Annotated in this window: 194 protein-coding genes, 2 pseudogenes, 1 CRISPR repeat array and 1 riboswitch (2 of these 198 only partly in view); of the genes and pseudogenes, 98 read left to right on the forward strand and 98 right to left on the reverse strand. The window is 71.9% G+C overall.

Translation table 11 applies throughout. The features are described 5' to 3' along the window. The 12 genes from ACGFIO_RS10875 to ACGFIO_RS10930 all read left to right on the forward strand — a co-directional run. Positions 1-1,478, forward strand: partial view of a VWA domain-containing protein gene (locus ACGFIO_RS10875; protein WP_392824888.1) — the 3' portion only. It extends 487 nt beyond the left edge of the window; the window shows 1,478 of its 1,965 coding nt (coding positions 488-1,965); its start codon lies off the left edge, out of view; its stop codon occupies positions 1,476-1,478. A 110-nt stretch (positions 1,479-1,588) separates the two neighbouring features. Continuing rightward, on the forward strand, positions 1,589-2,254 hold the full coding sequence (locus ACGFIO_RS10880) for a CDP-alcohol phosphatidyltransferase family protein (RefSeq protein ID WP_392824891.1): 666 nt from the start codon (positions 1,589-1,591) through the stop codon (positions 2,252-2,254). Continuing rightward, a complete protein-coding gene (locus ACGFIO_RS10885) occupies positions 2,251-3,114 on the forward strand; it encodes a DUF881 domain-containing protein (RefSeq protein WP_392824893.1) in 864 nt (287 codons plus the stop codon). The genes ACGFIO_RS10880 and ACGFIO_RS10885 overlap by 4 nt, the downstream gene beginning before the upstream one ends. Continuing rightward, complete coding sequence (locus ACGFIO_RS10890; RefSeq protein WP_392824895.1) at positions 3,111-3,443, forward strand: small basic family protein; 333 nt, start codon at positions 3,111-3,113, stop codon at positions 3,441-3,443. Before ACGFIO_RS10885 ends, ACGFIO_RS10890 begins: the two co-directional genes overlap by 4 nt. Positions 3,444-3,624: 181 nt before the next feature. Then, a CRISPR array of direct repeats spans positions 3,625-3,858; the repeat unit is 27 nt; unit sequence CCGAGGAGCCGACCCGGCCGTTGAAGC. Positions 3,859-4,363: 505 nt separating this feature from the next. Beyond that, positions 4,364-5,128, forward strand: a complete 765-nt coding sequence (locus ACGFIO_RS10895) for a DUF881 domain-containing protein (RefSeq protein WP_392824897.1) — start codon at positions 4,364-4,366, stop codon at positions 5,126-5,128. A gap of 37 nt (positions 5,129-5,165) precedes the next feature. Then, positions 5,166-5,546, forward strand: a complete 381-nt coding sequence (gcvH, locus tag ACGFIO_RS10900; protein ID WP_392824898.1) for a glycine cleavage system protein GcvH — start codon at positions 5,166-5,168, stop codon at positions 5,544-5,546. Positions 5,547-5,734: 188 nt separating this feature from the next. Beyond that, positions 5,735-6,187 (forward strand): FHA domain-containing protein, encoded by a 453-nt coding sequence (locus ACGFIO_RS10905; RefSeq protein ID WP_392824900.1) that lies wholly within the window; start codon positions 5,735-5,737, stop codon positions 6,185-6,187. Beyond that, positions 6,184-6,921, forward strand: coding sequence for a MerR family transcriptional regulator (locus tag ACGFIO_RS10910; RefSeq protein WP_392824903.1), 738 nt, complete (start codon positions 6,184-6,186; stop codon positions 6,919-6,921). The genes ACGFIO_RS10905 and ACGFIO_RS10910 overlap by 4 nt, the downstream gene beginning before the upstream one ends. Before the next feature lie 107 nt (positions 6,922-7,028). After that, entirely contained in the window at positions 7,029-7,493 is a 465-nt protein-coding gene (locus ACGFIO_RS10915; RefSeq protein ID WP_392824905.1) for a bifunctional nuclease family protein, read from the forward strand. A 129-nt stretch (positions 7,494-7,622) separates the two neighbouring features. Next, positions 7,623-8,180, forward strand: coding sequence for a MerR family transcriptional regulator (locus ACGFIO_RS10920; protein WP_392824908.1), 558 nt, complete (start codon positions 7,623-7,625; stop codon positions 8,178-8,180). A 386-nt stretch (positions 8,181-8,566) separates the two neighbouring features. Further along, complete coding sequence (locus ACGFIO_RS10925) at positions 8,567-9,157, forward strand: helix-hairpin-helix domain-containing protein (protein ID WP_392824911.1); 591 nt, start codon at positions 8,567-8,569, stop codon at positions 9,155-9,157. Between the two features lie 74 nt (positions 9,158-9,231). Then, positions 9,232-10,170 carry a DMT family transporter gene (locus ACGFIO_RS10930; protein WP_392824913.1) on the forward strand — a complete coding sequence of 313 codons (939 nt, stop codon included), beginning with the start codon at positions 9,232-9,234 and terminating at the stop codon, positions 10,168-10,170. Here the strand turns inward: ACGFIO_RS10930 and ACGFIO_RS10935 are convergent. After that, a pseudogene (locus tag ACGFIO_RS10935) lies at positions 10,136-10,921 on the reverse strand (LysR family transcriptional regulator); the annotation flags it as partial. The gene ACGFIO_RS10930 and the pseudogene ACGFIO_RS10935 overlap by 35 nt on opposite strands. An 83-nt stretch (positions 10,922-11,004) precedes the next feature. Here ACGFIO_RS10935 and ACGFIO_RS10940 point away from each other — a divergent pair. After that, positions 11,005-12,045, forward strand: coding sequence for a DMT family transporter (locus ACGFIO_RS10940; protein WP_392824915.1), 1,041 nt, complete (start codon positions 11,005-11,007; stop codon positions 12,043-12,045). A gap of 12 nt (positions 12,046-12,057) precedes the next feature. After that, entirely contained in the window at positions 12,058-13,032 is a 975-nt protein-coding gene (locus ACGFIO_RS10945) for a pentapeptide repeat-containing protein (RefSeq protein WP_392824917.1), read from the forward strand. Positions 13,033-13,119: 87 nt separating this feature from the next. Here the strand turns inward: ACGFIO_RS10945 and ACGFIO_RS10950 are convergent, their stop codons facing one another. Continuing rightward, positions 13,120-14,181 carry a hypothetical protein gene (locus ACGFIO_RS10950; protein WP_392824920.1) on the reverse strand — a complete coding sequence of 354 codons (1,062 nt, stop codon included), beginning with the start codon at positions 14,179-14,181 and terminating at the stop codon, positions 13,120-13,122. 124 nt (positions 14,182-14,305) lie between these two features. On the opposite strand from ACGFIO_RS10950, the gene bluB reads away from it, so the two are divergent. Continuing rightward, positions 14,306-14,974: a 5,6-dimethylbenzimidazole synthase gene (gene bluB / locus ACGFIO_RS10955; RefSeq protein WP_392825472.1), complete on the forward strand. Its 669-nt coding sequence runs from the start codon at positions 14,306-14,308 to the stop codon at positions 14,972-14,974. Here the strand turns inward: bluB and ACGFIO_RS10960 are convergent. From ACGFIO_RS10960 to ACGFIO_RS10970, 3 genes are all read right to left on the reverse strand, one after another. Next, positions 14,933-15,541, reverse strand: a complete 609-nt coding sequence (locus tag ACGFIO_RS10960; protein WP_392824923.1) for a dihydrofolate reductase family protein — start codon at positions 15,539-15,541, stop codon at positions 14,933-14,935. The two genes, bluB and ACGFIO_RS10960, sit on opposite strands and share 42 nt — an antisense overlap. 127 nt (positions 15,542-15,668) lie before the next feature. After that, positions 15,669-15,965: a putative quinol monooxygenase gene (locus ACGFIO_RS10965; protein ID WP_392824926.1), complete on the reverse strand. Its 297-nt coding sequence runs from the start codon at positions 15,963-15,965 to the stop codon at positions 15,669-15,671. 186 nt (positions 15,966-16,151) lie between these two features. Beyond that, the gene (locus ACGFIO_RS10970; RefSeq protein WP_392824928.1) at positions 16,152-17,015 is read right to left on the reverse strand and encodes a cupin domain-containing protein; all 864 of its coding nucleotides are present in this window, start codon (positions 17,013-17,015) and stop codon (positions 16,152-16,154) included. A 70-nt stretch (positions 17,016-17,085) separates the two neighbouring features. Between ACGFIO_RS10970 and ACGFIO_RS10975 the strand changes: the two genes are divergently transcribed. Next, positions 17,086-17,997, forward strand: a complete 912-nt coding sequence (locus ACGFIO_RS10975) for an NAD(P)/FAD-dependent oxidoreductase (RefSeq protein WP_392824930.1) — start codon at positions 17,086-17,088, stop codon at positions 17,995-17,997. 9 nt (positions 17,998-18,006) lie between these two features. On the opposite strand, the gene ACGFIO_RS10980 is transcribed toward ACGFIO_RS10975, so the two are convergent. From ACGFIO_RS10980 to ACGFIO_RS10995, 4 genes are read right to left on the reverse strand one after another with little or no spacing between them, the layout of a single operon-like run. Beyond that, complete coding sequence (locus tag ACGFIO_RS10980; RefSeq protein ID WP_392824935.1) at positions 18,007-20,496, reverse strand: DEAD/DEAH box helicase; 2,490 nt, start codon at positions 20,494-20,496, stop codon at positions 18,007-18,009. Positions 20,497-20,509: 13 nt separating this feature from the next. Then, on the reverse strand, positions 20,510-21,148 hold the full coding sequence (locus ACGFIO_RS10985; protein WP_392824937.1) for a nucleotidyl transferase AbiEii/AbiGii toxin family protein: 639 nt from the start codon (positions 21,146-21,148) through the stop codon (positions 20,510-20,512). Next, positions 21,145-21,465, reverse strand: coding sequence for a hypothetical protein (locus ACGFIO_RS10990; protein WP_392824940.1), 321 nt, complete (start codon positions 21,463-21,465; stop codon positions 21,145-21,147). Before ACGFIO_RS10990 ends, ACGFIO_RS10985 begins: the two co-directional genes overlap by 4 nt. Next, positions 21,462-21,905, reverse strand: coding sequence for a TetR/AcrR family transcriptional regulator C-terminal domain-containing protein (locus ACGFIO_RS10995; RefSeq protein ID WP_392824943.1), 444 nt, complete (start codon positions 21,903-21,905; stop codon positions 21,462-21,464). The genes ACGFIO_RS10990 and ACGFIO_RS10995 overlap by 4 nt, the downstream gene beginning before the upstream one ends. Before the next feature lie 41 nt (positions 21,906-21,946). On the opposite strand from ACGFIO_RS10995, the gene ACGFIO_RS11000 reads away from it, so the two are divergent. After that, a complete protein-coding gene (locus tag ACGFIO_RS11000) occupies positions 21,947-23,284 on the forward strand; it encodes a DHA2 family efflux MFS transporter permease subunit (RefSeq protein WP_392824945.1) in 1,338 nt (445 codons plus the stop codon). Here the strand turns inward: ACGFIO_RS11000 and ACGFIO_RS11005 are convergent. Continuing rightward, complete coding sequence (locus ACGFIO_RS11005; protein WP_392824948.1) at positions 23,247-23,912, reverse strand: TetR/AcrR family transcriptional regulator; 666 nt, start codon at positions 23,910-23,912, stop codon at positions 23,247-23,249. The genes ACGFIO_RS11000 and ACGFIO_RS11005 overlap by 38 nt on opposite strands. A 71-nt stretch (positions 23,913-23,983) precedes the next feature. Between ACGFIO_RS11005 and ACGFIO_RS11010 the strand changes: the two genes are divergently transcribed. Then, the gene (locus ACGFIO_RS11010) at positions 23,984-25,066 is read left to right on the forward strand and encodes an FAD-dependent oxidoreductase (RefSeq protein WP_392824951.1); all 1,083 of its coding nucleotides are present in this window, start codon (positions 23,984-23,986) and stop codon (positions 25,064-25,066) included. Positions 25,067-25,093: 27 nt separating this feature from the next. Here the strand turns inward: ACGFIO_RS11010 and ACGFIO_RS11015 are convergent, their stop codons facing one another. The 3 genes from ACGFIO_RS11015 to mgrA are packed head-to-tail and all read right to left on the reverse strand — an operon-like array spanning position 25,094 to position 27,497. Then, positions 25,094-25,840, reverse strand: coding sequence for a DNA polymerase beta superfamily protein (locus ACGFIO_RS11015; protein ID WP_392824953.1), 747 nt, complete (start codon positions 25,838-25,840; stop codon positions 25,094-25,096). Continuing rightward, positions 25,837-26,505 (reverse strand): DNA polymerase beta superfamily protein, encoded by a 669-nt coding sequence (locus tag ACGFIO_RS11020; RefSeq protein WP_392824956.1) that lies wholly within the window; start codon positions 26,503-26,505, stop codon positions 25,837-25,839. Before ACGFIO_RS11020 ends, ACGFIO_RS11015 begins: the two co-directional genes overlap by 4 nt. Further along, entirely contained in the window at positions 26,502-27,497 is a 996-nt protein-coding gene (gene mgrA / locus ACGFIO_RS11025; RefSeq protein ID WP_392824959.1) for an L-glyceraldehyde 3-phosphate reductase, read from the reverse strand. Before mgrA ends, ACGFIO_RS11020 begins: the two co-directional genes overlap by 4 nt. Positions 27,498-27,549: 52 nt before the next feature. Continuing rightward, a riboswitch (glycine riboswitch) is annotated at positions 27,550-27,642 on the forward strand. Between the two features lie 76 nt (positions 27,643-27,718). On the opposite strand from mgrA, the gene gcvP reads away from it, so the two are divergent. Continuing rightward, positions 27,719-30,526, forward strand: coding sequence for an aminomethyl-transferring glycine dehydrogenase (gene gcvP, locus ACGFIO_RS11030; protein ID WP_392824962.1), 2,808 nt, complete (start codon positions 27,719-27,721; stop codon positions 30,524-30,526). Positions 30,527-30,610: 84 nt separating this feature from the next. On the opposite strand, the gene ACGFIO_RS11035 is transcribed toward gcvP, so the two are convergent. Next, positions 30,611-30,811, reverse strand: coding sequence for a DUF5999 family protein (locus ACGFIO_RS11035; RefSeq protein ID WP_392824964.1), 201 nt, complete (start codon positions 30,809-30,811; stop codon positions 30,611-30,613). A 122-nt stretch (positions 30,812-30,933) separates the two neighbouring features. On the opposite strand from ACGFIO_RS11035, the gene ACGFIO_RS11040 reads away from it, so the two are divergent. After that, a complete protein-coding gene (locus tag ACGFIO_RS11040) occupies positions 30,934-32,178 on the forward strand; it encodes a chorismate-binding protein (RefSeq protein ID WP_392824967.1) in 1,245 nt (414 codons plus the stop codon). Next, a complete protein-coding gene (gene def, locus ACGFIO_RS11045) occupies positions 32,175-32,666 on the forward strand; it encodes a peptide deformylase (RefSeq protein ID WP_392824969.1) in 492 nt (163 codons plus the stop codon). Before ACGFIO_RS11040 ends, def begins: the two co-directional genes overlap by 4 nt. 4 nt (positions 32,667-32,670) lie before the next feature. Here def and ACGFIO_RS11050 read toward each other — a convergent pair whose 3' ends face one another. From ACGFIO_RS11050 to ribA, 7 genes are all read right to left on the reverse strand, one after another. Further along, complete coding sequence (locus tag ACGFIO_RS11050; protein WP_392824971.1) at positions 32,671-33,753, reverse strand: hypothetical protein; 1,083 nt, start codon at positions 33,751-33,753, stop codon at positions 32,671-32,673. A gap of 111 nt (positions 33,754-33,864) precedes the next feature. Continuing rightward, the gene (locus ACGFIO_RS11055) at positions 33,865-34,065 is read right to left on the reverse strand and encodes an alpha/beta hydrolase (RefSeq protein WP_392825474.1); all 201 of its coding nucleotides are present in this window, start codon (positions 34,063-34,065) and stop codon (positions 33,865-33,867) included. A gap of 33 nt (positions 34,066-34,098) precedes the next feature. Then, a complete protein-coding gene (locus tag ACGFIO_RS11060) occupies positions 34,099-36,372 on the reverse strand; it encodes an HAD-IC family P-type ATPase (protein ID WP_392824973.1) in 2,274 nt (757 codons plus the stop codon). A gap of 57 nt (positions 36,373-36,429) precedes the next feature. Continuing rightward, entirely contained in the window at positions 36,430-38,253 is a 1,824-nt protein-coding gene (gene recQ / locus ACGFIO_RS11065) for a DNA helicase RecQ (RefSeq protein WP_392824975.1), read from the reverse strand. A 118-nt stretch (positions 38,254-38,371) separates the two neighbouring features. Further along, positions 38,372-39,298 (reverse strand): prolyl aminopeptidase, encoded by a 927-nt coding sequence (gene pip, locus ACGFIO_RS11070; RefSeq protein ID WP_392824977.1) that lies wholly within the window; start codon positions 39,296-39,298, stop codon positions 38,372-38,374. Continuing rightward, on the reverse strand, positions 39,295-41,202 hold the full coding sequence (locus ACGFIO_RS11075; protein ID WP_392824980.1) for a SpoIIE family protein phosphatase: 1,908 nt from the start codon (positions 41,200-41,202) through the stop codon (positions 39,295-39,297). Before ACGFIO_RS11075 ends, pip begins: the two co-directional genes overlap by 4 nt. Before the next feature lie 33 nt (positions 41,203-41,235). Then, on the reverse strand, positions 41,236-41,886 hold the full coding sequence (gene ribA, locus ACGFIO_RS11080; RefSeq protein WP_392824982.1) for a GTP cyclohydrolase II: 651 nt from the start codon (positions 41,884-41,886) through the stop codon (positions 41,236-41,238). 166 nt (positions 41,887-42,052) lie between these two features. On the opposite strand from ribA, the gene ACGFIO_RS11085 reads away from it, so the two are divergent. Continuing rightward, positions 42,053-42,742, forward strand: a complete 690-nt coding sequence (locus tag ACGFIO_RS11085) for a RibD family protein (RefSeq protein ID WP_392824984.1) — start codon at positions 42,053-42,055, stop codon at positions 42,740-42,742. 16 nt (positions 42,743-42,758) lie between these two features. On the opposite strand, the gene ACGFIO_RS11090 is transcribed toward ACGFIO_RS11085, so the two are convergent. From ACGFIO_RS11090 to ACGFIO_RS11110, 5 genes are all read right to left on the reverse strand, one after another. Further along, positions 42,759-43,781, reverse strand: coding sequence for a lysylphosphatidylglycerol synthase transmembrane domain-containing protein (locus ACGFIO_RS11090; RefSeq protein WP_392824987.1), 1,023 nt, complete (start codon positions 43,779-43,781; stop codon positions 42,759-42,761). Between the two features lie 59 nt (positions 43,782-43,840). After that, positions 43,841-44,617: a class I SAM-dependent methyltransferase gene (locus tag ACGFIO_RS11095; RefSeq protein ID WP_392824990.1), complete on the reverse strand. Its 777-nt coding sequence runs from the start codon at positions 44,615-44,617 to the stop codon at positions 43,841-43,843. Then, positions 44,614-45,612 carry a glycosyltransferase family 4 protein gene (locus ACGFIO_RS11100; RefSeq protein WP_392824993.1) on the reverse strand — a complete coding sequence of 333 codons (999 nt, stop codon included), beginning with the start codon at positions 45,610-45,612 and terminating at the stop codon, positions 44,614-44,616. Before ACGFIO_RS11100 ends, ACGFIO_RS11095 begins: the two co-directional genes overlap by 4 nt. Before the next feature lie 107 nt (positions 45,613-45,719). Continuing rightward, positions 45,720-46,118: a 6-pyruvoyl tetrahydropterin synthase family protein gene (locus tag ACGFIO_RS11105; RefSeq protein WP_392824995.1), complete on the reverse strand. Its 399-nt coding sequence runs from the start codon at positions 46,116-46,118 to the stop codon at positions 45,720-45,722. Positions 46,119-46,122: 4 nt separating this feature from the next. Continuing rightward, on the reverse strand, positions 46,123-47,097 hold the full coding sequence (locus tag ACGFIO_RS11110; RefSeq protein ID WP_392824998.1) for a zinc-binding alcohol dehydrogenase: 975 nt from the start codon (positions 47,095-47,097) through the stop codon (positions 46,123-46,125). 105 nt (positions 47,098-47,202) lie between these two features. Between ACGFIO_RS11110 and ACGFIO_RS11115 the strand changes: the two genes are divergently transcribed. Together ACGFIO_RS11115 and ACGFIO_RS11120 are read left to right on the forward strand one after the other, a co-directional pair. Next, a complete protein-coding gene (locus ACGFIO_RS11115; RefSeq protein WP_392825001.1) occupies positions 47,203-47,997 on the forward strand; it encodes a CDP-alcohol phosphatidyltransferase family protein in 795 nt (264 codons plus the stop codon). Positions 47,998-48,074: 77 nt separating this feature from the next. Continuing rightward, complete coding sequence (locus ACGFIO_RS11120; RefSeq protein ID WP_392825004.1) at positions 48,075-48,743, forward strand: hypothetical protein; 669 nt, start codon at positions 48,075-48,077, stop codon at positions 48,741-48,743. A gap of 87 nt (positions 48,744-48,830) precedes the next feature. Here ACGFIO_RS11120 and ACGFIO_RS11125 read toward each other — a convergent pair whose 3' ends face one another. The 4 genes from ACGFIO_RS11125 to ACGFIO_RS11140 all read right to left on the reverse strand — a co-directional run bounded on the left by ACGFIO_RS11125 (position 48,831) and on the right by ACGFIO_RS11140 (position 52,167). Then, positions 48,831-49,733: a GNAT family N-acetyltransferase gene (locus ACGFIO_RS11125; RefSeq protein WP_392825007.1), complete on the reverse strand. Its 903-nt coding sequence runs from the start codon at positions 49,731-49,733 to the stop codon at positions 48,831-48,833. Between the two features lie 113 nt (positions 49,734-49,846). Further along, positions 49,847-50,953, reverse strand: coding sequence for a M48 family metallopeptidase (locus ACGFIO_RS11130; RefSeq protein ID WP_392825010.1), 1,107 nt, complete (start codon positions 50,951-50,953; stop codon positions 49,847-49,849). Between the two features lie 153 nt (positions 50,954-51,106). Next, on the reverse strand, positions 51,107-51,301 hold the full coding sequence (locus ACGFIO_RS11135) for a DUF397 domain-containing protein (protein ID WP_392825013.1): 195 nt from the start codon (positions 51,299-51,301) through the stop codon (positions 51,107-51,109). 14 nt (positions 51,302-51,315) lie between these two features. After that, positions 51,316-52,167: a Scr1 family TA system antitoxin-like transcriptional regulator gene (locus ACGFIO_RS11140; RefSeq protein WP_392825016.1), complete on the reverse strand. Its 852-nt coding sequence runs from the start codon at positions 52,165-52,167 to the stop codon at positions 51,316-51,318. 119 nt (positions 52,168-52,286) lie between these two features. Between ACGFIO_RS11140 and ACGFIO_RS11145 the strand changes: the two genes are divergently transcribed. Beyond that, a complete protein-coding gene (locus ACGFIO_RS11145; RefSeq protein ID WP_392825019.1) occupies positions 52,287-52,559 on the forward strand; it encodes a transcriptional regulator in 273 nt (90 codons plus the stop codon). Here the strand turns inward: ACGFIO_RS11145 and ACGFIO_RS11150 are convergent. Then, positions 52,534-53,322, reverse strand: a complete 789-nt coding sequence (locus tag ACGFIO_RS11150) for an alpha/beta fold hydrolase (protein WP_392825022.1) — start codon at positions 53,320-53,322, stop codon at positions 52,534-52,536. The genes ACGFIO_RS11145 and ACGFIO_RS11150 overlap by 26 nt on opposite strands. 74 nt (positions 53,323-53,396) lie before the next feature. Next, complete coding sequence (locus ACGFIO_RS11155; RefSeq protein ID WP_392825025.1) at positions 53,397-53,765, reverse strand: hypothetical protein; 369 nt, start codon at positions 53,763-53,765, stop codon at positions 53,397-53,399. Positions 53,766-54,062: 297 nt separating this feature from the next. On the opposite strand from ACGFIO_RS11155, the gene ACGFIO_RS11160 reads away from it, so the two are divergent. Beyond that, positions 54,063-54,254, forward strand: coding sequence for a hypothetical protein (locus tag ACGFIO_RS11160; protein WP_392825027.1), 192 nt, complete (start codon positions 54,063-54,065; stop codon positions 54,252-54,254). Positions 54,255-54,423: 169 nt separating this feature from the next. On the opposite strand, the gene ACGFIO_RS11165 is transcribed toward ACGFIO_RS11160, so the two are convergent. Next, positions 54,424-54,876: a peptidoglycan-binding protein gene (locus ACGFIO_RS11165; protein ID WP_392825030.1), complete on the reverse strand. Its 453-nt coding sequence runs from the start codon at positions 54,874-54,876 to the stop codon at positions 54,424-54,426. 203 nt (positions 54,877-55,079) lie between these two features. Here ACGFIO_RS11165 and ACGFIO_RS11170 point away from each other — a divergent pair, with 203 nt between their 5' ends. Continuing rightward, positions 55,080-55,496: an excalibur calcium-binding domain-containing protein gene (locus tag ACGFIO_RS11170; protein WP_392825033.1), complete on the forward strand. Its 417-nt coding sequence runs from the start codon at positions 55,080-55,082 to the stop codon at positions 55,494-55,496. A gap of 46 nt (positions 55,497-55,542) precedes the next feature. Here ACGFIO_RS11170 and ACGFIO_RS11175 read toward each other — a convergent pair whose 3' ends face one another. Beyond that, a complete protein-coding gene (locus tag ACGFIO_RS11175; protein ID WP_392825036.1) occupies positions 55,543-56,736 on the reverse strand; it encodes a macrolide family glycosyltransferase in 1,194 nt (397 codons plus the stop codon). 269 nt (positions 56,737-57,005) lie between these two features. Between ACGFIO_RS11175 and htpG the strand changes: the two genes are divergently transcribed. Next, positions 57,006-58,844 (forward strand): molecular chaperone HtpG, encoded by a 1,839-nt coding sequence (gene htpG, locus ACGFIO_RS11180; RefSeq protein WP_392825038.1) that lies wholly within the window; start codon positions 57,006-57,008, stop codon positions 58,842-58,844. 165 nt (positions 58,845-59,009) lie between these two features. Here the strand turns inward: htpG and ACGFIO_RS11185 are convergent, their stop codons facing one another. Continuing rightward, positions 59,010-59,342, reverse strand: a complete 333-nt coding sequence (locus tag ACGFIO_RS11185; RefSeq protein ID WP_392825041.1) for an ArsR/SmtB family transcription factor — start codon at positions 59,340-59,342, stop codon at positions 59,010-59,012. 215 nt (positions 59,343-59,557) lie between these two features. Here ACGFIO_RS11185 and ACGFIO_RS11190 point away from each other — a divergent pair, with 215 nt between their 5' ends. Beyond that, the gene (locus tag ACGFIO_RS11190; protein WP_392825043.1) at positions 59,558-59,929 is read left to right on the forward strand and encodes a hypothetical protein; all 372 of its coding nucleotides are present in this window, start codon (positions 59,558-59,560) and stop codon (positions 59,927-59,929) included. Here ACGFIO_RS11190 and ACGFIO_RS11195 read toward each other — a convergent pair whose 3' ends face one another. Next, complete coding sequence (locus ACGFIO_RS11195; protein WP_392825046.1) at positions 59,930-60,184, reverse strand: CDGSH iron-sulfur domain-containing protein; 255 nt, start codon at positions 60,182-60,184, stop codon at positions 59,930-59,932. A gap of 73 nt (positions 60,185-60,257) precedes the next feature. On the opposite strand from ACGFIO_RS11195, the gene ACGFIO_RS11200 reads away from it, so the two are divergent. Then, entirely contained in the window at positions 60,258-61,208 is a 951-nt protein-coding gene (locus tag ACGFIO_RS11200) for an iron-containing redox enzyme family protein (protein WP_392825049.1), read from the forward strand. Between the two features lie 139 nt (positions 61,209-61,347). After that, on the forward strand, positions 61,348-64,053 hold the full coding sequence (locus tag ACGFIO_RS11205; protein ID WP_392825052.1) for a hypothetical protein: 2,706 nt from the start codon (positions 61,348-61,350) through the stop codon (positions 64,051-64,053). A 108-nt stretch (positions 64,054-64,161) separates the two neighbouring features. On the opposite strand, the gene ACGFIO_RS11210 is transcribed toward ACGFIO_RS11205, so the two are convergent. Both ACGFIO_RS11210 and ACGFIO_RS11215 read right to left on the reverse strand, forming a co-directional pair. After that, positions 64,162-65,202 carry a PfkB family carbohydrate kinase gene (locus tag ACGFIO_RS11210; RefSeq protein ID WP_392825055.1) on the reverse strand — a complete coding sequence of 347 codons (1,041 nt, stop codon included), beginning with the start codon at positions 65,200-65,202 and terminating at the stop codon, positions 64,162-64,164. Continuing rightward, on the reverse strand, positions 65,199-65,972 hold the full coding sequence (locus ACGFIO_RS11215) for an SDR family NAD(P)-dependent oxidoreductase (protein ID WP_392825058.1): 774 nt from the start codon (positions 65,970-65,972) through the stop codon (positions 65,199-65,201). The genes ACGFIO_RS11210 and ACGFIO_RS11215 overlap by 4 nt, the downstream gene beginning before the upstream one ends. A gap of 39 nt (positions 65,973-66,011) precedes the next feature. Between ACGFIO_RS11215 and ACGFIO_RS11220 the strand changes: the two genes are divergently transcribed. Continuing rightward, a complete protein-coding gene (locus ACGFIO_RS11220; RefSeq protein ID WP_392825061.1) occupies positions 66,012-66,290 on the forward strand; it encodes a SelT/SelW/SelH family protein in 279 nt (92 codons plus the stop codon). Between the two features lie 173 nt (positions 66,291-66,463). On the opposite strand, the gene ACGFIO_RS11225 is transcribed toward ACGFIO_RS11220, so the two are convergent. Together ACGFIO_RS11225 and ACGFIO_RS11230 are read right to left on the reverse strand one after the other, a co-directional pair. Beyond that, positions 66,464-66,619, reverse strand: a complete 156-nt coding sequence (locus tag ACGFIO_RS11225) for a hypothetical protein (protein WP_392825064.1) — start codon at positions 66,617-66,619, stop codon at positions 66,464-66,466. Positions 66,620-66,682: 63 nt separating this feature from the next. Then, positions 66,683-67,564 (reverse strand): amidohydrolase family protein, encoded by an 882-nt coding sequence (locus ACGFIO_RS11230; protein ID WP_392825067.1) that lies wholly within the window; start codon positions 67,562-67,564, stop codon positions 66,683-66,685. 89 nt (positions 67,565-67,653) lie between these two features. Here ACGFIO_RS11230 and ACGFIO_RS11235 point away from each other — a divergent pair, with 89 nt between their 5' ends. Beyond that, positions 67,654-69,147, forward strand: a complete 1,494-nt coding sequence (locus tag ACGFIO_RS11235; RefSeq protein WP_392825476.1) for a GntP family permease — start codon at positions 67,654-67,656, stop codon at positions 69,145-69,147. A gap of 3 nt (positions 69,148-69,150) precedes the next feature. On the opposite strand, the gene ACGFIO_RS11240 is transcribed toward ACGFIO_RS11235, so the two are convergent. Next, a complete protein-coding gene (locus ACGFIO_RS11240) occupies positions 69,151-69,930 on the reverse strand; it encodes an LLM class F420-dependent oxidoreductase (protein WP_392825070.1) in 780 nt (259 codons plus the stop codon). 83 nt (positions 69,931-70,013) lie between these two features. On the opposite strand from ACGFIO_RS11240, the gene ACGFIO_RS11245 reads away from it, so the two are divergent. Both ACGFIO_RS11245 and ACGFIO_RS11250 read left to right on the forward strand, forming a co-directional pair. After that, positions 70,014-71,000, forward strand: a complete 987-nt coding sequence (locus tag ACGFIO_RS11245) for an alpha/beta hydrolase family protein (RefSeq protein ID WP_392825073.1) — start codon at positions 70,014-70,016, stop codon at positions 70,998-71,000. Positions 71,001-71,262: 262 nt separating this feature from the next. Beyond that, positions 71,263-71,811, forward strand: a complete 549-nt coding sequence (locus ACGFIO_RS11250) for a DUF6879 family protein (RefSeq protein WP_392825076.1) — start codon at positions 71,263-71,265, stop codon at positions 71,809-71,811. Between the two features lie 61 nt (positions 71,812-71,872). On the opposite strand, the gene ACGFIO_RS11255 is transcribed toward ACGFIO_RS11250, so the two are convergent. Continuing rightward, positions 71,873-72,874, reverse strand: a complete 1,002-nt coding sequence (locus ACGFIO_RS11255; protein ID WP_392825078.1) for an NAD(P)H-binding protein — start codon at positions 72,872-72,874, stop codon at positions 71,873-71,875. Positions 72,875-72,954: 80 nt separating this feature from the next. Here ACGFIO_RS11255 and ACGFIO_RS11260 point away from each other — a divergent pair, with 80 nt between their 5' ends. Next, on the forward strand, positions 72,955-73,635 hold the full coding sequence (locus ACGFIO_RS11260) for a TetR/AcrR family transcriptional regulator (RefSeq protein ID WP_392825081.1): 681 nt from the start codon (positions 72,955-72,957) through the stop codon (positions 73,633-73,635). 158 nt (positions 73,636-73,793) lie between these two features. On the opposite strand, the gene ACGFIO_RS11265 is transcribed toward ACGFIO_RS11260, so the two are convergent. Continuing rightward, a complete protein-coding gene (locus ACGFIO_RS11265) occupies positions 73,794-74,798 on the reverse strand; it encodes a LacI family DNA-binding transcriptional regulator (RefSeq protein ID WP_392825083.1) in 1,005 nt (334 codons plus the stop codon). A gap of 101 nt (positions 74,799-74,899) precedes the next feature. Between ACGFIO_RS11265 and ACGFIO_RS11270 the strand changes: the two genes are divergently transcribed. From ACGFIO_RS11270 to ACGFIO_RS11290, 5 genes are all read left to right on the forward strand, one after another. Then, the gene (locus tag ACGFIO_RS11270) at positions 74,900-76,615 is read left to right on the forward strand and encodes a carbohydrate-binding module family 20 domain-containing protein (RefSeq protein WP_392825086.1); all 1,716 of its coding nucleotides are present in this window, start codon (positions 74,900-74,902) and stop codon (positions 76,613-76,615) included. A gap of 397 nt (positions 76,616-77,012) precedes the next feature. Beyond that, the gene (locus ACGFIO_RS11275; RefSeq protein ID WP_392825088.1) at positions 77,013-78,830 is read left to right on the forward strand and encodes a LamG-like jellyroll fold domain-containing protein; all 1,818 of its coding nucleotides are present in this window, start codon (positions 77,013-77,015) and stop codon (positions 78,828-78,830) included. Between the two features lie 62 nt (positions 78,831-78,892). Then, a complete protein-coding gene (locus tag ACGFIO_RS11280; RefSeq protein ID WP_392825090.1) occupies positions 78,893-79,756 on the forward strand; it encodes an MBL fold metallo-hydrolase in 864 nt (287 codons plus the stop codon). A 17-nt stretch (positions 79,757-79,773) separates the two neighbouring features. Then, positions 79,774-80,256 carry a MarR family winged helix-turn-helix transcriptional regulator gene (locus ACGFIO_RS11285; protein ID WP_392825093.1) on the forward strand — a complete coding sequence of 161 codons (483 nt, stop codon included), beginning with the start codon at positions 79,774-79,776 and terminating at the stop codon, positions 80,254-80,256. 14 nt (positions 80,257-80,270) lie between these two features. Continuing rightward, a complete protein-coding gene (locus ACGFIO_RS11290) occupies positions 80,271-80,645 on the forward strand; it encodes a carboxymuconolactone decarboxylase family protein (RefSeq protein ID WP_392825096.1) in 375 nt (124 codons plus the stop codon). Positions 80,646-81,039: 394 nt separating this feature from the next. Here ACGFIO_RS11290 and ACGFIO_RS11295 read toward each other — a convergent pair whose 3' ends face one another. Both ACGFIO_RS11295 and ACGFIO_RS11300 read right to left on the reverse strand, forming a co-directional pair. Further along, positions 81,040-81,765, reverse strand: a complete 726-nt coding sequence (locus tag ACGFIO_RS11295) for a hypothetical protein (RefSeq protein ID WP_392825098.1) — start codon at positions 81,763-81,765, stop codon at positions 81,040-81,042. A 194-nt stretch (positions 81,766-81,959) separates the two neighbouring features. Further along, entirely contained in the window at positions 81,960-83,366 is a 1,407-nt protein-coding gene (locus ACGFIO_RS11300; protein ID WP_392825100.1) for an MFS transporter, read from the reverse strand. A gap of 104 nt (positions 83,367-83,470) precedes the next feature. Between ACGFIO_RS11300 and ACGFIO_RS11305 the strand changes: the two genes are divergently transcribed. Beyond that, on the forward strand, positions 83,471-84,022 hold the full coding sequence (locus tag ACGFIO_RS11305; protein ID WP_392825101.1) for a TetR/AcrR family transcriptional regulator: 552 nt from the start codon (positions 83,471-83,473) through the stop codon (positions 84,020-84,022). 32 nt (positions 84,023-84,054) lie between these two features. Here the strand turns inward: ACGFIO_RS11305 and folP are convergent, their stop codons facing one another. Then, a complete protein-coding gene (gene folP / locus ACGFIO_RS11310; protein WP_392825103.1) occupies positions 84,055-84,906 on the reverse strand; it encodes a dihydropteroate synthase in 852 nt (283 codons plus the stop codon). A gap of 153 nt (positions 84,907-85,059) precedes the next feature. Here folP and ACGFIO_RS11315 point away from each other — a divergent pair, with 153 nt between their 5' ends. Further along, complete coding sequence (locus tag ACGFIO_RS11315; protein ID WP_392825106.1) at positions 85,060-86,610, forward strand: ABC transporter transmembrane domain-containing protein; 1,551 nt, start codon at positions 85,060-85,062, stop codon at positions 86,608-86,610. Beyond that, positions 86,607-88,310, forward strand: a complete 1,704-nt coding sequence (locus ACGFIO_RS11320; RefSeq protein WP_392825108.1) for an ABC transporter ATP-binding protein — start codon at positions 86,607-86,609, stop codon at positions 88,308-88,310. The genes ACGFIO_RS11315 and ACGFIO_RS11320 overlap by 4 nt, the downstream gene beginning before the upstream one ends. Here the strand turns inward: ACGFIO_RS11320 and ACGFIO_RS11325 are convergent. Continuing rightward, positions 88,239-90,251, reverse strand: coding sequence for a germacradienol/geosmin synthase (locus ACGFIO_RS11325; RefSeq protein WP_392825111.1), 2,013 nt, complete (start codon positions 90,249-90,251; stop codon positions 88,239-88,241). The genes ACGFIO_RS11320 and ACGFIO_RS11325 overlap by 72 nt on opposite strands. Positions 90,252-90,571: 320 nt before the next feature. Here ACGFIO_RS11325 and ACGFIO_RS11330 point away from each other — a divergent pair, with 320 nt between their 5' ends. From ACGFIO_RS11330 to ACGFIO_RS11345, 4 genes are all read left to right on the forward strand, one after another. Beyond that, complete coding sequence (locus tag ACGFIO_RS11330) at positions 90,572-91,993, forward strand: family 2B encapsulin nanocompartment shell protein (RefSeq protein WP_392825113.1); 1,422 nt, start codon at positions 90,572-90,574, stop codon at positions 91,991-91,993. Between the two features lie 13 nt (positions 91,994-92,006). Beyond that, positions 92,007-93,029, forward strand: coding sequence for a polyprenyl synthetase family protein (locus tag ACGFIO_RS11335; protein WP_392825116.1), 1,023 nt, complete (start codon positions 92,007-92,009; stop codon positions 93,027-93,029). Between the two features lie 133 nt (positions 93,030-93,162). Next, complete coding sequence (locus ACGFIO_RS11340) at positions 93,163-94,155, forward strand: DNA topoisomerase IB (protein WP_392825479.1); 993 nt, start codon at positions 93,163-93,165, stop codon at positions 94,153-94,155. Positions 94,156-94,197: 42 nt separating this feature from the next. Further along, a complete protein-coding gene (locus ACGFIO_RS11345) occupies positions 94,198-96,399 on the forward strand; it encodes a putative bifunctional diguanylate cyclase/phosphodiesterase (RefSeq protein WP_392825117.1) in 2,202 nt (733 codons plus the stop codon). Here the strand turns inward: ACGFIO_RS11345 and cydC are convergent. From cydC to ACGFIO_RS11360, 3 genes are read right to left on the reverse strand one after another with little or no spacing between them, the layout of a single operon-like run. Beyond that, the gene (gene cydC, locus ACGFIO_RS11350; protein ID WP_392825120.1) at positions 96,292-100,008 is read right to left on the reverse strand and encodes a thiol reductant ABC exporter subunit CydC; all 3,717 of its coding nucleotides are present in this window, start codon (positions 100,006-100,008) and stop codon (positions 96,292-96,294) included. The genes ACGFIO_RS11345 and cydC overlap by 108 nt on opposite strands. Further along, entirely contained in the window at positions 100,005-100,985 is a 981-nt protein-coding gene (gene cydB, locus ACGFIO_RS11355; protein ID WP_392825122.1) for a cytochrome d ubiquinol oxidase subunit II, read from the reverse strand. Before cydB ends, cydC begins: the two co-directional genes overlap by 4 nt. A gap of 11 nt (positions 100,986-100,996) precedes the next feature. Continuing rightward, positions 100,997-102,322 carry a cytochrome ubiquinol oxidase subunit I gene (locus tag ACGFIO_RS11360; protein WP_392825125.1) on the reverse strand — a complete coding sequence of 442 codons (1,326 nt, stop codon included), beginning with the start codon at positions 102,320-102,322 and terminating at the stop codon, positions 100,997-100,999. A gap of 75 nt (positions 102,323-102,397) precedes the next feature. On the opposite strand from ACGFIO_RS11360, the gene ACGFIO_RS11365 reads away from it, so the two are divergent. The 3 genes from ACGFIO_RS11365 (at position 102,398) to ACGFIO_RS11375 (ending at position 104,762) form a co-directional block, all read left to right on the forward strand. After that, the gene (locus ACGFIO_RS11365) at positions 102,398-102,745 is read left to right on the forward strand and encodes a BlaI/MecI/CopY family transcriptional regulator (protein ID WP_392825126.1); all 348 of its coding nucleotides are present in this window, start codon (positions 102,398-102,400) and stop codon (positions 102,743-102,745) included. Then, entirely contained in the window at positions 102,742-103,620 is an 879-nt protein-coding gene (locus tag ACGFIO_RS11370) for a M56 family metallopeptidase (protein ID WP_392825129.1), read from the forward strand. Before ACGFIO_RS11365 ends, ACGFIO_RS11370 begins: the two co-directional genes overlap by 4 nt. A gap of 167 nt (positions 103,621-103,787) precedes the next feature. Further along, complete coding sequence (locus ACGFIO_RS11375; protein WP_392825131.1) at positions 103,788-104,762, forward strand: NlpC/P60 family protein; 975 nt, start codon at positions 103,788-103,790, stop codon at positions 104,760-104,762. Here the strand turns inward: ACGFIO_RS11375 and ACGFIO_RS11380 are convergent. Continuing rightward, a complete protein-coding gene (locus ACGFIO_RS11380; protein WP_392825133.1) occupies positions 104,759-106,204 on the reverse strand; it encodes a diguanylate cyclase domain-containing protein in 1,446 nt (481 codons plus the stop codon). The two genes, ACGFIO_RS11375 and ACGFIO_RS11380, sit on opposite strands and share 4 nt — an antisense overlap. Positions 106,205-106,514: 310 nt before the next feature. Here ACGFIO_RS11380 and ACGFIO_RS11385 point away from each other — a divergent pair, with 310 nt between their 5' ends. After that, entirely contained in the window at positions 106,515-106,832 is a 318-nt protein-coding gene (locus ACGFIO_RS11385; RefSeq protein ID WP_392825135.1) for a PepSY domain-containing protein, read from the forward strand. On the opposite strand, the gene ACGFIO_RS11390 is transcribed toward ACGFIO_RS11385, so the two are convergent. Then, complete coding sequence (locus ACGFIO_RS11390; RefSeq protein WP_392825137.1) at positions 106,822-107,322, reverse strand: NUDIX hydrolase; 501 nt, start codon at positions 107,320-107,322, stop codon at positions 106,822-106,824. The two genes, ACGFIO_RS11385 and ACGFIO_RS11390, sit on opposite strands and share 11 nt — an antisense overlap. A 63-nt stretch (positions 107,323-107,385) precedes the next feature. Between ACGFIO_RS11390 and ACGFIO_RS11395 the strand changes: the two genes are divergently transcribed. Then, a complete protein-coding gene (locus ACGFIO_RS11395; RefSeq protein ID WP_392825139.1) occupies positions 107,386-109,035 on the forward strand; it encodes a protein kinase in 1,650 nt (549 codons plus the stop codon). A gap of 28 nt (positions 109,036-109,063) precedes the next feature. Here the strand turns inward: ACGFIO_RS11395 and ACGFIO_RS11400 are convergent, their stop codons facing one another. The 3 genes from ACGFIO_RS11400 to ACGFIO_RS11410 are packed head-to-tail and all read right to left on the reverse strand — an operon-like array spanning position 109,064 to position 112,112. Further along, complete coding sequence (locus ACGFIO_RS11400) at positions 109,064-110,344, reverse strand: NAD(P)/FAD-dependent oxidoreductase (RefSeq protein ID WP_392825141.1); 1,281 nt, start codon at positions 110,342-110,344, stop codon at positions 109,064-109,066. Then, entirely contained in the window at positions 110,329-111,660 is a 1,332-nt protein-coding gene (locus ACGFIO_RS11405; RefSeq protein WP_392825144.1) for an aspartate aminotransferase family protein, read from the reverse strand. Before ACGFIO_RS11405 ends, ACGFIO_RS11400 begins: the two co-directional genes overlap by 16 nt. Next, on the reverse strand, positions 111,657-112,112 hold the full coding sequence (locus tag ACGFIO_RS11410; RefSeq protein ID WP_392825145.1) for an Lrp/AsnC family transcriptional regulator: 456 nt from the start codon (positions 112,110-112,112) through the stop codon (positions 111,657-111,659). Before ACGFIO_RS11410 ends, ACGFIO_RS11405 begins: the two co-directional genes overlap by 4 nt. Positions 112,113-112,292: 180 nt before the next feature. On the opposite strand from ACGFIO_RS11410, the gene ACGFIO_RS11415 reads away from it, so the two are divergent. Next, on the forward strand, positions 112,293-113,468 hold the full coding sequence (locus ACGFIO_RS11415) for a saccharopine dehydrogenase family protein (protein ID WP_392825146.1): 1,176 nt from the start codon (positions 112,293-112,295) through the stop codon (positions 113,466-113,468). Here the strand turns inward: ACGFIO_RS11415 and gabT are convergent. The 3 genes from gabT to ACGFIO_RS11430 all read right to left on the reverse strand — a co-directional run bounded on the left by gabT (position 113,454) and on the right by ACGFIO_RS11430 (position 119,054). Beyond that, positions 113,454-114,731, reverse strand: a complete 1,278-nt coding sequence (gene gabT, locus ACGFIO_RS11420; RefSeq protein ID WP_392825149.1) for a 4-aminobutyrate--2-oxoglutarate transaminase — start codon at positions 114,729-114,731, stop codon at positions 113,454-113,456. The two genes, ACGFIO_RS11415 and gabT, sit on opposite strands and share 15 nt — an antisense overlap. 2 nt (positions 114,732-114,733) lie before the next feature. Further along, positions 114,734-116,170: a gamma-aminobutyraldehyde dehydrogenase gene (locus tag ACGFIO_RS11425; RefSeq protein ID WP_392825151.1), complete on the reverse strand. Its 1,437-nt coding sequence runs from the start codon at positions 116,168-116,170 to the stop codon at positions 114,734-114,736. 271 nt (positions 116,171-116,441) lie between these two features. Then, positions 116,442-119,054, reverse strand: coding sequence for a carboxypeptidase regulatory-like domain-containing protein (locus tag ACGFIO_RS11430; RefSeq protein ID WP_392825154.1), 2,613 nt, complete (start codon positions 119,052-119,054; stop codon positions 116,442-116,444). Positions 119,055-119,302: 248 nt separating this feature from the next. On the opposite strand from ACGFIO_RS11430, the gene ACGFIO_RS11435 reads away from it, so the two are divergent. Further along, entirely contained in the window at positions 119,303-120,283 is a 981-nt protein-coding gene (locus tag ACGFIO_RS11435) for an LLM class flavin-dependent oxidoreductase (protein WP_392825155.1), read from the forward strand. A gap of 91 nt (positions 120,284-120,374) precedes the next feature. On the opposite strand, the gene ACGFIO_RS11440 is transcribed toward ACGFIO_RS11435, so the two are convergent. The 8 genes from ACGFIO_RS11440 to ACGFIO_RS11475 all read right to left on the reverse strand — a co-directional run bounded on the left by ACGFIO_RS11440 (position 120,375) and on the right by ACGFIO_RS11475 (position 129,555). Further along, positions 120,375-121,181 carry an aldo/keto reductase gene (locus tag ACGFIO_RS11440; RefSeq protein ID WP_392825158.1) on the reverse strand — a complete coding sequence of 269 codons (807 nt, stop codon included), beginning with the start codon at positions 121,179-121,181 and terminating at the stop codon, positions 120,375-120,377. A gap of 277 nt (positions 121,182-121,458) precedes the next feature. After that, entirely contained in the window at positions 121,459-122,817 is a 1,359-nt protein-coding gene (locus ACGFIO_RS11445; RefSeq protein ID WP_392825160.1) for an NAD(P)/FAD-dependent oxidoreductase, read from the reverse strand. Further along, complete coding sequence (locus ACGFIO_RS11450; protein WP_392825163.1) at positions 122,810-123,595, reverse strand: ABC transporter permease; 786 nt, start codon at positions 123,593-123,595, stop codon at positions 122,810-122,812. The genes ACGFIO_RS11445 and ACGFIO_RS11450 overlap by 8 nt, the downstream gene beginning before the upstream one ends. After that, positions 123,592-124,455, reverse strand: coding sequence for an ABC transporter permease (locus tag ACGFIO_RS11455; protein WP_392825166.1), 864 nt, complete (start codon positions 124,453-124,455; stop codon positions 123,592-123,594). The genes ACGFIO_RS11450 and ACGFIO_RS11455 overlap by 4 nt, the downstream gene beginning before the upstream one ends. After that, positions 124,452-125,687 (reverse strand): spermidine/putrescine ABC transporter substrate-binding protein, encoded by a 1,236-nt coding sequence (locus ACGFIO_RS11460; protein ID WP_392825169.1) that lies wholly within the window; start codon positions 125,685-125,687, stop codon positions 124,452-124,454. The genes ACGFIO_RS11455 and ACGFIO_RS11460 overlap by 4 nt, the downstream gene beginning before the upstream one ends. Next, complete coding sequence (locus tag ACGFIO_RS11465; protein WP_392825171.1) at positions 125,687-126,787, reverse strand: ABC transporter ATP-binding protein; 1,101 nt, start codon at positions 126,785-126,787, stop codon at positions 125,687-125,689. The genes ACGFIO_RS11460 and ACGFIO_RS11465 overlap by 1 nt, the downstream gene beginning before the upstream one ends. A 14-nt stretch (positions 126,788-126,801) precedes the next feature. After that, on the reverse strand, positions 126,802-128,205 hold the full coding sequence (locus tag ACGFIO_RS11470; RefSeq protein WP_392825174.1) for an aminobutyraldehyde dehydrogenase: 1,404 nt from the start codon (positions 128,203-128,205) through the stop codon (positions 126,802-126,804). Positions 128,206-128,418: 213 nt separating this feature from the next. Then, the gene (locus ACGFIO_RS11475; protein ID WP_392825176.1) at positions 128,419-129,555 is read right to left on the reverse strand and encodes an outer membrane lipoprotein carrier protein LolA; all 1,137 of its coding nucleotides are present in this window, start codon (positions 129,553-129,555) and stop codon (positions 128,419-128,421) included. A 103-nt stretch (positions 129,556-129,658) separates the two neighbouring features. Between ACGFIO_RS11475 and ACGFIO_RS11480 the strand changes: the two genes are divergently transcribed. The 3 genes from ACGFIO_RS11480 to ACGFIO_RS11490 all read left to right on the forward strand — a co-directional run bounded on the left by ACGFIO_RS11480 (position 129,659) and on the right by ACGFIO_RS11490 (position 132,669). Then, a complete protein-coding gene (locus ACGFIO_RS11480; protein WP_392825178.1) occupies positions 129,659-130,324 on the forward strand; it encodes a response regulator transcription factor in 666 nt (221 codons plus the stop codon). A 178-nt stretch (positions 130,325-130,502) separates the two neighbouring features. After that, a complete protein-coding gene (locus ACGFIO_RS11485; protein ID WP_392825180.1) occupies positions 130,503-131,840 on the forward strand; it encodes a sensor histidine kinase in 1,338 nt (445 codons plus the stop codon). Positions 131,841-131,907: 67 nt separating this feature from the next. Further along, positions 131,908-132,669, forward strand: coding sequence for a YcnI family protein (locus ACGFIO_RS11490; RefSeq protein ID WP_392825183.1), 762 nt, complete (start codon positions 131,908-131,910; stop codon positions 132,667-132,669). Positions 132,670-132,809: 140 nt separating this feature from the next. Here ACGFIO_RS11490 and ACGFIO_RS11495 read toward each other — a convergent pair whose 3' ends face one another. Then, a complete protein-coding gene (locus ACGFIO_RS11495; protein ID WP_392825186.1) occupies positions 132,810-133,079 on the reverse strand; it encodes a DUF2277 domain-containing protein in 270 nt (89 codons plus the stop codon). A gap of 99 nt (positions 133,080-133,178) precedes the next feature. On the opposite strand from ACGFIO_RS11495, the gene ACGFIO_RS11500 reads away from it, so the two are divergent. Both ACGFIO_RS11500 and ACGFIO_RS11505 read left to right on the forward strand, forming a co-directional pair. Then, positions 133,179-134,762 (forward strand): protein kinase, encoded by a 1,584-nt coding sequence (locus ACGFIO_RS11500; RefSeq protein WP_392825188.1) that lies wholly within the window; start codon positions 133,179-133,181, stop codon positions 134,760-134,762. Positions 134,763-134,771: 9 nt separating this feature from the next. Continuing rightward, positions 134,772-135,173 (forward strand): DUF1992 domain-containing protein, encoded by a 402-nt coding sequence (locus ACGFIO_RS11505; RefSeq protein WP_392825190.1) that lies wholly within the window; start codon positions 134,772-134,774, stop codon positions 135,171-135,173. Here ACGFIO_RS11505 and ACGFIO_RS11510 read toward each other — a convergent pair. Continuing rightward, positions 135,157-136,629, reverse strand: coding sequence for a DUF6114 domain-containing protein (locus tag ACGFIO_RS11510; RefSeq protein ID WP_392825193.1), 1,473 nt, complete (start codon positions 136,627-136,629; stop codon positions 135,157-135,159). The genes ACGFIO_RS11505 and ACGFIO_RS11510 overlap by 17 nt on opposite strands. 1 nt (position 136,630) lies before the next feature. Next, positions 136,631-137,239: a DUF6230 family protein gene (locus tag ACGFIO_RS11515; RefSeq protein ID WP_392825195.1), complete on the reverse strand. Its 609-nt coding sequence runs from the start codon at positions 137,237-137,239 to the stop codon at positions 136,631-136,633. Between the two features lie 289 nt (positions 137,240-137,528). Here ACGFIO_RS11515 and ACGFIO_RS11520 point away from each other — a divergent pair, with 289 nt between their 5' ends. Genes ACGFIO_RS11520 through ACGFIO_RS11540 form a run of 5 tightly spaced genes read left to right on the forward strand, consistent with a single transcriptional unit; the run spans position 137,529 to position 142,836 of the window. Then, on the forward strand, positions 137,529-138,785 hold the full coding sequence (locus ACGFIO_RS11520) for an ATP-binding protein (RefSeq protein WP_392825482.1): 1,257 nt from the start codon (positions 137,529-137,531) through the stop codon (positions 138,783-138,785). Positions 138,786-138,799: 14 nt separating this feature from the next. Beyond that, complete coding sequence (locus ACGFIO_RS11525) at positions 138,800-140,752, forward strand: ATP-binding protein (protein WP_392825198.1); 1,953 nt, start codon at positions 138,800-138,802, stop codon at positions 140,750-140,752. A gap of 30 nt (positions 140,753-140,782) precedes the next feature. Further along, positions 140,783-141,502 carry a hypothetical protein gene (locus tag ACGFIO_RS11530; RefSeq protein WP_392825200.1) on the forward strand — a complete coding sequence of 240 codons (720 nt, stop codon included), beginning with the start codon at positions 140,783-140,785 and terminating at the stop codon, positions 141,500-141,502. 52 nt (positions 141,503-141,554) lie between these two features. Next, a complete protein-coding gene (locus ACGFIO_RS11535) occupies positions 141,555-142,124 on the forward strand; it encodes an RNA polymerase sigma factor (protein ID WP_392825202.1) in 570 nt (189 codons plus the stop codon). Beyond that, positions 142,117-142,836, forward strand: coding sequence for an anti-sigma factor (locus ACGFIO_RS11540; protein ID WP_392825204.1), 720 nt, complete (start codon positions 142,117-142,119; stop codon positions 142,834-142,836). The genes ACGFIO_RS11535 and ACGFIO_RS11540 overlap by 8 nt, the downstream gene beginning before the upstream one ends. On the opposite strand, the gene ACGFIO_RS11545 is transcribed toward ACGFIO_RS11540, so the two are convergent. Both ACGFIO_RS11545 and ACGFIO_RS11550 read right to left on the reverse strand, forming a co-directional pair. Further along, a complete protein-coding gene (locus tag ACGFIO_RS11545) occupies positions 142,797-143,651 on the reverse strand; it encodes a helix-turn-helix transcriptional regulator (RefSeq protein WP_392825207.1) in 855 nt (284 codons plus the stop codon). The two genes, ACGFIO_RS11540 and ACGFIO_RS11545, sit on opposite strands and share 40 nt — an antisense overlap. Positions 143,652-143,690: 39 nt before the next feature. Continuing rightward, complete coding sequence (locus ACGFIO_RS11550; protein ID WP_392825209.1) at positions 143,691-146,567, reverse strand: ATP-binding protein; 2,877 nt, start codon at positions 146,565-146,567, stop codon at positions 143,691-143,693. A gap of 70 nt (positions 146,568-146,637) precedes the next feature. Here ACGFIO_RS11550 and ACGFIO_RS11555 point away from each other — a divergent pair, with 70 nt between their 5' ends. Then, entirely contained in the window at positions 146,638-147,243 is a 606-nt protein-coding gene (locus tag ACGFIO_RS11555) for a LuxR C-terminal-related transcriptional regulator (protein ID WP_392825210.1), read from the forward strand. Between the two features lie 2 nt (positions 147,244-147,245). On the opposite strand, the gene ACGFIO_RS11560 is transcribed toward ACGFIO_RS11555, so the two are convergent. Then, positions 147,246-148,100: an alpha/beta fold hydrolase gene (locus ACGFIO_RS11560; RefSeq protein ID WP_392825212.1), complete on the reverse strand. Its 855-nt coding sequence runs from the start codon at positions 148,098-148,100 to the stop codon at positions 147,246-147,248. Positions 148,101-148,118: 18 nt separating this feature from the next. Continuing rightward, positions 148,119-149,501 (reverse strand): MFS transporter, encoded by a 1,383-nt coding sequence (locus ACGFIO_RS11565; RefSeq protein ID WP_392825213.1) that lies wholly within the window; start codon positions 149,499-149,501, stop codon positions 148,119-148,121. Positions 149,502-149,836: 335 nt separating this feature from the next. On the opposite strand from ACGFIO_RS11565, the gene ACGFIO_RS11570 reads away from it, so the two are divergent. Next, positions 149,837-150,382 carry a hypothetical protein gene (locus ACGFIO_RS11570; protein WP_392825215.1) on the forward strand — a complete coding sequence of 182 codons (546 nt, stop codon included), beginning with the start codon at positions 149,837-149,839 and terminating at the stop codon, positions 150,380-150,382. Positions 150,383-150,534: 152 nt separating this feature from the next. Then, positions 150,535-151,566 (forward strand): intradiol ring-cleavage dioxygenase, encoded by a 1,032-nt coding sequence (locus ACGFIO_RS11575; protein WP_392825217.1) that lies wholly within the window; start codon positions 150,535-150,537, stop codon positions 151,564-151,566. A 2-nt stretch (positions 151,567-151,568) separates the two neighbouring features. On the opposite strand, the gene pulA is transcribed toward ACGFIO_RS11575, so the two are convergent. Further along, positions 151,569-156,959 carry a pullulanase-type alpha-1,6-glucosidase gene (pulA, locus tag ACGFIO_RS11580; RefSeq protein WP_392825220.1) on the reverse strand — a complete coding sequence of 1,797 codons (5,391 nt, stop codon included), beginning with the start codon at positions 156,957-156,959 and terminating at the stop codon, positions 151,569-151,571. A gap of 203 nt (positions 156,960-157,162) precedes the next feature. Between pulA and ACGFIO_RS11585 the strand changes: the two genes are divergently transcribed. Beyond that, positions 157,163-157,426, forward strand: coding sequence for a hypothetical protein (locus ACGFIO_RS11585; protein WP_392825222.1), 264 nt, complete (start codon positions 157,163-157,165; stop codon positions 157,424-157,426). Here the strand turns inward: ACGFIO_RS11585 and ACGFIO_RS11590 are convergent. The 3 genes and pseudogenes from ACGFIO_RS11590 to rho all read right to left on the reverse strand — a co-directional run. Next, positions 157,338-159,176 (reverse strand): HelD family protein, encoded by a 1,839-nt coding sequence (locus tag ACGFIO_RS11590; protein WP_392825224.1) that lies wholly within the window; start codon positions 159,174-159,176, stop codon positions 157,338-157,340. The two genes, ACGFIO_RS11585 and ACGFIO_RS11590, sit on opposite strands and share 89 nt — an antisense overlap. A gap of 90 nt (positions 159,177-159,266) precedes the next feature. Next, a complete protein-coding gene (locus ACGFIO_RS11595) occupies positions 159,267-159,506 on the reverse strand; it encodes a PspC domain-containing protein (RefSeq protein ID WP_392825226.1) in 240 nt (79 codons plus the stop codon). A gap of 81 nt (positions 159,507-159,587) precedes the next feature. Further along, positions 159,588-160,739, reverse strand: a pseudogene (rho, locus tag ACGFIO_RS11600) (transcription termination factor Rho); the annotation flags it as partial. Between the two features lie 569 nt (positions 160,740-161,308). Here rho and ACGFIO_RS11605 point away from each other — a divergent pair. Together ACGFIO_RS11605 and ACGFIO_RS11610 are read left to right on the forward strand one after the other, a co-directional pair. Next, a complete protein-coding gene (locus ACGFIO_RS11605) occupies positions 161,309-162,118 on the forward strand; it encodes an FAD binding domain-containing protein (RefSeq protein WP_392825228.1) in 810 nt (269 codons plus the stop codon). Next, positions 162,115-164,838, forward strand: a complete 2,724-nt coding sequence (locus tag ACGFIO_RS11610; RefSeq protein ID WP_392825230.1) for a molybdopterin-dependent oxidoreductase — start codon at positions 162,115-162,117, stop codon at positions 164,836-164,838. The genes ACGFIO_RS11605 and ACGFIO_RS11610 overlap by 4 nt, the downstream gene beginning before the upstream one ends. Before the next feature lie 8 nt (positions 164,839-164,846). Here ACGFIO_RS11610 and ACGFIO_RS11615 read toward each other — a convergent pair whose 3' ends face one another. Further along, entirely contained in the window at positions 164,847-165,494 is a 648-nt protein-coding gene (locus tag ACGFIO_RS11615; protein ID WP_392825231.1) for a GntR family transcriptional regulator, read from the reverse strand. 261 nt (positions 165,495-165,755) lie between these two features. On the opposite strand from ACGFIO_RS11615, the gene ACGFIO_RS11620 reads away from it, so the two are divergent. Next, on the forward strand, positions 165,756-166,829 hold the full coding sequence (locus tag ACGFIO_RS11620) for a diguanylate cyclase domain-containing protein (protein ID WP_392825233.1): 1,074 nt from the start codon (positions 165,756-165,758) through the stop codon (positions 166,827-166,829). Positions 166,830-167,018: 189 nt separating this feature from the next. Here the strand turns inward: ACGFIO_RS11620 and ACGFIO_RS11625 are convergent, their stop codons facing one another. Continuing rightward, positions 167,019-167,765 carry an alanyl-tRNA editing protein gene (locus ACGFIO_RS11625; protein ID WP_392825235.1) on the reverse strand — a complete coding sequence of 249 codons (747 nt, stop codon included), beginning with the start codon at positions 167,763-167,765 and terminating at the stop codon, positions 167,019-167,021. 416 nt (positions 167,766-168,181) lie between these two features. Between ACGFIO_RS11625 and ACGFIO_RS11630 the strand changes: the two genes are divergently transcribed. Then, complete coding sequence (locus ACGFIO_RS11630) at positions 168,182-169,312, forward strand: sugar ABC transporter substrate-binding protein (RefSeq protein ID WP_392825238.1); 1,131 nt, start codon at positions 168,182-168,184, stop codon at positions 169,310-169,312. A 98-nt stretch (positions 169,313-169,410) separates the two neighbouring features. Here the strand turns inward: ACGFIO_RS11630 and smpB are convergent, their stop codons facing one another. After that, on the reverse strand, positions 169,411-169,890 hold the full coding sequence (gene smpB, locus ACGFIO_RS11635; protein ID WP_392825241.1) for an SsrA-binding protein SmpB: 480 nt from the start codon (positions 169,888-169,890) through the stop codon (positions 169,411-169,413). 148 nt (positions 169,891-170,038) lie between these two features. Here smpB and ACGFIO_RS11640 point away from each other — a divergent pair, with 148 nt between their 5' ends. Further along, positions 170,039-172,855 (forward strand): M36 family metallopeptidase, encoded by a 2,817-nt coding sequence (locus tag ACGFIO_RS11640; protein WP_392825243.1) that lies wholly within the window; start codon positions 170,039-170,041, stop codon positions 172,853-172,855. 41 nt (positions 172,856-172,896) lie between these two features. Here the strand turns inward: ACGFIO_RS11640 and ACGFIO_RS11645 are convergent, their stop codons facing one another. Together ACGFIO_RS11645 and ACGFIO_RS11650 are read right to left on the reverse strand one after the other, a co-directional pair. Beyond that, positions 172,897-174,591 carry a heme peroxidase family protein gene (locus ACGFIO_RS11645; RefSeq protein WP_392825246.1) on the reverse strand — a complete coding sequence of 565 codons (1,695 nt, stop codon included), beginning with the start codon at positions 174,589-174,591 and terminating at the stop codon, positions 172,897-172,899. Between the two features lie 145 nt (positions 174,592-174,736). Continuing rightward, positions 174,737-175,021, reverse strand: coding sequence for a hypothetical protein (locus tag ACGFIO_RS11650; RefSeq protein ID WP_392825249.1), 285 nt, complete (start codon positions 175,019-175,021; stop codon positions 174,737-174,739). A 797-nt stretch (positions 175,022-175,818) separates the two neighbouring features. On the opposite strand from ACGFIO_RS11650, the gene ACGFIO_RS11655 reads away from it, so the two are divergent. Next, a complete protein-coding gene (locus ACGFIO_RS11655; RefSeq protein WP_392825484.1) occupies positions 175,819-176,337 on the forward strand; it encodes a substrate-binding domain-containing protein in 519 nt (172 codons plus the stop codon). A 146-nt stretch (positions 176,338-176,483) separates the two neighbouring features. On the opposite strand, the gene ACGFIO_RS11660 is transcribed toward ACGFIO_RS11655, so the two are convergent. Then, on the reverse strand, positions 176,484-177,233 hold the full coding sequence (locus ACGFIO_RS11660) for a hypothetical protein (RefSeq protein WP_392825251.1): 750 nt from the start codon (positions 177,231-177,233) through the stop codon (positions 176,484-176,486). Between the two features lie 163 nt (positions 177,234-177,396). Here ACGFIO_RS11660 and ACGFIO_RS11665 point away from each other — a divergent pair, with 163 nt between their 5' ends. After that, on the forward strand, positions 177,397-177,996 hold the full coding sequence (locus tag ACGFIO_RS11665) for a TetR/AcrR family transcriptional regulator (protein WP_392825253.1): 600 nt from the start codon (positions 177,397-177,399) through the stop codon (positions 177,994-177,996). On the opposite strand, the gene ACGFIO_RS11670 is transcribed toward ACGFIO_RS11665, so the two are convergent. After that, entirely contained in the window at positions 177,941-179,308 is a 1,368-nt protein-coding gene (locus ACGFIO_RS11670; protein ID WP_392825255.1) for a cytochrome P450, read from the reverse strand. The genes ACGFIO_RS11665 and ACGFIO_RS11670 overlap by 56 nt on opposite strands. A 51-nt stretch (positions 179,309-179,359) precedes the next feature. Then, a complete protein-coding gene (locus ACGFIO_RS11675) occupies positions 179,360-180,601 on the reverse strand; it encodes an EAL domain-containing protein (protein ID WP_392825257.1) in 1,242 nt (413 codons plus the stop codon). Positions 180,602-180,662: 61 nt separating this feature from the next. Here ACGFIO_RS11675 and ACGFIO_RS11680 point away from each other — a divergent pair, with 61 nt between their 5' ends. Next, positions 180,663-180,989, forward strand: a complete 327-nt coding sequence (locus ACGFIO_RS11680; RefSeq protein ID WP_392825260.1) for a putative quinol monooxygenase — start codon at positions 180,663-180,665, stop codon at positions 180,987-180,989. Here ACGFIO_RS11680 and ACGFIO_RS11685 read toward each other — a convergent pair. The 4 genes from ACGFIO_RS11685 to ACGFIO_RS11700 all read right to left on the reverse strand — a co-directional run bounded on the left by ACGFIO_RS11685 (position 180,928) and on the right by ACGFIO_RS11700 (position 195,595). Then, positions 180,928-191,319, reverse strand: a complete 10,392-nt coding sequence (locus tag ACGFIO_RS11685; RefSeq protein ID WP_392825262.1) for a hypothetical protein — start codon at positions 191,317-191,319, stop codon at positions 180,928-180,930. The genes ACGFIO_RS11680 and ACGFIO_RS11685 overlap by 62 nt on opposite strands. Positions 191,320-191,385: 66 nt before the next feature. Beyond that, positions 191,386-192,762 (reverse strand): (Fe-S)-binding protein, encoded by a 1,377-nt coding sequence (locus ACGFIO_RS11690; RefSeq protein WP_392825264.1) that lies wholly within the window; start codon positions 192,760-192,762, stop codon positions 191,386-191,388. After that, a complete protein-coding gene (locus ACGFIO_RS11695; protein ID WP_392825266.1) occupies positions 192,762-194,141 on the reverse strand; it encodes an FAD-binding oxidoreductase in 1,380 nt (459 codons plus the stop codon). Before ACGFIO_RS11695 ends, ACGFIO_RS11690 begins: the two co-directional genes overlap by 1 nt. Continuing rightward, complete coding sequence (locus tag ACGFIO_RS11700; RefSeq protein WP_392825268.1) at positions 194,141-195,595, reverse strand: FAD-linked oxidase C-terminal domain-containing protein; 1,455 nt, start codon at positions 195,593-195,595, stop codon at positions 194,141-194,143. The genes ACGFIO_RS11695 and ACGFIO_RS11700 overlap by 1 nt, the downstream gene beginning before the upstream one ends. A 311-nt stretch (positions 195,596-195,906) precedes the next feature. Between ACGFIO_RS11700 and ACGFIO_RS11705 the strand changes: the two genes are divergently transcribed. From ACGFIO_RS11705 to ACGFIO_RS11775, 15 genes are all read left to right on the forward strand, one after another. Next, positions 195,907-196,992 (forward strand): sugar phosphate isomerase/epimerase family protein, encoded by a 1,086-nt coding sequence (locus tag ACGFIO_RS11705; protein WP_392825270.1) that lies wholly within the window; start codon positions 195,907-195,909, stop codon positions 196,990-196,992. A 257-nt stretch (positions 196,993-197,249) separates the two neighbouring features. Beyond that, the gene (locus tag ACGFIO_RS11710; protein WP_392825272.1) at positions 197,250-198,323 is read left to right on the forward strand and encodes a sugar phosphate isomerase/epimerase family protein; all 1,074 of its coding nucleotides are present in this window, start codon (positions 197,250-197,252) and stop codon (positions 198,321-198,323) included. A gap of 62 nt (positions 198,324-198,385) precedes the next feature. After that, positions 198,386-199,570, forward strand: coding sequence for an inositol-3-phosphate synthase (locus ACGFIO_RS11715; RefSeq protein ID WP_392825275.1), 1,185 nt, complete (start codon positions 198,386-198,388; stop codon positions 199,568-199,570). After that, a complete protein-coding gene (locus tag ACGFIO_RS11720; RefSeq protein ID WP_392825277.1) occupies positions 199,567-200,556 on the forward strand; it encodes an SCO3242 family prenyltransferase in 990 nt (329 codons plus the stop codon). Before ACGFIO_RS11715 ends, ACGFIO_RS11720 begins: the two co-directional genes overlap by 4 nt. A gap of 620 nt (positions 200,557-201,176) precedes the next feature. Continuing rightward, a complete protein-coding gene (locus tag ACGFIO_RS11725; RefSeq protein ID WP_392825279.1) occupies positions 201,177-201,998 on the forward strand; it encodes a sugar phosphate isomerase/epimerase family protein in 822 nt (273 codons plus the stop codon). Then, positions 201,995-202,561: an EboA domain-containing protein gene (locus ACGFIO_RS11730; RefSeq protein ID WP_392825281.1), complete on the forward strand. Its 567-nt coding sequence runs from the start codon at positions 201,995-201,997 to the stop codon at positions 202,559-202,561. Before ACGFIO_RS11725 ends, ACGFIO_RS11730 begins: the two co-directional genes overlap by 4 nt. A gap of 4 nt (positions 202,562-202,565) precedes the next feature. Then, a complete protein-coding gene (locus ACGFIO_RS11735) occupies positions 202,566-203,417 on the forward strand; it encodes a TatD family hydrolase (protein ID WP_392825284.1) in 852 nt (283 codons plus the stop codon). Beyond that, positions 203,417-204,565, forward strand: coding sequence for a metabolite traffic protein EboE (gene eboE / locus ACGFIO_RS11740; protein ID WP_392825286.1), 1,149 nt, complete (start codon positions 203,417-203,419; stop codon positions 204,563-204,565). The genes ACGFIO_RS11735 and eboE overlap by 1 nt, the downstream gene beginning before the upstream one ends. Continuing rightward, positions 204,553-206,010: an alkaline phosphatase family protein gene (locus ACGFIO_RS11745; protein WP_392825288.1), complete on the forward strand. Its 1,458-nt coding sequence runs from the start codon at positions 204,553-204,555 to the stop codon at positions 206,008-206,010. Before eboE ends, ACGFIO_RS11745 begins: the two co-directional genes overlap by 13 nt. After that, positions 206,007-207,074, forward strand: coding sequence for a polyprenyl synthetase family protein (locus ACGFIO_RS11750; protein ID WP_392825291.1), 1,068 nt, complete (start codon positions 206,007-206,009; stop codon positions 207,072-207,074). Before ACGFIO_RS11745 ends, ACGFIO_RS11750 begins: the two co-directional genes overlap by 4 nt. A gap of 13 nt (positions 207,075-207,087) precedes the next feature. Then, positions 207,088-208,341 carry a glycosyltransferase family 4 protein gene (locus ACGFIO_RS11755; RefSeq protein WP_392825293.1) on the forward strand — a complete coding sequence of 418 codons (1,254 nt, stop codon included), beginning with the start codon at positions 207,088-207,090 and terminating at the stop codon, positions 208,339-208,341. Continuing rightward, positions 208,338-209,762, forward strand: a complete 1,425-nt coding sequence (locus ACGFIO_RS11760) for an O-antigen ligase family protein (protein WP_392825296.1) — start codon at positions 208,338-208,340, stop codon at positions 209,760-209,762. The genes ACGFIO_RS11755 and ACGFIO_RS11760 overlap by 4 nt, the downstream gene beginning before the upstream one ends. Further along, on the forward strand, positions 209,728-210,717 hold the full coding sequence (locus tag ACGFIO_RS11765) for a Wzz/FepE/Etk N-terminal domain-containing protein (RefSeq protein ID WP_392825298.1): 990 nt from the start codon (positions 209,728-209,730) through the stop codon (positions 210,715-210,717). The genes ACGFIO_RS11760 and ACGFIO_RS11765 overlap by 35 nt, the downstream gene beginning before the upstream one ends. A gap of 85 nt (positions 210,718-210,802) precedes the next feature. Next, positions 210,803-212,293 carry a flippase gene (locus ACGFIO_RS11770; RefSeq protein WP_392825301.1) on the forward strand — a complete coding sequence of 497 codons (1,491 nt, stop codon included), beginning with the start codon at positions 210,803-210,805 and terminating at the stop codon, positions 212,291-212,293. Beyond that, positions 212,283-213,053 (forward strand): sulfotransferase family protein, encoded by a 771-nt coding sequence (locus ACGFIO_RS11775; RefSeq protein WP_392825304.1) that lies wholly within the window; start codon positions 212,283-212,285, stop codon positions 213,051-213,053. The genes ACGFIO_RS11770 and ACGFIO_RS11775 overlap by 11 nt, the downstream gene beginning before the upstream one ends. Here ACGFIO_RS11775 and ACGFIO_RS11780 read toward each other — a convergent pair. Beyond that, a complete protein-coding gene (locus ACGFIO_RS11780) occupies positions 213,036-214,253 on the reverse strand; it encodes a PucR family transcriptional regulator (RefSeq protein WP_392825307.1) in 1,218 nt (405 codons plus the stop codon). The genes ACGFIO_RS11775 and ACGFIO_RS11780 overlap by 18 nt on opposite strands. Positions 214,254-214,393: 140 nt before the next feature. Here ACGFIO_RS11780 and ACGFIO_RS11785 point away from each other — a divergent pair, with 140 nt between their 5' ends. Beyond that, positions 214,394-216,424, forward strand: a complete 2,031-nt coding sequence (locus ACGFIO_RS11785; protein WP_392825309.1) for a M6 family metalloprotease domain-containing protein — start codon at positions 214,394-214,396, stop codon at positions 216,422-216,424. A gap of 111 nt (positions 216,425-216,535) precedes the next feature. Here ACGFIO_RS11785 and ACGFIO_RS11790 read toward each other — a convergent pair whose 3' ends face one another. Beyond that, complete coding sequence (locus ACGFIO_RS11790) at positions 216,536-217,453, reverse strand: SDR family NAD(P)-dependent oxidoreductase (protein ID WP_392825311.1); 918 nt, start codon at positions 217,451-217,453, stop codon at positions 216,536-216,538. A 79-nt stretch (positions 217,454-217,532) separates the two neighbouring features. Here ACGFIO_RS11790 and ACGFIO_RS11795 point away from each other — a divergent pair, with 79 nt between their 5' ends. Further along, positions 217,533-218,198: a TetR/AcrR family transcriptional regulator gene (locus ACGFIO_RS11795; protein WP_392825313.1), complete on the forward strand. Its 666-nt coding sequence runs from the start codon at positions 217,533-217,535 to the stop codon at positions 218,196-218,198. Between the two features lie 135 nt (positions 218,199-218,333). Here the strand turns inward: ACGFIO_RS11795 and ACGFIO_RS11800 are convergent, their stop codons facing one another. Further along, positions 218,334-219,059 carry a hypothetical protein gene (locus ACGFIO_RS11800; RefSeq protein WP_392825316.1) on the reverse strand — a complete coding sequence of 242 codons (726 nt, stop codon included), beginning with the start codon at positions 219,057-219,059 and terminating at the stop codon, positions 218,334-218,336. Positions 219,060-219,267: 208 nt separating this feature from the next. On the opposite strand from ACGFIO_RS11800, the gene ACGFIO_RS11805 reads away from it, so the two are divergent. After that, positions 219,268-220,890: a methyl-accepting chemotaxis protein gene (locus tag ACGFIO_RS11805; protein WP_392825317.1), complete on the forward strand. Its 1,623-nt coding sequence runs from the start codon at positions 219,268-219,270 to the stop codon at positions 220,888-220,890. 89 nt (positions 220,891-220,979) lie between these two features. Here the strand turns inward: ACGFIO_RS11805 and ACGFIO_RS11810 are convergent, their stop codons facing one another. The 6 genes from ACGFIO_RS11810 to ACGFIO_RS11835 form a co-directional block, all read right to left on the reverse strand. Continuing rightward, entirely contained in the window at positions 220,980-222,146 is a 1,167-nt protein-coding gene (locus ACGFIO_RS11810) for a helix-turn-helix domain-containing protein (protein ID WP_392825319.1), read from the reverse strand. Between the two features lie 74 nt (positions 222,147-222,220). Then, positions 222,221-223,135, reverse strand: coding sequence for a hypothetical protein (locus tag ACGFIO_RS11815; RefSeq protein ID WP_392825322.1), 915 nt, complete (start codon positions 223,133-223,135; stop codon positions 222,221-222,223). Positions 223,136-223,262: 127 nt separating this feature from the next. Next, positions 223,263-225,125, reverse strand: a complete 1,863-nt coding sequence (locus tag ACGFIO_RS11820; protein WP_392825325.1) for a CocE/NonD family hydrolase — start codon at positions 225,123-225,125, stop codon at positions 223,263-223,265. A 51-nt stretch (positions 225,126-225,176) separates the two neighbouring features. Then, entirely contained in the window at positions 225,177-226,586 is a 1,410-nt protein-coding gene (locus ACGFIO_RS11825; protein WP_392825326.1) for a hypothetical protein, read from the reverse strand. Continuing rightward, a complete protein-coding gene (locus tag ACGFIO_RS11830) occupies positions 226,583-227,350 on the reverse strand; it encodes a sulfotransferase family protein (RefSeq protein ID WP_392825328.1) in 768 nt (255 codons plus the stop codon). Before ACGFIO_RS11830 ends, ACGFIO_RS11825 begins: the two co-directional genes overlap by 4 nt. Then, positions 227,343-228,254 (reverse strand): hypothetical protein, encoded by a 912-nt coding sequence (locus tag ACGFIO_RS11835; protein ID WP_392825330.1) that lies wholly within the window; start codon positions 228,252-228,254, stop codon positions 227,343-227,345. The genes ACGFIO_RS11830 and ACGFIO_RS11835 overlap by 8 nt, the downstream gene beginning before the upstream one ends. Positions 228,255-228,346: 92 nt before the next feature. Here ACGFIO_RS11835 and ACGFIO_RS11840 point away from each other — a divergent pair, with 92 nt between their 5' ends. The 3 genes in view from ACGFIO_RS11840 to ACGFIO_RS11850 are tightly spaced (each overlapping or abutting the next) and all read left to right on the forward strand, a layout consistent with a single transcriptional unit that may run on beyond the window. Then, positions 228,347-229,546 carry a glycosyltransferase gene (locus ACGFIO_RS11840; RefSeq protein WP_392825331.1) on the forward strand — a complete coding sequence of 400 codons (1,200 nt, stop codon included), beginning with the start codon at positions 228,347-228,349 and terminating at the stop codon, positions 229,544-229,546. After that, positions 229,543-230,424 carry a sulfotransferase gene (locus tag ACGFIO_RS11845; RefSeq protein ID WP_392825334.1) on the forward strand — a complete coding sequence of 294 codons (882 nt, stop codon included), beginning with the start codon at positions 229,543-229,545 and terminating at the stop codon, positions 230,422-230,424. Before ACGFIO_RS11840 ends, ACGFIO_RS11845 begins: the two co-directional genes overlap by 4 nt. After that, positions 230,421-230,686, forward strand: partial view of a sulfotransferase family protein gene (locus tag ACGFIO_RS11850; protein ID WP_392825337.1) — the 5' end (the start) only. The gene runs 646 nt beyond the window's last position; the window shows 266 of its 912 coding nt (coding positions 1-266); it begins with the start codon at positions 230,421-230,423; its stop codon lies off the right edge, out of view. Before ACGFIO_RS11845 ends, ACGFIO_RS11850 begins: the two co-directional genes overlap by 4 nt.

The following is a 230,686-nucleotide window of genomic DNA, read 5'->3' on the forward strand; positions in this document are numbered from 1 at the left end:
TGAAACAGGCGCTGCAGGGCCAGGACCCGGCGGCCAACGAGCGCATCTCCGAGATGGTCACCGACCTCAACGACCTGCTCGCCCGGCACGCGCGCGGGGAGGACACCGAGGACGCGTTCCAGCGGTTCATGGCCAAGCACGGCGAGTTCTTCCCGGAGCAGCCGCAGAACATCGACGAGCTGATCGACTCGCTGGCCCGGCGGGCCGCGGCGGCCGAGCGGCTGATGCGGTCGCTCAGCCCGCAACAGCGCGAGGAACTGGCCCAGCTGATGGACCAGGCGCTCGGCGACGGCCCGCTGCGCGGCCAGCTGGCCGAGATGACCGACAACCTGCGCGCGCTGCGGCCCGGCTTGAACTGGGGGCGCGGCGAGCGGATGCGGGGTTCGGAAGATCTCGGGTACGGCGACGCCACCGCCGCCCTGGGCGAGCTGGCCGACCTCGACGACCTGCTGGAACAGCTGGGCCAGGAGCATCCGGGGGCAACCCTGGACGACGTCGACGTGCAGGCGGTGGAACGGCAGCTCGGCCGGTCCGCCGCCGACGACGTGCGGCGGCTGCGGGACCTGGAACGGGAGCTGCGCCGGCAGGGCTGGGTGACCCGGGACGACGACGGGCTGACCCTGTCGCCCAAGGCGCTGCGCCGGCTCGGCCGGACGGCGCTGGCCCAGGTCTTCTCCGACCTGTCGGCCAAGCAGCGCGGCCAGCACGACCTGCGCGACGCGGGGGCGGCCGGCGACCTGACCGGGTCGTCGCGGCGCTGGAGATTCGGCGACGAGCAGCCACTGGACGTGGTGCGCACGATCGGCAACGCGGTGCGGCGGCGGGCGTCGGGCGGGGGCACGGCGACCCTTCCGGTACGCCTGCAACCCGAGGACTTCGAGGTGGCGGAGACCGAACGGCGGGCGTCGGCGGTGGTCGCGCTGTGCGTGGACCTGTCGTACTCGATGTTCGCCGACGGCCGCTGGGGGCCGATGAAGCAGACCGCGCTGGCCCTGTCGCACCTGGTGGCGACCCAGTTCCCACAGGACTCGCTGCAGATCATCGGGTTCGGCCCGGCGGCCATGACGCTGTCGCAGGCCGAGCTGGCGGCGATCGAGCCGACCATGGAGAAGGGCACCAACCTGCAGCACGCGCTCAAGCTGGCCGGGCGGCACCTGCGCCGGCACCCCGGCTCGGAGCCGGTCGTGCTGGTGGTGACCGACGGTGAACCGACCGCCCATCTGGACGACAGCGGTCAGCCGTTCTTCTGGTGGCCGCCGCTGCCCGAGACCATCGAGGCCACGGTGCACGAGGTCGACCAGCTCACCCGGTACGGCGCCACGCTCAATGTGTTCATGCTGGGCGAGGATCCGGGGCTGCGGCGGTTCGTGGACGCGGTGGCCCAGCGCAGCGGCGGGCGGGTGTTCAGCCCCGATGTCGAGGAGCTGGGCCGGTACGTCGTCGACGACTACGTACGGTCACGACGCGGGCGGCGGTGACCACTCGCGCGGCGTGTGCCCCGTCAGCAGTGGTGAGGGGCTGGTTATAGTGGCTCGGCGAGTCGTCCGAGGGGGTCGGACGGCCCGGTGATGTGGGAGAGGGAGTCGCGATGTCGCAGCCGGGGCCTGCGCACGCGCCCATCGTCGTCTCACGACGCATCTGGACCGTGCCCAACGTCATCAGCTTCATCCGGCTGCTCGGCGTCCCGCTCTTCCTCTACCTGCTGCTCGGGCCGAAACACGACGTCTCCGCGGTGATCGTGCTGACCATCGGCGGCACCACCGACTGGGTCGACGGGTACGCCGCCCGACGCCTCGGCCAGGTCAGCCGGCTCGGCGAACTGCTCGACCCGTTCGCCGACCGGCTGTACATCCTGGCCACCCTGATCGGGTTCACGCTGCGCGAGGTCGTGCCGTGGTGGCTGACCGCGGCGCTGCTGCTGCGCGAGCTGGTGCTCGGCGTCGGGCTGCTGGTGCTGCGCCGCTACTCCTACGGGCCGCCGGCCGTGCACTACGTCGGCAAGACCGGCACGTTCGTGCTGCTCGCGGCGTTCCCGCTGGTCCTGCTCAGTCAGGCGCTGCCCGACTCGGAAAGCTGGCTCGGCCCGGTCGGCTGGGGGCTGATGTGGTGGGCGCTCGGCCTGTACTGGGCGGCCGCCGTCTTCTACTGGATCCAGACCCTCGGCCTGGTCCGGGCCGAGCGCCGGGCCGAGCGCCAACGCACCGACGATCCCGGGCCGGGGGCGCCGACCGGGCCCGCGGCGGTCACCGGATGACCACCACCGGCCGCACGTTCACTCCGGACTTTCTCACCGAGCTGTTCCGCAACCCGCTCGACCCCGGGTACGCCGACGCCGCCGAACGCAAGGCGCGAGGCGAGGGCCCCGGTCCGAGCGAGCGGACGGCGTACCGCTCGCTCATGGCGGTCACCCTGGTCGCGCTGGGTGTGCTGCTGGTGATGGCGTACCGGCAGACGATGGCCGACGAACCGGCCCGCACCCGCGCCCACAACACCCTGGTCGGCCAGGTGCAGGACCGCCGCAAGAGCAACACCGAGCTGCAGGACCGGGCCGACTCGCTGCGCTCCGAGGTGGCCACGCTGCGCGCGAAACAGCTGGGCGGCGCGACCGTGGCCCGGCTGCGTGACCTTGAGGCGGCCACCGGGCTGGCCCCGGTACGCGGGTCCGGGGCCAAGGTGAAGCTGGCCGACGGACCGACCACGATCAACCCGGTGACCGGTGAACGCCGGACCGAGGCCCAGGTCAAGGACACCGACCTGCAGTTGGCGGCCAACGCGCTGTGGTCGGCGGGCGCCGAGGCCATCGCGATCAACGGGGAACGCCTGACCGCCACGTCCACGATCCGCCAGGCCGGGGAGGCGATCCTGGTCGACTTCCGGCCGGTGACCTCGCCGTACCAGATCGTCGCGCTCGGCCCCGACGACCTGAGCGACGACTTCCGCAACGGTTACGCCGGCCGGTTCTTCCAGGAGCTGGTCAAACGGTACGGGATGTCCTTCGACACCGCCGACGTCGACAACGTCACCCTGGACGCGGCCACCGAGCTCAAACTGCGCGTCACCAAACCGATCGTGCCCGCAACCCCTTCGTCCTCCCCTTCGGAAGGCGGCCGATGATCGCCGTACTCGCCCTGATCCTCGGTGTCGTGCTCGGCATCGTGTTCCATCCGACCGTGCCGCCCGGCCTGCAGCCGTACCTGCCGATCGCGGTGGTGGCGGCGCTGGACGCGGTGTTCGGCGGGGTGCGGGCCAAACTCGACGGAATCTTCGACGACAAGCAGTTCGTCGTCTCCTTCGTCTCCAACGTGCTGGTCGCCGGCCTGATCGTCTACCTCGGCGACCAGCTCGGCGTGGGCGGCCAGCTGTCCACCGGAGTGGTGGTCGTCCTCGGGGTCCGGATCTTCGGCAACGTGGCCGCCATCCGCCGTCACCTCTTCCGGGCCTGAGCGCCATGACCGACCCCGATCCGACGGGTACGCCCGGAGCGGACGACCAGCCGATGGCCGGCCGCATGCCGTCGTTGCCGGGCGAGGAACGCGCCTCGATCCGCCCGGAGAAAACCGACCCGCCCGAGAGTGATCTCGCTGACAAGCAGACCGTCAACCTGAAGCGCTCCGACCTGGTGTCGGACGCCGAGGAGCCGACCCGGCCGTTGAAGCGTTCCGACCTGGTGTCGGACGCCGAGGAGCCGACCCGGCCGTTGAAGCGTTCCGACCTGGTGTCGGACGCCGAGGAGCCGACCCGGCCGTTGAAGCGTTCCGACCTGGTGTCGGACGCCGAGGAGCCGACCCGGCCGTTGAAGCCCTCCGAGCCGGTCCGGGACACCGAGGAGCCGACCCGGCCGTTGAAGCGTTCCGACATCGTGCCGGCGGATGAACCGCCCGTTCCGGATCGGGAGGCCGAGCGGGGCGAGGAGCCGACCCGGCCGTTGCGGCGGGACTTCGCCAACGACGGCGGGGAGACGAGGCGCCTGGTGCCGCCGTCGGACGCGGGCGAGGAGGCTACGGCTGCCACGCCGGTCGTCGCCGAGCCCGGGGCCCGGGCGGCGGAAAGCTCGGCTGAACGAAACAGTTTCGTTCAGTCTGATGGGGCGGCGGAAGACGGCGGGGCGGAAGGCGGCGGCGAGGCGGGCTCTGCGAAACGAAACAGTTTCGTTCAGGCGGCCGGGGCGGAGAGCGGCGAGGCGGGCTCTGCGAAACGAAACAGTTTCGTTCAGGCGGCCGGGGCGGAGAGCGGCGAGGCGGGCTCTGCGAAACGAAACAGTTTCGTTCAGGCGGCCGGGGCGGAGAGCGGCGAGGCGGGCTCTGCGAAACGAAACAGTTTCGTACAGCCGGCTGGGCGGGACGATGCCGGGTCACTCGAATCGGTGACCTCGGTCGACAGCGCTGACCAGGCCGGGAACGGGGATTCGACTGGCGTACCGGAAAAGGCCCGGCCCACCGCCAAGCGGAGCTGGAACTCCGGGGGCGCGCTCATCGGGGTGTTGCTGGCGTTGTTCGGGTTCACGTTGGTGGTGCAGTTGCGCAGCAACAACACCGACGAGGGGCTGGCCTCGGCGCGGCAGGAGGACCTGGTGCGGATTCTGTCCGACCTGGAGGCGCAGGACACGCGGCTGCAGGCGGAGATCACCGCGCTGGAGGATTCGCAGCGCAAGCTGACGTCGGGGGTGGCCGGGCGGGAGGCTGCGCTGGCCGAGGCGGACAAGCGTGCCGAGGAACTCGGGTTGCTGGCCGGTACGTTGCCCGGACAGGGGCCGGGTCTGCGGATCACCATGGTCGGTGTGAAGGCGTCCGGTGTGCTGAACGCGGTGCAGGAGTTGCGCGGCGCCGGCGGCGAGGTGATGCAGGTGCAGGGAAGTGGCGGTCAGCCGGTGCGGATCGTGGCGTCCACCTACTTCATCGACGCGCCCGAGGGTGGGATCGCGGTCGACGGGGAACGGATGGCGGGGCCGTACGCGCTCACCGTGATCGGATCGCCGGCGACGATGGAAACGGCGCTGAACATCCCGGGTGGGGTGGTCGCGTCGGTGGAGGGTGACGGCGGTAGCGTACAGGTCGAACGCCGCGAGGTGGTCGACGTGACCGCCCTGCACAAGGCGACCACGCTGCAGTACGCACGACCGGTCTCCTGATCGAGGATTCATTGCCGGTGTCACTACGGAGGAATGTGTGATTCCTGAGGACCTGCGCTATACGTCCGAGCACGAGTGGGTGGCCTCGGACGGCAGCGGTCCGGTGCGGGTGGGCATCACCCACTACGCGCAGGACGCGCTGGGCGACATCGTCTACGTGCAGTTGCCCGACGAGGGCACCGAGGTGCAGGCCGGCGACTCGATCGGTGAGATCGAGTCGACCAAGAGCGTGTCCGAGCTGTACGCGCCGATCGCCGGCACCGTCGTGGCCCGCAACGCCACGCTGGCCGACGAGCCGGAGCTGATCAACGCGGAACCGTACGCGGCGGGCTGGCTGGTCGAGATCGCACCGGCCGATCCGGCGTCGGTCGACGGCTTGCTCGACGCGGCCGGCTACCGCGCGCTGACCGAGAGCTGAGTCTCCCGCGCGTCCGGTTGCCCCGCGCTTCCGGGGCTGACTAGGCTCGCGTGGCACATGTAGAACTTGTTATCTCTTCGAAACCTATAGTCGTGCGTCCGGCCACCCGGACAGCGGCAGGGGCAGCCGCGTCCGGGCCACCCATGTCGCTCGGGGGCGCGACCCGCGACAGATCCGTGAGGTGGTCCATGACGCGCCCAGACGACGAGTTTCCCCCACTCGACGTCACGTCCACGCTCAATCTCGGTGCGCTCGACGAGGTGCTCGACGGGCCGGAGACGGACGTTGTCCCGAGCCGGATGTCTGCCTCGCTGCCGCCTGGGATGGCCTTACTGGTGGTGCGCCGGGGACCGAACGCGGGCGCCCGGTTCCTGCTCGACCACGACGTGACGACCAGCGGCCGGCACCCGGACAGCGACATCTTCCTGGACGACGTCACCGTGTCCCGCCGGCACGCGGAGTTCCACCGCGACCAGGGGATCTTCACGGTACGTGACGTGGGGTCGCTGAACGGGACGTACGTCAACCGGGAACGGGTCGAGGCCGCGACGCTCAGCAACGGCGACGAGGTGCAGATCGGCAAGTTCCGTCTCGTGTTCATCGCCGGACCCCGGCCGGAGGGCGAGGGCGGCCAGGCGTGAGCTCGGCGGGGGCGGCCGCGCGCGACCCGGGGGCAGCGCGCCCGGGCCGCGATGTCGCGCTGCTCAGCATCGGTGAGGTGCTCGCTCAGCTCCGCACCGAGTTCCCCGACACCACCATCTCCAAGCTGCGTTTCCTCGAGGCCGAGGGCCTGGTCGAGCCGCAGCGCACGCCGTCCGGCTATCGCAAGTACTCGGCGGACGACGTGAACCGGCTGCGGTTCGTGCTGACCGCGCAACGGGACCAGTACCTCCCGTTGCGCGTGATCCGCGAGCAGCTGGACAAGCAGGAGCTGGAGCCGCCGCAGCGACCCGCGCTGGTCGCCGTCGGGGCCTCCGGTTCCACGCGTGCCGCCGATCCCGCGGACACCCGAGTTCCGCGGGCCGAGTTGCTGGAACGCACCGGGGTGAGCGACGAGATGCTCACCGAGCTGGAGCGGGCCGGGTTGGTGACAGCCCGGCCGCCCGGCTGGTACGACGGCGACCAGGTGGTGATCGTCGAGGCGGTGGCCGGGCTCACCCGGCACGGCCTCGAACTGCGGCACCTGCGCGCCTTCCGGGCCGGTGCCGACCGCGAGGTCGGCCTGTTCGCCCAGTTGCTGGCGCCACTGGTACGCCAGCATGACCCCGCCGCGCGGGCCCGGGCGGCGGAAACCGCGCGCGAGCTGCAGGCCCTGTCCCAGCGGCTGCACGCCGCCCTCGTCCGCGCGGGACTGCGGAACGAACTTGGCCGTTGAAGCCGGACAGGCGAGCAGGATGGCACGCACATCGTGCGTGTACCGTGCAGGAGTAGGGCAGTCGTTGGAAAGTGCGGCGGCGTTGACATCGACACACGGAGGCGGCGGTGCGTGAGCTGAGCGTGGTCGGGGTTCGGGTGGAGCTGCCCAGTAACCAACCGATCGTCCTGCTCAGGGAGGTCGACGGGGACCGTTACCTGCCGATCTGGATCGGCGCGGTGGAGGCGACCGCCATCGCGTACGAACAGCAGGGCGTGAAACCGGCCCGGCCGTTGACCCATGATCTGCTGCGGGACATCCTCGCGGCCCTTCAGCAGCCGCTCAAAGCGGTGGAGATCACCGAGCTGAAGGACAACGTCTTCTACGCCGATCTGCTGATCGGTGACAGTCTGCGGGTCTCCGCACGGCCGAGCGACTCGATCGCCCTGGCCTTGCGGGTGGGTGCGCCGATCCGGTGCGCCGACCAGGTGCTGACCGAGGCCGGCATCGTGATCCCGGACGAGCAGGAGGACGAGGTGGAGAAGTTCCGCGAGTTCCTCGACCAGGTGCGCCCGGAGGACTTCGCCGGATAATCCGTACGGACCGGGGCAAAGGCCCCGGTCGTCCGTACGCGGCGTGTCGCAGTATTACCTCCCTGTTTCCCGGTCGGCTGAGATATAGGCTCAGGAAGTTCCGGACAGTGGCAATGGGGAGGTAGTCGCATGCACGATCAGCCTCTTGAAGGTCCCCAGGTCGGCGAGGACGGTTCCGTCGGCTACCGAGGGGTGACCGCCTGCCACGCGGTCGGGATCAGCTACCGCCAGCTCGACTACTGGGCCCGGACCACGCTGGTCGTCCCCAGCATCCGGGACGCGTCCGGCTCGGGCACGCAGCGCCTCTACTCGTTCCGCGACCTGGTCGTCCTCAAGGTGGTCAAGCGCCTGCTCGACGCCGGGGTGTCACTGCAGAACATCCGCAAGGCGATCGAGACGCTGCGCTCACGCGGCGTGGAGGACCTGGCCGGCATCACCCTCATCTCCGACGGCACCACCGTGTACGAGTGCCGGTCGCCGGAAGAGGTCGTCGACCTGCTCCAGGGCGGCCAGGGCGTGTTCGGCATCGCCATCGGCGGCGCGTTCAAGGAGATCCAGGGTTCGCTGACCAATCTGCCCGGCGAGCCGGCGACGCAGCCGCAGCCGGTCGGCACCGACGTCCCGCCGGCGGAGCCCGCCGCGGGCGACGAACTGGCCGCGCGCCGGGCCCGCCGACGCGCCGGGTGATCACTGTCGGGTTGCATCGGGCCTGATCGCGCCCGACACGCGGGACGGAATGTGACTCCGGGTATCGACGTGTGGCATCCTTCCCCGGTCTTTTCCCACACCCTGTCCGGCCCCGGAGGGTCCCCGTGTCGTTCGTCTACGCGATCCTGGCGTTTGTCATCGGTCTGCTCGTCGGTTGGCTGGTGTGGGGGAGGCGCGGCGCGACGGCACCGGCGGCCCCCGTCTCACCCGCCCCGGTCACGCCATCACCTGAGCCTGAGCCTGCCCCCGCCGAGACGCCTGTCGCGGCCGAGCCCGCTCCCGTCGTGACCGAGCCGGCGCCTGCCGCGGTCGAGCCGGAGCCCGTCGCGACCGAGCCCGTGCCCGTCGCGACCGAGCCCGTTGCGGTGACCGAGCCCGTTGCGGTGACCGAGCCCGTTGTGGAGGCCGAGCCCGCTCCTAAGCCGCACTTCGATGGCGGGCTGGTCGAGGACGAGCCGGTGGGGTCGCCGAAGCCGCACGACCAGGGCGGGCTCGTCGAGGACTCGTCGGTGGCCACGGCCGAGCCGCACGTTTCCGGTGGCCTCGTCGCCGACCCCGCGCCCGAGCCGCTGCCGGCCCCGCGTCCCGGCGAGATCGGTGTCGCGCCGGTCGACGAGCCTGAGCCGGCCCCGGTCCCGCGCCCGCACGAGATGTCCGCGGTCGAGCCGGAGGCCGCGCCGGCTCCGGCGATCGTGCCCGCTCAGCGCGACGGCGACGACCTGAAGCGGTTGGAGGGCATCGGCCCCAAGATGGCCGCCGCCCTCAACGCCGCCGGCATCGGCACTTACGCCCAGCTGGCGGCGGCCGACGACGATGTGATCCGGGCCGCCGTGGCCGCGGCCAAGATGCGCCGACCGTCCACTGCGGGCACGTGGCCGCGCCAGGCCCAGCTGCTCGCCGACGGTGACGAGGCGGGTTTCGTCGCTCTCGCGCGTACCCTCAAGGGCCGTTCCTGATCCTGGCCGGATCTTGCACGTGGATGTCCGAATATCGCTCGGAGAATCACCGCGGCGGCACCTAGATTCGGGGCATGCCTGCCGCCCTTGCCGCCGCCGCGGTGACCGTCCTCTTCTGGGCCTCCGCATTCGTCTCGATCCGCAGCGCCGGTGACGCCTATTCGCCCGGTGCGCTGGCCCTCGGCCGGCTGGCCACCGCGGCGCTCCTGCTGGGCGCGTTCGCGCTGGTCCGCCGGGTCGGCTGGCCCGAGCGCCGGGCCTGGCCGGGCATCCTGACCTCGGGGCTGCTCTGGTTCGGCGGCTACATGGTGTTCCTCAACTGGGGTGAGCGCCTGGTCGACGCCGGCACCGCCGCGCTGATCGTCAACGTCGGGCCGATCCTGATCGCGCTGCTCGGCCTGTTCGTGCTGCGGGAGACGGCGCCGCGGGCGCTGTGGCTGGGCATCGCGGTGTCGTTCGCCGGAACCGTCGTGGTCGGGCTGTCGATGTCTGGCGGCGGGCGGTCGTCGCTGCTGGGGGTGCTGCTGTGCGTGCTGGCGGCTATCACCTACGCGATCGGGGTGGTCACGCAGAAACCGGCGCTGCGGTATGGCAGCGCGCTGCAGATCACCACCTATTCCAGCCTGGTCGCGACGATCGCACTGCTGCCGTTCGTCGGGGTGCTGGCCGGCGAGATGGCCGAGGCGCCGTTGCCGGCCACGCTCAACATGATCTACCTCGGGGTGGGACCGACCGCGATCGCGTTCACCACCTGGGCGTACGCGCTGGCCCGCACCGACGCCGGCAAGCTCGGCGCCACCACGTACGTCGTACCGGCCCTGGTCGTACTCATGTCCTGGCTCTTCCTCGACGAGATCCCCGGCCTGCTCACCCTGGCCGGCGGAGTCCTGTGCCTGATCGGTGTGGCCGTGTCGCGCCGGCGATCCGGTCGAGCAGAAGTGCCAGCGGTGGCCACGCCTCCCGTCCCCGCCGAACCGCCGCCCACGCCCGCAGCCGCACCTCGGGACCACTGAGCCGGACGAGTCGTACACCCGGCCGCGGCGGCCGGTCGGCGGGCAGCAACCCGACGCCCAGACCCGCCACGATCAGCTCCTGCAGCAGGGTGAGGCTGTCGGCCTCGTGGACGATGCGCGGCGTGAACCCGCCCATCGAACCGAGCGTGCGCACCACCTGCTGCTCGGCCGGGTTCCGGGAGTTGACGATCCAGTCGTAGGCCCGGAAGTCGGTGCCGCCGGGCGCGTCGGCCGGGACACCCAGCCACCACGTGTTCTCCCACAGCGGCCAGGCCAGCAGCGAGGCGTCGAAGGTGACGGGGGCGAGGTTGTGGTCGTAGGTCAGAACCAGGTCGACGCCGTCCGAGGCGAGCAGCGCGAACTGCTCGACCGGCTCGTGCTCGAGGATCGCCACCCGCACTTTGGGGTGGCTGTCGCGCAGCTCGGCGACGATCGGCAGCAGCCGGCTGATCGCCGTGGCGAAGCCGGACACCCGGACCGTTCCCGCCGGTTCGGCGGCCGGGTCGAGATCGAGCCGGGCGGCGTCGACGGCGGCCAGGATCGTCACGCTGTGCGCGGCCAGCCGCCGGCCGGCCGGGGTGAGCCGCACGTTGCGCCCGTCCGGCTCGATCAGCGTCACCCCGACCTCCTTGGCCAGCGCGGCGACCTGCTGCGACACGGTCGAGGTGGTGATCCGCATCTCGTCCGCGACGGCGCGCATCGACCCGAGCCGGTCCAGCTTGAGCAGTATCCGCAGGCGGCGGGTCTCCATCCGGCCATTGTTCAGCAAGTACGAACGGATCGTCCACCATCTTCACGTGGACGTGAACGGTTTTCCGGAGGTGGACTGGGGTCATGACGAACCAAGCCCGTAGCGGAACGCTGCTCGCCCTCGGCTCGATGACCCTGGTCCAGCTGGGCGTGGCCGTGTCGGTCAGCCTGATCGACCGGGTCGGCGTCGAGGGCGCGGCCTGGCTCCGGCTGGCCTGGGCCGGCGTGCTGCTGCCGATCCTGGTCCGGCCCCGGCTGCGTGGTGTTCCGCGCCGGGTGCTGCTCACCGGGGTGCTCCTGGGCGTGGTCACCGGCGGTGTCACGCTGCTGTTCATGGCCGCGGTGGCCCGGCTGCCGCTGGGCACGGCGAGCGCGCTGGAGTTCCTCGGCCCGCTCGGCGTGGCCGTGGTGCGCGGCTCGGGGCGGGCCCGGCTGTGGGCGCTGCCGGCCGCCGCCGGGGTGGCCTTGCTGACCGAGCCGTGGCGGGGCGGGGCCGATCCGCTGGGCGTCGCCTTCGCCCTGGCGGCGGCGCTCTGCTGGGCCGCGTACATCCTGCTCACCCAGCGCGTCGGCGACGCCCTGCCCGGCTTCACCGGCCTGGCCGTGTCGATGCCGGTGGCCGGTCTGCTGGCCACGCTGGTCGCTGGGCCGTCGGTGTTCGGTCACCTGAGCGTCGAGATCCTCGCCGTAGGGCTGGGTCTGGCCCTGCTGCTGCCGGTGATCCCGTTCAGCATGGAGCTGCTCGCGCTGCGCCGGCTCACCACCGCCGCGTTCGGCACGCTGATGGCCTTGGAGCCGGCGTTCGCGCTGGTCATCGGCCTGATCGTGCTCGGGCAGGCGCCGTCGCCGGTGGCCGTGGCCGGCATCGCTTTCGTGGTGCTGGCCGGCATCGGCGCCGAGCGCACCGGCGCCCGCCCTGCCGTGCCGCCCGCGTCGCCCGGTTCGGCCGTGTCGCCCGGTTCGGCCGTGTCGCCCGGCACTGTTGTGTCGCCCGCTGGACCGGATGACGCCGTGCGCGCGGCCGTGGACGACGCGCCCGGCTTCGTCAACCGCCGGGCGGGGGATGCCGGCGGGCGGGTTTCCGACCGGGCGGCATCGGGGCGGGGCGGCCGAGCCGTGGTGTGACACCCTGACCGTGTGACTCGGCGTTCGCAGCTGGCGTTGGTGATTGTCGCCCTGCTCCTCTTCGGTGGACTGCTGGTCCTCGTGCCGGCCCTCCTCTACCCACCGCTGTCGTCGGGCGACCTTCGCGGCGTCACCGACCCGCGGGCCCGCATCGAACTCCAGCAGGCTCAGTCGAAGCTGGCCAACGACGCGCGCACCGGTGTGCTGCAAGCCATCGGCGGCCTGCTCGTCGCCCTCGGCGCCGTCGCGACCTGGCGTCAGGTGCGGATCAGCCGCGAGGGCCAGATCACCGACCGCTTCACCCGGGCCGTCGACCAACTCGGCAGTGACGACCTGAATATCCGGGTCGGTGGCATCTACGCGTGTGAGCGGATCGCCCGCAATTCCGCTGAGGACCGCGAGCACATCCAGTTCCTGCTGTGCGCCTTCGTTCGCAACAGTGTTCCGTGGGCGGTCGGCGGTGAGCAGGCCCCGGTGCATCCGACGCCGACGGTCGACGAACAACTGCCGTGGATGCGGGTACGGGCGTTCGACGTGCAGGCCGCGATGGGTGTCATCGGCCGGCGGGGCAACGGCGTCCCACAGCCGGTTCTGTACCTGTCCCGGGTGGACCTGCGGAGTGTGGCGCTGCGCGACGCGAACCTGAGCCGGTCGACCTTCCGCTACTCGAACCTCGCGCGCAGCGTGCTGATCGGTGCTCGCCTGGAGGCCAGTGACCTGACCGGCGCCGACCTACGTCGCGCCCGGCTCGACGGCGCCCGGCTCACCCGCTCGACGCTGACAAGGGCGCACCTGGACGGCGCCAACCTCAGCGGCGCGGACCTGACCGGCGCGGACCTGAGTGGGGCCGACTTGAGCGGGGCCGACCTGACCGGTGCGGATCTCAGCGGCGTCGAACTGCGCGGTGTGCGCGCCGACGCGGCCACCGTCTGGCCCGCCGATGTCGACCGTGAGCGGCTCGACGCCCGCGGTGTCCTGACCGCCTGAGAGTCGCCCGTCATCGTCGTCTGTCGCGAAACGAAACAGTTTCGTTCAGGATGGGCGCGGCGGGCCGGACGCCGATGCGGTCGAGGGTCAGCCGATGAACGGGCGGGCGGTGTAGACGGAGCGCAGCGCCTCGAGGCCCGCGTCGCGGTCCATGAGCTCGCCCCAGTTCGGGTCGTTGTCGTAATAGGTGAGGGTGCCGATCCGGAAGCCGCGCCCGTCGGTGTTGATCCGTTTGATCGCCGCCCCGGCCCCGGCGATCCAGACCGCCTGGTTGCCCACGTTCGCCGTCGTGCCCCACTCGGCGATCACCACTTCTTTGGTACGCCAGCGCGGCAGATCCTCGATCGCCCAGGCGCGGGTGCGGTTGAAGACCTGGTACGGCGTACGCGGAGTGCCGTGGTTGTAAGCGTTCCACTGCAGCACCTGGACGTCGCCGCGCAGCCACTCCGGATGCATGCGCCGGAATGAGGCGCGGTGCCAGCCGCCCATGCCGATGCTGAACGTGACACCGGCCGGCAGCCCGTGCGACCGGAAGTACCCGATGATGTATTGGACCGCGGTCAGCGCCCGCGCGTCGGAGGCGGCCCAGCCGTGCGCGATACCGTTCTCGGTGGTGCCGAACTCGTGATCGGTGTCGAATTCGGAGCCGAGCTGAATGTTCACGGTTTCCGCGTACGGCATCGTCTTGAGCTGGTCGAGGGCGCGTTTCAGCAGCGGGTCGACCTGGCCCGAGGTGACCTGCCGATACCCGTACGCCCACTTCCACGTGTCGCCGGGCCGCTGCTGAATCGTCATGTCCGGTGCCGGGACCACGACCCCGTCGACGGTCTGCGGCCGGGGAATGGTCGGCTCACCCGCGCCGTAGTAGTTCAGTTCCAGCACGAAGTTCCGGTCCACCCCGGGCCCGAGATTGTTGATCCATTCCTTCTGCCAGCCCGGGAAGGTGGAGCCGTCCGCGATCGATCGGTACTGGGTCAGCGCCTCCATGTTTCGCAGCACGGCGGCTTGCGCGGTCACGTCCACGTCGCCGCCCTCATCCCCGATGAAGTGGTAGTACCCGCCTTTCACATCGAGCGGCGCGGCCTGAGCGGGCGCCGCGGAGATCGGCATGAGGCTGGTGGCCACGACGATGATGAAGATCAGCCGCACGGCGATTCCCCCTGTCTCGCCTTCTCACCGCTGAGAGGGCTGGCCGGAGGCTACAACCTCACCCGTTCCGCTGTACGGAAAGCAAAACGCATTCTTCGTCAGCAGAAAAGGATCAGTGTCCACTGTGGTTCACGACCTGTACGACATCATCCACCGCCGCCGCGACGTTCGCGCCGAGTTCACCGGCGCCCCCGTACCGGACGCCACCCTCGACCGCATCCTGACCGCCGCGCACGCCGCGCCCAGCGTCGGCATGTCCCAGCCGTGGGATTTCGTGATCGTCCGCGATCGCGCTCTGCGGGAAGCGTTCCACGACCACGTACGAACCGAGCGCGACGTCTACGCCGCCACCCTGGACGAGCCGTCGGCCGCCCGGTTCGCCCGCATCAAGATCGACGGCGTGCTGGAGTCCACCCTGTCGATCGTGGTCACCTACGACCCGGATCGCGGCGGCCCGGCTGTGCTGGGCCGGCACGCGATCGCCGACGCCGGTCTCTACTCGGTCTGCCTGGCCATCCAGAACCTCTGGCTGGCCGCCACGGCCGAGCGGCTGGGCGTCGGCTGGGTCTCGTTTTACCGCGAGGAGTTCCTCCGCGACCTGCTCGGCATTCCGGCCGCGGTCCGGCCGGTGGCCTGGCTCTGCCTCGGGCCGGTGACCGAGCTCCAGCGCGTACCCGATCTGGAACGGCACGGCTGGCGTGCCCGGCGGCCGCTGGAGGAGTTCCGGCACGCCGACCGGTGGGGGTTTGACTCAGCCGGCCCGGCGGTAACGGATGTGGGTGGCCAGGGGTGAGTTGAGCGCCTCGACGGGTTCGAAATCGAAGGACTGGGAACCGTCGAAGATGCGCTCGCCCGACCCGAGCAGTACCGGGGCGACGTCGAGCACGAGTTCGTCGATCACGCCGGCGGCCAGCGCCTGCCGGACGGTCGAGGCGCCACCGGCGATGGCCACCCCGCGGTCGCCGGCGGCCTGGCGTGCCGCGGAGTAGGCCGCGTCGAACCCCTCGGTGACGAAGTGGAACGTCGTCCCGCCCTCCATCGGGATCGGCTCGTGCTTGTGATGGGTCAGCACGAAGACCGGAGCGTGGTAGGGCGGCTCGGCGCCCCACCACCCGGTCCACTCCTCGTCCCAATCCCCGCGGATCGGACCGTACATGTTGCGGCCCATCACGTACGCGCCCCGCGGACGCCCCAGCCACTCGGCCGCCACCTTCTTGTCGGCCTCGGTTGCTCGCGGATCGCCGATGTGCCAGGCGTGCACCTCCTGCCCGCGCCGGCCCAGCGGATGCTCGCGGCTCTGATCCGGGCCCGCGACGAAGCCGTCCAGCGAGATGGAAAGGTGGCAGGTGGTGTCCGGCACGGCAAGGCCTCCCAAGCGATTGCGTATTGCAAGCGGTTGTGCGGACCTTAGCAGGTCACCACGGCGATCGCCGACGGCGTCCGGCGGGCGCAGCGCGGGTGCCGGGCTCGCCGGACGCGGTCGGCGGTCAGGCGATCCGGTTCATGTGCAGGACGGTCGGTTCGGCGGTGAGCAGCGGGCCGACCTGGGCCAGGATCTTGGCGATGCCCTCGCCGGCGAGGTGGGCGTCGAGCAGCTCCTGCGATTCCCACTCCTCGACCAGGACGATGCGGTGCCCGTCGGCGCGGTCGACATGGACGCCGAACTCCAGGCAGCCGGGCGCGCTGCGGTTGGCCTCGGCGTTGTCGACGATGATCTGGCGTACGGCGTCCGCGTTCCCCGGCGCGGCGACGCAGATGACGACTCCTCGGACACGCTCGGACATGGGTCCCCCTCGGCTGTGCTGCGGTCGATGACACCGGAGACGGTAGGACCTGACATTGGTGTGAGGTTCAAGTCCAACTCAGAAAAGGGGTCAGCCACCCCAGCCGAGTTGGCGCCGGGGCACTCCGGCGCGCTGTCCAGGCCCTCGATCAGCGCGCCGGCGAACGTTTCCAGTGTCACAAGCGGTTCACGGGGTACGCCGGTAAGCACCCGGCGCCATGCCGTACTCGCGTCGGAACGCGCCGGCCAGCGCCGACTCGGTCGCGTAGCCGGTCTGGCGGGCGATCGCGGCCAGTGGGGCGTCGGTCTCCCGGAGCAGCCGGGCGGCCCGGCCGAGCCGGGTGGTCAGCAGGTAGGCGGCGGGCGGGCGGCCGACCGCGGCGGTGAAGCGGCGGGTGAACGTGGCCCGGGACATGCCTGCCACCCGGCTGAGCTCGCGAACCGTCCATCGGGTGCCGGGGCTGCCGTCGATGGCCCGCACCACCGCCGTGATCCGTGGGTCGGGGGTGGCCGGCCAGTCCGCGGCCGCGAGCCACCGGCGCAGGGCTCCGGCGATCATCAGGTCCAGGAGGGCGTGGCGGCTGGCCGCGGTGACCAGCCCGGACGCCTCCTGCTCGTCGAGGTACGCCGCCACCGGGTCGAGCCCGCCGGCCGCCGGCACGACTATCGGGTCGGGCAGGTGGGTCAGGTACGGGTGTACGTGCTGGCCCGGCGGCAGCCGGTACGCGCCACAGAGGAACTCGAAGTCGGCCGGGCCCGGTGCGGGTCCGGTCGTGCCGAGCTCGACCGGCACGAGGGCCTGACCGGGCGCGGAGGCGAGCCCGTGGTCGGCGCCGGAGGTGATCAGCACGACGTCGCCGGGCGCGAGCCGCACTGGTGGCACGGCGGAGGACAGCAGCCAGCCGGTGCCGCGGAGAACCACATGGAAGCCGCTGCCGGTGAGCCCGTTGTAGCCCAGCCCCCACCCGCCGGACTGCCGGAACCGTCGCACCGTGCCCCGGCCCACCCGCAGCGCGGACAAGGCCTGACTCATGGCGTCCACCGCCGTCATGCTACAAACGCGCACCTTTCCGCGCCGCCGCGGCATGTCGGCGCGGCCCGGGCGGCGGTTGGCTGGACCCATGAGGGACTGCATTGTCATCGGGGCCGGCGCCGCGGGCCTCAGCGCCGGCCTGACGCTCGGGCGGGCCCGGCGTACCACCCTGGTCGTCGACGCCGGTCGCCCGAGCAACCGGACCGCCGCCACCATCGGCGGGCTGCTCGGACACGACGGGCGCGCGCCCGCCGAGTACTACGCGGCGGCACGGGCCGAGCTGGGCGCGTACCCATCGATCGAATGGTCCGGTGGGGAAGTGACCACGGGTGAGCGGCTGGAGGACGGCACCTTCGCGGTGGGTCTCGCCGACGGCCGCCGGGAGTTCGCGCGCACGCTGGTGCTCGCACCGGGGATGGACTATCGCTATCCGCCCGTGCCGGGTCTGGCCGAGCGGTGGGGCGGCGACGTGTTCCACTGCCCCTTCTGCCACGGCTGGGAAATGCGCGACCGGCCCATGGCCGTGCTGGCCGAGGGGGACGTCGGGGTGCACGGCGCGTTGAACCTCCGCGCCTACACCAGCGACATCACGCTGCTGACCAACGGCACCGGGCTGTCGGGGGAACAGCGGGACCAGCTGTCCGCGGGTGGTGTCAAGTGGGACGAACGCTCCCTGGCCGCCCTCGACGGCGAGGGTTCCGGTCTGAGCGCGGTTCACTTCACCGACGGCGGTGAGCTGGGGGTGAGCGCGATGCTGGTCAAGGCCTTCCTGCACCAGCGGTCGAATCTGGCCCGGGACCTCGGAGCCACAGTGACCACTTCGAACGAGCACCTCGGGGTGGAAGCCGTCGTCGTCGACCAGATGTACCGGACCGGGGTGCCCGGCCTGTACGCCGCCGGGGACGCGGCCACCTCGGTGCCGCCGTCGATGGCCGCCGCGGTCGCCTCGGGCTACCTGGCCGGGGCGAGCGCGGCGGTACAACTGGCGGCCAGCCGTTGAACGGATCTGTCAGCCGCTGAGGGGGCCCACGTCGAGGACGGTGATCGCGGCGGCGCCGAGCTCGTCCGAGGCGGCCAGGTCGACTGTGGCCTCGATGCCCCAGTCGTGGTCCTCGTCGGGGTCGGCGAAGACCTGCCGTACGCGCCAGATCTGCGGGCCCGCCTCGATGTGCAGCAGGGCCGGACCGCGGGCGTCGGGGCCGGTGCCGATCTCGTCGTACTCGTCGAAGTAGTCCTCCAGCGCGTCGGCCCAGCGGCCGGCCGACCAGCCCGCCTCGGCGTCCAGCTCGCCCAGCTCGGCCGTGCGGCGCAACGCGGCCAGCTCGACCCGGCGGAACATCGCGTTGCGGACCAGCACCCGGAACGCCCGGGTGTTGCGGGTGACCGCGGGCGGCTTGTCGTCGACCCGGACCTCGTCCGGATCGGCGCTCGGGTCGCGCAGTCGCTCCCACTCGTCCAGCAGGCTGGAGTCGACCTGCCGGACCAGCTCGCCGAGCCACTCGATGAGGTCGGTCAGTTCCTCGGTACGCGATTCCTCCGGCACCGTCTGCCGCAGCGCCCGGTACGCGTCGGCCAGGTAGCGCAGCACCAGGCCCTCGGAGCGGGACAGGCCGTAGAACGACACGTATTCGGTGAAGGTCATCGCCCGCTCGTACATGTCGCGTACCACAGACTTGGGTTTGAGCTCGTAGTCGGCGACCCACGGATGACCGCGACGGTACGTCTCGTACGCCGCCTCCAGCAGTTCGAGCAGGGGACGCGGCCACGTGACGTCCTCGAGCAGTTCCATCCGCTGCTCGTACTCGATGCCCTCGGCCTTCATCGCGTTGACGGCCTCGCCGCGGGCCTTCTGCCGTTGTGCCGACAGCACCTGCCGCGGGTCTTCCAGGGTCGCCTCGATCACCGAGACGACGTCGAGCGGGTAGTCGGGTGACTCACGGTCGAGCAGTTCCAGCGACGCCAGGGCGAAGGGGGAGAGGGCCTGGTTGAGCGCGAAGTCGATCTGGAGGTCTTCCACCATGCGGTAGACGCCGTCCGACTTCTCGATGACACCGCCCGCGACCAGGGCGCGGGCGATGGCCACGGCGCGGCGGATGTGGCGGCGCTGGGCGGCCGGGTCCTCGTGGTTGTCGGTCAGCAGGTGGCGCATGGCCGCGAACGAGTCGCCGCCGCGGCCGAGCACGTTGAGCAGCATCGCGTGCGACACCTGGAACGACGACGTCAGCGGCTCGGGTTCGGCCTCGATCAGCCGGTCGAAGGTGGGCCGCCCGTAGCCGACGCTGCCCTCGGGCGGCTTCTTCTTGACCACCTTGCGGCGTTTCTTGGGGTCGTCGCCGGCCTTGGCCATGGCCCGCTCGTTGTCGATCACATGCTCGGGGGCCTGCACGATGACCGTGCCGACGGTGTCGTACCCGGCCCGGCCGGCCCGCCCGGCGATCTGGTGGAACTCGCGGGCCTTGAGCAGCCGGGTCTTCACGCCGTCGTACTTGGACAGGCCGGTGAACAGGACCGTGCGGATGGGTACGTTGATGCCGACGCCGAGGGTGTCCGTACCGCAGATGACCTTGAGCAGTCCGGCTTGGGCGAGGGTCTCGACCAGGCGGCGGTACTTCGGCAGCATCCCGGCGTGGTGCACACCGATGCCGTGGCGGACCAGGCGGCTGAGGGTGCGCCCGAAGCCCGCCGTGAACCGGAAGTTGCCGATCGCCGCGGCGATCTTGTCTTTCTCCTCACGCGTGCACATGTTGACGCTCATCAGGGCCTGCGCGCGTTCCAGGGCGGCGGCCTGGGTGAAGTGCACGATGTAGACCGGGCTCTGCCGGGTGCTCAGCAGCTCCTCGATCGTCTCGTGCAGCGGCGTCATGGCGTACTCGAAAAGCAGCGGGACCGGCCGCTCGGCCGTGCTGACCACCGCTGTCGCCCGGCCGGTACGCCGGGACAGGTCGTCGACGAAGCGCGTGGTGTCGCCGAGCGTGGCCGACATCAGCAGGAACTGCGCCTGGGGCAGCTCGATCAGCGGCACCTGCCAGGCCCAGCCGCGGTCGGGTTCGGCGTAGAAGTGGAACTCGTCCATCACCACCTGGCCCACGTCGGCGTCCTTGCCCTCGCGCAGCGCCAGGTTGGCCAGGATCTCGGCCGTGCAGGCGATGATCGGCGCGTCCGCGTTCACGCTGGCGTCGCCGGTGAGCATGCCGACGTTGTGGGCGCCGAACGTGGCGCACAGGGCGAAGAACTTCTCCGAGACCAGGGCCTTGATCGGCGCGGTGTAGAAGGTGGTGCGCTTGTCGGCCAGGGCGGCGAAGTGCGCGCCGGTGGCGACCAGGCTCTTGCCCGAGCCGGTGGGGGTGTTCAGGATGACGTTCGCCCCGGTGGTGATCTCCAGGAGTGCTTCCTCCTGGTGCGGGTAGAGCGTCAGTCCCTGCTCGGTCACCCAGCCGGTGAAGGCGTCGAGGACGGTCTCGGGGTCGGGTGTGCCGGGCAGGCGTTCGGTCAGGTTCATGATGACGCCCAGTCTATGGATGCCGTGGCCAGTCCTTCAGGGTGTGTCGCAGGTGCGCGATCTCGGCCGGGCCGAGGCCGTAGACGGCGAACCGGGCGTCGTCGAGCCGGTCCAGGTAGCGGCCGGCGTCGGCCAGATCCTCGTCGTCCAGGGCCGGGTCGGCCGTTCGGGCCAACGCCAGCACCCGGTCCAGCGGGTAGCGTTCCAGCGCCGCCGCCACGTCGATGTAGTCGCGTACCTCGCGCCGCCCGGCCAGCGCCGCCACCTTGGTCGCGACCAGGTCGTCGAGGTGCATGACGGGGCCGATGTCCATCACCACGGGCGCGTTGCGGCGGTCCAGCCGGCACAGGGTCAGCCGCAGCGCCCGGTCGCCGTCGGCCACCAGGAACTCGCGCAGGTGCTCGTCCATGCCGTCGAACATCTCGTCCGGCGCCTCGCGGGCCACCGCGTAGCCGGCCGCGACCAGGGCGGTGGCCACCTCGCCGGCCGCCGCGGCGACGCCGTCCTCGGCGTCGGTGAACAGGTCGACGTCCTCGGTGGGCCGGCGGACCAGGCCGTTGACCAGCCACGCGACGCCGCCGCCGAGGACGAAGCCGTGCTTTTCGGCCACGCGCAGGGAGATCCGTGCGACGTCGGTGAAGAAGTCGGTCACCGGCTCAGCGTGCGGTGCCGGGCCTCCCAGGCCGCACGCACGCCCCGCGGCAGGTTGAGCCGCGGCCAGACCCGGACCAGCGTCGGCCCGTGCAGGTAGCTGCGCAGTTCCTCGGCCCGGACGGCCTCGCGCAGCACGTTCTCGTACATCCACAGCAGCTCGTCCGGCCGGTCGAGGTCGAACGCGCGCGGCGGGCCCCACCACAGGCGCAGCGGCAGCTCGACCGGGCCGTGCCGCGGACCGGTCAGCTCGCGCAGGCTCCCGGCGACCACGACGGGCCGGTGCGGCCGCGCGAGGTGCACCACGGGACTGGTCATGGGGACAGAGTATCCTGCGCGAACCCGTTCAGCAGCCAGCGCAGCCCGCGCTCGAAGGTGTCACCGGCGGCCGGCTCCCGTTCGAGCATGGGCCCGAGGTGGGGGTAGTCGCCCTCGGCGACGATCTTGCGCAGGTACGGCCGGAGCTCGGGGTCGCCGGCCGCGGCGATCTCCCGGCGCTCCCGGATGGCGAACCCGGTGCTGTAATCGGCCACCACCGCCATCAGCCGCCACTTGGCCGCCGCGTCCGCGTCCAGCGAGTCGAGGGCGGCGATCGACTGGTCGCCGTGGCGCAGCATGTTGGGCCCGACCCGGCCGTGCATGGACCGGCGGGTGACCAGGTCGATCAGCCACGGGTGGCGCAGGGTGGCGGCGCGTTCCCGGTGGGCGATGGCGATGGTGGCCTCGCGCCAGTCGGCCGGCAGTTCTTCCGGCGGCACCAGGGTCTCGGCCGGACCGTCCGCTCCGGAACCTCTCCGTCGTGGTCGCGCTCGGTGCCACCATGACCGTGATCGACACGACCATCGTCAACGTCGCGGTGCACGTCCTCGGCCGCGCGCTGGACACCTCGCTCAGCACCGTCCAGTGGGTGCTGACCGGCTATCTGCTGGCGCTCTCGATGACCATCCCGGTCAGCGGCTGGGCCGTGCGGCGCTTCGGCGCGCGTACCGTCTGGTTGACGTCGTTGATCCTCTTCTCGGCCGGCTCGGTGCTGTGCGGCCTGGCCTGGTCGGCGGGCAGCCTGATCGCGTTCCGCGTCCTCCAGGGCGTCGGCGGTGGCCTGCTCATGCCGACCGCGCAGACGATGCTGGCCCGCGCGGCCGGTCCCGAGCGGATGGCCCGGGCGATGGCCGTCGTGTCGATCCCGGCCATGCTGGCCCCGGCGCTCGGCCCGGTGCTCGGCGGCCTGCTGCTCGACCACCTGTCGTGGCGCTGGATGTTCCTGATCAACGTGCCGGTGTGCGTGGTCGCGCTGGTTCTCGCGGTGCGGCTGCTGCCGGCCGGCGACCCGGAGCGGGAGGCGGGCGCCGGGCTCGACGGCTGGGGCCTGGCGTTGCTCTCGCCCGGCCTGGCCTTGGTCGTCTACGGCCTGGCCGGGCTGGCCGAGGGCGGTTCGCCGGTCTGGCTGCCGGCCGGCGCGGCCCTGCTGGTGGCGTTCGCTCTGCACTCGTCGCGGCGGCGCGACCGGGCCCTGCTCGACCTGCGGCTGTTCGGCGACCGCGCGTTCGCCACCTCGGTGGGCGTGTTGTTCGGCTACTCGATCGCGGCCTTCGGCGCGCTCATTCTCATTCCCCTGTACGCCCAGACGGTCCGCGGCAGCGACACCCTCGACGCCGGCCTGCTGGTCGCCCCGCTCGGCGCCGGCGCGATCGTCACGATGGCCCTGGCCGGGTCGATCAGTGCCCGCTTCGGCACCCGGTGGCCCTCCGTCACCGGCATCGCGCTGGTCGTTGCCGGCCTGTCCGTCTACACGCGACTGAGCGCGGGCACCGGGTGGCCGGTCCTGGCCGTGGCGACCTTCGTCATGGGGCTGGGCCACGGCCTGGTGACGCCGCTGGCGATGGCCGGGGCGTACCGCGATCTGCCCCGCACCGCGATCCCCGGCGCCACCACCGCGGCCAACATCTCGGTCCGGGTCGGCTCCGCGCTGGGCGCCGCGGTCCTGGCCATCGTGCTGCAGTATCTCTCCCGGCACACCGCCGACGCCGCGGCCGCCTTCGCCGGCAGCTTCCGGTGGGCGTTCGGCATCGCCGCCGCCACGCTGCTGCCCGCCCTGCTGATCAGGGAGAAGGAGCCGGTGCCGGGACCAGTGCCCTGATCCCGGCCAGGATCAGGTCGATGCCGGCCAGGAACTGCGCCCGGTCGTCGTGATCGGCGAGCCGGCCGGCGACCGTACGCGCGAACGAATGCTCGTCCTGGTCGAGGGCCGCCCAGGTGGCCGACATCGACCGGAGAACCGTGGCCCGGTCGGTGCCCGGCGCCACCGAGCGGGCCAGCGCGGCGTTCTGCCCGGCCACGCCGAGGATGTAGTTGAGCAGCGCCGACGCCGCGTCGAACTGCGCTGCGGCCGGTACGCCGAGCGCCCGCACCTGCCGCCCGAGGCGTTCGAAGATCTTCAGCGTGGTCAGCTGGGAGGTGAGCCGGGGGAGTTGCGTGCCGGTCCACGGGTGCGCGTCGACCGCGTCGAAAACGCCCAGCGCGACCGCCCGGACCGTGTCGGCCGGGTCGGCGGCGGCGGTGTCCAGGGCGCCGGTGAGCACCGCGTCGGTGGCCGCGACGAGCAGGTCGTCCTTGTTCGTCACGTGCCAGTAGATGGCGCCCAGCCCGGTGTTGAGCCGGGCCGCCAGAGCGCGCACGGTCAGCCCGCTCTCGCCGCTCTCGTCGAGCATCTCGACCGCGGCGCCGACGATGCGCTCCCGCGAGAGAGCGTCTACCCGACGAGTCACGCGCCCATCTTGACACGTCTGGATCGTCGTTCCAAACTCGGAATGGAACAACGATCCAGAGGGGGAGCGACATGACGGTCACGATCATCGGAGCGGGACTCGGCGGCCTGGTGCTGGCCCGTGTCCTGCACGTGCACGGCATCGCGGCGACCGTGTACGAGGCCGACGCCTCGCCGCAGGCCCGCACGCAGGGCGGTCAGCTCGACATCCACCAGCACAACGGGCAGCTCGCGCTGGAGGCGGCCGGCCTGCTCGACGAGTTCCGGGCCCACATCCACGCCGGCGCCGAGGCGACCAGGGTCCTCGACCGGCACGGGCGGGTCCTGCTCGACCGGCCCGACGACGGCACCGGTGGGCGGCCCGAGATCCTCCGCGGCGATCTGCGCCGGATCCTGATCGACGCGCTGCCGGCCGGCACCGTCCGGTGGGGGCACCGGGTCACCGCGGTCCGGCCGGTCGGCGGCGCCCGCCACCAGGTCACCTTCGCCGACGGCACGACCACCACGACCGAGCTGCTGGTCGGGGCCGACGGCGCCTGGTCGCGGGTCCGTCCGCTGCTGACCGGCGCCCAGCCCGAGTACTACGGCGCCTCGTTCGTCGAGACCTACCTGTTCGAGGCGGACGAGCGCCACGCCGCCACGGCCCGGGCGGTCGGCGCCGGCGCGATGATGGCGGTCGAGCCGGGCCAGGGCATCCAGGCCCACCGCGAGGCGGGCGGCGTGCTGCACACCTACGTGGCGCTGACCCGGCCGCTCGACTGGTTCGCGGACTTCGACACCGCCCGGATCGCCGCCGAGTTCGAGGGCTGGGCGCCCGAGCTGACCGCCCTGATCACCGAGGGCGACACCGCGCCGGTCCTGCGCCCGCTGCACGCCCTGCCGGTCGGCCACCGCTGGGACCCGGTCCCCGGCGTCACCCTGCTCGGCGACGCCGCCCACCTCCAGCCGCCGAACGGCGAGGGCGCCAACCTGGCCATGTTCGACGGCGCCGAGCTGGCCCGGGCCATCGCCGCCGACCCGGTCACGGCCCTGGCCGGCTACGAGGACGCGATGTTCGCGCGCAGCACCGAGGAGGCCGTCGAGGCCCGCCGCGACTTCGAGATCATCTTCGGCGCCAAGACCCCGCAGAGCGTCGTCGAGCTTTTCGGAGCCTGACGGTGGTAGCCCTGGGCGGGATACCGCTCAGGCGGCGAGGCGGACGCGGACCACGAGGTCGTGCAGCTCGCGCACGGCGGCCGGCTCGGGCTTGTCGGGCAGGTGCGATGCGTCCCGCGCCGCCTCCAGCTCGACCCGCAGCCGCGCCACGTCCTTCTCCAGCGCGACCGCCAGGTCCGGCGGGAACGGGCCGTGCTCGGCCGCCCGCTTGGCCGCGATCAGGTCCGGCGCATAGGCCGGCGCGTCGAGTTCGCGCAGGTCGGCGACCACCTCGCCGGTGCGCATCAGGTGGAGCCCGGTCAGCAGCACGCGTAGCAGGTAGAGCGCGGGCTTGAGCTCGCCGGTCTTCGCGAACACCTTCTCCTGGGTGGCCGCGAAGCCCAGGTAGTGATGTGCGTGGTTGCGCGTCATCAGCCGGGGCGCGAGCGCGACCAACTCGGCGTGCGCCGGCGTGGTCACCACCACCAGCGGCGACAGCAGCTGCTCGAGCACGTACCCGTTGCGGCTGTTCAGCAGGCGGGCGAACTTCAGCAGGTCGTGGCTGACCACGTCCAGCTCGACGCCGTCCCGGAAGCCGTCGGTCGACAGCGTCTCGGGGCCGGTACGCAGGCCGATCACCTCGGCCACCGGCAGGACATGAGCGGCGCGCAGGTCGAGGTCGGAGTCGACCGAGGCGAACCCGTACAGGTGCGCGCCGCTCACGGTCGCGAAGATCAGGGGATAGGGCAGGTCGGTGGCGATCTGGCCGGCCCACTCCGGCACCTCGGTGGTCATCGTTGGAGACCCCTTTCGCGTACGCCGATCAGCACGCGATCGATCGTCTCGCGATCCGGCCGGTCCGGCAGCCGGGTTTCCGCGGCCGCAACCTCGAGGTCGGCCGTCAACTCGGCGGCCCACCCCTCCCAGGGGGCCGAGCCGTCCCTGACCGCGAGCAGCCGGTCACGCAGCTGTGACACCTCCACCAGGATGTCTCCAGTACGCAACACGTGCGCCCCGGCCAGCAGCAGCCGGATCATGTGCATGGCCTGCTTGAGGTTCGTCTCCCCGGTGCGCTCGCGGCGGGCCCTGACCCGGGCCAGCTGATCGCGCGCGTAGTTGCCGTAGGTCTCGGCCACCCGCCGCGAGAGGAACGCCCGCCGCGCGTCCAGCAGCGCCCGCCCGTCCTCGGTCACCGTCTCCACCAGCGGGCTCCACAGCACCTCGAGCACCGTCGGGTTGGCCTGCTCGGCCAGCGCGCAGAACCGCTCGACCTCCCACGAGAACTCCTCGTCGCGCGGGCCGTCGAGGTGCGTGGGTGGTTTGTCCAGCCGCCAGAACAGCCGGGTGGGGGCGGCGAACACGCCCCGCCGGTCGTGGTCGGAGGCCGGGCCGTGGAGCCCGTACGCCCGGGATCCGACCACGACCGACAGGATCGTGTGCTCCGGAACCAGCGAGATCACAGATCCAGGACCGTGCCGTCGATCGCGTCCAGTTCCGCGGCGGTGAACTCCAGCTGGCCCAGGGCGGCCACGTTGTCCTCGAGCTGGGCCACGCTCGACGCGCCGATGATCAGGCTGGTCATCCGCGGGTCGCGCAGCGCCCACGCGAGGGCCATCTGGGCCAGCGACTGGCCCCGATCCTTGGCGATGTCGTTGAGCGCGTGCAGCCGGCCCATGGTCTGCTGGTCGAGCGCGTCCTCGTTGAGGAAGACGCTGGTACGCACCCGTGAGTCGTCCGGAATGCCCTGGAAGTAGCGGTCGGTGAGCAGGCCCTGCTGCAGGGGGCTGAACGCGATGCAGCCGGCGCCGGCTCGTTCCAGGCTGTCGAGCAGGTGGTCCTTCTCGGTCCAGCGGTTCAGGATCGAGTACGACGGCTGGTGGATCAGCAGCGGTGTGCCCAGGTCGCGCAGGATCGCCGCGGCCCGGTCGGTCTGCTCGGCGCTGTAGTTGCTGATGCCCACGTACAGCGCCTTGCCCGCCCGGACCACCGCGTCGAGCGCGGCCATCGTCTCCTCCAGCGGCGTGTCCGGGTCGGGCCGGTGGTGGTAGAAGACGTCGACGTAGTCCAGGCCCATCCGCCGCAGCGACTGGTCCAGCGACGAGACCAGGTATTTCCGCGAGCCCCACTCGCCGTACGGGCCCTCCCACATGTGGTAGCCGGCCTTGGTGCTGATCACCAGTTCGTCCCGGTACGGGCGCAGGTCGGCGGCGAGCAGCCGGCCGAAGTTGGACTCGGCGCTGCCCGGCGGCGGCCCGTAGTTGTTGGCCAGGTCGAAGTGGGTCACGCCGAGGTCGAACGCGCGGCGCACGATGGCCCGCTGGGTCTCCAGCGGGCGGGTGTCGCCGAAGTTGTGCCAGAGGCCGAGGGAGATCGCCGGAAGCCGGAGGCCGCTGCGCCCGGCCCGGCGGTAGGTCATCGTCTGGTAGCGGTCGTCCGCCGCGTGGTAGGTCACACACCACACTCTAGAAGCGCGATCTTGAAATAATGCGCTGGTAGTTTGGTCGCCAGCCGCAGCGGGAGAGTTCACCGCTTGTTGGTGGCGCCGAAGGGGCAAATCCTCCCCGGAACCTCTCAGGCACACGGACCGCGCGGGCAGGCGACTCTGAAGTGCCGTTCGTGGGCACGACAGAGGGGGAGGGTCTGATGCGACGACCCCCGGCCTGGAGTGCGCCCATGACGACCTTTGCCAACCGGCACATCGGCCCCGACGCCGACGAGCAGTCCCAGATGCTCAAGGCGATCGGCTATTCGACGCTGGACGACCTGATGGATGCCGCGATCCCGGATTCCATCCGGTGGCGTGAGGCGCTGGCCCTGCCGGCCGCCGCGTCGGAAGAGGAGGCGATCGCCGAGCTGCGCGCGATCGCCGGGCGCAACCGGGTCACCACCTCGATGATCGGGCTCGGCTACTACGGCACCACGACACCGGCCGTGATCCGCCGCAACGTGCTCGAGAACCCGGCCTGGTACACCGCCTACACGCCCTACCAGCCTGAGATCAGCCAGGGCCGTCTCGAGGCGCTGCTCAACTTCCAGACCATGGTCACCGACCTCACCGGGCTGACCACGGCCAACGCCTCGATGCTGGACGAGGGCACCGCCGTGGCCGAGGCGATGACGCTGGCCAAGCGCGGTTCCAAGAGCAAGAGCCCGGTGTACGCGGTGGACGCCGACACCTTCCCGCAGACGCTCGCGATCCTGCGGACCCGGGCCGAGCCGCTCGGCATCGAGCTGCGCCTGGTCGACCTCGACGCCGGCGACGACCTGCCGGACGAGTTCTTCGGGCTGCACCTGCAGTTCCCCGGCGCCTCGGGCGCGGTCCGCGACCACGCCGCGATCATCGAGCGGGCGCACGCCGCCGGTGCCCTGGTCACGGTGGCCGCCGACCTGCTGTCGCTGACGCTGCTGCGGCCGCCGGGCGAGATCGGGGCGGACATCGCGGCCGGCACGACGCAGCGGTTCGGCGTACCCCTCGGCTTCGGTGGCCCGCACGCCGGCTACCTCGCGGTCCGTGGCGGGCTGGAGCGGTCGCTGCCCGGCCGGCTGGTCGGCGTGTCCAAGGACGCCGACGGCGCCCAGGCCTACCGGCTCGCGCTGCAGACCCGCGAGCAGCACATCCGGCGAGAGAAGGCGACCAGCAACATCTGCACCGCGCAGGTGCTGCTGGCGGTCATGGCCAGCATGTACGCGGTTTACCACGGTGCCGACGGGCTGCGCGCGATCGCGACGCGTACCCATCAGAAGGCCTTGGATCTTGCGGGCGGTCTCGCCGCGGCCGGCCTGCCGCCGGTCCACGACGCGTTCTTCGACACCGTCACCGTGCGCGTGCCCGGCCGGGCCGCCGCCGTGCTCGACGCGGCGGCCGCCCACGGCATCGACCTGCGCCTCGTGGACGCCGACACCGTCGCGGTCAGCTGCGACGAGACGACCACCGACGCCGTTGTCGCCGACGTGCTGGACGCCTTCGGGGGCTCGGCCGCCGCACCGGCGTCGTGCGGGGCGGTCGCTCTGGCGCGTACCAGTGAGTTCCTGACCCACCCGGTGTTCTCCACCCACCACTCCGAGACCGGCATGCTGCGCTACCTGCGCCGGCTCTCCGACCGCGACTACGCGCTCGACCGCGGCATGATCCCGCTCGGCTCGTGCACGATGAAGCTCAACGCCACCACCGAGATGGAGCCGGTGACCTGGGCCGAGTTCGCCGGCATGCACCCGTACGCCCCGGCCGCCAACACGGCCGGCTACGAAGCCCTGGTCACCCAGCTGGAGGGCTGGTTGGCCGAGCTCACCGGCTACGACGCGGTGTCGGTGCAGCCCAACGCCGGTTCCCAGGGTGAGTTGGCCGGGCTGCTGGCGATCCGCGGCTACCACCGCTCGCGCGGCGACCTCGACCGTGACGTCTGCCTGATCCCGTCGAGCGCGCACGGCACCAACGCCGCCTCCGCGGTGATGGCCGGCATGCGGGTCGTGGTCGTCGCCTGTGACGCCAACGGCAACGTCGACCTGGCCGACCTGGACGCGAAGATCGCCCAGCACGCCTCGCGCCTGGCCGCGATCATGGTCACCTACCCGTCGACGCACGGTGTGTACGAGACGTCGATCACCGAGTTGTGCGCCAAGGTGCACGACGCCGGCGGCCAGGTCTACGTCGACGGCGCCAACCTGAACGCGCTGGTCGGCTTCGCCCGGCCCGGCAAGTTCGGCGCCGACGTGTCGCACCTCAACCTGCACAAGACGTTCTGCATCCCGCACGGCGGTGGGGGTCCCGGCGTGGGCCCGGTCGCCGTCCGCGCCCACCTCGCGTCGTTCCTGCCCGGCGACCCGCTGGCCTCCGGTGACCACCACGCCGTCTCGGCCGCCGCGCACGGCTCGGCCGGCATCCTGCCGATCTCCTGGGCCTACCTGCGCATGATGGGCCCCGACGGCCTGGCCGCGGCGACGTCGGTCGCGGTGCTCTCCGCCAACTACGTCGCGACCCGCCTCGGCGACCACTTCCCGATCCTGTACGCCGGCGACAACGGCCTGGTCGCCCACGAGTGCATCCTCGACCTGCGCCCGATCACCAAGGCCACCGGCGTCTCGGTCGACGACGTGGCCAAGCGGCTGATCGACTACGGCTTCCACGCGCCGACGATGAGTTTCCCGGTGGCCGGGACGCTGATGGTGGAGCCGACCGAGAGCGAGGACCTGGCCGAGCTGGACCGCTTCTGCGACGCCATGATCGCCATCAAGGCCGAGATCGACCGGGTGGCGGCGGGGGAGTGGCCGGCCGGCGACAATCCGCTGGCCAACGCCCCGCACACGGCGGCGTCGGTGTCGGCCGACGAGTGGGACCACGCGTACCCGCGCTCGGTGGCGGCGTACCCGCCGGGCGTCGACCGGATGTCGAAGTACTGGACGCCGGTCCGGCGGATCGACGGGGCCTACGGCGACCGCAACCTGGTCTGCTCGTGCCCGTCTCCGGAAGCCTTCGAGGACTGATCTCCGGCGGTGTGGGCCGCGGCTCAAGAGCGGGTCGCGGCCCCGTTGTCGCTACGTTGCGTAGCGATCACGTTGCGTTTGTCTTTACGCGGCGAGGGCGTGCTTACCGGGACCACGGTGCGGTTCGATGACCGTTCCGTCGGGCAGGATCTCACCCGTGTCCTCAAAGACGATGACGCCGTTGCAGAGCAGGCTCCAACCTTGCTCGCGGCAGGTCGCGACGATCCGGGCCGCTTCGCGGTCGGTGGCGTCGGCGGGTGGGCAAGGGCTCTTGTGCTGGCACATCAGGGGTACTCCGATTAGGGGCTGTGTGATGATTCACAACTGCGGTGACGAACGTTACCTCAATCCGAACGACTGTGGATGGGGCGGGTGACGGCGTCCCGTTGCCAGAATCCTCGCTTCCGATGGTCCACGGTAGGGGCGCTGCCGACCACTTCCCGACACCTCCTTCATGTCTCATTCCGGCATCACCTGGCTCCTGCCAGGGCGGTCACCGTCTGTCATCGGCCTTCCGGTGGTCACTGGGCGACGCCGGGGACCCCGCCGAGCTTGTCGCCGACTTCCTCACCGCCAACGGACTGCCGGTGCGAAACATCGGCCGAACGGTTACCCAAGTCCATCCGACCGGAGACGGGACCCTGTGCGGCGCCGCACTGTATGTATCCGCCGCCGCCGGTTGCGTGATGGCCGGCGGTGCGGTCGGATCACCGACCCCGGCACCGTCTCTCCCTGACGTGTACGCCGCGGTCCTGCTTCATGGTTCATCCCGCCCGCAACCGCCGGTGCCGGCCCAACGGCGGCCGTTCCGGCTGGGCGACTGGCGGGAGAGCTGGACCGCCGAGGACCACGCCGGTGCCGTCGAGGCGGCCCGGCGGGCGATCGCGCGCGGCGACATCTACCAGGTCAACGTGGTCGGGCACGCCTCGGCGGGGTACGCCGGCGATCCGATCCCGGCGCTGGCCCGGCTGGCCGGGCTTTCCGGCGCCCGCTACGGCGGGGTGCTGGCCGGCGACGGCTGGGCGATCGGATGCGCCTCGCCCGAGACGCTGGTCGAGGTGCGCGGCGGCCGGGTCGTCACGCGCCCGATCAAGGGCACCCGGCCGGCGACCGGGCGAGGCCGCCGGGAGCTGCTGGAATCGGCCAAGGAACGCGCCGAGCACATCATGATCGTCGATCTGGAGCGCAACGATCTGGCCCGGCTGCCCGGCGCCGGGCCGGTGCGGGTCGACGAGCTGTTCGCCGTACGCGAATGGTCCGGTCTCTGGCAGGCCGAATCGGTCGTCTCGGCCCCCCTGGCCGACGGCGTCGACCTGGCCACGCTGTTGCGGGCAGTGTGCCCCGGCGGCTCGGTGACCGGCGCGCCGAAGCTCGCCGCCCTCGACGAGATCGCCCGCCTCGAACCGGTCGGCCGGGGCGCGTCGATGGGCGCCCTGGGCTGGATCGGCCCCGACCACCTGGACCTCGGCCTGACCATTCGCACCGCGGCGGCCGACGGCCAACGCCTGCACGTCTGGGCCGGTGGCGGCATCACCTGGGACAGCGACCCCGGCGCCGAGGTGGCCGAGGCGGCCGCGAAGTCCGCCCCGGTCCGGGCCACGCTGGCCGGCGCGGCCGTGCCCGGTAACGACCGGATAGGCTTGCGGTCATGACGGTCAGGCCCATCCGCATCTTCGGCGATCCGGTTCTGCGCACCGAGTGCGACCCGGTCACCACGTTTGACGCCGAGCTGCGCGAGCTGGTGCGCGACCTGGAGGAGACGGTCGCCGAGCCGGGCCGGGCCGGGGTCGCCGCACCGCAGATCGGGGTGAGCCTACGCGTCTTCTCGTACAACGTGGACGACGTGATCGGCCACCTGGTCAACCCGGTGCTGAGCGACTTCGAGGGCGAGCAGGACGACGACGAGGGCTGCCTGTCCGTCCCCGGCCTCTACTTCCCGACCCCGCGCGCCCTCCGGGTCACCGCCACCGGCCTGGATCAGCACGGCGACCCGCTGGTCCTCCACGGCGAGGGCTTCCTGGCCCGGGCCCTGCAGCACGAGACCGACCACCTGAACGGCACGCTCTACCTCGACACCCTCAAAGGCGACGTGCGCCGCCAGGCCCTCCGCGAACTACGCAAGGTCCGCCCGGCGAGCTGACCCGTCACAGCTGGGTCGACATCGGCTCCCCGGCGGCCAGCAGCACCCGCCCGTAATCCTCCTCGGCCAGGTACGGGTTGAACTGCGGATGCCGGGTCCCGACGGCCACGTCCCGCCAGCGGCGCTGCAACGGGTTGCTCAGCGTGAAGCCCGACATGCCACCCAGGTCGAGCAGTTTCTCCACGGCCTGCCGGCACTGCTGGGCGCTGGTGCTCAGATGGGTACGCAACTCGGCCCGCTCGGCCACCGAGGTGACCCGCCCGGCGTCGACCGCCTCGGCCACCCGCCGCAGGTGCCATTCGGCCGAGTCGACCAGATGGGTGGCCTCGGTGAACCAGAACCGGCCGAGCGCCGAGTCGGTGATCCGCGCGAAACGCGACCCGTACGGCGCCTTGCCCCCGTCCAGCACCCTCCGCACGTCCTCCCACGCCCCGCGGGTCGCCCCGGCCAGCGGCGCCAGCATCGCGGCGACCCCGCCGGTCTGCGTCCCGGGCGTCGCCACCCAGGACGCCATGTCGAATTGAATCCGCCCGGCCGGCACCAGCACCTCGTCGGCGACCAGGGTGTGGCTGCCGCTCCCGGCCATGCCCGCGATGTGCCAATCCCGGTCCACCGTCAACTCGCGCGTGTCGGCCAGCGCGATCACCACGCTCCCGTCCAGCGGCACGATCAGCATCGCGTAGCCGGCGTCCTCACACCCGGAACAGTTCTGCCACCGCCCCGAGATCACCAGCCCGTCCGACACCCGGCGCGCCGTCACACCCCGGCTGGCGCCCGACCCGCAGACCAGCACACCCGGGTCGGCGAGCAGCAGTTCCCGGGTCTCGGCCGGCATGTTGCGCAGCAGCAGTTCCTTGGCGCCGATGTTCAGGCCGGTCACCCAGGCCGTAGAGGCACAGGCCTGGCCGAGCTCCCGCAGGATCTCCACCCGCGTACGGGTATCCGTCCCGGAGCCGGCCAGCCCGAAGAACCCGGCCGCCCGGACGGCGGCGACGCTCTCCGGCGCCGGCCGCCGATCCCGTTCAGTCTGCTCGGCGTACTTCTCCAGCACCTCGGCTACGGCGCGCGCGTCGTCCGGCTGAGTCATCGGCGATCCTGACCTTCCCATAGGCATCGGGCCGACCCCCACGACGTACGCACCGGGCCGAGGTTCACCCGCCCGCCGGAAAGCAGCCGCGCCGCCCGGTGATGTATCCGGTCAGCGGCAGTACACGTCCTTGGCGGGCAACCGGCCGTGGGCGAGGAACGCGTCGGTGGCCCGGTCGGCGCAGCCGTTGCCGCTGGCGTACACGTAATGTCCGCCGTTGTCCGCACCGGCGAAGACCGCCCGGCCCAGCGCCTTGCCCATGCCCAGCCCGGTCTCCCACGGGGTGGTGTGGTCGCGGCGGTTCCGCAGGATTGCGAGGCGACCTTCACCTGCGGCTCGACGAAGCTAGCGGCGGGTCAGGGCGCGGGTGAGTTCGAGGAGGGCGCCGGCCGCGGCGGCCACGGCCACGGCGGTCCACGGGGCCTGGAAGCCGACCAGCGAGACCTGGAAGAAGTGCTGGAGGAACGGCACGACCAGGACCAGCGCGAACGCGCCGGCCATGGTGGCCACCAGAGCGATCCGCCACCACGTGTACGGGCGGGCGATGATCGCCAGCGCCCACAGCGCCACCAGGAACAGGGTCAGGGTCGCGCACGACGTCTCGGCCGGCAGGTTGCCGTCGTAGATGCTCCGGGCCAGGAAGTAGGACGTGATCGTGGCCGCGGCGGCGAGGACGCCGGCGGGCACGGCGAAGCGGAGTACCCGGCCGACGAACCGGGGGCGGGCCCGTTCGGTGTTCGGGGCCAGGGCCAGGAAGAACGCCGGGATGCCGATGGTCAGCGAGCCGATCAGGGTCAGGTGGCGGGGCAGGAACGGGTATGGCACCCGGGTCAGCACCACGACGATGGCCAGCAGGACCGAGTAGGCGGTCTTGGTCAGGAACAGATTGGCGACCCGTTCGATGTTGCCGATCACCCGGCGGCCCTCGGCCACCACCGCCGGCAGGGCCGAGAAGTTGTTGTCCAGCAACACGATCTGCGCCACCGCGCGGGCGGCGGGGCTGCCCGACCCCATGGCCACGCCGATGTCCGCGTCCTTGAGGGCGAGCACGTCGTTGACGCCGTCGCCGGTCATCGCCACGGTGTGGCCCTCGGCCCGCAGGGCGCCGACGATCTCGCGTTTCTGTTGAGGGCCGACCCGGCCGAAGATCGAGTGGCTGGTCACGTCGGCCGGCAGCGACCGGGCGTCCACCGGGGCGTCGGCTCCGGGCAGGCCGAGGGAGCGGGCCACCGCCCCGACCGAGCGGGCGTTGTCGCCGGAGATCACCTTGGTCGCCACGCCCTGGTCGGCGAAGTAGGCCAGCACCGCCGGGGCGTCCGATCGCAACCGTTGCGCGATGACGACCAGGGCGGCGGGAGAGTCGCCGGTCAGCAGGAGGACGCGCAGGCCCCGCTCGGCGTACTCGTCGGCCTGGGCCAGCACCGGATGACCGGCCGGCAGCAACGCGTCCGGTGCGCCCAGCCGCCAGGTCTGGACCGGCCCGGACGGCGTGGCGAAGGTGGCGCCGCTCCACCGGCGGGCCGACGAGAACGGCATCGTGTCGCGCACCTCCCAGCCGGCCGGACTGTCGAAGGCCGAGCGGATCGCGACCATGCTGGGGTTCGGACGCCGGTCGGCCGCACCCAGCGCACCGAGCACGGACGCCACGGGCGCGGACGGGTCGAGCGTCACCACCTCGTGCACGTCCATCGTGGTGTCGGTCAGGGTGCCGGTCTTGTCCAGGCAGACCACGTCGACGCGGGCCAGCCCCTCGATCGCCGGCAGTTCCTGCACCAGGCACCGCTGCCGGCCGAGCCGGACGATGCCGACCGCGAACGCCACCGAGGTGAGCAGCACCAGCCCCTCGGGGACCATCGGCACCAGCCCGGCGACCATCCGCCGGACCGCCTCGGGCACGTCGTCGCGGTTGACCAGCAGCTGGCTGATCACCAGCGCGACGCCGGCCGGGATGATCGCGTACGTGACGACCTTGAGGATCTGGTTGACCCCGTTGCGCAGCTCGGAGTCGACCAGGGTGAAGCGCCGCGCCTCCTCGGCCAGTCGGGCGGCGTAGGCGGCCCGCCCGACCCGGGTGGTGCGGAAGCGGCCGGTGCCGGCGACCACGAAGCTGCCCGACATGATCGGGTCGCCGGGCTGTTTGAGCACCGGGTCGGCCTCGCCGGTGAGCAGCGACTCGTCGACCTCGAGGCTGTCCGAGACCAGCGTGACGCCGTCGACCGGCACCCGGTCGCCCGGGCCGAGCTCGACGATGTCGTCGAGGACCAGGCCGGACGCGGCGACCTGGACGCTGACGCCGTCCCGGCGGACCTGCGGGCGGGTCTCGCCGACGATGGCCAGCCGGTCGAGGGTCCGCTTGGCCCGCACCTCCTGGATGATGCCGATCAGCGTGTTCGCGATGATCACGCCGCCGAACAGCGCGTCCTGGATCGGGCCGACGATCAGGATCAGCACGAACAGGGCGCCGATGATCGCGTTGATGCGGGTCAGCAGGTTGGCCCGGACGATGTCGCCGACGCCGCGGCTGGAGCGCACCGGCACGTCGTTGACCTGGCCGGCGGCTGTCCGCTCGGCGACCTGGTCGGCGGTGAGCCCGGTGTCGGCGTCCACTGAGACGGTCACGGGGGAAAAGCTAGCCAAGAACGGTGAACAACCGCCTCCGTCGAAAGATGTAGGTATTTACCCGGAGATCGTCTCGAGCACGTCGGCGCCGAATTTCTCCAGCTTGGCCCGGCCGACGCCACTGACCGTGCCCAGTTCCTCGAGTGAGGAGGGCCGCAGCGCGGCGATCGCGCGCAGCGTCGCGTCGTGGAAGATGACGTACGCCGGAAGCTTCTGCTCCTTGGCCACCTTGCCCCGCCAGGCCCGCAGGCGTTCGAACAGCGGCTCGTCCTCGGGCGACATCGGCTGGGCCGGCGCCGCCGACGCCGACGAGCGGGGCGCGCGCGGCGCCTTGGCCGGCTTTTCCGGCTCGCGGCGCATCATCACCTTGCGGTCGCCACGCAGCACTGAGGTGCTGTCGTCGGTCAGCACCAGCGTGCCGTAGTCGCCCTCGACCGCGACCAGCCCGGCGGCGAGCAGCTGCCGGACGACGCCGCGCCACTCCGCCTCGCGCAGGTCGGCGCCGATGCCGAACACGGACAGCTCCTGGTGGCGGTGCTGGAGGACCTTTTCGGTCTCTTTGCCGAGCAGGATGTCGATCGACTGGCCGGCGCCGAACTTCTGACCCCGCTCGCGCTGCAGCCGCCACACCGTGGACAGGAACTTCTGCGCGGACACGGTGCCGTCCCACGATTCCGGCGGGTTGAGGCAGGTGTCGCAGTTGCCGCAACCGCCCTCGATGAACTCGGTCTGCCCGAAATAGGCCAGCAGCTGCGACCGGCGGCACTGCACGGTCTCGCACAGCGCCAGCATCGCGTCGAGATGTGCGGCGGCGTTGCGCCGGAAGGTCAGGTCGCCGTCGGACGACTCGATCATCTTGCGCTGCTGCACGACGTCGGCCAGGCCGTAGGCCAGCCAGGCGGTCGACGGCTGCCCGTCGCGCCCGGCCCGCCCGGTCTCCTGGTAGTAGCCCTCGACCGACTTGGGCAGGTCGAGGTGGGCCACGAACCGCACGTCGGGTTTGTCGATGCCCATGCCGAACGCGATGGTGGCCACCATGACCAGGCCCTCCTCGCGCAGGAAGCGGGACTGGTTGGTGGCACGGATCACCGGGTCGAGGCCGGCATGGTAGGGAAGGGCCGGAATCCCCTCGTCGGCGAGGTAGGCGGCGACCTTTTCCACCGAGGCGCGGGACAGGCAGTAGACGATGCCGGAGTCGCCGGGGTGCTCGGCGCGCAGGAAGGACAGCAGCTGCCGGCGCGGCTCGGCCTTGGGCACGATGCGGTACTGGATGTTGGGCCGGTCGAAGCTGGCGGTGAAGTGCCGGGCCCGGGTCAGGTCGAGACGCTGGGCGATCTCGTCCTTGGTAGCGGAGGTCGCGGTCGCGGTCAGAGCGATGCGGGGCACGTCGGGCCAGCGCTCGTGCAGCATCGACAGTTGCAGATAGTCGGGGCGGAAGTCGTGGCCCCACTGCGACACACAGTGCGCCTCGTCGATCGCGAACAGCGCCACCTCGCCCCGGTCGAGCAGCCGCTGCACGGCCTGCGTGCCGAGGCCCTCGGGGGCGACGTAGAGCAGGTCGAGCTGGCCGGCCACGAACTCCTGCTCGACCAGCTGTCGCGACGAGTAGTCCTGGGTCGAGTTGAGGAAGCCGGCCTTGACCCCGAGCGTGCGCAGCGCGTCGACCTGGTCCTGCATGAGCGCGATCAGCGGCGAGATGACCACCCCGGTGCCCGGACGGACCAGGGCCGGAATCTGGTAGCACAGCGACTTGCCCCCGCCGGTGGGCATGAGCACGAGGGCGTCGCCGCCGTCGGTCACATGCTCGATGATCTCCTGCTGCCGGCCGCGGAAGTCGGAATAGCCGAAGACCTGATCGAGAACCTCTTTGGGGGAAGTCACGTGGCGATAGTAGTGACCTCGCCGCCGGACGGCCCCGGCCCTGTGGACTACGGGTGGGTCAGCTGAGCCCGGCGGCTGCCTCGCGCAGGGCGGCCGTGGTCGGTGGACTACGGGTGGGTCAGCTGAGCCCGGCGGCTGCCTCGCGCAGGGCGGCGGCCAGGGCGGGCTCGGTGCGCAGGTGGCCGGCGTTCACCAGGACGAGCGATAGGTTCTCGCCGTACGCGCGAGCCAGGTCGTAGGCCTCGACCGGCGGCGTGCACATGTCGAACCGGCCCTGCACCACGTGACAGGGCAGGTGGCGGATGGCGCCGAGCGAGTCGAGGAGGAAGTTCTCGGGCACGAAGCCACCGTTGCGTACGAAGTGCGACTCGATGATCGCGCAGGTCAGCGTGTTGTCGTCGGTCTCGACGAACCGGGTGACCGCCGCGGCGTCGTAGTTCGCCGAGCACAGCGACAGCTCCCAGGTCGCCCACATCCGGGCGTACCGGAGGCCGTCGGGGGTCTGGAACTTCCCGGCGTACCAATCGGTGACCTGCCGGGCGCCGGCCCGCAGCTCGGCCGGAACCGGCGCGATGAACGTCTCCCACTCGGCCGGGAAGTGCGTGCGCGGACCGCCCAGCGTGAGCCACTCGTCGTCCTGCCGGCGCAGCAGGTAGACGCTCCACAGCAGCAGGCCGCGGACCCGGTCCGGATGGGCGATGGCGAAAAGCAGGCTGAGCGACGAACCCCACGAGCCGCCGGCGACGTGCGCGGTGTCCCAGCCCCGGTGCGTCATCAGCGCCTCGATGTCGGCGACCAGATGGGCCGACGTGTTGCCCTCGAGGCCGGCGGTGGGTGTGCTGCGGCCGCATCCGCGCTGGTCGTGGAAGAGCACCCGGTGCCGCTCGGGGTCGAAGAGCAGCTTGTGCGTGTCGTTGAAGCCGGCGCCGGGACCGCCGTGCAGACAGACGACGGGTACGCCGTCCGGTGCGCCCCACTCCTCCCAGTAGATCTCGTGGCCGTTGCCGACCGGTAGATGTCCACTGTCGATGAGGTGATCGCTCACACCGGTCCGATCGTGACGTCGGGGATGGCCACCAGCGCCAGCACGTACCGCGCGGGCGTCTCGGGCGCGGCCACCAGGGTCAGCTTGCCGCCCTGCCGGCCGTGCCGCTCGGCCACCCGGTGCAGCGCCGACACCCCGGCGCTGGCCAGGTGGGCGACCGAGGTCAGGTCGACGGTCAGCGGCAGGGTGCCACCCCGGCTGCGCTGGAGCAGGCCCTGTTCCAGGCGTTCGGCGGTGGTCGTGTCGAGGACACCGAGGACGCGGACGCCGCCCTCGGCGCCGGCCAGGTCGGTGATCCGGAACTCGGCCGCTGCCACCGCCGGGCGCAGGGCCGGCGCCTCGGCCAGCAGCCGGGCCGGGCGGGTCAGCGTGTGGCGTACCGTCGCCACCGTTCCCTCGCCCGTCGGCTCCACCCGCATGGTCTCGACCAGCTGCGAGGTCAGCGCCAGGCCGCGGCCGCGCATCGACTGCCGCGCCGGTTCGCGCCACCGGCCCTGGTCGGTGACCGTCGCCTCCAGGGCGCCGGCCGGGTTCAGCTCGGCGTGCAGCCGCACCACCGGCGCCGAGGGCGGCTCGGCCACCCCGTCGAAGGCGTGCTCGATCGCGTTGGTCATCAGCTCGCCGAGCGCGTGCTGGAGCAGGAAGATGTCTCGATCGGTGGCGCCGACCGAGGTCAGCCACTGGTCGATAGCGGCCCGCGCGGGGCGCAGCGTGCCCGCCTCGGCCGCCAGGGCCAGGTCGAGCGGGGCGGCCGGGGGCACCCGCTGGGCCGCCAGCAGCGTGATGTCGTCGCTGTGCCCGGTCGTCCGGACCAGCAGCTCCACGGTCTGCGTGCAGACCCGCTCGGCCGGGGTCTGCTCGGGCGCGTGCAGGGCCCGCCCGGCCGCGCTGTCGGCGGCCACCTGGGCCAGCTCGGCGGTGCTGCCCGCGATGGTGCGGCCGGGGCGCTCGAGGATGCCGTCGGTGTAGAGGATCAGCAGGTCGCCGACGTCGAGGGTCTCGGTGCGGACGGGGAAGAACGCGCCGGTGCCGAGCGGGGTGCCGCCGGTGCCGGGCAGATAGCGGGTCTGACCGGCGGCGGTGACGACCAGCGGGGGCGGATGCCCGGCGGTGCAGTAGGTCACGGTGCCGTCGGCCGGGTCGAGCAGCGCGAGGCCGACGGTGGTGGCGTGCGCGGGCGGCAGCCGGCGGGCGAACCGGTCGGCCGCGGCCAGCGCGTCGACCGGATGGGCGCCGGTGTCCAGCCGGTCCCGTAGCACCGCGCGGAGCTGGCCCATCACACCGGCCGCGGTGACGCCGTGGCCGACCACGTCGCCCACCACCAGGGCGACCGAGCCGTCGGGCCGGCACACCGCGTCGAACCAGTCGCCGCCGGCCGCGCTGTCGGCCACCGCGGGCAGGTAGCTGGCCGCGATCTGCGCCCCGGGCAGCACCGGCAGGCCGGCCGGCAGCAGCTCGCGCTGCAACGCCGACACCACGTCGCGCAGGTCGGCCGCCTGCGCCTCGGCGGCCTGCCGGGTGCGTACGCTCTCGGTCACGTCGAAGCCCGCGCCGATCACCCCGCGCAGCGACCCGTCGGGGTTGCGCCACGGCGTGATCGTGAAGTTGGCCCAGAGTTCGACCGTGGTGCCGTCGGGCGCGTCCAGGTGGGCCCGCCACTCCTGGCCGCTGATCGGCACCCCGGTCGCGTAGACCTGGTGGTACGCGTCGGGGAACTGCTGCCCGACGAGATCACTGAGCACCTCGCGGACCGGACGCCCGATGATCTCGCGGCCGTCGAGCACCGCCCGGGTAGCGCCGCTGACGGCGACCATGCGTAGCTCAGGACCCTCGCAGGCAGCGAGGATAAAGGGCAGCTGCTCGATGGCGTCGGCGAGCAGACCCTCGTCCGCGGGCTGGGTCACCGTCCCATCCTGCCCCATCCCGGCCGCTCCGGCTCACTCCGCCAGGGGAAGGTCGATCGTATGGGCGGTGTGTGAGGCTTTTGTCGCGAGATACCGGACATTGGCCGCCGACACGTGCACGCCGGTCGGGATCTGCTCCTCGACCTTCACGCCCGCGGCGATCAGCTGCTCGGCCTTGTCCGGGTTGTTGCTGAGCAGGCGGATCCGCTCGGCGCCGAGGGCCAGCAGCATCTGCGCCGCCGCGGTGTAGTCCCGCTCGTCCTCGCCGTGCCCCAGGGCCACGTTCGCCTCGTACGTGTCCAGCCCGGCGTCCTGCAGCGCGTACGCGTCGAGCTTGGCGTACAGCCCGATGCCGCGGCCCTCCTGACGCAGGTAGAGCAGCAGCCCCCCGGCCTCGGTGATCCGTTCCACCGCCTCCCGCAACTGGGGCCCGCAGTCACAGCGCTGGCTGCCGAACACGTCGCCGGTCAGGCATTCGCTGTGCGGCCGGACCAGGGGAGCGCGCCCGCCGACGGCTGAGCGGGCCACCGCCCGCCGCCAGTCGCCCAGGCCCAGGGCCAGGTGTTCCTTGCCGTCCACGAGCCCGTCGAAGGTGAACACGCGGGCGCTGGTGGTGTAGCCGTCGCCGAACCGCAACGGGACGGTCACCTGAGTCCGTACGACCGCCTCGGGTGTCTCTGTCATCGGCCCTCCTCGAAACGCGGTCCCCGCCACGGGCGAAGATGCCCGAAGATCTCCGTCACCATGCCGTAACAGCTCGTGAATGTGCCAGCAATCCAAGCTCCGATTATCTTGGACGCACCATGATCGGTCAGGGTGACGATCGTCGCTCGCCAGAGAGGAATCATCGGTGCGTGAGCGACCGTACGTGCTGCTCAGTTGTGGTATGTCCATCGACGGCTATGTCGACGACGCCACCGCCGGGCGGCTCCTGCTGTCCAACGACGCCGACTTCGACCGGGTCGACGAGGTACGCGCCGGCTGCGACGCCATCCTGGTCGGGGCCGCCACCGTACGCAGCGACAACCCCCGCCTGCTGGTCCGCTCGGCCGAGCGCCGGGCGGCGCGGGTGGCCCGGGGCGAGCACCCGTCGCCGATCAAGGTGACGGTCACCGGCCGCTGTGACCTCGACCCGGCGGCGCGGTTCTTCCAGGCCGGCGAGGTGACCAAGCTGGTCTACTGCGCGTCCGGCACGGCCGGCGAGGCCCGCGGCCGCCTGGGCGAGGTGGCCGAGGTGATCGACGGCGGCGAACCGGTCGACGTCGGCCGGGTGGTCGACGATCTGCACACCCGGGGCGTACGCCGGCTGATGGTCGAGGGCGGCGGCACCATGCACACCCAGTTCCTCACCGCCGGCCTGGCCGACGAGCTGCAGCTGGTGATCGCGCCGATCTTCGTGGGCGACGCCCGCGCGCCACGCTTCGTGCACGACGGCGACTTCCCGTGGAGCCGGGACCGCCGCGCCGATCTGGCGTCCGTGCAACAGATCGGCGACGTGGTCCTGCTTCGTTACGCGCTCTCCGACCGGTTCGTGAAGTAGTTCGGCGCGGGGTAGCTCAGGCACCCGTCGTGGCCAACACACGCGGCGCGGGCCGCTGCGCCGGCACGAAGACCGGCTCCTCGACCGGCTCGTCGAGCGGCTGCGGCGTACGGGACCGGGCGACGAAACGCGCGGCCAGCACGATCAGGCCGGGCAGCGCCGCCACGAAGGCGAACACGCCGTACACCACCGCGATCGTCAGGCCCTGGGTGGCGCTCATGCCCGCCGCCGCGAACGCCCACGCCGTTACGCCCTCGCGTGGTCCCCAGCCGCCCACGTTCAGCGGCAGCGTCATCGCCAGCAGGGCCAGCAGCATCAGTGGGGCCAGCCGCAGCACCGAGGCGGTCGAACCGGCCGCGCGGGCGGCCACCACGAACGTCGCCAGGTGACCGGCGAGCACCACGCTCGACGCCAGCACCACGCCGGGCCAGTTGCGGCGGGACAGCAGACCGGCGCGGATCTCGAGCAGAGCGGTGCGCGCGCCCCGGGCGATCCGCGAGGTGCCGGCGCGCAGCCGGCGCGTGCCGAGCACGACCGTCGCGGCGGCCGCGATGATGATCGAGGCGGTCGTCGCCGCGGCGGCTCCGTGCCGCTCCAGTTCGTCCAGGACCGGCGAGGGTACGGTGACCAGCACGGTCAGGCCGACGACGAAGAGCACGATCTGGCCCGCCGTACGCTCCAGAACCACCGCCCGCACCCCGCGGCCGACGTCGCCGGTGTCCTTGCCGTGCCGCACCGCGCGGTCCACGTCGCCCAGCACCCCGCCCGGCAGTGCCGCGTTGAGGAAGAGCGCCTTGTAGTAGTCGGCGATCGCCGCCCGCAGCCGCAGCCGCATGCCGATCCCGCGGGCCACCAGGCACCACCGCCAGGCGCTGAACACGGTGGTCGTGACGCCGATCAGGAACGCCACCAGCAGCGTGCCGCCGTCGATCACCCGCAGCCCGTCGAGGAAGGCGGAGGTGCCCAGCTTCCAGACCAGGAGGCCGATGATGGCTGCACCGCCGAGCACGCGAACCCATGCCCAGACCGAACGCGTCACGATTACTGTCCCCTCGGTAGCCCGTCACCCTCCTGTACGCCGGGCCACCGGAGAACGGTTCAAACAAACCTGGCGAGAAGGTCGGCGTGACCGACCCGCGCGGCGAAGCCGTCCGCCTCGCGCTGCTTGAGATATTCGTCGACCCGCAGGTCAGGCCGCTGCTCCACGGCCGCACCGACCCAGCCGCGCAGCCATTCGGCGGCGAGCCCGGTGTCCCGGGTGCTGAGCCGCCACGGCGCCGGCCGCACGGTCACCGAGGCTCCGGCCGCCCGGAAGGCCGCCGCCGCGACGTCGGCGGCGTCCGGGCCGAGCAGCCGCCGCCCGCCGGCCTCACGCCGCTGGTGCTCGTTGAAGGCCACCGCGATGTCGTCGTCGAGCGGATCGGCCGGGTCCAGTGACACCTCACCGGTCACCGACAGCGTGAACAGCGCGGCCGTACCCGCCTCGGCGCAGGCCCGGGCGAGCGCGCCGACCTCTTCCTCGGTGAGCAGGTCGAGCAGCGCCGAACACGTGACGAGATCGGTGCCGGTCAGGTCGGCGCCGGTCAGGCCGGTCACGTCGCCCTGCCGCGTCTCGACGGTGACGCCCTCGGGCAGATGCTCGCGGGCGTGCTCGAGCAGCGCCGGGTCCCGGTCCATCAGCACCCAGTGCTGCCGCCGCCCCAGCCGCGGCGCCAGCCACCGCCCCATCGATCCGGTCCCGCACCCCAGGTCCCGCACCACCAGCTCGCCGTCGAGGGTGGCCCGCAACACGTCCACCAGCCCTCGATCCCGCGCCGCGGCGTCGGCCGGCTCCCGCAGCGTCAGCCAGTCCGCGCTGAAATCCCCGTCACTCATCCCCGTAACACCTCGCTCAATAGTCGGGTCGTCTCGTCCCATCCGCGCAACGTCTCCCGCCGCGCCCGTGCCGCCGCCCGCCACCGCTCCCGCAGTCCCGCGTCGGTCAGCCAGTCCCGCAGCGCCGCCGCCAGCACCCCCGGGTCGCCCGGTGGCACCAGCCGCCCCGGCACCGTGCCGTCCGGCGCCGCCCCCAGCGCTTCCGGCACCCCGCTGACCCGGGTGCCCAGCACCGGGACGGCCCGGGCGAGCGCCTCGGTCACCACCATGCCGTAGGTCTCGGCCCGCGACGGCAGCACCAGCAGATCCGCGCCGGCGTAGGCGGCGTCCAGTGCGGCCCCGCCCAGAGGGCCCGCGAAGACCACCCGCCCGGCCGCCGGTGGCGCGCTGCCGGCGCCGGCGAAGGTGCAGGTCCAGTCCAGGTCGCCGAGGTCGTCGAGCGCGCGCAGGAGCACGTCCTGGCCCTTGCGGTGCGAGATGGCCGCGACGCAGAGCAGGCGCCCGCCGCCCGGGGAGGGCTCGGCCCGGGGAGCGGCGTCGACGCCGGGCGGAGCGACGGAGACCTTGTCCGGCGGCAGCTCGTGCAGGTCGGCCACCCGGGCCGCCGCCTGCTCACTGGTGACCACGACGGCGGCCGCGGCGTGCAGGGCCCGGCGTTCCAGCGGCACGAGATCGGCCGCGGCGTCCGACTCGTCACCCAGCGGAAGGTGGACGAGAATGACCACCCGCAGCCGGGCCGCCGCCGCCTCGATCACACCGGGCACCCCGCAGCCGACCAGCCCGTCGATCACCACATCGGACATGTCCGGAATATCGTCGAGGGCGCGCGCCAGCGCCTCCGCCTCACGCGCCGAAGGCCGCGGCCACGAGCCCGGCACCGCGATCTCCCGCACCCCGGCGAGGCGGTCGCAGACGGCCCGGTCGTAGCGGTTGCCGCCACTGGGCCGGTCCGGATCGTCCACTCCGCCCGGCAGCACGAACCAGAGCTCGCTCATGCCGCTTTGCTCTGAGCACACATGTGCATCACCTGGGCTCGGGGGAGGCGTGCGGCTTTGCTCTGAGCACACATATGCATCACCTGGGCTCCGGGGAGGCGTGCCGGTCAGAGATCGCGCTCGTAAGACGCCCACGCGATGTGCGACTCGTGCAGAGTCACCCGCAGCCCGGTCAGCCCGGACGCGCCCGCCCCGAGCGAGCCCGCCCCGATCGCCGCGGCCAGCCGGTCGGCGATGACCTTGGCCAGATACTCGGTCGACGTGTTGACGCCGGCGAAGCCGGGCTCGTCGTCGAGGTTGCGGTAGCTGAGAGCGCCGCACACCGCGTGCAGCTGCTCGCCGGCCAGGCCGATGTCGACGACGATGTTGTCCGCATCCAGGTCGGGGCGCCGGAACTCGGCGTCGACCACGAACGTGGCGCCGTGCAGCTTCTGCGCCGGGCCGAAGACCTCACCCGAGAAACTGTGCGCGATCATGATGTGGTCGCGGACGGTGACGCTGAACAAACTCTCACTCTCCTTCGTAATGCACCAGGTGACACAGCGTGTGCAGGGAGCCGTCGGCCAGCCGCGGCAGCACGGCCGGCAGCTCGGTGAAGTCGCAGTGCCCCGTGATCAGGGAGTCGAACCGTTCGTCGCGGAGCAGATCAAGGGCGAGGGCAAGGCGTTCGGCGTACGTACGACGCCGGCCCGGCGGGATGCCGCCGACCTGGCTCGCCTTCACGGTGAGCCGGCGGGAGTGGAAGAACTCGCCCAGCGGGACTGTGACCGGACGGTCGCCGTACCAGGACAGCTCGACGACCGTCGCGTCGGGCGCGAGCAGTTCGAGCGAGCGGGTCAGGCCGGCCGACGTGGCGCTGGCGTGGATCACCAGGTCGCAGTCGCCGGCGGCGTCGGCCGGGGTCGCGAAGCCGGCGCCGAGCGCGGTGGCCACGGCGGCCCGGGACTCGTCCACGTCGACCAGCTGCACCCGGGTGCCGGGGAGGCCGGCCAGCACGGCGGCGACCGAGCAGCCGACCATGCCTCCGCCGACGACCGCGATCCGGTCGCCGATCAGCGGCGCCGCGTCCCAGACGGCGTTGACCGCGGTCTCCACCGTCCCGGCGAGCACGGCCCGGGCCGGCGGGACGTCGTCGGGGACCACCGTCACGGCCGACGCCGGCACCACGTACCTCGTCTGATGGGGGTAAAGAGAGAAGACCGTGCGGCCCTCGAGCGCGGCGGGGCCCCGCTCGACCACGCCGACGTTGAGGTAGCCGTACTTGACCGGCGCCGGGAAGTCGCCCTCCTGGAACGGTGCACGCATCAGCGCGTGCTGACTTTCCGGTACGCCGCCCGAGAAGACCAGCGTCTCGGTGCCGCGGCTGACGCCGGAGTGCAGCGTACGCACCAGAACCTGATCTTCCTCGATGTCCGGCAGGGATTGGGTGCGTATCTCACCCCGGCCCGGGGAAGTCATCCAGAAGGCGGACGCGCTACCCGGCATAGAAGAACTCCTAGACAGGCTGAACCGAATCTGGCTCGGCGAGCGTATTCGCCGTTGACAGCGGCAACCATACGCGGCAACTGATCTTGCCACCCGGGAGGCACGGTGACTTCCAGTACCCAGACGGCTACGTCCAGCAGTCGTGGACCGGCGCTCGGCCTTGTTGTGCAGGCCGTTCTGCTGATCGCGCTGGGCGCTTCCGTGGGCCTCTCGACCGGCGGGTTCGTGGCCGGAGCGGCGTACGGCGTCATGCTCTGCGCCCTGCTCGCGCTCGGCCTGCGCCGCGCCGGACTGACCAGGCTCGGCCCGGCCAACCTGGTCACCTTCGCCCGCGCGCTGATGGTCGGCGGGGTGACCGCGCTGGTCGTGACCTCGTTCACCCGGCCGGTGCACATGGCCGCCCTGGTCACCCTGGTCGGCGTGGCGCTCGCGCTGGACGGCGTCGACGGTCAGGTGGCCCGGCGTACGGGCAACACGACAGCGCTCGGCGCCCGCTTCGACATGGAGATCGACGCGTTCCTGATCCTCGTGCTCAGTGTCTTCGTGGGCGGGAACTTCGGCTGGTGGACGGTGGCGATCGGCGCGTTCCGCTACGTGTTCGTGGCCGCTTCCTGGGTGGCGCCGTGGCTGACCGCGCCGCTGTCGCCGAAGTTCTCCCGCAAGACGGTGGCCGCCACCCAGGGCGTGGTGCTGGTCGTGGCGACCGCGCACATCCTGCCGTACGCCGTCGCGTTCGCCGGGCTGGCCGTCGCGCTGATCTCGCTGACCTGGTCGTTCGGCCGGGACACGGCCTGGCTGTGGCGCACCGAGCAGCTGCGCCGGGCCGCCGCCGCCCGCACCGATCTGCCGATCGTCCGGCACCGCCGCCGCGTCCTGCACACCCCGGCCGCAGTCGGCTGAAAGTCGTAGTCGGGGTCGCCTACGTCCCGCCCACGGACCGATGCGCGGGCGTGACCCGGACCGACATGCTTCGGCCCATGACCTCCGCACCTCACCAGGCTGAGCCACTGGACCAGACGGCACCGCTGGCCCACGCCGACGTCATCGTCCTGGACTACCTCGCCGCGCTCTGGGCGGAGAGCGAGGACCTGTCGCCGGATCTTCGTGACGAGCTGATGACCATGGTGGCCGACTACATCGCGATGCGGCGTACGTCGGTCTCCGACCCACTGTCCGACCCGCAGCAGATCGTCGGACGCCTCGGCCCGCCGGAGGCGCTGGTCGGCACCGTCCGCCGCGGCCGGATGCCGGCTCACCTGCGCCTGCCCATGCACCAGGCCGGCGTGGTGCCGGCCTACCGCCCGGCACCGCCCCCGCCCGACCCGATCCCGGTCCCGGACCGCACCGCGGCCGACGGCGCGGCGATCGGGCTGCTGATGGGCGGCGGCTTCGTCCTTCCGGTGGTGGCGCCGGTGGCCGGCATGGTGATCGCGTCGGTGTCGCAGCGCTGGACGGTGGCGCAGAAGATGGCCGCGTGGACGCTGGTGCTGGGCTCGACGCTGGCCGCCTTCATCCTGGCGCTGGTGACCATGGCCGCCTCGAACGCGGAGGGGCTGGCGCTGTTCGTCGCCTACTCGACCATGGTGACCGGCTCGATGATCGCCGGCATCACGCTGATTCCGGGCCTGAGCCGCAAGACGCGCTGAGCCCCACGATCACAGTGGTAGGCCGGGGCGGTGTCGGGGACCCGAATACCGCCCGGGCCTACCACTGATTTGCTCGGCCGGGGTTTGTCAGCGCCAGGTCATGTCGACCTGGTGCTCGACGGTGCGGTAGCCGGCCCGGGCGAACGCCGCCGCCATCGGAGTGTTGCCGACGTCGGTGTTGGCCCGGATCCGCTGGGCGCCCTCGGCGGCGAGCCGGCGTGTGCCCGCGGCCAGCACGTCGTCGACGTAGCCGTGGCCGCGGTGGGCCGGGACCACACCGATGTAGGCGATCACCGAGTTGTAACCGTTGTGCGCGGGGATGACGAAACCGACCGGCTCGCCGCCGGGCAGCGTCGCGATCCGCCACCAGTCGTGCGGGCTCTCGTAGCGTTCCAGCTCGTCGCGGTACTGGGCGCGGGCGGCCTCGGCGGCGGTCGTCCGGGTCAGGCCGGCCCGGCTGTGCGCGTCGAGCGTGCCGTTCAGGACCAGCGTCATCAGGTCGATCAGCTCGTCCGGGCCGCGCATCGGCCGGAAGAGCAGCCGCCCGCTGTCGCCGGGGACCGGGTCGCCGGCGCGCCATTCCAGGCGGAGGCGCTCGACGAAGACCTCGGCCCCGGCGCGTACGAGCGTGTCCATCCAGGCGCGGGGCCCGGTGCGCCAATCCGTTGGTACGAAACGCAGGTATTCCGGTGGCCTCGCGCCGGCCGGTGTCACCGCCGGGATGGCCGCCGCCAGCAGTTCCACGGCGTCGCCGGGGTCGCCGGCCACGTCGAAGACGTCCATCAGCAGCGGGTGCGGGTCGCCCGGGCGGGACCACCAGCCGGCTCGGGCCACCACACGGTCGCCGCGCAGGGCCAGCCACAGCCACTCGAGACGGCGGCGACCGGCGTCCAGGTCGGTGGCGATCTCCGAGTTCAGGACGTAGGGCAGGCGGTTGAACAGGTCGAGTTCGTCAGGCCCGGTGATCGGGCGCAGAGTCAGTGCAGACACAGTTTCTCCAGACTGAGGAGGGATCGGCGTACACGGCGTAGTCCTCCTTTCTGGATCGGGAACACGGTCCGGCCACCCGTTCTAGCAGAACGGGTGGCCGGACCGGAATCGAATTAGCCCTCCTGCGGCGGGCCCTGCGGCGGACGGTCCTCGCCCCGGGCGGCCCGGGACGCGGCGTCGGCGGCCGTGCTCGCCCAGTTGCGGGCCCGGCCGGCCTGGGTGCCGGCCCACCCGCCGAAGTCGGCCGCTCCGCCGCTGACCCGGCGGGCCAGGTGCACCAGTGGGTCGGGGGAGTTGTTGAACGCCTCGCGGTAGTGCGAGGCGGCCGCCTTGACGTCCTCGGTGACCGAGGCGTTGCCGTCACCGTCCCGGCGCGGGTAGTCGCCACCGAGGATGGCCGTGTACTCGCCGGACTCGACCCAGCGGGCGAGCTCGGCGGCCCGGGCGACCGGGACCGGGTGGCTGGCGTACATCGTCATGCCGATCTTGAGGACGCTGTCCCGAAGGTCGCCGCCGCCGCGGTAATCCTGGGCTTGCTCCAGGAACGCGGCCGTGTCGATCTGGGACAGGTCCCCGCCACCGGCGACCTTCATCAGCAGGCGCGTCGAGGCGCCCGGGTCCTGACCGGCCAGGAGGCCGGCGCGGTCGGCCGAGAGCTCGGCCTTGCGCCACCACTCGTACATGCCGGCGATGATGGCCCGCAGCGCGATCGCGCCGATCGGGATCCAGTTCACGTTCGCGGCCCACTTGGTCAGGATCATCATGATCGTCTTGTAGACCGCGTGGCCGGAGCGTACGTGTCCGATCTCGTGGCCCAGCAGCGCCCGCAGTTCGTCGTCGTCCAGCTTCTCGACCGCGGCCGTGCTGATCACGATGAACGGCTTGTCCATCCCGATCGCCTCGCCGTGGATGACCGGGTCCTGCCCGACGTACAGCTCGGGCAGCTCGGCCACGTCCAGCGTGGTCGCCGCCTCGGTGAAGACCTGGTACACCCGTGGGTACTGCCGATGGTCGACGCGGATGGCATTGGCCAGGTACGACAGGCGGAACGCCCGCTCGTTCCACATCCCGAAGAACGCCTTAACGACGTCGTCGAAACCGCGCAGCTCCCGCAGGGCGGTCAGCGCGCCGCGGTCGGCCGGGTGCTCCCAGGCACGCGAGCTGATGCCGGTCAGCGTCACTCGGGGCCGGGCCGGCCGATTGTCATCGTCGATGGTCATCTCTTCCCCTCCGAGATTCGAGTGTGCCGAGCCTGGGGCACGCGGGGGTGGCGGCGCATCGGCTCACAGCCGGACTTCCGGGACGCGTCTCTGCGACTTTTGGCGGACCGGTGCCGGTCAGCGGGGCGGCGCTGACCGGCACCGGCGCCGGTCCTAGAAGTCGAACTCACCGTCCTTGGCGCCGCCGACGAACGCGGCCCACTCGGCCGGCGTGAAGATCAGCGCGGGGCCGGCCGGGTCCTTCGAGTCGCGCACGGCGACGACGTCGTCGAGCCGCGCCACCTCGACGCACTCCCCGTCCCCGGTACTGCGGTTGCTCTTGAACCATTTCGCGTTGGCAAGATCCATCGGAAAGTCCTCCACTACGCGGCCTCGGCCGCTTCTCTGATCATTCGTTGGGTTGTGTTGACGCTCGAAGCCAGCGCCATGAGCCGTAGATAGTTGTCCCGATAGAAGCGAAGTTCGGCTGCGCTCTCCAGGAACAGACCGCCGCTGGCGTTCTCGGTGTAGACCATCGGGGCATCCGGCTCGGGGAATTCCATAATCGTGAATTTGCCGCTCATGCCCATGTGCGCACCTGCGGTGAACGGGATCACCTGAATGCGCACATTCGCGATCTGAGTCGCGGCGAGCAGATGATCAAGCTGCTCGCGGTGGACGTGGGGAGTTCCGACGCGGCGGCGGATCACGGCTTCGTCCAGAATCACCCGTAAACGCACGGGCCGCTCGCGGCTCAAAACTTCACGACGGTGCGTTCTGATCTCGAGACGCCGTTCGACCTCGTCGTCCGACGTTTGGGGTTGCGAAGCCCGGATCAATGCCTCGGTGTACGCCGCGGTCTGAAGCAGACCGGGCACCAAGGCCGCCTCGTACGTCGAGAGCCGTATGGCGTCACGTTCGAAACTGATGAAGTGCTGGTAGTGCCCTGGCAGATTGTCTCCGAATTCCCGCAACCACTGAAGGTCGCTGGAATGGCGCAGAAGGCTGAGTAGATCGGCTTGTTTGTCCTCCTCGACTCCGTAGTAGGTGAGCAGGTGGATGAGCGTGCGACGCTGGGGCCGCGTCCGCGCCTTCTCCATCTTGAAAATGGTGCCGGTGCTGATCCCGGTGTCCTCGCTGACCTTCTCGCGAGGGATCTCCCCACGAAGAATCCGCAACTCACTGGCCAGCCGGCGCCGGCCGATCGTTGACGGCTGCTTACGCGTGGTGGACATCGACACCTTCCTCTCGCTGCCTTCTAGTGTGCCAGTGACTACTAGTCACTGCGCAAGTGGCATCGCGAAGAGGTCAGTCGTAAGAGTGCCATTGACCGCCCAGGCTCTAGATTGGGCCGATGGCGAGCATGGAAACCGCTGACAAGCTTCTCCGTACGCGCACGGTCAGCGCGCAGAGCCTGCTGGAGGGCCGGGTCGACCTGTCGCAGTACCCGTTCCAGTTGCTGGCGGTGCTGTCCTCGCGCGGCATGGGCGGCGGCGAGCGCCTGTCTCAGCTGATGGTGGCCACCGAGCACCTGATGAACTTCGGCTGGGACCTGGTCAACGTGACCAACATCGGCGGCGAGACGTCCTACCCGACGGCGGTCATGAAGCGTCGCCCACCGCTCTGAGCGACGACGTGTGCCGCAGGATCTCGCCGAGCACCTGCGGCCAGACGGCTCGGGGCGGATATTCGTGGCCCATGCCGTCGAGCACGATCACCCGCGCGCCGGCCGGCGCCGGGCCGGGCACCTCGAGGTTGCCGCGCAGGACGAGAGTCGGTGCGTTCAGAGGACCGGCGGGCGGACCGGCGTCGGCGAACACCAGCCGGTGGTTGATCCGGGTGGACATCATGTCGATGCTGCGGTCGAAGACGGTCTGGGCCAGCCGGCGCAGCCGCGGCTCGTCCGGCTGGAACGGACCGGCCCGCTCCCGCACCTCGGCCACGATCCGGTCGACGGCCGCCCACCGGTCACCCCAGTCGGCGTCCGGCCACGGGGCGAAGGCCGCCGGGCAGATCAGGGTCAGCGACCGCACGCGGTCCGGTGCGGTCGCGGCCAGATGCGCGGCGAGCAGCCCGCCGAGGCCGAAGGCGACCAGATGCGCGGCCGGTTCGTCGAGCGCGTCGAGCAGGGCGAGCCCGTCGTGGGCGAGGTCGGGCCAGTCGTAGGGCGGGGCGCCGGCCGGGAACGACGTGGAGCGGCCGGTGTCGCGGTGGTCGTACCGGATCACCCGGCGCGACCCGGCCGCGAGCCGCCGGCAGAACTCGTCGTCCCACCAGTCCATCGCCGCGGCCGCGCCGGCGATCAGCAGCACCGGCGGGTCGGGCCGGGCGCCGAACGTCTGCACGCACAGGTCGACCCCGCCCGCCGGCACCATCGTCACGTCCGCCATGCCCGCATTCTGGGCCAAGATCCTGACAGCTTGATGGGAAGCCAACCACCGGCCCGGAACGCGACGCCGGCGGGTCAGTCGTCGGCCTGGGCGCGCACACTCCCGGCGGCCGGGCCGACCCGTGCGATTCGCAGCGAGATCGCGGTCAGGGCGAGGGCCAGAGCGAAGAGCGTCAGATGTACGACCGGATTGTCGATCGGCATCATCGCGATGACCGCGACCGGGATCTGAACGACGGCGATCAGACCGGCCAGCAGCCATTTGTTCCCGCGGCTCCACAGCACGACGGTCCACACCGGTGCCGTGACGACGATCAGGGTGAGGCCGTCGAGGACGGCGTGCAGGGCCGGGCTGTGCACCTCGTTGTGCGCGAAGGCCTGTGCGGGCGCGGCCACCCAGAGGGCCGCGAGGATGAGGGGGACGACGACAGCGGCACGACGCATGGGATCCTCCGAGCGTGACTACCCCGTTGCACTGTGTATCGACGGTACGGACGATTTGTGATGCTCGTCAATGCTTCTCCGGCTTGCTCGGTATGCCATCAATGCCGCTGCTATGGGCCGGATCGTGATCTGCTTCCCTCTCTACGGAGAGTGATCTTTGTCCCGAGCGGAATTTGGCGCTTTGTCACGCCGGGTTACGTCGGCTAGGGTCGCGCAGTGCGTATCGGCGAGGTCGCGATGGCGGCGGCGATTACTATGAGTGTGGCAGGGTTAGCTTACGTTGCGTATAACCCGGGCGTGCTGACCGACCGCGCGTCGACGGTTGCCGATCAGGCCACGTGCCGCGCGGTCGACCAGGCCATCGTGGCCTACGGGTCGCTGCACGCCGACCCGCCGCGCACCATCGACGACGTCCGGCCGTACGTCCGCGGCGACATCTCCCGTTACCGCATCGCCGGCGGCGTGGCGGCGGGACCCGGCTGCTCCTGAGGCGGGTTTCAGCGCCCGGCCGCTCTCCGGCCGCGCTGGGCTGCTTTTCTGACCGCGCTGGGCTGCTTTCTGACCGCGCTGGGCTGCTTTCTGACCGCGCTGGGCTGCTTTTCTGACCGCGCTGGGCTGTGTTTTGGCCGGGCCGGCTGTGTTTTGGCCGGGCGCCGGGTCAGGGGATGAGCATCCCGCCCAGCAGGGCCTGCCAGAGGAAGGCGTTGACCACGCCGTCGACGACGATCGTGGGCTCGCCGGCCCGCAGGGCGTGCTGGAACGCGCGGACCGCGCCGTCGGTGATCGGGCCGAAGTGGCCGTCGACCCGCGGCGCCCACGACGGGTTGCCGGACGCGTTGCGGACCTGGAACTCCTCCTGGATCGCCCGCACCGCCTCGCCCCGGTCGCCGCGCCGGCGGGTGGTGATCAGGGCCCGCCAGGTGACCGGGCCGACGACGCCGTCCTCGGCCAGGTTGCGCTGATGCTGCAGGGCGCGCACCGCCGCGTCCGTGCGCGGCCCGAACTCGCCGTCCACCAGGACCACCCGCCCCTGCTCGCGCAGCAGGTACTGCAGGGTCGGAACGGGGTGCGCCTTGTCGCCGCGGTGTACCACCGGCCAGGGCTGCAACATGTCGATCGCTCCTCTCCAGGACCGTCCGTCGGGGCCATCCTGTCGCCTACCCGACACGAATGGAAACTCTCAGTCAGGTGACCGACACTCTGCGCGCTGGTAACGCCCGATGGATGTATGTCGCCCGGTCCTCCTCGATCAGACAGAAACGTCAACCGAACGGTTCTTACAGTCCGGGTAGTCGGGGACGATCCTTTCTGGACATGATCCCGCTGAAGAAGGCCATCGGCGGCCTGGCCGCGGCGGTGGCGCTGAGCCTGAGCGGTGCCGGCCTGTCCGCCTGCGGCAGCCCGTCCGACGGGGACAGTCGAGCCGTCCGCGCCCTGGACGAGGTGACCACCCCGGCCCCGGCCGCGACGACCAGCCCCACACCGCCGGCGCCCACCGCCACGCCGGAGCCCACGCCCACCGCGACGCCGCCGGCCCGCCCCAAGCCCAAACCAAAGCCCAAGCCGGCCACGACCAAGAAGCCCAAGCCCAAGAAGACGCCGAAGCAGGCGGTCTACTACAAGAACTGCGACGCCGTCCGGGACGCCGACGCGGCCCCGATCCACGAGGGTGACCCCGGCTACAGCCGCAAACTCGACCGTGACGGCGACGGGATCGGCTGCGAGGACTGAGCCGGGCCCGGACCATGCCGGCGGGTGCCCGGGGTGGGGCGGTGCGTCACGGCTCGGCCGGGGCCGTGACGAGACGCTCGATGGCGTCGGCGGCCCGGACGGCTCCACCGGCCGCGCGGAACCGCTCGGCCATCGCGGCCAGGTTCCGGCCGGTGGTCTCGTCGCGCTCCAGTTCGGTCACGGCGCGGCGCAGGGCCGACGGGTCCGGCTCGGTCAGGGTGACACCGAGACCCAGTTCGTGGAGGCGGCGCGCGTTGGCCCGCTGCTCGGGCATCTGCGGCACGGCGACCGTGGGTACCTGGTTGAGCACGGCCTCCATGGTGGAGTTCATGCCGGCGTGGGTGACGAACACGGCAGCGTGCTTCAGCACTTCCAGCTGCGGGAAGTAGGGGCGGACCTCGATGTTGGCGGGTACGGCGCCGAGGTCGACGTGGTCGCCGACGGCCATCGCCACCTGCCACGCGGTGCCGGCGAAAGCCTCGACGCAGGTGCGGAAGAACTCCGGGTTCCGGTTCATCAGGGTGCCGAGGGAGACGAAGAGCAGGCGGGTGCCGGGGGCGGGGGGCTCCCAGTCGGCGGCGTCGACGCGCTGGTGCTCGGACGGTCCGACGAAGACGTGGCGGTCGTCGAAGGTGTCGCCCGCGTACTGGAACTCTTTCGGCACGAAGACGACGTCCAGTTCGCCGGGGCTACGCGTGAGGACGGTGCCGAGGGTCCGGGTGACGCCGAACGTCGCGGTGTAGGCGCGGACCCGTTCGTCGGCGGCGGCCATCGATTCCGCCAGCCGGCCGGGGTCGGGCACGAACTCCTGCAGCGGCGTGTAGTGCTCGTTGGCCGCGAAGGTCGGGCGCAGCTGCACGCCGGGGACCTTCTCGAGGTCGGCCAGCATGGCCCCGGCCAGGGAGTTGGTGTCGTAACAGACGGCGGCGGGCGGGTCGGCGGCGAAGGCCTCGCGCAGCACCGGCAGTTCGCGGTCGGTGTGGGCCAGCAGCAGGTCGGCGATCATCGCGACCACGTCGGTGGTGGTGTCGCGCAGGGCACTCTGGCCGGACCGGCCGCCGTGCCGGAACTCGGCCGCCGGCAACACCAGACAGGTGGCCCCGGCCCGCCGGACCGCCTCGGCGAACGGCGCGCCGACCGCGTAGGTGACGCGGTGCCCGCGGCCGACCAGCTCGGCCACCACCGGGAGTACGGGATTGACGTGCCCGGCCCCGTCCCGGCCGACGAACGCGAAATGCAACCTGACCCCTTCCGGTGCCGTGTGTCGAGAACTCTCGCCGGGCGCGTGATGGGGGTAAACCGTACCCGCCGGTAAGGGGGGTGGAAGGGCAACTTCCGGGGGTACGGGTTGTTTCCGAGCGACCATTTACGCACGTGGAGCGAAGCGACCTCGGCGGGAGCGACGGTCTGTACCACCCACCGAGCTACGACATGCGGCTCTTGAAGTTGATCTTCGGAGCGCTTCTATACCATCGGTGGGTAGCCGAAACGAGCACGGAGAGCGGGAGTATGAGCGCGGAGACACTGGAGTTTCAGGCCGAGGCGCGGCAGTTGCTGCAGTTGATGGTCCACTCGATCTATTCGAACAAGGACATCTTCCTGCGGGAACTCATCTCGAACGCGTCGGACGCACTGGACAAACTGCGCCTGGCGACGTTGCGGGACGGCGTCGAGGCCGACACGTCGGATCTGCACATCCGGATCACGGTGGACTCCGAGGCGCGCACCCTGACCGTGACCGACAACGGGATCGGCATGTCGCGCGACGAGGTCGTCACGCTGATCGGCACGATCGCCAAGTCGGGCACGGCCGAGATGTTGCGGCAGCTCAAGGAGTCCGGTGACGCCAAGGAGCTGATCGGGCAGTTCGGAGTCGGGTTCTACTCGACGTTCATGGTCGCCGACCGCGTGACGCTTCTCACGCGCAAGGCCGGCACCGACACCGGGACGCGGTGGGAATCGGCGGGCGAGGGGTCGTACACGATCGAGGAGGTCACCGACGCGCCGGTCGGGACCGCGGTGACCGTGCACCTGCGGCCGGCCGACGAGGAGGACGCGCTCTTCGACTACGCCGACGAGTGGAAGATCAAGGGGATCGTCAAGAAGTACTCCGACTTCATCGCGTTCCCGATCCGCCTCAACGACGGCCCCGACGCCATCAACTCGATGAAGGCGCTCTGGGCGCGGCCCCGCTCGGACGTCAAGGACGAGGAATACCACGAGTTCTACCGGCACATCAGCCACGACTGGACCGACCCGCTGGAGATCGTCAACCTCAAGGCGGAGGGCACGTTCGAGTACGAGGCTCTGCTGTTCATCCCGTCCCGGGCCCCGCACGACCTGTTCCAGCGGGACGGCCAGCGCGGCCTGCACCTGTACGTGAAGCGCGTCTTCATCATGGACGACAGCCGTGAGCTGCTTCCCGACTACCTGCGCTTCGTCAAGGGCGTGGTGGACGCGGCCGACCTGTCGCTCAACATCTCCCGTGAGATCCTGCAGCAGGACCGGCACATCCAGCTGATCCGCCGCCGCCTGGTCAAGAAGGTCCTCTCCACGATCAAGGACCTTCAGGGGGCCCAGCCCGAGAAGTACGCGACGCTGTGGCGCGAGTTCGGCCGGGCGATCAAGGAGGGCCTGCTGGCCGAGCCCGACAACCACAAGGCCATCCTCGACATCGCCTCGTTCTCGTCCACTTCCGGCGCCGAACCCACGACTCTGGCCGACTACGTGTCGCGCATGAAGGAGGGTCAGGACGAGATCTACTTCCTGACCGGCGAGTCGCGCTCGCAGGTCGAGAACTCTCCGCACATGGAGGCGTTCCAGGCCCAGGGCTACGAGGTGCTGCTGCTCACCGACCCGGTCGACGAGATCTGGGTCGAGGCGGTCCCGGAATACGACGGCAAGAAGTTCCAGTCCATCGCCCGCGGCAACGTCGATCTGCCCGACGCTGACAAAACGGACGAAGAGGCTCCGGAGTTCGACCCGCTGCTCGGCTTCCTCAAGGGCGCGCTCGAGGAGCAGGTCAAGGAGGTGCGGCTGTCGCACCGCCTGACCACGTCGCCGGCCTGCCTGGTCAGCGACGCTGACGACATCACGCCCACGCTGGAGAAGATGTACCGCGCGATGGGCCAGGAGGTGCCGCACGTCAAGCGCATCCTCGAGCTCAACCCGTCCCACCCGCTGGTCGCCGGCCTGCGTACCGCCCACGAGTCCCGGCCCGGCGACGCCGCGCTGACCGAGACGGCCGAGCTGCTCTACGGCACCGCCCTGCTGGCCGAGGGGGGCGACCTGGACGACCCGGCCCGCTTCGCCAAGCTGCTGGCCGAGCACCTCACGAAAACCCTTTAGAAGACCGATGTCGTAGCTCGGTGGGTGGTGCGGACCGTCGCTCCCGCCGAGGTCGCTTCGCTCCACCTGCGTAATTGGTCGCGCGCTCAACCCCAGTGGTAGCTCAGGGCGGTATCCGGGACCCGGATACCGCCCTGACCTGCCACTGGGGTTGAGCGTGGTGGGTCAGGCGCGGGAGTCGCGGAGTTCGGCCAGGAGGCCGTCGCGGTCGGCCAGGACCTGACCCAGGATGCGGCGGCCGGCGGCCAGCAGGTCGGCGACGGCCGGGGTGCTCAGGGCGTACATCACCGAGCCGCCGGAACGGAACGAGACCACGACACTGGCCCGGCGCAGGACCGCCAGCTGCTGGGACAGGTTGGACGGCTCGACGTCGATCTCGGCCAGCAGGTCGCGTACCGGTCGCGGGCCGGCCTGAAGCAGCTCGAGCACCCGGATCCGCACCGGATGGCCGAGGACGCGGAACATCTCCGCCTTCGCCTGATACAGCGGCACCGACACGCGCCCACCCTGGCCTGCTCCGCCCGCACCCGCAACCGAAAGCACCCGTTCGGGAATTTCGAACTGTTGAGTTGCAGAACTCTTCAACTCCGCGTCCGACACACGCCATCCTCGCCGCGTGTCGCGCGCGGCTGTCGCACACCGGGTCCGATCCACCGGGGCCGATCTCGCTGATGCTTCCGGGCGTCGCCGGATCCAGCGAGAGGAACATCCCGATGGCAGCAGTGGAAGTGGCACTCAAGGAAGCCCTGCAGATCGCCGGCGCCACCGCCGCGGCCGTGGTCGACCACACCAGCGGCATGGCGCTGGCCACGGCCGGCGGCACCCGCGACTTCGACGTGGCGGTCGCCGCGGCCGCCAACACCGACCTCCTGCGGGCCAAGCTGCGCGCCAAGGAGATGCTCGGCCTCAGCGACGGCATCGAGGACATCCTGGTCACCCTGGACACGCAGTACCACCTGATCCGCCCGGTCACCGGCCGCACCGGCCGCGGCCTGTTCATCTATCTGGTACTGAACAAGCAGACCGCCAACCTGGCCATGGCCCGTCACCGGCTGCGCCTGATCGAGCAGGCGATGGAGTTGTGACTACACCCGGCGCGGGGCCGCGTCCCGCGCCTCCGGTGTGGCGGGCCGGGGCGCGGTCTCGCGGTTGGTGGAAGCCCGGAAACCGGTGGCCTTGTGGGTGCCGTCGCAGAACGGCTTGATCGCCGAGCGGCCGCAGCGGCACAGGGCGATCGTCGGGCGGCCCGGCTCGATGACCGTGCCGTCCGGGGTCTGCAGGGTGAAGTCACCACGGACGATCAGCGGGCCGTCCTCGTACGGGATGATCGTTGAGCTCATGGCGGCTGGATTGCCGCGATCACGGCCTTGAAACGTACGTTTACCTCGATCTTCGCCGGGAAGCCCTGACGGCATGAAGCTTCCTGGTCCGCGGGGGACCGCCTCCGCCGCGGTGATCGACCTGCTCGCCGGGCGTGCGTCGGGACTGCCGCAGTCGCTCGTACCGGACGACGACGAAGACCTGCACCTGGCCCTGTTCGTTACCTATGAGCTGGCCTATCGCGGCTGGGACGGGGTGGACGACGCCTGGGAGTGGGACCCCGGCCTGCTGGGCGGGCGGCGGGACCTCGAGGCGCGCTTCCTGGACGACCTGTACGCCCTGGCCGGCCGCCCGGAACCGGTGGAGCCGGCCGAACTGCCGCACCGGCTGATCGAGCTGGCCCGGTCCGATGACGGGCCGTCGCTGTCCAAGTATCTGCGCGGAAGGGCTACCTACGACCAGTTCCGGGACTTCGTCCGGCATCGGTCGGTCTATCACCTGCGGGAGGCCGACCCGCACACGTTCGCCATCCCGCGGCTGGCCGGCCGGCCCAAGGCGGCACTGATCGAGATCCAGATCGACGAGTACGGCGGCGGCGTCGCCCCGCGCATGCACCAGGAACTGTTCAAGCAGACGATGCGCTGGTTCCGGCTCGACCTCACCTACGGCGCGTACGTCGAGACGGTGGGCGCCCCGACGCTGGCCAACAACAACGTGATGTCACTGTTCGGGCTGCACCGCCGCCGCCGGGGCGCGCTCATCGGGCATCTGGCCGCGTACGAGATGACCTCGACCGCACCCAACCGCAACTACGGCAACGGCCTGCGCCGCCTCGGCGGCGACGCGACTGCCACCGCCTTCTACGACGAGCACGTCGAGGCGGACGCGGTGCACGAGCAGATCGCCGCGTACGACCTGGCCGGTGGCTTCGCGGCGGCCGAGCCCGAGCTGGCCGGCGACGTGCTGTTCGGGGCGCGGTGCGCGCTCGCCCTGGACAACCGCTGGGCGGCGAGCCTGCTGGCGGAGTGGCGATCCGGGTCGTAGTCGGCGGCGCTGGGCCTGAGGACGCCGCTGACGTCGACCGACCGGTTGCCGGGCCGGGCGGCCGAGACCTGCTCCAAGGTAGATTGCCTGGCACCGGCAACCCCTACTGACCGGGCCCCCGGTCGCGGAGGCTGGGCGTTTGGCGAGCGACGAGACCCACGACCATGTCGGCCGCGGCGGCGTGGTCAACCTTGCCCAGGGCGGTGACCTGCGCGCCGACCTGGGACGTCCGGTGTTCCGGACCGAGGGCGGATGGCCGCGTCGATCAGCCGTGCCCGCACACCTGGCCGATTGGCCCAGCCACCTGCTCGCCGACGCCGATCGGCAGGTCGCGCTGGTCGGCCGGGCCGGCGAACTGGCCACGCTGCGCGACTGGCGCGACGCGTCCGCCGGATTCGGGGCGCTGCTCGTGCACGGCGCCGGCGGGCAGGGCAAGACCCGGCTGGCGCGCGAGTTCGCCGCCCGGTCGGCGGCCGCCGGATGGGCGGTGCATCGGGCGCGGCTCGACCGGCCCGGCGACGAACCCCAGCCCGGCCCCGTTCCGGAGCCGGCCGCCGCCGCCGCGGGCCGGCTGATCATCGTCGACCGGGCCGAACAATGGCCGCTGCCGCTGCTGCGCGACTTCCTGTTCCTGCGGTCGCTGCACGACGCCCGGCGCACCCGGATCCTGCTCCTGGCCCGGCCGGCCGGCGACTGGTGGCAGCGCATCGCCCGGCACCTGACCGGACACCTCGGCATCGAGCCCGGGACGCTGCACCTCGGCCCGCTGCCCGGGCGACAGCTCTTCGACGCGGCCCGGGACTTCTTCGCGCGGCGGCTCGACCGGTCCGAGGCCATGGCCGAACAGCCGCCCGAGGGGTGGCGGGAGCCGCCGACCGCGCTCGAGACCCAGATGGCCGCGCTGGCCCGGGTGCTCGCCCACGGGATGCCCGGGCGTGCGCCGGCCGACGATCCGGGCGCGCTGGCGGCGTACCTGATCGAACGGGAGCGCGAGCGGTGGTCCGAGCCGGAGACTCTCGGCCGGGCCGTCTTCCTGGCCGGGCTGGCCGGACCGCTCACCCACGCGCAGGCGACCGGGCTGGTGGCCGCGACCGGCCTGACCGCGCCCGGAGAGGAGGCCGGCCGCCTGATCGAGCAGCACCGGCTGAGCTACCCGTCCGGCGTGCTCGCTCCACTTCGGCCGGAGCGGCTGGCCGAGGACTTCGTCGCGATCCTGGCCGGCGGCCGGCCCGGCCGGCCGGCCGACCCGTGGACCGCCGGCCAGGCCCCGGCCGTCCTGGCCCGGCTGGCCCGGACCATGCCGCGGCACCTGCCCCGCTACCTGCTGACGCTGATCGCGGTGGCCGAACGCCATGCCGGGTTCAGCCAGGACCGGCTCGGCCCGATCCTGCGCGACCAGCCCGAGATCGTGGTGGCGGCGGGCGGCCCGATCCTGCACGCGCTGGCCCGGCTGGAGCATCTGGACGCCGCCGCCCTGGCCGCCGTGGAACTGGAGTTGCCGCTGGACGGCCCCCGTGACCTGATGGATCCGCTGGTCACGTTGAGCCGGCGGCGGTACGCGTCGACCCGTCCGGCCGACCCGGCCCGGGTCATGGTCGCGTACCGGCTGTCCCGGCGCCTGGCCGCGGCCGGACGGCACACCGAGGCGGTGGCGGCGATCGAGGACGCCCGCCGCCGCGCCGTGCCCGGCGAGGAGACGGCCCGCGTGCTGGGCTGCCACGCCGAGGTCATGGCCGGCGTCGGGCTGGTCGAGGCGGCGATCCAGAGCGCGTACGAAGCCCTGCTCCTGTGGGCCGAGGTCGGTCCGGCGCACGTCGAATACCTGGCCCTGCGTGACCTGTACGCACGGCTGCTGCACCTCGACGGCCGGCCCGGCGACGCCGCGGGCTACCAGGCCGCCACGACCGCGTTGTGGCGGAAGCGGACCGAGGTCGACGCCACCCTGATCGTCCGCCTGGCCCGGTCGCTGGACGCCGAGCGGTTCTACCGGCAGGCGGCCGGTGATCCCGTCGGGGCGGCCGGGCGGGCGGTGGCGGCCGCGTCGGTGTGGGAACGGCTCGATCTGGCCGTGCCCGGCACCCACCGAGGGGAGCTGATCGACGCTTGGATCGCGGTCGCGGTCGCGATCGCGCCGCGGGCCCCGGCGGCGGATCGGCGCGCGGCATCCGATCGTCTTGCGGCGGCTGATCGCCTCTCGGAGGCGGATCGTCTCTCGACGGCCGACCGTCTTACGGCGACGGATCGGCTTGCGTCGGCCGACCGCCTGACGGCGGCCGATCGTCTTGCGGCGGCCGAGCAGGCCGTGCGGGCGTCGCGGGCGTTGTGGGACCAGGACGTGTCCGCGGCCCCGCGCCTGATCCGGGCCCTCCGCGCGCACGCCGCCGCGCTGACCGGCGCCGGCCGGCACGAGCAGGCGATCAAGCGTGCCCGCGCGGCGATCGTGGTCGCCCGGCGCCTGCCCGGCCTGGACAGCCACCAGCGGCTCTACGCGGGCGCTCTGCTCCGGCTCGCACTCTGCTGCCTGGCCGCCGACACCGACCTGCGGCGGGGCCACGCCGCCGCGGTCGAGGCGCTCCGGGTCTTCCGGACGGTACGAGCCCGGGGCGGCGAACGGAACGCGCTCGACGTCGCCGAAAACATCGAACGCCGGCTGGCCCCTCCGTCGGCGCCACGGCCGAGGCCCGACCAGCCGGGGCCGAGGCCCGACCAGCCGGGGCCGTGCCCTAAGTGCAACGCGACCGGCAAGGTGCGAATCGAGGAATGGGGTCGCGGCGTGGTCCGGACGGTCACCTGCTCCCGATGCCAGGGCCGTGGCTACTCGGTGACGCCGGGGAGACGCGCCTGAGGATGGGAACGTCGGCGAGTCGTGCGCGGGCCCGCGTGCCGGCCGGCGTCGGTGAGTCGTGCTCAGGCCGGCGTCGGTGAGTCGGCGTGCGGGCCGGCGTCGATCGGGTCAGTGCCTCGTGATCAGGCGGGGGTCGGCGAGCCACGCGCGCGGGCCGGCGTGCTGGACGCGGATGGCCGCAACCCGGATGGCTTCGTCCAGCGCCTCCACGAAGGACGCCCCGGAAGCGATCGCGAGCGCCAGCGCGCCGTGGAAGGCGTCGCCCGCGCCGGCCGTGTCAACCGCGTCGACCGTGGGGACGGGACGCTCACCGGAGGCGGCGCCGTCCTTCGTGAGCGACCACCAGCGGACAGGGGCGGGGCCGTTGGTCACCGCGACGTGCGGGGCCACCCCGGCCAACGCTTCTTCGCCGCTGGGCCGGCGCAAGCCCGAAGTCGTCGCGGCGGTCGCGTCGGCCGTCACGCTGGTCGGTGGGTGGTGGCTCATGGTCGCGGCGGCCACGTTGGCGGGTGGGCGATGGGTCATGGTCGCGGGGGTCGGTGGGCGATGGGTCATGGTCGCGGCGGACTCGTCGGTGGGTGGATGGTGGCTCGTGGTGGCGGCGGTCGCTTCGGTGGGGAGGTGGAAGCCGGCGGATGCGGCGACCACTGTGGCGCGGGGGAGGATGTCGGCGAAGACGGGGCGCCAGTGGCCGGCGTCGACGACCAGGGTGCCGGCCCGCTCGGCGGCGGCCCGGGCCAGGGCCGGGTGGTGTCCGTCGACCAGGACTGTGCCGGAGAGGTCGCAGGACGGCATGCGGGGCGTCACGGCGCCGGCGTTGCGGCTGACGATGCTGCGGCGGCCGGTGCCCTCCTCGACCGTGACCGCGGAGAGGGGCGGCGGCTCGGTCGCGTCCTCCGCGGCGTCGAGGAGCTTCACCCCGTACCCCTCGAGGTCCTGTTTGATCAACCCACCCAGCGGATGCGAACCGATCGCCGTGACCAGCGTGACGTCGGCGCCCAGCACGGCCGCCGTGACGGCGGCGTTCAACGCCGGGCCGCCGGCCGCGACCTCGACCGTGGTGGCCTGCGCCTTCTCGTCGGGGCCGGGGATCCGGGGCACGCGGTGAACCAGGTCCACAGTGGACAGGCCGACGCAGACCAGCCTCACGCCGGCAGCCGTGTTCCGGTCAGGCCGGCGCAATAGTCGAGCAGCCCGTCCTGTAGCGCGGCGTGCGTGGTCGCGGCCACCGGTTGCTCTTCGCGCATGTCGTAGAAGTAGCGGCCGGTGACCTTCGCGCCCGGGTCGTCACTGACCGCGAGCCACGCCTGGGTGCGCGTGCCCTGGTCGAGCGAGCCGGGCGCGCCGGTGCCGCCCATCCGGGTGGAGATCCAGCCAGGGTCGACGGCGTTGGCGAGTACGCCGGGCCAGTGCCGCGCCACCGCGAAGGCGAGCACCACGTCCCACAGCTTGGTGTCGCTGTACGCCCGGCTGCCGCTCCACCGCCGCGACGTCCACTGCGGGTCGTCGAGCGTGGCCCGGCCGCCCTGGTGCATGCCCGAGCTCAGATAGATCAGGCGTTCGGGGCGGCGGACGAGACAGGTCAGAAGATAGGGCGCGAGTACGTTGACCGCGAAGTGCTTCTCCAGCCCGTCGACCGTCTCCTCGCGGCGGGGCGCGGTGTAGCCGATGCCGGCGTTGTGCACGATCGCGTCGTACGGGCCGGCCCGCTCGGCCTGCGTCGCCACGTCCAGCATGTCGGCGATGGTCGCCAGGTCACCGACGACGACCTGCGACGCCCCGGGCGCGGCGGCCCGGGTGTCGTCGGCCCGGCGTTGGTTGCGGGCGTGCAGCACCACGTCGTGCCCGTCGGCGAGCAGTCGCCGGCCGAGGGCGAGTCCCAGCCCGTCGGCCGACCCGGTGACGAAGATCCTGGCCATGCCGGACAGGCTACCCAGCGCTCGTGAAACGATGCGGCGATGCGTGAACCCCGGCTGGAGATCGAATACTGCACCCAGTGCCGCTGGCTGCTACGCGCGGCGTGGTTCGCGCAGGAGTTGCTGACCACGTTCCCGGGTGATCTGGGCGAGGTGGCGCTGGTCCCGGGGATCGGTGGCGTCTTCGAGATCCGGCTGAACGACGAGACCATCTGGTCGCGCAAGGAGCGGCACGGGTTTCCGGAGCTGGCCGAGCTGAAACGGCTGGTCCGCGACCGGATCGCCCCCGACCGCGACCTCGGCCACTCCGACCGTCCCTGACCCACTCACCGGTGCTCGACGCAGCGGACGGCGCGCTGCCCAGGTGACAGCTCGGGGCGGTGCCCGAGGAGCGGATGGCGCCCTGGGCTACCACTGGGGTGGGTGGTGGTAGGGCTGGGCGGTGGCGGCGGCTTGGATGGCCTTGCCCCGGGCTACCACTGGGGGAGGTGGTGCTAGTGGGCCAGTTCGGAGAAGAACGTGCCTATGTTGCGGAAGACGTTGGCCACGCCGTCGCCCAGGCTGTGGGCGATGTCGGCCGCGGGACCCGGATTGGTCCCGATGTAGAAGATGAGCAGGATGAGGAGCACCCAGCCCAGGATCTTCTTCATGCGAATGATCGTGGCACGGGCGCGCCACCGCGGGTGGGACTTCGGCGTGGCGAGTCCACGGACTCATAGGGACAAATCGAACAAAGTGGCAGCGTTGCCCCAGCAGACCGCCCGGAGCCAGTCGTCGCCGAGGTCGAGGCGGGCCAGGGCGTCGAGCTGGTGGGCGTACGCGTAGGGGATGTTGGGGAAGTCGCTGCCGAGCAGGATCCGGCCGGCCAGGCCCAGGTCGCGCAGCTGGGGGAGGCGTGACCGGGGGAACGGCGCGATCTCCTCCCAGAAGTCGGTCAGCGCCATCGTGGTGTCCAGGCGGACGTTCGGATAGGCCGCGGCCAGGTCGAGGAAGTCGCCGTACTCGGGGGCGCCGAGATGGGCGAAGATCAACGGCAGTGTGGGGTACGCGGCCAGCACGTCCCCGATCGGCCCGGGCCCGGTGTAGCCGTTGGCCACCGGACCCGAACCGGCGTGCACCACGACCGGGGTGCCGGAGGCGGCCAGCAGTTCCCAGGCCGGGGTCAGTCGCGGGTCCCGCGGGTCGTAGCCACCCACCTGCAGGTGCAGCTTGAAGACGCGGGCGCCCCGGTCGAGGGCCGATCGGACCACGCCGGCCGTGTCGTCCTCGGGGAAGAACGTCGCGCTGGGCAGGCATTCGGGGACCTCGGCGGCGAAGGCGAGACTCCAGTCGTTGAGCCAGGCCGACATCGCGGGCTTATGCGCGTACCCGAGGGCGGAGAAGGACCGGACGCCCAGCCGGCCGAGAGCCGCGATCCGCTCCTGGTCGGTGCCGCGGTAGCGGATCGGCCAGGGCCGGCCGATCAGCGGGCCGGCCGCGTCGAACTGCGCCCACACCTTGCGCAGCATCCGTTCGGGCAGGAAGTGGGTGTGTACGTCGGCCAGCCCGGGCAGGCCGAGGCGCTGCCAGAACGCGGGTACGTCGTCGTCGATCACTCGAGAATGATGCGCTTGGCGGCTTCGCGGGCGACCGCGCGGGCCGAGGCGGCGTTTGAAAAATCATGAGACTGGGGTACGCGCTCCGCATGCACCCGTACGCAGCCGAGGCGATCACCGACGCCGGCGGCACCCAGCTGATCCTGGCCGCCGTGATCGGCATAGCGGTCGTCATCCTCCTCATCGCGTGGGCCAGGTGGCATCCGTTCCTGGCCCTGGTCCTCGGCGCCGGCGCCCTGGGCATCGTGGCCGGCGCCGGCCCGGAAGACGTGGTCAAGTCGTTCACCACCGGGACGGGCACCACCGCGGGCAACGTCGGCCTGCTGATCGCCCTCGGCTCGATGATCGGCGCGCTGCTGGCCGACTCGGGGGGCGCCGACGGCATCGTCAAACGCATCGTCGAACGGGTGTCCGGGGGCGCGCTGCCGTGGGCCATGGCCGGGGTCGCCGCGCTGATCGGCCTGCCGCTGTTCTTCGAGGTCGGCGTCGTGCTCCTGGTGCCGATCGTGCTGCTGGTGGCCCGCCGCACCACGGTCCCGCTGCTGCAGATCGGCATTCCGGCGCTGGCCGGCCTGTCGGTGCTGCACGGGCTGGTCCCGCCGCATCCGGGTCCGCTGGTCGCCATCTCCAGCCTGAACGCCAACCTGGGCCTGACCCTGGCGTTCGGCCTGATCTGCGCGATCCCGACGGTGCTGATCGCCGGCCCGATCTTTGGCAACTTCATCAGCAAGCGGGTCCACGTGACCGTCCCGGCCCTGGCCGGCGCCCCGGCCGGCGTCTCCTCGGCCGGTTCCGCGGCCGGCTCTTCCGGTGCCGACCGCCCCGACGCGGTGGCCACCGAGTCGGGTGCCGCCGTGTCCGCCGACGCTACCGCCGAGCCGGTCGAGCGGGACGACGACAAGCCCCGGCCGACCCGGAACCCGGGCTTCTGGCCGGCCGTGCTGACTGTGCTGCTGCCCATCGTGCTCATGCTGCTGCGGGCGATCGCCGAGCTCACCCTCCCGGAGAAGAACGCGGTGCGCGGCGTGTTCCACGTCGCCGGGGAGCCCGTGGTGGCGCTGCTGGCCGGCGTACTCCTGGCCATGTGGTCCCTGGGTAAGCGGGCCGGGTTCGACCGCCGCGCCACCTCGGCGGTGATCGGCGGCTCCCTGCCACCGATCGCCGGGATCCTGCTCATCGTGGCCGCCGGCGGTGGCTTCAAGCAGGTGCTGGTCGACGTCGGCGTCGGCACCGTGGTCGCCGACGCGGCCAAGGACGCCAACGTCAACGCCCTGCTCCTGGGCTTCCTGGTCGCGGTGGGAATCCGGATCGCCACCGGATCCGCTACCGTCGCCACGATCACCGCCGCCGGCATCGTCGCCCCGCTGGCCACCACCCTCAGCACCCCGGAGGTGTCGCTGCTGGCGCTGGCCATCGGGGCCGGGTCGCTGTTCTTCTCGCACGTCAACGACGCCGGCTTCTGGCTGGTCAAGGAGTACTTCGGGATGACCGTCGGTCAGACCATCAAGACCTGGTCGGTGATGGAGACGATCATCTCGGTGGTCGGCTTCGCCTGCGTGATGATCATCAGCCTCTTCGTCTGAGCCTCAACCGTTGTTGGCGTCCCGCCACGCGATCCACCGGCGCAGCTCGGTGAAGTCGAACTCGGGACCCCAGCCGCCGACGGTGAACTGGGTGGCGCCGAGCTCGAGCAGGGCCGGCGCCACCTCGTCGGGCTCACCCTTCACGCCGACCGAGATCTCGATCTCGGACGGGTCGCGGCCCACGTCCTTGCAGTGCTGCTCCAGCACACCCTTCTTGTGGGCCAGGGTCTCCGGGTCGGCGAACGTGTGCCACGTGTCGGCATGCTCGGCCACCAGGCGCAGCGTCTTCTTCTCGCCGCCCCCGCCGATCAGCACCGGGATCTTGCGGGTCGGCGGCGGGTTGAGCCGGCCCCAGCGGGACTCGATGCGTGGCAGGGCCTCGGCCAGGTCGTCCAGCCGGCCGCCGGCGGTGCCGAACTCGTACCCGTACTCCTGGTAGTCCTTGTCGAACCAGCCCGACCCGATGCCCAGAATGAGCCGGCCCGCGCTGATGTGGTCGACGGTCCGGGCCATGTCGGCCAGCAGATCCGGGTTGCGGTAGCTGTTGCAGGTGACCAGGGCACCGATCTCGGCCCGGCTGGTCGACTCGGCCCACGCCGCGAGCATCGTCCAGCACTCGAAGTGCAGGCCCTCGGGCTCGCCGTTGAGGGGGAAGAAGTGGTCCCAGTTGTAGAGGATGTCCACCCCCAGGTCCTCGGCCTCGGCGGCGGCGCGACGGATCTGTGCGTACTCGGAATGCTGAGGTTTGATCTGGACACCGATCCGGATGTTCCTGGTCGTCATGCCCTGAACCCTAGGCCGGAATGTGATCTTCGTCTTGCCCGGTTCTCAACGTCCGCACAGGCTTGACCAGCAGAATCGTGACCATGCGTAGACGAACTCTGTTACTCGGGCTGGCCGCGGCCGGGGGTTTGTCGGCGTGCTCACCGTCGTCCGTACCGGCTCCGGCCTCGTCGCCGTCGCCGTCACCGGTCACCGGTGACATCATGGGCTCGAACGAGTCGTCCAGCCTCGAACCACAGAGCGTGACGCACTACGAGGTTCCGGCGGGCTCGGCCCCCGCACGGGCGTTTCCGGTCGGGCGCCGGGATTTCAACTTCTCGAGGGGTACGGACCGGCCGTTGCCGACCCGAGTCTGGTACCCGGCGGCCGGGGCGCCACCGGCCTCCCCGGCGCCCGCGGACAACGCCGCCCCCGCGTCCGGCGCCTTCCCGCTGATCCTGTTCAGTCACGGGTTGACCTCGGTGCCGGAGGACTTCGCGGCGCTGCTGTCGCGGTGGGCGCAGGCCGGTTTCGTGGTCGCCGGGGCGGCGTACCCGCACACGAAGTACGAGGCGCCCGTGTTCGACGAGAACGATGTGGTCAACCAGCCCGACGACGCCGTGGCCGTGATCGACCAGTTGCTGGCGCTGACCGGCGACCCGCTGCGTGCGATCGTCGACGACCGGCGGATCGCGGCGGCCGGCCACTCCGGTGGCGCGATCACCACTGTGGGCCTGTTCAGCGCCCGCCGCGACAGCCGCCTGAAGGCCGGGCTGGCCATCGCCGGCACCGACTTCCTGAGCACCCCGTTCACCGGACCGGCGGCGGCGATGCTGTTCGTGCACGGCACCGACGACGACACGGTCAAGTACGAGGCCGGCCACACGGTCTTCGAGGCGGTCCCGTGGTCCCGTGCGATGCTGACCATCCGCAACGGCGGCCACGTGATCGAGGACTCGTCGTTCGAGCCGATCGCCCGTACGTCGACGGAGTTCTGGCGCTGGTCCCTCTACGGCGACAATACCGCCCGCACCCGCCTCCCCGCCGCCGCGACCGCCGGCGACGTGGCCGACCTCGAACAGGACCTCTGACCCCACAGCGCCCTCCGCCTGACCACCGAACCGAATGCGCGGTCTTCGATGTCGCACGGAGCTGGCCCAGCCCGGTGTTCGCGGGTGCGATGGCGCTTGGGGCTACCACTCTGTTCGCGGGTGCGATGGCGCTTGGGGCTACCACTCTGTTCGCGGGTGCGATGGCGCTCGGGCCTACCGCTGGGGCGGGTGGTGGTAGGTCGGCGCGGCGGGGCTCCGGGTTACCACTGAGGGTTCAGTGACGAAGGTCTATGGTGGCGGGATGATCCTCGACGGGGCTGTCGGGCAGCGGGTCGCCTTCGCCGACTATCAAACGGAATTCGACCGTCGCTTCTGGACGATCGACGAGACCGGGTTCTGGAAGCTCGAGCGCCGCCAGGAGTTCCGCGAGCCCGGGCACGACAGCTGGGAGGCGTTCGACCGCGGCGACTGGGACGAGTCGCTGCGCCTGCTCGAACGCAGCCGCGACGCGATGCGCGACTTCTATCGCGACGTGGCCGACGCGGGCTTCGCCATGCACCGCGTCCGCGTGGTCGAGGAGCCGCTCATCCCGTACGTCGAATGGGAGATGCACGCCCTGCGTCTGCGCGACGAGTGCGGCGACTCCACCCGCGTCGTCACGGCCGCGCAGGTCGCGCATCTCGAGCCACTGCCCGAACTGGTGGTGCTCGGCGACGTCGTCATGTACGAAGTGATTATCGGCGCCGACAAGACCACCGAATACGCCGTACGCCACACCGACCGCGACCTGATCCGCCGCGCGCGCCGCCTGATCCAGGACCTGCACGAGGTGGGCCGGCCGCTGACCTAGCGCCTTCGCGAGCCCGGCCGATCTGGGCGCATCGGTGTCGTGGGGAGTGGACGGGACAGGCTCAGAGGACCTGCTTCAGATAGTCCTCCAGCGACGTCGCCGGGCGGCCGATCAGGTTGGCGAGCTCGGGGCCGGCCGGGCGGAACTCGCCGCGGCGGCTCGCCTCGAACATGCCGGCCATCATCGTCGCGGTCGGCTCGGGCAGGCCCTGCTTGAACTCGTCGGCCGGCACCACCACGCGCCGGATCGGCCGGCCAGTGATCCGCGCGGCGATCTCGGCGGCCTCGGCCATGTCGACGGCCGCGGGGCCGGTCAGTGCCGGGGTCGGCCCGTGCGGTCGCTCGCCGGTCAGGATGTGAGCGGTCGGGCCGGTCAGCGACGACGACCTATCCCGGCCGTCGTCGGTCACGACGTGGGTGGTCGGGCCGGTCGGTGACGATGATCTGCCCCGGCCGTCGTTGGTCAGGGTGCGGGTGGACGGGTCGGTGTGCGCCGGGGCCGGCCGGCCCGGCCTGTCGTCGGCCAGGAGGCGGGCGGTGGCGGCGGCCAGGTCGGCGTGGGTGGTCCAGGCGACCGCGCCGTCCTCGGGGATGCGCAACTCGCCCGACTGGAGCGCCGGGCCCAACAGGCGGGCGACCGTGTTGGCGTAGAAACCGTTGCGCAGCACCGTATGCGCGAGGCCGGACGCCGCCAGCATGTGCTCGGTGGCGGCGTGCCCGCGCATCGGCGGGAACGGCGAGTCGGGGTGGGCGCCCATGTGGCTGGTGTAGTAGACGCGCTTCACGCCGGCGGCCACGGCCGCGTCGATGGCGGCACGGTGGGCCTGCGTCACCGCGTCGCCGATCAGCGGGGCGGACACCAGGAGCAACGCCGTCGCGCCCTCGATCGAGGGGCCGAGGCTGGCGTAGTCGCCCTGCCGGACGCGTACCCCTCGGTCTCGAAGGTCGGCGACCCGCTCGGGATCGCGCACGCTGACACCGACCTGGTCGGCCAGCACCAGCTCCAGCAGGTCTTCCACGACGGCGCGCCCCAGCTGCCCGCTCGCACCGGTAACGATGATCATGTCTTTCTCCTATCAGTGGAAACAGATTGACCATAACACTGGAAATACCGATGGAAGCAAGATGCTGTTATCGTTGTTACATGATCGAACCGGACGCCCGCGAGCGGATCCTCGCCGCGGCCCTCAAACTGCTGGCCGAGGGCGGCGAGGAAGCGGTGTCGACCCGCTCGGTGAGCGCCGCCGCGGGTGTGCAGCCCCCGACCATCTACCGGCTCTTCGGCGACAAGCAGGGCCTGCTCGACGCGGTCGCCACCCGGGGGCTGCTCGACTTCCTGGCCACCAAGACCGCGCAGCCGCCGGCCGACGACCCGGTGACCGACCTGCGCCGGGGCTGGGACCTGAACGTCGAGATGGGCCTGGCCAACCCGGCCGTCTACCGGTTGCTCTACGCCGGAACGAACCCACCGGCCAGCCGCGAGGCGATGGACGCGGGCGTTGCCATGCTGGCCGACAAGATCCATCGGATCGCGGCGGCGGGGCGGCTCCGCGTACCCGAAAGCCTTGCCCTGTCTCTGATCCGGGCGGCCGGGATGGGGACGACGCTGGCGCTGATCTCCACGACCGACGGTGTCTACGACCTCGCGCTGTCGGCGGCCGCCCGCGAGGCCGTCATCGCGGCCGTCACCACCGATGAGCCGGTCGGCCGCCGGTCGGGTCCGGAGGCCGCGGCGATCACCCTCCGGGCGGCGTTGCCGGAAAGGAACGAGTTCAGTGCGGCGGAGAAGGCGCTGCTCGACGAATGGCTGAGCCGGATCGGTTAGCCGGCGCGGCTCGACCGGTGGGGTGGCCCGGCCGGTATCGAGGTGGCGCGATGGCAGCGCGGGTGGAACGCGGGGTCAGCTGGTGGGCGCGGTGGTAGCGCGGGTGGAACGCGGCGTCAGGTGGTGGGCGCGGTGGTAGCGGCGGGTGGAACGCGGGGTCAGGTGGTGGGCGCGGTGGTGCTGTCGCGGACGACCAGTTCGGTGACCAGCTCGACGCGCGGGACCTCGATGTGCTCGCCGCGGGCCAGGCGCAAGGCGGTGCGGGCGGCCAGGGCGCCCATCTCGGCCAGCGGCTGGCGGACCGTGGTCAGCGGCGGCGACGCCCAGTGTGACTCGGGCAGGTCGTCGAAGCCGACGATGCTGATGTCGCTGGGAATGCGCAGGCCGCGTACCCGGCAGGCCTCGTAGGCGCCGAGCGCCATCGTGTCGCTGGCCGCGAAGATGGCCGTCGGCGGGTCGGCTCGGTCGAGCAGTTCGGCCGCGCCCTCGAAGCCGGAGCGGTGCTGGAAGTCGCCCTGGGTGATGGCCTGGTAGTCGAGTTCGGCTTCCTCCAGCGCGGCTCGGTAGCCGTCCAGCCGGGCCCGGCTGCACAGCAGGTCTTTCGGGCCCGCGATCAGCGCGATCTTGCGGTGGCCGAGCGAGGCCAGGTGTTCGGTCGCGGCCCGCCCGCCGGCCCAGTTGGTGGCGCCGATCGTGGGGACGTCGTTGCCCGCGTTGCCGGCCGGGTCGACCATCACCACCGGAATGCCCAGGCGCTGCAGCTCGGTGTGGGCGACGCCGGGGCCGGACAGGACGAAGATCACCCCGTCGGAGGCGCGGGCACGCAGGTTTTGCAGCCATTGGCGGGTGGCCGTGGATTTGCGGTGCACCGCGGAGATGACCGTGCCGACGCCGGCCGCGTGGGTGACCTCCTCGACGCCGCGGATCAGCTCGACCGCCCACGGGCTGTCCAGGTCGTTGAAGACCAGGTCGATCAGTGCGGCGCCGCCGGGCCGCTGCCGGGACGCCCGGCGCTGGTAGCCGTGTGCGCTGAGCAGTTCCTCGACCTTTTCGCGGGTCTGTGGGGCGACGTCCGTACGTCCGTTCAAAACCCTGGAGACGGTGGGTACGGAAACCCCAGCCTCCGCCGCGATCGCCGCGATCGTCACCCGCCTGCCGTCCACCGCGCCGCCGCCTTCCTCGTAACTTTCAGAAAGTATTCCATCCAGAAGCGGTCTCGCGGCACCCGGTGGCATCAGATAGGCGAACGTCTATGCTTCCCACCATGCGGAAGGTGATGCGGAAGTGGATCGGAGCCCTCGCCGCGGTCGTCCTGCTCGTCCCCGGCCTTCCCGAAGAAGCACAAGCCGCGGGTACGAAGGACGTCATCGTGCACCTCTTCCAGTGGCCGTGGGCCTCGGTGGCGAGCGAGTGCACCAACGTGCTCGGCCCGAAGGGCTTCGGGGGTGTGCAGGTGTCGCCGCCCCAGGAGCACGTCCTGGTCGCCGGCCGCCCCTGGTGGCAGGACTATCAGCCGGTCAGCTACCGCCTCGAGTCGCGGCGCGGCAACCGGGCGGCGTTCGCGTCGATGGTGTCGACCTGCCACGCCGCCGGGGTCAGAATTTACGTCGACGCGGTGCTCAACCACACTGCGGGCGGGTCTTCGACGGGTACGGGCAGCGGCGGCTCGGCCTACTCCCACTACGCCTATCCGGCCGTGCCGTACGGCGCCGACGACTTCCACCACTGCGGGCGCAACGGCAACGACGACATCGTCAACTACGGCGACCGCTGGGAAATCCAGAACTGCGAGCTGGTCGACCTGGCCGATCTGAGGACCGAGAGCACGTACGTACGCGGAAAGCTCACCGCGTACCTCAATGATCTGGTCTCTCTGGGTGTCGACGGTTTCCGGCTGGACGCGGCGAAACACATGCCCGCCGCCGACGTCGCCGCGATCGTCGACGGTGTGAACGGCGACCCCTACGTGTTCTCCGAGGTCATCGAGGGCGGTTCCGGAGAGCCGGCACCCGAGGAGTACGCCGGGATCGGCGACGTCACCGAATTCCGCTACGGCGACGTGGTCAGCGCCGCCTTCCGGGACGGCAACCTGGCCCAGCTCGACGGCCTGCCGGCCCGGATGCGCCTCGCCTCCGGTGACGCGGTGGCGTTCGTCGACAACCACGACACCCAGCGCAACGGGCGCAGCGTGCTGACCTACAAGAACGGCACGACCTACCGCCTGGCGCAGGCGTTCCTGCTGGCCTACCCGTACGGCGTGCCGCAGGTGATGTCCAGCTACGACTTCAGCGGCGCCGACCAGGGCCCACCGGCGGCCGCCGACGGCACCACGAACCAGGTCACCTGCGGCAGCGGCTGGGTCTGCGAACACCGCGCGATCGCCAACCTGGTGGCCTGGCGGGCCTCCGCCGGTACGGCCGGCGTCGCCAACTGGTGGACCAACGGCTCTGACCAGATCGCCTTCTCCCGCGGCGGCGCGGCGTTCATCGCGTTCAACCGTTCCGGCACGGCGCTGACCCGCTCGTTCGCGACCGGCCTGGCCGCGGGCGCCTACTGCGACGTGCTGGCCGGCGACGCGTGTACCGCGTACACAGTGGACGGAAGTGGTCAGGCGACCATCACGGTTCCCGCGGGCGCGGCGGTGGCCCTGCACACCGGGGCCCGTGGCGGCGGTTCCGGCTGCACGGCGGCGTCGGTCTCCTTCGCCGTCAACGCGACCACCACCTGGGGTCAGAACGTGTTCGTGGTCGGTGACGTGCCCGAACTGGGCGGCTGGAACCCGGCGGCGGCGGTGGCCCTGTCGTCCGCGACGTACCCGATCTGGCGGGCCACGACGACCCTGCCGGCCGGCCGGACCGTGGCCTACAAGTACATCAAGAAGGAGGGCTCCACCGTCATCTGGGAGAGCGACCCCAACCGCTCCCGCGCCACCCCGTCCTCCGGCCCCTGCACTGCCGCCTGGGACGACACCTGGCGCTAGGCGCATCTGACGTCTGCCCGCATCCATTGTGGTGGTGGCCGGGGGCTATCCCTCGATCCGGCGATATTTCGGCCGAGCGTGGCGCGCCGGGTAGCGCGCGGCGACGCGGCCCGCCGGCTGCTCGCGTTTGCGCCGATGCGGCCGGCCGAGCGGTCCGGGCGGGCTCACCCGTTCCGGATCATGCCGCCCGACCTGCGGCAACACCTCGATCCGAGTGGTACGCGGTCCGCGCTCGCAGCGGCGAGGGTGGCGTGGTGACGGCACGTTCGGGCTGATTTGTGGCCCGATCGCCGGACCGGTGCACGGCCTATGCCGCTAATCGGGCAAGCTACCGTTCCCTGTGCTCATTACCCGAATTCGTACAAAGAGTGCAGCCCGTCGTGCCCTGATCGTCGGCGTGTCCACCGCGCTGATCGCCGGAGGTGGCGCCGCGCTGGCCGAGGTGGTCGGGAGCGAACCGGTCACCTCGCCGTCGTTCAACGGGCCGATCTACGCGGTCGTGCATCGCGGCGACACCGTCTACGTCGGCGGCAGCTTCACCGCCGCGGTGGTGAACAGCAAGACGATCGCCCGCGAGCGGCTGGCCGCGTTCGACGCGCGGACCGGCGCGCTGTTGCCCTGGACGCCGTCGGCCGACGCCAACGTGCGCGCGCTCGCGGTCGACGGCGACACCGTCTACGCGGCGGGGGACTTCAACAAGATCTCCGGCACCGCCCGCGACTCGGTGGCGGGAATGGACGCCACCTCGGGCGCGCTCACCCCGCTCAAGCACGCGGTCACCGGCCAGCCCAACACGCTCGGCGTCGGCAACGGCCGGCTCTACCTTGGTGGCCGGCTGACCGCCGTCGACGACGCGCCGCGGGCCAACCTGGCCGCGTTCACCCTGGCCGACGGCAAACTGGACACCGCCTGGGCGCCGACCACCGACGACGTGGTCAACGCGCTCGCGGTCATCGGCAACCGGGTCTACCTGGGCGGCAGCTTCCACAAGACCAACGGGGTGTCGTCCACGCTGCGGCTGACCGCGGTCGACGGGACCAAGGGTGTCCTCGACAAGTCGTTCCTACCCAAGCCGGTGTCCCAGGTGATCGCGCTGACAGCCGACTCGACCGGCGTGTGGGCGGCGCTGGGCGGGCAGGGCGGGCGGGCGATCGCGTACTCGCCGGCCGGTGCGACCAGATGGACCCGGGTGTTCGACGGTGACGCGCAGGCGATCGCGGTGCTGGACGGCATCACGTACGTCGGCGGCCATTTCGACCGGGCCTGCACCACGACCAACAACGGTGTGAAGGGGGCCTGCACCGACGGCTCGGTGCCGCGGGTGAAGCTGGCCGCGGTCGACGGCCAGGGCAACCTGTTGGACTGGGCTCCGCAGGCCAACGGCGTCGCCGGGGTCCGGGGGATGGCGGCCTCGCCGTCGCTCGGTGTGGTCAGCACGGTCGGTGACTTCACCACCATCGGTACGCTGTCCCGCAAGCGCTACGCCGCCTTCCGCATCGACCGGCCGGAGTCGGGCCCGGAGGCCGGCCCGGTGGCGCCGAGTTCCGGCCCGGCCGCACCGGCCCAGCCGGCCAGCCCCTACGTCGCGTCGTACAACTTCGACACCACCGTCGCGGACGGCACCTTCGACGACGGTTCCGGCCGGAAGCACCTGCTGCACGCGATCGCCCGGGACGGCGGCGTGGTCCGGATGGTCCCGCACGGCAACGGCCAGGCTCTCGCCTTCCCGGCCAAGTGCGGTGGCACCGCCTGCCCGAAGCTGGCGCTGCAGTCGGCCGACACCCCCGACCTGAACCCGGGCACCGGGCCGCTCAGCTACGGCGCGGCGATCCGGCTCAGCCCGCAGGAGACCGGGGCGGGGGAGAACATCCTGCAGAAGGGCTATTCGACCGGCGGTGGCCAGTACAAGCTGCAGGCCGACGGCGCCTCGGGCAAACCCAGTTGCGCGATGAGCGACAAGGCCGGCGGTGCCGTGCTGATCGCCCGTAGCCGCGAGTCGATCGCCAATGCCCAGTGGCACACGCTCGAGTGCCGGCGCTCCGGCGCCACCTTGAGCATCGTGGTCGACGGCGTGGTCAAGACCAGCACGGCGATCCCGGCGACCCTGTCGGTGATCACCGCTCAGCCGCTGAGCCTGGGCGGCAAGGGCGTCGGCGCCGACAACGACCAGTTCCACGGCGAGTTGGACGACGTCTGGGTCAAGGTCGGAGCGTAACGGCAGATCGTATGAGCCGAGAACGTCTTGCCTCAGACGTTCTTGGCTCATACGATCGCACCATGACACCTCTCCCGCGGCCGCCGGCCTGGGCCGAACCGCTACCCGAAGCCCACCCACCGGCCGGCATGACCGTCCACCACCTGCCGACCGGCACCTACGAGACCCGGGCCGCCCTCGCCGTACGCGGCGGATCGTTCCGCGACAAGCGCCAGTTCGCCGCCTCCGCCGTCCTGGTCCGCCACCCCCACGGCGACCTGCTGATCGACGCGGGCTTCGGCGCCCACGTGGCCGAGCACGTGAGCATGCTTCCCCGGCTGGTCCGCGCCCCCTACCGGGCCGGTCGCACGGCCGGCGACCAACTCGACGCGGCCGGCCACGCCCGCGACCGGCTGCGCGGCGTCCTGCTGACCCACTCACACTGGGACCACAGCAGCGGCCTCGACCGCCTGCCCGGCACGCCGATCTGGATGAACGCCGCCGAACGGCTCTATGCCGCGACCGACCCCGACGGCAAGGTCTTCCGTCGGGTCGCGCAGGGCCACGAGGTACACGAGTACGGCTTCGACAACCACCCCTACCTGGGCTTTCCCGCCAGCTTCGACGTGTACGGGGACGGCTCGGTGGTCGTCGTGCCGGCCGGTGGCCACACCACCGGATCCGTGATCGTCTTCGTGGCCCCGCCGACCGGCCCCCGGTACGCCTTCATCGGCGACCTGACCTGGCAGCTCGACGGCATCCGGCGCCGTGTCGAACGCCCGTGGCTGCTCAGCCGGCTCGCCGACAGCGACCGGCGGCAGCTGCGCCAGGACCTGCTCCGGATCATCGCCCTGGACGGCCTCATGCGGATCGTGCCCGCCCACGACCTCGGCTCCTACGACGGCGTTCCGCTGCTGACGCCCGACGTCGCCACCCACCCGGCGTGACGGCGTACGGTTCGGCCATGCCAACCCCACAGCCGCCGGTGGCCGAAACCGCGGGCCCGGCGCCGACTGTCGATTCCGAGATCACCTGGCTGTTGCACCGGGCCGCGCAACGCATGCGCGGGGTGACCGGCGAGGCGGCCGAACGGCACGGACTCGCCCTGCGCGACTACATCGTGCTCAGCGCGCTCGACAAGACCCCCGGCCTCACCCAGTCCGACCTCGGGCGATCCCTCGGCCTGGACAAGACCACCCTGATGAGCCAGCTCGACCGGCTGGAGAAGCGGGGCCTGGTCGTACGGCACAGCGCCCCGGGCGACCGTCGTCTGCGAATCCCGGTCATCACCGACGCGGGCGAGGCGCTGCGGGCGCGGGTGGCCGCGGACTGCGACACCGTCGAGGCCGCCGCGCTCGGCTCCTTCGGCCCGGACCAGGTCCGGGACCTGCGCCGGATGCTCTTCGCGATCATCGGCGAGTCCCCGGACCGCGGGTCCTGCCTCTGACCCTGGGAGATCCCATGACGATGCCCCTGGACGACCGTGCCGTCGCCGGGCGGAAGGTGTACGCCCGCAACCTCGGCGTCGAACCCGCGGAAGCCGAACGACTCATGACCGAGCGGGCCGGTGCGGTCTTCACCCGCGAGGCCTATGTGGCGGCCGGTGGGCCCGGCTGGCAGAGCACCGCGCTGACCGACCGGGACCGCAGCGTCGCGATCATCGCCGCGCTGGTGGCTCAGCAGGTGACCGATCAGCGGCTCTCGGTCTACCTGGAGTTGGCGCGCCGCAACGGCATCGACACCGACGGGCTGACCGCTCTGATGGTCCTGCTCGCCGCCTACCTCGGGCAGCCCGGCACGTCCGCGGCCATGGAGGCCGTCCGGCGCGGGCGCTGAAGACGCCTCCGGGGTTGCGGGTCTGGCGGCGTCGGCGCCGCTGGGTTCGGGGTGGGGTGGGGTTGCGGGTCTGACTCGGCCTGCCGCTGGGGTTGGGGTGGGGTTTCCCAGGCGGCGGGGTTGCCGGGTCGCGGTGGTTGCCGCCGGTCCCGGTCCGGGGTGCTCAGTGGCAGGCCCTGGCGGTGTATCTGTCCCGGGTACCGCCCGGCCTACCACTGTGGGTTCTGGTGGTAGGCCGGGCGGGCGGGTCGGGTGCTCGGGGCGGGATGCCGGGCTGGGCTACCACTGTTGGGCTGGGCGGGTGGCAGGACCGAGAGGGGGGCAGGGCCGCCGCCGTCTGGCGGACCCCGCCCCGACCCCGCGCCCAGCGCGGGTGGACCCGCGAAAGGCGAACCTAGACGGTGGCGAGGGTGATCGAGATGTTGGTGTAGTAGAGCTGCGTGATGCCCTCGAAGCCGGAGTCGGTGCCGGCGTTGAGCCACAGGTTGCCGCCGCTGTCGGCCTGAACGGTCAGGGTCGTGGTCGAGCTGCGGGTGATCTTGGTCCAGATCTTGGTGCCGCACTCGTGGCCGTTACCGACGTCGCCGATCACTGTCGCCTCGGTGCCGCTGACGCTGTTGTTGCCCTTGTCCAGGTGGACCCGGTAGTGGCCGATGTTGTCCAGGTAGAGGGTCGGCTCGGCGGTGGAGGCGCCGGCCTTGACGTAGACCGAGGCGCCCTCGGAGCCGCCGGAGCCGATGCAGCCGCCACTCGGTGCCTTGCTCCAGAAGGTCACCGCACTCCGCACCGAGTAGCGCTGGCCGGCGACGATGCCGTCCGTCGTCCCGAGCCGCCGCTTGAAGAACATGTACATGTCGTCGCTGCGGTTGTGGCCCTGGATGAAGAAGGCCCTGCCGCTGCCGGCGCCGCTCGGCAACGCGGCGATGCCGGACGCGAGTTCCAGGTCGGCGGAGTTCGGGTCGTAGTCGGCGAAGCCGGCGGTCCAGCCCTGCGTGTCGGTGCTGAAGTCGTACGAGTAGGTCCGGCTGGCGGCCGGCGCGGCCGTCGCGGCGGCCGGTGCCAGCGCAGCCGCCAGCCCGGTGGCGACGAGGACGGACAGGACGATTCTGGTTGCCCGCAAGGGGTTCCCTCCCAAGCTCGATGGGTCCGCCGGCTCATGCCCGGCGGATGGTTCCATCCAATTCGTCCACTGTGGCCAGTCTCAAGGCCGTTGCCCGTTCGGCCCGATCTTGGGGGTAGTGGTTGCCGCGCTGAGTGGTGGGCAGTGGCGGTGTCCGAGTCCCGGACACCGCCACTGCCTACCACTGGTGTGGGTCAGGCGCGGCGGCCGGGGAGGGCCAGGGCGACCAGGGCGCCGACCGCGATCACGGCCGCGCCGACGTAGACCGCGGGGACGATGCCGTCGATGAAGGCGGCGTGGCTGGTGTAGCCGCCGTACGAGCTGAACACCGAGGCCAGCGCGGCCACGCCGGCGGCCACCCCGAACTCGCGGATGGTGTTGTTGGCGCCCGAGGCCACGCCCCGTTCCGACTCGGAGACGCTGGCCAGGGCCATGGTCGAGATGGGGGCGAAGGTCAGGCCCATGCCGATGCCGGCCATGACGAAGGACGGGACCAGGGCGGCGTACGAGGTGTCGGTGCCGGTGACGAGGCCGATCCAGAGCAGCGCGCCGGCCAGCAGGGCCTGCCCGGTGGCGATCAGGGTACGCAGGCCGATCCGGTCGGCGAAGATGCCGGCCAGCGGCGCGATCACCATCGGGGCCATCGTCCAGGGCAGCGTGCGGATGCCGGCGTCGAGCGGGCTGAGGCCCTGGACGACCTGGAAGAACTGGGCGAGCAGGAACACCGCGCCGAACGTGCCGGCCGAGAAGGTCAGCGTGACGATCGAGACCAGGCTGAACCCGCGCGACCGGAACAGGCGCAGCGGCATCATCGGCGTGGCGTTGCGGCGCTGCCAGGCGATGAACAGGCCGATCAGGGCGGCGCCGCCGGCCAGCATCGAGGCGACCCGGCCGGAGGTCCAGCCGTGGTCCGGTCCGTCCACGACGCCCCAGACCAGCAGCAGCATGCCGGCCGCGGAGAGCACCAGGCCGAGCGGGTCGAGCTTGGAGGCGCCGCCCCGCGAGTCGCGCAGGACGACCGCGGCGAGGATGACGGCGACGACGCCGACCGGGACGTTCAGCCAGAAGATGAAGGTCCAGTCCAGGCCCTCGGTGACGGCGCCGCCGACGACCGGGCCGACCGCGACGCCGAGGCCGCTGATGCCGCCCCAGATGCCGACCGCCGCGTTGCGCATCCGATCGGGTACGGCCTGGGCCAGCAGAGTCAGCGACAGTGGCGCGACCGCCGCGCCGGCCAGGCCCTGCACGGCCCGGGCGGCGGTGAGCTGCCACGGCTCGGAGGCGAGGGCGGCGGCGGCCGAGGCGAGCGTGAAGAGGGTGATGCCGCCGACGAACATGCGGCGGCGGCCGATCCGGTCGCCCAGGGCGGCCGCGGTGAGCAGGAACGCGGCGAACGGGAGGGTGTAGGCGTTGACGAACCACTGCAGGTCGGTCAGCGAGGCGCCGATCGAGGTCCGGATGACCGGGAGCGCGGTGGTCACGACCAGGTTGTCCAGCGTGACCATGAAGATCGGGATGCCGGTCGCGGCGAGGACCGCGGCCAGCGGGCGGGCCTTGCGCGACGGTGTGGCCGCGGTCCGGTCGAGGGTGGTGGCGGTCATCGGGATCCCCCAAGTTGTTATTCACTGATAACTACGAGGGCCAAGGTAGTTATCCGCTGATAACTTTGTCAAGGGAAGAAGTTATTCACTGATAACCTGAGCGCATGCCCAGGACCAGACTCACCGCCGGGGAGCGCCACGATCAGCTGATCACGGCCGCCGTCACCGCGTTCAGCCAGGGCGGATACGCCGGCACGACCACCGACCAGGTGGCCCGCCTCGCGGGCGTCTCCCAGCCGTACGTCATCCGGCTCTTCGGCACCAAGCAACAACTTTTCATCGCCGCCGTCGGCTACGCCTGCGACCGGATCGAGGAGCACTTCCGGACCGCGGCCGCCAGGGACGCGCCGACGCTGGAGGCGCTCGGCACCTCGTACAACGAATTGATCGCCGAGCGCGAGCTGATCACCCTGCTGTTGCACGGCTTCGCGGCGGCCGGCGACCCGACCATGGGCGACGTGATCCGGGCCGGCTTCGGGCGGATCTACACCACGGTCCGGGAGCTGACCGGCGCGACCGCCCAGGAGGCCCGCGACTTCATGGCCATGGGCATGCTCGGCACCGTCCTCGGCTCACTGCGCCTGGTCGGCCCCGGCGCCATCCAGACCGAGCCGTGGATGGCCGAGATGGCCGGAAGCCTCGACCCGCAGCCGTAGACCCGCGTCCCGGCCGATCCAGGGACCCCGGCCTAGAGGTTGTGCCGGGTGTAGGCCGGTTCCCGCCAACCCAGCATGGCCTCGGTCATGCGCACCGCGTCGACGGCCGCGCGGACATCGTGGACGCGGACGACGCGAGCGCCGCGCAGGACGCAGAAGACGGTGGCCGCGAGCGTGCCGGCCAGCCGCTCGGACTGCGGCCGGTCCAGGGTCTCGCCGATGAAGTCCTTGTTGCTGATCGCGGCCAGGGTGGGATAGCCGAGCGCGCAGACCTCGTCCAGCCGGCGGGTCAGCTCGAGCGAGTGCAGCGTGTTCTTGTTCAGGTCGTGGCCGGGGTCGAGGACGATCTGCTCGGGGCGTACGCCGCGGTCGAGGGCAACCCGCAACCGTTGCTCCAGGAAGGCGCACACCTCCTTGGTCACGTCGTCGTAGTGCGGCGACGGATGCAGCGTGCGGGGCGCGGCGAGACTGTGCGTGATCACGAGCGTGGCGTCCGTACCCGCGACCGCGTCAGCCATGGCCGGGTCCCGCAGGCCGGAGGTGTCGTTGATCACGCCGGCGCCCGCGGCGATCACCGCGCGTGCCACTTCCGGGCGATACGTGTCGACCGACACCACCGCGAGCTCGCGGGCCGCCTCGACCACCGGCAGCACCCGGTCCAGTTCCTCGGCCGGTGTCACCTCGGGGCCGGGCGCGAACGGCACACCGCCGATGTCGATCCAGTCCGCGCCCTGCTCGGCGGCGGCGCGTACGGCGGTCAGCGCGTGCTCCAACGCGAAGGTGCGGCCCCGGTCGTGGAAGGAGTCCGGCGTCCGGTTGACGATCGCCATCACCGCCACCCGGCGCGCGAAGTCGAACTGCCGGCCGCCGATCACCCGTCGCATATCGCTGGACGGTAACAGCCCCCGATGGGTAAGAGTGTCGTAGTGGACATACGGGGACCTGGGCGATTTCTGTGGTGGCTGGCGGTCCGGAACAAACGGAGGGTCGCGACCGGGGCCGGGTACGCCGCCCTGTGGTATGCGAGCCTCGCCGCCATGCCCTGGCTGCTGGCCCAGGCCATCGACCACGGGCTGCGCGCACAGCGGATGAGCGTGCTGGTCGCCTGGGCCGCCGGTGTCCTAGCGGTCGGGGCGGCCAGCGCCGTCCTCGGCATCATGCGGCACCGCTCGATGACCAGGCTGCGCACGAACGCCGGGCTGATGACCGCCGACCTGGTCCTGGAGCACGCCACCAGGCTCGGGGCCGGGCTGCCGCGCCGGATCACCGCCGGCGAGGTCGTCACCATCGGCATCTCCGACGTCTGGGTGATCTCCCGGTCGATGAACGTCGGCGGCGTCGGCATCGCCAGCGTCGTGGCCTACGGCGTCCTGGCGGTCCTGCTCTGGCACACCTCGCCGCTGCTGGCCGTCACCGTGCTGGCCGGCGTACCGGTCCTGGCGCTGGTGGTGGGGCCGATGCTGGCCCGGGTCCAGTCGGCCGGGCAGCGCTACCGGGCCCGGCAGGGCTCGCTGGCCGGGCGGCTGGTCGACGTGCTCGGCGGCCTCGGTGTGCTCAACGGGCTCGGCGGCAAGGAATCGCACCTGCGCCGGTACCGCGCCGAGTCGGACGAGCTGCGCGACCTCGGCTATCGGGTCGGGGTGTCGTCGAGCTGGGTCGGGGCGCTCGGCACCGGCCTGCCGGTCCTGTTCCTGGCCGTGGTCACCTGGATCGGCGCGCGGATGGCGGCCGGCGGCGAGATCACGATCGGTGAGCTGATCGCGGTCTACGGCTGGACGTCGCTGCTGGCTGTCCCGGTCGACGTGCTGATCTTCTGTGGCTTCGACATCACCCGCGGCCTGGTCGCCGCCCGGCGGGTGGCGTCCTTCCTGCGCGTACCCGTCGAGTCCGAGGACGGCGAGCCCGCACCGGCCGGGCCGGCGCCGCTGAGCGACCCGGTCTCCCGCGTCACCGCCGAGGCCGGGCGGTTCACCGTGCTGGCCGGCGCGCGGACCGGCGACGCCGAGGCGATCCTGGACCGGCTCGGCCGTTACGGCGAGACCGACGCCACCTGGAACGGCCGCCGCCTGGACCGGATGGCCCGGGGCGAGGTGCGCGAGCGCGTGCTGGTCGCGCGGCACGACGCGGAGCTCTTCGCGGGCACGTTGCGCGAGGTGGTGGCCGGGCCGGGGGAGAGCGACGACGACCGGGTACGCCGGGCCATCGACGCCGCGGTGGCCCACGACATCGCCGCCGACCTGGACCGCCCGGTGGAGTGGCGCGGCCGCAACCTCTCCGGCGGCCAGCGGCAACGTCTGCGCCTGGCCCGCGTCCTGCACGCCGACCCCGAGATGCTGCTGGCGGCCGAGCCGACCTCGGCCGTCGACGCGCACACCGAGGCGGCCATCGCGCGGCGGCTGACCGACGTGCGGTCCGGCCGCGGGACCGTGCTGGCCACCACGTCGCCGGTGCTGTTGGCCCGGGCCGACGTCGTGCACTACCTGGTCGACGGCCGGGTCGCCGCCTCCGGCCGGCACGACGAGCTGCTGCGGTCCCAGCCCGGCTACCGCGAACTGGTCACCCGGGTGTTCGAGGAGGAGCACGCATGAGCACGGCGCTGCCGATCGCGTCGCCGGCCCAGGTCCGCACGGCGGCCGTCCGGCTGCTCGCCGCCGACCGCCGGGCCGTGGCCGGGGTGCTCGTGCTCAACGCGCTGGCCGCCGTGGCCGGGCTGGGCGGCCCCTGGCTGCTCGGCAAGATCATCGACGCGGTCACCGCGGGCGCCGGCCCGTCGCAGGTCGACCACTACGCCTTGGGCGTGCTCGGCTGCGCCGTCGCCCAGACGATCCTGCTGCGGTACTCGCTGTGGGCCGGTTCCAACTTCGGTGAGCGTACGGCCGCCCGGATCCGCGAGAACTTCGCCGACCGCGCCCTGGCCCTGCCCGCCGCCGTGGTCGAACGCGTGGCCGGCGGTGACCTGGCCGCCCGCGGCACCAACGACGTGGACGCCGTGGCCAAGTCGGTCCGCGACATCATGCCCGCGCTGACCGGCGCGTTCGTCCAGATGGTCTTCCTGGTCGGCGCCGTGCTGGTGCTCAGCCCGCCGCTGGGCGCGGCCGGGCTGGCCGGGTTCGGCGGCATCTGGTTCGTCACTCGGTGGTATCTGCGGGTGGCCCGCGACGCGTACTTGCGCGAGGGCGCGGCCGACTCCCGGCTGGCCGACGAGCTCACCGCCACCGTCGAGGGCGCCCGCACCATCGAGGCGTTCGGGCTGGCCCGGCTGCGGCTGGGGATCGGCCGCGCGGCGATCGCCGAGACCCGCCGGACCAGGATGGCCACGCTGCGGCTGCGGACCTTCTTCTTCCCGACGGTCGAACTGTCCTACGCCGTGCCGATCGTGATCATCCTGCTCGCCGGCGGCTATCTCGCCGCCCGCGGCTGGGTGTCGGTCGGCACCGTCGGCGCCGCGGTGCTCTACCTGCGCCAACTGGCCGGGCCACTGGACGCGATCACGATCTGGATCGAGCAGTTGCAGAGCAGCGGCGCCTCCTTCGCCCGGATCGAGGGCCTGGCCGCGGTGCCGGTCGCCGCCTACGAGGACCGTCGCCCGGACGGCGAGCGGATCGAGGTCGACGGCGTGCGTTACGCGTACGACGAAGGGCGCGACGTGCTGCACGACGTGACCCTGACCGTGCGGCCGGGGGAGCGGCTGGCGGTCGTCGGGCTCTCCGGCGCCGGGAAGTCCACGCTCGGCCGCCTGATAGCGGGCGTGGACCGGCCGCGGACCGGCGGCATCACGGTCGGCGGGGTGCCGGTGGCCGACCTGCCGCCGGAGGAGCTGCGCCGGCACGTCGTGCTGGTCACCCAGGAGCACCACGTGTTCGCCGAGTCGCTGCGGGACAACCTGATGATCGCGGCGCCCGACGAGCAGCTGCGCCGGGCGCTGGACCGGGTCGGCGCCGGCTGGGCCACCGACCTCGACCTGGACCTGGGCGAACACCCGCTGGACGGCGCCCGCGCCCAGCAGCTGGCCCTGGCCCGGGTGCTGCTGGCCGACCCGCACACGGTGATCCTGGACGAGGCGACCGCGCTGCTCGACCCGACCGCCGCCCGGACGGCGGAGCGAGCTCTGGCGGCGGTGCTGCACGACCGTACGGTGATCGCGATCGCCCACCGTCTGCAGACGGCGCACGACGCCGACCGGGTGGCGGTCATGGACGACGGCCGGATCGTCGAGCTAGGCAGTCATGACGAACTGGTGGGACGGGACGGCCCCTACGCGGCGCTGTGGCGTACCTGGCACGGCTGAGAAGCGTTCGCGTACGTCCTTCTCCCGGTATCGGGTGCAGGTCTCGTGCCAGCGCACGATGCCCGACATCCAGTAGGTCAGCTCGCCCGCGTACCGGGTCAGCTGCCGGCGCACCCGCTCGGTCAGCGCGTACTGCTCGCACAGGGCCGGCAGCTCGACCGCGACCAGCCGCTCGAACTGACGCATCCGGCCCTCCATCAGCCGGGCCACCATGTCGCGGGCGGCGCTCCGGTCGCAGCCGAGGAACCGCTCGACCACGAACACCATGTTGTGGATCTCGTTCTCGAACTCGATCTCCTTCTGGTACGAGTACAGGTCGTTGACGAAGCACGCGTAGTCCTGCGCGGCGTAGTCGATCTGGCGCATCACCTGGGTGTCGAAGACGTCGTCGGGCACCAGCTCACCGTGCGCGAGGCGGGCCAGGCTCATGGTGAGGTCGGCGCCGAAGGTGGCCCGCCGCATCTCGACGTAGTCGACCGGGTCGGGCACCCGGTTGTGCACCTGGTTGGCCAGCTCCCACAGCCAGGCGGCGGTCATCGACTCGACCGCGGCCCGGAACCGCGCGCGGGCCTCGGGGGCCATCGGGCCGGCGGTGCGCCGCCACAGGTCGGCCAGGCCGCGCTCGACCGGGTTGATCGGCGCCGGGGTGGGCGTGTCGTCCAGCGGCATGAAGGCGGACAGGCGCAGGTTCTGCAGTTTGGCGCCGGCCAGGTCGCCGGTGCGGCCGTAGCGCACGGGGAAGAGATCGTCGCCGTACGTGCCCCAGGCCAGCCAGTCCGACGACAGGTTGAGCTGGTCCGGGGTGGCGTCCGGGTGGATCATCGCGGCGCAGTGCGCGAAGTCGAAGCCGTCGAACAGCCGCGCGTTCCACAGGTCACCGGCGAACAGGCCCATCGCCTCGGCCCAGACCGTGCCGTGCCTGCGCGCGGCGGGCAGGTGCGGGCTGGTCCGGACCGGGTACGGCAGATACAGATCCGGGACGGGGAGGTGCCCGGGGCGCCGGCCGATCGGCACGTGTCCGTGCTGGGCATAGCGGCGGGCCAGGCCGGTCGCCGACAGGCCCAGGCCCCGGGTCCGGGAGACCCTGGTGTAGCGGCTCGACCGGGCGTGCCACTCGTGCCCGCCGGCCTGCCAGTCCTGCAGTCCCTTGACATAGCGGGCGATCCGGAGCTGGTCGGGGGGCGCGACCGCGTGCTCGGCCACCATCGCCGGGATCTCGGTCAGCGCGGTGTGCTCGAACTGGTGCAGGCGCGAGGTGAGCAGTTCGTTGACCAGCTTGCCGGCCTGCTGGGTGTCGATGTCGAGGAAGCGTTCGAAGACCAGCACGGCGTTCGAGTTCTCGCCCTCCTCGGTCACTTCCCGCTCGTACGAGAAGAGGTCGTTGCGCAGGTGCACCGCGTCGGAGAACGTGTCCCGCAGCACGCGCAGCGGCCGCAGCCCGGCCAGGTGCTCGGCCAGTTCGGCGTCGGCGGCCACCTCGACCAGGTTGGCCGACCACGGCGCGCCGCCGACCCGCCGGCGCATCTCGATGTACTCGATCGGGTTGGCGATCCGGCCCTCGGCGATGTTCCGCAGTTCCCACATGGATTCGACCATCAGGTTGTGGGTGCTGCGCGCGAAGCGCCGCCGCCAGCCGTCCGACATGGACGGCACGGTCCGCGCCCACAGGTCGGCCAGGCCCGACTCGGCCGGATTCTCCGGTGCCGGCGGCGCCTCGCCCATGAACCGCTCCAGCCGGTCCAGGTAGCGCTGGGCCCCGCCCAGGTCCCGGCTGTACTTGAACCGGGCCAGGAAGTCGTCGTCGAAGAAGAACACCCACACGTACCAGTCGGTGATCAGAGCGAGCATCTCGGCGTCGCAGTCGGGGTGGATGTACGCGCACATCAGCGCGTAGTCGTTGCGGCGGAGCTTCTCCAGGTCCCAGCACCCGGCGTCCAGCATCCCGTGTGTGCGCGCCCATTCCTCGGAATGGTTCCGGGCGTGCTCCTCATGAGGGTTCCGGGTCGCCGGATGAGGCAGATAGAAATCGGGAAGTGTAAATGTCGACATATGAGCTCCTGATCCTGGGCCAGAACCTCGCCGACCATACATCCCCAGCTCAGCGTGCGTACCAAAGTCACCCGGGCGCAGCGTGTGTTCCACAGTGGTTAACCACGAGGAGGTGACACAAACGTGTCGCCGAACGGGTGTCACGCCATTTCTCGGATATAACTTGGCCCGCCCTGCAAGTGCGTAACAACTTCAAGAACGGTGGTTTTCGCGTGACTGCTGTCGACACCGGACGGTCGGACAACGAGATTTCCGCGGAACAGCGGCGGCAGGCCCTCAGCACGGCCGCCGCGCGCAATCTGGCGTCCACGACCAAGACGCCGCCCCAGATGCAGAACATCACCTCGCGCTGGCTGCTCAAGGTCCTGCCGTGGACGCAGGTGGTCGGCGGTGCGTACCGGGTCAACCGCCGGATGACCTACACCGTCGGCGACGGCCGGCTGACCTTCACCAACGTCGGCGCCGAGGTCTCGGTCGTCCCGGCCGAGCTGCGCGAGCTGCCGTTGCTGCGCGACTTCGAGGACACCGAGGTGCTGACCGAGCTGGCGGCCCGGTTCGAGCAGCGCGAGTACGACGCCGGCCAGGTCATCGTCGAGGCCGGGCAGCCGGTCGACCAGATCGTGCTGATCGCCCACGGCAAGGTCAACAAGATCGGCCGCGGCGACTACGGCGACGAGTCGATCGTCGGGGTCCTGGCCGACGGCGACTACTTCGGCGACCAGGCCCTCGGCGGCGAACTGGAGCTGTGGAACTTCACCGCCAAGGCGGCCACCCACTGCACCGTGCTGTCCCTGCCCCGGCCGGCCCTGGACCGGATGAACGGCCAGTCCGAGACGCTGCGCGAGCACGTGCGGTCGGTCCTGGCCCGGCACGGCCGGCCGCAGAACCGGCACGGCGAGGCCGAGATCGACCTGTCCGCCGGCCACGAGGGCGAACACGAGCTGCCGGGGACGTTCGTCGACTACGAGACCGCGCCGCGCGAGTACGAGCTGAGCGTCGCCCAGACCGTCCTGCGCGTGCACACCCGGGTCGCGGACCTCTACAACGAGCCCATGGACCAGGTCGAGCAGCAGCTCAAGCTGACCGTGGAGGCGCTGCGCGAGCGCCAGGAGTCCGAAATGATCAACAACCGGGACTTCGGGCTGCTGCACAACGCCGACCTCAAGCAGCGCATACACACCCGGACCGGCCCGCCCACCCCGGACGACCTGGACGAGCTGCTCAGCCGCCGCCGCAAGACCCAGTTCCTGTTCGCCCACCCGTCGGCCATCGCCGCGTTCGGCCGGGAGTGCAACCGGCTCGGCCTCTACCCGAACACCGTCGACTTCAACGGCCACCAGATCCCGGCCTGGCGCGGCGTGCCGATCCTGCCCTGCAACAAGATCCCGATCTCCGGCACCCGGACCACGTCGATCATCGCGATGCGTACCGGCGAGGACGACCAGGGCGTGATCGGGCTGCACAAGACCGGCATCCCCGACGAGTACGAGCCCGGGCTGAACGTCCGCTTCATGGGCATCGACGACAAGGCGATCATGTCGTACCTGGTCAGCGCCTACTACTCGGTCGCGGTGCTGGTGCCCGACGCCCTCGGCATCCTGGACAACGTCCAGGTCGGCCTCGGCCGCGACTGAGGGAGGCGCGTGCATGGTCGCAGTTGAGCTGGGGACACCGGTCCGGACCGTGGCCGCGCTGCTGGAGTGGAGCCGAGCCACCGTCGACCCGCCGCTGCGGGCGGCGGTGGCGACGCTCCCGCCGGCCACCGCCGAGCTGGTCGACTACCACTTCGGCTGGCGCGACGCGGCCGGCGCCCCGGCCCGCGAGTACGCCGGGAAGGCGGTCCGGCCGCTGCTCACGCTGCTGGCCGCGCGGGCGGTCGGCGCCGACGCCGCGGTCGCCGTGCCCGCCGCGGTGGCGGTCGAGCTGGTGCACAACTTCTCGCTCGTGCACGACGACATCATGGACGGCGACCGGACCCGGCGGCACCGGGCGACGCTGTGGAACGTGCACGGGGTCGGACCAGCCATCCTGGCCGGGGACGCGATGCTCGCGCTGGCCGGTCAGACCATCGAGGCCGAGGTACGCGCGGCCGCGCTGCTCGGCACGGCCGTCCAGCGGCTGATCGACGGGCAGCTGGCCGACCTCGCGTTCGAGCGCCGCGGCGACGTGACACCGGCCCGGTGCGAGGCGATGGCCGAGGCCAAGACGGCGGCACTGCTGTCGGCCGCCACCGAACTGGGTGCGGTCGCCGGCGGCGGGTCACCGGCGGCGTGCGCCCGGCTGGCCCGGTTCGGGCACCTGATCGGGCTGGCCTTCCAGTTCACCGACGACCTGCTCGGGATCTGGGGCGATCCGGCCGTCACCGGCAAGCCGGTGCGCTCGGACCTGCGTACCGGAAAGAAGTCCCTGCCGGTGGTGGCCGCCCTGCACTCGGGTGAACCGGCCGCGGCCGCCCTGGCCGAGCTGTACCGCGACGGCGGGCTGACCGGGGCCGACGCCGCCCGGGCGGCCGACCTGATCGAGGAGTGCGGTGCCCGGACCTGGTGCCAGGCCCGGGCCGACGCGCTGCTCGACGAGGCACTGCGGGAATTGGCCGAGGCCGGCTCCCCGGCGCCCGCCGAGCGGGAACTGGGCACCGTCGCCCGGCTGCTGACCCGCCGCGACCGCTGAGCCCGGGTGGTAGCCCCGGGCGGCATCCGCCGCCCGGGGCTACTTTCTATGCGCCGCTCTTTATGCAGCGGGCTCCGGGTCAACGGTCCGATCTTTATGTTTGCCGATGCGACGCACGGGCATCCGCGGCGACATGCGATTGCGGCGCAGCAAACTGGGCCGGCCCGGGTACGGGCGCCGGCGGTCCGGGCGCGGGTTCGTGTACCTGGACACCGACGGCACCCGGCTCACCGACCTCTCACAGGCCGAGCGGATCAAGGAACTGGTCATCCCGCCGGCCTGGAGCGAGGTGTGGATCTGCACCGACCCGCGCGGGCACATCCAGGCCACCGGCAAGGACGCGGCCGGCCGCAAGCAGTACATCTACCACCCGACCTGGCGCACCACCCGGGACGAGGCCAAGTTCGACCACGCCCTGGAGATCGCCGGACGCCTGCCCGAGATGCGCGAACGCCTCCGCGCCGACCTCAGCGGCCGGGGCCTGAGCCGCGACCGGGTGCTCGCCGCCATCGTCCGGCTCCTCGACATGGGCATGTTCCGGGTCGGCGGCGCCCAGTACGCCGACCGGAGCGAAGACCCGTCCTACGGGCTGTCCACGCTGCGCCCCGACCACTGCCGGGCCAGAGGCGGCTGCGTGCTGCTGGAGTTCCCCGGCAAATCCGGCATCCAGCACGAGCGCTCGGTCGGCGACGGCGAGGTGTGCGCCGTGCTGCGCGAACTCAAGCGGCGGCGGCGCGGCGAGAAGCGGCTGTTCGCATACTGGGACCCGCACGCGCGGCGGTGGCGGACCGTCGGCGCCGACGAGATCAACGACTACCTGCGCGAGGTCAGCGGCGAACAGATGACCGCCAAGGACTTCCGGACCTGGCACGGCACCGTGAAAGCGGCCGGTGAGCTGGCCGCCGCCGGGCCCCAGCCGACCGGGAACAAACGCCGGAAAGCCGTCTCGCACGCCATGAAAGAGGTGTCCGAGCTGCTCGGCAACACGCCCGCCGTGGCCCGCTCCTCGTACGTCGACCCGCGGGTGGTCGACCTCTACGAGAGAGGGACGGTGGCCGATGTCGACCCCGGCACGCCCCGCGAGCAGGCCGAACAAGAGGTACTGGAGATGCTCTCCGACGCTTAATATCCGCCACCGCCTGCCGAACTGCCGTACATGGGGCGGATTGTGCGTGGGTGGGGCATCAGCGTTCTGGTACTCCTGGTGCTCGGCGGGCAGGCGTACACCCTGTTCCAACCGGGTCAGCGCGCGTACGTGCTCGGTCTGACCATGCTGGTGCTCGACATCACCGGGCTGGTCGCCTGCCTGCGCGCCGCCCGGCGCGGCGACGCACTGCTGTGGCGGATGCTCGCCCTGGGACGCCTGTGCGCCATCGTGACGTTCGTGCTGCTGGCCGCCGAAGGCGCGCTGCGGATCCCCGAGCTGTGGTGGATCGGCGTCACCGTGCGGCTCGGCGCGTTCGGGTTCTTCGCCTTCGGGGTGCTCTTCGCGCCCGCCCAGCGCCTCGAAGGCCGGGTCCGTGCCGCGTTCTTCGCCGAGACGCTCAGCGTGGTCGCCGGCGGATTCATGGTCGTCTGGTACTTCGTGATCAACCCGATCATCGCCGGTACGCCGCCCAGCCTGTCCTGGATCGGCTACATCGGCTACCCCATCGGCGACCTGCTGATGCTGCTGGCCGTCGCGGTCACCCTGCTGCGCGGCGCGATCGGACGGCCCACCGGCCCGCTGGCCCTGCTGGTCGCCGGCATGGCCCTCTATCTCACCGGGGACGCGCTCTGGTCCGGCATCGAGACACAGAGCTCGATGCTGGTCAGTTCCCCGTACGCCAACTTCCTGATCGCCGTCGGCGGCCTGCTCATGACCATCGCGCCGATGCTGGCCCGCGCACCCCGGCCACAGCCGGACCGGCCCACCCGGCCCGACCTCCGCTGGTCCACCCACCTGCCGGTGGCCGCCATGGTCATCGGCGGCACCCTGATGGTCGTCGTCACCATCAAGGAGAACGACATGCTGCCCTGGGGCGGCCTCGTCCTCGGGCTGATCACCATGGCCGCGGCGATCACCGTCCGGCAGGTCATCTCGCTGCGGGAGAGCCGCGACCGGATCGTCACCGACGCCCTCACCGGCCTGGCCAACCGCACCGGCCTGGACGAGGCGATCGGGCGGGCGCGGCGCCGGCGCGAACCGTACGCGCTGCTCCTGGTCGACCTGGACGGCTTCAAACTGATCAACGACGCGTACGGGCACGCCGCCGGCGACACCGTGCTCACCGAGTTCGCGCACCACCTGCGCAGCGTCGTCCGCACCGGCGACGTGGCCGCCCGGATCGGCGGCGACGAGTTCGCCGTCCTGCTCACCGAGGTCACCGGGGTCGAACAGGCCGGCGCGGTCGCCCAGCGCGTGCTCACCATGGCCGCCGCCAACCCGGTCCGGCTGGGCGAGGACAGCCTGCCCATCCGGGCCAGCATCGGACTCACCCTCGGCTCCGAGGACGACACCCCCAAGGAGCTGCTGCGCCGCGCCGACGTGGCGATGTACCAGGTCAAACGGGCCGCCACGCACGGCTGGCAGGCGTACGACCCGGCCATGACCGACCGCCGGGCCGAAGACGCCGCGCTCAGCGACGACCTCGAGAAGGCATTGCAACGCGACGAGCTGTACGTGCTCTACCAGCCGATCATCGACCTCGAGGCCGGTCGTCCCGTCGCCGTCGAGGCGCTGGTCCGCTGGTCCCACCCCACCCGCGGCATCGTGTCACCGGTCCAGTTCATCCCCATCGCCGAACGCAGCGGCGCCGTCACCGGCATCGGCCTGTTCGTGCTCGAACAAGCCTGCCGCCAGCTCGCCGCCTGGGACAGCCTGCGCTACGTCAGCGTCAACCTGTCACCGCGACAGCTCCAGGAACCCACCCTGGTGCACGACGTGCTGGGCATCCTCCGCCGCACCGGCGTCGCCCCGTCGTCCCTGGTGCTGGAGGTCACCGAGTCGGCCATCGTCGACCAGTCGGCCATCGCCGTGCTCGCCACCCTCCGCGGCCACGGCATCCGCATCGCCGTCGACGACTTCGGCACCGGTTACTCGTCCCTGCACTACCTGACCCGCCTGCCCGTCGACATCCTGAAGATCGACCGCAGCTTCGTCGCCGAACTCAACGGCACCCCCGAGGGCTCGGCCATCACCGAGGCGGTCATCCGGCTCAGCCACGTGCTGCACCTGGCCACCATCGCCGAGGGCATCGAGACACCGTCACAGGCGGCCGAACTACGCGCGCTGGGCTGCACCACCGGTCAGGGCTTCCTGTACGCCCGCCCGACACCCGCCGCCGACCTGGATCTCGTCGAGCTGGAGTACGCGGTCCGCCAGCACTAACCCGTCGGTACGGTGGGTGAGCACCAGCACCGTACGGCCATCCGTGGCACCGAGCAGGTCGGCCATCAGCGCCTCGGCCGAGTCGCCGTCCAGGCCCTCGGTCGGCTCGTCCAGAATCAGCAGCCCTGGGCCGGCGAGCAGGGCGCGGGCGGTCGCCAGCCGTTTGCGCTGGCCGCCCGAGATCGTCGAGCCGCCCGTGCCGAGCCGCCGGTCGAGCTCCAGTTCCAGGCCGGTCCGCCGCAGGACGTCCCGCAGCTCGGCGTCGGTGGCGGTGGGCCGGGCCAGGCGGAGATTCTCGCGCACGGTCGAGGCGAAGACGTGTTCCGTCTCGTCCCCGACCAGCGCCACCGTGCGGCGGAAGTCGGCCTCGGCGATCTCGGCCATGGCGGTGCCGTCGAGGGTGAGCCGGCCGGATCGCGGAGGGAGGAAGCGGGCCAGGACCGCGGCCAGGGTTGACTTGCCGGCGCCGGAGGGGCCGAGAATGGCTGTGCGGGAGCCCGGGGGGAGTCTCAGCGTGAGGCCGCTCAGGGTGTGGCCGGTCCAGCCGGCGGCGAGGTCGGTCACCGCCACGTCGACGCCGCCGGTCGCCGGTTTCGCGCCCGCGTCTTCGGCGCCTGGGTACGCCGCGCCCGGATCGGCCGCCGCACCCGCTTTTGATCTTGCGACACGCGCGTCCGCCGCCACCCCCACCCCGGGCACTGGGTGGGTCGGAACGTAGCGGGCGGGTACGACAAGTTCGGGTGGCTGTCCACAGGGGGACGTCACTGTGGACAAGCGGCGGCGGGCGGACACGGCGCGGCGGTGGGCCAGGGCCGCGTCCGGCAGGGCGGCGACCGGCTCGGCCAGCGCGACCACGCCCAGCACCAGCACCGCGGCCCACTCGCGGCCGAGCGCCCCGCCGGGCAGCAACGCCAGCGCCGCCCCGATCACGGCCAGGCCCCACCCGACATGGCCCAGCGCGGCGGCGATTCCGGCTTCGCGCGCCGCCCGCGCTTCCAGGGTGGCCAGCTGACGGCTTCGCTCCTCGGGTACGCCGAGAGAACTCAACTCCTCGACCCCGTCGACCGTCTCCACGATCGCGTCGCGCAGGGCTTCGCGTGCTTCACCCGTACCCGTCTCGCGCCGGGTTTCGAGCCACACGCCCAGCGCGGGCGCGGCGACCGCGGCGACCAGCAGGCCCGCGGCCACCGGCAGGGCCGCCGCCGGCCGCACCGCCGCGACCATCGCCGCGCCGGCCAGCACCGCCCCGACGGCCGCGAGCGCCGGCAGCCACCCCCGGAGGAGCCCGTCGACGTCGGCGTCCACATCGTCCACCACCCGGGTCAGCAGCTCGCCGCGCCGGCGCACCCGCGGCCCGGGCACCCGGGGGATCAGCCCGGCATAGACGGCCGCCCGCCGGGCCCCCAGCTTCGCGAACGCCACCTGATGCGCCGCCAGCCGCTCCGCGTAGCGCAACAGCGGGCGGGCGACGGCGCTGCCCCGCACCAGCACCACGGCGGCCGAGAGGCTGAGCACCGGCGGCAGGGTGGCCGCCCGGACCAGCAGCCAGGCCGCCGCCCCGGTGAGCACGATGCCGGCCAGCCACGAACCGCAGCCGAGCGCGGCGGCCGCCGCGACCAGCCAGGACTTGGGTTGCCCGCCCGAGTCTGCCGGGGCTTCGCCGCTCCGCGCCGGCACCGCCGCGAAGGGTTGGGCCGCCGCCGGTGGTGCGGGCTTGGATGGTGCGGGCTTGGATGGTGCGGGCTTGGATGGCGCGGGCTTGGGTGGCGCCGGCTTGGATGGCGCCGGCTCGGATGGTGCCGGAGAGGCGTGGGCGGGTGGGTTGATGACGACGACGGTGCGGTCGGCGGCTGCCAGCAGCGCGGGACGGTGGGCGACGACCAGCACGGCGCAGCCACGGTCGGCGGCGGCGCGGAGCTTGGCGATGACGCGTCGTTCGGAGACGGCGTCGAGGTGTGCGGTGGGCTCGTCGAGCAACAGGACCCGGGGAGTCTCGCCCGCCTGGCTCAACGCGGCCGCGAGCGCCAGCCGTTGTCGCTGGCCGGCCGACACGCCGGCGCCGTGCTCGCCCAGCGCGGTGCCGAGCGGAAGTTCCCGCTCCAGGCCGACGGCGCGGAGGGCACCGATGCCGGCCACGTCGGCGACGGTCCGGGCGTGCGGGAGGACGGGATGCTGCGGCAGATAGACAGCGTCGGGGCCGAAGAGTTCGGCGCTCCCGGTGGCGAAGGGTTGCAGGCCGGCGAGCACCCGCAGGGCCGTGGTCTTGCCGGCGCCGGAGAAGCCGCGCAGGGCGACGATCTCGCCGGGATGGACCTCGAGCCGCTGCAGCCGGAGGGCGTCGTGCCCGGCATCCGGGTGGCGGACGGTGAGGTCTTTCGCGCGTACGCCGGGGGCGGCGTCGAGATCCAGCCGGTCCACGACGGTGGTGGCCAGGTCCGGTGCAGCCGCCGCGTCGGACTGGGCCGGGGCCGCCGTGTCAGACGGTGCCGGGGCTGCGGTGTCGGACGGTGCCGGGGCCGCTGCGGTGGACGGTGCCGGGGCGTCGAGGACCTCGTCGATGTCGTCGATCACCGCCGACGCCGCCGCCGACGCGTGATAGCGGGCGGCTGCCTCCCGCAACGGCCGGAACGCCTCCGGCGCGAGCAGGATCACCAGCAGCGCCGGCGCCAGCGGCAGGTCCCCGGCGGCCACCCGCAGCCCGGCACCGACCGCGATCAGCCCGACGGCCAGCGTTCCGAGCAGGTCCAGGGCCGTCGACGACAGGAACGCCACCCGCAGCACCCGCATGGTCGCCGTCCGGTGTTGGGCGGTCATCGCCGCCACCACGCTTGTCTGGCGTTCGGCCCGGCCGAAGACCCGCAACGTGGCCAGGCCCCGCACCACGTCCAGGAAGTGGCCGGCCAGCCGCGCGTCCTCGGCCCAGCGCTGCCGGGACCGGGCCTCGGTCGCCCAGCCGATCAGCGCGCCCAGCACCGGGACCAGCGGCAGCGTCAGGACGGTCATGATCGCCGACATCGGGTCGACCACCGCCATGACGATCACCACCAGCGGCGGGAGGGCCACGCCGAGGATGGTCGCGGGCAGGTATCCGGCGAACCACGGCCGCAGCGCGTCCAGGCCGGTGGTCAGCGCCGCGATCAGCCGCCCGCTGCCGTAACGGGCGATCCACGCGGGGCCGTGGCGCAGGGTCGCGGCCAGCGTCGTACGCCTCAGCTCGTCGGTCGCGCGGGCCGCGGTGCGCTGGGCCACGACCTGCTCGGCCCAGGCGAGCAGCGCCCGCAGGGGATAGGTCAGGACCAGAAGGACCAGGCCGGTGCTACGCGAGCCCGCCACCACCGCCGTCAGCCCGGCGGCCAGCATCAGCGCCGTCCCGGCCTGTCCGGCACCGATCAGCGCCAGCAGTCCGACGCCGGTCCGGGCGGCCCGCGCGTGTCGCAGCAGCCGCGGATCGATCGGCCCGCGAGCCCGTCGCCGAGCCGGAACCGAGCCACCGGACGCGGCCGCGGCGGGAGCGGAGGCCGCGGCCGGGGAGGACGCGGCGGCGGGGACTGAGGCGGGCGCGGAGGCCGCGGCGGGGTAAGGAGCGGGGGAGGAGGGGCGAGGTTTCATGACGGAATCCGTTCGCTGGAGACGCGGCGGCGGAAGATCCAGTACGAGTACGCCTGGTAGGCCAGCACCCCGGGCAGGATGATCACGCCGGCGATGGTCAGCAGCCGCAACGTCGAGGCGGTGGCCGCGGCCGAGTCACGGGTCAGCGACCACGCCGGGTCGAGCGTGCTGGGCAGCAGCACGTCGCCATGGCCGGTCAGGATCGTCGCGACCGCGGCGGCCGCGCCGACGGCCGTACCCACGAACGCCGTTGACTCTCGTCCGGACCGGGCCAGGACCGTCACGCCCACGGTGACCATCGCCGCGACCAGGAAGGGCCGGCTGTCCAGGGCCCAGCCCGCGGTGAACGTGGCGACGGCCAGGGTCAGGCCGGCGAGCATCGACGCCCGGCGGGCGCGGCGCCGCACCGGGCCGGTCGTCCGGAGCGCCAGGAACGTGGCACCCAGCAGCACCGCTCCGCCCAGCGCGAGCACCGCACCGGCCAACGACCACACCGTCCACAGCGGACCGAGGCTGCGCCCGAGGCCGGTGCCGGTCACCGCCCCGGCGCCGTCCAGGGCCAGCCCGCGGGCGAACACGGCGAGGATCGCGCCCCACAGCAGCATCACCCCGGCCGAGGACGCGGCCAGGGCCGTTTCGCACCGGCGGCGCCAGCGCGGCGAGGCGTGCTTGCCCCGGAACTCGAGCGCCACCCCGCGGACCGCGAGCAGCAGCAGCACCAGCGCGAACGGTAGGTAGAGGCCGGACAGCAGTGCGGCGTACCAGGCCGGGAAGGCGGCGAACGTGACACCGATGGCCGCGACCAGCCACACCTCGTTGCCGTCCCAGAACGGGCCGACCGTACGGATGGCCGCCCCGCGTTCGTGATCGTCACGACCGAGGACCGGCGCGAGGATCCCGACCCCGAAGTCGAATCCCTCGAGTACGAAGTAGAGCACCCAGGCCAGAACGACCAGCGCGAACCAGAACGTGATCATGGCAGCGGCTCCTAGTAGGTGGAGACGAGCGGGCGGGGTTCCGAGCCGGCGGGCGACGCCGAGCACACGTGGCGCACCAGCCGGAGCCAGACCACGGCCAGCACGCCGTAGACGACGGTGAATCCGGCCAGCGAGGCGATCACCTCGGCGCTGGTCAGGCCCGGGGAGACGCCGTCGGCCACCCGGGTCAGCCCGAAGGCCAGCCAGGGTTGCCGGGCGGTCTCGGTGAAGATCCAGCCGATCGAGTTGGCCGCGGTCGGCAGCAGCGGGATGAGTGGCAGCCAGCGCAGCAGCAGCCGGTGCGGGGTGTGCCCGCGCCGCGAGGTCCACAGGTAGACCGCGGCGATCAGGGCGGCGAACATCCCGACGCCGATCATCAGGCGGAACGACCAGAAGGCGACCGGGATCATCGGCACGTAGCTGCCGGGGCCGTACTGGGCCGCGTACTGCGCCTGAAGGTCGTCGATGCCCTGCACGGTCGCGCCGGGCGAGCCTTTGGCCAGGATCGACAGCAGGTACGGAACGTCGACCCGGAACGAGTCGCCGACCGCGAAGACCGAGAACGGCGCCCCGGTGGTCGTCGAGTAGAGGGCCTCGGCCGCGGCCATCTTCATCGGCTGCACCTCGGTGATGACCTTGCCGAGGTGGTCGCCGGTCAGTGCGGTGAGCCCGCCGCCGATCAGGGTCAGCCAGGCGCCCAGGCGAGGGTAGACGTCGAGCTCGCGCCACACGCCGATGGCCAGGATCAGCGCGCCGCCGACCATGACCGCCCCGGCGACGGTGTGCGGGAACGCGGCCAGGTTGACCTTGTTCAGCAGCAGGTCGGAGAACGAGGTGAGATGCGCGCGCCCGGTGGCCGGGTCCATCTCGTAGGCGACCGGGTTCTGCATGAACGAGTTGCCGGCCAGGATGATGAACGCGGACAGCAGGGTGCCGGCCGAGACGACGAGGATCGTCGCGAGGTGGGCGGGGCGGGGCAGCCGGTCCCAGCCGAAGTACCAGAGGGCCAGGAAGGTCGCCTCGAGGAAGAACGCGAGCATGCCCTCGATGGCCAGCGTCGGCCCGAAGACGTCGCCGTAGAACCGGGCGAAGGCGCTCCATCCCATGCCGAACTGGAATTCCTGCACCAGCCCGGTGACCACGCCGACCGCGAACGTGATGATCAGAAGCTTGCCGGTCAGCTTGGTGAGGGTCAGAAACCTTTCCTGTTTCGTACGCAGCCAGGCGATCTGCAGTCCGGCGGCGATGCCGGCCAGGCTGATCGACAGCGGCACGAAGAAGTAGTGGTAGATGGTGACCACGGCGAACTGCAGCCGGGTCAGGTCCAGCACGTCCATGGCGCTTCTCCTCTACGACGTCCCGTAGTAGATACTACGACGCGTAGTACGACGGCGTGCAGTAGACTCGCTCACATGCCCCTCGGAGACCTGGAACGCGAGGTCATGACCCAGCTGTGGGAGAGCGCCGGGCCGCTCAGCGTGCGCCAGGTGCACGAGGGGCTGCGCGGGCGCGACCTCGCGTACACCACCGTGATGACCGTGCTCGACCGGCTGGCCAAGAAGGGTGTGGTGACCCGCGAACGGGACGGCCGCGCCTGGCTCTACGCCCCGGTGCAGACCCGTGAGCAGATGACCGCGAGCCTGATGATGGACGCCCTGGCCGACACGCCCGACTCCGACGCGGCCCTGGCCTACTTCGTCGGCCAGCTGCCCCCGGAGGCCCTGCGGGCGGCGATCGAGGCCGCCGGCAAGGACGGGTGACAGCGCTCGTCCTCGGCGCGCTCGGCCTGCTGCTCTCGCTGGTCGCGCCGGGTCTGCTGGCCGCCGCCCGGTGGCCCGACCGCGCCCCGGCCCCGGCCGTCGTGCTCTGGCAGGCGATCACGCTGGCCGGGGTGTTGTGCGCGCTCGGTGTCGTGCTGGCCGGGCCCGAGGAGCTGATCCGCGCCTTCCGCGCTGACCGCCGGGTGGCCACCGGCGTGCTGATCGCCGCGCTGCTGGTGGCCGCCGTGATCGTGCTGCGCCTGCTGGTCTCGCTGGCCGGCGTGATGTGGCGCTCCCGGTCCCGGCGGTCCCGGCATCGGCTGCTGGTCGACCTGCTCGACCGGGCCGAACAGCGGCACGGTCTGGACGTCGAGGGGCTGCGGGTGCTGGATGGCGCGCAACCGCTGGCGTACTGCGTCGCCGGGCGCTCACCGCGGGTGGTGCTGACCGGCGGTGCGCTCGATGTGCTCAACACCACACAGATCGCGGCCGTGATCGCTCACGAGCAGGCCCACCTGCGGCACATGCACGAGCTCGTCCGTGAGTCGTTCACGGCGTTCTACCAGGCCGTCCCGCGCCCGTTGCGGTCCCGGGCGCCACTGGACGCGGTGCGGCTGCTGCTCGAGATGGTCGCCGACGACGCGGCCGTGCGGCGCGTCGGGGCCGATCCGGTACGCGGTGCCCTGGCCCTCCTGAGCGACGAGGGCGGCGGGGACGGCCGCGATCGCCGACTGTCCCGTTTGGCCGATCCGGGGCCGCGATCCGTTGCACTCTCGGTGATGGTGCTGGTCGGTGCGGTAGCCCTGTTGGTGCTGCCCACGCTCATCGTGGTCGTCCCGTGGCTCAGCGTTGCCGTCAGCAATTGGCCACTCTGAGTTAACGGTCACGGCACGGTTTCCGTGCGACAACGGGCGGAGTACGGTAACGGGGCTCCGCGGTCCCCCTATCGACCGACCGCGGTCGATCCGCGGAGCCGCCGCCCGGCCGACATCCGTAGCAAGGAACACCACCGGCGGCGTGACCGAAAGGACCGACCACCTTCGTGAGCCGCGCAGCCCGCCGATTGATCAGCGTTCTCGCCGTTCTTGCGACCGTGCTGGTCATCCCCAAGCCGGCGGTCGCGACGCCAGGAATCCTGGCCGAACCGACCCCCGGTGCTGTCGAGAAGCAGATCGACCAGCAGTGGGACAAGCTCGAACCGGTCATCGAGAAGTACAACAAGGTGCACGGCGACCTCCAGGCCAACCGCAAGAAGCTGGACGCCATCCAGAAGCGGCTGACCCCCCTCGAGGTTCAGGTCAACGTGGCGATGGGCCAGGTGCGCGAGCAGGCGGCCCAGACGTACATGCAGGGCTCGCCCTCAGCGATGAAGGCGATGCTCCTCACCGGCAACGCCACCGGCCTGACCGACAAGCTGGAGTTCCTCGACCAGTTCGCGAAGCACCAGCGCAACTCGGTCAAGGACGTCGTGACCCTCAAGGACCAGCTCTCCCAGGACAAGCAGGACCTCGACACCCTGACGAAGACGCTGGCCACCCAGGACGCCGGTCTGGCCAAGAGCAAGGCCGGCATCCAGAAGCAGGTCGACGAGTTGCAGAAGATGCGGCTCGCGGCCTACGGCAAGACCGCGGACGACGGTCCGCTGCGGCTGGGCCCGTGCCCGGCCACGTACACCAAGGAGAAGGGCAACCGGGCCGCACAGCGGGCCTGCAGCCTGATCGGCAAGCCGTACATCTTCGGCGCCATCGGACCGGGCGGCTATGACTGCTCCGGCCTGACCATGGCGGCGTGGGACGCGGTTGGCGTACACCTCTCGCACTACACCGGTGACCAGATCGGTCAGGGGCGGGCGGTCAGCCGGTCCGAGCTGCAGGTGGGTGACCTGGTCTTCTATCCGCACCACGTGGCCATCTACGTGGGCGGCGGGAAGATCGTGCACGCCCCGCACACCGGTGACCACGTGCGGATGGCCGACATCGACCGGATGAACGCCATCGGCTACCGCCGGCCGGGCTAGGTCAGCCAGGGCGCGGTGACGTCCTCCTCCTCGTACAACTGGTAGCCATTGCGGGCGCGGCGCTTCGAGCGATACATCGCCGCGTCCGCATGGCGCATCAGCGTCTTCGCGTCCGAGCCGCCGGGGAGGGCCAGCGCGACGCCGATGCTGCAGCCGACGTCCAGCTTGAGGCCGGCCACCGAGGCGTTGCCCTCGATGCCCTCGATGATGCGCTGGGCCACCGACATCGCCTCGTCGGCGCCACCCACCCGGGTCAGCACCACGCCGAACTCGTCGCCGCCGAGCCGGCCGACCGTGTCGGTGTCCCGCACGGTGCGCCGGACCACGTCCGCGACCGTCGACAGCAGCCGGTCGCCGACGTCGTGGCCGTACGTGTCGTTGACCAGCTTGAACCCGTCCAGGTCGAGGAAGAGCATGCCGACCGGGTGCTGGTAGCGGGTGCCCTGGCCCAGCGCGCGTTCCAGGTCGCGGTTGAGCGTCGGCCCGTTGGCCAGCCCGGTCAGGCCGTCGTGGGCGGCGGCGTGCGCTATCCGGTCCTGCACGGCCCGCCGCTCGGTGATGTCCCGGTGATGGCCGACCACCCCGGCCACCTGCGGGTTGTCCAGCATGTTGCGCAGGATCACCTCGTGCCAGTGCCAGGCGTCATCGGCGTGCCGGTAGCGCAGCTCGGCCGTGTGTTCCTGGGCGCCGTCCGAGGCCAGCACCCGCTCGTGCAGCTCGGCGTCGGCGAGCAGGTCGTCCGGGTGCACGTACTCGCGCAGCCGCCTGCCGGTGACGTCGTTCGGGAAGTAGCCCATCACCTGGGCGATGGCCTGGCTGACGTAGGTGACCGTGCCGTCGGCGGCGCTCACCGTGATCACGTCACTGCCGTCGCGCAGCAGCGTGCGGAACCGCTCCTCGCTGGCCCGCAACGCGCTCTCCGCCCGTTCCCGCTGCCGGGTGGCCTGGCCGAGGACACGTGCCGTGGTCAGAGTGCCGAGCGCGATCAGCATCGAGATGCCGTGTGACTGCGGCCGCGGCAGGTAGCCGTGCAGGATCCCGTACGAGAAGGACAATTCGCCCAGCGCGATCGAGACCGCGCTGCTGACCGCCAGCGGCCGCCACGACCGCGAGCCGTCCTCCTTCAGGTAGAGCGTGAAGACGTGCAGGTGGGCGACGGCCAGCAGGGCACCCCAGCCGGTCATGTACATGACGGCCGTGGTCTGCAGCACGTGCAGGCCGATCCGCGCCCAGAGCCGCCCGCCGTGAATCCCGCCGGAGAGCCGGTGCTGCACCGCGGGCTGTTGCCAGACGGCGCCGACGGCCAGCAGCGTGCCGATCATCCAGAGCGGGGTGTCACCGGAGAGGCCGAAGAGGCGCAAAGCGGCGATAGTGGCCAGCACCAGAATGGGTTCCATCCCGTTGCGGCCGAAATACACCGCCTTGGCCAACTGCGCTCGCATCTCGTCCTCCAGGGCCGCCCACGTCGGGCGTCAGGAGAACCATCGGCGGCGGGACGGGTGAATGAACTCTTCCCCGGTGCGCAATTCCAGGTCATGGCCCTCGCCGGGGTGCCGCGATGGCGCCGGCAGGGGTCGGCGGCCGGTGCCGACGGGACGGGTCCGGGGTCACGCCGGCGTCTCGGTGGACGTCACGAATGACGGTGACTGGTGTCCGTTAGGGCAGTCAATTTGGTTGCCAATCGACAATGATGGAAGCCTCAACTATCGTCGGACATCGATGTACTTCTTGTCGGTAGTAGGGGGAAAAGTCATGAAAAACGTAGGTCGCGTGCTCGTCGTCGGAGTGTTCGCGCTGGCCGGAGTGGCGGGTGCGGCCGGTGCCGCGTCGGCCGCGGTGACCCACGCGCCGGCGGCGGTGACGTCGTCGGCGTACGCGGACGAGTTCATCACCGCCGACGAGGCCAAGGCCATCGCGCTCGAGGCCAGCGGCGGCGGCACCATCACCAAGTTCGAGCTCAAGTCCGAGCACGCCGAGTATCGGGTGGAGATCCGCAACGGCCGGTTCGAGCACCGGATCCGCCTCGACGCCGTCACCGGCGAGATCACCCGGCACGACATCAAGGACTGACGCGCCTCAGCAGCTCACGGTAGGCGGCAAGCCCGTCCGGCACCCACTGCCACTCGGTCAGCTTGGCGGCCAGTTCCCCATCGGTGAGGAACGTGTGCCAGGCGACCTCCTCGGCCTGGGGCCGGACGGGTCGCGTACACCTCAGCTCGTAGGCCGCCGACCACCAGGCGTGCGTCCCGGTCTCGTACAGAAACTTGAACAGCGGCCGCGGCCGGGGCAGATCGGACACCCCGAGCTCCTCCCGCGCCTCGCGCAGCGCGGCCTCGTCGTAGGTCTCGCCCGCACCGACCACGCCGCCCACCCACATGTCGTAGAGCGACGGGAACACCTGCTTGGTCGCCGTCCGCCGGTGCACGAAAACGCGGTCGTCGGCGTCGCGGACCAGGACGAAGGCGCAGCGGTGGCGCAGCCCGCGGGCGTACGACTCGCTGCGCAGCGCCTGCCCGACCACCCGGTCCTGCTCGTCCACGACGTCGATCAGCTCGTCCACCGGTCCGAGACTAACGCCGGCCGACCTGGGTGCGCCGGATTCGTCCGTAGTATCTTCGCCACGATGAGGGGCCCGCTGCGACCGAACGATCCGCGCCAGATCGGCCATTACCGACTCGAGAGCCGCCTCGGCCAGGGCGGCATGGGTACTGTCTTCCTCGGCCGCGCCCCCGACGGCCGGCCCGTGGCGATCAAGATCATCAAACCGGAGCTGGCGTACGAGGAAGAGTTCCGCGCGCGGTTCCGCAGTGAGGTCAACCGGGCCCGCCAGGTGCCCCCGTTCTGCACGGCCGAGCTGCTCGACGCCGACGCCGACCACGAGACGCCCTACCTGGTCGTCGAGTACGTCGACGGTCCCAGCCTGGCCGACGTCGTCACCGAGCAGGGCCCGCTGACCGGCGGCAACCTCTACAGCGTGGCCGTGGGCGTGGCCACCGCGCTGGCCGCCATCCACGGCGCCGGGGTGATCCACCGCGACCTCAAGCCCCGCAACGTGCTGTTCTCGCTGGGCACCCCCAAGGTGATCGACTTCGGCATCGCCCGCGCGTTCGAGGCCACCAGCCAGCACACCGGCACCGATCAGATGGTCGGCACGGTCGCCTACATGGCGCCGGAACGCTTCGACGCCGGCTCGGCCCGGGCCACCATCGGCCCGGCCGCGGACGTCTTCGCGTGGGGTGTCGTGGTCGCGTACGCGGGCACCGGCCGCACCCCCTTCACCGGCGATTCCGCCGCCGCGACCGCCGCCCGCATCCTCACCCAGCCGCCCGACCTGACCGGCCTGCCCGCCCCGCTGCGCGACCTGGTCGCGATGACCCTGGCCAAGGAACCGGACCGCCGGCCCACCGCCGCCCAGCTGATCGACATGCTGGTCGCCGCCGGGGCCTCCGGCAACACCCCGGAGCTGCGGCAGGCCACCCACGCGGTCCGGCAGCCGGCCGCGAACAACGCCTCGACGGTGGTCAGCGGCCGGCGCCGGTGGGGGCGACTGGCACCGGTCCTGGCCGCCATCGCCCTGATCGGCATCGTGACCGCCGGCGTGTTCGCCTTCACCCCGGTCCGGCAGCTGGTCGACTCCGACGTTCCGCGGGCCGGGTCGGACCTCGCCGCCGGGCCGTCCGAACCCGGCCCGGCACCGTCGTCCGGCCCGCCCTCGGCCGCCCCGGCGACCAGCGTCGCCCCCGCCCCGAGCCGGACCGCGACCGGCCGCCCGTCCGGGGCCGGCGAGGGCGGCCCGGTCGTCGTCCCGTCCCGGAGCAAGCCGGTCACCCCGCCCTGCCGGACCGCGGCGATCAGCGTCACGCTCATCGCCCAGGACGACAACCCGGCCGCCGCCGGCACCCACAAGGCGATCGTCTCGGTCGTGAACGAGTCCAACCAAAGCTGCCGGATCAAGGGCCGTGCGTTCGTCTCCCTCTACAACCCGGCCGACGAGCCGATCGACGTGCCGACGAAGAACGTGAACGAGCCGGGCGCCGCCGCCGACATGATCCTGCGCCCGGGCGGCGGATCGTTCCAGGGCATCAAATGGGTGGCCTGCGACCGTGACACCTGCCCGGCCGCCGCCACCTTCCGGGCCGGCCTGGAGGCGGGCAGCCGTGGGGTGGTGGCCGAGACGGAGGGCTTCCCGGACGCGTCCCGCCCGCAGATCGCGATGAGCAGCCTCCAGCTCGGCACCCTCCAGCCGAGCACCCAGGGCGTCGTGGCCTGGTAGCACCGCGCCGGGGTCGTCCAGATGCGTCCTAGCGGCCCAGGCGGTCGAGCAGGATCGTGCCGCGCAGGGCGGCGTTGATGCCGAGCCAGCGGGCCGGTTCCGGTTCCCAGCGGCGCGAGCGGTGGTTCACCCAGGGCAGGCGTACGCGGTCGGTGGGTCTTCTCAGGATCAGATCGGCGAGGGTACGCCCGGCCAGGTTGGCCGCGGCCACCCCGTCGCCGACGTAGCCGCCGCCCCAGGCCAGGCCGTCGTCGCGCAGGCCGACCGACGGGGTCCAGTCGCGCGGGACGCCCAGCGGGCCGCCCCACCGGTGGGTGACCTTGGGCGTGATCGCGAAGAGCTCGGTCAGGGTCCGTTCCAGCGCCTCGAAGACCCGCGGCACATGGTCGTAGCCGGGCCGGATCCGGGAGCCGAAATGGTACGGCGCCCCGCGCCCGCCGAACGCCAGCCGGTCGTCGGCGGTCCGCTGCCCGTAGATGACCAGCCGCCGCTCGTCGGTGAACGTCTCGCGCCGCCGCAGCCCGATGCGCGCCCAGGTGGCGGCGTCGAGGGGCTCGGTGGCGATCATCAGCGAGTAGACCGGCGCCACGGAACGCCGGAAGCCGGGCAGCGTCGTCCGCCACGCCTCCAGCGCGTGCACGACGACCGGGGCCGTGACGGTCCCGCGGTCGGTCCGCACCGTCAGTGGTAGCCCAGGCCGGTGTTCCGCCCCCGGACGGCGCCCGGGGCTACCACTGACGGTGCGGACGCGGGTGCCCTCGTGAATGATCACGCCGCGGCGGGAGGCGGCGTCGGCCAGCCCGCGTACCAGACGGGCCGGGTGCAACGCCGCGCAGTCGGGACTGTAGACGCCGCCCAGCACGCCGATCGCACCGCAGATGTCACGGGCGGTGGCCGCGTCCACGAAGCCGGGCGCCGAGGCGGCCCGCCGGAGCTGGGCTTCCGTGCGTACCAGAGAGATCGTGCCGCCCTTGGCGTAGTGGCAGTCGATCTCCTCCGCGGCGGTGACCCGGCCCACCTCGTCGACCGCGTCGGCCAGCGCCGGCGCCATCCCGGGCAGATCTCGGGGGAACAGCCCCGAACACCAGCCGCCGTTGCGCCCGGACGCGCCGAAGCCGCAGTAGTTCGCCTCCAGGACGACGATCCGCAGCGAGGGGTCGAGCGAGGCCAGGTAGTACGCCGTCCACAGCCCGGTGTAGCCGCCACCGCAGATGGCCACGTCGGCCGAGACGTCGCCGTCGAGCGGCCGGCGCGGTTCGATCGGTGCGAGCGACGCCAGCCAGAACGACGGGCTCAGATGCGGCTCCACGCCTCGCTCAGCACCGTACGCAGAATCTGCTCGATCTCCGCGAAGTGCTGCTCCTCGCAGATCAGCGGCGGCGCCAGCTGCACCACCGGGTCACCGCGGTCGTCGGCGCGGCAGTACAGGCCGGCGGAGAACAGGGCCTGGGACAGGAAACCGCGCAGCAGCCGGTCGGACTCCTCGGCGTCGAACGTCTCCTTGGTCGCCTTGTCCTTGACCAGTTCGATGCCGAAGAAGTAGCCGTCGCCCCGGACATCGCCGACGATCGGCAGATCCAAAAGCCGGTTGAGGTACGAGCGGAAGAGATCGGTGTTGGCGCGGACGTGACCGTTGAGGTCCTCACGCTCGAAGATGTCCAGGTTGGCGTTGGCCACCGCGGCGCCGACCGGGTGCCCGCCGAACGTGATGCCGTGCGCGAACGACGCGCTGCCGGTCAGGAACGGCTCGACCAGCCGCTCCGACGCGATCATCGCCCCCAGCGGCACGTAGCCCGAGGTCAGGCCCTTGGCGCAGGTGATGATGTCGGGCTGGTAGCCGTACCGGTCGGCGCCGAAGAACTCGCCCAGCCGGCCGAACGCGCAGATCACCTCGTCGGAGATCAGCAGCACGTCGTAGCGGTCGCAGATCTCGCGTACCCGCTGGAAGTAGCCCGGCGGCGGCGGGAAACAGCCGCCGGAGTTCTGCACCGGCTCGAGGTAGACGCAGGCGACGGTGTCCGGCCCCTCGAACTCGATGGCCTCGGCGATCCGGTCGGCGGCCCAGATCCCGAACTGCTCGGGCGTCATGTTCTCGTCCGGCCGGCGGTAGTAGTTGGTGTTCGGCACCCGGAACGTCGACGGCACCAGCGGCTCGAACTGCTGCTTGAGCGCGGGCAGGCCGGTGATCGACAGCGCGCCCATGGTGGTGCCGTGGTAGGCGACCATCCGCGAGATCGCCTTGGTCTTCATCGGCTTGCCGGTCTGCTTGAAGTAGCTGCGGGCCAGCTTCCACGCGCTCTCCACCGCCTCCGAGCCGCCGGTGGTGAAGAACACCCGGTCGAGGTCGCCCGGCGCCATCGTGGCGAGGCGCTCGGACAGCTCCAGGGCGGTGGGGTGGGCGTACGACCAGAGCGGGAAGAAGGCCAGCTCGGCGGCCTGCTTGGCGGCGGCCTCGGCCAGTTCGGTGCGGCCGTGCCCGGCCTGCACGACGAACAGGCCGGAGAGCCCGTCGAGGTAGCGCTTGCCGTTCTGGTCCCAGATGTACGGACCCTGCCCGCGCACGATGACCGGTGCCTCGCCGGCGGACAGACGGGTGAAGTGCATCCAGAGGTGGTCCTGCGTCATCTCGTTCCCCACGCGTACGTCTGTTTGGCCAGCTTCAGGTACATGAACGTCTCGGTGCCGGCGACGCCCTCGACCGCCCGTACCTTCTCGTTGAGCAGGTCCAGGAGGTGTTCGTCGTCGGTGCAGACCAGCTCCACGAGCAGGTCGTAGCCGCCGGCGCAGATCACCACGTAGTCCACCTCCGGGATCTTGGCCAGCTCGTCGGCCACCACCCGGAGGTCACCGATCACCTTGACGCCGACCATGGCCTGCCGGGCGAAGCCGAGCGTCAGCGGGTCGGTGACCGCGACGATCTGCATCAGCCCGCCGTCCAGCAGTCGTTGTACGCGTTGACGTACCGCGGCCTCGGACAACCCGATGGTCTTGGCCAGCGCGGCGTACGACATCCGCCCGTCGCGCTGCAGGTGCTCGATGATCTGCTTGTTGATGTCGTCCAGCGCCAGGTCCGTCACGCCGCGATTGTCCCCGGGGACACCCGGCCTGGCAATGGAATCCGTGGTCGGTTACTTGTCACCCCATTGAATCCGTTGCTGCGGTGGATGTACATACGTTTATCGCAACTTTCTGAGGTCTTGACAAGTGTTTCCGTGGTGGGAACGCTGCGGTAACACGGTTTCAGTTTGGTGGGCGACATGCGGATCCTTCTCATCGGTGCCGGCGGGGTGGGTGCGGCGGCCGCCGGCATCGCCGCTCGGCGTGACTTTTTCAACACCTTCGTGGTCTCTGATCACGATCTGTCCAAGGCGTCGGCGGCCATCTCGTCGTTGGACGCCCGATTTGTCGCGGCCAAGGTCGACGCCGCCGATGCCGCGGCGGTCACCGCGCTGTGCCGCGAGCACGGGATCACCCACGTGCTGAACGCGGTCGACCCGCGCTTCGTCATGCCGATCTTCACCGGCGCGCTGGCCGCCGGAGCGGACTACCTGGACATGGCGATGTCGCTGTCCGGGCCCGGCGTCCGCCTCGGCGACGAGCAGTTCGCGCTGGCCGATGACTGGGTGACGGCCGGACGGCTGGCGCTGGTCGGCATCGGCGTCGAGCCCGGGTTGTCCGACGTGTTCGCGCGGTACGCCGCCGACCACCTCTTCACCCGGATCGACGAGATCGGCGTCCGCGACGGCGGCAACCTCAAGGTCGAGGGGTACGACTTCGCGCCCTCGTTCAGCGTCTGGACAACCATCGAGGAGTGCCTCAACCCGCCGGTGATCTGGGAGAAGGACCGCGGCTGGTACACCTGCGAGCCGCTCAGCGAGCCGGAGACCTTCGACTTCCCCGGCGGCATCGGCCCGGTCGAGTGCGTCCACGTCGAGCACGAGGAGGTGTTGCTCATCCCGCGCTGGGTCGACGCGCGCAAGGTCACCTTCAAGTACGGGCTGGGCAAGGAGTTCATCGACGTCCTCAAGACCCTGCGCAAACTCGGCCTCGACCGCACCCAGCCGGTCAGCGTCGGCGGCGTCCAGGTGTCACCCCGCGACGTGGTCGCCGCGGTGCTGCCCGACCCGGCCACGCTGGGCTCCCGGATGACCGGCTCGACCTGCGCCGGCACCCTGGTCACCGGTCTCGGCCCCGACGGCCTGCCGCGCTCGGTCTACCTCTACCACCTGGTCGACAACCAGTGGTCGATGGCGTCCTACGGCGCCCAGGCCGTCGTCTGGCAGACCGCCGTCAACCCGATCATCGCCCTCGAGCTGCTCCGGACCGGGACGTGGACCGGCGCCGGCGTCCTCGGGCCCGAGGCCTTCGACGCGGTGCCGTTCCTGGACAAGCTCATCGAGTACGGCACCCCCTGGGCCCTACGGGAGCAGTAGCGCGCGCTCGACGATGTCGAGGCCTCGGGCCAGGTCGGGGTCGCTGATCACCAACGGCGGGAGGAACCGCAGCACGTTGCCGTAGGTGCCACAGGTCAGCACCAGCAGACCGGCCTCGTGGCAGGCCTTGGCGGCGGCCGCTGCGGCCGGTGGGTCCGGGTCGATGCCGCCGGGCCGCACCAGCTCGACCGCGATCATGGCGCCGCGGCCACGGACGTCGCCGATGCCGTCGGCCTTGTCGGCGATCTCGCGCAGGCGGGGCAGCATGGCGTCGCCGATGCGGCGGGCGGCCGTGGTCAGGTCGAGCTCGCGCATCGTCTCGACGGCGGCGAGCGCGGCGGCGCAAGCGATCGGGTTGCCGCCGTAGGTGCCGCCGAGGCCGCCCGCGTGCACGGCGTCCATGATCTCGGCGCGGCCGACGACACCGGCGATGGGCAGGCCGCCGCCCATGCCCTTGGCCGTCGTCACGAGATCCGGCTCCAGGTTCTCGTGCTCGCTGGCGAACCAGTCGCCCGTACGGCAGAAACCGGTTTGGATCTCGTCGGCGATGAACACCGCTCCGTTGTCCCGGGCCCAGGCGGCCAGCGCGGGCAGGAAGCCGGGCGCGGGCTCGACGAAGCCGCCCTCACCCTGGATCGGCTCGATCAGCACGGCCGCGACATTGGGGCCGCCGACCTGCTTCTCGATCACGTCGATGGCCGTGCGGGCGGCCTCCGGCCCGGACCGGCCGCCGTCCCGCAGCGGATAGGACATCGGGGCGCGGTAGACCTCGGGGGCGAACGGGCCCATCCGGTGCTTGTACGGCATCACCTTCGCGGTCAGCGCCATCGTCAGGTTCGTCCGGCCGTGGTAGGCGTGGTCGAACACCACGACCGCCGGCCGGCCGGTCGCGTGGCGGGCGATCTTGACGGCGTTCTCCACGGCCTCGGCGCCCGAGTTGAACAGGGCCGCCCGCTTCTCGAAGGCGCCCGGTGTCAACTCGATCAACTGCTCGCAGACCGCGACGTACGACTCGTACGGCGCGACCATGAAACAGGTGTGGGTGAACCTTTCCGCCTGCTGCTGGACGGCCGCGACGACGCGCGGAGCGGCGTTGCCGACCGACGTGACAGCGATGCCGGAGGCGAAGTCCAGCCACGTGTTGCCGTCCACGTCGCGGATCCCGGCGCCGGCCGCGGTGTCCACGTAGGACGAGATCACCGAGCTGACCCCGCGGGCCACCGCTGACGCCCGGCGCTTGTGCAGTTCGTCGGAGGACGTCACGGTCACTCCCCGAGGCTGTGCATGACGTGCTTGACGCGGGTGTAGTCCTCCAGCCCGTACACGGAAAGGTCCTTGCCGTGGCCCGAGTGCTTGAACCCGCCGTGCGGCATCTCGGCGACCAGCGGGATGTGGCAGTTGACCCAGACGCAGCCGAAGTCCAGCCGCCGGGTCATCCGCATCGCCCGCCCGTGGTCGGCCGTCCACACCGACGACGCCAGGCCGTACCGCACGCCGTTGGCCCAGCGCACCGCCTCGTCCTCGTCGGTGAACCGCTGCACGGTGATGACCGGCCCGAACACCTCGTCCTGGATGATCTCGTCCTCCTGCCGCAGGCCGCTGACCACCGTCGGCGTGTAGAAGTAGCCGCGATCGCCCTGCCGGCTGCCGCCCGCCTTCAGGTCGGCGTGGTCGGGCAGCCGGTCCACGAACCCGCTGACCCGTGTCAGCTGCGACGCGTTGTTCAGGGGGCCGTAGAGCACGTCCTTGTCGTCGGCGGCGCCCGTCCGGGTGTTCTTCGCCTGCTCGGCCAACGCGGCGGCGAAGTCGTCGTACACCCGTGGCCCGGCCAGCACCCGCGTCGCCGCCGTGCAGTCCTGTCCCGCGTTGAAGTAGCCGGCCTCGGCGATCGCCTGCGCGGCCGCCTCGACATCCGCGTCGTCGAAGACCACCACCGGCGCCTTGCCGCCCAGCTCGAGGTGGGTGCGCTTGAGGTCCTTGGCGGCGGCCTCGGCGACCTCCATGCCGGCCCGCACCGAGCCGGTGATCGACACCATCTGCGGGGTCCGGTGCGACACCAGCAGCCGCCCGGTGTCCCGGTCGCCGGTGATCACGTTGAGCACGCCGGCCGGGAGGAACTCGCTCGCGATCTCGGCCAGCATGAGCGACGTGACCGGTGTGGTGTCCGACGGCTTGAGCACCACGGTGTTTCCCGCGGCGAGGGCCGGCGCGATCTTCCAGACGGCCATCATCAGCGGATAGTTCCAGGGCGTCACCTGCGCGCAGACGCCGACCGGTTCGCGCCGCACGTACGACTCGAAGCCTCTCAGGTAGGTGCCGGCCGACCTTCCCTCGAGCAGCCGGGCGGCGCCCGCGAAGAACCGGATCTGGTCGACGGCCGGTGGCAACTCCTCGCTCGCGGTCAGCCCGAGCGGCTTGCCGGTGTTCCGGGACTCGGCCGCGACCAGTTCCCCGGCCTTGCTCTCGACGGCGTCGGCGAACCGCAGCAGGGCCCGCTGCCGCTCGCCGGGTGTGGTGTCCCGCCACGTCTCGAAGGCCGCGGCGGCGGCGTCCATCGCCCGGTCGACGTCCGCCGCCCCGGAAACCGGCGCGGACGCGAACACCTCGCCGGTGGCCGGATCGATCAGGTCCTCGTACCGCCCGTCGGCCGGCTCAACGGCTTCTCCGGCGACAACGTTCTTCAGCACGGTTTTCGCGGTCATGGCGCCATCCTTTGCACTGGATCCGTCGCTGGCAAGACCCGGCGCCCATCTTTCCGGCGTGCCTCCTTGCTATTGAAAACGGTTTCCACCACGGTGGAGGGTGTTCGGCCGCTGTTTCCCGGGCCGGGTGCGGGAGTCGGCCCCCTCACCCGGCCCGGGCTCGCGTCGTTCAGTCGGCCGCGATGTCCTGGACCGCGGCGGCGGTGCGGCCTGGGGATGCCCGCGTCCCCGGTCCGGGCCGGCGGTGGCGGCCCAGGCGATCGCCCGGCGGTCAGTCCTCGGGGATCGTGAGGTTGACGGTCTTGGTGCCGGACCGGGGGACGTTGACCTTGTCGGGCCAGGCCCCGGAGCCGCCGCCGGCGCCGGTCAGGGACCAGCGGAGCAGGACGGCGCCGCCGCCGATGACCGGCATGTCGTAGGTGCGGTTCGGGCTGGTGACGTCGGCGGCGGCCAGGACGTCGCCGGTGGCCGGGTTGACCGCGGTGAGGCGGCCGGTGGTGAAGGACCGCGTCGTCGTGACCGTGCCGGTGAGGCGGCCGCCCGCGGCCAGGGTGTAGTCGAGCGTCGCGCCCTCGCGCGGCCGCACCGTGACCGTGGCCGCCTGGTAGCGGTTGCCGGTGGCGCCGGCGTACTGCCGCGGCGCGACGCCGTTCTTCGAGGTGAAGAGCAGCGGCCAGGAATACGGACCGAGCGAGTAGACACGGAACGTCCCGTTCGTGAACGACTCGTAGAACGGCGGTGTGCTGTCCAGCGGCCAGGCGTTGACGCCGACGTTGACCTTCTCCACCGGCGCGCCGCCGGGGTCGCGGACGACGCCGGTCACGTCGCCGCCCGGGTCCAGTAGGATCTGCGGCAGCCGGGTGGTCCGTCCGACCTTCACCTTGATCTTGGCGGCTTCCTTCTGGTTGCCGGTGCCGCCGTTCGCGCCGACCCACTGCGCGCCCAGGCCCTGGGAGTCGGTCGACGAGACGAACAGCTGGTATGTGCCGGCCGGCACCGCGTACGTCGTGATCCGGCCGTTCTTGTGGGTGCAGCCCTGATCGTCCTCGTCGGGTACGCCGCCCGTCCCCGGCGTCACCAGCCTCAGGCACCACTGCTTGCGCCCGGTGCCGGTGGCCCGGTCGACCACTTCGGCGTTGACCCGCCCGCCGCGGGCCAGCGGCACGGTCAGCGGGGTGATCCCGCCGTCGGCCACGGTCACCGGCACCGGCCCGCTGGGCAGGTAGTCACTGCTGCTCAGCGGAACGACCCGTACGCTCATCGGTCCGGCCGGAAGCCCCGGCACCGACACCGTCGACGTCCTGGTGCAGAAACCGGGCGAGGTGCCGAACCGTACGCAGAAGCCGTCGGCCGGGCCGCCGCCGGCCGCGTCGGTCGCCGTGACCCGCAGCGTGTTGCCGACCACCCACTGGTCGTCGACGGTGGTGACCGAACCGGCCGTGAGGGTGAAGACCCGCGCGTCGGCCTCGCTGGTCTTCCCGTACGCCCATTGCCTCGCGTCGGTGAACAGGTTCTCGAACGACACCCGGTAGTCCTCCGGGTCGATGCCGTCGGCCTCCCAGTAGCCATCCTCGTCGGTGAGATCGGCGTACGACCGCCCGCCCGGCACCGCGTCGATCTGGACGGACACGTCCGGCACCGGCGCGCCGTCGGGCGTGGTCAGCCGCCCGCGAACGGTGGCCGAGCCCAGGTCGCGGGTGTTGGCCTCGGTCGCCTCGCCGGCCCGCACGGTGATCTCGTCGGCCTGCTCACGGTGCAGCGTCCCGGGCACCCAGGTGCGGGTCTGGTCGCCGTTCTCGTACGACACCTGGTAGACGCCGGGGGTCAGGCCGCCGAACCAGTAGCCGCCGTCGTCGCCGGAATATTGCGAGGCGATCACGGTTTCGCCCTGCCAGACCCTGACCTGCCGATCGACCACCGTTCGGCCGCCGTTGGCCTTGAGCACGCCGAAGATCGCGCCGCGGGGGAGCAGGGTCTCGTCGACGTCGGCGGTCTGCCCGACCTGGACGGTGAAGACGGTGGCGTCGGCGAACTGGGTGCGCTGGGGCACGTACTGCTTGCCGGTGATGTCGGTCTCCACGCCGATCCGCCACTGGCCGGCCGGGACGCTGATCTCGTACGTGCCGTCGTCGGCCATCGTGCCGCCGATGTTGCCGGTCCCGCCGACCGGGTAGGCCGAGACGTAGAAGTCGCTGGGCGGTGTGCCGCCGCCGGGCGCGGTGACCCGCCCCCGGATGGTGGCCGCCGGGAGCTGCGTCTCGTCGACGACAGCGGTCCGGCCGGCGGGCACGTCGATGACGTCGGCCGCGGCGAAGTCGGCGGCCTGGTACGCCCACTGCACCAGGTTGTTCCGGTTGTACTGCAGCTTGACCGGCCCGGCCGGCACCCGCAGCAGCCGGTAGCGGCCGTCCGCGGTGGTCTCGGCGTTGACCAGGAACCGGTTGTCCGTCGAGTACGCGGTCACCAGCGCGCCGGCGATGGGCCGGCCCGCGGCGTCGGAGTAGGTGCCCTCGACCGTGCCGATCGGGATCTGCGTCTCGTCGACCGTCACCACCCCGCCGTCCGGCAGCGGGAACACCTGGGCCGTCGGCAGGTCGAGGGCCTGGTGGGCGTACTGCCGCAGCAGATGGTCGTAGAACTGGACCTTGACGCCGGCGGCGACCACGTCGGTGACGGTGTAGTGCCCGTTCGCGTCGGTGACGGTGCTGCCGCGGTAGGAGTTGGTGTCGGAGTACACGCTGACCCCGGCGCCCGCGATCGGCTCGCCCGCCGCTGTGGTGAACGTGCCGGTGACCGTGCCCACGGCGGCGGCCCGGGCGGGTGCGGCCCACCCGGCGACGACCAGGGACAGTGCGGCGACGGCGGCCAGAACCCGACGGATCATGCTGCGGCTCCCCGTGAATCGAACAGCTCCGTTGTCCACAGGAGACTAACCGGTCAGCTCCGGCAGGGAGATCCGGCAAACGGCCCCCTTGCCCACCCCGGTCGTGAGCTCCATTTCTCGCATGCCCAGCGAGAACCCGCCGGTCCACCGGCTCGATCCGTGTCATGCCGAGCACCCGTGACGCACGTCTCTGACCCGGATCTGAGTCGTTCTGGGAGATCTCTGTGGGCGCGAGCGAGTATGGGCCTATGGCGATTCCCCTGTCTCTGCTCGACCTCGCTCCCATCGCCTCCGGGCAGTCCGCGCGAGAGAGCTTCGCCGCCAGCATCGAGCTGGCCCGCGTCGCCGAACGCACCGGCTACCAGCGGGTCTGGTACGCCGAACACCACAACATGGCGTCGATCGCGTCCTCCGCGACCAGCGTGCTGATCGGTTACGTGGCCGCGCACACCGACACGATCCGCCTCGGCGCCGGCGGCATCATGCTGCCCAACCACTCGCCGCTGCTGATCGCCGAGCAGTTCGGCACCCTCGCCTCGATGTTCGGCGACCGCATCGACCTGGGCCTGGGCCGCGCCCCCGGCAGCGACCAGAACACGATGCTGGCCCTGCGCCGCGACAACACGTCGGCCGACACGTTCCCGCAGGACGTACAGGAACTCCAGGGCTACCTCGCCGGTAAGTCCCGCATCCCCGGCGTCGAGGCGGTGCCCCGGGCCGAGTTCCCGGTGCCGCTCTACATCCTCGGCAGCTCGCTGTTCGGCGCCCAGCTGGCGGCCGCGCTGGGGCTACCGTACGCGTTCGCCTCGCACTTCGCCCCCGACGCCCTGCAGCAGGCGGTCGGCGTCTACCGCGACACGTTCCGCCCCTCCGCCCAGCTCGCGTCCCCGCACGTGATCGCCGGCGTCAACGTGATCGCCGCCGACACCCACGACCAGGCCGTCGAGCAGATGACATCGGCGTACCGCGCCCGCACCCGCGCCTTCCTGACCCGCGGCCCGATTCGCAGAAATCTCACCGACGCCGAGATCGACGAGTTCCTGGCCTCCCCGAGCGGCCACCAGCTGTCCCAGATGACCCGCTACACCGCGGTCGGCACGGCCGGCGAGGTCCGCGACTACCTCGAGGCCTTCGCCAAGGAGGCCGGCGCCGACGAGCTGATCACCGCCCACCACGCCCAGAGCGTCGAGGACCGCATCCACTCCATCGAGCTGACCGGCGCCGCCTGACGCCGCTGTCCCGCGGTGCGGCGGGCTGGGCCCGGCCCCCGACCCGGGCCGTTCCAGGTCGGCCCGGCGGTGTCGACGGGCCCAGCGCCGGTCACCACCAGGTGCGTTCGAGGGCGCGGCCGGTGCCGCCGGTCCGGTCGAGGGCGTCCAGCGCGGCCAGTTCGTCGCCGGTGAGCTCGAAGTCGAAGACCTCGGCGTTCTGGGCGATCCGGTCCTGGTGGGTCGACTTCGGCAGCACGATCAGACCGCGCTGCAACGACCAGCGGATCAAGATCTGGGCCGGGGTACGCCCCTGACGTTCCGCGATCGCGGCCACCTCTTTGTCGTCCAGGTGCCGGCCGGTGCCCAGCGGGCTGTAGGCCTCCACCGCGATATTCCGGCTCTCGCAGTGCTCCCGCAGGTCGCGGCGGTACTCGAACGGGCTGAACTGGATCTGGTTGAGCGCCGGCGGAATGTCGGCCACGGCCAGCACCGCGTCGATGTCACCGGTGCCGAAGTTGGAGACCCCGATCGACCGGGCCTGGCCCGACCGCTGGGCCTTCTGCATCCCGTCCCAGGCTCGGGTCGGGCCGCCGGCCGGCCAGTGCACGAGGTACAGGTCGACGAACTCGACGCCGAGCCGTTCGAGGCTGCCGTCCAGCTCGGCCACCGGATCCTTCCGTCCCGGGTTGAACTTGGTCGTGATGTACACCTCGTCCCGTGGCACCCCGCTGTCGCGTAACGCCCGCCCGACGCTGTCCTCGTTGCCGTAGGCCTGGGCGGTGTCGATGTGCCGGTACCCGGCCTCCAGCGCCCACCGGACCGAGTCCGCGCACTCCCGCCCGTCCCGGACCTGCCACACGCCCAGACCCAGCACCGGAATCTCCCGCCCGTCGGCCAGGGTCCTCGTCGTCGTCATCGCGCTTCCTCCATCACTGATCTCACATCTCGATCGTGCCCGCCCCCACAGCGATACCCCCGGAAACGCCCCTCACTCAAAGCCGTCCCAGTCCCCGACCCCTTCCCGCCCCAGCAGTAGCCCCGGGCGCCTCCCCCGGCCGAGCAAACGCCCAGGCCTACCACCCGAGACCCGCGTGGTGGCCCCGGGCGGCATCCCCGGCCGAGCAAACGCCCAGGCCTACCACCCGAGACCCGCGTGGTAGCCCTGGGCGGCATCCCCGAGGGGCTACCACTGGTCAGGAGTCGAAGCCGACGCCGAAGCGGTCGAGGGTGCGCAGCCAGAGGTTGCGGCGGCCGGCGTTGCGGTCGGCCTGGGCGATCGACCAGCGGGTCAGCTGGATGACGCCGTTGCGGACCGGCTCGGGCGGGAACGGGACCGGTTTGCGGCGAACCATCTCCAGGGCGGTCAGCTCGGTCGGGCGCCCGGTGAGCAGGTCGAGCATGACGTTCGCGCCGAAGCGGGTCGCGCCCACGCCCAGCCCGGTGTAGCCGGTCGCGTAGGCGAGGCGGCCACCGTGGGCGGTGCCGAAGAACGGGCTGAAGCGGCTGCACGCGTCGATCACCCCGCCCCACTTGTGGGTGAAGCGGAGCCCGGAGAGCTGCGGGAAGGTGTCGGCGAAGTGCCGGGCGAGGCGGCGGAAGGTGGCGTCGCGCTGGTCGCGGGCGGGGCTGATCCGGCCGCCACGGTAGTAGACGGCGTCGTAACCGCCCCACAGGATGCGGTCGTCGGCCGTACGCCGGAAGTAGTGGAACTGGTTGGCCGCGTCGCCCAGCCCTTGGCGGTTGGCCCAGCCGATCGACGCCAGTTGCGCCGCGCTCAGGGGCTCGGTCATCAGCGCGTAGTCGTACACGGGAATGACGTAGTGCCCGAGCCGCCGCAGCAGCTTGCCGTGCGCCCCGGTGGCCAGCGCCACCGACGAGGCCACGACCTCGCCGCGCGGCGTGTCGAGCCGGAGCCCGCGACGGGCCTGACCGATGCCCAGCACCGGCGTGTTCTCGAAGATGCGTACGCCCAGCGAAAGGCAGGCCCGGCGCAGTCCCCAGACCAGCCGGGCCGGGTCGACCATGGCGCATCCGTCCCGGTCCCACACCCCGCCCAGGAACCGCGGCGACCGCACCTCCGCCTGCACCGCCTCCCGGCCGAGAAAGTCCGGCGACGAGGAGAGCGACGACAGCTGCCACGGCGAAGTCGCCACCACGAGTTCTCCGGTGCGCTCGAAGTCGCAGTCGATGCCATACAGAGCGACGGCGGCCTCGATAGCGTCCAAATTGTCCGATCCGAGCTGCTCGAGACGTGCCAGCGAGGAAGGGAAGTGGCGCAGCCCGTTCTCGTACCCATGGGTCAGAGAGGCCGAGCAGAACCCACCGTTGCGGCCGGACGCGGCCCAGCCCGCCGTCCCGGCCTCCAGCACCACGACGTCCCGCCCGGGGTCGCGTTCCTTGGCCAGCAGGGCGGTCCACAGCCCGCTGTACCCGGCCCCGATCACGGCCAGCGAGGTCCGCAGCGAAGAGGACAGGGGATCGAGGGCCGGCGGCGCCCCCTTTTGATCGAGCCAGAAGCATGTGGGGGCGGCGTCGGCCGTCGGATCAGCCACGGCGGCGGCGCGGCCGGGAGCGCACCCCGGACAGCACCGCGATCAGCACCCCGACCGCGAAGATGAGCGTGCCCATGACATTCACCTGCGGTGGCAGGCCGACCCGGGTGGCGCCCCAGATCCAGAGCGGGAACGTGACGGTGGTGCCGGCGGTGAAGTTGGTGACCACGAAGTCGTCGATGGACAGGGCGAAGGCCAGCATCATCCCGGAGCCGATGGCCGGCAGCAACAGCGGGAAGGTGACCCGCCAGAACGTGGTCCAGCCGGTCGCGCCCAGGTCGGCGGCGGCCTCTTCGAGCGAGCGGTCCAGGGTGAGCACGCGGGCGCGGACCACGACGGACACGAACGAGATGCTGAACATGATGTGCGCGATGGTGATGGTGACCGGGCCGAGGCCGATGCCCAGCGACACGAACAGGGTGAGCAGCGAGGCGCCCATCACCAGTTCGGGGGCGGACATGGCGGCGAACAGCACCAGGTTGACCGGGCCGGAGCCGCGGAACCGGTGGCGGCCCAGCGCGTAGCCGATGCCGGTGCCGAGCGCGCCGGCCACCACGGCGGTGATGATCGCGACGACGACCGAGATCAGCAGCGCCTCGGTGAGCGCGTCGATGCCGAAGACCCGCCCGTACCACTTGAAGGTGAAGCCCTCCCAGGTCTGGTTGTAGCGGCCGGGGGTGTCGTTGAACCCGAACGCGATCATCACCAGGACGGGGAGGGTGAGCCAGGCGACGACCAGCCAGGTGTACGCCCGCAGCCAGCTGAAGCGCCGGGTCATCGGGCCGCCACCTTCATCACGTCCTCGGTCCCCAGGGCCCGGGCATAGGCGAAGACCCCGATCAACAGCACGGCCATGAGTACGAAGGACAGCGCCGACGCCGTCGGATAGTCGGCCGTGGCCAGATATTGCGCCTGGATGACCTGCCCGATCATGGTGGTCGAGGAGCTGCCCAGCACGGCCGAGTTGACGTAGTCGGAGCTGGCCGGCACGAACGTCATCAGCACGCCGGCGAACACCCCGGGCAGGGCGAGCGGCAGGATCACCTTGCGAAAGGCGGTGGCCGGGTCGGCGTACAGGTCGCGGGCGGCCTCGATGATCCGGGGGTCGATGCGTTCCAGGGCCACATAGACGGGCAGGACCATGAACGGCAGGAAGTTGTAGACCAGGCCGGCGATGACCGCGAACGGCGTACCGAGCACGTGGAACGAGCTGCCGAGCAGCCCGAGGTCCTTGAGCGGGCCGAGCACCGGCCCTTCGTCGGTGAGGATCTGCCGCCACGAGATGGTCCGCAGCACGAACGACACGAAGAACGGCAGGAGCAGCAGGAACAGGTACGTGGCCTTGCGTCGGCCGCCGTAGAAGGCGATCCAGTACGACACCGGGAACGCCACCACGATCAGCACGACGGTGGCGATCGCCCCGTAGATCAGCGACCGGAACAGCTGCGTGCGGTAGTTGCCGATGGCGTCGACGTAGGTCTGCCAGTGGCCGGTGAACGCGTACCCGTTGACGATGTCGCCCTGCTGCAGCGACAGCGACAACATGGTGATCATGGGTACGGCGAAGAACAGCACCAGCCACAGCCCGCCGGGCAGCACGAGGAGGTAGGGCGCGAGCCCGCGCCGCAGCCGGCTCATCCCAGCACGACGGGTTCGAAGACGCGCTGGAAGTCCTGGTACTCGGCCGGGGTCTTGAAGTTGCGGTAGTAGTGCAGCTTCGCGTAGTCGGCCTCGGTCGGGAACACCAGCGGGCTGCCGGCCACCGTGGTCAGGGACTTCTTCTCGTCGCCGGTGGCCGCCTCGGCCTTGGCCTTCATCAGTTCCTGCGTGGCCGGCACGGGCGTCACGTAGTTGATGTAGGCGGCCACGTCGGTGGCGACCTCGGGCCGGTAGAAGTAGTCGATCAGGGTGAGCGCGGCGACCGCGTTGGGCGCGGTGACCGGGATGCTGAAGTTGTCGGTCCAGATCGTGCCGCCCTCGGCCGGGATCACGAACTTGAAGTTGGTGCCGTCCGAGACGTTCTTCTGGAATACGTCACCGGACCAGGCCTGGGTCAGCCACACCTCGCCCTTGCCGAGCGCGTCGATGTAGCTCTGGTCGTAGTAGTTGCGCAGCACGCCCGACGACTTCTGCTCCTTGAGCTTGCCAGCCGCCTTCTTCCAGTCGTCGGCGGTGGAGTCGTCGGGGTTGATGCCGAGCACCAACATCCCGAAGTTGGCCAGTTCCTGGGTGTCGGAGAACATCCCGACCTTGCCCTTGAACGCCGGGTCCCACAGGTCGGACAGCTTGGTGATCTCACGGCCGGTCTTGGCCGGGTCGTAGGCGATCCCGGTGATCCCGGACGTCCACGGCACGCTGTAGACGTTCCCAGGGTCAAAGGCTTCCTTCTTGTACGCGGGGCCGGCGTTCCGGGCGAAGTTCGGCAGCTTCGAGTGATCGAGCGGCGCCAGGAACCCGGAGTCGGTGAACTGCTTGAACTGCTGCCCGTTGGTGATGATCTGCAGGTCGAACCCGATCGGCTGCTTGGCCGCCAGCTGCGGCTGCACCTTGGCGAACCAGGGGCCCATCTCCTGGATGACCTCCTGGTAGTTCACCGTGATGCCGGTTTCGGCGGTGAACGCCTTGAGCTCGGGCTGTTTCGGATCCATGTAGAGCGGCCAGCTGGCCATGTCGACGTGCTTGGTGGCGGTCTTCCCGGCCCAGAACTTGGCCACCGCGTCGGGAGCGGCCGCGCTGGCGCCCGGATTGCCCTGACCTTTCACACCGCAGGCGGCCAGGAAGGCGCTGAACCCGGCGAGCCCGCCCATCCTCAGGGCATCCCGGCGGCCGAGGCGGCGCTGCGTCAAACCACGGTAGAGGGGGGTATTCATCAGACTCCGATCGGGTACGAGTGCTGCGCGTTCCAACAGAGGAAGACTTTGTCGCCGCGCACCGCGAGGTCGTCGGCGTTGGCGGCGTTCTGGTCGAAGACGGTGAACTCGGGACCGGCCGCGGTCGTCACGGTGTAGTTGGTCGAGGTCCCGTGGTAGACCACCTCGGCGACGGTTCCGGAGAGCACGCTGCAGTCGCCGGGCGGAGTGTCGCCGCGCTCCAGCTCGATCTTCTCCGGGCGTACCGAGATCTCCAGTCGGTCGCCCACCGCGACCGCCTCAGGCACCGGAACCAGAACGTGGTCCTCCCCGAAGGTGACCGTCGCGATCCCGCCGTCCTTGCTCGCCACCGGACCCTCCAGCAGGTTGGAGGTGCCGATGAAGCCGGCCACGAACCGGGTCGCCGGCTTCTCGTAGATCTGCCGCGGCGTGCCCAGCTGCTCGATCCGGCCGCCCCGCATGACCGCGATCCGGTCCGACATGGTCAGTGCCTCGCCCTGGTCGTGGGTGACGTAGACGAAGGTGATGCCGACCTCGCGCTGGATCCGCTTGAGCTCGACCTGCATCTGCTGGCGCAGCTTGAGGTCCAGGGCGCCCAGCGGTTCGTCCAGCAGCAGCGCCCGGGGCCGGTTGACCAGCGCGCGGGCCAGGGCGACGCGTTGCTGCTGACCGCCGGACATCTCCCGCGGGGCGCGCTTCTCCATGCCGTCCAGCGAGACGATTTCGATGATCTCGCCGACCCGCCGGGTGATCTCGTCCTTGGCCACCCGCTTGCGTTCCAGCCCGAAGGCCACGTTCTGGTACACCGACATGTGCGGGAACAGCGCGTACGACTGGAAGACCATGTTGACGTCGCGCTTGTGCGGCGCCACCCCGGTGACGTCCCGGCCGTCCAGGAAGATGGTGCCGGCGGTGGGGTCTTCGAAGCCGGCGATCATCCGCATCGTGGTGGTCTTGCCGCAGCCGGACGGCCCGAGCAGCGAGAAGAACTCGCCCGAGCCAATGGCCAGGTCGAGCGTGCGTACGGCGTGGACGGTCTCGCCGTGGGCCTGGAACTCCTTGTGTACGCCGACGAACTCGATCGCGGGGGTGTCGCTCATCCGGGGTACCTCTATCAGCCGACGTTGTGCATCACATGCTTGATCCGGGTGTACTCGTCGAACCCGTACGCGGACAGATCCTTGCCGTGCCCGGAGTGCCCGAACCCTCCGTGCGGCATCTCCGAGACGAACGGGATGTGCGTGTTGACCCAGACGCAGCCGAAGTCGAGGCGCTGCGTCATCCGCATCGCCCGGGCGTGGTCGCGGGTCCACACGCTGGCGCTCAGGCCGTACCGGACGTCGTTGGCCCAGCCGACCGCCGCGTCCTCGTCGGTGAACTCCTGGACGGTGATGACCGGTCCGAAGATCTCGTCCTGGACCATCTCGTCGCGCTGTTCCAGCCCGGTGACCACGGTCGGCGCGACGAAGAAGCCGGCGCGGCCGATCCGCCGGCCGCCGCTGACCACCCGGGCGTGCTCGGGCGCGCGGTCGAGGAAGCCGAGCACCCGGGCCAGCTGGTTCTCGTTGTTGACCGGGATCACCTCGCGGCGCGACGCCTCGACCAGCGCCTCGGTGAAATCGGCGGCGACCCGGTGGTGGACCAGCACCCGGGACGCGGCGGTGCAGTCCTGGCCGGCGTTGAAATAGCCCGCGTCGGCGATCGCCGCGGCGGTCGGGCCGAGGTCGGCGTCGTCGAAGACCATCACCGGCGCCTTGCCGCCCAGCTCCAGGTGCACCTTCTTGAGGTCGGCGGCGGCCGAGGCGGCCACCTCCATGCCCGCCCGGGTCGATCCGGTGATCGAGACCAGGGCCGGCCCGGGGTGGGCGATCAGATCACGGCCGGTGCCGCGATCGCCGCAGACCACGTTGAACACGCCCGGCGGCAGCACCTCGGCGGCGATCTCGGCCAGCAACAGCGTGGTCACCGGCGTGGTGTCGGACGGCTTCAGGACGACCGCGTTGCCGGCGGCGATGGCCGGGGCGAGCTTCCACACGGCCATGACCATCGGGTAGTTCCAGGGGGTGACCTGCGCGCAGACGCCGACCGGCTCGCGGCGCACGTACGACTCGTACCCGCGAAGGTATTGACCGGCCGAGCGGCCCTCGAGCATCCGGGCCGCGCCGGCGAAGAACCGCAACTCGTCGAGCAGCGGCGCCATCTCCTCGGCGCGGGTCAGGTCGACCGGCTTGCCGGTGTTGCGGCACTCGGCCGCGATGATCTCCTCGGCCCGCGCCTCGACCCGGTCGGCCATCCGCAGCAGGGCCAGCTGGCGCTCCGCCGGGGTGGCGTCCCGCCAGGTCGCGAAGCCGTCCCGGGCCGCCGCCACGGCCGCGTCGACGTCCTGGGCCGTGGAGACCGGGGCGTGGGCGTACGTCTCGCCGGTCGCCGGGTCGATCACCGGCGAGGTGGCGCCGTCGGCGGGCTCGGCGTACGCGCCGCCGATGAAGTTCCGCAGCACGGGCAGTGAATCGCTCACGGTCGGTCCTCCTGCCCTCACTGACGTGGGGGGACATTGACACAGAGGAGGCCCATGAGACAAGGGAATCCGAACTATTTTGCAGAGCCGAAACGGAATCAGCCGTCAACAGCCCGGTCCGCCGCGCATTCCGGTGACGATCCGGTAGGCGATGGCGGAATGCGCAACGGCCGGCGAGCGTCTGCTCGCCGGCCGCCGCTCTCGCGGTTCTCGTTACTTCTGGGCCGCGACCTCGTACAGCTTCTCCGGGGCGACCGCGCCGACCAGGATCCGGCCGTCATCGGTCAGCAGAGCGGTGAACAGGGTGCTCTGCAACAGGTGCCCGGAGCCCCACGAACCCTTGACCGCCGGCAGGCTCTTCAGCACACCGTCGAGAGCCTGGGCCTCCTGGCCCGCGCCCTTCGCGTCGGTCTTCGGGGCCTTGGCGACGAACACCGACGTCCAGCCCTTGCCGACCACCTTGTTGCCGGTCAGCTCCTTCTTCGGGGCCAGGGCGCCGTGCTGCTTCTTGGCCTCCTCGGCCCGCTTCTCGGCGTCGGCCTTCAGCTTCTCCGGCGTCTGCGTCTCCACCTTGGCCCCCGGCGGCGGGTTGAAGGTGAACTGCTCGGCGGCCGGCTTGGTGAAGCTGATCTGCTGGAACGCCACCCGGACGGCCGGGTTGTTGGCGTCCTTGGCGTACACGTCGACCCGCAGCGGGATGTGCTCCTTGGCGTCGATGGCCAGGCGCACCTGCCCGATCAGCGAGGCCGTGTCCTTGGGCGCCAGCACCAGCTCGTACGCGTCCCGCCCGGCCACCTCGGCGGCACCGGTCGTGCTGACCGCCGTGGTCGGGTCGATCGCCTTGAGCGCGGCGTCGGCTGCCTCCTGCGGCGTCGACGGCACCACGCCGGCCGGCGGCGTGTGCCCCGGCTTGCCGGTCTTGTCGGCCGGGATCGTCAGGTGCTCGGCGGTGTTGCCGGCGCTCCGCCAGATCCACACGTCCTTGCCGTTGCGGATCACGTCGGTCTGGCCGAGTACGCCCTGGATGGCGATGCGGGCCTGCTCCTCGCCGGCGTACCAGACCCGCGCGGTGTTGCTGCCCGCGATCAGCTTGGTCAGTTCGTCACCCTGGCCGGTCACGCCCGGCACCGACGGCAGCCCGAGGTCGGCGGTCTGCACGATCGTTCCGGACAGCCCGTCCACCTTCGCGTTCTGCACATCCACCAGCAGCTGCGCCGCACTACGCGGCGGCAGACCGGGGTCCGCGCTGGCGATGATGGTCCCGGCGGCCGCGCCGCCCCCGATCACCATGACCGCCGCGGCCGACGGCACCAGCCAGCGCAGAGCAGGCCTGGACCTGAACACGTTCACTACGTCCACCTCCCGTTGTCCTGCCACCACCATGCTCTGTGAGGCCTGTGACCGCGCTGAGAAGGTCCCCTAGGGGGTGCTTCGGGCATGACAGAGTTGTCACGTGCGGTTGCTGGTGGTGGAGGACGAGGAGCGGCTGGCCGCGGCGTTGCGCCGGGGGCTGATGGCCGAGGGTTTCGCGGTGGACGTCGCCGCCGACGGCCAGGACGGGCTGGAGATGGCCCGGCACGGCGGGTACGACGCGATGATCCTCGACATCATGCTGCCCCGGCTCTCCGGGTACCGGGTGGTGCGGCAGCTGCGGGCGGAACGGCAGTGGCTGCCGGTGCTCATGCTCTCGGCCAAGGACGGCGAGTACGACCAGGCCGACGGGCTCGACTGCGGCGCCGACGACTACCTGACCAAACCCTTCTCGTACGTGGTGCTGCTGGCCCGCCTGCGCGCCCTGCTGCGCCGGGGCGGCCGGGAACGCCCGGTGGTGCTGACCCACGGCGACGTCGAGCTCGACCCGGCCGAGCGCCGGGTGACAGTGGCCGGCGCCGAGGTGGCCCTCACCGCCCGCGAGTTCGCCCTCCTGGAATATCTGATCCGGCACCCCGGCCAGGTCGTCTCCAAGACCGAGCTGCTCGACCACGTGTGGGACGCGGCGCTGGAGACCGCCCCGAACGCCGTCGAGGTCTACGTCGGCTATCTGCGCCGCAAGATCGGCCGCGACCGTCTGGAGACCGTGCGCGGGGCCGGCTACCGTCTCGCGGCGGCGCCGGTATGACTCGCGGCGCCTTCCTCCGCGGCTTTTCTCGCGGTCGCGTTCCTCGCGGTGGCGCCGTTCGCCGTGGCGTCCCTCGTGGTGGCGCCGTTCGCGGTGGCGTCCTTCGCGGTGGCGTCCCTCGTGGTGACGCCGTTCGCGGTGGCGTCCTTCGCGGTGGCGTCCTGATCTGCTCCGGCGCATGAAGTGGTTCCGGCGGCGCTCGCTGCGGGCCCGGCTCACCGGCGTCTCGGTCGCCGCCCTGGCCGCCGGCCTGGTCGCCGGTGGGCTGGCGCTGATCGCGGTGCTCAACTTCGCGCTGCTGCGCAGCATCAACCAGGACGCGCTGGCCACCGCCCGCGCGGTCGCCGACCTGGTCGAACAGAACGCGCTCAGCGACCCGATCCCGGCCACGGTGGGCGTGCAGGTGCAGGTCGTCGACGCCGAGGATCGGGTACGCGCGGTGAGCGCGACCGCCGACCGGCTGACCCCGATCCTCTACCCCGACGAGCTCAAGAGCCTGCCCAACGGCCGGGGCACGGTGATCGCCGGCGACCGGATCGGGGTGGACGGCGCGGTGCGCGTGGTCGTCGTCGACGCGCGGCAGGGTGCCGAGACGGTGCACGTCCTGGTCGCCCGCAGCACCGCCGACGTGACCGCCGGCATCCGGCTGCTGCGGATCACCCTGCTGGTCGTGTTCCCCCTGCTGGTGCTCGTCCTCACGGTGGTGTCGTGGCAGGTGGTGGGCGCCGCCCTCAACCCGGTCGAGGCGTTGCGGTCGGGCGCCGAGGAGATCACCGGCGGGGCCCGGTCCGACCGCCTGCCCGTGCCCGACTCCCGCGACGAGATCCACCGGCTCGCGGTCACCCTCAACGACATGCTCCGCCGCCTCGACGCGTCCCGGGCCCGGCAACGTGCCTTCGTCGCCGACGCCGCGCACGAGCTGCGCAGCCCGCTGACCACGATGCGGACCGAACTGGAGGTTGCGCAGCGGCTGCCCGACGACACCGACTGGCCGGCCCTCTCGGCCGACCTGCTCACCGACGTCGAACGGCTCAGCCGGCTGGTCGACGACCTGCTGCTGCTGGCCCGGGCCGACGACGCCGCCACCCGCCCGGCCGTACGCTTCGTCTCCGTCGACCTTTCCGAGGTGCTCGCCGGTGTCGTCTCCCGCTATCCCTCGGTGACCTCGTCCCTCCCGCCCTCGGTGGTCGTGACCGGTGATCCCGACTCGCTGAGCCGCGTGGTGGCCAACCTCCTCGACAACGCCGTACGCCACTCGGCCTCCTCGGTGACGCTGACCCTGTCACCCGATGCCGTCATCACCGTGACCGACGACGGCCCGGGCATCCCGGCGGCCGACCGGGAGCGCGTGTTCGGGCGTTTCACCAGGCTGGACGACGCGCGGGCGCGGGACGCGGGCGGGTCCGGGCTGGGGCTGGCGATCGTCCGCGAACTGCTCCGCCAGCACCACGGGACCATTACCCTCGGTGACGCGTCGCCCGGTCTCCGGGTCGAGGTGCGGTTGCCGAAGTCGTAGGGAACTTTTCCGCGCCGGCCACCGACCAATGGCCGTACGTTCCATACGTCTGGAAGGCCGAGAGAAGATGACCTTGTTCAAGCGGGCCGCCGTGGTGGCCGTTTCGGTCGCCGCGCTCACCCTCGCGATCGCCGCCCCCGCGTCCGCGCACGTGACCGTGAGCTCGGCCAACGCCGCCCAGGGCGGGTACGCCAAGGCCACGTTCCGGGTGCCGAACGAGAGTGACACCGCGTCCACCACCAAGGTCGAGGTCACCCTGCCGATCCAGAACGCGCCGGTCGCCTCGGTGTCGATCAGGCCGGTGCCGGGCTGGACCGCCGCGGTCACCAAGAGCCCCCTGGCGAAGCCGCTCGACAACCACGGCACCCAGATCAAGGAGGCCGTCTCCAAGATCACCTGGACGGCGGCGGCCGACGCGGCCATCAAGCCCGGCCAGTTCCAGGAGTTCGACGTCTCGCTGGGCCCGCTGCCCGAGGTCGACCAGATGGTCTTCAAGACGCTGCAGACCTACTCCGACGGCAACGTGGTCCGCTGGATCGACGAGCCGGCCGCCGGTGGGGAAGAGCCGGAAAGCCCCGCCCCGGTCCTGAAGCTCGCCAAGGCCGCCCCCGAGGGTGGCGCCGCCCCCGCCGCCGCGTCCGGCCCGGCCGTCAGCGCGCAGGCCGCCCCGGCCGCCGAGACCTCGAATACCGGCACCGCCCTCGGGCTGGCCGGCCTCGCCCTGGGCGTGATCGCGCTGATCATCGCTCTGCTCGCCTTCCGCCGCGCCAGCACCCCCGCCGCGACCACCACCTCCACCACCCAGGAAAAGGTCCCGGCGGCCAAGTAGTACCTGGTCAGTGGTAGCCCGGCGCGGTGTCCGCGGAGCGGATGCCGCGCCGGGCCACCACCGGGCTGGGCAGTGGTAGGCGCGAGCGGCGGATACCGCGCTGGGCTTCCAGTGTGTTTGGCGGTGGTGGGCCGGCGCGGTCAGGAGGCGTAGCGCTTCTCGGCCCGGGCCCGCGCTTTGGCCGCCTCGACCACGCGGTCCTTCTTCGGGCCGACGTTGACCAGCTCGTCGAGCAGGTGCTCGGTGGCGTGCGCGACGGCGGCCACGGCCCGGTCGAAGGCCTCCTGGTTGCGGGAGCTCGGCTTGGTCGTGCCCGCGACCTTGCGCACGTACTGCAACGCGGCCGCGTGGGTCTCGTCCCGGGTCGCTGGCGGCTCGAAGTTGTTGAGCGGTCGAATGTTTCGGCACATGGGCCCGAGAGTAATCCCGCGACCCTTGATCCGTATGCTTCTCGTTTCCGTGTATCGACGTGACAGCTGTCGCGTGCCTTCACGAAGTCGGAGACCACCTTGTCCGCGGCACCATTCACACTCGCCGGCCGCTTCCGGCTGGTCCGTGTCCTCGGCGAGGGCGGCATGGGCCGGGTCTGGGCCGCCCAGGACCTCCTCCTCGGTCGCGAGGTCGCGGTCAAGGAGATGCTGCCACCGGGCGGCCTGAGCCCCCGCGACGTCGACCGGCTCCGCGAGCGGGTGTTGCGGGAGGCCCGCGCCATCGCCCGGGTCGACCACCCCAACGTGGTCCGGGTCATCGACGTCCTGCACGAGCGGGGCGAGCCGTGGATCGTGATGGAGCTGATCCCGTCCCGCTCGCTGTTCGACGTGGTCCGCGAGGACGGCCCGATGCCGCCGCGGCGGGTGGCCGAGATCGGGCTGGCCGTCCTCTCCGCGCTGCGCGCCGCGCACGCCGCCGGCCTGCTCCACCGCGACGTCAAGCCGGCCAACGTGCTGCTGGGCTTCGACGGCCGGGTGGTGCTCACCGACTTCGGCCTGGCCCTGCTGTCGGGGGACAGCTCGATGACCGCCACCGGCGCGGTCGTCGGGTCGCCGTCGTTCCTGGCCCCCGAGCGGATCCTCGACCAGCCGATCGGGCCGTCGGCCGACCTGTGGTCGCTCGGCGCCACGCTGTACGCCGCCGTCGAGGGCCGGCCCCCGTACTCCAAGTCGTCACCGATCGCGACGCTGGCCGCGGTGGCCGGCGAGGAGCCGCCCCGCCCGCCGGTCCGGGCCGGCGCCCTCGGCCCGGTGCTGGAGGGGCTGCTCCACAAGGACCCGGCCCACCGCGCCGACGCCGCGACCGCCGAGCGGATGCTGCGTGCGGTGGCTGCCGGGACGACACCGGCCCGTGCCCACGTCCGGCGGTCGTCGTCCGGGCGCCGATGGCTGCCGGTGCTGGCCGCCGTGCTGACCGCCGTCGTCGTGCTCGGGGTGGGGGCCGGGTTCGTGCTCCGGTCGCGTACGCAGCCCGCGGCGGACACGTCGGCCGCGCTCCTCCCGGTGTCCGAGGCCCCGGCCGTGGTGTCCGAACCGTCGGCACCCCCGACCGGGCCGGCGCCGGCCGAGGAGCCCACCGTCCCGTCGAGCCCGGCCCCGGCGGCGCCCGAGCAGCAATCGGCCCGCCCGGGCAAGACCACGAAACCACCGGCGGCGGCCACCGGCATCGACGCGAAGACCTGGTACAGGCTGGTCAACCTGAAGACCGACAAGTGTGTCGACGTGCGGGGTGGCGTACCGGACGAGCACACCCCGGTCCAGCAGCTCACCTGTGGCACGGCCAAGGGCCAGCACTTCCAGCTGTTGCCGACCTCCGACGGCTTCCTGCGGATCGCCAGCCGGCTGGACACCCTGAAGAGCCTGGACGTCGTCGAGCAGGCGCCCAACGACTTCGCCAAGATCCAGCTCTGGCCCTACAACGGCCGGCAGCAGTGGCGGGCGGTCGCCGAGAACGGCGGTCACTACCACTTCGTCAACAAGTTCAGTGACAAGTGCCTGGACATCCCCAACGGCGACGCGGCCGAGGAACTCCAGCTCGACCAGTTCAGCTGCAACGGCACCGGGGCGCAGAGCTTTCGGCTGGAGAAGGCGTCGCCGAACTAGACTCGTCTCATGGTGCACCGGTACGAGTCGGCCATCGATCGGCAGTTGCGTGAGGCTCAGGAGCGCGGCGAGTTCGAGAACCTGCCCGGCGCCGGGAAACCGTTGCGCGGGGCGGGCGGCGAGTACGACGAGGACTGGTGGGTCAAGGACTGGCTGCGGCGGGAGGGCGCCGGGTCGGGGGTGCTGCCGCCGACGCTGGCGCTGCGGCGGGAACGCGAGGATCTCAACCGTGAGATCGACCGCCGGCCGTCGGAGCAGGCGGTTCGCGAGTACGTGGAGGCCCTGAACGAGCAGATCGGCAAGGCTCGGGTCGGGTTGCTGGACGGGCCGCCGACGCTGCTCCCGCCGATCGACGCCGAGAAGGCCGTCGCGGGGTGGCGGGAGCGAAAGGGACTCACCGGGTCTCGGTGATCTTCAGCGGTTTGCCGGTCAGGACGTCGCTGCGTACGAACGAGAGGTCGATCTTGACGTCGGTGAACACGAGCTTCGGCAGGGTGAGCGGCGGAGGCTGGTCCGGCGTGAAGGTGACCGGGATGATGCCGAAGAGCTTGCCCTCGAACTTCGGGGTGTAGAACTTGACGTTGCCGGTCGTGGTCAGGGTGCCGGCGTCGATCACCGTGGTGTGGCCGCCGGGCTCCTGGATGGTCAGCTTGAACGGTGTGGTCTCCGACTTGCGCATGCTGAACTTGAGGACCCGCTTCTTGCCGGTGGCGGTGTCCAGGGTGGTCACGCCGTCGTAGGTCGAGTCGTACATGGTCAGCTTGTCGCCCTCCATCAGGCCGCCGACGATCGCGGCCGGGGGGAGGTCGCCGGGATCGGCCGTCTTGTCGAGGACGCGTGGGCCGAGGCAGGGGATGTCGTCGTTCTTGGGCTTCGGCGTGCCGGGCTCGGCCGGATCGACGCCGGGCTTGGTGGGCTTGGTGGACTCGCCTGGCTTGGTCGGTGGGCCCGGCTTGGTCGGCTGGTCGGCCGGGGCGGAGGCGCTGGGGGAGGGGGACGGGGACTCGTCGTCGCCGCCTCCGAAGAGTTCGCCGACGCCGTCGACGAAGTCGTTCCAGCCGTCGACGATCGGGTTGCCGGTGTCGTCGCCCTTCTTCGAGTCGGTGCTCCGGGCCGGCTCGGGGGTCTTCTTGGCGGAGGGATCCGGCTTCTTGGTGAGGGCCGGCCGCTGCACCTTTTCCGGCCTGTCGGATTTGTCGGGCGAGGGGGTCGTGGTTCGGGACGGCATGCCCTTGGGACAGGCGGGCTCGGCCTGGGCCGGTCGGGGAGCGTGGGCGGCCAGGACCAGCGAGAGGCCGACGGCGAGTGGGACCGCGAGGATCGCCAGCGCCTTCCTCCCCGGATCAGCGAAAGGGGGCGGCTCCTGGGCGGCCGGGCGAAGATCCGTTGTCGCGGCCGCGTCGGGAGAAGCGGCGTCGCGAGGGGCGGCGTCGCGAGGGGCGGCGTCAGGGGCGGAAGAAGTCGCGTCGCGGGGGGAAGAAGTCGCTTCCGGGGAAGGAGCGGCGGACGCGGGGGCCGGGGTCCAGGCGATCACCAGGGCGCCGCCGGCGATGCCGAGGAGCATGCCGACGCCGAAGCCGCCCAGGTTGAGCCCGATCAGCGAGTACACCGAGGTGAGCAGGCCGATGACGGCGTAGAACAGGCGTTGCGCGGGAGTGAACCAGACCAGCAGCCCGCACAGCAGCAGCATCAGCGGCAGCAGGTAGGACAGGAAGCCCTCCTGCCCGAAGTGGACCTGCATCGCCTCGAGCGTCAGGTTGGCGCTGAGGAACAGCACCGCGGCCGACAGCACCATGAGCAGCCCGCCCCAGAACGGCCGGACCCGGCGCCAGCCGCCGAAGCGTCGCCAGAGTTCGCTGGCCTTCACCTCAGAAGCATTCCTTCGGCGCGGAGCCGAAGTTGAGCTTCAGGTTGAGGCCGGTCAGCTTGAACGTGCCGGCCGTGGTGGACACCGCGGTCTGCTTCAGGCCGTCGATCAGGATCTTGTCGGACTGCTGGCCGAAGCTGCCGGTCTCGCCCTTGGCGTCGGCGCCGCCCTTGGTCAGGGTGCCCGCGTCCTGACCGATGTTGATGTTGGTGAAGGTGGCGTCGCCGGACAGATCCTTCATGCCGATCAGCAGGTTGGTGGCCTCGGCGGGCTGGCCCTTCTCGGTGCCGGCGGTGATGGTGAGGCTCATCGGGGAGTCCTTGACGTGCACCGACTGGCACAGATTGGTCAGCTCGGCGTTGGCGATGCCGGACATGGAGACCGGGATCTGCTTGCCCGAGGCGTCCTTGACCACGCCGCCGTACTGGGAGAAGCCGGTGCCGTCGAGCCGGTCGGCCGAGATCTTGAAGTCCTGGCCGGAGACGGCGAAGCTGGCCGCGAGCGCACCCTGGGACATCATCACGAGCAGGCCGCCGGCGGCGACGACGGGTACGCCCGCCGCGAGCGCGAACCTGCGCCAGTTGGTACGTCCAGAAACCGCAGCGGTCACGGTGGAGCCTCTCTCAAAGCGGGGGAACTTCGATGGACCGACACTTTGCTCCGCCGTGGCCCCGGTCACAACCGGTGAGATTACCGGCGGGTAACCAGAACACCCCCGTTAGGCGTTACCGAGCGTCACAGACACCGGTTGCGTGTCCGATTTGCCGCGAAAACCTATCACGGGTCGTGAAGATCGGCACCGATGTCACGAATCGATAACGAAACCCCTCGGCCGCCCAGATTTCACATGATGCGCAGGCCCGCACGATGCTCAACAGCGGCGTACCGCTGCCGAAGTGATGAAGGTGACGACGACCACCCACGAGCTGCTGCGGCTCGAGGCCCTCCACGAGTACGGGATCCTCGACGCACCGGCCGGCGACGAGCTCGAGGCCGTCGTCCGGGTGGCCGCCCTGGTGGCCGGCAAACCGTTCGCCACCCTCAACCTGATCGACGAGAACCGGCAGTGCCAGCTCACCACCATCGGCTTCGAGGGCGGCGTCTCCCGGCGCAGCGACTCGATGTGCGCGATCAAGTTCGAGGCCGGCGACTTCGTCTGGGTGCCCGACGCCAGCACCGACGCCACCTATCGCCTCAACCCGTGGGTGACCGGCGCGCTGGCCGAGGTCCGCTTCTACGCCTCGGCGCCGCTGATCACGCCCCAGGGGCACGCGCTGGGCAGCCTGTGCATCTTCGACACCGCGCCCGGCGTACTCGACGAGCAGCAGATCGCCCGGCTGAAGGACCTGGCCGGGGTGATCCTGGCGCTGTTCGAACGGCGCCGCCAGGCCCGCCTGAACGCCGAGCTGCTGGCCGAGTCCGAGCGGCAGCACCAGGCGCTCAAGGAGGCGCACGAGGACCTGGCCGCGGCCAACGCCGAGCTGCGGCGCTCCAACACCGAGCTGGAGCAGTTCGCCGGGGTGGTCAGCCACGACCTGGCCGCGCCGCTCGGGGTGGTCAACGGCTACCTGGAACTGCTCGGCGACGAACAGCCCGAGAACAGCGTCGCCCGATCGTGGGTCAGCTCGGCCACCCGGGCCGTCGGCCGCATGCAGCACCTGATCAGCGACCTGCTGTCGTACGCGCAGGCCGGCAGCGGGCCGTGCCGTTCGGCCCCGGTCGGCCTGGGCGACCTGGCCGTCCTCGCCGTCACCGACCTGCGCGCGTCCATCGACCAGGCCGACGCCGAGGTGATCGTCCCGCCCGGCCTGCCCGAGGTGTACGGCGACGCCACGCTGATCCGCCAGCTACTGCAGAACCTGATCGGCAACGCGGTCAAGTACCGTCACCCCGAGCGGCGCCCGCATGTCGAGGTGAGCGCCGACCGCGACGACGACGGCTGGGTCGTGGCGGTCGCCGACAACGGCCGGGGCATCCCGCCGGAGCACCGGGCGCGGGTCTTCGAGATGTTCACCCGGGTCGACCGGACCCCGGCCGGGCACGGCGTCGGCCTGAGCACCTGCCAGCGCATCGCCGAACGGCACGGCGGCCGGATCTGGGCCGAAGGCAACGCGGGCGGCGGTACGACCATCTCCTTCACGTTGCCGGACGCGTGACCATGGTGCGCAGCATGACGGCCCGGGTCGGCGCCGGGATCGCCGTCCTCCTGGCCCTCTTCCTCGCCCTGGTGCTGGTCCAGCTGGTCGTCGGGGACCGCCTGCAGGCCACACAGCAGCTCCACGCCGAGCAACTGGGTGACGCGCGCACCGCCAACAAGGCCGTGCTGCAGAACATGACCGACGCCGAGACCGGGGTACGCGGCTTCCAGCTCACCGGCGACCCCACCTTCCTGGACCCGTACAAGTCCGGGAAGGTGGCCGCGTTCGTCGCCTTCGACCACGTCGCCGAGCTGTCCACGGATCCGGAGGTACGGCGCTGGCTGACCGCCGAGCGGGCGGCCGCCGCGCACTGGCTCTACGCGTACGCCACACCGATCGTCAACGCCGGCGTCCCGGACGGGAACGAGACGCTGACCGCCCGGGGCAAGACCTCGTTCGACCGGTTCCGAGTGGCCAACGCGTCGGTCGAGGACGCGCTGCGGGCCCAGCAGCAGGCCGTGGCCGCGGCCGACCGGTCCCGGATCCGTGGCGTCCAGCTGCTCTTCGGTGGTCTGGCCATCACCTTCCTCGCCCTCGCGATGATCATGGCCGCGGTGCACCAGCGCCGCCTCCTCGCTCCGCTCGAGCACATCCGGCGCACCCTTGAGCGGCTCGCCGCCGGCGACCGGTCGGCCCGGGCCGTTCCGTCTGGTACGGCCGAACTACGCGCCGTCATCGGGACGGTGAACGACCTGGCCGCCGAGACCGAACGCCTGCTCGCCGCCGAACAGGCCCGCGGCGTGCGCAACGAACTCCGTCAGCAGGTGTCGGCCGAGCTCCGGCGCGACCCGGACCTCAAGGCGACCGCCCTGCGCGTGGCCGAGACGATGGCCGCCGCGTTCGGGGCCGACGCCGTGCACGCGCGGGTCACGATCGCCCCGGGCACCGCGGTCAACGTCCGCTGGCCGTCCGGCGCCACCCCGCTCGGCCCGGCCACGGTCGCCACGGTGGTCGAGAATCCGCCCGGTGTGCCGGTCGTCGTCGCCGACGTGCCCGGCGGCGTCGCCGTCCCGCTGCCCGGTGACGACGAGTGCCCGGCCGGGCTGCTGCTGCTGGCCCGGGCCGGCCGCCCGGAGTGGGGCGAGGAGGAGCGGCGCCTGCTCGCCGCGCTGGCCCGAGAGATCGAGCACGCGGTACGCCAGCAACGCCTGCACGTGCGCCAGACCCGCCTGATCGGCGAACTGCGGGCCCTGGACGAGCGCAAGGACGCCTTCGTGGCGACCGTGACGCACGAGCTGCGGACCCCGCTGACCAGCATTCTGGGCTACACCGAGATGCTCACCGACGACGACGAGGACCTGACCCCGCCGCAGCGGCGCGGCCTCGACGCGATCCTGCGCAACGCCCTGCGACTGCAGGACACCGTCGCCGACCTGCTGCTGCTCGACCCCGGGGCGCAGCGGGCGGCCGAGCCGGCCGTACCGGTGGACCTGGCCGAGCTCATCACCGCCGTGGTGGCCGACGTGACCCCCGCCGCGACGGCGAAGGGCCTGGTCCTGACCGTGGAGGCGGCGCCGGCACGGGTGACCGGAGAGACCGCCCGGCTGGACCACGCGGTGCGTAACCTGCTCGACAACGCGGTCAAGTTCACGCCGGCCGGCGGCCGGATCCACTGCCGGATCGCCACCGACCGCGACGTCGCCACGGTCGAGGTCAGCGACACCGGCATCGGGGTGCCCGCCGACGACCTGCCCGGCCTGTTCACGCCGTTCCACCGGGGCGGCAACGCGATGGACCAGGCCGTGCAGGGTTCCGGGCTGGGGCTGGCCATCGTGCACACCATCGTGACCGAGCACGGTGGCGCGGTCTCCGTACGCTCCGCCGTCGGCCGGGGAAGCACCTTCACCGTGCGTATCCCGCGGCTCGCCGAAGAAATTTCCCCGGCCGAACGGGAACCGATCGGGCCGGTGGCTGCGAACCAGTAGCAGACAGGTCGTCTGTTCCCGGGGAGAGTCATGAAGCGCATGAGCCCGTTGGCCATCCTGCTGGCCGGCATCAGCGTCGCCGCGGTCATGCTCGGCGCCGGCTGGCAGTGGAACCGCATCTTCGCCCCCGGCTCCGCTCCCCGTGCTGACGTGGTGGCGGCCGCGTCGCGCGGCCCGGAGGTTCCCGGCGAGGGCGCGGACCCGGTCCCCGAGGACAGCGCCACCCCGCCCACCGGCAACGGGGGAGAGGCGCCGCCGGTGGCCCGGGAACCGGTCGCGCGGCAGGCCCTGACCGGCACCTGGGCCGGGCACCTCAAGGAGGGTTCGCTGGCCGTCGCGGCCAAGAACGGCGCGGCCATCGCCTATCTCTGCGACGGCGACAAGCTCGAGGCCTGGCTGACCGGCACGGCCGTCGACGGGCGGCTCGAGCTCAAGGGCGACGACGGGTCGACGCTGACCGGTACGGCCGACAAGAAGCAGGCCACCGGCACGGTCACGGTCGGCGGCAAGGCCCGCGACTTCACCATCGAGGTCGCGAAGAAGCCGTCCGGGCTGTACCGCTTCGCCAGCCGGGTCCGCGGCGCCAAGATCGTCGGGGGCTGGATCGTGCTGAAGGACGGCCGCCAGGTCGGCCTGGCCAAGGTCAACGGGCAGGTGGTCAAGCCGTCCACGATCGACGTCACCACCGGGCGGGCCACGGTCGGCGCCGAGACGGTCACAGCGGTCCCGGCCGAGGACACGACGTCATGACCGGCCCCGCGTCCGCCGTTTCCGTCATCGACCGCCTACGATCGGGTGCACCATGGACGACACCGGGCTGGCGGGCCACTTCGCGACGGGCGGCGAGGACGGGTTCGCGGCTGTCTACAGCGCGTTCCGCGGCCCGGTCTTCGGGATGGCGGTGACCATGCTGGCCGACCGCGGGCTGGCCGAGGAGGCCATGCAGCAGGCGTTCATCGCCCTGTGGCGCGGCCGGCAACGCTACGACCCGGGCCGCGAGCTGGCGCCCTGGGTGTTCGGCATCGCCCGTAAGGCGGCCATCGACGTCTACCGCCGCGAGCGCCGCGGGCCGCAGATCAGCGGCTCGGAGCTGCCCGAGGTCCCGGTCGAGGCGGTCTCGTCGGAGCGACTGTGGGAGGCCTGGCAGGTCCGGCGGGCGGTCGACGCGCTGCCGGCCGACGAGGCCGAGATCGTCCGGCTGGCGCACTTCTACCAGCTCACGCAGAGCGAGATCGCCGCCCGGCTGGGCCTGCCGATCGGCACGGTCAAGTCGCGGTCGCACCGGGCGCACAAGCGTCTGGCCGGGGCGCTGGGTTTCCTCCTCGACGAACCGGCCTCGGCTTCCTCGGTCCCGGAGGCGCACGATGACTGACGACGTGCTCGACGAACGCGCGGCCGCGCTCGAGGGTGGGCCGTGCGGGCAGACCGGGCCGATCGCCCGGGTCTCGTCGCTGCTGTCCCACCCGGGCCTGTGGGAAGAGCCGCCCGACCTGCCCGGCGGCATCGCCGGCCTGATCGCCGCGGCCTCGTCGCCGGCCACGGACGCGCCTCCTGCTGTTCCGGCCGCGCCTTCCGCTGCTCCTTCGGCGGCGGCCGGGCCTTCCACGGAGTCGACGCGGCCCGGTGACGGACGGCCGGCCCGGGGCCCGTCGGGCGGCAGCACCCGGCCGGGCACGGCGCGACGCCGGCGGCGGCAGTGGGTGACCGGCGCGGTCGCGGCGGTGGTGCTGGCGGTGGCCGGGGTCGGGGGCTACTTCGCCACCCGCGAGCAGCCGACCGCGACGATCGAGCTGGCCGGCCCCAGCGCGCACGGCCGCCTGCAGGTCATCGAACGTGACGCCGGCTGGCGGCTGGTGCTGAACGCCGAAGGCCTCCCGCCCGCCCCGGCCGGAAGCTACTACCAGGGCTGGGCGGTCAAGGACGGCCAGTACGTCCCGCTCGGCACCTTCCACATGCACAAGCAGGGCCGGGTCGAGCTGTGGTCGGGCGTGCCGCTGCGCCAGTTCCGCCGCATCGAGATCACCAGCCAGCGCGTCGGCGCCGGTCAGCAGCCCGGCCCTCCGGTCCTGTCCGGCACACTCTGAGCCGGCCGTTCGAGCAGTCGCCGGAGGCGCCCGGCGGTGCCCGTCCCCAACTTCGGGCGCAGCATCAGCAGGCGGTGCCCGGACCACATGGTCACCGCCAGATCGGCGTGGACCTCCAGCCGACCCTCGACGGGGTGGTCGATCGACCAGGGCACCGACTCGAACCGGCCGACCGGTGTCGTCGCCCACAGCCGGGCGAACTCGTCGCTGACCGCGGCCAGCTCGCCGGCCAGCCGGTCGGCGGTGCCGTCCGGACCGCGCCAGGCCGCTACCGTCCGCAGCTCGGCCACGAGGCCGCGTCCGACGGCGGCGAGCTGCCCCGGCGTACCCATCGATCGCATTCGCTCGTCGGTGAACCAGTGCCAGATCAGGTTGGACCGCCGGCCCGCCCGCCCCACGCACCGGCCCAGCAGCGCCTCGGACAGCGGGTTCTGCACGACCACCGTCAGCTCATGGTCGACTACGGCCGACGGGACCGCGGTCAACGCGTCGAGCAGGACCATTAGGCCCGGTTCGACGTATCCGCGGTCCGGCGTGGGTCCGGTCCCGCCGGCCAAGCGGCAGAGCGTGTCGAACTCGGCCCGCTCCAGTCGCAGGGCGCGCCCGAGGGCAGCGGTCAGATCCGGCCCGGGCGGCGCCGCCCGGGCGCGTTCCAGACGCAGGTACCGGTCGACCGGGATGCCCGCCAGCTCGGCCACCTCCTCCCGCCGCAGCCCGGGGGTGCGCCGTACGCCGGTGGCGGGCAGCCCGACATCCGCCGGCCGCAGGGCCTCGCGGCGGACCCGCAGGAACTCCGCCAGCCCGTCCTGATCCATCAGCAGCTCTCCACGCGCCCGATGATCGGCGGGTCTCCTTCAGACCGGCTCCGCGACGATGTCCAGGTTTTCCGGAGGTGCCAGTTCCCGGCACACCTCGTCGATGATCCGGCTGACCGGACGCAACCGTCCGGCCTCCCAGCCGGCCTCGAACTCCTCGGCGCTCAGCAGCACCCGCAGGTGGGCGAGCCGCTTCTCCTGATGCTCGGCCATGGTCGCGAAGAACGCCCGGCCGGTCCGGCGGCGCAGCTCGGACCCGGCGGAGAGCAGGACCAGTTCCCGGTCCGGCCGGTCGAGGTCGGCGAAGACCAGCGACGCGTAATGCAGGCCCATGGTGATGCTCCACTGCATCGCCACCTGGTCGAGGAGGCGCAGCGCGTCGCACAGCCGCTCGGCGCCGGCGGTCGGGCCGGCCAGATTGCGGGCGACCTCCGCGCTGAGCAGCCAGGTGAAGGCGAGCACCTCCGGGTCGTCGGCGTCCACCAACGCCTTCTCCGCCTCGGCGGCCAGCTCGGCGGTCCGTTCCCAGTCGCCACGGAAGGATTGCATCAGGCCGAGCTGGGCGTACACCCAGCCGAGGAGCCAGGGCCAGGCAGCCTCCCGCGCGACCGCCAAGGCTTCGGCCAGGAGCGCGTCGGCGCGGTCCAGATTGCCGGCGAAGGCCTCCGCCGTGGCCAGGCCACGCAGTGTCGCGCCGTATCCGCGCCGGTTGCCCACGTGCTGGAACAGAGCGGCGGCGGCTTCACCGGCGGCGGTCGCGGCCGGTAGGTCACCCTGCAGCGATGTCATCAGCAGCAGGCCGCCCAGCGCCCAGGCCCGGATGGCCGGCGACGACTCACCGCCGGCGTCCAACGCGTACCGCAACCAGCGGCGGCCGACCGCGTACTGCCCGGTGATGTGCCAGTAGGTGGTCAGTCTCGAGGCGATCCGCAACGCCGTCCCGGCGTCGCCGTTGGCGACGGTCCATTCCATCGCCGACCGGAACTGCTCCATCGTCGCGTCGAGCAGCCGCACCGACCGGTCGCGGTCGCTGCTGAGGAATCCGCGACCCAGCTGGTCGGCCATCGCGGCGACGAGCGTCGCGTGCCGGTCCCGCACCGACGCGAGCTCACCCTGCTCGGCCAGGCGCTCCATCCCGTACGCCCGCACCGTCTCGAGCATCCGGTAGCGGCCCGACTCCCGCAGCAGCAGCGACTTGTCGACCAGCGCGGCGATCAGCCCGGCCACCCGTCCCGACGGGTGAAGATCGGCGGCCAGCTGCTCCGCCCAGGCCAGGTCGAACCGGCCGGCGAACACGCTCAGCCGCGCGAGGAGGCGACGCTCGTCAGCGTCGAGGAGGCGGTAACTCCAGTCGATCACGGCCTGCAGCGTCCGGTGGCGGGGCTCGGCGGTGCGGCTGCCCTGAGCGAGCAGGGCGAAGCGGTCGTCGAGGCGGCTCGCCATCTCGGTCACCGTGAAGGCGTTGGCGTGGGCGGCCGCCAGCTCGATGGCGAGCGGCAGGCCGTCCAGCTCGCGGCAGATCGTCACCACCGCGGCGGTGGTCTCGCCGGTCAGCGCGAAGCCGGGATCGACGGCCCCGGCCCGCTCGACGAACAACCGGACGGCGGCGCTGGCACCGGCGGCCTCGGGCCGGTCCGGTCCGGCGGCCGGGAGGGCCAGGCCGGTCAGCGGGAACAGGATCTCACCGGTGACGCCGAGCCGCTCCCGGCTGGTGGCCAGGATGCGCAGACCGGGGGCGGCGGCGAGGATCCGGAGGGCGAAGCCGGCGGCCGCGTCCACCAGGTGTTCGCAGTTGTCCAGGATCAGCAGGCCGTCGCGGTCCCGCAGGTACTCCTCGACGAGGCCGGCCCGGGGCCGGGTGCCGTGCGGCGGTACGCCGAGCACGTCACCCACGGCGTCGGCCAGCAGGTCGGGCTGGGCCAGGGCGGCCAACTCGACCAGCCAGACCGTGCCACCGTCGACGCCGGCCCGCGACGCCGCCTCGACGGCGACACGGGTCTTGCCGATCCCGCCGATGCCGGTGACGGTCACCAGCCGCCCGGTCCGCAGCAGGTCGCGCAGCCGGGCCAGCTCCGGGTCGCGGCCCACGAAGCTGGTCAAGGCGCGGGCCGGCAGTCGCGGCCGGAGCGGCCCGGCCGGGGCCGGGTCGAGAGCCGGGTCCTGACGCAGAACCTGCTGGTGCAGGCGCCGCAGCGGCTCACCGGGATCGGTGCCGAGCTGCTCGGCGAGCTGCCGCCGGGCCGAGTCGAAGGTGGCGAGCGCGTCGCCGACCTGATCGGAGCGGTACCGGGCCAGGATGAGCTGGGCCCAGAGGTGTTCGTTGAGGGGGTGCTCGGCGACCAGCGGGATGAGCTCGGCGATCACCTCCCGATGCCGGCCGCGGGCCAGGTCGGCGCCGATCCGGGCCTCGACCGCGCGCATCCGCGACTCGTCCAGCCGGGCGATCTCCGCGGCCGCCTCGGGCAGGTGCGCCAGCTCGGCCAGCGCCGGGCCGCGCCACAGGCCCAGGGCCTCCCGCAGGATCTCGGCGGCCTCGTCGTGCCGGCCGGACCGGGTGGCGGACAGACCGGACTCGACCAGCCGCTCGAACCGCCGGGCGTCGAGCGCGTCGTCCGGCACCCGGAGTAGATAGCCCCCGGTGTGCGTCTCGAGTTCCGGTGCCGGCCCGCCACCGGCCTTGCGCATCGCCAGGCGGATCTCGGAGATGCGGCCGTACAGCAGCTCCTTGGTGCCGGATCGTGGCTGCTCCCAGAGGGTGTCGGCCAGGCGATCGACCGAGACGACCGAGTTGGCCCGGAGCAGCAGCGCGGCCAGCAACGCCCGGTGCCGGGGACCGCCGACCGAGAACGGCACGCCGGAGAACAGCGCCTCGACGGGCCCGAGGACGCGGTACTCGAATCGTCCGCCGGCAACCACGAAAGCAGAGATTAGCAGGGCGGATCCCGTGTGGAGGATTCCCGAAGGCGTTCCGGTCAGGATCGCTCGGGTGGAACCCATACGTATCGACCTGCTGACCGCAGACCCGCTCAGCGCGGTGGGCGTCACCTCCTTCCTGCGCTCGCGCCCGGGCCCGGTCCTGGTCGCCGCGGCCGACCGCGGCCGGGCCGACCTGCGCGTCGTCTGTTGCGCCGGGCTGACCGCCGACGTGGTCGCCACGCTGCGCCGACTGGCCCCGACCGGCCGACCGGTGATCCTGATCACCGATGTGATCACCAGCGAGGACGTGCCGGCGGCGGTCGAGTGCCGGATCGTCGCAGTGCTGTCCCGCGCCGCGGTGAGCGCCGAGCGCCTGGCCGAGGTCGTGCGGGTGGTCGCTCGGGCCGGCGACTCCCGGCCACCGAACCTGGTCGGTGACCTGTTGATCCAGATCCAGCGGGTACGGCATGACGCCGGCGCCGGCCCCGGCCTGAGCCGGATCGAACGGGACGTGCTGCGGCTGACCGCCGACGGCAACAGTCTCGTCGAGATCGCCGAGCTGATCCGTACCCCCACCAGCACCGTCAAGGCCGTCAGCCAGCGCGTCGTCGACCGGCTGCAGGTGCGCAACCGCTCGCACGCGGTGGCCTACGCCGTGCGGACCGGCCTGGTCTGACGCTATTTGCGAAGGAAGGTGACGACCGCCTCGACCACGGCCGGATCGCGCAGCATCCGGACGTGGCCCAGGCCGGTCGTCGGGCACAGTTCGGCGCCCGGCCAGGCCGCGGCGATCCGCACGCCGTCGGAGTACGGATTGCGCCGGTCCGTCTGGTCGTGCACCACCAGCATCGGCGGCAGATCCACCCGCCCGGCCACGCCCTCGGCGACGTCGAAGTCGGTGAGCGGCCGGCCCGACCGTTGCTCCAGCCGCCGGTGGAATCCGGCGTCGATCCGCCGGCCGAAGCCGAGCGTCGGTCGCAACACTGCGGTGTAATCGAGAAGGTTGCCCATCGGCGCGAGCAGGACCAGGTGCTCGGTGCGGAGACCGTCGAGCACCGCGCGGGCCGCGCTGGCCGCCCCGGCCGAGTGCGCGACGATCGCGTACGCCGGTCCGGCCCGATCAGTCACGGCGGAGAGGGCGTCGATGAACTCGGGCAGGAGCGACCGGCGGCCGCCCTGCGGTCCCGGCGCCGAGTCGCCGTGCCCCGAAGCCTCCACGGCGATCACCCGGAAGCCGGCCTCGACCAGCGGCGGGACGAACGCGTCGAAGTCCCGGCGGGTGCGTCCCCAGCCGTGCAGCAGGAAGACCGCCGGGCCTTCGCCCCACTCCTCGACGGCCACGGTGCTGCCGTTCACCGGCACCGTGGAGCGACGGCCGCCGGTCGGGCCGGGGGCGGCCGGAGAGGTGTGCGGCGGGGTGAGCCAGATCCGCGTGGCCAGGACGCTGCCCGGCCCGGGTGCGACCCGCTCGAGCGTGGCGAACGCGACCTTCAGCAGGCCGCCGACGAGTCGCCGGGTGATGGTCAGGGACACTTCGGCCTCCTTCGGGGGCTACTGCTGGGGGCGGCGAATCAGGAGTGCGGCGACCGCCCCGAGCAGGCAGACGACGAGGATGGCCACCCAGCCGTTCTGGAACGCGTCCAGCGCGGCGGCGCTCGTCCGGGGCGAACCGATCACGCTGACCAGGACGGCGACGCCGACCACGGTGCCGACCTGGCGGCCGGTGTTGAGCAGGCCGGAGCCGGTGGCCAGGCGATGCGCCGGCAGGGCGCTGGTGGCCGCGGCGACCAGGGTCGGCAGGGCGAGGCCGACGCCGAGCCCGGTCAGGATCAGCCCCGGCAGGAAGTCGGTCACATAGTGCGGTTCCGGCCCCACGCCGGCCAACCAGCACGCCACGCCGGCGCCCAGGACGAGGTTGCCCGCGGCCGCGACCGGGCCGGCGCCCACGCGGCGGACCAGCGGGCCGACAGCGACCGCGAGGACGGGCACCATGAGCGGGCCGGGGGCCAGGGCGAGTCCGGTCCGCAGGGCGGAGTAGCCCCAGCCGTTCTGCGTCCACAACGCGGCCGACAGGACCATGGCGGAGAAAGCGGCGGTGAACAGCAGCGCGGCGATCGTGGCCGGGCCGAAGGCCGGGGTACGCAGCAGCGGCAGCTCGACGATCGGCGACGGGTGGCGCGCCGACCGGCGCAGGAACCAGTAGCCGAGCACGACCGCGGCGACGAAGCCGCCGATCACCCGCGGCGAGCCCCAGCCCCAGTCGTTCGACCGCACCAGGCCCAGCGCGAGGGTACCGACGGCGAGCGCGAGCAGGGCGGCACCGAGCAGATCGGGGAGAGCACCGGGCTGCTGGTCCCGTACGTCGGGCAGAACCCGCCGGCTGACCAGCAGCGCCGCGACACCGACGGGGACATTGATGATGAAGATCCACCGCCAGTCGAGCTCGACCAGCAGGCCGCCGGCCACCGGTCCCAGCGCGGCGGCGATCGCGCCGGTCGCGCTCCAGATCCGGACCGCGCCGGCCCGCCGGTCCGGTGGGGTGACGGCCAGCAGCAGGGCCAGCGAGGTCGGCAGCAGGGCGGCGGCGCCGGCGGCCTGGACGACCCGCGCCGCGATCAGGAACAGCACGCTCGGTGCGACCGCGCACAGCACCGAGCCGGCGGTGAAGACGGCGAGGCCGACGATGAAACCTCGGCGGTGGCCGCTCCGGTCGGCCAGCCGCCCGGAGATCACCAGCAGGGCGGCGAAGACGATCGCGTACGCGTTCAGCACCCAGGACAGCGTCCCGAGGGAAGTGCCGCCGAAATCGCGGCCGACTTCGGGCAGGGCGACGTTGACGACGAACAGGTCGAGACTGGACACGAACACGGCGACGAGCACGGTGCCGAGAACGGCACGGGTGTTGACCGCGGGTGCGGGCGGCTTGATGATCACCAGCGGAAGGTAGCGACGCGACGGTCGCCGGCCGCAGGGATCGGTACGCACGTACCGGCATCGAGGGTCGGAAGAAGGACGATTGCCAGGCTCGCCCGGGACGCCCGCCGGGGCCGTGACGAGGTGCCGGCGCAGGTGCCCGGCACAGCGCCGCCGGTCCGACGTGGGCCGGCCGGGGGACCGTGCACGGGCCGACGGTCGGCTGGGTCGTCGGGGTGGTGCTCGGCGGCAGCCGGTCGTTGGACGCGGAGGCCGGGGACCCGATCTCGTGGCGGCGGCGGATCACTTCCCCGTCCTGACACGATTCAGACAATCGGCGCTCAGGATGATCGTCCATGAGAAGTGCACTCGCCGTCATCGTCGCGGCGTTCGCCCTGTCCGCCTGCGGGTCGCCGGGACAGGGGCCCCGGGCGGACCCGCCGCGGGTCGCCACCCTGCAGAGCGCGTCGGCCGGGCCCGCGAAGGCGGCCGACGTCGAGAACCAGCGCCCGCTGATCCGGGCCGACACCACCAGCGACGAGATCAACGAGTGGCTCGAGATCTACACGTCGTGCCTGCACGAGCAGGGGGTGCCCGGCGTCGACACCGGCCACGGCACCTGGAAACCGACCGTCGACGAGGAGTCGGGCAAGTACCGGGCGGCGTACCAGGCGTGCCACGCCAAGGAGCCGGAGCCGGCGATGGACCGTCTCAAACGCCAGAACTTCGACGAGTACGCCGACCGCTACCACGCCTTTGTCACGTGCATCCAGAACGCCGGGGTCGACGTCGCGCCGGTGGAGGACGGGCCGCGCATCAAGTTCAAGAAGGATGGTGACGCGTTCAGCGACCGCGTCACCACGATCACCGAGAACTGTGCGAGGAAGACCAGGTTCCGGTGACGCGGATCGGCCGGCCGTCGGTCGGGCGCAACGTGACGTCGAGGGTGCGCTCGGGCCGTAGGTATCGAACGGAAGGCCACAGGTGGGTCACAGGAGCCGCACAGGGCGAGGGGGTTCGGTAGGGGGTAGCCGATCCAGAGAGGTTCAACCTGATGCAAAGCCCAGAGGACAATGCCGCGTACGTGCGCCGCGTGCACGACAAGGGTCTGCGGTTCGACCTCAGCACGATGTCCCGGCGCAAGCTGCTCGCCGCGTTCGGCGGTGCGGGCGCCCTGGCCGTGCTGGCGTCGTGTGGCGGCGACCAGGTCACTCCGGCCGCCTCGGCGTCCGCGTCCGGCGGCTCACTCGCCGAGGTCGAGTCGGAGACCGCCGGCCCGTACCCCGCGGACGGTTCCAACGGTCCCGACGTCCGCACCCTGGACGGGATCGTCCGCAAGGACATCCGCTCGTCCTTCGGCGACGCGAATGGCACAGCCGGAGGCGTACCCCTGGCCTTCTCCCTGGTGGTGAACGACCTGGCCGGCAAGCCGGTGTCCGGCGCGGCGGTCTACGCCTGGCACTGCGACCGGGAGGGTCGCTACTCGCTGTACTCCGACGGGGTCACCGACCAGAACTACCTGCGCGGCATCCAGGCCACCGACGAGACCGGCACGGTCACCTTCACCAGCATCTTCCCGGCCTGTTACTCGGGCCGGTGGCCGCACATCCACTTCGAGGTGTACTCGTCGATCGCGAAAGCCACCGCGGGTGACGGCCCGATCGTGAAGACGTCCCAGATCGCGATCCCGGAGGACGCGGCCGACGCGGTCTACGCCACCGACGGCTACTCGGCCTCGGTCCGGAACCTGAGCCAGGTCTCGCTGGCCACCGACAACGTCTTCGGCGACGACTCGGCCAAGACCGAGCTGGCCACGATGTCCGGCAGCGTGACCGCGGGCTACCAGGCCACGCTGACAATCGCGATCGACCCGTCCGGCGAAGAGCAGGGCGGCGGCGCGCCCCCGGCCGGCGGCGGGTCGGGTGGCACTCCGCCCAGCGGCGCCCCAGGTGGTACTCCGCCCAGCGGCGCCCCGGGTGGTACACCGCCCAGCGGCGCCCCGGGTGGTACTCCGCCCAGCGGCGGGTCGGGTGGTACTCCGCCCAGCGGCGGGCCGGCCGGCGGGGCCGCCGCGGCAGGCACCTGACGTCAGCGCTCCACGAACACTCCCACGGTCCGGGCCGGGACCGTCAACGTCCCGGTCGTCCGGTCCACCGCCGCCGTGCGGACGACCGGGTCGGCCGAGGCGGCCAGCACCGGGTGCGGGGACACGGCCCGGCCCCGCAACACCGGCACGGTCTGCGTGGCGGTGGCCGGCGTCGCGTTGAACACCACTGTCACCGACTTCCAGCGCCGGTCCAGCCCGCGCCCGTCCAGCCGCATGGTCAGCACGCCCGGCTTCTCACCGGTGCCGGCCAGCGGGAACGTCAGCCGCCGCTGCACCTCGGCCGCCGTCGTCAGCCCGAAGACCGGCGACGAGCCGCGCACCTCGAGCAGTTCCCGGTAGCGGGCGTCGGACAGGCCGATGGTGGCGCAGCCGGGCACCAACGCCCGGTCGGCCAGCAGCGGGCGGGCGAACGGCCACTTGTCCTGGTTGTCGGCCGCCGGCGGCAGGCCCCGGCCGAAGCCGTTGCCGGCCCGGCAGTCCCAGACGATCTGGTTGAACCAGTCACCCGAGTCGAACGAGTTGCGGTCCAGCGACTTCGACCGCAGGCGCTCGCTGCCCGTGGCGACGAACCCGGTGCCCTGCCCGAGCGCCGTGGTGGCCAGCGCCACGGTCTGCATGCGGGCGCGGTCCGCGGCCGTCGTCGCGGCCGGCAGTTTGTACGCCAGCGCGTCGTACAGGATCTCGTTGTCGTGCGCGTCCACATAGGTGACCGCCTCGCCCGGCGCCGCCGTGTATCCGGCCGGCGAGCCGTTGTAGTCCACCTGCGCCCCGGTGACCGTGGCCCCGGCCGTGTTCGTGAACCGGTAGTTCTTCAGGTTGCCGCTCAGCCCGACCTTGATCTGATCCTGGTAGCGCAGCAGCCGCGCCCGCTGCTCGTCCGGCGTGCCGTTGACCGGGTCGCCGTTCGGGTCGGTGAACAGCCCGGACGCGAACCCCTGCACGCGCGGGTCGGCGTCGAACGGGCCACCGCCACGCACGGCGTCCCGCAGCCGGTCGTTGAACGTGCCGATCCCGGTCCCGGCCATGTTCGCCTGGGTGGCCTGCGTGAACCGGGCGTTGCCGGCGACCTCGCCGAAGTCCCAGCCCTCGCCGTAGAGCACGATGCCGCGCCCGTCGACCCCGTCACGGGCCGGGGTGAGCCGGTCCAGCGCCGCGCGTACGGCCAGGATGTTGGCCTTGGGGTGGTGCCCCATCAGGTCGAACCGGAACCCGTCGACCTTGTACGCCCGGGCCCAGGTGACGATCGAGTCGACGACCAGCTTGCCCATCATCGCGTTCTCCGGCGCGGTGTTGGCGCAGCAGGTCGAGTTGGCCACCGTGCCGTCGGCGTTGAGCCGCTGGTAGTAGCCGGGCACGATCTGGTCGAGCACGCTTCTGGGGTCGGTGCCGGCGGCCGCGGTGTGGTTGTAGACGACGTCCATGACGACCCGCAGGCCGGCGCCGTTGATCCCGGCGACCATCTGCCGGAACTCGCGGGTGCGGGCGGCGCCCTCGGGCTGGGTGGCGTACCCGCCTTCCGGCGTCGTGTAGTGCAGCGGGTCGTAGCCCCAGTTGTAGCCGTCGGTGGCGGCCACCGCGGCCACGCACGCCTGCTGCCGCTCCGAGTCCGGCGGCAGTGACGGCAGGTCGCAGGCCGGCTGCCGCTGGTCGGCGCGCTTCTCGGGAATCGTGGCGAAGTCGAACACCGGCAGCAGGTGCAGGTGTGTCGTGCCCGCGCCGGCCAGCGCTTTCAGGTGCTTCATGCCGGCGCCGGCCGGGTGGGTGAACGCCGCGTAGGTGCCGCGTTCGGCCGCCGGGACTGTCGCGTCGGCGATCGAGAAGTCGCGTACCGACAGCTCGGAGATCTGCGGCTTGGCCGTCGCGGTCGGCTTGCGCAGTCGTTGCCAGCCGGGCGGGGCGAGGGCCGGGTCGGTCAGGTCGGCGATCAGGCTGCGCCCGGAGTCGGCCGACAGGGCCACCGAGTACGGATCAGTCACCGACGCGGTGACCACCTTGCCCACGGCCGGCTGCCACGCGGTCACCCGGTAGCGGTAGTACCTTCCCTTCCACCCGGCCGGCCCGGTCACCGACCACACGCCGGTGGCGTCGTCCCGGCGCATCGGCACGGTGTCGTCGCTCAGTTCGGCTTTCACCGACACGGCGGTCGGCGCCCACACCGACAGCGTGACCCGGTCGCCGTCGATCACCGGCCCGAGCGTCGACCGGGTGGCGCCCGCGTAGAGGTCGTCGAGCGCCCCCGCGTTCTGCACGCCGGTCGCGGACAGCAGCGTGCCGGCCGCGTCCCGTTCGGTGATCACCACCTGGCCGCGGAGGATGTCCGCGACCTGTTCACGGCGGTCGAGGCGGAAGGCGGGATAGGCCCACAGCTGCGGGAACCTCTGCCGCTGCGCCTCGGTCAGCCCGTTGCGTACCGCCGACAGGTGCACGCTGCGGTAGGTGCCGGTCAGCTCGCCGTTCGCGACACCGATGCCGCCGTCCCGCGCGTACACCAGGTCGTAGATCTTGCCGTCGGTACCCGCCCCCGCCGGCGCGAGCGAACCACCGCCGCCGACCGCCCACGCGATCGACCCGCGGTCGAGCCAGACGGCCTGCGACTTGCCCAGGTCCACCCCGACGGCCCCACCGGCCTTGGGCGTCACCGGCAGCAGACGTGGCGACACCCCGGCCAGCAGCCACGCCTCGCGGCCCTGGCCGAGGTCGAGCCGCTGGTCGTCGGGCAGATCCTTGGTGTCGCCCTTGTGCACGATGTAGTTGAGTTCGGTGGCCCCGGCGGCCAGCGGCACCCGGAAGATCGCCCCGAACGCGTCCCGCCCGGTCGGCTGGAGCGGCGACGACCACTCGGTCGGGTTCGCCGCGCCGCCCCAGACGTGCAGGCCCCAGCCGTCCTCAGCCCCGCCACCACCCTCAGCCGGACTGAAGGTTGAGCCGAAGTCGGCCCGCCGGTAATGCAGGATCGCGGTGTTCTGGTCCGGTGGCGGCGCGGGTTGCGACTCGTACACCGTGGGGTCGCCCTGTTTGAGCCAGATCTCCGGGGTGCGCGCGGGCGTGACGAAGCGGTCGGCCTCGACGTCCTTGACGCCGTTCTTGTCGACCACGATGAAGCCCATGCTCTGCGCGCCGGGCTTGAGCCTGACCCAGGCGAACCGGCCGTACGCGTCCTCACCGGCGAACGGCTGCCCCTGCGGCCACGTCGTCGGGGTCTCCACGTCGCCGAACGCGTACAGGTTCCAGTCCTCGTAGCCGCCGGCCGGGCGCTGGTAATGCACGACCATGTAGTCGGGACTGGCGTTGCTGACCGGCGTGCCGACGCGGGCCGGCACCGAGGCGGCGGCGCGGCTGCCCTGGACAACGGCCCGGTACTGGATCTTCGTGCCGCCCTCGAGGCCGGTCAGGTCGTGGTAGACGCGGTAGGGCGCCCGGTGGGCCGTGCCGAGGAGCTGCCACGGCCGGTCGCCGACCTTGGCCGCGAAGGTCACCTCGGCCAGCGGGTCGCCGGTGACCTCGGCGGTGACCTCGGTCCGGCCGGGCACCAGGGCGTCCGCCTCGGGGGAGGTGATCCTGATCGTCGGCCCGGCCGGCCGGGCGATCGTGGCCGAGGCGCGGTAGACCACCGAGGACAGCGCGGGGACGGTGACGGTCAGCTTGCCGTCCCCGGCCGATCGGACGGTGCCGGTGGCGCCGTAGATGCCGGTGAACGCCGAGGCGGGCGTCCAGGTGTCCAGGGTGACGGTCTGCGGCGTGGCGGCGTTGTTGACCGCCACCACGTATTCGCGGCGTTCGTCCCGCTCGGCCCGGGAGACCGCGAAGACGCCGGCGCCATCGGCCGCGTACCGGGTCGTCTGCACGCCGTCACGCAGGCCCGGATTCGCCTTCCGCAGGGCGCTGAGCTGGGCGATCGTGCGGTAGAGCGGGTGCTGCGGGTTGTAGTTGGCCACCGCGTGGGTCCGGTCGGTGCCGATCAGGTCGTCGTCCAGGTAGTCGGGCGTACGGCTGGCGAACATGTCCTGTCGCGCGTCTTTGTCGCCGCCCGGCCCGGTGAAGCCCTGCTCGTCGCCCGAGTAGACGACCGGCTGGCCGCGGGTGAGGAACATCAGCTCGTGCGCCAGCTCGTCGCGGCGCAGATGGGTGGCCGGGTCGGTGCCGCCGCCGGCGATGAACGAGCCGATCCGGCCCATGTCGTGGTTGCCGAGGAACGTCGGCAGCCGCTGGGCGCCGGTGTCCCGGGCGGTGTACAGGTCGTCCTTGGCGTAGACGCCGGCCAGTTGCCGGGCCGAGCCGCCGGACGCGACGTAGTTCTTCGCCGCGTCCTGGAACGAGAAGTCGAGGGTGGCCGGCAGCCCGCCGCGCCGCACGTAGGTCGACTCGACCTCCTGGTCGGCGCTGTAGACCTCGCCGAACATGAAGAAGCCGGGCTTCTGTTTCAGGACGGCCGGGCTGAACTGCTGCCAGAACTCCAGGTCGCTGTGTTTGACCGTGTCCAGCCGGTATCCGTCGATGCCGGTGCTGGTGATCCAGTCGGAGTAGATCTTCGTCATCCCGCGGACCACCTCGGGCCGCTCGGTGGCCAGATCGTCGAGCCCGAAGAAGTCGCCGTACTCGCTGTTCTCGCCGACGAAGGTCGAGTCGCCCCGGTTGTGGTACATCGTCGGGTCGGTCAGCCAGGACGGCACCTTGACCGTGCGGTCGCGCCCCGACAACACCGGCGTGTACGGGTATGACTTCTCGTCGACCTCGGGCCACGCCCTGGTGCCGTCGGCGTAGTTGCGGTCCTCGAACGGGCGGCCCCGCGCGTCCTTGAACGGCTGGGTCGCCTTGTCGACATAGGAGTAGGTGTTCTCGGCGTACTTGATCACGTCGGCGGTGTGGTTGACGATGATGTCCAGGTAGATCTTCATGCCGCGCCGGTGCGCCAGCCGGACCAGGCGCTCGAGGTCGGCCTTGGTGCCGAAATGCGGGTCGACCGCGGTGAAGTCGGTGATCCAGTAGCCGTGGTAACCGGCCGAGACGTCGGCGCCGCTGCCCTGGACCGGCTTGTTCTTGAACACCGGCGCCATCCAGATCGCGGTCGTGCCGAGCCCCTGGATGTAGTCGAGTTCGTCGATAACGCCCTGGATGTCGCCGCCGTGGTAGAAGCCCTTGTCGGCCGGATCCAGCCCGGTGGACAGCCGGTCGCCGGACAGCCCGCCGTCGTCGTTGCGCCGGTTGCCGTTGGCGAACCGGTCGGGCAGGACGAAGTAGAACTGCTCGGCCTTCGCCGGCCGGTCGGAGCCCCACTGGGCGATCACGGCGTCGTTCACCTCGCCGGCCCGGGCGGGCGCGGCGGGCAGCACGAGAGCCAGGACGGACAGGACGGCCAACAGAGATCTGGGCATCGCCATTGATCCCCTTCAACGGGCTTCGGTGGTTGCCATGCACGCTATCCGCGCAGCTCACGGGCGGGCAATCCCCTGTGGATAACCGCGCGTCGCTACCGTCGGTGAGCGGATCCGTTCGCCCCGACGGCGGTTACGGACGCCTGAACCGAGCGCGCCTCCGATCCGTATTGCCTGGCGGAGGTGGAGTTGTGATCGTGCTGATGCTCCTCACACTGGTGCTGGGCGGCCTGATCGTCTTCGCGGCGTGGTGTGCGGTGCGTGACGGTTTCGGGAAGCGCACGGCGGAGGCCCAGGCCACGCTGGAGGTCGAGCTGCTGCCGAGCGCACCGGGCAGCCTGGAAGGGGTGCTCGCGGCCCAGCTCGCGGACGGCGAGATCACCCGTGGTCAATACCGTCGCGCGATGACCCAGATCGCCGCCCGCGAGGAGGAGCGCCGGCCGATGTCGGTGCCGACCGACGACTGACCTCGAGCAGGCCCAGCCGCTTGGTCGCCCTGGTCATGGCCACGTAGAGGGCGTTGCGGCCGCGCGGGCCGGCCAGGATCGCCGTCGGGCCGACGATCAGGACGCTGTCGAATTCCAAACCCTTGATCTGGCGTACGCCGAGCACCACGAGTTGTCGCGTCAGGTCAGGGTCCGGGCCGAACGCCGTCGCGCCGATGCTGGTCGCGACCTCGGCCACCCACTCGTCGGGCGTGACGACGGCCACCATCCCGCCGCGTTCGACCTCATGCGCGGCTATTCCGGCCAGCTCGGCGTGGGTCACGGTGCGTTTCCACGGGGGTACGCCGGTGGAGCGCACGGATCGCGGACGGTCGGCGGCGGGCAGCAGCTCGGCGGCGGCGTCCATGATCTCGGCCGGGGTGCGGTAGTTGACGCTCAGCCAGGCCGTCCGGAACCGGTCGCCGACGTGCGGACGTAACGCGTCGGCCCAGGTGGTGGCGCCGGCCGGGTCGGCGGTCTGCGCCACGTCGCCGGCGATCGTGAGCGAGCGGCTCGGGCAGCGGCGGAAGACCATCCGCCAGGCCATCGGGGTGAGCTCCTGGGCCTCGTCGACCACCACGTGACCGTAGGCGCGCAGGCCCCGGGCACCGACCAGTTCCGCCGCCTCGTCCAGCAGCGGGACGTCGGCCGTGGTCGGCTCCGTGCCCGGCGCGCGTTTGAGCAGGTCGCATTCGGCCGGGGTGAGGCGGCCGGCGGCGTGCCGGTGCGGGTCGGCGTAGAAGGCCTCCACCACGTGCTCAGGAGTCAGCACCGGCCACCAGGCCTCGGCGGCCGAGCGTACGAAATCATGATTTTGATCCTGGGTTTCGACGTGGGCCAGGCCCAGTTCGGCCAGATCGGCGGCCACCGCGTCGTCGATTTTCGCCTCGGCCAGGATGTCGGCGACCTCGGACTCGAAACGGTCCTCCAAGGCCTGGCGTTCGGCGGCCAGCTCGTCGGCCACCGCCTGGGCGTAGACAGCTCGCGCCCGATTGTGCGGTTCGGTCCGCGCCTTTTCCACTGCCGCCGGGAAAGGGATCTCGTCCTGCATGGTCCGCAGGACGTCGGCGAGAATACCGGCCATCGACAGCCGACTTTTTATCTCGCTCGCCCGGGGCTCATCCTCGGCCTGGACGTTCTCGGTCAGCGTGGTCAGGGTGACCGTTGTCTCGCCGAGGCCCGGCAGCACCTGGTCGATGTAGCTGAGCAGGGTCGGGTTCGGCGCGACGACCAGCACACCGAGGTCGGCCAGGGCGGGGCGGTGATAGAGCAGGTACGCGGCGCGGTGCAGCGCGACAACCGTCTTGCCGGTGCCCGGGCCGCCCTGGATGACCAGCACGCCGTCCGGGTCGGCGCGCACGATCGCGTCCTGCTCGGCCTGGATGGTGGCGACGATGTCGGGCATCCGGCCGGTGCGATCGGCGTCGAACCGCGGACCCGTGTCGATACCGGTCACCCGGCGCCCGTGCGTCCGCAACAACAACCGTGCCGACGTGCCGTCGTAGAACGGCCGGGCGACCTCCGTGCGCCAATCCGCCTGCAACGGCACATCGTTGTCGATCAGGGTGATCCGGCCGACCGCCAGATCACCGATCCGCCCGAAACAGAGCCGGTCCTCGGCGGCGTCGAGCCGGGCCAGACGCTCCACCGTCTCGGTCTCCGCCCGCATCTGGTCGAGGCGGCGATAAAGGCGGTTCAGGCGGCCCTGTTCGGCCGCGATCTCGTCGCGCATGGCGTCCAGATTGCGGCCGAACTCGTCGGCGAAACAGACTTGTTCTTTCCGGCGGCGTCAGCCAGCGCGGTTTTCGGCGAACTTTTTCACTCAGCTGAGGTGCTGGGCGGCGAAACCGCGCTCCTCGGAAGGCATCAGGATCCACAGGACCGGGTAGATCAGGATCTGGCTGCCGGGGATGACCAGCAACGTCACCGCGAAGATCAGCCGAGCGGTCCAGGCGTCGAGCCCGAAACGGCGTCCGAGGCCGGCGCAGACACCGCCGAGGATGCGTCCGTCGCGCGGCCGGCTGAGACCCTGCCGTGCCATCGAGTCGTGGACGGCGTTCATGGTGATCACTCGCTTCCATTTCCGTTGGTGTACTTCGAGGATGGCTTCGCGAGTGCCTGAGTTTCATCGGGGAAGGCCCGGTCAGGACCCTGATCTCAGCAGGGCCGGGTTGCCCGGGGTGCCCCTGAGCTGGGTGAGGAAGCGCTGGTAGTGCTCCGGGCTCTCGATCACGCGGCGCAGGTGGCCGGCGATCGCCAGCTCGGCCGGGTCCTGCAGCAGCTCGTCGTGCCGGGTGCCGGACTCGGCCACGTCGATGGCCGGGAAGATCCGCGCCTCGGCCAGCCCGCGGTCCAGCTTCAACTCGGCGTTGCCGGTGCCCTTGAACTCCTCGAACAGGAACGAGTCCATCACCGACCCGTTCTCGACCAGCGCGGTCGCGATGATCGTCAGCGATCCGCCGCCCTCCAGCGCGCGGGCGGCGCCGAGCAGCCGCTTCGGCGGGTGCAGCGCGCTCGAGTCGAGGCCGCCGCTGAGCGTGCGCCCGCGGCCCGGGGCGGCGAGGTTGTAGGCGCGGCCCAGCCGGGTGATCGAGTCGAGCAGCAGAACGACGTCGCGTCCCTCCTCGACCAGGCGTTTGGCCCGCTCGACGGCCAGCTCGGCGACGGCCGTGTGCACCTGTGGCGTCTGGTCGAACGTCGCCGAGATCACCTCACCGCGCACCGTGCGCTCCATGTCGGTGACCTCCTCCGGCCGCTCGTCGACGAGCAGGGCCATGAGGTGGCACTCCGGGTGGTTGCGGCTGATCGCGGTGGCGATGGCGTGCAGAATCATCGTCTTGCCGGCCTTGGGCGGGGCGACGATGAGCGCCCGCTGCCCCTTGCCGATCGGCGCGACCAGGTCGATGACACGGTTGGTGAGCTGGCCCGGGTCGGTCTCGAGCCGGAGCCGGTCCCGGGGGTAGACCGGGGTCAGATCGTAGAAGTCCGGGCGCTTGGCCTCGGGGTCACGCCCGTTGACCTGCTCGATCTTCAGTGTGGCCGGGCGCCGGCCGGTGACGGTCGCGGTGCCCCGGACATGGTCGCCACGGCGCAGCTTCCCGGCGTCGTTGGTGTTGACCGGGAGGTCGCCCGGGCCGGGCCGGTAGCCGTCAGCCCGGATCCAGGCGCGGTCATTGACGATGTCGACCAGGCCCTCGACCTCGATCGTCGTGGTGGAGTCGGGTGGACGGTTCTGGGCGGTGGTGTTCTGGTTCTGTGGGCGCTCGTCGGCGGGCCGGCTGCTCCCACGGCGCCTGGTCGGCGTCTTGGTCTGGGTCGTGGTCATTTTTCGGGTACTCCAATGGGATTGGTCGGCACTGCCTGGGGATTCGTGCGCCGGTGGCGATTTTTGCGCTCGGCTTAAGGCCGTCTCGCGTTCCGCGCGCTGGGCCGGCTGGCGTTTCGGGCCCGTCGGGCCGTCTTGCGTTCCGCGCTGGACCGTCTCTTGTTTCCCGCGCTGGACCGTCTCTTGCGTTCCGCGCTGGACCTTCCTGCGTCGCGGGCTGGACCTTCCTGCATGGCGGGCTGGACCTTCTTGCGTTGCGGGCCGCTGGCCTTCTTGCCTCTCCTGGCCGCGCCTGCTTGCGTCCGGGGTCGCGCTCAGCCGTTCTTTCGCTTTGGCGCCTGCACTCGGATGCGGGTGCTCGAACCTCGGGCGGGATGATCCGCTTCGCCTGAGGTGCAGATTGTTGTGGGCCCGACGAGAGGGGTCCAATGGGAAGTCCGCTGCGGGGGCGGTCACCGCGCGATGGGCCCAGGTTAGCGCGTGAGTGGCGGTTCGGCAATCTTCTACGGGCTGTAACAACGGACGCGTAGCGTCGGAGCGTGGACCTCAACACCGTCGCTGAGGTGGTCAGCCCCGCCCGGGTCGGGCAGTGGCGGCCGGGTGACGCCTGGCTGGCCGGGGGCACCGCCCTCTTCGGCGAACCCCGCCCCGAGGTCCGCCGCCTCCTCGACCTGGCCGCCGCCGGCTGGGCCCCGCTCACGGTGAGCGACGACGGTCTGGAGATCGCCGCAACGTGCACGGTGGCCGATCTGGCCGGCTTCGACGCCGCGCCGCGGTTCGGTGCGTTCCGTGCCGTTGCCCGCGGGTGTTGTCACTCCTTCCTGGCCAGCTTCAAGATCTGGAACGTCGCGACCGTCGGCGGGAACCTCTGCGCGGCGCTGCCGGCCGGCCCGATGATCTCGCTGACCGTTGCCCTGGACGGCGAGTGCCTCCTGCTGTCGCCGGACGGCTCGTCCCGCCGCGTGCCGGTCGCCTCCTTCGTCACCGGCAACGCCACCACCGTGCTGGCCGACGGCGAGTTGCTGCGCTCGATCCGCCTGCCCGCCCCGGCACTGACCGGTGTGGCCACCTTCCGGCAGGCGTCCCTGCACACCTACGGCCGGTCGGCGGCCCTGCTGATCGGCCGCCGCGACGTGGATGGCCGTTTCACGCTGACCGTGACCGCGTCGACCTGGCGCCCGTACCAGCTGACCTTCCCGTCGATGCCCGGCGCCGAGACGTTGCAGGTGGCGCTGGCCGAGCGGATCCCCTCCGACGCGTACGTCGACGACGTGCATGGCCTGCCGGTCTGGCGTCGCCACCTCACCCGCGCGTACGCCGAGGAGATCCGCCAGGAGCTGACGCCGTGATCGTCAACGGCGATCCCGCTCCCGGCCCGGCGCCACGACCCGGGCAGTGTCTGCGCACCTATCTGCGTTCGCTGGGCCACTTCGGCGTGAAGAAGGGCTGTGACACCGGCGATTGCGGGGCGTGCACGGTGCACGTCGACGGCACGCCGGTGCACTCCTGCGTCTATCCCGCCTTCCGCGCCACCGGCCGCGAGATCACCACTATCGAAGGGCTCGCGCCGCCCGGATCGCTTCATCCCGTACAGCAGGGATTCCTTGACGCGCAAGGGTTCCAGTGCGGATTCTGCACCGCCGGATACATCATGACGGCGGCCGCCCTGCCGCCCGGCATGGACCGCGCCCGCGCGCTCAAGGGCAGCCTGTGCCGGTGCACGGGCTACCGGGCGATCGCCGACGCCCTCGACGGCGTGCGCCACGTGACGGCGGTGTCGCCGGGGAACGCGGTCGGGGCCGGCGTCGGCGCACCGGCCGGGCCGTCCGTCGTCACGGGCGCGGCCCGGTACACGTTCGATGTGGACGTACCCGGGCTGCTGCATCTCAAGGTGTTGCGCTCGCCGCACGCCCACGCCCGGATCCGGTGCATCGACACTTCGGCCGCACGCGCCGTCCCCGGTGTGCGGCTGGTGCTGACCCATGAGGACGTGCCATCGACGTTGTATTCGACGGCACAGCACGAGCACCCGTCGGAGGACCCGGCCGACACGCGCATGCTCGACGACACGGCACGGTTCACCGGCCAGCGGGTCGCCGCGGTGGTGGCCGAGTCGGAGGCCGCGGCCGAGGAGGGTTGCCGGGCGATCGACATCGACTGGGAGGTGCTGCCCGCGGTCGTCGACGCCGCCGAGGCCATGGCTCCGGGCGCGCCGTTGCTGCACGGCGAGACCAACGTCGTCGGCCGGCTGCGGGACGAGCTCGGCGATGTCGCCGCCGGCTTCGCGGCCGGCGCGGTGGAGTTCGAGGCCGTCTTCCGTACGCCGCGCGCCCAGCACGCCGCACTCGAGACCCATGGCTCGATCGGCTGGCTGGACGACGACGGCCGCCTCGTGGTGCGGTCGAGCACTCAGACGCCGTTCCTGACCCGTCGCGCGCTGTGCCGGGTACTCGACCTGGACCCGTCGCGGGTACGCGTCCTGACCGGCCGGGTCGGCGGCGGCTTCGGCGGCAAACAGGAGATGCTGACCGAGGACCTGGTGGCGCTCGCCGTCATGCGTACCGGCAGCCCGGTGAAGTGGGAGTTCACCCGCGCCGAGCAGTTCACCGCGGCGACGACCCGGCACGCCTTCACGGTCCGGATGCGCGCCGCGGCCGCCGCCGACGGCACCCTGACGGCGATGGACCTGCACGTGGTCTCCGACACCGGCGCCTACGGCAACCACGGGCCCGCGGTGCTGTTCCACGGCTGCCACGAGTCCCTGGCGGTCTACCGCTGCCCCAACAAGCGAACCGATGCCTACGCCGTCTACACCAACACCGTGCCGGCGGGCGCCTTCCGCGGCTATGGCCTCGGCCAGGTCTCGTTCGCCGTCGAATCCGTCCTCGACGAGCTCGCCCGGGCGCTCGCCATGGACCCGGTAACCTTCCGCGAACGCAACATCGTCCGTCCCGGCGAATCCATGACCGCCCCGGGCAGCCACGCCGACGACCTGACGATCGCCAGTTACGGCCTCGACCAGTGCCTGTCCCACCTCCGCGAACGCAGGTCCCACCCAGCGTCCCCACCGCCGCGACGCGCGACCTCGTCCGGTGTTCCCTTCTCGGCCGAAGCCCCGCCGATGCCCGATGGGGGCTCGGAGCCGTTCGGCGCGGTTCCCGACGGGTGGCTGGTGGGCGAGGGCATGGCGATCGCGATGATCGCGGCCGGGCCGCCGGGCGGCCACTTCGCCGACGCGGTGGCCACCCTGCTTCCGGACGGCACCTTCGATCTGGCCGTGGGCACCGCGGAGTTCGGCAACGGCAGCACCACCGTCCACGCCCAGATCGCGGCCGATGCCCTGGGCACCACACCGGACCGGATCGCCATCCGCCAGTCCGACACCGACCTCGTCGGGCACGACACCGGCGCCTTCGCCTCCACCGGCGTAGTCGTGGCGGGAAAGGCCGTCCTGCATGCGGCACGTGGGCTCCGCGCGCATATCCTGGCCGAGGCCGGTGGCGCCGAACTGACCCTCGACGCCGTGGTCGGCGGTCCCACCCTGAAGGAGGTGGCCGCCCGCGTGGCGCGACCCCTGCGCGCCGAAGGGCACTGGGGCGGAAGTCCACGCTCGGTCGCCTTCAACGCCCAGTGGTTCCGGATCGCCGTCGACCCCTCCACCGGCGAACTCCGCATCCTGGCCAGCGTTCACAGCGCCGACGCGGGCACGGTCATGAACCCGCTCCAGATCCGCGGTCAGATCGAGGGTGGCGTGGCCCAGGCCCTCGGCGCCGCGCTCGCCGAGCACGTGGACATCGACGCCGCGGGCCGGGTGACCACCGCCGGTTTCCGGCAATACCACCTGCCGACCTTCGCCGACGTACCCCACACCGAGGTGCACCTGGCCCGGACCGACGACGCCATCGGCCCGCTGGGCGCCAAGTCGATGAGCGAGAGTCCCTTCAACCCGGTCGCCCCCGCGCTGGCCAACGCCCTCCGCGACGCCACCGGCATCCGTTTCACCGAGCCACCGTTCACCCGCGACCGCATCTGGCTCGCGCTCAGCCGGCGGTCGACCCAGAACTCCTGACCAGGCCGTCATCGCTTCTCCCCGAACACCTCGGGATGCCGGCCGAGCTCGGCCCGGGTGCGGCGGATGTGCCCGGCCACGAACCGTCCCGCGTCGACCTCGTCCCGCCGGAACATCGCGTCGATGATCAGCCGGTGCTCGGCGTTCACCGCCCACATCCGCTCGTTCCCGCTCGTCTGCACGAAGGCTCGGCGGTAGTGCTGCGTGGAGTTCCACAGCCGGTGCACCGTGGCGTTCAGCTGCTCGATCTCGCAGCCGGCGTAGGTCAGCAGGTGCAACTGGCGGTCCAGCTCCAGGAAACCGTGCGTGTCGGTGCCGCGCTCGATCTCGTCCTGCAGCTCGACCAGGCGGTAGAGGTCGGAGTCGTCGAGGTGAGGAAGGCTTTCCGCCAGGGCGAGGGGCTCGAGCTGCTCGCGCATGCGGTACATGACGTCGACCTCGTGCCGGCTGAGCCGCGGCACCCGGGCGCCCTTGTTGGGCTCGTTCTCGATCAACCCCTCGGCCGCGAGCATCTGGAGCGCCTCACGCACCGGCAGCCGGCTCGCGCCGAGTTGCTGCGCCACATCCTCTTGGCGCACCCGGTCGCCGGGGCCGAGGTGGCCGCCCAGGATGGCGTCCCGCAGGTGGTTGGCGATCCGTTGCGTAGCCACTGTCATGCCCGTCGTCCTCCTGCCCCTCGGCTCGGTATTGGATCCAATGTGACGCTACACCGGCATCCTCTGGTCCACAAAGCTTGCGATTGGATCCAATCCCGTGGCAGTGTTGTCGCCGGAACGGAGGGGGAACCGATGTCCGGATGCTGTTCAGGCCATGCTTATTGATCTCAATGGCCGGAGGTGCGTGTGTCTCCGGCCCGATGCGGGCGACCGGCCCGATAGATTGCTGGTGGCCGATCCCGCAGGGCCCGAGGGAGACCGATGTCCGACGCTGACGCACACGTGCAGGCGCTGCGTACGCTCATCTCGGTCAGCAAACGGGTGCACAGCAGCCTCGACCTCACCCAGACGCTCGACGCCGTCGCCGAGGGTGTCGTGGAGGCGGCCGGGTTCGGGCTGGCCGTCGTCAACCTCGCCGAGCCCAACGGCGACTTCACCGTCGTCTCCGCCGCCGGCAGCGACAAGCTGCGGCGCGAGATGGTCGGCACCAAGGGCAGCGCGGACAACTGGCACGAGTTGTTCCGGCGGGCCGACCGCTGGGACAACCTCTACTTCGTCGACCATCGCAAGGGCGTGCCGGAAAGCCTCCACACCTGGGTTCCCGACGTCCCGGTGCCCGACAACCCCGACGCCTGGCATCCTCTCGACTGCCTCTTCGCTCCGCTCATGGCGCCGGGCGGTGCCTGGGTCGGTGTGCTCAGCGTCGACCTGCCGTTCAGCGGCATGCGTCCCGGCCCGGAGCAGCGGGAGATCCTCACACTCTTCGCCGAGCACGCGGCCATCGCGATCCTCCACGCCCGCATGCACTCGGCGCTCGAGGGCAGCCAGCGGGAACTCCAGCACGCCGCCACCCACGACTCGCTCACCGGGCTGGCCAACCGGGCGTTCCTGCGCGACCGGGTCAACGCGCTGTTGCGAGAGCCGGGGCGGGAGGTGGGAGTGTTGGTGATCGACCTGAACGGCTTCAAGCGGGTGAACGACGCGGCCGGGCACGAGGCCGGGGACGAGGTGCTGCGGGTCGTCGCCCGGCGGATGCGCCGGCACATCCGGGAGGGGGACGTGCTGGCCCGGATGGGCGGGGACGAGTTCCTGGTGGTGCTGTCCGGCGAGAACCTGGCGGTGCCGTTGCGCGAGACGGCCGAACGGCTCCGGGACGTGGTGAGCAAACCGATCGAGACGGCCACCGGGGTGCACTTCGTCGGGGCTAGCGTCGGGGCGGCGCTGGGGACCGCCGGGGATGACTTCGGGGCGCTGGTCGCGACCGCTGACGCCGAGATGTACAGGGTCAAGCGGCAGCGGCGGTTGCGCTCGGGTGGGCCCGGCATCCCCGCCTGAGTGGGCAGGGGTAGCGGCTCGGCGGTGGGGCGCGGCGCGACGAGTGGGGCCGTGTGCCTTGCCGCGGGCAAAGCGGTGGCGATGGCGGTCGGGTGGCGGCGACGGTCGGGTGGCGGCGACGCGGCGGTCAGGTGGCTGTGGCAGTGGCGGTCGGGTGGCGGCGGCGCGGCGGTCAGGTGGCGGTGGCGGTCAGGTGGAGAGCTTGATGCGTACGCGACGGTTTTGGCGGCCTTTGCTCTCGACCTTCTGGACGGTGATGTGGCCTACCTGGGCGGTTGAGGCGACATGGGTGCCACCGTCGGCCTGGATGTCGAGGCCGACGATGTCGACGACGCGGATTTCGGGCATCTCCAGTGGGGGCAGGGCGTCCTGGGTGCGGACCAGGGTGGGGATGGCCAGGGCCTCGTCGCGGGGGAGGACTCGGGCGATGATTTTGCGGTCGGCGGCTATCTCGGCGTTCACGGCATCCTCCAAGGCCTGTTTGAAGCCTGGGGGCACCTCGGGCAGATTGAAGTCCATGCGGGCCTCGCCGGGCTGCATGTTGCCGCCGGTGACCAAGGCGTTGAAGTCGCGGAACACGGCTCCGCAGAGGATGTGCAGGCCCGAATGGGTGCGCATCAGGGTGGAGCGGCGGTCGTCGTCCAGGGCGCCGCGGACGGCGGTGCCGGGAGGCGGGACGGGGTCGCCGGGGGCGGGGATCAGGTAGAGGTCGTCGCCCTTGCGGGTGTCGACCACGCGGGTCTGTACGCCCGCCCAGAGCAGCACTCCGTGGTCGGGGGGCTGGCCGCCGCCGCCGGGATAGAAGGCGGAGCGGTCCAGGACGATTCCGGACTCCGGGTTGACCGGGTCGGACCACACCACGGTGCAGTCCCACTCCCGCAGGGTCGGGTCGGCCCAGTCCAGCCGGTGGGTGTGTCCGTGCTGCTCGAACGCCATGCGCCGATCCTAGGCCCGCGCGCCTCCGGGACCCGCCCAGCCCGCGTCGGTGAAGCGCTGTGCGGGTTCGCTCAGCTCGCGTGCCGGTGACGAGCCGTGCGGGGTCCGCTCAGCTCGCGCGCCGGTGAAGAGCCGCGCCGGACAACGCCCGCGCCGGTGGAGAGCCGGCGAGGAGCCGCGGAGGTGGGTGGAACTGGGTGGTGGGTTAACTAAATGATCTCCGCTTGCGCTGGGTGGGGGCCTGTTTTACGGAACGTGAGGACGGATCGGCTTTTCGGTTAGGAAAAGGGTGTGGGTGGGGCTGGGAGTGCACCTTTGGCCTTGGCACGTCGTATCTTGGACCCGCACCGAGGGCCCGCCATCCCTCGCGGCACGCCTCGACACCCCCCTTGAGGACCCCGAGAGGACCCCCGTTCATGCGTAAGGCAATGGCGTCGCTCGCCGTGTTCGGACTTCTGGCCACGGGTGGTCTCTCCGCCTGTACCGGTGATGACGGGGACGGCGGCGCGGCAAGTTCCGGCGGTGGCACCAAGGCCAAGACCACTGGTCAGGGCGGGGTCGGCGTGATCCTGCCCGACGAGAAGTCGGCGCAGCGCTGGAAGACCGACGACCCGAAGTTCCTGAAGCAGGAGTTCGACAAGGCCGGCGTGCCGGTCAACATCCAGAACGCCCAGGGTGACCGGGCCCGCTTCATCCAGATCGGCGAAAGCATGATCGAGAGCGGCGTCAAGGTGCTCATGGTGGTGAACCTCGACTCGCCGTCCTCCAAGATCGTCCTGGACAAGGCCAAGGCGGCCGGCGTCAAGACGATCGACTACGACCGGCTGACGCTCAACGGCGGCGCCGACTTCTACGTGTCGTTCGACAACAAGGCCGTCGGCGTCAACCAGGGCACCGTACTCAAGCAGTGCATCGCCGAGAAGGGCACGTCGAACCCGATCATCGCCGAGCTCAACGGCTCGCCCACGGACAACAACGCGACCGAGTTCAAGAACGGCTACGACCAGATCCTGCAGCCGATGTACGACTCGGCCCAGTACACCAAGGGCCCGGACCAGTGGGTCGCCGACTGGGCCAACGACGAGGCCGGCGTGATCTTCACGCAGATGCTCGCCCAGCAGCCCAAGATCCAGGGTGTGCTCGCCGCCAACGACGGCCTCGCCAACGCGGTCATCGAGGTGCTGCGCAAGAAGGGCATGGCCGGCAAGATCCCGGTGACCGGCCAGGACGCCACCGTGCAGGGCCTGCAGAACATCCTCACCGGCGAGCAGTGCATGACGGTGTTCAAGAACATCGCCGAGGAGGCCAAGGCCGCCGCCAAGTTGGCCACCGACCTCTACAACGGCGAGCCGGGCTCGGCCAGCGGGCAGCAGAAGGACGTCGAGTCCGGTGCGTACGTCCCGTTCGTGAGCCTGACGCCGGAGGCGATCACCAAGGAGAACATCAACAAGGTGATCAACGCCGGGTTCGCCGACCCGAAGGAGATCTGCAAGGGCAGCAAGCTCCAGCGGCTCTGCGACGAGAACGGCATCAGCACCGGCAAGTGAGGCGCCGGCTGGTGAGGCACTGGCAAGTGAGGCGCCGGCTGGTGAGGCAACTGGCAGGTGAGGGGCTGCGCCAGTAAGGCGGCGCCGGCCGGTAAGAGCTAGGCACGACCCTTCAGGCGGCGGCCCATGTGCCGGGCGATCTCGCGTTTCGCGTCCCGCTCGGCCAGGGCCTGCCGCTTGTCGTACGACCGGAGACCGCGGGCCAGGGCCAGTTCGACCTTGGCCCACCCGTCGTTGAAATACATCGACAGGGGTACGAGCGTGAGCCCGTGCTCGTCGCGCAGCCGGGCGCGGATCCGGTCGATCTCCACCCGGTGCAGCAGCAACTTTCGGTTCCGCCGCGGCGCGTGATTGGTCCAGCTGCCGAAGCCGTACTCGGCGATGTGCAGCCCGTACAGGATGAGCTCGCCCTCGTGCTCGCCCGCGAACGCGTCCCGCATCGAGCAGTAGCCCGCGCGCAGCGATTTGACCTCGGTCCCGGCGAGCACCAGACCGGCCTCGTAGGTCTTGAGGATCGCGTAGTCGTGGCGGGCCTTCTTGTTGGACGCGATGAGGATGCGCCCGGTCTCGCGGGTCATCCGGCCATTGTGCGTGAGATCCCGGCGGAACGTCGGACATTAACCGTGAGCGAGTTCCGCGTCATTCAGGACATCAATACATGCAAGTTCTTGAGTAGGCTCCGGAGGTCCGCAGAGATCCTGCTGGACGGCTGCTCAGGAGGCATGCGTGCACAGACGCACACGGTCGGCCCTGGTCGCGGGGCTCATCGCGACAACCACCCTGATAGCGACGGGTCCGATGCCGGCCGGCGCGGCCCCCGCGCCCGCCCCACCGGCCGGGACCCCGCTGACCGGCGAAGCGGTCGGCCATGAACACGACTTCGTCGACAACCGCCCGGGCGCGGCCGCTCCCCGCGCCCGGGTGGCCGGCGCCCGGTTCAACAAGTTCGGCACGCCGGCGTCCCTCACCGGCAAGCTCGCCACCGGCCTGTCCACGGACCCGGTCGCGGCGGCCAGGCAGTACCTCAAGCAGAGCCGCGGCCTGTTCGCCCTGGACACCGCCTCGGTCGACGACCTGCAGACGGTGGCCAGCACCCCGGTCGGGAAGGGTTCGGTCGTGCTGCTGCGGCAGAGGTTCGGCAAGCTGCCGGCCGCCCACGACGGCCTGGTCTCGGTCGCGGTCAAGGGCGGCGACGTGCTGGCGGTCAGCTCCACGCTGAGCCCGGAGGTGGCCGCACCCGAGCCGGCCACCCTCACCCAGGCCGAGGCGATCACCGCCGCGCTGCGCGACGCCGGGCTGACCCGGGCCGACCTGGCCACCCACCGGGTCCGCACGGTCGCCATGCCGATGCCGGGGGCCGCCGCGCGTACCGCGTACGAGGTCGTGCTCCTGTCCAAGGACGGTGAGCTGGGCTACACCACGTACGTCGACGCCCGTGACGGGAAGATCCTCGTACGAGAGAACCTGGTGAACTTCGCGGAGGACAACCCGCACTGGAAGGTCTTCCCCAGCACGCCGAGCACGGGCGCCGACACCCGGGCGACCTGGTGCGCCGCCGCCGCGCCGGAATGTTCGCGGGTGGTGCTCGACCCGGCCACCGGCAAGGCCTGGGACATCGACCCGGACACCGGCGCCAGCAGCCACACCACCAGCGGCAACTCGGCCTACTCGGTGCGGTTCTGGGATTCCGTCACGCCGCAGGTGCCGGCCGACGCCAGCGCGACGCGGGACTACACGTACCCCTTCACCAACCAGTGGAACAGCAGCAAATGCGACCCGGCCACGCTCGCGTCCGCGCAGCAGGCGGACGTCAACGCCGCCACCGCGAACCTGTTCGCGATGCACAACCGGATGCACGACTGGGCGTACCACCTGGGCTTCACCGAGGCCACCTGGAACCTGCAGAAGACCAACGTCTCCGCGTACGGGAAGGGCGCCGACGCCGAGCGCGGCAACGCCCAGCAGGGCGCCAACACGCAGACCACCCGCAACAACGCCAACCAGGCCTCGCCGCCGGACGGCGTCACCCCGGTGACCAACATGTACATGTGGCAGCCGACCGCCGGCGCCGCCTATCCGCCGTGCGTCGACGGCGACTTCGACATGACGGTGATCGGGCACGAGTACACCCACGCGATCAGCAACCGGATGATCGCCGGCCCGGACAGCAACATCAGCTCCCAGCAGGGCGGGTCGATGGGCGAGAGCTGGTCCGACCTGATGGCCATGGAGTACCTGTTCGAGGCCGGCTACACGCCGCGCGGCAACACGCCGTACGTGACCGGCGGCTACGTGACCGGTGACCTCGCCACCGGCATCCGCAACTACGACATGAGCAACAGTCCGCTCAACTACTCCAACTTCGGGTACGACCGCGGGCCGGCCGTGCACTCCGACGGTGAGATCTGGAGCGCCACCCAGTTCGACGTGCGCCGCAACTTCGTCTCCCGCTACGGCACCGGCACCCGGGCCCAGCAGGAGGCGTGCGCGAACGGGCAGACGCCGGCGACCGAGTGCCCGGGCAACCGGCGCTGGGCCCAGCTGGTCTTCGACTCGTTCCTGCTCGCCGCCACCGGCCAGATCAGCATGCTCGACATGCGCGACAACATGATCACGGCGGACGCGCTGCGCTTCGACGGCGCCAACGCCGACCTGCTGTGGAACGCGTTCGCCGTCCGCGGCATGGGCGCCGGCGCCTCCAGCGGGCCGTCGGACGTCGACCCGGTGGCCAGCTTCGCCTCGCCGTACACGGAGAACGTCGAGCTGACGTTCAAGCCGGCCGGCGCCGGCGCGGGCAAGGTGGCCCGCCTCTACATCGGTGACTACGACTTCGGGTCGACCCCGGTCGCCGACACCGACCCGGCCACCCCGCTGCCGGAAACCTTCACCGTGGTCCCGGGCACCTACAAGTTCCTGGCCATCGGCAAGGGCCTGGGCCACAAGAAGTTCACCCAGCCGGTGTACGCCGGGGTCACCACCGCCGTGACCGCGGTGATGCCCAGCAACCTGGCGTCGTCGACCAACGGTGCGACCGCCGCGGGCGACGGGGTCAACGCGCAGAACCTGCTCGACGACTCCGAGGGCACCTCGTGGACCGGCACCGGTGGCGTGGCCGGCAAGACGGTCACCGTCGACCTGCCCGGCGCCGCGCCCCAGCTGGTCTCCCGCGTGCAGGTCAGCGGCTTCAACGGCACGCCGATGACCGCGGTGCGCAGCTTCGAGGTGCTCACCTGCAACGCGGCCGCCGGTCAGGACTGCTCGGCCGACGCCGGTTACCGGTCGGTCTTCGTCAGCCCGGCCAACGCGTTCACCTCGGGTCAGTTCCGCCCCAAGGTGCCCGAGCTGGTGATCAAGTCGTTCACGGTACGCCCGGGCAACGCCACCCACGTGCGCTACCGGGTGCTGACCAACCAGTGCACCGGCAACCCGCTCTACGCCGGTGAGCAGGACAACGACCCGCGCAGCACCACCGACTGCGCCACCTCGACGACGCCGGGCGCCACGAACGTCGCCACGGCCGAGTTCCAGGTGTTCGGCAGCTGAATGCGAGGGGGCCCGGGGCGGTAGCGCCCCGGGCCTCCCGATCACGCCGGCGGGGGAGTGACGACCTCGTCGCCCAGCGGGGCGAGGAGTTCCTTCTTGCCCTCGAAGGCGAACAGCAGCAGGTCCACCATGCGGAACGTCGAGGCGTCGGGCCCGAGCGACGGACGCCAGGACGGGTCCTCGACGATCGAGACCCGGCTGCCCTCCATGGCCCGGTGGAACACCTCGGCCACGATCCGGCCACCCACCCCGGTCAGCCGGCCGCCGTTGAGCTCGGCCTCCCGCAGGATGTAGAACCACAGCGGCGTCCGCTGGGCGAACGCGTCCCTCTCGCTCTCGGTCAGCGCGTCGAGTTTGGCGCCACCCGAGCCGGTCAGGATCTCGTCCTTCTTCAGCGCGCCGATCCCCAGGAACTCGGCCATCTGCTGACCGGTGGCCAGGTTGACCATGTTGGCCCGGACCAGATTGCGGAAGGCCAGGTTGAGCCGCGGCGAGTCGGGCTTGAGGCCGGAACCGCCGAACGCGCCGAACGGCAGCGTGGACAGCGGGTCGACGAGCAGCGTGTCGATGCGCTGCGCGATGTTGAAACCGTTGGGACCGGCCAGGTCGGCCCGGCCCGCCTCGCCCGCGAAGTCGTACATCCGGCGCCAGTCGACCGTCCAGTTGGTCGGCAGCCGCTCGAACAGACCGGTCTCCTGGTCGTTGACGTTCGGGTTGGCCGGGTCGAAGTTGCCGCTGGTGCCGCTGAAGATGAACAGCAGCCGCAGCGTCCCGCCACCCAGCCGGAAGATGCGGTTCCAGTCGTACGCGGCCCGTACCATGCTGTGTCCCAGCCGGTACGCCGCCACCGAGAACTCGATCGGCATCGTCGGCGTGTCACCGGACCGCAGGCTCGGGTACGGGCCGTCGTGCCCGGGGACCGGCTCGAAGAACCTGCGCCCGTTGGTGAACACGTCCTCCACGATGGACGCGTCGACGATGCGCGGCAGGAAGTCGGTCCGCAGCATCCACTGGTAGTGCCGGACCACCAGCTCGCGCGCCCGGCTGAACAGCATCGCGCTGGGCACGCCGCGGTCGGCCAGGTGGTCGACCACCCGGTTGTGGAAGCGCTGGAAGGCCAGGTGGGTCTGGGCCACGATCAGGTTCTCGTCGTTACGGGCGTCCGGGATCTGCGCCCGCTGCCGTTCCGCCTTGGTCGAGCCCTGGGTGGCCCGCGGCAGGTCGTAGCCGTTGAGGTTGACGTTGGTGAACGGCGTGTTGGCGTTGTTGAACGCGGCCGTGATGCCGACCTTCAGGTGGGCCTTGTCGGCGGCGTAGAACCGGTCGTCGTCGGCGTCGGCCGGGCCCCGCCCGTACACCGAGTCGAGATCGAGCGCCGGGGACCGGCCCTGCAGCAGCTCGGCCACCGTGACGTGCTCCCCTAGCGCGGCCGCGGTGTTGTCCAGGGTCAGATCGTGGTCGACGAACTGGCCCAGATAGGTGAAACCGGCCGGGACCGGCGGGCCCGACGACACCGGCTGTACCGGCTCGGCCTCGGTCGGCTTGACCGTCATGGCCTTAGCGACCTTCTCGAGCAGGAGCTCGTCGAGCGGTTTGCCCTTCGGCCCGAGTCGCGAGAACCGGAACTTGCGCAGCTCCGCCAGGGTGGTCGGCTGCTCGACCCGCCCCCCGTCCTCGCCGGTGGTGAGGACGCCCTCGCCCACCACGTAGTAGTTCTCGCGCACGTGACGCTTCACGCGGAGCACCTTTCCCCCGAGGAACGCCGGCCGCCGCGCGGGCGGCCGGCGGGACACGTCCCCCTCGGCCGTGTCCGTGTGGAGGGAGGGCCGGGGGCCGGGGAAAGATACCGGGTTGTCGGTTTGCCGACGCCTTACCGGGGTTTCACACCGTAGGCGCGGGGATCGGGCGGCGCATCGAGTAGGTCACCGCGGCCAGCCGGTGCGGCTCGTTGATGACGTGGATCGCGGTCCGGTCGTAGGCCTGCCAGCCCGCCGCGCCGGCCCGGTTGAGGTGCCGCAGATCGTCGAACCGCTCGTCGGTACCCCACCGCAGCACCCCGCCCGGGTGGTGGAACGTCGCCGTCCAGTCCATGAATTTGTCCGCACCGAAGGTGCCGGCCGAGCGGTATTCGAGCCTCGCGTATTCCCAGTTCGCCACGAGATCCATTATGCCGTCGCCTCCTTTGCGGACGCCCGGTGAAGAAAAGCTGAACTGTCTCAGCGTACGTGGCACGGCCTGTGCGTGCTGCCTAACCTCGGCGTGGTGATAGACGTCTGGTCGGGCGTGGCGCTGGCCGCGCTGGGCGTGCTGGTGCCGGTCGGCGCGGCTCTCTACGAGTTCGTCATCAAGGGTCGCAAGCGGCTCGGCTACCGCGTGCAGATGGACACCACCGCGGTCGACGCGGCCGGTGCGATCGAGGCGGCCGGCGCGCTCAAACAGTTGCAGATGGACGGTCACGACCTCGAGGACCCGACGCTGGTCCTGCTGCGGGTGGAGAACAACGGCTTCACCAACATCGACCCGCACGACTACGCGGTGCTGGACACCGACAAGGTGGGCTTGCGCGTACGCTTCCCCGGCCGCCGGGTCGCCGGGGTGGTGGTCACCGAGCTCAGCCACGAGTTCCTGCGCCCGGCGTTCGCGCCCGGTTCCGGCATGGCCGTCCACGACAACGTGATCGAGCTGCCCAAGGTCCCGCTCAACCGCAACGCCCACTACAAGGTGCTGACCGCGCTGGAACGTGGCGACGACCACAACGGCCGGCTCGGCGTCTACGACGACCCGGTGGTGATCGGCGGCATCAAGGGTGGCGTCGGCGGCGGCCAGATCCAGGTGACCCGGGCCCGGACCGGCGCGTCGAAGCGGACCGTCGCGCTGATCGGCTTCCTGATGCTGCTGGTCGTCGGTCAGCTGCTGGTCTTCCTGCGCAACAGCACGGACACGGCAACGACGTCCCGATCCGCCTGGTCAGCCGCAACCCCGGCTCCGGCACCCGCACCGCCTTCCAGAAGCGGGTCCTGGGCGGCGTCCGCGAGGAGGGCACCAACTCCAACGACTGCCGCGATCGTGACCCGGGAGCCAAGGCGGGTCCGCTGCGCTGCGAACGGGCCAGCACCGCCGACCTGCTCGACGTGGTGGCCGGGCAGCCCGGCGCGATGGGCTACAGCGAGCTGGGCGCGGCCACCGGGCGCGCGAACGTCGCGGTGGTGACGATCGGCGAGAGCCCGGCCACGTCGGAGGCCGCCGACCAGGGCGCATATCCCTTCTGGGACACCGAGTACGGCTATACGTACGGGGAGCCGCCGGCCACCTCGCCGGCGGCGAGCTTCCTGCGCTACCTCACCAACCAGGTCGGGGCCGACATTCTGCGTACGCACGGGAACCGCCCCTGCGGCGAGCTGCAGAGCCCGGCGCTGTGCCGCCCGGCCGTCCCGCCCTCGGGCCCGGCATCCGGATCGCCGGCCGTCACCGTGCCCGGCTGACCGGCCGCCGCGTGTCGTCCCGCTGACCGCCCGTCACGGGTGTCGCCCGGTCGGCCGGTCGGCACAGTGTTGCCCGGTCGGCCGGTCGGCACAGTGTTGAACTGTCGGCACGGTGTTGCCCGGCCGGCCGGTCGGCTCCGGGCCGGTCAGCCCGGGGACACGGTCAGCTGGGCCATGCCGCCGGCGGCGTCGAGGTCGATGCGGTTGCCGGCGCCGGACCAGTCGTCGGGGGTGAAGAGGGCGCCGGGGGCGACGCCGTCGTGGGACTGGCCGGGCAGGACGACGCGGCCGGCTCCGCTGCCGACGCGGACCCGGACCGGGGCGTCGCCGGTGGTGTGCAGGGCGAACTGGTTGACGCCGCTGGTCAGCCGCACGGCCAGGGTGCCGTCCGGGCGGGGCAGGCGCAGGTCGAGACGGGCCGCGCCGTCGTAGAGGGCGACCGTACTGACCCGGGCCTGGGCCAGGTCGACGGTGCGGGTCTCGGCCGGTCCGTGCATGCCCAGGTCCCAGGCGACGCCGGTGGCGAGCAGCAGCTCGACCGGGCCGCCGGGCACCTCCAGCCGGATCCGGCCGTGATCGTCGGACTCGCGGGCGGCCGGGCGTACCCGATAGAGGTCCTCACCCAGATCCGCCGTACGCACCGTGATCGAGGACCCGCCGATCACGTCGATCGCCGAGGCCGAGGCCGAGGCCGCGCGGCGCGGCGCGGCCGGTGCGTCGCGGTTGACCGAGACGATGATCAGCACGCCGGCGACGGCGACCGCGACGGCGAGCCCGGCGAACAGCAGCCGGCGGACCCGCGGGCGATGCATCTCGGGTTCCGGCAGCGGGTCCGGTTTCCGCCCGGCGACCGGCATCTCCAGCGTCAGATCGTCCCAATCCGGTGCGGTCGTCATGCCCCTCAGTACGGACGGCGGGCCGCGTCGGTTCGCTGTCCGGAACCGGAATCCGGCCGGCCGTCGGAGGGCCGCCGGCGACACGCCCCACCGGCCGGGCCGCGCCGGCGGGGGACCTGTGATTATCGTCCGGTAGCCCCACGGACGAACGGATGGTGGACCGGTGCGCAAGGACGGCCTGTACGACGACCTGGTGGCGGCCGCGGTCCGGCTTGCGTCGACCCGGATGTCGCTGGCCGTCCCGTCGCTGCGGGCGGTGGCCCGGGCCTGCGACGTGTCGGCCACCGCGGTGTACCGGCACTTCGCCGCGCAGAGCGACCTCAACCAGGCCGTGATGCTGAGCATCGACGCGTCGTTCGTGACGGCGATGGCCGCGGCCGACGACGCGGGGCGGCCGCCGGCCGAACGGTTGCGCCTGCTCGCGTACGGCTATCTGCGCTGGGGTCTGGACAATCCGGGGCTCTACCAGCTGCGCTTCGAGAGCGCCGACCAGCTCGGCGCCGATTACGTACGCAGCGACGCGGCCGACACGCTGCTGGCCGGCATCGGCGAACTCCTGCGGGCCTCGGGTGACACCTCGGGGCTGACCGCGGCCGACCTGTGGACCTGCCTGCACGGCGTGATCTCGCTGCGCCTCCACAAGCCGGCCCATCCCTGGCCCGAGGAGCCGGCGGCGCAGCTGGAGCGGCTGCTCACCGCCTGGGGCTTCACCGGACCGGCCGCAGCCGAACCCCGACGTTGGTCGGGAACACCGCGAACGTGACCCGCTCGCCGACCGGGCCGCGGGAGGTGTCCGGCTCGATGGTGAAGTTGTGGCACACCATGGCGATCAGCAGCATGCTCTCGATCAGCGCCAGGTTGCGGCCGGGGCAGAACCTCGGGCCGCCGCCGAACGGCCGGGACGAGGTGGCCGGCGGGTCCGACAGCCAGCGCTCCGGCTGGAACGGGCCCGGGTCGCTGCCGTCGTCGAGCAGGAGGATGAAGACGGTGCCGCGGGCGACGCGCAGGCCACCGGCGCCGCCCGGGAGCGTGGTGTCCTCGGCGGCTTCCATGATGGCGTACGGGGACGGCGGGTTGACCCGGGTCGTCTCCTTGACCACGGCCTCGACGTAGCGGAGCCGGGACAGCGACGCCGCGTCGCCGGGAAGGGCCCGGTCGCCCAGGACCTCGGCCGTCTCGGCCCGGATCTTGGCCTGCACCTCGGGGTGGGTGGCCAGGTGGTGGATCGCCCAGGTGGCCTGGGCGGCGGTGTTGTCCTCGCCCGCGACCAGCATGTTGATGACGGCGGCGGCGGCCTCCGGCTCGGTCAGCGGCTCGTCGTGGTCGAGGCTGGATTTGATCAGGGTGTCGAGGTAGCAGGTCGGTGCCTCGCCCGCGCTCATCCGCCGGCGGGCGTCGGCGTAGCGCCCGGCGACGAGGGCGCCGGTCTCGGCCACGACCGCGTCGGCGCGCCGGTCGGCGGGCAGCCGGAACCAGCGCCAGTACGGCAGCGGGCTGTAGGCCCGGCGGACCAGCGTCGAGGCGAGCACCGGCAGGCGCTGGTGCAGGCCGTCCTCGTGCGGCCGCCGGACCGCGTCGAGGTCGTGGCCCAGGGTCAGGCCGCCGATGACCTCGAGGGTGTAGCGCATCAGGTCGTCGAGGACGTCGACGCGTACGCCCGGCCCGGCCGCCGCCCAGAGTTCGCGCAGCCGGTCGGTCGACCGCACCATGGTGCCGAAGGCGTCCCGCAGCGACGTCACGCTCAGCCCGGGCACGGCGCTGCGGCGCAGCCGGCTCCAGTCGTTGCCCTCGGCGTTGAACAGGCCGTGCCCGCCGAGCTCGTCGATGACGTCGGAGAGGTAGGTGGCCCGGCGGAAGGTCGCCGGTCGCTCGCGGAGGATCGTGTCGACCAGATCCGGTGCCGCGGTGACGACCGCGGTGGACGGGCCCAGCCGGACCCGGTACGTCGGGCCGAGCCGGTCCCGCCAGCCGTACAGGGTGCGGTGCATGGTGCCGCCGCGGGCCAGGGCCGGGGCGTGGCCCAGCACGGGCAGGCCGGGTGGCTGGGGAAGGTCGGCGACGGTCGGCACAGGCACGGCTCCTCGAAGTTGACACCTGTTAACTTCGGCCGGAGCCTAGCAAACCCGTCACAGGCGGCCGACCATCGCGTGCGCCGCCGCGGTCACCAGGCCGCGGTCGTAGCTGACCGCGAACTCGAAGCGGCGGTCCCGGTCCGGCCCGGAGTCGCCGAGGTCGCGAGCCATCAGCGCCGCCGACGTGTGTGCGCCGAGGACCACGACCGTCCACTCCCGAGCCAGCGGGTCGTGGCCGGCCAGAGCGCCGCCGCGGACGCCGGGCGCCGGGTCCGGTGGCATGCCCACGCCCAGCGCGGCCACGAACGGCAGCCGGGCGGCCAGCTCGGTGAACCGCCGCACCACGGCCGGCGGGAAGAACCGCGCGTGCTCGAACGCGGCGAACAGCATCGGCGGCACGGTGTCCTGCAGGGCCATCAGTTCGAGAGTCCGGGACACGGGCACGAGCAGGTGCTTGGGCGCCAGCCGGATCCGCCGGCCGGCCCCGATCATCTGGTACGGCGTCGCACGCAACGCCGTGCCGATCGGGCGGGCGGCGAACCGTTCCGGCTCGAAGGCGGCCGGGTCGATCCGTCGTTCGCCGCGGCCCCAGAGCCAACCCTGGCCGAGGGTCGCGCCCAGGACCAGGGCGCGGGTCAGGTCGCCGGGTGACTCGATGCCCTCGGCGACGACCTCGGCGCCGGTCTGTTCGGCGTACGCGCGAACCGCTCCCGCCACCGCGACCGTCGCCGGGTCCTCGACCGTCCGCAGCAGCCCCAGGTCGAGCTTGACCACCTCGGGGCGCAGCAGCGGGATGAAGGCCAGCGACGCGGGTTGCACCCCGACGTCGTCGAGCGCGATCCCACAGCCGGCCGCCCGCAGCGCCTCGGCCGCGGCCAGGATCCCGGCCAGGTCGGCGGCCAGCGCCCGCTCGGTCACCTCGACCACCACCTGCAGGTGCCGGGCCCGGCCGGCCAGCTCGGCCAGCACCAGGTCGAGGTGCCCGGTCAGGGTGCTGGGCTCGAGGTTGACGAACACCGTGACCGGCCGGCCGGCGGACATCTCGGCCGCGCCGGAGAGGGCCGCGCGCAGCGACGCCTGTTCCAGGTCGGCGAGCCGCCCGGCCTCGTGCGCGGCGCCCAGCAGGGTCAGCGGCGCCTCCCACCGGGTGCCGGCCGGCCCGCGCATCAGCGCCTCGAAGGCCAGCGTCCGGCCGGAATCGACGTCGACGAAGGGCTGGAAGACGCACGACAGCGCGCCGCCGGACAGGATGTCGTCGAGGGCGTGACGCGTGCTTACGGCGCTCACCTCAGTCATGTCGGCAGCCGGCGGCCGGCCTTGAGGTTAAGGTCGTGTCTCCGACCGAGGGAGACCACCGATGATCTTCATCACCGCCAAGTTCCGGGTCAAGCCCGAGTACGCCGAGGACTGGCCGCGGATCGCCGGCCCGTTCACCGAGGCGACCCGGTCCGAGCCGGGCTGCCTGTGGTTCGACTGGTCCCGCAGCCTCGACGACGCGTGCGAATACGTCCTGGTCGAGGCCTTCCGCGACGGCGACGCGGGCAGCGCCCACGTCACCTCCGCGCACTTCCAGCGGGCCCAGCGGGAGCTGCCGCCGCACCTCGTGGCCACCCCGAAGATCGTCAGTCAGACGATTGATCAGGACGACTGGTCGGAGCTGGGCGAGATGGCGGTTCCGGGCTGAGCCCGGCCACCGGTCGCTGCTTGCGCGCCGCCACCCAGGCGGCGACACCGGCCAGCACGAGCAGGAAGCTGAGCAGCACCAGGCTCATGATGTTCTGACCGGTCCGGGGCAGCCACCCGCTGCCACCGCCGTTGTTCCCGCCGCCGTGATCGGGCGCGGGAGCCGCCGTGGCGGTCGCTGTCGCGGTCGGCGACACCGTGGCCGGAGCGGCCGCGATGGTCAGATCGGCGGTGACCGTGTTGTTCACCGTCACGCCCTCCGGGCTGGTCGTGCTGATCGTCACCGACACCGGCACGGTGCCGGCCGGAGCGCCCTTGGCCACCGCCAGCGTCAGGTAGAGCAGGCTGGACGCGGCGACCGGGGCGTCCGGCCCGGTGCAGACCACCGCGTTGGCGTCGCCGTCCGGGTCGCTCACGCAGGTCGCGGTCACAGTGTCCTGCGCGGACGCGGCCGCCCGCACCGCGGCCAGGCTCATCCCGCCGGCGTCGGGCACGATCTCGGCCTTGACCACTGTCACCCCGGCCGGCGGGTCGACCAGGAACCGGACCCCCGACGCGCTCGTGTTGCCGACGTTGGAGTAGGGCAGCGCGAGCCGAACGGTGCCACCGCTCGTCGCCTTCGGCTCGGGGTCGAGGATCGAGATGGTGAGGTCGACGTCGGGCGCGGCCACGGTCAGGTCCGGCACCAGCGTGTCGTCGTTGCTCTCGCAGGCGCCGTCCACAGTGCCCTGCCCGGTGGCGTTGTCGACGCACCCGCCGCCGAGCACGGTGCCGGTGGCCAGGCCGGGGTTCACCCTGAGGGGGATGCCGATGTCGGCCGACCCGCCGGCCGGAATCGTCGCCACCTCGCAGCGCACGGTCCGGCCACCGGTGGCGGCACAGCCGCCGGGCAGGGTGCCGGTGGTCATGCCGGTCGGGATGACGAAGTACACGACGTACGGGCTGGCGTCCGACGGGCCCTCGTTGGTCAGCGTGACCGGCAGGACGGTGGTCTGCCCGGCGGCCGGCGACGGCACGCTCGGCGTGCCGATCTGGACCGACACGGTGTATTCCGGGTCCGACGTCGAGGCGATCATGCCCGAGCCGGTGACGTAGTCGGTCTCGGCGTCCGGGCGGAACAGCCGGATCTCCGACGGCGACCAGCTCACCCCCGTCCCCGCCGACGGCGACACGGACAGCGCGATCGGGATCTCCAGCGGGACGTTCTCCAGGATCGACAGCCCGGCGCAGGTGATCGCCTCGTCGGACAGCACGCAGCCGTCCGGCGGGCCGGTGATGGTGAACACCGCGGGCAGGTCGGCCAGCGGGATGCTCAGCGTGAGCCCGTCGAGGTTGTCGACCGAGGTCAGCGTGACCGTGCCGGTGCCCGACCGGCCGGGCCGGATCGTGGCCGGGCCGAACCCGAAGGTCACCGTGCCCGGGAGCTGATTGGCGAACTGCGACACGAAGATCGGGTCGGTGCAGGTACGCGCCGAGCCGTCCACCACGCACGGACCGTCGACGTACTGCCCGTCGGTCGCCGAGGTCGACACGGTCAGCGGGAAGACCCAGCTCAGCGGCGTGGAGCCGGCCGTCAGCCGGACCGTGCAGGTGATCAGCCGGTCGTTGCCGCGGGTGCAGGACCGGGCGGTGGTGCCGGTCGGCGTACCGAAGCCGAGCAGTTCCGGGGCCTCGACCGTGACCGTCGTGCCGTCCGCGTCGGACGGTCCCGGGTTGGCGACAGTGACCGTCATCGTGGTGTTCCCGCCCGGGACCACGCCGCCGGCCGGGCCGGCGGCGGTGAGGGTGAGCGGGGCGACCGGGTCCCCGGTGGTCAGGATCGGGCCGTTGCCGATCTGGGTGGCGCTCTGCCCGGTGCGGCTCACGGTGATCCCGGTGGCGGTCCAGCTGACGCCCGCACGCAGCGACGACGCGGCCGTGCCGGTCAGCGTGACCGCGGTGTTGACCCCGGCCACGACGTCGACGCCGGTGCAGGTGATCGTGGTCGCGCCGCGGACGCAGGTGGCGCCGGTGGGCCCGGCGAATCCGGTCAGCTCGAAGCCGGCCGGCAGGCTCAGCGGGACCACGACGCGCAGGCCGGTCAGCGGGCGGGTGGCGGTGAGGACGACCCGGCCCGAGCCCGAGCCGCCGGGCGTCACGCCGCCCTGGTCGGTGCTGACCTGGATCATCGCGGGCAGCGTCTCGCCCAGCGTGACGGCCGGGATCCGGGTGTCCGGCGGGAAGGCGCAGAGCCGGTCGCCGTCGACGTCCACGCAACCGCCGGTGATCGTGCCGCCCGACGGAGAGTTGGACGGCACCTGGAAGCGCAGCACGAACGACTGCGGCGCGTCGACCGGGACGTCCATCGTGCAGTCGACGCGGGTGGTGGCGGCGAGCACGCAGCCGGTGCGGGCCGGCGCGGCGAACGTGGTGCCGGTCGGGGCGATGAAGCGGACCACCACGCCGCGGGCGTTGGACGGGCCGGCGTCGGTGACCGTGACGTTCATCTCGCCGGTGCCGCCGGGCAGCAGGGTGCCGGCGGCCGGCCCGGTCACGGCCACCGTGACGGGTGCGCTGGGGTCGGCCACGGTCATCGCCGTGACCGTACGGGCGATCGACGCGGCGTCCTCGGCCACGGTGACGGCGGGCCGCCACGAGCCGCCGGCGACCGCGTCCGGCCCGGCGCTCAGGCCGACGACGATCGCGGCGGGGGCGTCCGGGCCGGCGGTGACCCCGGTGCACCGCACCGCGCCGCCGCTGATCGGGCAGGCGGTGTTGTTCCAGCTCGCCGTGCCCACGGTGACGCCCGCGGGCAGGCCGCCGACCGGGATCGCCACGCTCAGGCCGGTGCGGCCGTCGGCCGACGCCACGGTGATCGTGGTGCTGCCGCCGGTGCCGGGGACCAGGTGGGTGCCGGTGGCGGTGACGGTGACCGCGTCGCCCAGCCGGAGCCGGAAGCCGGCGCCGGGCAGGCCGGGGTCGCCCTGGCCGCAGGCGCCGTCGCCGGCCAGGTCGACACAGCCGCCGGTGGGCGCCGTGGTCGCGTCGGCGTTCACCACGATCGGCAGCTGGTAGGCCCCGCCGGCGTCCGGCGCGAGGGTGAACGCGCAGTTCAGCCGGGTGTTGCCGGTGGACCGGGCGCAGACCGCGGCGGTGGCCGCGGGCAGCGGGCCGAAGGTGGCCGAGCTGGGCGCCAGCACGGCGACGGTCACGCCGGCGGCGGTGGACGGGCCGTCGTTGTGCGCGGTCAGGGTCGACGTGTACGTGCCACCGGGCTCGACCACGACGGCCGGGCCGGTGGTGACCTGGTACGTGACCGGGGCGACCGGCGGCCCGGTGCTGGCCAGGGTGCCGTCGAACCGGGCGCTCTGCCCGTCGGCCGAGCCCACCGTGATGCCCTCGGCCGTCCACCGCACCCCGGCGGCCAGAGCGGGGTCGGTCCGGACGGTGACCGGCAGCCGCGCCGAGCCATTGCCCGGCACGTCGACGCCGGTGCAGGTGATGACCGTGTCGGTGGTGGCGCACGGGCCGGTGCCGGTGACGGTGAAGCCGCCGGGCAGGGCGGCCCGGGGAATGGTCACGGTCAGATCGCTGGTCGCCGTGGCCCCGGTGGCGGTGAGGACGACCGCGCCGGTGCCGCTGAGGCCGGGCGTGACGGTCACCGGGTCGGTGGCCGCGCTGATCCGGGCGCCGAGGGCGATGCCGGGCACGAACGGCGGGATGCCGGTGTCGGGCGGGAAGGTGCACCGCTGGTCGTCGTTCTCGTCCACGCAGCCGCCGCCGACCGGCACCCCCGGGAGGGCGCCGGCCGACAGGACGATCGGCAGGCTGAAGGTGCGCTGTCCGACGGTCAGGGTGGCGTACGAGCACTCGACGACCGTGTCCGACGTCCGGCTGCAGCCCGGCGCGGTGATCGTGCCGAAGGTGGCACCGGTCGGCGCCCGGAACGCCAGGTGGGCGTCGCGCAGCACCGACGGGCCGGCGTTGGCCACTGTCACGTCCAGGTCCCCGGTGCCGCCCGGGACCAGCGTCCCGGGCGCGGGCACGGCCACGTCGACGGTCAACGCGGTCTCCGGCCCGCCGACGGTGGCCGTCTCGAGCTTCTTCCAGCCGGTCTCGCCGCCCTGAGCCAGGGTGATCATCGGGACCCAGGAGGCCACGTCGGCGTCGGCGGCGGCCGTCACGGTCATGGTCAGGGTGTACGCCTGCCCGGCCCGCAGGTCGACGCCGGCGCAGGTGATGGTGGTGCCCGTACCCGGGCAGGACGGATCGCCGACGGTCAGCCCGGCGGGAAGCTCGCCGGTGTCGACGGTGAGCGTGCTGCCGAGCCGGTCCGCGCTCGCGGTGAACCGCAGCCGCGCCGGGGCCGAGCGCCCGGGCGTGACCACCGGATCGGTCGCGGTGACCGTGACGACGTCGCCCAGCGGCGAGCGCAACAGGATGTCCGGCAGCGCCACGTCGGCCGGGCCGCCACAGGCGTTGTCGCCGTCCAGGTCCAGGCAGCCGCCGGTGAGCGCGACGGCCGGGTCGGCCGAGTCCGGCACCACGACCGGCAGCGCCCAGGTCAGCCGGGTGCCGTTCGCGGGCAGGGTAACCGCGCAGGTCAGCACGTTGGCCGGGCCTGCCGTGCAGCCGGCCGGGACCGGCGTTCCGAAGGTGGTGCCGACCGGCGCGCGGACGCTGACCGGTGCGTTCGTCGCGTCGGCGGGACCGGTGTTGCCGACTGTCGCGGTCATCGTCGCGGTGCCGCCCGGCAGCACGGTGCGGTCCGGCGGACCGGCGACGGTCGCGGTCAGGTGGTAGGTGGCCGGGCCGGTCGTGACCAGTCGTCCGTTGATCCGGGCGGGCACACCGTCGGCGTCGGTGACCGTGATGCCGGTCGCGGTCCAGACCAGGTTGGGTGGGGCGGACGCGGCGACCGCGACCGGCAGCGTGACCGTGTGGCTCTGCCCGGGCGCGATGCTCACGCCGGTGCAGGTGATCGCCGTGGTGTCGGCGGTGCACCCGGCCGGGGTGGTCACGGTCATCGCCGGCGGTTTGCCGCTCAGCGGGATGCGCACCGTCAGGCCGGTCTGCGCCGGGTCGGTGGTGATCACCACGCCGGCCGTGCCCGCGGTGCCCGGCGCGATGGTGGCCGGGCTGGTCGACACCATGATCTGCGCGGGGAACGGGGTGGCGACGTACATCCCGGAGATCCGGATGTCGTCGGTGCCGCCGCAGGCCCCGTCGTCGCCGACGTCGGCGCAGCCGCCACCGAGCGGGCCGCCGGGGCTGGTGCCCGCGTCGACGGTCAGCGGGACGGCCAGGGTGACCGGGGCCTGGGCCGCGGTGATGTCGAGGGTGCAGGTGATCCGGGTGGTGCTGACCCGGGTGCAGCCGGCCGGGACCGGTTCGCCGATGGTGGTCCCGGCGGGGGCGATGACGCCGATGGCGGCGCCCGGGTGGTCGGACGGGCCGAGGTTGTCGACCCGCACGGTGGCGGTGCCGGTGCCGCCGGGCAGGACCGGGCCGGCCGGCGCGGTCACGGTGACGTCGAGCGGGTGCACCGGCGGGCCGGTCACGGCCGGGCGGGCGTCGAGGGTGACCGGCGGGTCGGCGGTGCCGTTGCTCAGCGCGATGCCGGTGGCGTCCCAGGCGATGCCCTGAGCGGCGCCGGGCGCGGCGGCCACCTGGAACGCCACGGCGGCCGTGTCACCCTCCGTCAGGTCGATGTTCGTGCAGGTCACTGTCGTGCCGTCGGAGGCGCAGGCGACTCCCGCGGGCGCGGTGAGGCGGGTCAGGGACAGCCCGGCCGGCATTGTCACCGGCACGGTCAGCGTGAGGTCGTCCTGGTCGCCGTGGGCGGCGGTGACCTCGACCGTCGTGGTCCGGGCGGTGCCCGGCGTGATCGACTGGGTGCCGGCGGTCAGGGTCGCCTGGTCGTCGAAGGGGACCTTGAGCGACAGGTCGGCGATCGGGCCGTCCCCGGTGCCGGAGCAGCCGGGCGCGTGGTCGAAGTCGACGCAGCCGCCGCCGTGCGGGCTGAACGGGTCGGCGTCGTCGGCGACCTTCAGCGGCAGCACGACCGGGCCGGTGGTGGCGTTCGCGGCCAGGGTGACCGTGCAGGTGACCAGGGTGGGGCCGGTCGGCGCGCACGGGCTGGGAACCGGGGCGACGAAGGTGGTCTGCGCCGGCGCGGACACGGTGAACGTGGTGGCCGGGGCGTCGGACGGGCCGCGGTTGCCGGCGACCAGGGTGAGACTGGTGGTGTCGCCGGGCTCGACCGTGCCGTCCGGTGGGACGGTGACCGTCGCGGTCACCCGGTAGTCGGGGTCGACGGTTAGGGCCAGCCGGCCGTCGGCGGTGGCGTCGTCGTCCGGGGCGGCGGCGACGCGGATGCCGGTGACGTCCCACGGGACGCCGGCGGCGACCGAACCGGCCACTGTCACCCGCAGGTCGACGTTCGCGCCGGTACGGGCGGCCAGGTCGACGCCGGAGCAGGTGACCTCGGCCGGGGTGGTGGTGCAGGCGTTGCCGGCGAAGGAGGCCGCGGTGACGGCGAAGCCGGCCGGCAGGGCGGTGGGGACGGTGACGGTCAGGTCGTCCTCGGCCCGGTCCGAGCGCAGGGTGATGTGGGCCGTCCCGGCGGTGCCGGGCACGATGTCGGCCCGCACCGGGGTGATGGTCAGCCGCCGGTCCAGCGGGGTGGTCAGCAGGATGTCCGGGTTGGGCTCGTCGCCCGTACCGCAGGAGCCGTTGTCGTCGAGGTCGGCGCAGCCGCCGCGCAGGGGGCCGTTGTCCGGGTCGGCGTTGTTGTCCACGGTCAGCGGGAAGTCGAACGGCACCGGGGCCTGCGCCGTCGTGATGGTGAAGGTGCAGGTGACATGCATCGGGCCGGCCGCGGTGCAGCCGGCCGGCAGCGGGGTGCCGAAGGTCGCGCCGGTCGGGGCGAACACGCCGAAGGCGGCGCCGGGGAAATCGGACGGGCCGAGGTTGTCGACGGTCACCCGCAGCGTGCCGGTGTCACCGGGTTCGAGCGGGGTGGCCGGCGGGGTGATCGTCGCGCCCAGCGGGTGCACCGGCGGGCCGGTGACGGCCAGGCGACCGCTGATCGGTTCGGCGTCGGATCCCTTGTGTACCGTCACATTGGTGGCGTCCCAGGCCACGCCCTGAGCGGCCGAGGGGAGCGCGGCGACGGTCAGCTCGACCACGCCGGTGCCGCCGTCGGCCACGTCCAGGCCGGCGCAGGTGGCGTTACCACCGGAGACGTCGCAGGTGCCACCGGCCACCGCGGCCGCGGTCACGGACAGCTGCGGCGGAAGGCCGGCGAGGGGTACGACGACCGTCAGCCCGTCCTGCCGGCCGTGCGTGGCGGTCACCCCGACCGACGCGGTGGCCGTGGCCCCGGGCGTCACGGTCGCCGGGTTGAGACTGAGCTCCACCTGCCGGTCGAAGCCGACCTCGAGGATCAGCGGCCCGTAGGGCCGGTCGCAGCCGGGCTGCCCGTCCAGCTCGACACAACCGCCGCCGTGCGGCACGTCCGGGTCGGCGGCCGGGTCGACCAGCAGCGGAAGCTCGAGTTCGGGCGTGCCGGCGCCGGCGGCCAGGGTCACCGGGCAGCGGACCACGGTGGCCGAGTCGGCGGTGCACCCGGCCGGCAGCGGCGTGCCGAAGGTGGTGCTGTCCGGCGCGGTCACGGTGAACGTGGTGGCGGGGGCGTCGGACGGGCCGTTGTTGGTCACGACCAGCTTGACCACAGTGGGGTCGCCGGGCTCGACCGTGTTGTCCGGCGGCAGGGTGACCGTGGCGTCCAGGTCGTACGCCGGGTTCCCGGCCGTGGCCAGGGTGCCGTTGTAGGACTCGGCCTCCACCCCGTCGTCCAGGACGATGCCGGTGGCCGTCCAGGTCCGCGGGGGCGTCACGCCGGCGGCGACGGCCACCCGGATCCGCACGTCCGTGCTCTGCCCGGCGGTCAGGTCGACGCCGGTGCAGACCACCGATGTGCCGGTGGCGCAGGAGCCGCCGGGCACGGTCGCCGCGTCGACGGTGAAACCGGCGGGCAGGCCGGCCATCGGCACGGTCAGCGCCAGCCCGGTCTCGTCCTGGCTGGACGACACGGTCACCCGGCCGAAGCCGGCGGTGCCGGGCACGATCGTCGCCGGCTGTGCGGTGACGGTGATCCGGTCGGTCAGCGGGGTACGCAGCTGGATCGCCGGCGAGGCCCGGTCCCCGGCGTCGCCGCAGGTGGTGTTGTCGTCCGGGCTGACGCAGCCGCCGTCGAGCGGGCCGGCCGGGTCGGCCTGGGCCGAGACGTCCAGCGGGAACAGGAACACGGTGGCCGGGTCGCCGACCTGCTTGCTCAGCGTGCACCGCAGCGCGGTCGGGCCGATCGGCTGGCACAGCTGCTGCACGGTGCCGGTGAGCGGCGACGAGAACTGGGTCGACCGCGGCGCCACCATGACGAAGGCGGCGTTCACCGCGTCCGACGGGCCCTGGTCGGTGACCTCGACCCGCATCGTGGTCGGCTGGCCGGGCCGGACGGTCCGCGCCGCCGGGCCGGTCTGTGTGACGCCGAGCGTCCACCGCGGGTCGGCCGTGACGATCGGGCCCGAGGCCGTGCCGGTCGAGTCGCCGCTGGTCGCGGTGACCGCGCCGGCCCAGCCGGCGGTGACCGCCGAGCCCAGCGTGACCGGGATCGAGACGGTCACCGCGCCCATCGCCGGTACGGTCACCCCGGTGCACGTGACGGCCCCCGAGGTGGTGCACGTGCCGGTGCCGTTGCTGGTGGTCACCGCGCCGATGCTGTAACCGGCCGGCGGCGCGGCCACGGTGACGGTGGTGCCGGTGGCCGGGATGATGCCGACGTTGCGGATCCGCATTGTCGGGGTCGCGGCCCCGTCACCGGGCACCGCCGTGGCCGGTGTGACCGTGACCCCGTTGTCCAGGTTGACGTCGGGGTCGCTGACCGTCAGCAGCCGGCCGCCGCCGCTGACCGCGGTGCCGTTCAGCGTGGTCTGCACGCCGGCCAGGTCCCAGGTGGTCAGCGGCGGTGTGGTCGTGGTGGCCGCGGCCCGGATGGTGATCGCGGCGGTGCCGCCGGCCGGTACGGACACCCCGGTGCAGGTGAGGGTGGCCGCGGTGACCGCGCAGCCGCTGCCGTTGTAGGTGGCCGACTGCACCGAGACGCCGGCCGGCCGGTTCCCGATCGGGATTGCGACCGTGGCGCCGGTCGCGTCGGACGGCCCGTCGTTGCCGACCGTCAGCGTGGTCTGGCCGCTCTTGCCGGCGGCCACGTTCATCGCGTTCACGGTGATCGACCCGGAGTCCGTGACCGCCGGGCCGGCGCTGGCCAGGGTGCCGTTGCCGGTGACCGCGACGGTGGTGCCGGTGACGGCCGCCACGGGTGTGCTGACCGCCGAGATCTGGGTGCCGGTCGGCGCCCAGCCGGCCGCGGCGGCCCCGGAGGACGCGAGCGTGACCGGCAGGCTGACCACCACGGAGCCGCCACCCGGCACGGTCACGCCCGTGCAGGTGATGAACGACGAGGTGGTGGTGCAGTCGCCGCCGCCGGTGGTGGTGGCGGTGCCCGCGGTCCAGCCGGTGGGCGGCGCCGGTACGCGGATCGTGGTGTTGGGCGCGGCGATGTCGCCGGTGTTGGTGACCGTCACCTTCGGTGTGCCCGAGCGGCCCGGCGTGACCTGGGCGGCGGTGGTGCTGACGGTGCCCAGCCGCAGGATGCCCGAGCAGGTCGACTCGGCGATCACCACGTTGCCGCCGGCCACCAGGCCGAGCCCGCCGTTGAGCAGCTGCACGTCCAGGCCGCGGACGCCGTAGTCGAGCCGGCCGGTGCCGCTGTTCCAGGTGGCGGTCTGCGCGCCGAGGGTGGCGCTGAGCAGGCCGGGGGCGTTCAGAGCGAGCCCGAGGCCGGGATTGACGGTGTTACCCAGCAGCTTCAGGTTGGCGGCGTCCAGGCCGCCGCTGATCGTGCTCGCGTTCATCGTGCACTGGGTGCTGATCGCGTCGAGCGAGACGGCGCCGAGCAGGCTGAGCCCGGCGGTGCCGGAGGTGGCGGTGCCGCCCGTGCCGGAGGGCCCGGCGGTCGCGGTGATCGCGCCGACGTCGAGGACTCCCGGGACGCCGGCGCCGACGGTCGGCCGGGTCTGCTGGGAGCCGCCGGTGGTCCAGGTCGCCTGGGGCGTGGTCAGCGGGACGTTGATCAGGGACAGCAGCGCGACGTTGCCGCGCAGGCCCTGGGCGGTGGTGCTGACGGTGCCGACCGCCGCGTACGCCGGGGGCCCGGTCAACGCGACGATCAGGAGGACGGTCACTCCGAGAGCGATGCGCCGGACGCCCGGCGCGAGACCTGTCGCCACGAGGCGAAGGTAATTCGCATCTCTCTCGGAGGTGTCAGATCGGGCGAAGCGCCCCGGATCCTCCGGTCAGCGGCCTAGGCTGACAAGTTGCGCCGGGCCCAGGTTCCGGATCGAGGCGTCCAGCACCTGCGCGGTGTGCGCCAGCGCGATGCTCCCGCCGTCCCGCCGGACCGCCGCGGCCACCTGCATCAGGCACCCCGGGTTGGCGGTGACCAGCAGGTCCGCGCCGGTGGCGAGCACGTTGCCGGCCTTGCGGGCGCCCAGTTCGGCCGCCGGGCCCGGGTTGAGGACGTTCCACACGCCGGCCGAGCCGCAGCAGATGTCGGGCTCGGCGATCTCGCGCAGCTCGAGGCCGGGGATGCCGGTCAGCAGGGCGCGGGGCTGTGCGCGTACGCCCTGGGCATGCCCCAGGTGACAGGCGTCGTGATAGGCCACGGTCATCGGCAGCGGATGCCGCTCGGCCACCGGGCCGAGCTCGACCAGCAGCTCGGAGAGGTCCCGCACCCGGGCGGCGAACGCGGCGGCCCGCTCGGCGTACGCGGCATCGTCGGCCAGCAGCACCCCGTACTCCTTCAGCGACGACCCGCACCCGGCCGCGTTGACCACGAAGTAGTCCATCCCGCTGTCGGCGAAGGTGTCGATCAGCCGCCGCGCGAACTCCCGGGCCTCATCCGCGCGCCCGTTGTGCACGCTCAGTGCCCCGCAGCAGCCCTGCGAGGGCGGTAGCACCACGTCGCAGCCCTCGGCGGCCAGGATCCGCACGGTCGCCGAGTTCACGTCCGGGAAGAACGCCCGCTGCACACATCCGGTCAGCATCCCGACGACCGCCCGTCGCGGACTGCGCGCCCGCACCAGCCTTGGCGGCGCGGGCACGCGGCGCAGCCGGGGCGCCAGTGAATCGAGGGTCGCCAGGGTCGGCGCCAGTCGCTCCAGCAGTCCCGTCCGCGCCACGAGCCGCTGCAGCCCGGTCGCCTGATAGGCCCGCAGTGGCCCGCGCAACAATCGCAACCTTCTCGGGTACGGGAAGAGCGCGAAAATCGCCTTCCGCAGCGCCCGCTCCTTCGCACCGCGCGGGTGCCGCCGCTCGACCTGGGCCCGGGTGTCCTCGATCAGCCGGTCGTAGCGCACTCCCGACGGGCACGCCGTCACACAGGACATGCAGCCCAGGCAGTTGTCGAAGTGCCCGACCATGCTCGGGCTCAGCGGCTCCCCGTTCAGCCCCTGCGACATCAGGTGGATCCGCCCGCGCGGGGAATCCATCTCCTCGCCCCACAGCACGTAGGTCGGGCAGGTCGGCAGGCAGAACCCGCAGTGCACGCAGTCCGAGATCAGCTCCCGGGCCGGCGGGTGGTCGTCGTCGAAGGCCCGCACCGCCCCCAGCACGTCCCGTGGCACCCCACCGGTCTCCCCGAGCGCACCCCGCGGGGCGTCGATGTCGGCCATCAGATCCCTCCCACGAACCGGCCCGGCGCGAACATCCCGGCCGGATCGAACTGCGCCTTGACCCGCCGCATCAGCTCCAGCCCGTCCACCGGCCCCCACAGGTCGAGCGTCTCGCGCAGCCCGGCCGGCGCCGTGAGGACAACCGCGTGGCCGCCCGCCGCGACCGCCGCCTCCCGCAGCCGCGCGACGCTCCGACCGATCGCCCCGAGGTCCCTTTGCTCTGAGCACACCGGTGCATCACTTCCTTGCTTTGAGTACACCGGTGCATCACCTTCTTGCTTTGAGTACACCGGTGCATCACTTCCTTGCTCTGAGCACATCGGTGCATCACTTCCTTGCTCTGAGCGCACCGGTGCATCACCCCTTTGCTCTGAGCACATCGGTGCATCACCCGCCGCGGCGTAGAGCACGCCCGTGCCGGCCGAGCCTCGGACGGTAACCGGCACCTCGGCCGCGCGGGCGGCTACCAGCAGGTCAGGGACCCGGGAGAGCGGGGCGGTGAGCTTGAGCCCGACCCCGCCGGCCGCCCACGGATAGGTGTTCCACCAGGCCGGCGCCGACTGATGCATCGGTGTGCTCAGAGCAAAGGGCGGCGGGAGGGAGGTGGCGAAGAGCTTGGCCACGGCTTCGGCCCGGTGCTTGACGCCGTCGGGGGTGCCCTCGAGCAGGACGGCGATCTCGACGTCCGCGCCGGGCGGGGCGTTGATCTCGATCGCCGAGGGGACCACCTGGGCGGAGAGGACCGCGGCGATGAGGCGCCCGGCGGCGGCGGGGGAGGGGGCGGCGGCGGTGACGAAGGCGGCCGCTGCGGGCAGCGGGTGCAGGCGGAACGCGCACTCGGTGATCAGGCCGAGGGTCCCGTACGCGCCGGTGAAGAGTTTGCCCAGGTCGTACCCGGCGACGTTCTTGACCACCTTGCCGCCGGATCGCGCGACGGTGCCGTCGGCCCGCACCACCTCGATGCCGATCAGCAGGTCGCGGGCGGTTCCGTAGAGCATCCGGCGGGGACCGCTGATGTTGGCGGCGACGGTTCCGCCGACGGTGGCGCCGGGGACGGGGGAGTCCAGGGCGAGCTGCTGGCCGGGCAGGTCGAGGTCGTCGACGGGAGTGCCGGCGCCGACAACGGTGATCAGGTCGCCGGCGGCGTGCTCGCGGACGCCGGCCAGGCGGTGGGTGTCGATGATCAGGTCGAGCGTGCGGGGCGGCGTACCCCAGTCGATCTTGGTGCCGGCGCCGCGCACCACCACGGTGAGGCCGGCCGCGGCCCGGAGCAGCGCGGACGCCTCGGCGGTGGTGGCGGGGGCGGCGACCAGCCGGGCCGGGACGCCGCCGACCACGTCGTCGTCGCCGGCCGGGCGGGTCAGGTCGGCCAGCGCCATCAGAACACCTCCGCGATACCGGCTTCCGCCAAGGGATGGGCGCCCTTGTGCCGACCGGGCACCTCGCCGCACAGCCGAGGGGTGGGGAAGACCTTGCCCGGGTTGGCCAGCCCGCGCGGGTCGAAGGCGCACCGGACCAGCTGCATGGTGTCGAGGTCGGCGGCGGTGTACATGCGCGGCATGAACCGGGCCTTGTCCATGCCGACGCCGTGCTCGCCGGTGATCGAGCCGCCCAGCTCGATGCAGATGTCGAGGATGGCGCCGGAGACGTCCTCGGCCCGCTCGGCCTCGCCCTCGACGGCGTCGTCGAACAGGACCAGCGGGTGCAGGTTGCCGTCGCCGGCGTGGAAGACGTTCGCGACCCGGACGCCCTTGGCCGCGGCCAGGTCGCCGATCCGGCGCAGCACCTCGGGCAGGGCGGTCCGCGGGATCACGCCGTCCTGGACGATGTAGTCGGGGCTGATCCGGCCCACGGCGGCGAACGCCGACTTGCGGCCCTTCCAGATCAGCGCCCGCTCGGCGTCGTCGGCGGCGATCCGGATCTCGCCGGCCTGGTTGGCCCGGCACAGGGCCACGACCTGGTCGAACTGGGATTCGACCTCGGCCGCCGGGCCGTCCAGCTCGACCACCAGCACGGCGCCGGCGCCCTGGGGATAGCCGCAGTGCACGGCCGCCTCGGCCGCCTCGATCGCGAGGATGTCCATCATCTCGATCGCCGCCGGCACCACCCCGGCGGCGATGATGGCCGAGGTAGCGGCGCCGGCCTCGTCGGTGGAGGGAAAACCGGCGAGCAGGGTACGCACGGCTTCCGGCAGCCGCACCAGGCGTACGGTCACCTCGGTGGCCAGGCCCAGCGTGCCCTCCGAGCCGACGAACGCGCCGAGCAGGTCGTACCCGGGGGTGTCGGGCGCGTCCCCGCCCAGCCGGACCAGGTCGCCGTCGGCGGTGACGACCTCGGCGCCGAGCACGTGGTTGGTGGTGAAGCCGTACTTGAGGCAGTGCGCGCCGCCCGAGTTCTCGGCCACGTTGCCGCCGATCGAGCAGATCTGCTGGCTGGACGGGTCGGGCGCGTAGTAGTAGCCGTGCGGGCGGGCGGCCTTGCTGACGTCCAGGTTGATCACACCGGGCTGGACCACGGCGCGCTCGTCCTGCGGGCGTACGGCCAGGATGTCGCGCATCTGGGAGGTGACCAGCAGGACGCCGTCGGCGTGCGGGAGGGCGCCGCCGGACAGGCCGGTCCCGGAGCCGCGGGCCACCCATGGGACGCCGGCGTCGGCGCAGGCCCGGATCACCGCCGCGCACTCGGCCGCGGTGTGCGGCAGCACGACCAGGGCCGGGATCACCTTGTACAGGGCCAGGCCGTCGCACTCGTAGGTCCGCAGCCGCTGCCGGTCGCTGATCACCCGCTCGGCGCCGAGGAGCGAGCGCAGCCGGGCGGCCAGATCGTTGATCATCACACCCTCCTGGTCCCACGGTCAGTGGGAGCCCGGGGCGGTGTCCGTGCAGCGGATGCGGCCCGGGGGCTACCACCGACCCCAACCTAACCGTGACGCGGCGACTACGGATACTTTTGTCTGAATCGATGAAAGTTGTGCATCTGGATCAACAACTTCTTCGTTAGGCAGTCTTTCTTTTCACTTTGGACCGGGATAGCGTCTCGGCCAGACGTAACACACTCGACACAGCCTGTTCTCAGGTCCACTTCGGACCGCTTCTGACGCACGCACTCAGCGGCCGGCGAGCCGCCATCGGAAGGTGGGCAAAAATGGGCCAGGTTCCCCTGAAGTCGCAGGTCAGCCGCCGTAAGGTGCTCGCCACCGCGGCCGGCGCCGCGGCCGCCCTGGGCGCGGCCGGACTGCCCGTGCTGCAGACCGCCAAGCCGGCCATCGGCGAGGCCAAGCTGCACGCCGAGCCGCTGATCCCGGCCCGGAACCGGGGCATCATCCTGTACAGCGTGCGGGACCGGATCACGGCCGCCCCGGACGGCTCGGGCGTCCCCTACGGCTTCGAGCGGGTCCTGGCCCGGATCGCCGAGCTCGGCTACCAAGAGGTCGAGTTCGCCGGGTACACCCAGCACGAGTCGATCCTGGGCCGGCAGATCACCCCGGCCGAGATCCGCAAGATCCTCGACGACAACGGGCTGGTCGCCAACGGCACCCACACCACCATCAACGCGGCCACCTTCCAGCAGCAGCTGGACATCGCCGAGACGCTGGGCATGCAGAACATCGGCACCGGCTCCGACCCGACCGGCAGCGCCTACCAGGCCGACTGGGACGCCGCCGCGACGCTCTGGAACGACCTCGGCGCCCAGGCCCAGGCGCGCGGGCTGCGGCTCTACACCCACAATCACGACGGGGCGTACGCCTTCCTGCTCGACGCCGGCCCGCTCGACGCGAACGGACGCCCGACCCGCTCGTCCGGCATCCGCAAGCTCGAGTACTTCATGGCCCGGACCGACCCCGCGAACGTCTTCTTCGAGCTGGACGTCTTCTGGGCCTACGTCGCGCAGTACAAGTACAAGACGTACGTCGACTCGGCCGGCCGGACGCGGACCGACATCTTCGACCCGATCCTGACCGTGGCCAACCGCACCCGGCGGTTCCCGCTGTTCCACGCCAAGGACGGCGACCGCAACCTCAGCGACGGCAACGGGTACACGATGACCCCGCTGGGCGAGGGCGACATCAACTTCCAGCAGTTCTTCGAGACCATCGGCTCGCCCGGGTTCCACCACGCGAACTGGGAGATGGACACCGCGCCGGGCGGGGCTGCCAACCCGGGGCAGTCGCTGGCCTACGCCGGCCTCAGCTACGACAACATGTCGGCGCTGACCGTCTACCGGCGCTGACGGGCCTGGCCCGGGGGTCGTTTCCGGCCCTCCGGCGGCGCCCGTTCCCGTGGCATCGGATCGGCGCGTCCCCTGTGCCCGTACCCCTCAAAGCTTTTGTCTTTGAATCAAGAAGTTACATCTACAAATGAAGAACTTTGTCGATCAACCATCTTTCTTTTCGTCTGACGCCCAGCTAGCGTCCCGTTATGTAACAAGGTCGACACAGCCCGTTTGTTTCTGTCCTTTTCGGAGCCACCCTCGGAAGGTACGCAGACATGGATGAACGTAAGCCCGGCCTCGGCCGTCGCAAGCTCCTCGCCACCGCCGGAGCAGCGGCCGCCGCTCTCGCCGCCGCCGGCCTCCCGGTGATCAACACCGGTAGCGCCGCGCTCGGTGAGGGAAAACTCCGGGCCGAGCCGCTGATCCCGCCCAAGCGCCGCGGCATCATCCTCTACAGCGTCCGCGACCGCATCCAGGCCGCCCCCGACAACAGCGGCGTGCCCTACGGCTTCGAACGCGTCCTCGCCCACCTCGCCACGGTCGGCTACAAAGAGGTCGAGTTCGCCGGGTACACGCAGCACACGTCGATCCTCGGCCGGCAGATCACCCCGGCCGAGATCCGCAAGATCCTGGACGACAACGGGCTGGTCGCCAACGGCACCCACACCAACATCAACCCCTCGACCCTCGATGCCGAGATGGACATCGCCCAGACCCTGGGCATGCCGCACATCGGCACCGGCGGCGACCCGTCCGGCAGCCAGTACCAGGCCGACTGGGACCGCGCCGTCGACGACTGGAACGCGATGGGCGCCCGGGCCCAGGCCCGCGGGCTCAAGCTCTACACCCACAACCACGACACCGCGTACGACTTCCTGCTCGACGCCGGACCGTTCGACAGCAACGGGCGCCCCACCCACTCGACCGGCATCCGCAAACTCGAGTACTTCATCGCCAAGACCGACCCCGAGCTCGTCTACTTCGAGATGGACCTCCTCTGGGCCTACCTGGCACAACACCGCTTCAAGCAGTACACCAACGCCAACGGCAACTTCCGCACCGACATCTTCGACCCGATCCTCACCGTCGCCAACCGCACCCGGCGCTTCCCGCTCTTCCACGCCAAGGACGGCGACCACACCGCCACCGGCTACGCCGAGACCCCACTCGGCGAAGGCGACATCAACTTCCAGCAGTTCTTCCAGACCATCGGACTGCCCGACTACCACCACGCCAACTACGAGATGGACGACGCACAGCTCGGCGGCTCCGCCGACCCCGGCAAGAGCCTGCGCGTCGCCCAGCAGAGCTACGACAACATGTCGGCGCTCAGCATCTACACCAGATAGCTCAACACCCCGGGCCCCCGGCCTCCCGGGGACCCGGGCCTGGCCCCCCGGGAGGTCCGCTGATGCGTACCGGAATCTGGCTGATCGGCGCGCGCGGATCGGTGGCGGTCACCGCCACCGTCGGCGCGTTCGCCCTGAAAGCACGCCTGACCGACACGACGGGATGCGTCACCGAGCTGCCGCCACTGAGCAGCCCGGCCCTTCCGGGCTGGGGCGACCTGGTGTTCGGCGGCCACGACATCGTCAGCACGCCGGTGGTCAAGAAGGCCGAGGCGCTCGCCGCCGCCGGCGTGCTCCCCGGCCGCCTCGTCGCCGCGCTCACCGACGAGCTCACCGAGCACGATGAGAACGTCCGGCCCCTGCCCACGGCCGACACCCAGGAACACACCGCACAGCTGATCGCGGCCGACATCGCCGGCTTCCGTACCCGCCACAGCCTCGACCTCGTCGTCGTCGTGAACGTCTCCACCACCGAACCCCTGTTCGAAAACGTCTCCGCGACGCTCGGCTCCCTGCCCGGCAGTTCCCTGGCCGCCTACGCCGCCTTCTCCGCGGGCTGCCCGTTCATCGACTTCACCCCGTCGACCGGGGCGCGGCTGCCGTTCCTCGACGCGTTCGCCCGATCCAAGGGCGTCGTGTACGCCGGCAACGACGGCAAGACCGGCGAGACGCTGGTCAAATCGGTGCTGGCGCCCATGTTCGCCATGCGCAATCTGCGCGTCCGCAGCTGGTCCGGCCTCAATCTGCTGGGCGGCGGCGACGGCGCCAACCTGGCCGACCCCGCCGCCAACGCGGCCAAGGTCGCCAGCAAGCAGCGCGTACTCGGGGACGCGCTGGGCTACGAGCCGTCCGGCACCAGCCGCATCGACTACGTCGAGGAGATCGGAGACTTCAAGACTGCCTGGGACCTGGTCACCTTCCAGGGCTTCCTCGGCACCGGGATGCGCGTCGAGTTCACCTGGCACGGGTGCGACTCGGCCCTGGCCGCGCCGCTGGTGCTCGACCTGGCCCGGCTGACGGCGGCCGCCCAGCGCGGCGGACGCAGCGGGCCGCTGCCGGAGCTGGGGTTCTTCTTCAAGGACCCGATCGGGGACGGGCCGTCGGCGCTGGCCGAGCAGTGGGCTCAGCTGGCCGGGCTGGTCGCGTCCTTCACCCCGCCTGTCCCCGCCGGCTCCTCCGCTCCGTCCGCCTCGCCTGCTCCTTCCGTCTCCCTGGCCGGGCCGTTCGACGACGAGGCCTCCGCATGAGGTTGCGTGATCTGATCTCGCTGGTGCGGGCGCCCGCCGCCCTGTCTGTTCCCGGCGACGTGGTGGCCGGAGCCGGAGCCGCCGGAGCGCTGTCACCGGCCACGGCCGGGCTGGCCGGCGCCTCGGTCTGCCTGTACTGGGCCGGGATGGCGGCAAACGACTGGGCCGACCGGGACCTGGACGCCGTCGAACGGCCGGAACGGCCCATCCCCTCCGGACGGGTCCCGGCGCCCGCGGCCCTCGGCATCGCTGCCGGGCTGACCGGAGCCGGACTGGCCATCGCCGGCCTCGCCGGTGGACGGAAAGCGCTCGCGGTGGCCGGGCCATTGGCCGCGGCCGTCTGGGTCTACGACCTGAAGCTGAAGAACACCGCGGCCGGGCCGGCCGGGATGGCGCTGTGCCGGGGGCTCGACGTGATGCTCGGGGCCAGCGGCGCGGCGCGACCCGGAAGGGCGGTGCCGTCGGCGCTGGCTGTGGCGTTGCACACGTACACGGTGACAGCGTTGTCACGGCGCGAGGTGTCTGGGGCGGAGCCGAGGCTGGCGGCGGCCACGCTGGCGACGACGGCGGCGCTGACGGGGGTGGTGGCCACCACCGGACGCCTGTGGACAGCCGCGTCGAGCCGTCGTGCCGGTGCGCTAGATTCCGGCCCACCCAGTGACGGGGCGGGGGAGGGGGCGGGTCGTCGATCAGCGCAACCCACCCTCCACCGAGGAGGGCGCCGGTTCTCTGGCCGCGGGTGGCGGGCGGCCGCCACGGCGGCGCTGGCGGTGGGCTACGCGGTGAAGTACGGGCGCGCCCAGGCGGCTGTCATCGGTGACCCGGCGGCGCCTCGGGTCCGGGCGGCGGTGGGTGCGGGCATCACGTCGTTGCCCTCGCTGCAGGGGGCGTTGGCGGCTCGGTCGGGGGCGCCGTTCGCGGGGCTGGCGGTGGCGGCGGCGGCTCCGCTGGCGGGGGCGCTGGCTCGGAAGGTCTCGCCGACATGAGTACGCCGATCAGTGGTGAGCCGGTGGGGGGCGGGGAGCCGATCATGGGCGGGCCGATCGGGCGTTCGCCCGGTGCGGGGACGCCGGATGGGCCGACTATCGCGGCGCCTGGGGGTGAGCTGCCGCTGGATGAAGAGGATGCGCTGGGTGAGGAGACCGCTGTCGGGGGGCGGGTTGACGGCGGGGAAGGGCTTGGTGCCGGAGAGGATTCTGGTGGCGCGCCGGCTGGGGCTGAGAGCGGGGGCTTGGAGACTGCTCGGGCCAGCGGGCTGGGTAGCGGAGGGCCGGCCGGGTTCGCGGGACATGTGCGCGGGCGAACGCGGTGTGTCGGAGCTGCTGCGCGGCCAGGGGAAGCTACGGCGCCGCCGGAGGAAGCCGTGACGCCGCCTGGGCAGGCTCTGACACAGCCAGGGGAAGCTACGGCGCGGCCGGAGGATGCCCTGACGCGGCCCGGGGAAGCCCCGACACAGCCAGGGGAAGCCTCAGTGGGGCCGGGAGGACCTGGGGCGCGGACGGCCGAGACCACAGCGCGGCTGACGGAAGCTTCGGCGCGAGAGGGTGTGGCCCGGCCGGCGGTGGGTGTGACGGCCGGCGGGTCTGGTGCGGCTGGGCGGTCAGGGGTGGGGCTGCGGTTCGGGTACGGGACGAACGGGTTCGCCAATCATCGGCTGGATGAGGCGTTCGCGGTTGTGGCCGAGTTGGGTTACGACGGCGTCGCGCTGACGTTGGATCACGATCATGTGGATCCGTTCGGGGTGAATGTCGCCCGGGAGGTTTCTCGGGCGGGGGATCGGCTGCGGGATCTGGGGCTCGGGGTGGTCATCGAGACGGGGGCCCGGTATCTGCTCGATCCGTGGCGGAAGCACGCGCCGACCCTGCTGCACGAGGACCGGGCGTTGCGGATCGAGTTCTTGCGGCGGGCGGCCGCCATCGGGGCCGATCTGGGGGCTGAGGCGCTGTCGTTCTGGGCGGGCGTGCGGCCGGACGACGTCGACCCGGACACCGCCTGGAAGCGGCTGGCCGACGGGGTGGCCGAGGTGCTGGCGGCGGCGACGATACCGGTCGGGTTCGAGCCCGAGCCGGGGATGCTGGTCAACGACATCGGGGACTGGCGGCGGCTGCGGGCCGAGCTGGGGGAGCCGGAGGCGCTGGGCATCACGCTCGACATCGGGCACTGCCGGGCCGTGGAGGACATGCCGGTGGCGGACTGTGTCGCCGACGTCGCCGGCCATCTGGTCAATGTGCAGATCGACGACATGCGCCGTGGGGTGCACGAGCATCTCGAGTTCGGCCAGGGGGAGATCGACTTCCCGCCGGTGCTGCGGGCGCTGCGGGAGGCGGGCTACGGAGGACTGGTCGCGGTCGAGCTGCCGCGGCACTCGCACGCGGCGCCGGACGTCGCCCGGCGGTCCATCGAGTTCCTGAGGAGGGCGGCGGGGTGAAGCTGGACGAACTGCGGGACGCACTACCCGCGAGTGAATGGCTGGCCGAAGCGGAGAGCAGGGCGAAAGCCGAACCGGACGCGTTGCCGGGTCTCTTCGCCCGCGCCGACCGCAAGCTGGGGCGAGAGCCGATCGCCGGAGGCTGGACCGCCGGGCAGGTGGGAAGGGCCGTGCTGCTGAGGGATCAGGACCCGGCCACGATCATTGAGATCTACGAGCACGGCGACGCGGCCGAGAAGCTGGCCGTCCTGAAAGCGCTCCCCCTGTTGAACATGGGGGACGCGGGGGTGCCGCTGCTGCTGGACGCGCTGCGCACCAACGACACCCGGCTGGTGGCGGCCGCGCTGGGCGGGTACGCCGAGCATCTGGACGCCGCGACCTGGCGTCAGGGCGTCATCAAGCTCGTCTTCATGGGCGTACCCCTGGACGCCGTGGCCGACCTGGACCGGCGGGCCGACGCCGAGCTGGCCCAGATGCTCCGTTCGCTGGCCGACGAGCGGGCGGCGGCGGGACGCGAGATGCCGGCCGACGCGACCGCCCTGCTCGAGAAACTGGAGGCGTGACACCGTGCGCATCTTCGACCCGCACATCCACATGACCTCGCGGACCACCGACGACTACGCGGCGATGGCCGCGCACGGTGTCAAGGCCGTGGTCGAGCCGGCGTTCTGGCTGGGGCAGCCGCGGACCAACCCGGGGTCGTTCGCCGACTACTTCGACTCGCTGATCGGGTGGGAGCCGTTCCGGGCGGCGCAGTACGGCATCCGCCACCACGCCACGATCGCGCTGAACCCGAAGGAGGCCAACGATCCGCGCTGCCGCCCGGTGCTCGATCTGATGCCCCGCTACCTGGACAAGGACGGCGTCGTCGCGGTCGGTGAGATCGGGTACGACTCGATGTCGCCGGTCGAGGACGAGGTGTTCGCGGCCCAGCTGGCGATGGCCGTCGAGTTCGAGCTCCCGGCGCTGGTGCACACGCCGCACCGGGACAAGGCGGCGGGTACGCGGCGGACGCTCGACGTCGTCAAGGAGTCCGGCATCGAACCGGGCCACGTCCTGGTCGACCACCTCAACGAGGTCACGGTCGGCATCGTCGGGGACTCCGGTTGCTGGATGGGTTTCAGCATCTACCCGGAGACGAAGATGTCCCCGCCGCGCATGGTCGACATCCTGAAGGAGCGCGGCACCGAGCGGATCCTGGTCAACTCGGCCGCCGATTGGGGCAAGTCGGACCCGCTGCTGACCGTGGCGACGGCCGAGGCGATGCTGGCGGCCGGGTTCACCGCCGACGACGTCGACAAGGTGCTCTGGCAGAACCCGGTCGAGTTCTACAGCCAGTCCGGCAAGCTCGACCTCTCCGACATCGCGCCCCCGCAGAAGACCTTCGAGGGCAGCTCGATCCTGCGGGGCGGTAGCTGATGCGCCTTCAGCACCGTGACGGGCAGACCGTGCACCTGTCCTACTGCACCAACGTGCACGCGGCCGAGGACCTCGACGGCATCATCGAGCAGCTGGACACATACGCGCTGCCGATCCGGGAGAAGCTCGGCACCGACGTCCTCGGTCTTGGTCTGTGGATCGCCGCGCCGGCGGCGTCGGCGCTGGTCGCGGACCGGAGCGCTCTGACGAGACTGACGCGGGCGATAACGGAGAGAGGCCTCGAGGTGGTCACCCTCAACGGCTTCCCGTACGCGGCGTTCCAGCAACCGGTGGTCAAGGGCGCGGTGTACGAGCCCGACTGGACCACCCCGGCCCGGCTCACGTACACCTTGAACCTGGCCCGGATCCTGGAACACCTGATGCCGGACGACGCGGCCCGCGGCTCGGTCTCGACCCTGCCCTTGGCCTGGCGTACCCCGTGGGACTCCGAGCGTCAGGACTCCTGCCGCCGCTCGCTCGACGTGCTGGCCAACGAGCTGGCCCGGCAGGACCGGACGATCCGGGTGGCGTTCGAGCCGGAGCCGGGCTGCGTGGTCGAGAACACCGCCCAGGCGGCGGCGATGCTGCGCGACGCCGACACCGAACGCCTCGGTGTCTGCCTCGATCTGGCCCACCTGGCCTGCGCCTGGGAGGATCCGGCGGCCGCCCTCGAACGGTTGCGCGCCGCGGGCGTACCCATCGTCAAGACCCAGGTGTCCGCGGCCCTGGCCAGCGACGACCCGGAGCGGGACGCGGAGGTTCTGGCCCGCTACGTCGAGCCGCGCTTCCTGCACCAGACCCGGGGCCGCCGCGGGCTGAGCACCGACGACCTGGACGACGCGCTGGCCGGGGACCGGGGGCAGCCGTGGCGGATCCACTACCACGTGCCGATCCACGCCCAGCCCGAGCCGCCGCTGCGGGCCACCACCGGTGTGCTGCGCGACGCCCTGCGGCACCTGGTCGGGGGGCCGGTCGCGCTCTGCGACCACCTGGACGTGGAGACGTACACCTGGAACGTGCTGCCCGAGGGGTCGCGGCCGCGCGATCCGGCCGAGCTGGTGGCTGGCATCGCCGCCGAGCTCGACCACGCCCGCGGGCTGCTCGAAGAGTTGAATCTGAACCGGGAGAAGGCCACATGGCAGGGTTGAGGACGAGCCAAGCCGTGAAACCACTGCTCGTGCTGGACGTGGTCGGGCTGACCCCGCGGCTGCTGGAGCACATGCCCCGGTTGCGCGCGGTGGCCGATCGGGGCTTCCAGGCACCCCTGGGGACCGTGCTGCCGGCGGTGACCTGTTCGGCCCAGTCGACCTTCCTGACCGGCGAGCTGCCACGCGAGCACGGCATCGTCGGCAACGGCTGGTACTTCCGGGAGCTGGGCGAGGTCTTCCTCTGGCGGCAGCACAACGGGCTGGTCGGCGGCGAGAAGCTGTGGGAGGCGGCGCGGAAGGCCCGGCCCGGTCTGACGGTGGCCAACGTGTGCTGGTGGTACGCGATGGGCATGGACGTCGACTGGACGGTCACGCCGCGGCCGGTCTACCACGCCGACGGGCGCAAGGATCCGGACTGCTACACGTACCCGCCGGAGCTGCACGACGACCTGACCTCGGCGCTGGGCACGTTCCCGCTGTTCAACTACTGGGGTGCGGGCGCCAACCTGACCAGCTCGGCCTGGATCATCAAGGCGGCCCAGCGGCTGCTGGCCCGGCAGAAGCCCGACATCACGCTGGTCTACGTCCCGCACCTCGACTACGACCTGCAGCGTTTCGGGCCGTCGTCACCGCAGGCCGCGGCGGCCGCCCGGGAGCTCGACGAGGAGCTGGCCCCGCTGCTCGGCGCCGACGCCACGGTGGTGGTGCTGTCCGAGTACGGCATCGTCGACGTGAACCGGCCGGTCGACATCAACCGGATGTTGCGCTCGGAGGGCCTGCTCGAGGTCTACACCCAGGCCGGGATGGAATACCTCGACCCGTGGACCAGCCGGGCCTTCGCGGTGGCCGACCATCAGGTCGCGCACGTGTACGTGAAGGATCCGGCCGACCGGCCGGCGGTGGCCAAGCGCTGCGCCGAGCTGCCGGGCGTGGCCGAGGTGCTGGACGAGGCCGGGAAGGCCGCGCACGGGCTCGACCACGAGCGGGCCGGTGACCTGGTGCTGGTGGCCGAGCCGGACGCCTGGTTCACCTACTACTACTGGCTCGACGACGCCAAGGCCCCGGACTTCGCCAAGCTGGTCGAGATCCATCGCAAGCCCGGCTACGACCCGGCCGAGCTGTTCTTCGACCCGGCCAGTCCGGGTGCGGCCAAGGGCCGGGCCGGTCTGGCGCTGCTGCGGAAGAAGATCGGCATGCGCTACCTGATGAACGTGGTCGGGCTGGACGCCGGCGCCCGCGCGGTGCGCGGTTCGCACGGCCGGCTCCCCGACGACCCTCGCGACGCGCCGGTCCTGATTTGTTCGGATCCCGGGTACGCCCGCGAGACGGTCGCCGCGACCGAGGTCAAGACCCTGCTCCTCGAAATGGTGGGAGCTGTGTCGCGACCGATGCCTGGTCCTTCGGACGGCACGGAGGGCCGGAACCCCTCCGGGGCGCGATCATGACCGTAGGGGTGCCACCGGGCGTGGCTGAGGACCTGGCGAGCCGGTTCGACCAGGCGCTGACCAGGTTCCTGGACGGGCAGAGTCCACAGTGGCCCGACGGCGCCCCGCACGGCGTGCTCGACGCCTGCCGCCGGTTCGTGCTGGCCGGCGGCAAGCGGCTGCGCCCGGCGTTCTGCTATTGGGGCTGGCGCGGGGCGGGCGGACCGGACGGCTCGGAGATCATCGCCGCGTCGGCCGCGCTGGAGTTGTTCCACGCGTTCGCCCTGATCCACGACGACATCATGGACGGCAGCGACCAGCGCCGCGGCCGCCCGTCCATGCACCGGCACTTCACCGACCTGCACAACCGGCACCGCTGGCGGGGCGACGCGGCCCGCTACGGCCACAGCGCCGCCCTGCTCGGCGGTGACCTCTGCGCCGCCTGGGCCGACCAGATGTTCACCGGCTCGGGCCTGCCCCCGGAGTGGATCCAGCGCGGTCACCGTCTGTTCACGCTCATGCGCACCGAGGTGATCGCCGGCCAGTACCTGGACCTGGTGTCGAGCGTCGGCGACGGCTCGGTGGCCGGCGGCCTGACCGTGATCCGGATGAAGTCGGCCCGCTACACCGTGACCCGGCCGTTGCAGATCGGCGCGGCGCTGGCCGGGGCCGAGCCCGAGACCCTGGCCGCGTTGCTGTGTTTCGGCGACCCGCTCGGCGACGCGTTTCAGTTGCGTGACGATGTGCTCGGCGTCTTCGGCGACCCCTCGGTGACCGGCAAACCGGTCCTTGATGATCTCAGAGAGGGCAAACCGACAGTCCTCATCGCACTGACCCGGGAGCGCAGTGACGCAGGTCAGAGCGATAAATTTAAAAATCTCTTCGGCAAATCGGATCTGGACCCCGCAGGTGCAGAAGAACTGCGTACGATCATCGCCGCCACCGGTGCGCTCGACCGCGTGGAGGACATGATCAAGGTGCGGGCCGAGTCGGCGGTCGCGGCACTGACCGACGCTCCGATCACCGACGAGGCCCGTGCCGCTCTGGCCACCCTCGCCGGCAGCGTCGTGGACCGTACTCGATAGACCTGGGGACCGCGTGACGCTGAACGAAGTCGATGCCGAGGACACCGATGCCCGGCTGCGCCTGTCCGGGATCGTCCGGCCCCGGCGGTCGCCGGAGAACGTCGACGACCGGCCCACCGGCTGGCGGCCGCTGCGCATCGCCATGATCGGGCAGAAGGGCATGCCCGCCACCTACGGCGGCATCGAACGGCACGTCGAGGAGCTCAGCGCCCGGCTCGTCGCGCTCGGTCACGAGGTGACCGTGTACTGCCGCAACAGCTACGACGCGATGCCCATGGACCAGTACCGCGGCGTGCGGCTGCGGCACACCCGCACGGTCGCCACCAAGCACCTGGACGCCATCGCGCACGCCGCCACCGCCACGCTGGCCGCGCTCACCGACAAGCCGGACGTCGTGCACTACCACGGGATCGGGCCGGGCCTGGTCGCGCCGCTGCCACGCTACCTGTCCCGGGTGCGGGTGGTGCAGACCATCCACGGGCTGGACAACCAGCGGGCCAAGTGGGGCCGGCTGGCCCGGGCGGTGCTCGGCGCCGCGCACTGGTGCAGCGGCCGGGTGCCCGACGTACGCATCGCCGTGTCCCGCACCCTGGCCGGCCACTACCAGGACCGGTTCGGCACCGACACCCGCTACGTGCCCAACGGGGTGGCCGAGCAGCGCCGGGTGCCGGCCCAGCAGATCACCAGCCGGTTCGGGCTGACCGAGGGCGGCTACCTGCTGCTGGTCGGCCGGCTCGTCCCCGAGAAGGCCGCCGACCTGCTCATCCGCGCCTTCCGCCGGCTCCCCGCCGCACTCGACGGCGCCGACCTGAAGCTGGCCATCGTGGGCGGCTCGTCGTTCTCCGACGAGTACGTGCGCGTGCTGCGCGAGGCGGCCGGCGACGACCCGCGGATCGTGTTCACCGGCTTCGCCTACGGCGACCTGCTGGCCGAGCTGTACACCAACGCGGCCGGGTTCGTGCAGCCGTCCCGGTTGGAGGGGCTGCCGCTGACCCTGCTGGAGGCGTGCGCGTACGGTCTCCCGGTGATCGCGAGCGACATCCCGCCGCACGTCGAGCTGCTCGGCTCCGACGACGCCGGCCGGCGCCTGTTCCGCGACGGCGACGAGGACGACCTGGTCGCCGCCCTGAGCCGGATGCTGGCCGAGCCCCGCACCGAACGGCTCGGCGCCACCCTGCACGGCGGCCGGCTCCGCTCGCAGTACAGCTGGGACACCGCCGCCCGGGAGATCGAGCGGGTCTACCTGTCCGTGGTGAAGAGGTCGTGACCAACCGGCTGCTGACGATCGGTGCGGCGGTGGCCTCGGCCGGCGCCGCCGCGTTCACCACCTGGGCGCTGGGGCAGGGCTCGATGGGCCTGGCGGCGATCCCGGTCGCGGCCGCGCTGGGCCTGGTCGTGGCCGCGCTGGCGGTCACCCGTTTCGGCGCGTACGTGCTGCTCATGCTGGCCGTGCGGCCGATGGTCGACCTGTTCAAGCTGAGCGGGCCGACGGCCGGCAAGGCCGGGGTGGACGCCGAGGGGGTCAGCCGCACGCTCGACCCGTCGACCATCCTGGCCGTGCTGTTCCTGATCGCCGCCGGGTTGTGGCTGGCCGCCCGGGCCCGCGAGCGAGGACGGCTGCGCACCTCGCCGCTGACCGTCGCGTGGCTGGTCGTCGGCGCGACCGGGCTGGTCAGTGCCCTGGGCGCCGACAAGGTGCCGAACAGTCTGCTCGAGGCGCTGCGAATTCTGACCGTGGTGGTCATGTTCGTGGTGCTCGAACAACTGGTGCCCGATCACCGGTACGCGCGGCGGGTGCTGCTCGCCGTCTACGCGTCGCTGGCGATCGTGGTCGCGTACACCGTGATCCTGTCTCTCACCGGGAACCCGCCGGCCGAGGTCAAGGGCAGCTTCACCCGCATCAGCGGGCCGTTCGCGCAGTCCACCACGCTCGGCCGGTACCTGATGTTCCTGCTGATCTTCGGGTTCGCGGTCGTCGGGTACGTGCGCGGCCGGCTGCGGGTGGCTCTCGGCGTGCTGCTCGGGCTGTCGTTCGTGCTGGTGTTCCTCACCAACACCCGCAGCGCGATCCTCGGCCTGGGCATCGGGCTGGTCGTCGTGGCGGTGGTCCAGCGCAGCGCCAAGATGCTGGTGGCCCTGGGCCTGGCCGCCGTGCTCGGTGTGGCGCTGCTGCCCGCCGTGGGGGATCGCTTCGCCCAGCTGGCCGACGACCGGCAGGTCGGTGGCGCGCCGACCGGGAACACCCTGGAGTGGCGCCTCGACTACTGGTCGGAGATCGTGTCGCTGGCCAACCGGAACCCGGTCACCGGGATCGGCCCGAACATGACCCAGTTCCAGACCGACGAGGCCAAGAAGCCGCACAACGACTTCCTCCGGGCGTACGTCGAGACCGGCGTCGTCGGGCTGCTGGCCTATCTGGCCATGGTGCTCCTGCTGCTTCTGACCGGGCTGCGGGCACTGCGCCGGGCCCCGCCGGGTACGCTCGCGCGCGGCATCGCGGCCGGCAACCTCGGCTGCGCGGTCGCCTTCGTGGCGATCAGCGCCGTGTCGAACGTGCTGTCGAGCGTGGCGACGCTGTGGTACTTGGTGGCTTTCGCAGCGGTGGCCGGGGCTCCTACGCCCCCGGCGGCCGGCAGGGACTCAGTCGAGGAGCATGGAGACAGTGGACTATCTCGGCACGGCGCGTAAGCGGCTGCCCATCCTGATCGGTGTCCCGGTCCTCGCCGCGCTCGTCGCGACGCTGGTGGTGCTGCTCAGCCCGCAGAAGTACGCGGTGACGACCTACGTGGCCGCGCCGGCGCTGATCGGCGGGGTCGCCGCGCAGCAGTTCGCCGGCCAGCAGGCGGCCAACCAGTTCGTCGCCGCCTTCTCCGCCGCGGCCACCTCGCCCAAGGTGATCGACCAGGTCGCCGCCGACACCGGGGTGAACGCCGACGACCTGCGCGACGGCGTCGAGGTCAAGCAGGTCGGCGCGAGCAGTCAGCTCACCCTGACCTTCACCGGCCCGGACAAGGACAAGGTGGCGCCGGTGGCCACCGCGCTGACCGGGCGGGCGCTGACCTTCCTGTTCGCGTCCCAGGTGGACGTGGCCACCCAGCAGGTGGCGGCGGCCGACGCCGACGTGACCGCGGCGACCAAGAAGATCGGCGACTGGGAGAAGACCAACAAGGTCGCCCAGCCCGACAAGCTCTACTCGGCCACCCTGGCCGAGCAGGCCGACCTGCGCCGGCAGCAGCTGGAGATGTCCGCGGCGGGCAACTCCAAGGCGGCCGACGCGGCCAAGGACGCGATCGCCGACGACCAGAAGCGGCTCGACGAGCTGGGTCCGAAGCTGCCCGGCTACCAGGCGCTGATCGCCCAGCGGGACGCGTCGACCAACGCGCTGTCCGACGCGCAGAAGGGCCTGCAGGCGGCCCGGGCGCAGATGGGCGCGGCCGACCCGAAGTCGGTGTCGAGCACCGGCGCGGTCGCCGCCGACTCCAAGGCCGACACCCTGCTCAAGACCGTGCCCCCGGTGGCCGGCGCCGGTCTGCTGATCGCGGTGCTGCTCGTGGTGCTGCTGGAGATCGTGCGGCGCCCGTCGTCCCCTTTTGACGGTCCGGTCAACGGTTCGCGGCGCGACCGGGAGACCGCTGCGGTATGACCGCCCGCACCGAGCGGCCGGCCCCGCAGCGTGCCTACGGCCCCGCGGGCGAGGGCCGGAAGGGCATGCCGAGGAGGGCACAGCCATGACGGTCGGGGCGGACCGGCCGATCAGAGGGATCGCCCGGGGCGGGATGCTCAACCTGGCCGGGGCGATCCTCGGCCAGGCCGCCGTCTTCGGGGTTCTGCTGCTGCTGGCCCGCGTCCTCGGCGAGGACGAGGTCGGCCGCTACGCCCAGGGGTACGCGGTCCTCACCCTGCTCGGCCTGCTCGCCCTGTCCGGCTTCCGGGCCGGCGTGACCCGGTTCGTCGCCGTGCACCTGGCCGACGACGACCCGGCCGCGGTCCGGGGCACCGTCCGCCTCGCGCTGGCGGTCTCGGCCGGCTCGGCGGCAGTGCTCGGCGTGGTCCTCGCCCTGGCCGCCCCGTGGCTGGCCGAGCGCCTGCACGACCCGGGCCTGACCGGCGGCCTGCGGCTGATGGCCCTCACGCTGCCCGCGTCCACGGTGATGGAGGCAGCCCTGGCCGCCACCCGGGGCTGGCGCAGCCAGCGGGCGTTCACGCTGATCGGGCAGATCTACGAACCCGCCGGCCGGCTCGTCGTCACCGCCGCGCTGCTGCTGGCCGGGTTCGGGGTGGGCGGGGCGTTCATCGCGCTGGCGGTGTCGGGCTGGTCGGCGGCGATCCTGGCCCTGCTGGCCCTGCGGCGGCGGCTGAACGCGCTGCCGGGCACGGGCCACACGTACGCGCCGCGGCGGCTGTTCTCGTTCTCCACCGTCAGCTGGGTCTCGTCGCTCGCCTCGACCGGCCTGATCTGGCTCGACACCCTGCTGCTGGGCTTCTTCGGCCGCCCCGACATCGGCGTCTACAACGTGTCGACCCGGCTGGTCACCGTGGCCGTGTTCGTGCTCGCCCCGCTCAACGCCGCCTTCGCGCCTTACCTGGCCGACCTCTACCACCGCGGCGAGCTGGATCAGGTGCGGGCCAGCTACCGGGCGGTGACCGGCTGGGTGATCCGGCTGTCGCTGCCCGCCTTCGCGGCGCTGCTGGCGTTCCCGGGCGAGCTGCTGCGGCTGTTCGGGGACGCGTACACGGCCGGGGCGGCGGTGACCGTCATCCTGGCCGCCGGGCAGCTGGTCAACGCGGCCACCGGGCCGTGCGGGACGGTGCTGAACATGTCCGGCAACGTCGCGCTGAACATGGCCGACAATGTGGCCGCGCTGGTCCTCAACGTGCTGCTCAACCTGGTGCTCATCCCGGTCTACGGCATCGTCGGCGCGGCGGTCGCCTGGGCGGCCTCGCTGACCGTGGTCAACCTGGCCCGGGTGGTCCAGGTGCGGCGGCTGATCGCGGCCCTGCCGGTGTCCCGGGGCATGGCCAAGGGGCTGCTGGCCGGGGCGGCCGCGCTGGCGGTGGGGCTGCTGCTCGGGGCGGTGCTGCCGGGCGGTCCGGTCGCGCTGGTCGCGGGGCTGGTGGCGATCGCCGCGGTGTACGCGGGGACGGTGCTGGCGCTCGGCCTCGGGACTGAGGACCGGATGGTGCTGCGGACGTTGCGGAAGGGCGCTCGTGCGAGTTGACGGTCTGCGGCGGGCGGTGCGTTCTTCCCGCGCGTACGGCAAAGCGGTCCTGCCTCTGCCCTTGGGCCGGCTGCCCGAGTTCCTGATCGTCGGCGGGCAGCGGTGCGGCACCACGTCGCTCTACCGCTACCTGGCGGCGCATCCGTCGGTGCGCCCGGCCACCGGCAAGGAGCTGCAGTTCTTCAGCCTGCACCACGGGCGGGGCGAGCGTTGGTACCGCGCGCACTTCCCGGTCCGGCCGCCGGGGATCCGCAGTTTCGAGGCCTCGCCCTACTATCTGTTCGACCCGGGCGCGGCCGCCCGCGCCGCCGCGATGCTGCCCGGGTCGAGGTTCGTCGCGTTGATCCGTGACCCGGCCGAGCGCGCCTACTCGCACTACCTTCATTCGGTGGCGTACGGGGTGGAGAGCCTCCCGTTCGCCGAGGCGCTGGACGCGGAACCGGCCCGCCTCGCCGCCGGCGGTCACGACGCCCGCCGCCGGTACAGCTACGTGGCCCGCGGGAAGTACGCCGGCCAGCTGACCCGGTGGTTCGACGCGGCCGGGCGCGATCGGGTGCTGGTGCTGCGTACCGAGGAACTGACCGCGCGTTACGCCGAGGTGCTGGCCTTCCTCGGCCTGGAACCGCGACCGGTGCCGGCCGAACGGCACACCAGACGCGCGGCCGGGGCGCCGCCGCTCGACGAACGGCTGCGCGAGCGCCTCGACGCCGAGTTCGCCGACGACCGGCGCGAGGTCGATCGGCTACTGGCGGAGCACTGAGGTCAGGCGGGCCATCTTCAGGGCCAGGTGCAGGCAGAGGCGTTCGGTGCCGTCCTTGAGGTTGGTGCCGGCCAGCTGCTCGACCCGCTGGAGGCGGTAATACAGCGTGGTCCGGTGCAGCTGGAGCCGCTCGGCCGTGGCGTGCGCGTTGCCGGCCAGGTCCAGATAGGTCTCCAGGGTCTCCACGAGCACCTGACCGCCGTCGGTGTGCAGCAGCCGCAGCAGGCCCGGGTGCACCGCCCGCGCGTCCAGCCGCTGCTCGTCGAGCAGGCTCACCGCGCGGTAGACGCCGAGCGACGACCACGACGCCACCTCGCCCAGCTCGGGCAGCCGGGCCGCGACCCGGGCCGAGCGCACCGCCTCGTGGTACGAGCTCACCGCGTCAGCCAGCCGCGGGTAGACCTCGCCCAGGCCGATCACCGTCGGCGTCACGCCGGGCAGGCGGCGGCGTACCGCGTCCAGGGTGTCGCCGAGGTGCCGGGCCACCTTCTCGGCCGAGCGGTGCGGCGCCGCCCGGCCGCTGAGCAGCAGCAGCCCGTGGTCGCGGCGGATCAGGTGCACCGCGGCCCGGTCCCGGTACCAGCGGCGGGTCAGCACCAGGGCGTGCTCGACCGCGGCCCGGGCCGGCTCGTCGAACGCCTCGTCCCCGGCCGGCTGCACGGCCAGCGCCACCACCGGTCCGTCGTCGGCGACCAGGCCGTCCTCGAGCAGTTCCTTGGCCGCCCGCTCGCGGGTCTCGGCCACGTCGGACAGAAGGGCCCGGGCCGCCTCGGCCTCCCGTTGCGACGCCAGGTCGCCGAGCAGGCCGGCCCGGTGCAGCACTCGGGACGCCTCGCCCGCCGCCTCGCCGGCCGCGCGGATGTCCTGATCGGACATGCTGCCGTCGGCGTCGATGAACCAGAGGAAGCCGAGCAGCAGATCACGGTGGACGATGGGCAGGCAGACCCGGGGGAGCAGGCCCAGTTCCGGCGCGGCCGGGGTACGCAGCGGCGACCGGATCCGGTGCACGCCGTGCGCCCGGAACCAGGTGATCACCTCGGGGCTGGTGTGCCGGCTCAGGATGCTCTCCCGCCGGACGTCGTCCATCGGCTCCGAGTGCGACGAGTACGCGATCACCAGCTGGTGGCTGTCCTCGATCAGCGCGGCCCGGCCGACCCGCTGCGCGACGGCATCGACGATGCGCTGTAAATCACCGAGCATGCTTCCCCCTGGATGCCGATGATTGTCGATACCGGTGTCACGGATCAAGGCGTGATCTTCGTCAGGTGTCGAATGATGCGGATGCACCTGCCGACATCTGCAGGTATCACATCCGTCGATCGAGCCATTACGTTCCGGTGATGCAGCTCACGTACGCAGGGATGCGACGCGGAGGCCTGGCCGTCGTGCTCACGACCGCACTGGTTGCCACGTTCACCGCGACGCCCGTCCAGGCCGCCCCGGCCGACCCGGCGACCGGCCCGTTCGCGGTGATCGACCCCCAGAACTGGGAAAACCCCGACGCGATGACCTGGGACGACTACAAGCGTCCGCCCGCGACGGACTGGAACAACCCGGCCCGCGAGGGCTCGGTCCGCAACTTCGACATCGCACTGGTCACACTGGACTATCCGGACCAGCCGTTCGTGGTGACCCAGCGGCCCGGGTCGACGATCTTCGGCAACCCGCAGCCGGCCGTGTCCGGGCTGTCCCGCGCCGCGGTGCCCGGCTACTACCGCGACCTGCTGAACACGCCGAACACCCTGAACGGCGGGCACACGCTGCACGAGTACTGGATGGAGGACTCGGGCGGGCGTTACGGCGTCGACCTGACCGCGTTCGGCGCGTACAAGATGCCGGCCAAGTCCTACCAGTACGGCATCACCAACGACATGAACCCCGGGATGTGCCCGACCGGCGACACGTGCAACCGCAACATCCGCACCGACGCCCTGGCCGCGTGGCGCGCTGACGTGGGCGATGCCGTGGCCGACTCGTACGAGCTGGTGTTCATCCTCTCGGCCGGGCAGGACGAGTCGTCCACCTGGCAGGAGTTCGGCGAGATGAAGTTCCAGACCAAGGAGGACGTCACCGACGCGTTCGGGCCGCCGGTCGAGCCGCAGCCCAACTACGCGCGCACCCGCTACGTCGAGTGGACGTCGTGGGCGGCGGCCGCCACGATCTGGCCCAACGCCGGCGGGGGATCGTCGACCCAGGCCGAGAGCTCCGGGATGGGTACGTACGCCCACGAGCTCAGCCACCTACTGACCATCGGGGACAACTACAACAACCCGTACGGCGTGCCGTTGCGACGCGCGTACACCGGCCCCTGGTCGATGATGTCCCGCGGCTCCTTCAACGGGCCCGGCGGGCCGCACACCCGCTGGCAGATCCCCGCGGTCAAGGGCGGCTCGATGGGCTCGGCCCACACCTTGCGGGACAAGCTGAAGATCGGGCTGGTCGGCGAGGACCACGTGTTGCGGCTGTCCCGGGAGGCGCTGGCGTCCTCGGGTCTGGTGGTGGCCAAGGTGACGGCCCGTGAGGTCGTACCCGGCGCCAACGGTCTGATGGGTGTGAACGTGGCGATGAACGGCGACCGGGCGCCCGCCTGCAACGTCAACACCGACCCGCTGTGCGACGGGCGGGGCTTCCAGAACTATACGGTCGAGGTGATCGACCGGATGGGCGCGGACTCGTTCACGCCCGACGCCGGCGTGATGCTCAGCAAGACCAAGAACCAGGACTCGGCGCCGTTCGTCTGGACCGTCGACGCCAACCCGCAGGACATCGACATGGTCGACTTCATCCGGCCGAACGGGACACCCGCGAAGATCACGATGGGCGACTACCGGCAGCTGTCGGACGCGCTGTTCCACGCCGGCACCCGGTCGGGCTCGGAGTTCGAGTACGAGGACACGGCCAACCGCCTGCACTTCTACATCCTCGACGTGAAGCGGGACAGCGCCGGTGTGCTGTCGTACACGGTGGCGGTGAAGTCGCTGGACGGCACCGGCGGCCCCAGCACCCACGGGGTGGCCCTGCGCCCGGGCGTCGTCTCGTCCGGCGGCAAGCCCACCAACCGGGGCGTCACGTGTTCGTTCGAGCTCACCAACACCGGCGTCTACTCGGCCGGCGGCCAGCAGCACCCGGAGGACGCGGCGAAGTACCTGACCTCCGACGTGTACCGGCTCTCCGCCGGCGTGGCCGGCCGGGGCTGGTCCGCGACCCTGCCCAACGCCCTGGCCACGGCCAAGTTCGGCGCCACCACGACGGTGCGGGTGGCCGTCGCCGCCACCCCCGAGGCCGTGGCGACGGGCTTCGTCAAGCTGACCGCGACCTCCGAGTCCGATCCCGCCCAGACGCAGACCAGGCAGTGCCGCGTCGACAAGTAGGTCTTTGATCCCGGGGCAGTGGCCGGTTTCCCCCGTTCCGGCCACTGCCCACCCCGCCCTCTCCATGCAGTGGTAGGCCTCGGCGGATACCGCCCGGGCGTACCGCTGGTTCTAGCTTTTGACCGGCGATCCGTTGGGGAAGCGGACTCCGGTGAGGTCTTCGGAGGCGGCCCACAGGCGCTGCTGGACGGCCACCTCGTACGACTCCGGGCTGGAGGTGACCAGCCGGGGGTGGCCCTTGACCTCGTTGCGTCCGCCGGGACCGTAGTACTGGCCGCCGAGCGCGGACGGATCGGTGGCGGCGCGCAGGGTCGGCAGCGCGCCCATCGCCGGGGTCTGGGTGAGCAGCGGTGCCAGCCAGGTGATCGGGAGCCGCAGGGCCGCCGGGGTGTAGCGGGCCAGCTCGGTGCCGGACAGGCCGGGATGCGCGGCCAGCGCGGCGGTGGTGCCGTGCCGGGCCAGCCGGCGCTGCAACTCGTAGGTGAACATCAGATTGGCCAGCTTGGCCTGACCGTAGGCGCCGATCCGGCTGTACGAGCGCTCCCATTGCAGGTCGTCGAAGTGGATCGCGGCCCGGATGCGGTGGCCGCTGCTGCTGACCGTGACCACGCGCGAGCCCGGCACCGGCAGCATCAGATCCAGCAGCAGTCCGGTGAACGCGAAGTGGCCCAGGTGGTTGGTGCCGAACTGCAGCTCGAAGCCGTCCCGGGTGGTCTGTTTCGGTGTGTACATCACGCCGGCGTTGTTGATCAGCAGGTCGATCCGGTCGAACCGGGACCGCAGCGTCGCCGCCGCGGCCCGGACCGAGTCGAGTGAGGTCAGGTCGAGCGCCTGCACCATCACGTCGCCGGTGATGCCGGCCGCGGCCCGCTCGCCCTTCTCGACGTCGCGCACGGCGAGCACCACCGACGCGCCGCGCCCGGCCAGTGCCCGGGCGGTCTCGTACCCGAGGCCGGTGTTGGCCCCGGTCACCACGGCCACCCGCCTACGCTGGCTGGGGATGTCAGCCGTCGTCCACTTCTCGCTCATGTCAGGCCCCTAACGTACCGAAGGTATCTTGTGTTGACGACGTTATCGTACCGCTGGTACCTAAGCTAGAGTGGCGCTCGTGACATTTCAGCGAGCCCGGACCGAGGAGCAGCGCGAGATCCGCCGGCGGGCGATCCTCGACATGGCGTCGGCCATGCTCGACGAGATGCCGGTGGCCGCGGTCACCCTGAACGAGCTCAGCCGCCGGGTCGGCCTGGCCAAGCCCAACGTGCTGCGCTACTTCGAGTCCCGCGAGGCGGTGCTGCTCGAACTGCTCGACCGCTTCCTGGGGGAGTGGCTCACTGAACTGGCCGGCGACCTCGCCGCCGGCGTCGACCAGGACCGGCCCATGACCGAGCGGGCGACCTCGGTGACCGAGATCCTCGGCCGCTCCCTCGCCGGCCGGCCGGTGCTCTGCGACCTGTTCGGCGCCCAGGGCAGCGTGCTCGAACACAACGTCTCGGTCGAGGTCGTCGCCCGCTACAAGCGCGCCTCCCTCGGCCGGCTGGACACGATGAGCGCCCTGCTCCGGAAACATCTGCCCGAGCTGGGGGAGAACGCGGCCCTGTTCAGCCTGCAGAGCCTGGTCATGGCTGGGGCGCTGACCGCGTACAGCACACCGCCGCCGAGCCTGCTCGAGGCCTACCGGGCCGAACCCGATCTGGCCCGGTTCCACCTGGAACTGACCGACTACCTCAACCTGGCCCTGACCGCGACGCTGCTGGGCGTGCTTCCCCGCGACTGACGAGAGCGCGTCCACCCGGGCCGGCTCGCGCGAGGTGCGGCTGATCGACGCCGTCCCGGCCCCGGCGACCCGCTCGGCCGGGCCGTGTTTCGGGGTCCAGCCTCGCCTCGCACTGGGCTGAACTGCGAACCCGGCCTAATCGGGCAGGGACGTCCACGACACCGGGTAGGAACCCAGCTCGGTGGCCGACGCCGGGCGGACCGTCACGCCCGGCATCGGCTGGGTCAGGCCCAGGTAGGCGCCGTGCAGGTCGACGCAGACGGTGGACTCGCAGTGGCGGGAGACGGTCGCGGTCAGGGGTGAGCCGGCCGCGTCGTACTCCAGGATGATCGCGCCCTTGTCGGCGTAGGTGCCGGTCAGGCGGTGACCGGGGATGTCGGCCACCACCAGCGGCAACCCGGTCGCGGTGAAGTCTTCGCCGCGCCACTGGGGTTGGCAGCCCGCCGCCGTGCCGGCGAACGCGGCCACCGCGAGCACCCCGGCCGGGAGGGCGTAGTGGACGCGCGGCAGCTCCAGCGCGACGTGCAGCGCGGCGGCCAGGGCGGCGCAGAGGAGGCCGGTGAGCCAGCGGCTGCGGGCGCCGCCGGCCGCGTACAGCACGATCGGGATGCCGAAGACCAGCAGGAACGGCACGGCCAGGTGGCGCAACTGCCGCCGGCCGCGGATCGCCCGCCAGGTCAGCGCGCCGGCGGTGGCCAGGACGGCGGTGATCAGGCTGACCAGCGCGTACGGGAAAAGCAGGTTGGCGTCGCCCTCGTAGGCCTTGTCGGGCAGGCTCTGCGCCGGCAGCAGCAGGAACGCGGCGAGCACGACGCCGGCGTCGATCAGTGAATACGGCCACGCCCGCCGGATCGCCCCCATGGCCGGAATCCTCGCGTCGTCAGGTCTCGATCCGGTGCCGGGCCGGCCACAGCCGGTGCGGCACTCGCCGCCTCCGGACGGGCGACGCACAGCGACCGAACTGGCCTCCTAGGATGCCGTAGCGGGTGTGGCGGTGAGTACGTCGTTTGTCAGCGGCCGAAGCGTCCCCGGCCCTACGCTGACGGCAAGTCGCTCGATGGGATGTGCCGTGTTCCTTGCTGGTCTGTTGCGCGGGACCCGTCTACGCCTGCGGCTGCTCGGCGCGTTCGGGCTGGTCTGCGTGCTGCTCGTGGTCGTGACCGTGATCGGGGTGGCCGGTCAGCGCCGGCAGCAGCGGGCCGCCGACGCCGCCGCCGGGGTGCAGGTGCTGAGCCGGCAGGCCATGGAGATGAAGTTCCTGACCGCGGACATGAACAGCTGGGTCATCGCCTACATGTCGAATCTGTCGGTGGCCAAACAACCGGCCGACGTGGTCGCCGCCGGCACCAACCGCGACGACGTCGTCAAGGACAAGAAGGCCGCCACCGCCGTCCTCGCGGCGATGGACCCGCGGTTCCTCACCGCCGCCGAACGCACCACCTTCGACCAGCTCAAGCAACAGTTCTCGGGCGTCGACGCCAACGAGAACCAGATCGCCGGGCTGCTCGGCAAGAACACCCAGGCCGACGTGCAGGCGGCCCTGCAGATCCTCAACAACAGCTACATCAACGGCGTGCAGGCGGTCGGCCGGCTGGCCACCGAGCTGGCCGACTCGACCACCAGCCGCGGCAACGCGGCGGTGGCCGCGGCCAAGGCGTCGGCCACCCGCGGTCAGCTGCTGATGACGATCGGCTGCGGCCTGGCCCTGCTGCTTGCCATCGCGCTGGCCCTGCTGCTGACCCGCAGCGTGACCGGCCCGGCCGGACGGGTGGTGCACGCCCTGCGCCGGCTGGCCGACCGGGACCTGACCGCGACCCTGGACGTGGACGGCCGGGACGAGCTGGCCGAGATGTCGCGCGCGTTCAACGCCGCCGTCCGGGAGGTGCGTGACGCGCTGACCCGGGTCACGGCCGGCACCGAAGAGCTGACCTCGGCGTCACGGGACCTGTCGACGCTGTCGGTGCGGATGGGCGACAGCGCCGACGGCACCAGCTCGCAGGCGCGGACGGTGTCGGACGCGGCCGGGAAGGTGTCGGCCAACGTGGCCGGCATCGCGGCGGCGGCCGAGGAGATGGAAGCGTCGATCGGTGAGATCGCCCGCAACACCGGGACCGCGGTCGTGATCGCCGACCAGGGTGTGGACACGGCCCGGGGCACCTCCGAGGCGGTCGGCCGGCTGGCCGAGGCGAGCGCCGAGATCGGGGCGATCGTCAAGACGATCACGTCGATCGCCGAGCAGACCAACCTGCTGGCGCTCAACGCGACGATCGAGGCGGCCCGGGCCGGCGACGCCGGTAAAGGCTTCGCGGTGGTCGCCGGTGAGGTCAAGGAGCTGTCGCTGGAGACCGCGCGGGCCACCGAGGACATCACCGCGAAGATCAAGGCGATCCAGGAGACCACGCAGAAGGCCACCGAGGCGATCGGCGAGATCGTGAACGTGGTCGGGCAGGTGTCGGAGATCCAGCGGACGATCGCGACGTCGATCGAGGAGCAGGCGGCCACCACGGCCACGATCGGTGGCAGCGTCGCGGAGGTGGCCGGCGGGACCCAGGAGATCGCCGGCACGATCTCGGGTGTGGCCGCCGAGGCCGGATCGACCAGCGACGGCGCCCGGCAGACGCATCAGGCGGCGCAGCGGCTGGCGGCGATGGCCGGCGAGCTGAGTGGCCTGGTGTCGGCCTTCCGCATCTGAGCCCGTCTCGGCGGCCCGGTGCTGGCCTTCCGCCTATGACCGCTCGTCTCGGCGGCCCGGTTTCAACGGCCTTTCGGCGGCCCGGGGGCTCAGGCCTTCTCGGTGAGGCTGATTCCGGTCGCTCGGAGCCGGAACGGAGTGTTCCAGCCGCCGACCTGGAAGGTCAGCTCGCTGCTGCGGCTGGTGTGCCGGGCGGTGAACTCGATGGTCCGGGGGGTGGGGCGCGGGGTGAAGTCGAGCGTACGGGTCACCGATTCGTTGGCCTCCGGGTCGACGCTGTCCTGCACCCGCACCATGACCGGACCGGCCGGGTTGGTCGCCGCCGAGAACCGCAGCACGTAGCGGTGGCCCGCGACCAGCGGGACGCAGCTGTGCAGGATGATGGCGTCCCACACCTGTTCGCCGCCGGTGGCGACGTTCGCGTCGAAGGCGGCCGGGTTGGCCGCGTTGAAACTGATCTGAACGGTCGAGCCCCACCAGTCGTGGTTCATCTTGTTGTTGCCCGGGCGGTGCTGCCGGGGTACGGCCAGGAGTTCGGTGCCCGGCGGGGGAGGGTCGCTGACGCAGGCCTTGCGCTCGTCCGGGTCGTCCGGGTTCTCGGTCTCGGGGGCGGCGCCGGCCCGCGGGCCTTCCAGTGTGCCGTCGGCGGCGAGGCTCGGCAGGACACCGGCCGGCCCGGTGCTGGGCGGTGGCGGGTCGGCGCGGTTGTCGGACGCGCCGGGTGGGAAGGCCCGCACGGCGGCCGTACCCGCGGCGGCCAGCAGCACGGTGGCCGCGGCGATCGTGCCGACCCGCCACCGGCTCGCGCGACGAGCCGCCGGGCTCGAACCGATCCTGTCCTCCTCGCGCGCCGTTCCTTCGGCAAAGAGGACGCCGTCGGCCTGAGTGGGGGCGGGACCGTCGGCCTGAGTGGGGGCGGGACCGTCGGGTGGAGCGTCGGCCTGAGCGGGACCGTCGGGCGGGGCGGTGCGGCTTTCGGTGCGCAGGCGGTCGTACTCGAGGACCATCGTGTCGTGGCGTTGACGCCACGCGGCCACCGCCGCGCCGGGCTGCTGGCACAGGTGGAGGATGCCCTCGACCTTGGCCCAGTCCGGCGGCCGCCGGACCGAGCCGTTGATCACCGCGTAGTACTGGCTGCGGCTGATGTGCAGGCGTCGGGCCGCGGCCGTGGCCGACAGGCTGGACCGTTGGGTGAGGTGACGAAGCTCGGTGCAGAACGCCGTCACCGGGTCGAGTTCCCGACGTTCGTCACTCACATCGGACAGTCTAGGAAAGCTCCGGCCGTACGGGGGAGCGGCTCCCTTTTACTCCGCCGCTCTACTCCGCCGCTTTACTCCGCCGCCGAGCCCCGGCAGGAGGCGGACGACCCCGGCTGCAGCGACTCGTCGACCTTCTTGCCATCGATGTGGACGGCGCAGGACAGGTACTTGTTCAGTCCGGGCCTCGCCGGCAGAGCGTCCACCGAGATGCTGGGGCTGAAGTCGCCGTACCAGGCGAAGTCGAGTTTCTTGATCCAGGGCAGGGCGTCGGCCCGCTCCTTGACCGCTTCGAGGGTGTTGGGGTCGAAGTACTGGATGTCGACCGGGCCGAACCGGGCCGGACGGCCGGTGACCGTCAGTATCAGATGGTGCGGCTCGCCGGTCTCCGTGGTGCCGGCCCGCGTACGCCGCAGCACCAGACCGACCAGCTTGGTGGTGGCCGCGAACTGGTCGATCCCGTCGTTCATGAACCCCATCTCGAGCGTCACGATCAGGGCACCGCGCCGCACCACCAGCTGATGGCCGCCGTCCTCGGCGTCGTAGTAGCTCGCGTCGACCCCGGGTACCACGTTCTCGCGCAGCTCGGCCGACTTACCCGCCTTCTTGCGGTGCTGGCGCAACCGCCAGTCGTAGTAGATACCGCCCGACACCGCACCGGGCTGCAGGTTCAGGGTCAGCCAGTTCTCCCCGACCGAGTGGCACGAGAGGAATGTCGGATCCTTTCGCGGCATCAGCTTGCGCTCGTTGAAGACGGCCGCGGTGGCGCCGGCCGCGGAGTAGTCGGCCGGGCCGAGCAGATCACACATGTCCGTGGTCAGTCGCCCGCCGACCGGCTGCGGCCACGTGGTGCGGGTGGCCGCCGGGCCGTCCGGCGTACCACCCGCGGGCGCGTCACCGCTGCCGCACCCGGCCGCTGCGAGCACCAGAGCCGTGGCCAGCGCGGCCCATCCCCGGGTGGTCCGATCACGTTTCCAGAAGGCCGTCATGTCCGTCAGCCAACCCGCCGCACCGGGCGCGGACACGCAACACCGGGCAACACCGGGCAACGCCGGACACCGGTGGCCCATCGCCGGGCCGGCACGCTGAACAGCGTCCCGGCCCGGCGCAACCGGGTTACAGGCCGGCGGCGTGGGCGGCGGCGGTCCCGCCCACGATCGGCAGCAGGATCCGGCTGCCGCGGAGCTGGTAGGTGATCCGGGCGTTGCTCGGGTCGGCCTGGCTGGAGTACTGCGGGTAGCTGCCGACCACGATCACACCGATGCGATGGCCGGCGGGGAGGACGTAGTCCTCGGGCAGCAGCGGGAAGTCGTAGTTGTAGGCGGTGCCGGGCACCAGCGGCACCGCGGTGCGGAGGGACTGGCGGTTGGCCGCGTCGTGGATGCCCTTGGTCACCACCTCCAGGTCGGCGGTGGCGACGCGCTTGGCCGTCTGGCGGTAGCAGCCGTCGTCGGTGGCGCTGTTCTCGCCCCAGCAGTCCGAGGTGGTGAGTGTGAGGATGCCCTCGCCGGACTGGCGGTGGGCGACACGTTCGGCGGTGCCGTAGTCGACCAGGATCACGCCCAGGTTGGTGTCGGTCTTGTCCGCGGCCGCGCGGACCTGCAGCCGGGCCGTTCCGGACAGGTGCAGCGGCGCGGTCAGCGGGTCGGACACGTAGGCGAGGCGGTTGGCCTGGACGGTGTCCGGGTTGCGGACCATGGTGGTCTCGCTCTGGGTGGTGCTGTCCAGCAGCGATTCGGTCGCTGAGGCGGCGGCGGGTACGAGGCCCAGGTCGCCGCCGGGCTGGAAGTAGACCTCGGTGGGCGTGGTGCCGGGCACCGGCCAGTCGGCGTAGGTCTCCCACACGTCGGCCGAGCGTTCGATGTCGATGCGCGGCTCGTCCATGATCCCGTTGGCCACACCCTGCAGCCAGTAGTCGAACCAGCGGTGCAGGGTGTCCACCCACACCGAGCGGCGCACGTCGAACGGGTCGACGTGGCCCTCCTGGGACAGCCAGGCCTTGCGCGGGATGTTGTTCTCGGCCAGCGCCGCCCAGTACTTGCTGAAGTGGTCGGGGCGGACGTTGTCGTCGTTGAGGCCGTGGTAGAACAGCACGCTGGCGGTCTGGCCGGGCACCTTCTTGACGTAGCTGCGCTCGTTCCAGAAGGCCGTGTAGTCGCCGGTGTCGTCGCCGTCGGCCGCCCCGAGTTCGGCCCGTACCGGTGCGCAGTAGGCTCGGCGGGCCGGGTTGGTGACCGTGTTGGCCAGCGAGGAGACGTAGTCGTTGCCGCGGGTGACGACCCCGTTGGAGCGGACGTAGTCGTAGTATTCCGAGGGCGGGCTGATCGGCACGACAGTGGTCAGGCCCTTGACGCCGGTGACCGCGGTGGCCAGGGCGAGCGAGCCGTCGTAGGACTTGCCGACCATGGCCGCCTTGCCGTTGTCCCAGTCGGCCTCGACCGGCTGGCCGGCGGCGTTACGGGCGGTGGCCCGGCCGTTGAGCCAGTTGATCGCCTGCTTGGCGCTGAGGTTGTCCTCGTTGGCGTTGGTGGTCGGGCAGCCGGTGGAGCCGCCGGTGCCGACCATGTCGAGCAGGATCACCGCGTAGCCGCGCGGCACGAAGTAGTTGTCGTAGAACAGCGGCCATTTGTCGAGCAGCCCGTCGCCGTCCAGGTCCTGTTTGCACTCGGACTCGTTGCCGCGGCACAGGGTGGTGTAGTAGGGGCTCGCGTCCATGATCACCGGCACCTTGAGCCCCTGTTCGGTGGCGCGCGGCCGGATCACGTCGAACGCGATGATGTCGCGCAACCCGTCGTGGTCGCTGTCGAAGGTGGAGTCGATGAACAGCTTCTCGCGGATCGCGTCGGCGTAGCCGAACACCGGCTGGGTGACCCCGCCGGAAACCACTGTCGCGGGCGGGTCAGCGGCGGCCGCCGGTGTGGCGGTCGCGAGCAGACCCGCCACCGCGGTGATGGCGGTCATCCATGGCAGTCGCTTCATGGCCTGAACATAGGGAGCGGCCGTCCACGGTGACCATATGCAGTTGTCGGATCACTTGCTGAGCGAGTCCAACGCTTTGTCGAGGGGCTGATCGGTCTCCACCAGCACGGGATCTTGCCCGACCTCGGTGACGGCGGCGCCGCTGTCGAGGTTCTTGGCCGGCAGACCGACGGGCACGGACGCGCCGTCCGACCACGCCACGATGCGGGTGCCGTTGCCGCTGAAGGCGACGCCGGCCAGGCCGTCCTGGTTGACCGGGGACGCCACGGCACCGCGACCGGCCGAGGCCAGCCCGGCCAGGGCCACACCGGCCGGGCGTTCCTGGCCCTCGGGTGAGAGCAGGCCGGCCCGGACCTCGGCGCCGGCCCGGTTGCCCGGGTTGAAGGCCAGCGGCAGCCACACCACGTCGACCACGCCGGCGGCGGCGAGGGCCCCGGTCACCCGGGTCATCTCGTCGGCCACCACGGCCGGGTCGGGATCGGCCGACTTGTCGAACCGGCCGACCTCCCAGGCCGAGATCGGCACCCCGGCCGGTGTGGTCGCCTCGAGCAGGTCGAGCAGCGGCGCCACGCCGTCCGGGTGCTCGTAGAAGTGCAGCTGACGGACCTGGACGACCTTGTCGGTGAGCAGTTTCCCGGTCACCGCGAGGAACGCGAGGTTGCGCTGGTTGACCGGGTGGGCCAGGGCGGCCTGGAGGTCGTCGGCGTCGTTCACCCGCGGGATCTGCTTGCCGCGGGTGCCGATGCGGCGGGCGAAGTAGGCGTCGTAGGCGGCCACCGCCTGGGCCGGCTGCCCGGCCTCGACCAGCCGGTCGGCGATGCCCATGCCCATCGCGACGCTGCTGATGCCCGAGTCGACGACCTGCGCGGCCGGGTCGGCGCCGTGGATCGCCTGGGCCGCCGCCCGGACCAGCGTCTCGTAGTCCTGTGGGGTGCCGGTCCAGTATTGCTGGGCGTTGACCTCGTTCTCGATGGCGTACCGGGTCACGCCCAGCGGCCGGTACCGTTTCACCAGCGTGGTTACGAAGCCCTGGTAGGCGGCGAGGTCCTTGGGCATGGCCGACTCGGTCTTGCCGGCCTCGCCGCGGGTGTGCTGGGCGGTGCCGCCGGTGGCCCAGCAGACCCCGATGCGGATCTTGAGGTCGAGGCGGATGCCCAGGGCGCGGCTCTTGGCGGCGATGTCGTCCAGGGCGGAGAAGTCGGGGGAGCCCTGGGTTTTCTCGATGTCGCACCAGCTCAGCTCGTAGTAGGTCGACGAGCCGGCGAGTTTGCGCAGGTAAGGCTCGAACTGCTGGTAGCGGTTCCAGTCCCAGTGGGCGCCGAAGTAGGTGCGGCCCTTCTGCGCCGAGGCGGGCGGGGGCGCCACGGTGGTCGGTGCGGGCGCGGGTTCGGGCGGCGGCGGGGACGACGTGCAGGCGGCGGCCAGGAGCAGGACGGCCAGCAGGGCGGCGGCGCGCTTCATCGGTAACCCAGCTCCTTGAGCATCGGCCCGGAGAAAACCCGGACCAGCAGACGCAGGAACGGGTCGAGCTCTTTGCGGTACGTGCCGACCCGGGACGCGTAGATGGCGGCGTCGGTGCCGGCCGCCGCCCGGCGCTTGTCTGCCTCCACCGTGTATTTGTCGGCGACGTCGTGGGAGCGGTCGGCGTATTCCAGCACGCCTTCCTCCCACTGCTCGCCGAGGAACTCGAACAGCTCGCGCAGCGTCTTGTCGGGCTGGGCGACAGCCTCCTCGTAGCGCAACTCGTGGTATCGCGCCGCGGGCAGCTGGGCGCCGAAGGCCCGGGCGGTGCGGATGTAACGCGGCCACTTGACCACGCACTTGACCGCCGACCAGTAGCCGAACCGCTTGCGGTGCGAGACGACGACGTCGCGGGCGTCGCGGATGACGTGCACGATCTGCGCGTCCGGGAACACCTCGGTGACGAAGTCGATGCTCAGCGCGTACAGCGGGGTCTTGTCGGCCCAGCGGACCTTGCCCCGTTTGGCCGCGTAGTCGGCGTGCACCCCGCCGAAGAAGTCGGCGATCCGCCGCAGCCAGTCCGATCGGTCGAAGCCGAAGCGGGCCAGCCGGGGCCAGTCGCGCCGCTCGTCGACGATGCGCCGCAGGTCGGGCAGGAACCGGGTCTCGGGGCCGCAGCTGATCCGCGAGTGCGAGTCGAGCACCAGGCGCAGCATGGTGGTGCCGCTGCGCTGGCAGCCGACGAGGAAGATGGGACTATCCACGCTGAGTTACTCCTGCTCGCAGTCGCCCGGTCAGCTCGTCGCACATCGCCCGCACCCTCGGGTCGATCGGCAGCCGGGCCCGCTCGGGACCGGCCACCACGCTCGCCGCGAAGGACGATTGGTAGGGCAGGTCGAGGAAGCCGCACAGGCGGCGGGCCGTGGCCTGTGGGTCGCGGACCATTTCGCCGTACGACACCAGCAGTACGTCGGGTCGCCTGTCCAGGCCCAGCCGGAAATAGAGGTCGTTGCGTACGTACCAGAACAGCGCGGCCGCGGTGTGCTGGTCCATGGTGTCGTAGTCGAAGCTCGCGATCAGCTGCCGGGCCGCCGGGCCGAGACCGCCGCCCTGCCAGCCGGTGCCGATCGTGCCCTCGGCGATGGCCCGCAGCGCGTTGAGGTTGGCCGGGCCGAACTTGGCCACCTCGGAGCGGGCGCGGTCGTCGACGTCGCGCCACATCCACAGCGCCCGGCCCGGCCGCGGTCCCGGAAGGGCCAGCAGCTCGGTCACCCGGTGGCTGTCGCACAGCGGTTTGACCAGCACGACGCGGTGCCGGCTGCGGCGCAGCACGCGGATCAGGTCGGCGTCGGGGCGCAGCCGGAACCGGCGGAACACCGCGCCGTCGTTCTCGTTGCGCGCCTCCACCTCGGGCGCCTCGTCCAGGCCGCGGACCAGCATGTTCGTCCCCGAGCGCTGCAGGCCGACGAGGTACACCGGCTGGGCCTGGCCGGGCATGACCCCGTGCGCGCGCCGCCAGCGCCATTTCGACCAGGCCGTGCGCACGCGCTCGCGCGGGTCGAGGCGGTCCTCGGCGATCAGCCGGCCCAGACCCTCGCGGCGGGCCCAGCGGACGTGCCGGACGACGCGGCGCGCGAACCAGCGCAGCGCGGAAGGCTCGTCGGTCACTGAACCTCCTCGATCGGGGGTGGCGGTGGCAGGCGAATGCTAGCGTGACCGCGCTCGATACCCGGCGACCCTCACGACAGGCCTGTGGATAAATGCGCGTCCTGCACGTCAACAAGTTCCTCTACCGGCGCGGTGGGGCCGAGGGCTACCTGTTCGACGTGGCCCGCCTGCAGGAACGGGCCGGTGACGAGGTCGCCTTCTTCGGGATGGCGCACGCCGACAACGAGCCGGGCCTGACCTATGCGGAGCACTTCCCGGCGCGGGTGGACCTGGAGCCGCCACCGCCCGGCGTGCGCGGCCGGGTCGAGGCGGCGGCCCGGATGATCTGGTCGACGTCGGCGCGGCGGGGGCTGTCGGACACCATCGCCGCGTTCAAACCGGACGTGGTGCACATGCACAACGTGTATCACCAGCTGTCGCCGTCGGTGGTCGCCGCCTGCCGGGCCGCCGGCGTGCCGGTGGTGATGACGCTGCACGACTACAAACTGGCCTGCCCGAGCTACCAGATGCTGGACAAGGGGCGGCCGTGCGACGCGTGCGTCACCGGCGGGCCGTTGCAGGCGGCCCGGCGTTCCTGCAAGGACGGTTCACGCTCGGCCAGCACGCTGCTCGCGGTCGAGTCGTGGCTGCACCGCCGCTTCCGGGCCTGGGACGGCGTCGGCGTTCTGATCGCACCGAGTCGGTTTCTCGCCGGGGTGATGAACCGGGCCGGTGTCGGCGCCGGGCGGGTCCGGGTGTTGCGGCACCCGGTCGATGTCGATCACCTCAGGACCAAGGAGAAGCCGGGCGGGGGCGTGGTCTTCGCGGGGCGGATCGCGCCGGAGAAAGGTGTCGACACGCTGATCGAGGCGGCCGGGATCGCCGGGATCGACGTCGACATCGCGGGCGACGGGCCGGCTCTGTCCACGCTGCCGAGGACGGAGCGGGCGCGGTTTCACGGGCGGCTGCCCAAGGACGAGCTGCATGAGCTGATCCGGAGCGCGGCGGTGGTGGCGGTGCCGTCGCGATGGTACGAGAACCAGCCCCTGGCCGTGCTGGAAGCCTTCGGATGCGGGGTTCCGGTGGTCGGCACCAACCTCGGCGGGCTGCCCGAGCTGATCACCTCGGGCGTGGACGGCGAGGTGGTTCCCCCGGACGATCCATCGTCACTGGCGAGCGCACTGCAGCGTACCCTCCAAGATCTTGATGTTGCCCACCGCATGGGCCGGGCCGGCCGCACCAAGGTCGAGCGGCACTTCAGCCCGGCCGACCATCTCGCCGGTCTGCGGGCGGCGTACGAGGCGGCGGCGTGATCCGCGTCCTCTACCTGGCCGGCAGCGGGCGCAGCGGCAGCACCCTGGTGACCACCGCCCTGGGCCAGATCGACGGCCTGTTCGCCGCCGGTGAGCTGCGCTATTTGTGGCAGCGCGGCCTGGTCGAACAGCGGCCGTGCGGGTGCGGACGCCCCCTGCCCGAGTGCCCGATGTGGAGCGCCGTGCTGGCCGATCTGCCGCCGCACGACCCCGCGTCGATCGCCGCCGGCCTGCGCGACCGGCTGCGCATGCGGAACCGGCTGAGGGTGCCGCCAAGCCCCGACGACACCACGATCGCCGCCGTCTACCAGGCCATTCATGAGCACACCGGCGGCGCCGTCATCGTCGACTCGTCCAAGCTGCCTCCGTACGGCATGCTGCTGAGTGCGCTGCCCGGCATCGACCTGCGCGTGCTGCACGTGGTCCGCGACCCGCGCGCGGCCGCCTTCTCGTGGCGCCGGCGCCGCTCCCTGGACGGCGACGAACGCCTGATGACCCGCCACCCCGTGTGGAAAGCGGCGACCCTCTGGACGGTCTGGAACGGTGCCGTGCTGAGTCGTTGGGGCGGCGGCTCCTATCTGCGCGTGCGCTACGAGGATGTCGTCCAGGACCCTGCCACCTGGGTACGACAAATCGCGACCTTCGCCGGCGCGGCCCCCGACGCGGCGCTCCCGTTCACCGAGAACGGCCTGCTCACCCTGGCTCCGACGCATTCGGTGGCGGGCAACCCGGTCCGGCACCGCACCGGCGGCGTCGAGGTACGCGCCGACGACGAGTGGCGGCAGGCCATGTCTCCGCGCGCCCACGCCGTGGTAACCGCCCTGACCAGCCCGCTGCTGGGACGTCTGGGCTACCCCTTCTCCAGGAGGACCCGATGAGTCTCGCCGTGGTCGCCGGCACCGGCCGGTGCGGGTCGACGCTGGTGCAGGAGCTGCTGTGCCGGCACCCCGCGGTCGGCTTCGTCTCCGGCGTCGACGACAAGCTGCCCAAACTCAACCTGACCGGCCGGCACAACGGGCGGCTCTACCGGCGCGGCGCACCCCGCCCGTCGGGCATGACCTCGCTGCGGTACAGCCGCAAGCTGCTCGAACGCGGCCGCGTCCGGGTCGCGCCGTCCGAGGCCTACCAGCTGCTCGACCG

The sequence above is a fragment of the Actinoplanes sp. NPDC049265 genome (assembly GCF_043197135.1).
Taxonomy (GTDB): Bacteria; Actinomycetota; Actinomycetes; order Mycobacteriales; family Micromonosporaceae; genus Actinoplanes.

Bases quoted from the DNA above. Each gene is read 5' to 3' on its own strand.
- ACGFIO_RS10880 (WP_392824891.1), top strand. From the start codon at position 1,589: ATGTCGCAGCCGGGGCCTGCGCACGCGCCCATCGTCGTCTCACGACGC.
- ACGFIO_RS10885 (WP_392824893.1), top strand. From the start codon at position 2,251: ATGACCACCACCGGCCGCACGTTCACTCCGGACTTTCTCACCGAGCTG.
- ACGFIO_RS10890 (WP_392824895.1), top strand. From the start codon at position 3,111: ATGATCGCCGTACTCGCCCTGATCCTCGGTGTCGTGCTCGGCATCGTG.
- ACGFIO_RS10905 (WP_392824900.1), top strand. From the start codon at position 5,735: ATGACGCGCCCAGACGACGAGTTTCCCCCACTCGACGTCACGTCCACG.
- ACGFIO_RS10920 (WP_392824908.1), top strand. From the start codon at position 7,623: ATGCACGATCAGCCTCTTGAAGGTCCCCAGGTCGGCGAGGACGGTTCC.
- ACGFIO_RS10930 (WP_392824913.1), top strand. From the start codon at position 9,232: ATGCCTGCCGCCCTTGCCGCCGCCGCGGTGACCGTCCTCTTCTGGGCC.
- ACGFIO_RS10940 (WP_392824915.1), top strand. From the start codon at position 11,005: ATGACGAACCAAGCCCGTAGCGGAACGCTGCTCGCCCTCGGCTCGATG.
- ACGFIO_RS10965 (WP_392824926.1), bottom strand. From the start codon at position 15,965: ATGTCCGAGCGTGTCCGAGGAGTCGTCATCTGCGTCGCCGCGCCGGGG.
- ACGFIO_RS10970 (WP_392824928.1), bottom strand. From the start codon at position 17,015: ATGACGGCGGTGGACGCCATGAGTCAGGCCTTGTCCGCGCTGCGGGTG.
- ACGFIO_RS10975 (WP_392824930.1), top strand. From the start codon at position 17,086: ATGAGGGACTGCATTGTCATCGGGGCCGGCGCCGCGGGCCTCAGCGCC.
- ACGFIO_RS10980 (WP_392824935.1), bottom strand. From the start codon at position 20,496: ATGAACCTGACCGAACGCCTGCCCGGCACACCCGACCCCGAGACCGTC.
- ACGFIO_RS10990 (WP_392824940.1), bottom strand. From the start codon at position 21,465: ATGACCAGTCCCGTGGTGCACCTCGCGCGGCCGCACCGGCCCGTCGTG.
- ACGFIO_RS11010 (WP_392824951.1), top strand. From the start codon at position 23,984: ATGACGGTCACGATCATCGGAGCGGGACTCGGCGGCCTGGTGCTGGCC.
- ACGFIO_RS11015 (WP_392824953.1), bottom strand. From the start codon at position 25,840: ATGACCACCGAGGTGCCGGAGTGGGCCGGCCAGATCGCCACCGACCTG.
- gcvP (WP_392824962.1), top strand. From the start codon at position 27,719: ATGACGACCTTTGCCAACCGGCACATCGGCCCCGACGCCGACGAGCAG.
- ACGFIO_RS11035 (WP_392824964.1), bottom strand. From the start codon at position 30,811: ATGTGCCAGCACAAGAGCCCTTGCCCACCCGCCGACGCCACCGACCGC.
- ACGFIO_RS11040 (WP_392824967.1), top strand. From the start codon at position 30,934: ATGGTCCACGGTAGGGGCGCTGCCGACCACTTCCCGACACCTCCTTCA.
- def (WP_392824969.1), top strand. From the start codon at position 32,175: ATGACGGTCAGGCCCATCCGCATCTTCGGCGATCCGGTTCTGCGCACC.
- ACGFIO_RS11050 (WP_392824971.1), bottom strand. From the start codon at position 33,753: ATGACTCAGCCGGACGACGCGCGCGCCGTAGCCGAGGTGCTGGAGAAG.
- ribA (WP_392824982.1), bottom strand. From the start codon at position 41,886: ATGACAGAGACACCCGAGGCGGTCGTACGGACTCAGGTGACCGTCCCG.
- ACGFIO_RS11095 (WP_392824990.1), bottom strand. From the start codon at position 44,617: ATGAGTGACGGGGATTTCAGCGCGGACTGGCTGACGCTGCGGGAGCCG.
- ACGFIO_RS11100 (WP_392824993.1), bottom strand. From the start codon at position 45,612: ATGAGCGAGCTCTGGTTCGTGCTGCCGGGCGGAGTGGACGATCCGGAC.
- ACGFIO_RS11110 (WP_392824998.1), bottom strand. From the start codon at position 47,097: ATGCCGGGTAGCGCGTCCGCCTTCTGGATGACTTCCCCGGGCCGGGGT.
- ACGFIO_RS11120 (WP_392825004.1), top strand. From the start codon at position 48,075: ATGACCTCCGCACCTCACCAGGCTGAGCCACTGGACCAGACGGCACCG.
- ACGFIO_RS11130 (WP_392825010.1), bottom strand. From the start codon at position 50,953: ATGACCATCGACGATGACAATCGGCCGGCCCGGCCCCGAGTGACGCTG.
- ACGFIO_RS11135 (WP_392825013.1), bottom strand. From the start codon at position 51,301: ATGGATCTTGCCAACGCGAAATGGTTCAAGAGCAACCGCAGTACCGGG.
- ACGFIO_RS11140 (WP_392825016.1), bottom strand. From the start codon at position 52,167: ATGTCCACCACGCGTAAGCAGCCGTCAACGATCGGCCGGCGCCGGCTG.
- ACGFIO_RS11145 (WP_392825019.1), top strand. From the start codon at position 52,287: ATGGCGAGCATGGAAACCGCTGACAAGCTTCTCCGTACGCGCACGGTC.
- ACGFIO_RS11150 (WP_392825022.1), bottom strand. From the start codon at position 53,322: ATGGCGGACGTGACGATGGTGCCGGCGGGCGGGGTCGACCTGTGCGTG.
- ACGFIO_RS11155 (WP_392825025.1), bottom strand. From the start codon at position 53,765: ATGCGTCGTGCCGCTGTCGTCGTCCCCCTCATCCTCGCGGCCCTCTGG.
- ACGFIO_RS11165 (WP_392825030.1), bottom strand. From the start codon at position 54,876: ATGTTGCAGCCCTGGCCGGTGGTACACCGCGGCGACAAGGCGCACCCC.
- ACGFIO_RS11170 (WP_392825033.1), top strand. From the start codon at position 55,080: ATGATCCCGCTGAAGAAGGCCATCGGCGGCCTGGCCGCGGCGGTGGCG.
- htpG (WP_392825038.1), top strand. From the start codon at position 57,006: ATGAGCGCGGAGACACTGGAGTTTCAGGCCGAGGCGCGGCAGTTGCTG.
- ACGFIO_RS11190 (WP_392825043.1), top strand. From the start codon at position 59,558: ATGGCAGCAGTGGAAGTGGCACTCAAGGAAGCCCTGCAGATCGCCGGC.
- ACGFIO_RS11195 (WP_392825046.1), bottom strand. From the start codon at position 60,184: ATGAGCTCAACGATCATCCCGTACGAGGACGGCCCGCTGATCGTCCGT.
- ACGFIO_RS11200 (WP_392825049.1), top strand. From the start codon at position 60,258: ATGAAGCTTCCTGGTCCGCGGGGGACCGCCTCCGCCGCGGTGATCGAC.
- ACGFIO_RS11215 (WP_392825058.1), bottom strand. From the start codon at position 65,972: ATGGCCAGGATCTTCGTCACCGGGTCGGCCGACGGGCTGGGACTCGCC.
- ACGFIO_RS11220 (WP_392825061.1), top strand. From the start codon at position 66,012: ATGCGTGAACCCCGGCTGGAGATCGAATACTGCACCCAGTGCCGCTGG.
- ACGFIO_RS11225 (WP_392825064.1), bottom strand. From the start codon at position 66,619: ATGAAGAAGATCCTGGGCTGGGTGCTCCTCATCCTGCTCATCTTCTAC.
- ACGFIO_RS11235 (WP_392825476.1), top strand. From the start codon at position 67,654: ATGCACCCGTACGCAGCCGAGGCGATCACCGACGCCGGCGGCACCCAG.
- ACGFIO_RS11240 (WP_392825070.1), bottom strand. From the start codon at position 69,930: ATGACGACCAGGAACATCCGGATCGGTGTCCAGATCAAACCTCAGCAT.
- ACGFIO_RS11245 (WP_392825073.1), top strand. From the start codon at position 70,014: ATGCGTAGACGAACTCTGTTACTCGGGCTGGCCGCGGCCGGGGGTTTG.
- ACGFIO_RS11250 (WP_392825076.1), top strand. From the start codon at position 71,263: ATGATCCTCGACGGGGCTGTCGGGCAGCGGGTCGCCTTCGCCGACTAT.
- ACGFIO_RS11255 (WP_392825078.1), bottom strand. From the start codon at position 72,874: ATGATCATCGTTACCGGTGCGAGCGGGCAGCTGGGGCGCGCCGTCGTG.
- ACGFIO_RS11260 (WP_392825081.1), top strand. From the start codon at position 72,955: ATGATCGAACCGGACGCCCGCGAGCGGATCCTCGCCGCGGCCCTCAAA.
- ACGFIO_RS11270 (WP_392825086.1), top strand. From the start codon at position 74,900: ATGCGGAAGGTGATGCGGAAGTGGATCGGAGCCCTCGCCGCGGTCGTC.
- ACGFIO_RS11280 (WP_392825090.1), top strand. From the start codon at position 78,893: ATGACACCTCTCCCGCGGCCGCCGGCCTGGGCCGAACCGCTACCCGAA.
- ACGFIO_RS11285 (WP_392825093.1), top strand. From the start codon at position 79,774: ATGCCAACCCCACAGCCGCCGGTGGCCGAAACCGCGGGCCCGGCGCCG.
- ACGFIO_RS11290 (WP_392825096.1), top strand. From the start codon at position 80,271: ATGACGATGCCCCTGGACGACCGTGCCGTCGCCGGGCGGAAGGTGTAC.
- ACGFIO_RS11300 (WP_392825100.1), bottom strand. From the start codon at position 83,366: ATGACCGCCACCACCCTCGACCGGACCGCGGCCACACCGTCGCGCAAG.
- ACGFIO_RS11305 (WP_392825101.1), top strand. From the start codon at position 83,471: ATGCCCAGGACCAGACTCACCGCCGGGGAGCGCCACGATCAGCTGATC.
- folP (WP_392825103.1), bottom strand. From the start codon at position 84,906: ATGCGACGGGTGATCGGCGGCCGGCAGTTCGACTTCGCGCGCCGGGTG.
- ACGFIO_RS11315 (WP_392825106.1), top strand. From the start codon at position 85,060: ATGCCCTGGCTGCTGGCCCAGGCCATCGACCACGGGCTGCGCGCACAG.
- ACGFIO_RS11320 (WP_392825108.1), top strand. From the start codon at position 86,607: ATGAGCACGGCGCTGCCGATCGCGTCGCCGGCCCAGGTCCGCACGGCG.
- ACGFIO_RS11325 (WP_392825111.1), bottom strand. From the start codon at position 90,251: ATGCTGGACGCCGGGTGCTGGGACCTGGAGAAGCTCCGCCGCAACGAC.
- ACGFIO_RS11335 (WP_392825116.1), top strand. From the start codon at position 92,007: ATGGTCGCAGTTGAGCTGGGGACACCGGTCCGGACCGTGGCCGCGCTG.
- ACGFIO_RS11340 (WP_392825479.1), top strand. From the start codon at position 93,163: ATGCGATTGCGGCGCAGCAAACTGGGCCGGCCCGGGTACGGGCGCCGG.
- cydC (WP_392825120.1), bottom strand. From the start codon at position 100,008: ATGAAACCTCGCCCCTCCTCCCCCGCTCCTTACCCCGCCGCGGCCTCC.
- cydB (WP_392825122.1), bottom strand. From the start codon at position 100,985: ATGATCACGTTCTGGTTCGCGCTGGTCGTTCTGGCCTGGGTGCTCTAC.
- ACGFIO_RS11360 (WP_392825125.1), bottom strand. From the start codon at position 102,322: ATGGACGTGCTGGACCTGACCCGGCTGCAGTTCGCCGTGGTCACCATC.
- ACGFIO_RS11365 (WP_392825126.1), top strand. From the start codon at position 102,398: ATGCCCCTCGGAGACCTGGAACGCGAGGTCATGACCCAGCTGTGGGAG.
- ACGFIO_RS11380 (WP_392825133.1), bottom strand. From the start codon at position 106,204: ATGCGAGCGCAGTTGGCCAAGGCGGTGTATTTCGGCCGCAACGGGATG.
- ACGFIO_RS11385 (WP_392825135.1), top strand. From the start codon at position 106,515: ATGAAAAACGTAGGTCGCGTGCTCGTCGTCGGAGTGTTCGCGCTGGCC.
- ACGFIO_RS11395 (WP_392825139.1), top strand. From the start codon at position 107,386: ATGAGGGGCCCGCTGCGACCGAACGATCCGCGCCAGATCGGCCATTAC.
- ACGFIO_RS11405 (WP_392825144.1), bottom strand. From the start codon at position 111,660: ATGACGCAGGACCACCTCTGGATGCACTTCACCCGTCTGTCCGCCGGC.
- ACGFIO_RS11415 (WP_392825146.1), top strand. From the start codon at position 112,293: ATGCGGATCCTTCTCATCGGTGCCGGCGGGGTGGGTGCGGCGGCCGCC.
- ACGFIO_RS11425 (WP_392825151.1), bottom strand. From the start codon at position 116,170: ATGACCGCGAAAACCGTGCTGAAGAACGTTGTCGCCGGAGAAGCCGTT.
- ACGFIO_RS11430 (WP_392825154.1), bottom strand. From the start codon at position 119,054: ATGATCCGTCGGGTTCTGGCCGCCGTCGCCGCACTGTCCCTGGTCGTC.
- ACGFIO_RS11435 (WP_392825155.1), top strand. From the start codon at position 119,303: ATGGCGATTCCCCTGTCTCTGCTCGACCTCGCTCCCATCGCCTCCGGG.
- ACGFIO_RS11440 (WP_392825158.1), bottom strand. From the start codon at position 121,181: ATGACGACGACGAGGACCCTGGCCGACGGGCGGGAGATTCCGGTGCTG.
- ACGFIO_RS11450 (WP_392825163.1), bottom strand. From the start codon at position 123,595: ATGACCCGGCGCTTCAGCTGGCTGCGGGCGTACACCTGGCTGGTCGTC.
- ACGFIO_RS11455 (WP_392825166.1), bottom strand. From the start codon at position 124,455: ATGAGCCGGCTGCGGCGCGGGCTCGCGCCCTACCTCCTCGTGCTGCCC.
- ACGFIO_RS11460 (WP_392825169.1), bottom strand. From the start codon at position 125,687: ATGAATACCCCCCTCTACCGTGGTTTGACGCAGCGCCGCCTCGGCCGC.
- ACGFIO_RS11465 (WP_392825171.1), bottom strand. From the start codon at position 126,787: ATGAGCGACACCCCCGCGATCGAGTTCGTCGGCGTACACAAGGAGTTC.
- ACGFIO_RS11485 (WP_392825180.1), top strand. From the start codon at position 130,503: ATGAAGTGGTTCCGGCGGCGCTCGCTGCGGGCCCGGCTCACCGGCGTC.
- ACGFIO_RS11490 (WP_392825183.1), top strand. From the start codon at position 131,908: ATGACCTTGTTCAAGCGGGCCGCCGTGGTGGCCGTTTCGGTCGCCGCG.
- ACGFIO_RS11495 (WP_392825186.1), bottom strand. From the start codon at position 133,079: ATGTGCCGAAACATTCGACCGCTCAACAACTTCGAGCCGCCAGCGACC.
- ACGFIO_RS11505 (WP_392825190.1), top strand. From the start codon at position 134,772: ATGGTGCACCGGTACGAGTCGGCCATCGATCGGCAGTTGCGTGAGGCT.
- ACGFIO_RS11520 (WP_392825482.1), top strand. From the start codon at position 137,529: ATGAAGGTGACGACGACCACCCACGAGCTGCTGCGGCTCGAGGCCCTC.
- ACGFIO_RS11525 (WP_392825198.1), top strand. From the start codon at position 138,800: ATGACGGCCCGGGTCGGCGCCGGGATCGCCGTCCTCCTGGCCCTCTTC.
- ACGFIO_RS11530 (WP_392825200.1), top strand. From the start codon at position 140,783: ATGAAGCGCATGAGCCCGTTGGCCATCCTGCTGGCCGGCATCAGCGTC.
- ACGFIO_RS11535 (WP_392825202.1), top strand. From the start codon at position 141,555: ATGGACGACACCGGGCTGGCGGGCCACTTCGCGACGGGCGGCGAGGAC.
- ACGFIO_RS11540 (WP_392825204.1), top strand. From the start codon at position 142,117: ATGACTGACGACGTGCTCGACGAACGCGCGGCCGCGCTCGAGGGTGGG.
- ACGFIO_RS11545 (WP_392825207.1), bottom strand. From the start codon at position 143,651: ATGGATCAGGACGGGCTGGCGGAGTTCCTGCGGGTCCGCCGCGAGGCC.
- ACGFIO_RS11570 (WP_392825215.1), top strand. From the start codon at position 149,837: ATGAGAAGTGCACTCGCCGTCATCGTCGCGGCGTTCGCCCTGTCCGCC.
- ACGFIO_RS11575 (WP_392825217.1), top strand. From the start codon at position 150,535: ATGCAAAGCCCAGAGGACAATGCCGCGTACGTGCGCCGCGTGCACGAC.
- pulA (WP_392825220.1), bottom strand. From the start codon at position 156,959: ATGCCCAGATCTCTGTTGGCCGTCCTGTCCGTCCTGGCTCTCGTGCTG.
- ACGFIO_RS11585 (WP_392825222.1), top strand. From the start codon at position 157,163: ATGCTCCTCACACTGGTGCTGGGCGGCCTGATCGTCTTCGCGGCGTGG.
- ACGFIO_RS11590 (WP_392825224.1), bottom strand. From the start codon at position 159,176: ATGCGCGACGAGATCGCGGCCGAACAGGGCCGCCTGAACCGCCTTTAT.
- ACGFIO_RS11595 (WP_392825226.1), bottom strand. From the start codon at position 159,506: ATGAACGCCGTCCACGACTCGATGGCACGGCAGGGTCTCAGCCGGCCG.
- ACGFIO_RS11615 (WP_392825231.1), bottom strand. From the start codon at position 165,494: ATGACAGTGGCTACGCAACGGATCGCCAACCACCTGCGGGACGCCATC.
- ACGFIO_RS11620 (WP_392825233.1), top strand. From the start codon at position 165,756: ATGTCCGACGCTGACGCACACGTGCAGGCGCTGCGTACGCTCATCTCG.
- ACGFIO_RS11625 (WP_392825235.1), bottom strand. From the start codon at position 167,765: ATGGCGTTCGAGCAGCACGGACACACCCACCGGCTGGACTGGGCCGAC.
- ACGFIO_RS11630 (WP_392825238.1), top strand. From the start codon at position 168,182: ATGCGTAAGGCAATGGCGTCGCTCGCCGTGTTCGGACTTCTGGCCACG.
- smpB (WP_392825241.1), bottom strand. From the start codon at position 169,890: ATGACCCGCGAGACCGGGCGCATCCTCATCGCGTCCAACAAGAAGGCC.
- ACGFIO_RS11650 (WP_392825249.1), bottom strand. From the start codon at position 175,021: ATGGATCTCGTGGCGAACTGGGAATACGCGAGGCTCGAATACCGCTCG.
- ACGFIO_RS11660 (WP_392825251.1), bottom strand. From the start codon at position 177,233: ATGACGACCGCACCGGATTGGGACGATCTGACGCTGGAGATGCCGGTC.
- ACGFIO_RS11675 (WP_392825257.1), bottom strand. From the start codon at position 180,601: ATGACTGAGGTGAGCGCCGTAAGCACGCGTCACGCCCTCGACGACATC.
- ACGFIO_RS11680 (WP_392825260.1), top strand. From the start codon at position 180,663: ATGATCTTCATCACCGCCAAGTTCCGGGTCAAGCCCGAGTACGCCGAG.
- ACGFIO_RS11690 (WP_392825264.1), bottom strand. From the start codon at position 192,762: ATGGCCGACATCGACGCCCCGCGGGGTGCGCTCGGGGAGACCGGTGGG.
- ACGFIO_RS11695 (WP_392825266.1), bottom strand. From the start codon at position 194,141: ATGGCGCTGGCCGACCTGACCCGCCCGGCCGGCGACGACGACGTGGTC.
- ACGFIO_RS11700 (WP_392825268.1), bottom strand. From the start codon at position 195,595: ATGATCAACGATCTGGCCGCCCGGCTGCGCTCGCTCCTCGGCGCCGAG.
- ACGFIO_RS11705 (WP_392825270.1), top strand. From the start codon at position 195,907: ATGGGCCAGGTTCCCCTGAAGTCGCAGGTCAGCCGCCGTAAGGTGCTC.
- ACGFIO_RS11710 (WP_392825272.1), top strand. From the start codon at position 197,250: ATGGATGAACGTAAGCCCGGCCTCGGCCGTCGCAAGCTCCTCGCCACC.
- ACGFIO_RS11715 (WP_392825275.1), top strand. From the start codon at position 198,386: ATGCGTACCGGAATCTGGCTGATCGGCGCGCGCGGATCGGTGGCGGTC.
- ACGFIO_RS11720 (WP_392825277.1), top strand. From the start codon at position 199,567: ATGAGGTTGCGTGATCTGATCTCGCTGGTGCGGGCGCCCGCCGCCCTG.
- eboE (WP_392825286.1), top strand. From the start codon at position 203,417: ATGCGCCTTCAGCACCGTGACGGGCAGACCGTGCACCTGTCCTACTGC.
- ACGFIO_RS11745 (WP_392825288.1), top strand. From the start codon at position 204,553: ATGGCAGGGTTGAGGACGAGCCAAGCCGTGAAACCACTGCTCGTGCTG.
- ACGFIO_RS11750 (WP_392825291.1), top strand. From the start codon at position 206,007: ATGACCGTAGGGGTGCCACCGGGCGTGGCTGAGGACCTGGCGAGCCGG.
- ACGFIO_RS11765 (WP_392825298.1), top strand. From the start codon at position 209,728: ATGGAGACAGTGGACTATCTCGGCACGGCGCGTAAGCGGCTGCCCATC.
- ACGFIO_RS11770 (WP_392825301.1), top strand. From the start codon at position 210,803: ATGACGGTCGGGGCGGACCGGCCGATCAGAGGGATCGCCCGGGGCGGG.
- ACGFIO_RS11780 (WP_392825307.1), bottom strand. From the start codon at position 214,253: ATGCTCGGTGATTTACAGCGCATCGTCGATGCCGTCGCGCAGCGGGTC.
- ACGFIO_RS11785 (WP_392825309.1), top strand. From the start codon at position 214,394: ATGCAGCTCACGTACGCAGGGATGCGACGCGGAGGCCTGGCCGTCGTG.
- ACGFIO_RS11790 (WP_392825311.1), bottom strand. From the start codon at position 217,453: ATGAGCGAGAAGTGGACGACGGCTGACATCCCCAGCCAGCGTAGGCGG.
- ACGFIO_RS11800 (WP_392825316.1), bottom strand. From the start codon at position 219,059: ATGGGGGCGATCCGGCGGGCGTGGCCGTATTCACTGATCGACGCCGGC.
- ACGFIO_RS11815 (WP_392825322.1), bottom strand. From the start codon at position 223,135: ATGACGGCCTTCTGGAAACGTGATCGGACCACCCGGGGATGGGCCGCG.
- ACGFIO_RS11820 (WP_392825325.1), bottom strand. From the start codon at position 225,125: ATGAAGCGACTGCCATGGATGACCGCCATCACCGCGGTGGCGGGTCTG.
- ACGFIO_RS11825 (WP_392825326.1), bottom strand. From the start codon at position 226,586: ATGAAGCGCGCCGCCGCCCTGCTGGCCGTCCTGCTCCTGGCCGCCGCC.
- ACGFIO_RS11840 (WP_392825331.1), top strand. From the start codon at position 228,347: ATGCGCGTCCTGCACGTCAACAAGTTCCTCTACCGGCGCGGTGGGGCC.